Here is a 230,686-nt window from a genome sequence, read left to right as displayed (position 1 = left end):
GGGGGAAGAGATTTTTCTAGTCCTCCAGGCTGCTTCCCTGTTTGCTTTTCTTGTTAAGTTCTTCTTCTTTTCGGTATTGGCCTGGGGATTGGGCGAATTGTCGTTTGAATGCTGCGGCGAAGGCGAATTCTGAGGTGTAGGCTACTTTTGTGGCTATTGTTCGGAGGGGGGCGTCTGTGGTTTGTAGGAGTTGGGCGGCTATGGTCATTCGCCACCAGGTCAGGTAGGTCAGTGGGGGTTGGCCTACTTTGCGGGCGAAACGGCTGGCGAAGGGGGCTCTGGACAAGCCTGCCCGACTGGCCAGGGTGGCTACCGTCCAGGGTTCTTCCGGGTTTTTGTGGATTGCGTTGAGGGCTTCGGTCACCGCTTTGTCTTGTAGGGCCGATGCCCATCTTGTTGTCTGTGGGTCTTCGTCGAACCAGGTGCGCAGGATGTAGAGCAGGAGTGTTTCGAGCAGGGCTGGGATGAGGGCGTCTGTGCCCAGGCGGGGGTTTTCCAGTTCTGCGCTGAGTAGGTCGACGGCTGTGCGGACTTCGTGGCCCAGACGGGCCGGCAGGTGGATTACTTCCGGCAGGGTCAGCAGGAGTGGGTGCGCCCTGGCCGGATCCAGTTGGTAGGCGCCACAAAGGGTCACTGTCTGTTGCCCGTCGCTGGTAGAGGGCGAGGAAAATGGGCTGTCGGCCAGTGTGTGGCCTTGGCCGTGTGACAGGAAAACCACGTCGCCTGTGTTCAGCTGCAATGGTTCGGCGCCGGCGCGGATGAGCCAGCATGAGCCGTGCAGGATCACCTGGAAACCGGCGGCGCCTGGCACGGGCGCGAACCACTGGGCCCATGGTGCGCTCCGCACCATCTTGGCCGAGCGGGGCTCGCCGGTGCGCATGACTGCCAGCACGTCGCTCAGTACGTCCATTGTCTCTCCCCGGAGACGATCTCGTATGAAATCGGGACTCACGCACATGGTTCGTCTCCAAGAGCGAGCATAGGGTCATTTCCATGAAAGCTGCACGTATCCACCGGCACGGCGACCCGTCGGTGATCCAGATCGACGATGTCCCCATACCTGTGCCGGGGCCGGGTGAGGTGTTGGTCAAGGTCGCCGCGACCTCGTTCAACCCCACGGAAATCGCTGTGCGCAGAGGGATTCTCGGACCGATGGATCTGCCGTACACCCTGGGCTGGGATGTTGCCGGGACGGCCAATGGCGAACCGGTTTTCGGGTGGCTCGACGGCGGCGCGGCCGCGGATTACGTTGTCGCTCCCCGATCCCGTTTGGTGTCACCGCCGAGCAGCATCCCGCTCGTCACTGCCGCCGCGATTCCGTTGGCGGGCCTTACCGCGTGGCAGGCGGTCATACCGAATGTCGCCAAGGGGCAACGTGTCTTCATCAACGGCGCCGGCGGCGGGATCGGCGGGTTCGCCGTTCAACTGGCCAAATACGTTGGCGCTCATGTCATCGCCACCGCCAGCCCACGCAGTCATGAGACCATCCGTCGTTACGGCGCCGACGAGATCGTCGACTACACAACGGGTGCCAGGCTGGACGATCCGGTCGACGTGATGATCCACCTGGTGGGCACGCCACCCCCGTGGATCCCGCCTGTGGGCACCATAATCTCGGCGGCCGCACCGGTTGCGGCTCCGCCGGGTGTGCCCTCGTCGCACATGGTGACGCAGTACGACACCGGCCAGTTGACCTCGCTGGCGCAGTTGATCGACGCCGGAGAACTGGTGGTCGACGCGGTTACGCACCCGTTGGACGACATCGCTGAAGTGCACCGCAGGGGCGAGGCGGGCGACATCCGAGGCAAGATCACGATAACGGCGGCAGGCGATACGCTACGCCTTCGTGGCTGACCGAATCGGCAAGATGACTGCCCTTGTAACAGCTTTGTTCGCGTTACCCCTGCTCGGGGTGGCGGCCTACCTGGTGGTGCTGCTTCGCGACGAGGCGATACGGCCTGATCTGTCGCCGGGCAGATCTACCTCGCTGTGCGTCAGCAACAATATTGCCGCGACGCCCCAGCTCGCCGATACCCCAGGGGATGGCCTGCAGCCTCAGAATCGCAGCACACTCGGCTCTGTCTGTGTCGACAAGGACAAAGCATTCACCGAGCCGAAGCGGACGACCAGTCTTGTGCTGCGCGACTTGGACTACCCGGACTGGTATCTGTACGCCAGTGCCTGGGTCGATACCAGTTCGGTGATCCCGGATGTCTCGATCTGGCCGTTCACCGACCCTGACACGATCGGCTACTTTCACCAGCAGCGAGATTTCAGTGTTCATTCCGCCAAGGTGCCCGGTCAGCACCTCAGGGAGATCAACCCGGACTTGTACCGGGCGATCGCCGACGTGCAGCGGACGCTCAACCAGCGGATCCTGCTGATCGCAGGAGCCGCGATGGTGCTGATCGCCCTGGTGGCCATCGGCGTGAGGACGGCACTCAGGCGTGCCGTCCGGCCGCTTCCCGTGCCTGTCCCGGCGATGGGCGTCGGGAGCATCACCCAGCGACTTGACGATGTCACCAGCGATCTGGTCATGCTCGCCCGGGTCGCCCCGCCGTCATCGGAGAGCTTCGATCTGGCTGCCTTGGCACACCAGGAAACCGCTCACCGCTACCCGCCGAACCTTGCCTACGTGGTGGACCTCGGTGACGATCCGGTGCCGGTGCAGGGCAGTCGCGAGCTGATCGGCCGGGTGCTGGCCGATCTGCTGGACAACGCCGAAAGCCAGGCGAATTCCACTGTCACGTTACGGCTCAGGGCAACACCGCAGTTCGCAGTCCTCGAAGCGATCGTGGACGATGGGGGCACCGCAAGCCGGCGCCCCCACTGATGATCAGCCGATTGTCGGCAGGAACTTCGGCAGCTGCCGTGCCTTGGTGCCCTGCTCGAAGGCGTATGCCAGGGCCAGCAGGTCGGGTTCGCTGAACTTGGCGCCCATGAAGGACATTCCCAACGGCAATGCGCCGTCGAACGCCATCGGGACCGTCACGTTGGCGTACCCGGCAACAGCGGCCGGACCTGAAGAACCCACGAACAGGCCGCCGTCACCGACACCGAGCCGGGTCTTCCAGGCTGCGTTGTTGGTCGGCGAGACGATGGCGTCCAGGCGGTGGTTGCGCAGGGTCTCGTCCAGGCCTCGCTGGCCGGCGCTGGTGGCGGCGGCGCGGAGAGCCTTGTAGGCCGGGTCGTTGAGGTCGCCGTTGGTGGCCTGTGAACGGACCCAGAGCTCGTGGGCGAAGTACTTCATCTCCACCGCGGCGTTGTCCTCGTTGAACTTGATCAGCCCGGCGAGGTCGGCCGGGTGGGTGCCGCCGGTCGAGGCCAGGTAGGCGTTCAGGTAGTGCTTGAACTCCGTGCGGATGGCCGGGAACTCGTTGGCGTCGATGATGTCGATGTACGGAATGGACACGTCGACCGGTGTCGCGCCCAGTCTGCGCAGTTCCTGCACGGCCTTGTCGAACTTCGCGATGGTCTCCGGCGTGACGCCGTAGGTGTCTCGCCACACGCCGATGCGCTTGCCCCGCAAAGATTGTGGCTTGAGGAACTTGGTGTAGTCGCGCAGTGCGTGACTCGCGGCGTCCACTGTGGCGGGGTCACGACGGTCTGGCCCGTTGAGTGCCGCGAGCAGAATCGCGGCGTCCACGACGTTGCGCGCCATCGGTCCGACGGTGTCCTGTTTGGCCGTGATCGGCACCACCCCGCTCTGGCTGACCAGACCGAGACTCGGCTTCACACCGACGATTCCGTTCTGCCCCGACGGGCACACGATCGACCCGTCGGTCTCCGTGCCGACAGCGACCGTCGCCAGGTGAGCCGAAACCGCGACACCGGAACCGCTCGACGAACCGCAAGGGTTACGGTCCAGCACGTACGGGTTGTTGGTCTGCCCACCAACAGAAGTCCACCCACTGGAACCGTTGAACGACCGGTAACCTGCCCACTGGGACATGTTCGCCTTGCCGAGGATCACCGCGCCGGCATCGCGCAGACGGCTCACCGCATGGGCGTCACGCGTCGGGCGGCTCTTGGCCAGTGCGAACGAACCCGCAGTGGTCGCCTGCCGGTCAGCTGTGTCGATGTTGTCCTTGACCAGCACCGGGATGCCGTCCATCGCACCCTTGGTGCGGTGGCGTTGCCTGCGCAGATCGCTCTCGAAGGCCAGGCGCAGCGCGTCCGGGTTGGTGGTGATCACCGCGTTGAGTTTCGGGTTCAACGCCCGGATGCGGTGCAGGTAGAACAACGTCAGCTGGACCGAGGAGAGCCGGCCGCGGTCCATCGCGCGCTGCAGGTCCGGGATCGTGGCCTTCTCCAGATCGATCCCGGCGACAGTGGGAGACGATCCGGGCACAGCCGGTGCCGAGGCGGCCGTGATGGCCGGCCCGACGAGCATTATCGCTATGAATAAGGACAAGGCGGCAAGACGACCGCGCACGGCTACCTCCTGTGGACGGTGGAACCGGAGTCCTGCGGACGCTATCCACGCCCGCCGTTGACCGGAACAAGCACTCAACTCGAACAATCAACCCATCGGGGACTAATTGTCACCCGGCCGGGTACATCTTGTGTCCATGTCGGACCTGCCAGTACCCAAGATCACTAGGGTGTGGCCACATGGGCAGGACGTGGGTCGCGGGTGCGTTGGCTGTGCTGGCTGTGTTGGCCGGGATGGTGGTGATCCCGCCGGCGACCGCAGGTGAGCCGCTGCTGCTGCCCGATCTGTGGCAGGCGCCGCCGGGCTGCTTCGGCGGATACCTCGGCGACCCGAGCGAGTGCCGCGACTGGGACGTCTGCATGGTCGCCGACGCGAGCGCCCCGAACGGCGAGTGCATCCGCTCCGGGAACATCGGCGCCGTCCGGCTGCGTTTCACCACCGCGGAGGACAACATCGGCGACGGCCCGCTGCTGTTGTTCGGCCACCGCGATCCCGGTGAGTCCACAATGCACGTCCGCCAGGGATTCCAGGCCGGACGCCACGGACCGATCCCGGACTCGTACGCCGAAGCCCGCCAGCAGACGCAGAACTCGATGTACTACGAGCCCGCACCGATGCACCAGCACTGGCACCTGATGGGCTTCGAACGCATGCAGCTGCGCACCCCGCGCGGCGGAACCGTGGTCACAGACCGGAAGAACGGTTTCTGCCTGGGCGACCGATACCGGGTCGGCGACGCACACACGTTGCCCAATGCGGTGCGGGACAACAACAGTCCCGAGCATCGCCTGTCGATGTACCTGCGCGACAACATGTGCGCCCAGAAGGACCCGTCGGTCACCGAGGTGAAGGTCGGCATCTCGGTCGGCAGCGGTGACGACTACCTGTACGACGTCGACTTCCAGTGGCTCGACATCACCCGGGTGCCATCGGGCACGTACGACCTGGTCAACACGGTCAACTCGAACCGGACACTGCACGAGACCAACTACGACAACAACTCCTCCTCGATGGCGATCTCGATCCAGTGGCCAGGCCGTGCCACGCACCCGCCTGCCGTGATCACGGCACCACCGGTGGTGTCGTTGCTGCGCAGCTGCCCCGGCCAGGAACAGTGCGCGAATCGCGAGAAGCTACGCCCCCGTGTCTCCAGCGACCAGATCCAGCACCCGCAGCGGCACAAACGGCATCACTGAAAGGTGCCACGCCGCCACCACGGCCGGAAGGCGGCGCGGAACCATTGGTATCCGGCCAGCAGCCCGACAGCGATCTCCAGCGGATCGGTCTCGATGAGAATCTCGCCACCTTGAAAGGTGACGAGCACCAGCAGCATCGAACTGATACCGGCAAGTATCGCTGTCACCCGTCCGCGCATCCACAACGCGATCATGCACACGGTCGCGGCGGTGTAAGCCTGCAGAGCGATCATCGCCATGGTGGCGACCCACAGCTTCATGACCGTCAGCCGGAGCTCCGCCTTGGGTTGCGCCGGCAGTTCCCCGGTATCCGGAGCGTCTTCGGACAGCAGTCTGCGTCGCCGGTCGCGGTCGATGGCGGCCAGAAGTCCGCTGAACGACGCCACGCAGACCAGGAACACCAGGAAAACGACCAGCCGCCCCCCGGTCAGGTTGAAACCCTGGTCGAGCCTGGCCTGGAAACCGCCCAGGATCAACGCCACGAACAGCATGAAAGCCGCACCCGGCCACCAGACGACCGTGTGCACGCCCGCCAGGCCCGCCCGGGCTGTCCACACCACGATCAACACCACAGCCAGCACGAACGGCGTACCGACCTGCCAGTTCCGCAGCGTGATCGGTACCGCGGTCAGGGCGAAGCACGGCCAGAACACCGCATGCAGCACCCACTGGGCCCGGATCCGGTCGATGATCTCGGGTATCCAGGTGTCGGCCAGTTTGGCCGGTAACCAGTCCGGCATGACGCCCCCGCTCACTGCACACAGACTCCTCACCCCGCATCAAACCAGCCCCGGCAAGCTGAATTGTCGTTACTCCCGCAGAGTGAATCCGGCCCAACCCGCCACAACGATCTTGCGGGCCGCCTAGGTTCGATGCCGGGGAGGTGACCGGTCGACGATGAGCGGGCCGAGTCCGGCGCAAGAGGACGACCCGGCACGGCAGGACCACAAGGTGCCATGGAAGGTCGCCTGGCTGCTGTCTGCCGCGTGCACAGTCGGGACGATCGTGGTCATCCAGCCGCCGGCCGGGTTCTGGCCGTGGGCGATCTTCCTGGCGAGTGTCGCCGGGCTGACGTTCCTGGCCAGCCACGGATCCAGCGCGTTCTGGAAATGGATCATGGGGATCCCGCCGACGACCATCGCCCTGATGGTCAAGACCGCTGTCGTGACGCTGACAGTGGTCGCGATGCTCGTCGGGATCGCCCTGGCGGCCGGCCGGCCGATGATCAACTTTGTCAACAAGATGTTCCTCGGCTGTCCGCATCCGGCCGAGGTCCGGGTGATGACCACGCCCGAGCTGCTGACGATCTACCGGGGCCTGGCCGACGAGTTCGAACGCGTGGCGGCCGAGAAGAACCTGGACTGCCGCCCGGCCGAACTGCATGTCTACGCCCCGTCCCCGCGCAAGGCACGCGAGGGCCTGGCGGCCGGCTGGAGCCCGGAATACCTGTCTGATCACGGCCCGCGCCCGGACATCTGGCTGCCGGACGCCAAAGTGCACGTCGACGAGTTGCGCCATCGCCGCGAGGTCTCCGGATTCGGCCCGGACATGCAGGTCATCGACTCCATCGCGACCACCCCGATTGTCCTGGGCATGCCGGCCAGTGCCGGGATCAAGCAGGACGATCCCGAGTGGCAGGGCCGGCGCTGGGCGACACTGGTGCGCAACCTGCGCGCCAAGGGCCTTGGTCTGATCCGGCCGGCGCCCGAGGTGTCCACAGTGGGCGATTTCGGCACGGTCGCGATCTACACCAGCGAGAACAGCGGCGTCGGGCTGGCCGAGAACCCAGCGCCCGCACGGGATTTCGAGCACTGGGTGGACGCCACCTCCGCCGCGGGCCGGTTCCCGGTCGGCGGGACCGGTCCTGAACTGATGCGCAGGCAACGAGAACTCGGCAAGGACGCCCGGCCGATGGTCATGTCCGAGCAGGAGCTGGTGGAGTTCAACGAGGCGGTACGCGGCCGCAACGGCCGGGGCTGCGACGCCGAGAACGGCCCGGAGGGCTGCCTGCTGGCGTTCTACCCGATCGACACCCACCGGCTCGATCTGCCGTTCGCCCAGCTGACCTGGCCGGACAGCGCGCAGAGCGAGGAGCAGAAGAAGGCGGCCGCTGAGTTCGGGGCGTGGCTGACCAGCACCGAGGGCCGCAGTGCCTTGATCAGTGGTCGGTTGCGGCCGCCGGCCATGACAGTGCGGCTGCCGCTGACCAAGGCCAACGGGGTGGTGCCCGGCGCCCCGCAAACCTATGTCACCATGGCCAACCCACCGCCCGCTGTGCGCGATTCAATGCTGGCGATCCGGGACAAGGCCAAACAGACCGGCAAGGTCCTGATCTCGGTGGACGCATCGGGATCGATGCGGGAGCGAGTCGGCCGCGACACCAGGTTCGCGCTCACCACAGCCGCCGTGCACGCTGCCTATGACCAGCTCGCTCAGCGCGCCGAGGTATCGCTCAACGTGTTCTCCGCGACCTTGGGGATCGTCCCGGTCACCCGCGACTCCCTGGCCGCGGTCAGCCCCGCGGGCAACACACCGCAGTACCGGGCGATCCTGAAAGGCATGCAGACCGTCGGCCGGGATGGTGTTCTCGTCGTGGTCACCGACGGCGCGGACAACGTCAATGACGTTGCACCACAACAGTTACTGGAACAGGCCGGGGTACGCGTCCTGGTGCTGGCGTTCGGTGAGGCCAGTTGCGCGACGCAGGCGTTGACCGACGTGACGACCAAAACCGGCGGCGGTTGCCGGCAGGCAGGCATCAGCTCGTTGACCGCCGACCTGGCCGAACTGCTGCGAGGGGTGTGAGATGCGGAGATTCTGGCTGGGTTCGGCGTTCGGCGCCATCGCGATAGCACTGCTCACATACTTCGTCGTGCCGGCCGGTGGGCAGGCAGGCAAGCTGGAGAAGGGCGAGCTGGTCATCCTGTCGGGCAAGGACCAGAGCAACGGCGGCCAGCGCCAGGAGCTGGTCAACCAGTGGAACCAGCTCAACCCGAACAACCCGGCGCGCATCGAGGAGTTGCCGATCGGCGCTGACGACCAGTACAGCGAGATGGTCGCCCGTGCCCAGGCGCCGGACCAGGCCGCGGACGTGTACAACTTGGACGTCACGTGGATGGCGGAGTTCGCTGCCCGCGACTACATCGTCGCGCTGGAGGACGTGGACACCTCCGGTTTTCTGGAAGGGCCACTGAGGACCTGCCGCTACCAGGACGAGCTCTGGGGGTTGCCGTTCAACACCGACGCGGGCCTGATGTACTACCAGAAGCACCTCAAGGCGCCGGCCAAGTGGGGCGACATCGTCACCGAGACCCGCCGGGTGTTCAGCGAGGCGCATGACAATCGGTTGGTCGCCGGATACACCGCCCAACTGGACGACTACGAAGGCCTTGTGGTCAACGCCCTTGAGGCGGTCTGGGCGGCCAACGGCGAGGTCGTCGACGAGGGGGGCGATGTGGTGATCGACTCTCCCGAGGCCCGCACCGGGCTGCGCCAGCTGGCGGACGGTCTGCGCGAGGCCGTTCCCCAGGTGATCATGCCGGACGCCCGCAACCAGGACGAGACCAGGAGCACAGCGGCCTTCGGCGAGGGCAAGGCGCTGTACATGCGCAACTGGCCGGTGGCCTACCGCGCCCTGCAACGGCTGTCCTCGGACGAAGCCGGGCAGGAGGCGTTCTTCAAAGTCACGACGTTGCCGGGACCGAGCGTGCTGGGTGGCCAGAACCTGGCTGTGTCCAAGAAAAGCAAGAAGCCACGCGCGGCCAAGGCGTTGATCGAGTTCCTGACCGGCCCGCGCAGCCAGCAGATCCTGTTCGAACGCGGTGGGTTCGCGGCCACCCGACAGGTCGTCTACCTGGACGCCGAATTGCAGCGGCTGCGGCCGTATGCCAAGGAGTTGCTGGCCGCCATCTCGGACGCCCGGCCTCGGCCCGTCACGCCGCACTACGCCCGCTTCTCCGAGACGTTCCGCACCATCGTCAACGAGACTCTGCGCGATGGCGGACGCCTCCCGCCGGATGCCATGCAACGACTGGAAGCCGCGCTGCGTGGTGAGTAGTCACTCCTGGTGACATCGCCGGTGACCAGGTGATCGAGCACCTGAATGCTGTCTATTTCGGGTGAAGTCTTTACCCAGCCTGGGCATTGTGGCAGGGTCCGACTCATGAAAGCGGTTGTGAAACCGGTTTCCAAGCCGATCACCGAGGAAACCGGGCCGGGCGTGACCATCTATCACGTCGCCGAGCGGGCGAAGGTCTCGCCCGCCACCGTGTCCCGGGTACTGCGCGGGACGCAGCCGGTCGCGCCCGCCACCGAACAGCGCGTCCGCAAAGCCGTGGCCGAGCTGAGGTTCCGACCCAGCCGGCTTGGCGTCGCGCTGGCCGAACGCAAGCACGCCGCCAACGGGATCGTCTTCCCGGACCTGTCCGGGCCGTTCTACACCGAGGTGGTGCTCGGCTACGAGGAAGTGGCCGCCGAACGCGGCCGGTCCGTGCTGATCCTGTCCACAAGAGACCGCGTGGACGCGGCGCAGGCCGTATTGTCGTTGGCCGATCGCGTGGACGGGATGGTGTTGTTCGGCCGGACCGTGCCCGACGACGTGATCGGCGAGGTCGTGGCCACCGGTATTCCGGTGGTGCTGCTCGGCAGGCCGGCGGTGCAGGGTGCCGACGTGATCAACACTGAGAACGAGCAGAGCGCCTACCAGCTCACCCGGCATCTGCTCGACCACGGTCATCGCCGCGTGGTCTACCTCGGCGACCCGAACGGTTCCGCGGACGCGGCCGGACGCTGGGCGGGCGTGTCGAAAGCGTTGCGGGAGGCCAAAAGACGACGGAACATCGCAGTCTGCGGCGCCGACGAACAGGCGGGTCACGACACCGCGAGCGAGTTGCTGCGAGGTTCCAACCGCCCGGACGCGTTGGTGTGTTTCAACGACGAGGTCGCGCTCGGCGCGATGCTCGCCGCCGAGGAGCTGGACGTCCAGGTCGCCATCACCGGATGGGACGACATCATGGCCGCGCGGTACGCGAGACCCGCGCTGACAACCGTGCGCCAGCCGATGCGTGAGCTCGGCGCGCAGGCAGCCGCCGCGCTGGACGAACGGATCAGCGGTGCCCGGACCGAGCTGATTCACCGCGTGCTGCCGACCGAAGTGCTGATTCGAAACAGCTGTGGGGGGCATTCTTAAGGAGGAGCACAGTGAGGTGCCGATTCCACCTGATAGTTCTGACCGCTGCGTTGTTAGCCACCGCCGCCTGCGGCCGTGAGCCGCAAAGCGGCGCACCGCCCGAGCAGGCCGGCGAGATCAGCCAGGGCAAGGCGACCGGCGAGATCACCGTGTGGGCGATGGGCGGCGAAGGCGAGAACCTCGGCAAGCTCGCCGCCGGGTTCGAACGGGAGAATCCCGAAGCCAAGGTCAAGGTCACGCCGGTGCCGTGGGACGGCGCGCACAACAAGATCGCCAACGCCATCGCGGCCGGTCAGACCCCGGACATCAGCCTGATCGGCACTACCTGGATGGGCGAGTTCGCCAAGACGGGCGCACTGCGGACCACACCGTCCGCCTTCGACCGCAATGCTTTCTTCCCAGGGCTGTGGTCCACCACCGAGATCGGCGGCAAGTCCTACGGCGTGCCCTGGTACGCCGACACGCGTGCCTTCTTCTACCGCAAGGACATGGCCGAGAGGGCCAACGTCAAACCACCCACGACCTGGGACGAACTGAAGTCCTTCACCCAGGCACTGCAGGAGAAAGGCGGTGCGCAGCACGGGATCTACCTGCAGGCGGTCGGTACCGGCGGCTGGCAGACGTTCATGCCGTTCGGCTGGCAGGCGGGTGGCAACCTGGTCGACGATACCGGGAAGTTCACATTGGACACTCCGCAGATGCGCCGGGCGCTGGAGTACTACACGTCGTTCCACAAGGCGGGGCTGTCGGCCAACGACCGGGCCCTGCCCGGCCAGATCGAAGCGGACTTCGTCAGCGGCAAGATCGGCTCGTTCATCTCCGGCTCGTATCACCGCTCGTTGCTGACCAAGCAGGGCGGCGCCGAGTTCGAGTCCAAGTACGATGTGGTCGAACTGCCCAAGGGCGACTCGGCGGCCGGTTTCGCCGGTGGCGGCAACCTTGTGGTGTTCAAGGGCGCCAAGAACGCCGACGGTGCCTGGAAGTTCGTCCAGTACCTGAGCCGGCCGCAGGTGCAGGCGGAGTGGTTCGCCATCCAGGCCGATCCGCCCGCGGTACAGGCCGCCTGGCAGGACCCGAAACTGTCCGGCGATGAGAAGCTGCAGGTCTTCGCCCGGCAGTTGAAGGTCGCCAAGGCACCGCCCGCCATCCCGACGTGGGAACAGGTGGCCGCCGCCATCGACGGCGGGCTCGAACAGGCGGCCAAGGGCAGCCCCGCCGCCGACGTGCTGAAAACCATGCAGGCCACCGCGACCTCGATCGGCACCGGGAACTGAGCATGGTCTCCCGGGCCACTCACCGGACCGTGGTCGGCTGGACGTTCGCACTGCCCTTCGCGGTGCTGTTCCTGGTCTTCATGGCCGGGCCGGTACTGGCCTCGCTGGGCATGAGCCTCACCGACATCCGCAGCACCGACCTGCGCACACCGTTGAGCGTGGGCTTCATCGGGCTGGACAACTACGCGCAGCTGTTCACCGACTCACGGTTCATCCAGGCGGCGTGGAACACCATCCAGTTCGTGGTGATCGGAGTCCCGTTGACGATCGTGCTCGCCCTGGCGGTCGCGCTGGGCATCGATCGCGGGATCACACGATTCCGGACGGTGTTCCGGGTGGGCTACTACCTGCCGGTCGTCACAAGCATCGTGGCCATCGCGGTGGTGTGGCGGTTCCTGCTGCATCCGGACAGCGGGATGGTCAACGGCCTGCTGAGGCTGGTGGGCATCAACGGTCCGCATTGGCTGGCCGACGAGAATCTGGCACTGCCCAGCCTGATCGTGATGGCCGCGTGGCGCGGTATGGGCACGCTGATGGTCATCTTCCTGGCCGGGCTGCAGGGCATTCCGCGCTCGCTGTACGAAGCGGCGGAGATCGACGGAGCCGGGCCGTGGCAACGGCTACGCAGCATCACGTTGCCCATGCTGCGGCCCACCATGCTGTTCGCCGCGGTGATCACCGGGATCGGATACCTGCAGGTGTTCGAGGAGCCGTTCGTGATGACCCAGGGCACGCCACTGGATCGCACACTCACGGTGTCCTACTACATCTACAACCAGTTCGGTTTCGGCAACTACGGATACGCCGCGGCGATGAGTTACGTGCTGTTCTCAGTGATCGTCGCACTGACCGTGCTGCAGTTCCGGCTGCTGCGGCCCAAGACGTGACGCCATGGCCACTCGACTGAGGTCCCGCAAGGGCCACTGGTGGGTCTACCTGATCCTGACGATCGGGCTGGTCGCCGTGGTCTCGCCGTTCCTGTGGATGCTGGTCAGCTCGGTCAAACCGGACCGCGAGATCAACAGCTCGCCACCGACCTGGCTGCCGGAGAGCTACACCGGCGAGCACTACGCCGAACTGTTCCGACGTCTTGACCTGACGACATACCTGACGAACTCGGTCCTGGTGGCGGTCGCGGTGACGTTGGGCAACCTGGTGTTCTGCTCGATGCTCGGCTACGTCCTGACCAAGATCTCCTTCAGCGGCCGTCGGCTGCTGTTCGGCCTGGTGATGGGCATGCTGATGGTGCCGGGCATGGTCACCTTCGTGCCGCTTTTCATCCTGGTCAGCAATGCCGGGATGGCCAACAGCTACGCGGGGCTGATCCTGCCGTTCCTGGTCCAGCCGGTCGGTGTGTTCCTGATGCGGCAGTTCATCGGCGACCTGCCGGACGAGCTGATCGACGCGGCCCGGGTCGACGGCGCGGGCGAGCCGAGGATCTTCGCCGGGATCGTGCTGCCGTTGTGCGGTCCGGCCCTGGCCACGCTCGGCATCATCACTTTCCTGAGTTCCTGGAACAACTTCCTGTGGCCGTTGGTGGTCGCGCAGACCGAGGACATGTACACCATGCCGGTCGCGCTGGCGCTGTACTCCGTCGGCCAGAACAGCATCGAATACGGGCTGCTGCTGGCGGGCGCGGTCGTGGTCGTCGTACCGGTCCTGGTGCTGTTCGTCGCACTGCAGAAGCACTTCACGCAAGGAATCGCCACAACGGGCTTCAAATGACGGGATGACAGCATGAGAATCGTGGCATTGCTCGCAGCTGTCGCGTTGTTCTTCACGCCGACAGCCGCCCTGGCCTCAGATCGCCCGGCCCCGTATCACGGTGTGTTACACAGTTATGCCGTGGACACCTGGCGTTCGTTCACCGCGATGGTGGACCCGGGCACCGGGCTTCCCGCCGACAACATCGGCGGTGACCTGGCACCGGCCAGCCGCAGCAAGTACACCTCACCCACGAACATCGGCGGCTACCTGTGGAGTACGGTCGTCGCCCGTGAGCTGGGCATCATCGGCCGGCGGGAGGCGAGCACCCGGATCGGGTCCACCTTGGACACCCTGGCCCGGCTGCCCCGGCACACTGCCACTGGCATGTTCTTCAACTGGTACGACCCGGCCACCGGCGAGGTCCTGCGGATCTGGCCGGAGGACGGCAGTCCGGTGTACCCGTTCCTGTCCAGTGTGGACAACGGATGGCTGGCCGCGGCGCTGATGGTCGTGCGGACGTCCGAGCCGCCGGCCCGCAGCAAGGCCGAGAAGCTGCTGTACGGTATGAATTTCGGCTTCTACTACGACCCCAAATCGCGCGGCGAGGACTTCCCGGCCGGTCAGTTGCGTGGCGGGTTCTGGCCGGAGAAACCACCGGGCTGCTCGGTGGCCGACAAGGACGTCTACTACACCTGCAACCACTATGACATTCTGAATACAGAACCCAGAATAGCGAGTTACATCGGCATCGCGCTGGGCCAGATTCCCCGCGAGCACTACTTCGGCACCTACCGGACGTTCCCGGATACATGTGACTGGGCCTGGCTCAAGCAGAAGCCGACCGGCGTGCGGCGCACGTACCTTGGTGTTCCGGTGTTCGAAGGCGTTTACTCCTACCGCGGCAAGCAGTTCGTGCCGACGTGGGGCGGCGACATGTTCGAGGCCCTGATGCCTGCGTTGTTCGTCCCGGAAGAGCGTTGGGCGCCTAGGAGTTGGGGACGCAACCACGGGCCGTACGTACAAGGCCAGATCGAACATGGCTTGACAGAAGCGAAGTACGGCTACTGGGGCTTCTCCCCCGCCAGCAATCCCTTCGGCGGCTACAACGCGTATGGCGCGCCGCCGCTCGGCATGGACCCCAACGGATATCCGTCGGACATCGAAGGCACGAAGGTGGACTACGGCTTCGGCGACTGCCGCCCGCCCGGTCCCGCGCCAACGAAGTGGGGCGACGGCGTGGTCACCCCGCACGCCGTGTTCCTCGCACTCCCCTATGCCGAACAAGCGGCACTGTCGAACCTCGCGAAGCTGAAGCGGGACTTCGCTGTGTACGGCCCAGGCGGCTTCAAGGACTCGGTGGCCGTGCGCAGCGGCAAGGTGGCCGACCGGTACCTGTCACTGGACCAGGCGATGGTGCTCGGCGCGATCGGCAACGACCTGGCCGGTGAGGTGATCCGGACCGCCTTCAGCCGGGGCGAGATCGAACGCACCATCCGGCCGTTGCTGGCCATCGAGGAGTTCGCCATCGGAAGGCAACAGCAGTGACAGCAAGTCATCTCGACCTGAAACCCCTGCGCCCGCCGGCGAATGTGACGGCCGCCGGCGGGCGGGCCCAGGTGACCATCGACTGGGATCCGGTTGACGGCGCGTGCGGATACCAAGTCTACCGCGCCGACCGGCCTGGCGGCCCGTTCGATCCGGTCGATCACCAAGGGCTCGACGTTCTTGCCGTACCGCATCCGCCTTACTGCGACACAACCGGAGTACCGGGAACGGAATACTGGTACGCGGTCGCCACACTCGTTGCGGTCGACGCGATCGGGCCGCGCTCCGAGCCGGTTTCCGCCACGGCAGCCGAAAACGGGCCGGGCGAGATCGAGATGACCGTGCACGCGGATGCCGACATCGGCGAGCTCATGCGACCTTGGCGGCCGATGATCGGCTCGGAACACCTGTCACACCTGCTGAGCACCGACACGACAGGCGGCCGGCCGATCGGCAGGGAACTGACTGCCGCGCTGGTCGCCGCGCAGGATCATTTCGGCGTGAAATCCGTTCGGGCGCACGGGATTCTGTGTGACGACCTGGGCGTGTACCGGGAGATCGACGGCGAACCGGTGCACGATTTCACCGACGTCGACCGGGTCTACGACCTGGTGCTGGAGTTTGGCCTGCGGCCGGTGGTCGAGTTGTCCTTCATGCCCAGGGATCTGGCGGCGGACCCTGCCAGAACGGTCTTCCACTATCAGGCGATCATCTCCCCACCGAAGGACTGGGACCGGTGGGCGGCCTTGATCCGGGCCCTGGTCACCCATCTCGTCGACCGGTACGGCCTGGCCGAGGTCAGGGAGTGGGGTTTCGAGGTCTGGAACGAGTCCAACCTGGACGTGTTCTGGAGCGGCACCCCCGCCGAGTTCTGGCAACTCTACGAAGTGACGGCCCGAGCGGTGAAAGATGTCGACCCCTCGTTGCCGGTCGGCGGCCCCGCTTCGGCTGCCGCGGGCCAGATCGACGAGATGCTCTCCACGATCGATCCGGCGACACCGGTGGATTTCGTGTCCACGCACACCTACGGCAGTCCGCCGCTGGATGTCCGGCCGCAACTGGAACGCCACGGCCGGGGCGGGATTCCCGTGTGGTGGACCGAATGGGGTGTCAGCCCGCGGCATTTCCACCCGGTCAACGACTCTGTGTTGTCCGCGGCCTTCCTCGCGCGGGGAATGCGGTCCGCGGCCGGCCGGATCGACGCGTTGTCCTACTGGGTGGTCTCGGATCACTTCGAGGAACTCGGGCGTCCGGAGTCGTTGCTGCACGGCGGGTTCGGCCTGCGTACCGTCGGCAACCTCGCCAAACCCCGGTTCTGGGCGCTGTCGATGCTGGACCGTCTGGGTGAGCGGGAAGTGCGGATCGACCAGTCGGGCGACGGCGCCGGATCCCTGGTCGAGAGCTGGGCCGGCCGGGACCCTGACGGCAGGGTCACGCTCGCGGTGTGGAACGGCACGCTCGATCAGTCCAAAGTGGCTGGACACCGGCCGCTGAACCGTATGATCCGAGTGCGTTTCACCGGACTGACGGGCGCATACCAGCTGTGTCATCACCGCGTCGACGAACACCACTCCAACATCGCAGCCAAGTGGGCCCAGCTCGGCAATGGGTCCGCCTGGCCGACAGAGCAACAGTGGACGCAGTTGCAGTCGGCCGACCAGCTTGACCGCATCGGTACGGACCTGGAGGTGCACGAGGACGTCGAACTGTTCTTCACACTGCCGATGCCGTCGGTGTCGCTGATCGAGCTGATCCCCCGGTGACCTGGTGGCGCGAGGCCGTCGGTTACCACGTCTACCTGCGCAGTTACCGTGACTCCAACGGCGACGGGATAGGCGACCTCCCAGGTCTGCTGGCCCGCCTCGACCATCCGCGGGACCTGGGCGCTGACGTGGTGTGGATTTCACCGTTCTATCCGTCGCCGCAGGCCGACTACGGCTACGACATCAGCGACCACCGGGCCGTGGATCCCTTGTCCGGCACGATGTCAGACGTGTCCACACTGGTGGCCGAGGCGGGCCGGATGGGTCTGCGGCTGCTGGCGGACGTGGTGCCCAACCACACCTCGGTCGAGCATCCATGGTTCCGGGCGGGGCTGACCGACCGGTATCACTTCATGCCGCAGCCGCCGAACACATGGCAGTCCATGTTCGGCGGCACGGCGTGGACCCAGGCTCCGGACAATCAGTGGTATCTGCACCTGTTCGCCCCACACCAGCCGGACTTGAACTGGGCCAGCCCGGTTGTCGCCGAGGACTTCGACCGGACTCTGCGGTTCTGGCTGGACCGCGGGTTCGCCGGAGTCCGGATCGACGTGGCAGGCGGCCTGGCCAAGGACCCGGACTACGCAGAGATCGGCGAGGGGATCCACCCGCACTGGGACCGGCCGGAGATCGAGGCCATCCACCACCGCTGGCGCAAGATCCTCGACTCGTACGACGGCGTCGCGATCGGTGAGCTCTGGGGCACGCCTGAGCGCATCGCTGAACGTGTCAAGCCTGGTCAACTGCATCAGGTGTTCCAGTTCGACTGGGTCGTAGCGCCCTGGGAGGAGTTGAAGGACACTGCGATCAACGCGGTCACGGCGCTGGGCAAAGTCGGAGCATTGCCGACGTGGTTGCTGGGTAGCCATGACCTGCAACGCGTGGCCAGCCGGTACGGACTGACCCGGGCACGCGCGAAAGCCCTGATCACGTTCGCATTGCCCGGCTCGGCGTGGATCTATCAGGGTGAGGAACTCGGGCTGCCGGACGTGGAGATCAGCGACGGCCGCGACCCGGGCGGGCGCGACGGCGTACGCGTGCCGATGCCGTGGGACGACAGCCCGAGCTTCGGTTTCTCCCCCACCGGCCGGTCCTGGCTGCCTCAGCCCGCCGGCTGGTCCACACTCACCGTGACTGCCCAGAGCGAGGCCGACGACTCGACGCTTTCCTTGTACCGCAAGGCGATCGCTCTACGCAGGCATCTCGTCGGACGGCCTGTCGAATGGCTGGCGGGCGACATTCTGGCGTTCCGCCGAGGGGACATCACGTGTGCGTTGAACACCAGCGATCAGGAGATCGGACTGCCCGGGGAACTCCTGCTGGCCAGCGGGCCCGTCGGTGACTGCGTCCCGCCGGATACCGCGGTGCTGTGTCGAAGGTACTAGTACCTGCGCTGCTTCCGTCGGACGCGATCACAGGCCAGGGTGATCCGCGTGCGAGTTCTTCCCTCATCCCGGCGCGCCCGGAAATGGACGATCATCAGCCTGGTCGCCCTCGTCGTGCTGGTGGCTTCCCTCTTCGGGCTGCAGGCCCTGTCCAGCGCCCGGACGTTCCAGTTCTTCGGCGGTCTCACCGACCGGGTGGACACCTCCCAGAAGGTCGTGGCCCTGACATTCGACGACGGACCCGACCCCGCGGGTGCCCAGCAGTTGCTGGACGCACTGGCGAAAGCCCAGGTCCCGGCCACCTTCTACCTGATCGGCCGGGATATGGCCGAGTATCCGGACCTGGCCCGCGACCTGGTCAAGGCCGGGCACGAGCTGGGAAACCACACCTACTCGCACGAGCGGATGGTGTTCGTGACGCCGGGTTTCGTGGCCGGGGAGGTGGAACGCACCGACGAGCTGATCCGGCGGGCCGGCTACCAGGGCGAGATCACCTTCCGGCCGCCCAACGGCAAGAAACTGCTGGCCCTGCCGTACTACCTGGACGAGCACAACCGCAAGACGATCATGTGGGACGTCGAGCCGAACAGCTATCCGGATGTGGACGCGAGCGCCGAGCGGATCGTGGACTTCACCGTGCAGCGAGTCCGGCCTGGTTCGATCATCCTGCTGCACGGCATGTACGCCGCACGGGAACAGAGCCGCCTCGCGGTCACTCCGATCATCGACCGGCTCAAGGCCGACGGCTACCGCTTCGTCACGGTGTCCGAACTGCTGACATATCAGGGAAAGTGAGCGGCACCGTCGCATACACCACCCAGTAGCGCCCCTTCCGGCCGTAGCGCACCCGACCGGGCAGCTGACTATCCAAACTGGACAGTCCAAACCCGGTGCCGGGCCGCTCACTCGCGACGAAACGATTGCGGACACGGATATCCACCACACTGCGGGAGATCCGGACGTTCACCGTGGCCGCGACACCGGGTCCCGCGTGCCGTAGGACGTTCGTCAACGCTTCGCCGAGCACGCGTTCGGCCATCACCCGGGCCGGTCGAGGCAGGTGTCCCAGCTCGATCGACCCGTCCACGACGAGCCCTGCGTCCGTCAGACGGGTCACGAGTGCGGGGAAGTCGCCTTCGTGGTCGTCCGACTCGTCTGACCTCAGCTCCTGCAAGGTCCGTCTGACCTGTGTCATCGCTTCCCGTCCGGCGGCGAGAATCGCATCGACTCGCCGCCGGTCGTCAGCCTGGAGCGAACCTGCCGTCCGCAACGCCTCAGCCTGCACCAACATCACTGTGGTGGATTGGCCCAGCGCGTCGTGCAGCCGCATCGCCGTACGTTCACGCTTCAGCGTGGCCTCCAGCTCGGCGACACGCGCACGGTCAGCGAGGTGTCGTTGCCGTTCCACACCCAGGATCCACGCCACGACTGAGATCGCAAGCACCAGCAGACCGCCATTGATCGGTCCTTTGATCGTGGTCATGGCCAAGCTGATCGTCAGCCCTGCCCCCGCGCACAACCAGGAACGCACGTACGCGTTCGGCGCGCTTTGAGCTGCATAGATCCCGAGTAGCACCGGCACGTACCCGATGTTCATGCCAAAGCCGAGCAGGATATGGGCGACCGTCGCGACGGTGACCACCGCCAGCACGGTCCCCGGTGCCCGCCGGCGCACGGCCAACGGCAGGATCTGCACAGCTGCAAGCACCAGGTCCGGCCCGCTGGAGAAGACGCCACTGGCCCAGAACAACACTCCGACAACCGCCACCATCCCGGCGTCGGCATACCACGCGGACCACATTGATCGGCTCACGACAACGACCATAGAGAATCCGGGCGTCACATCATGATGGTGACAAGCGCCGGCCCGAAGGCGCCGCCGAGCTGGTACGACAACGTGAACAGGTTGACCGCCGTCACGCGGTGCATGTCTGGCACCTCCTTGCCGACTTTGGTTGCATACCAGGCCAGTCCGGCCGTTCCCGCGAACACGGCGAGGGCGGTCGCGGCCGCGTCGACGCTGGGCGACGAGGTACTCAGCAGCAAAACCGGGGCGAGCAGTCCGGCCCCGGTGATCACAGTCCGCACCACCGACGGGCTCAGGTGCGTTGTGTATCGCGTGAACAGCAGCGAGGCCACGGAGCCCGCAGCGAGTGTGATGAGGATGGTCGTTCCGATTCGGCTTGCCGACCACTCGGATTCCAGAAGCCGGGGCACCAGGTAGAGCGAGACGAAATAGGACGTCGACAGCGCGCATATCGTCACCGTCAGCACGAGGAACACCCGTGATCGCAACACGGCCCGCGGGACGAATCCGTCCGGATGCCTGCGGATGTGCAGACCGAGGAGCACGACTGCCACGGCGGCGGCCACCAGTGCGGGAACCGGAAATCGAGGGATGAAGACCAGCGCACTGACCAAACCTGCCACCAGACCGATGCCTATGACGTCCACATGTTGCGCGCCGGAACCACGGTCCGCAGACACACGACTGAGGATGACAGGCACGGCGAGCAGGGCGATCAGCGACAGGCTCAACGGCAACCGCCAGGAAACCCCAGACAGAGCCGCTCCAGCCAACGGGCCGAACGCGCCGACCAAGCCAACCCCGGCGGTGATGGCGCCGGTTCGCCGCGTGGTACCCGCGACGCTGATCGCCACAATGATCAAGCCACTGCCACCCATAGCTTGAGCCGCGCGCCCACCAAGCAGAACGCCCAACTGCGGCGCGAGAACAACCAGCACCGTTCCAAACAGGACAAGAACGGCGTTGACAAGAACGGCGCTTCGCTCGCTACGAATCCGCAGGAGCGTCGCGGTAAGGACAGCTCCAACGACTGTACCCCAGCCGAACGCCGTAGCCGCCCAGGTCGCCTCAGCGGCACTGATGCCCAGATCGCGCGCCAGTCCAGGGATAACCGTCGTGGTGGTGTTCGCACTAAGCGAGGTAGGCGTGGCCAGCAGCACCAGCCCAAGAACGGGAACACGGCTGTCACGTGAGATCGGAGTGGCCATACCCCCAAAGTACACCGACTAGTGCATAAAATGCACTGAGTGGTTTACTTCACTCTGCGGCCGTAGACTCCGACCGAGCAGGTTCCGCCGAAGGGATGTGGATGGCCGAGCGCCAGGGACATGAGGGCAGGCCTGAGAAGCGCCGGGCGATCACCGAGGCCGCGCGCAAGGTGTTCGGCCGCGAGGGCTACAGCCGCGCGAGTATCGACATGATCGCCGCCGAGGCCGGCGTGTCCAAACGGACCATCTACAACCACTTCGCCGACAAGGAGCAGCTGTTCCTGACCGTCGCGCTGGAAGGCGCGAACGAGGTCACCGCCACCATCGCGCACATCATGGACCGGCACCTGCGCAAGATCGTCGACCTGGAGCAGGACCTGATCGACTTCTCGATGGAACGCATCGCCGCGGTCACCACCTTCCCCGATCACTTCGCGTTGGTGCGGACCATCGAGGCAGAGGCCGGCCACATCCCGCCGCAGATCCTCAAGGCGTGGATCGACGCCGGCCCGCAGACCGCACACCTGCGGCTCGCGCCCTATCTGCGTCAGATCGCCGACCGCGGCCTGCTGGAGATCGACGACGCCGAGCGGGCCGCCACCCATCTGACCCTGCTGACCATCACCGCCGTGAACCATCAGACGTTCTACGGCGCCATTTCCCTTTCCCCGGACGAGATCGCCGAGGTCGTCGTCTCGGGTGTCCGGGCGTTCCTGCGCAGCTACAGCGGAAACTAGAGTGACGCCGTGGTACGCGTTGTGGTGGTCGACGACCAGGCGTTGGTCCGGGAAGGCCTGGCGCTGATCCTCGCCACCCAGCCTGACATCGACGTCGTCGGCCAGTACGCCACCGGCGCCGAGCTGCTCGCCGCGTGGGACGCGTCCGTCGACGTGATCCTGCTGGACCTCTACATGCCCGATATGAGCGGTATCGAGACCCTGCGGCAGCTGCCCGGAGACGGCCCGCGTGTGCTCATGCTGACCACGATCGGCCGTAGCCGCGAGATCAGGCAGGCGTTGACCGAAGGCGCGTCAGGGTTCGTGCTCAAAGATTCCACCGGAACTGAGCTTGCCGCAGCCGTACGCGGCGTCCACGACGGAATGACCGTCGTCAGCCCGGCCGCCGCCGACGCCCTCTGCGCCCCCGAACGCCCCGATCTCACGCCCCGTGAGCGCGATGTCCTGGCAATGCTGGGCATCGGACTGTCCAATCGCGACATCGCCACCGAACTCGGCCTTGCCGAACGCACCGTGAAGGTGCATGTCGGAAATGTCCTGGCCAAGCTGGGTGTGCCCAGCCGTACCCAGGCCGCGCTGCGGGCGAACGCCGTTCTGAACGGCTGACCCAGGTAAGGACGAACGGCGGGTTTTGCGGACCGAAACGCCGCCATAACATCGAGCTATGGCGTCCGCGCGGACAACCCAAGGCCGTACCGGGCGCCTGAAGTAAGAGGCTCCTCCGAACCCTGCACCCAAGGAGTGAACCGTGCTTCGACGCACATTCGCCGGTGCCCTCGCAGCCACCGCCCTGGTGCTGCCGGTCACCACGGTCGTATCGGCGCCATCCGCCGCCGCGGCCGAAATACTGGCGACAAGTCTCACCTACGACGACAGCCAGTCCACGCAGTACAGCAGCCAGATATCCGCCGCGGTGGGGATCTGGAACGCCGCGGTGTCCAACGTCCAGATCAAGAAGGCGACCTCTGGCCAGCGGGCCAACATCCGGTTCGTGGCCGACCCCGGCTGGCCGCGGGCGAATCTCGGCCCGGTCCGTCCGGGGCAGCAGGTCACCGTCTGGATGGGCCGCGAAGCGGTGGACGACGGGTACGACGTGATCCGGATCGCCGCCCACGAAATGGGCCACAGCCTGGGCCTGCCCGATATCAAGCCGGGACCGTGCTCCTCGCTGATGTCCGGGTCGACCGGGGGCGTGGACTGCAAGAGCCGGACGCCGAACGCGTCAGAGGCTGCCCGCGTGCAACGTAACTACGCGGGCACCTTGAAGACCGTCGACACGAGCGTCGTGGTCTCCGAAGCCGCCTTCTGACGAGGGCAAACCCAGTCAGGGGTGCCGGGAAGGGGCACCCCTGACTGAGTCTCACGCGGTGAGGTGCTTGGTCAGGTCGTCGAGGATCTTGCCGGCGGCGGTGACGCCGATACCGAGCATCCAGACCTCGTCGTCGACCACATAGGACCGGCCGGCCGCGACCGCGGACAACTTCGTCCACAGTGGACCAGCGGTGATCTCGGCCTGGCGCTGGGCGGCCTTCTCGCCGTAGGCGGACACGAAGATCACGTCGCCGTCGACTTCCTGGACACGTTCCGGGCTGACCTTGTCGAAGCGCTTGTCCTTCTTGTCGGCGAGCTGCTGGCGTTCGGGCCGTGGCACGCCCGCGTCGCCGAGCACGATGCCGGAGAACGACTCCGGGCCGTACACCCGGATCTCGTCGGGCATGAACCGCACGATCGACACCTTCTGGCTGGTGCGCTTGAGGTCCGCGGCGCGCTGCTTGTACTTGTCCAGCGCGGCCTGGGCTTCCGCCTTCTTGCCCAGAGCGTCGGCGTCCAGCAGGAAGTTCTCCTTCCAGGTCACGCCGACCAGCTCGGTGAACACAGTCGGCGCGATCGTGGTGAGCTCGTTGTAGAACTTCTCCTGGCGGAACTTCGAACCGAGGATCAGGTCCGGCTGCAGTGCGCGGATCGCGTCGAGGTCAGGCTCCTGCGTGGTGCCGACCGCTTTCACACCGGCGAAACCCGGCCCGAGATAGGTGGGGATCTTGGTGTTCTGCGACGCCTGGGCGGCACCGGCCGGGGTGAGGCCGAGCGTGAACATCGTGTCCAGCTTGTCGGTGTCCAGCACGACAACGCGCTGAAGGGTAACCGGGACCTGGGTCTCGCCCATGGCGTGCTTGATGGTCCGCGTCTGGCCGGAAGCGGGCGCGGCGCCTCCGCCAGGCGGGGTGGTGCCAGTCCCGCACGCGCTCAGCACGAGCGCGGCAGCGACCAGCGTCGCGATCTTCCGCATGGTTTTCCTTTCGATCAGCGCTTGCGGCGCACTAGCAACCAGATCAGGTAAGGGCCGCCCAAAGCGGCTGTCAGGACACCCACCGGGAGTTGAGTCGGCGCGAACATCGTTCGGGCCGCGGTATCGGCGATGACCGTGAGCAGGGCTCCGGTCACGGCCGCGCAGAACAGAGGCGGACGTTCGGCGCGTGCCAACCGACGCGCGATTTGTGGCGCTGCCAATGCGACGAAGTCCACGGCACCCACCTGTGCCGTGGCAAACGCCGCGAGCAATACGCCGGATATGGCCATGACAACTCGCCGTGCGCCAACCCGGACTCCGATCGCACGCGCCACGTCATCTGACAAAGCCGACGTGTCGAGCGCGCGACCTGCCCAGAAGAGCACGGGAGTCAGCACCGCGATGACCACAGCGACAACGAGCGCTTCGTCGTAACCCCAACCGGCGAGCGTGCCGATGATCCAGATCTGCGCGCGCTGCCCGTCGATCGGCGCCGCCCCCACGATGACGAGCTCGGTCAACGCCCGTAGCGCCACCGCGACCGCGATCCCGGCAAGCACAAAACGGTTCCCACGCCCAGATCCGAACAACAGCACGATCGCTGCTGCGCCCAGGCCACCAGCCAATGCCGCCGGCGGCAGCACGGCGATCGGTGCCCCGGCGACAATGACGAGGCTCGCAGCCAGGCCCGCGCCTTGGGACACACCAATCACGTCCGGGCTGGCCAGCGGGTTACGGCTGACACCTTGCAGCAACGCACCGGCAAGCCCAAGAGCCGCGCCGACGACGATCGCGAGCACGATCCGTGGCGTACGCAACTCGATGGTCTTCTCGGCCCAGGTCGGAATGTCGAAGATGGCCCTGACCACGTCACCCGGCTCGACGAATGTGGACCCGATGCTCAGTGACGCGAGCACCGCCAGCACAAGCGCGATGAGCAACCCGACGCCCGCGACGATGCCACGGCGATGCAGGGTGAACGACACGGCCGGAACAGGCCGCAGAACGAGACGCGTCACGCCGTCACCAGCCGCGGACGACGCACCAGCATCAGCAGGATCGGCGCGCCCAGCACCGCGGTGATCACACCGGCTCGGATCTCGTCCGGCAGCAGGATCACCCGGCCGATCACGTCCGAACCCAGCAGGAACGCCGTGCCCAGCGGCAGGCTGACCGCGAGCAGCCATCGGTGGTCGCTACCGACGAGCGCGCGAGCGAAGTGCGGCACTGCGAGGCCGACGAACCCGATCGGCCCGGTTGCCGCGACGGCCGCACCAGTCAGCAGCACCGACGAGGCCGCAGCGGTCACGCGCGTAAAGCCAACGCGGCTGCCCAATCCGACGGCGACGTCATCACCGAGCGCCAACGCGTCGAGCCCTCGCGCGCAGACGGCGGCCAGCACCAACCCGGCCACGATGAACGGCAGGACGGAGAACGTCACCTCGGCCGGTCGCCCTGTCAGGGAACCGATCACCCAGAACCGGTACTGATCGAACGTCTGCGCATCCACAGTCAGGATCGCGATGACAACCGCGCCGAACGATGCGTTGAGCGCAGCACCGACAAGCGCCAGCGTCACCGGGCTCGAGCCGCTGCGTGTGCGCGCAGCCAACGAGTACACAAGCGTGCCGCTCGCGAGCGCGCCGACAATCCCGAACCAGACATAACCAGGCAGCGTCTCGATGCCGAACAGGGTGATCGCAATGACCACGCCGAGCGACGCCCCCGAACTCACGCCCATGATCCGCGGGTCGGCGAGCGGGTTACGGGTCAGGCTCTGCATCAGCACGCCCGCGACGGCAAGCGCGGCCCCAGCGACCACACCCAGCACCGTTCGCGGCACGCGCTGCGTACGGACAATCAACGTGTGTGCGGAATCGTCCGGACTGAACAGCGCAGTCCAGACGTCCCGCAGCGGTATGTCAAGGTTGCCGACGGCAAGGCTGGCAATGACCGCCAGAATCGCCAGCACACAGGCGCCCACCAGCACCAGCACGCGCCGCCGTCCGATCACCGCCACCTCACCACAAGATCCTCATTAGGAAAGCCAAGCCTAAGTCAGATCGCAGTGTAGGCACCCGGTTGACGCATTCCACATCAGACCCTGTGAAACGCACACCAAGCGACGATCCCTATCGCGAGAGTGACCGGATTCCGTTACCGGACAACCTGGACCACATCACCGGGACGCAGGTTCCCGTAGAACTTCTGGGCCGCGGACTTGGCCAGATGCACGCAGCCGTGGGACTTCTGCTTCAGGCTGCCCTGGTGGAACGCGATGCCGCCGTTGAAGAACACCGAGTACGGCATCGGCGCGTTGCCGAACTCACTGCTCTTGTGGTCGATGTCCTTCCAGGTCACCTTGAACGTTCCAGGTGGTGTCTCGTAGCCGGCCTTCCCATGCGTGACCGGGACCGGGCCATATGTGACCGCACCGTTGTCCATCAACCATGCCTGGTTGGCCGACAGGTCCAGGCAGGCCTTCGCGGCGTTGCCGCATGGAGCTGTCGCGGCGACTGCGGTGCCGACACCCAGTGCCAGTCCCAACGGGACACACGCAATGACAGTCGTCAGCCGACGTACTCGCATCGGAACCTCTCCCTTCGGTTTGGTCCTTCACTCTGAGTACCCAGCCTTCGCTAACGCACACATCGTCAGTGATGCCCGTGCCCCGCCATCGAGATCGTCCGGCTGACCGAGCCTTCGGTTCCCGGTGGGACGATCACGAACTGCCCCATCATCCCTTTGTCCTCGTGCCGCAGGATGTGACAGTGGTACATGTACGGCGTCACCGGGTCGGTGTGCGTGCCGAACTCGACCGCCAGCCTGACTGTTGTCTTGCCTGGCACGAATACCGTGTCCTTCGGGCCCTGCATCCAGGCGGGCGGCGCTTGGCCGTCGATGTCCAGCACCCGGAAGGCGACCTCGTGGATGTGCAGGTTGTGCGCGTAGACGATGTTCTCGATCTCCCAGACCTCCCGGGCACCGGCCGGGATCACCTCGTCGATCCGGGTCATGTCCATCTCCCGGCCGTTGATCTTCGACGCGCCGCTCAGCGTGAACTTGCGCACCCGAGCACCGGCCACCGCCTCGATCGGCGGCCGGGCGGGCAACCGGTCCGGCACCGCGGCCGATGAGTCGAGCCGGGCCGCCGCGACGATCTTGAGCAGGTCGAAGTCGCCGTCGTCGATGTCGTCGGATCCGCTGGCACTGCGCAGCACCACGCTTTCGCCTGGCTGGAACTCCACGACGATCTCGATCCGCTCCCCCGGGGTGATCGACACCTGATCGGTCAGCACCGGCTGGGGCAACAGGCCCCCGTCGTTCGCGACCACCGAATACTTCCGCTGGTCGGCGAAGACGAGGTTGTACTTGCGGGCGTTCGACCCGTTGAGGATCCGCAGCCGTACCCGGGTGGAGGTGACCTCCAGGAACGGGTCGTATGTTCCGTTGACCACGATCTGCTCGCCCAGCATGCCGAACGTGCCGCCGAAGTGCTCGCTGACGGTGCCGTCCGAGTCGATCAGCTTGTCCTGCAGGATGATCGGGATGTCGTCCACCCCGTACCGGTCCGGCAGGCCGGTCGGGCCGTCCTCGATCTGGATCATCCCGGCCAGTCCCCGGTACACGTGCAGAGCGGTCTTCTCATGCGGATGCGGGTGGTACCAAGTGGTCCCGACCGGCTGGTCGACCTTCCACTGTGGACGCCAGATGGCGCCGGGCGCGATCATCTGGTGCGGCCCGCCATCCATCGCGGCCGGCAGCCGCATTCCGTGCCAGTGCAACGTGCTTGCCTCACTGAGCCGGTTGAACACCGCCATGGCGACCTGGTCGCCGCGCCTGACCCGTAGTGTCGGCCCGAGATAGCTGCCGTTCACGCCCCACGTCGGCACCGGCTTGCCGGCCATGAACTCGGTTTGCCCGGCCTGCAGTGCCAGATCGAATCGCTTCACGCCGTCCGGTCCCACGGCCGGATCGAGCAGCTCCGGTATTCGTAGCCGGTTGCCGAACGTCATCGACCCCGCGTTGCCCCCGCACCCGGCCAGAGCCAGCCCCGCGAATGCCGCCAGCGTCAGAAATCCCCTTCGCTTCATACCGGCAATCGTGTCGGCAACGCCGTCGAAGATCATCGGCCCGGAGTGGACACTTCAGGCTCTGACCTGGGCGTACGCGTACCACAGGGGATGTACTTCGACCCCCTGAGCCCTTAGGAGGAACGCCCTAGGTAAAGGCGTTCTTCGACGGCGTCGGCGTGGTGATCACCGCTGCGTCGGTGATCGGTTTGGCACCCTGACGGAACTCGTGGACCTTGTCACCGATGACAAGCCGGGCCGGGAACGCGGCCGAAGCCGCCCTACGGGTCACGTCCTGCACCGGCAGTGGTGTGTCCGACGCGGCGATCACCAGGTTGCCGAACCGGCGCCCGCGCAACACCGCGGGATCGGCCAGCAGGAGAACGTCGTCGAACACGTCCGCCACGGTCGCGACCACACGTTTGACGAACGCCAGGCCCGGACCGTCGGAGATGTTGGCCAGGAACGTCCCGGTCGAGCGCAGAACACGGGCGACGTCACGGAGAAACTCGACCGTCATCAACCGGCTGGGCATCGCGGCCGACACGAACGCGTCGAGTACCAGCAGGTCGGCGGAGTCGTCCCGCCTGGTGGCCACGCCGTCCCGGCCATCGGACACGCGCACACGTAACCGCGGCACGCTGCGCAGATCAAGCCGTTCGCGGACGAATTCGACAAGCTCACCGTCGGGATCGAACACGAGCTGGCTGGAGCCTGGGCGGGTCGCGGCCAGGTAGCGCGGCAACGTGCACGCGCCGCCGCCGACGTGCAGCGTCTGGAACGGCCCGTCGGGCAGGCAGTCGATCACGTCGGCGATCCGCCGGACGTAGTCGAACTCCAGGTGCTTCGGATCGTCCAGGTCGACATAGGACTGGGCGACCCCGTCCACGCTGAGCAGCCAGCCGTTCGGCCGGTCGAGATCACGGATGAGCTCGGCCGTACCGAATCGGACCTGGCAGCGGCCACCACGCACTTTCGGGCCCTTCGGCATGCCCATCACCCTATGTCCGGGACTCATCTGGTCGACCGGCGACCGGCCGATGGAGCAGGATGGGTCCGGTGAGAACTCTGTTTGTGGTCGTCCTGCTGACCTCGGTGCTCACCGCATGCGGCACTGTGACTCCTCCGGGGACTCCTTCGGGGACTCCGTCAGGCTCGCCGCCCGCGCCGGCGCCTGGCTCGGCCGCGCAGGGCAGCAGCAAGGCTCCCGAGAAGCTCCGGTTCACCGCGAAAACCCTGGACGACCAGGAGTTCTCCGGTGCGAGTATGGCCGGCAAGGCAGGCGTGCTCTGGTTCTGGGCGCCGTGGTGCCCGCGATGCCAGGGCGAGGCGCCGCACCTGGGCGCGCTGGCCAAGCAGAACGCCGGAAAGATCACGTTCGTGGGGGTGGGCGCCCAGGACCAGCTGCCCGCGATGAAGAAGTTCGTGGCCGAGAACGAGGTCAGCGGCTTCCAGCACCTGGCCGACCTGGACGCGGCGGTGTGGACCCGGTTCGGGATCACCCAGCAGCCGGCGTACGCGTTCATCTATCCCAATGGCAGCATCGAGATCGTCAAACAGCAGCTGACCGAGCAAGGGCTCAACGAGAAGGTCAGCCAGCTGACGGCAGGTTAGATGGACATCCTGGGGCTGGCACTGGGCGCGGGCATGCTCGCGGCGGTCAATCCGTGTGGCTTCGCCATGCTGCCCGCGTACCTCGCGCTGGTGGTGACAGGCGAGCAACGTACGACCATGGCCGCGGTCCTGCGGGCGTTGGGCGCGACACTGTTGATGGCGCTTGGCTTCGTGGTCGTGTTCGGCGCGTTCGGCCTGGTCATCACGCCACTGGGCAGTTCGGTGATGCAGTACATGCCCGCGGTGACCGTGGTGATCGGGCTGGGCATGGCCGTCCTGGGCGGTCTCATGCTGGCCGGTCACGAGATCACGCTGCCGAGAATCGGGAAAGGCGCGCCGACCGCGCGGCTGGGTTCGATGTTCACCTACGGCCTCGGATACGCGATCGTCTCGTTGTCGTGCACGATCGGGCCTTTCCTGGCCGTGACAAGCGCGACGTTCCGGGCCGGATCGATCTTCACCGGTATTGCCGCATACGTGACCTATGGGCTCGGCATGGCATTGGTGGTCGGCGTGCTGGCAGTGTCCGTGGCTCTGGCCGGAACCGCCGTGACTGCCCGAATTCGGCGAATTCTGCCGTATGTCAACCGTATCGGCGGCGCGATCCTTGTCCTTGCCGGACTGTATGTCGCTTATTACGGCGTGTACGAACTGCTGTTGTTCCATGCGGACGGAAATGCCGAGGACCCGATCGTGGACGGTTTCGGCGAAGTGCAGACTGCCGTCGCCGGATGGGTCGACACGATCGGGCCACTCGTCGTCGTCATCGCGCTGGGCGCGTTGATCCTTCTAGGCTGGGTCGGAACCCGGGCAGCTCGTGCCCGGCGCCGGTAGCACCCGATCGAGGAAATACCGGCTGGTCGCCGCTTTGGTGCAGTCGTTGCGCAGGAACACGCCGTGACCTGAGCCTTCGTACGTCACCAGGGCACTTCCCGGGATCATCCGGTGCACATCGGCCGCCCATTCCAGAGGTGTCGCCGGGTCGTGCCGGGAACTGAGAATCAGCACCGGTGCCTTGATTCCCGGCCGATGCTGCGGATTGGTCGTCGGCAGCGGCCAGCCCGCGCAGAACGAGACGCCCTGCCACGCCATATGCGTCCGCATCACCGGCGCTATCCGCTTCAGCTCGTCCCACGTCCGGGTCCATTCCTGCTCGGAACGGAACCTGAACCGGTTGTCCGCGCACAACACCGCACTGGGAAAGAAATCCGTCTGCGGCATCTGCTGCGCCGGCGTCGGCGGACGCTGCCCGGCGAGTTCCGCCAGCCGGACGGAGAGTTCTTTCCAGGACGGGTTGTAGAAACCGCGCCGCATGGTGGTCCAGGACAACTCGGTGGCGCTGATCTTGCGGGCCGGATCACTCGGCTCTGTCAGTTCCCCGCGCTCAGCCCGGCGATAGAGATCGTCGAACAACGCGCTCACATCCTGGCCGCGCAGCACGCAATTCTCACTGCCCGCACACCACTTGGCGAACGCGTTGAACGAATCCTCGGCCGCCCGGACCGCACTGGCCAGGAATTCCCTGGTGTCCAGGGAATGATCGAAGACGCTGTCCAGCACCATCGCGCGGACCCGGCCGGGGAACAGTTCGGCGTACATCTGTGCCGCCAACGTTCCGTAGGACCGGCTGTAGACGCTGATCTGCCGCTCCCCCAACGCTGCCCGCAGCGCGTCGACATCCCGGGCCACGTCGGCGCTGTCGATGTGGTTGATCGTGTCCCCGGTCCTGGCCTGACAGCTGTCGGCGAGTTTCCTGCTGTACGCCATGATATCCGCGTACTTCGCACCCGTGTCGGGATTGACGTCCGGGATCCCGCCGATCACAGCCGGGTCACACCGGATCGGGCTGCTTTCGTTGACCCCGCGGGGATCCAGGCTGATCACGTCGAACCGCTCGGCCACCTCGGGACTGACCTTGGGTCCCGCTTTCAGCTGCTGGACGCCGGAATCCCCTGGCCCGCCAGGCAGATAGACGATCGTGCCGATCTTGTTGCCGGTCGCCGCGCGGCGGGCCAGCGAAATCCCGATGGTCGCACCGCCGCGCCGCCAGTCCAGCGGTACCGTCAACGTGGCGCATTGAACGTCTTTCGCACAGTCCTTCCAGGTCAAGGCGGGGCTCGCGGCCGCGCTGGGCACGACGAGCAAGGCAGTCACACCGGCCGCTATGGACACTGTGGACACAGCGGCGGCGAGTCTCAGACGGGACATGTGGTCGGCTCCCCAGAGTTTCGAATCACGATCACCATCCGACCACCGATCCGCACGCGCTCGCCTCAGGGAGGACCCTTAGGTCGTCCCTGAAGTCAGCCAGGGGACGACTTCGGGTCATCCCTTCGTACCACAAAGGACTTTCCGGCGATGTCCGCTGCTAGCTTCGAAGCCGTCGGACATTCCAATCGGGGGAGGAAAAACCTCATGGCACTCATGATCGCGTTCGAGGTGATCGGGATCATCGGCATGATCCAGGGCTTCGGCTCGGCACTGGTCACCCAGGTCTGGGGTGGCAACTGGCAGCTGATGCGCTGGGCGCTGGAGTGGCAGCCGTTGATCGGCATCGGCATCGGTGTGGCCGGTCTGCTTCTGGCGAGCATCGGCTGGGCGGGCCAGCGTCGCATCAAGTCGTCCCGCTGACCGGGACACGACCAAATCTGAGAGACCGTCACATTGCGTGCAGTGCATCTGGACTGAGCGGGGTAACCCGTTGCGCCCTCTGGCGGCACGCTTCGGCGATTGCCCTGGCCGACACACCGTGGGCCTTCGTCCGGTCAGCGGATGATCGACGTGAAGCCGTCCACCTGGTCACAACCTGCAACCACGATGCGGCACACTTGCCGGGTGGTCGCCACGTTCGTCGGTCGTGCTCATGAACTCGCGGTCCTGGCCGATGCCAGGAAGTCCGCGGCTTCCGGGCGCCGTCAGCTCGTCGTGGTCACGGGCGAGGCGGGCGTGGGCAAGACCTGGTTCGCCGAGCAGGCCTCGGCCGCGGCCGAACGTGACGGGTTCGAAGTCATCTGGGGCCGGTGCTGGCCACACGGTGGCGCACCGGCTCTGTGGCCGTGGCCGGCCGCGCTGCCCGCGTTGGCCGGCCCGGCGGGCGCGGAGTTGCTCGCCGCCGACTCCGGGCGTGATCACGTTGACCCGGAACGGTTTGCCAGGTTCGCCGCGGTCGCCGACCTGCTGACCAAGGCACGGGCCAGGACCCCGACGATGATCGTGATCGACGACGTGCACTACGCCGACGAAAGCGCACTGCTGCTGACCCGGTTCCTTGCCACCGCACTGGACCGGCTGCCGCTGGTCATGGTCCTGACCAGACGCAACACCCCGTCGGTCAGCAGTGACGCGGCCGAGTCCCTGCTGCGCGAACTGCAGTCGGGCGCCACCACGGTCGCGCTCAGACCGTTCGACGTCAACGATGTGGCCGCGCTGCTCGACGCGCATGGCCAGGCCAGCCCGGATCCCTTGGCCGCCACCACATTGCTGCGTGTCACCGGCGGCAGTCCGCTGTACCTGGCCCGCGCGGTCGACCTCGGCTGGACCGGTTCCGGACCGGCCACTTTGGAACACGCGATCACCGAGGCGGTGACCCGGCTCGACCCGGAACACCAGCGAATCCTCGCTTTCACCGCGTTGCTCGGGGTGGACGGCTCGGTCAGCGAGGTCGCCGGAATCGCCGGCTGCAGCCCGGCCGAGGTGATGGACGCCCTCGTGGCCGCAGAGGCGAAAGGCCTCGTCGACCTGACACCCAACGGCTGCACCTATCACGACCTGGTCCGTGAGGCGGCACTCGATCAGTTCGATACCACACAGCTTCTGGACGCCCACGCCCGCGCGGTGACCATCCTGCACGGCAATCCCGAACGCGTCGCGCACCACGCGTTGGTCGCCGCGATGCGTTCGGACAAGGACGCGGAGATTGCGATCGACGCGTGCCGCGCAGCAGCGGAATCGTTGCGGCGCGGCTATGCCTACGAACGCGCGGCGGATCTGTTGGGCCGCGCGGTGTCTTTGGCACAACACCGCCGCGATCTCCCTGGCCGCGCGGAACTGCTGGTCGAACACGCGGATGCGGTGCTGGCGTGTGGACGTCTCAACGACGCACGGGTCGCGTTCGACGAGGCCACGGATGCCGCCGAACAGGCCGGGGATCCGGTGCTGATGGCCCGCGCGGTACTCGGGCTCGGTGGCGTGTGGGTGCATGAGTACCGCAACGCTGCCGTTCGCGCGCACGTTCTAGCGCGACAGCGGGCAGCACTGATGGCGCTTCCGCAGTCCGAACGAGCACTGCGTGCCCGGCTCACCGTGCGGCTCGCGGCCGAAGCCGTGTACGAGGGCGAGGCTGTCGAAGAAGCCCTCGACGCACTGCGCCGGGCTCGCGCAGTGGGCGACCCGCACACATTGGCTGACGCGCTTTCGTTGACACACCACGCTTTGCTGAGCCCCGAGCATGCCGCGATGCGGTTGCCGTTGGCCGAGGAACAGATCGCCGCGGCCTCCGCGGCGGGTGACGGCATCCTGGCGTTGTTCGGGTTGTTGTGGCGTACCACCGATTTGTTCCTGCTCGGCGATCCGTCGGCCGAACGGTCGCTGACCGAACTGCGGCAGCGGTCGGCCACACTGGGCGTCGCGTCCACCGGCTACATCGTCACGTGCATGGACGTGATGCGGCTGATCCGCGCGGGCAAATTCGACGAGGCCGAAGCCGCCACCGGGCCGTGCCTGCAGGAAGGCCTCGAGGTCGGCGACGCCGACGCGACCGGCTACTACGCCGCGCAATTGCTGGACATCCGTTGGTTACAGGGCCGCGACGCGGAACTGGCCGACCTGGTGACCCAGACGTTGAGCTCGGCGACGCTGGCCGTGGGCGAGTACGGCTTCCGCGCCTCGGCGGTCATGGTGCTCGCACGGGACGGCCGGATGTCCGAAGCCCGTGCGGTACTCGCGCCGATCCTGGACGTCGGGCTGGTCAACGTGCCGCGGTCGAGCACCTGGCTGGCCGCGATGGTCGCCCTGGTGGAAGCCGCGGTGATCCTGAACGATCCCTGGCTGGCGAGCGAGGTCGCCGACCTGCTGCGGCCGTTCGCCGACCTGCCGGTGACCGTGTCGCTCGGCGTGTGCTGCCTCGGTTCGGTGTCCAGTGCCCTCGGCCTCGCCTCGTTGCTCACCGGCGACCCGACGGCCGCCGTCGCCCATCTGGAGAAAGCGGTCCGGGTCAATGTCCGGATCGACAACCGGCCCGCGGCCGCGATCAGCCGCGCCCAGCTGGCCAAAGCCCTTGTCGCACGCGGGAAGCCGGGTGATCTCGGGCAGGCTCGCGCCTTGCTGACCCAGGCGATCGGCGAGGCGCACTCGATGGGAATGACCAAACGTGTCGACGAGTGGACCGCGCAGGCGGACTCGTTGACCCCGTCGAACACTCCCGCAGTGCTGCAGTGGACCAGTGGCGCGGGATGGGCGGTGCGGACCGGCAATGCCCGGTTCCCGCTGCCCGAGCTCGTTGGTCTGGACTACCTCGCGCGCCTGCTGGAACGCCCTGGTCAGGATCTTGCCGCGGTCGACCTGGTCGGTTCGGCCGTGCTCGCCGGCCGTCAGGAACTGCTCGACGACACCGCCGTCGAGGCCTACCGCCGCCGGGTCCGTGATCTGGACAAAGCCATCGACGACGCCGAAGCGGACGAGGATCTGGCCAAGGCCGAGCGGTTGCGGTCCGAACGGGACGCCGTCGCCGACGAACTCATCCGTGCGATGGGCCTCGGCGGTCGTGTCCGAGGCTTCGCGACCTCGCCGGAACGCGCCCGGACCGCCGTGCGCAAGGCCATCAAACGGGCCCTGGACACGATCAGCGAGCACAACCCGGTGCTCGGTGGCGAGCTGAACACAGCCATCACCACCGGCACCTCGTGCCGCTACACACCGGATTCCCGGCAGTGGACGGTCCGGCGCTAGGTTCACGCGGAGATCGCGTTTGCTCGCAGGATTGCCATGTGGAGGTCGCGGGTCGCGGCAACCGGGCCGGTGCCCAGCTCCGCTGCGAGCGTCGCGCGCAGCCGTTCGTACGCGATGAGCGCACGTGCCGGTTCGCCGGAGTCGGCGTGGGCACGCATCAGCATACCGTGTGCACGCTCGTCCAACGCATCCACCGCGATCGCAGCCTCCGCCAGAGCTTGTGCCCGTGCCGGGGCGCCTGCCCGCAGCGCGCATTCGGCGCCTGCGTGCCGTCCGCGGCGCAGCAGGCCCGTCTGCATGGCACGGGCGCGCTCGGCCCACTCGGCCGTCGGGTAGTCGGCCAGCACCAGGCCCCCTGAGATCAAGTCCAGCCCCTGGCCCGCAGCAGCCAGGCCAGCGGCCGGACGATTGTGGGTCAGCGCGGCCTCGGCCTGCGTGACCAGGTCGGCGGCGTCGTGCAGGTCGACCCGGATCGTCTCGCCGAGCCGGTACCCACGCCGGCCGCCGACGATCACGGTCGAGCCGAATCTGGACCGCAGTCTGCTCACCAGCGTCGCCACGTTCGCTCTCGGCTGCTGCGGCGGCGCCGACCCCCACAGTTCGTCCACGACGGTCTCGACGGTCACCATACGACCGTGCGAGGCCCCCAGCAGTGCCAACAGCGTCCGTGCCTTGCGGCTGCCCACGTCCGGCGCTTCCCATATGCCGTCCGCGCCGTGCACTGCCACCGCGCCGACCAGCCGGACCTGCCAGTCGTCCGACGTGCGCTGCCAGTAGTTCAAACCACCCCGGTACTCACCCATACCTCTATGGCGTGACACGGGTGTGCCACCGCTGTGCCACACGCCCGAATACACAGTTCGATTCTGTCATCCGTCATTGCAGTTTCGTTGCGGCCGGCTACGCGCAGTGACATCCGATTTGGGCCGAGTTCGAGTCCTATCCCCGGAACCTTGCAGTGCCGCCGTGGCTCGGGTGTTATCGCTCCTGCAACGAAACTGCAATCCGGGCTCAGCAGGGTGGACCGAATGCCGCCGGAGGAGAAGGTACGTGGTGAGGCTGAGGATCGTCGACGACGGGCTGGCCGACGCGCATGTCCTCGTGCTCGGCACAGGCGGCCTCAACGCCAGCATGATCCCGTACCTGTGCGGCCTGGGCATCGGCCAGTTGACGCTGCTCGACCGGGCGCTCGCCTCATCCCGTCAGGTCGGCGACCTGCTCGACAAGCACCGCCCGGACGTCGTCGCCGCCCAGGTCGACTCGGCAGACGAGCTGGGCCGGTGGGTCAACGACGCGTGTGCCACACGAGAGATCCCCTTGGTGTGCACAGGAATGTGGCATACCGAGGCAATCGTGTGGTCGGTGGATCCTGGACTCAGTGGCTGCCTGGAGTGTGCCTTCCGCCAGCAACCGGACAGCGCCGCGACCCGCAACCGCGGCAGCCGGGGCATCGGCCAGATCTCGGCACTGCTCGGCGAGCTCACCGCGTTCGAGATCCTGCGTATCCTGACCAGGTTCGAGGAACCGGCCTACGCAGCGAATTCGTTGTTCGTCGACTTCGCCAACGGCGGCGCGACGCACGAGCAGCCTTGGCCCCGTGACCCCACCTGTCCGGTATGTGGGCCTAAGCTCGCACAGCCGTACCGATGATCAGCGAGCACGACCTAGACGGCCTGCCAGATCCGGCGCCATCGGTACACAGTGACCGGCCGGCCCGACAGCCATTGAGTGTCCACACCGCACCGCGGGCAAGGTGTCGCATCGGGCCTCGTCGAGCCACAAGCCGGACAACTCACCGAAACGTCCCTTCCGGACAGATATGCCTCCATGACCCGTTGCACGACCACAACCAGGCGCTCACGGGGATGAACCGTGGGATTTGGACAGTACGCGAGCCGGTTTCCCCAGGAATACCATCTGTCGGCGAACACGGGATCTCTTCTGCCTAAGGCTTTCTCTCTGCGTCTGCGGTCGGCGAACGCGTCCCGGTAGGTCATCCAGACCTGCCGCGCCTCCACAAGTTCGGCCGCGGCACGGCACAGCGAATCCGGATCGTCGGTCAGCTGCCGCGGAACACGGGCGTTGACGAGCACATGATGCCAGGTCGCGCGAAAGCCGTACGGACAGAACCGCGCCACGCTTTCCCGTAGTGCCAGGATCCGATTGTCCACGGTCACCCGGGGATCTCCGGCTTTGCGAGCCGCGCTGGGAAAGCTGGTCACCCATCTGACTGTACTTGCCGATCCCGCCTCACACCTGATCCAGCGGTTTTTGCCCCAATGTCCCGTTGGTTGCGTGTGACGCAACCAACGGGACACTGGGGGCACCCACCTGCGGCGTCAACCGCGTAACTTGGCCTTCTGCACCTTGCCCGACGCGGTACGCGGCAGCTGCTCGACGACCTCGATGTGCACCGGGATCTTGTACTTGGCCAGCCGGCCGAGCAGGAATCCGCGGAACTCGTCCTCGTCGAGCCGCGCGTCCGGCCGGCACACCACGAACGCCTTGCCGACCTCGCCCCACTTCTCGTCGGACACGCCGATCACCGCGACCTCGGCGACCGCCGGGTGATCGAAGATGACGTTCTCCACCTCCGCCGGGTACACGTTCTCACCGCCGGAGATGAACATGTCCTTGACACGGTCCACTATGTACAGATAACCCTCGTCGTCGACGTTGGCGACGTCGCCGGAGTGAAACCAGCCGTCCCCGGTCAGCGCCGACGACGTCGCCTGGGCGTTCTGCCAGTACCCAGGCGTGACGTTCGGGCCCTTGATCAGCACTTCGCCCGGCTCGCCGACCGATACATCGGTGTCGTCGGGCCGGACCACACGCACGGAGGTGAAGAACACCGGGACACCGGCGGAGCCCGCTTTCCGTTCGCTCTCCCCCGCTTCCAGGAAAGTCGCGCCGGGCGCGGTCTCGGTCAGGCCGTAACCCTGACAGAACACCAGTCCGCGCTTCTGGTAGGTACGGATCAGGCCTTCGGGAATGGGCGCACCGCCGGACATCAGGCACCGGATCGACGACAGGTCGGCCGTCGCCCAGTGCCGTGACTGCGCCAGGGACGCGAACATCGTTGTCACACCGAACATCCAGGTGATCCGGTGCCGGGCGATCAGCTCGTAGCAGCGATCGACGTCCCAGGAGGACATCAGCACCGAACAGCCGCCCTTGATGAACGTCGGCAACAGGGTCTGCCCGAGCGCGGCGACGTGGAACAGCGGCGCACTGATCAGCGTCACCTCCGAGCCCGCGACGTCGACCGCGATCAGCAGGTTGTAGGTGTTCCAGATCATGTTGGCGTGACTGAGCATCGCGCCTTTCGGCCGGCCGGTGGTGCCGGAGGTGTACAGGATCAACGCCACTTCGTCCTGCGAGACGGGAACGTCGATCGGGTCCTCGGCACCTGCGGCCAGCCAGGGCTCGTACTCGGTTTCCAGCGAAACCGCACGCGTGCTCGTCACCTCGGCGGTCCCGGACGCCTGGACCAGCACTTTGATCCCGGCATCCTGGACCATGTAGGCGATCTCCGGCGCGGCGAGCCGGAAGTTCAGTGGTACGAACACCGCGCCGAGCATGTGCGTGGCGAACATGGTCTCCGCGAAGGCTGGGTGGTTGGGGCCGAGGTAGCCGACCCGGTCGCCCGTGCCGATCCCGGCCGCCCTCAGCTGGGCGGCCAGTTTCGTGGCACGGGCGGCGAACTCGCGATAGGTGGTCCGCCGGTCGCCGAAGATCATCGCCGTGCGGTCCGGCGAGATCATCGCCCGCCGGGCCGGCCAGCCACCCAGGCCTTCGTTACGCATTCCGCCTCCTGATCAAGAAGCAACCTTCGCCTGCATCAGGTCCTGTTTGCTGGTTTCCTTCAGGCCGAGCACACACACCACGGCGAGCAGGCAGAACCCGGCGATGGTCGCCGAGATCACGAGATTGGACGCACTGCCCGCACCGCGCTGGATCTCCGCGAACAGCAACGGCGCCAGGCCGGCGCCCAGCCCGGCGATCTGGTAGCCGAGTGACGCACCGGTGTAGCGGTTCTCGGTGCTGAACATCTCCGAGTACAACGCGGCCAGCGGGCCGTACATCATCGCGTGGATGACCGACTGGCCGACCACCAGCGCCACCAGCAGCAAGAACCCGCTCCGGCTGTCGACCATGGGGAACAGTATGAACGACCAGACCGCCATCGACAGTGCGCCGATCAGCACAATCGGGCGCCTGCCGAAGCGGTCGGACGCCGCGGAGAACCCGAGAATGCCGACGATCGCACAGGCCGAGCTGATCGTGAGGACGTTGAGCACGTCCTGCCTGGCGTGGCCGGCCCGCACCGCGTAGGCTAGCACGAACGTGGTCAAAGTGGACTGTGCGACGAACGCGGCCAGGCCGACTCCGATGCCCAGCAACAGGTTGCGCGGATGGTTGCGCAGCACCTCGAGCACCGGAAGACGTTTGCGTGGCGCGGCTTCGCTTTGCGCCGCCTTGAAAGCAGGCGTCTCCTCGACCTTCATCCGCACGAAAAGACCGACCGCGAGCAGCAGAATGCTGAGCAGGAACGGAATGCGCCAGCCCCAGGACAGGAAAGCCTGTTCACCGACGATGCCGGAGGTGACGGTCATGGCGATGGTGGACAGGACCATCCCGGATGGCGCGCCCGCGTTGGTGAAACTCGCCCACAGACCGCGTCTGCTCGTGGCGTGTTCGGCCGACATGAGCACCGAACCACCCCACTCACCGCCGACCGCGATGCCCTGGATCACCCGCAGCAGCACGAGCCCGACCGGGGCCAGGCCGCCGATCGAGGCGTACGTCGGCAGCAGGCCGATCAGGAAACTGGAGATACCCATCAGGGTCATCGACAGCACGAGCATTCGCTTGCGGCCCAGCAGGTCGCCGAAGTGCCCGAAGAGAATGCCACCGATCGGCCTGGCCAGATACCCGGTGGCGAACGTGCCGAAGCTGGCGACCGTGGCCAGCAGAGGATCGAGGTTGGCGAAGAAGACCTTGTTGAAAACGATGGCCGAAGCCGTGCCATAGAGCAAGAAGTCGTAGTATTCGATCACGCTGCCGAGGTAGCTGGACGCGACCGCGCGGCGTAACTGGACTTGAGACATGGCAGCACCCTCATCTTTGGGGGCGGGCAATGGATTCAGGCGTAGTGCCGGTACACCGCTCTTGCCACACAAGCCGGCTTGGCGGAGCCGTCGATCTCGATGGTGAAGTCGAGGATCATCTGCACCCCGTCACCGGGGACGTCCTCGACCGAGACCACCGTGCCGGCCAGGCGGATCTTGCTGCCGACCGGCACCGGAGCGGGAAAACGCACTTTCTCCAGGCCGTAGTTGACGCTCATCCCGACGCCCTGGATCTCCAGCAGCTCGTTGAACAGCGGGATGAGCAGCGACAGGGTCAGGTATCCGTGCGCGATGGTCGTTCCGAAAGGCCCGGAGCGTGCCCGCTCCGGGTCGACGTGTATCCACTGGTGGTCGTTGGCCGCGTCGGCGAACAGGCCCACACGCTCCTGCGTGATCTCCATCCAGTCGGTGTGCCCCAGATCCTGCCCGGCCAGGGCCTTGATCTCGGCCAGTCCGTTGGCTGTAGTCATGTCTTCTCCAGTCCGAGTAGGCGCACCGCGTTGTCTTTGAGGATCTTGGGCCGGACCTCGGGCTTGATCTCGAGCTTGGCGAAGTCGGCCAGCCAGCGGTCCGGCGTGATCACCGGGTAGTCGGACCCGAAGAGGACTTTGTCCTGCAGCAACGAGTTGGCGTACCGGACCAGCTGCGGCGGGAAGTACTTCGGCGACCAGCCGGACAGGTCGATGTAGACGTACGGCTTGTGCGTCGCCACGGCCAGCGCCTCGTCCTGCCACGGGAACGACGGGTGGGCGAGGATGATCCGCATGTCCGGGAAGTCGACCGCGACGTCGTCGATCAGCATCGGATTGGAGTACTTCAGCCGGATGCCGCCGCCACCGGGCACACCGGCGCCGATGCCGGTCTGTCCGGTGTGGAACAAGGCGGGAACGGCGAGTTCCTCGATCACCTCGTAGAGCGGATAGGCCATCTGGTCGTTCGGCGCGAAACCCTGAATGCTCGGGTGGAACTTGAAGCCGCGCACACCGTAGTTCTCCACCAGCTTGCGTGCTTCCAACGCTCCCGCGCGGTGCTTCCACGGATCGATGCTCGCGAACGGGATCAGGACGTCGGAGTGCTCGGCGCAGGCCTCGGCGATCTCCTCGTTGGGGATCCGCGGATGACCGGTCGCGTGTTCGGCGTCCACAGTGAACACAACCGCGGCCATGTTCCGCGACCGGTAGTAGTCGGCCATCTCCGGGATGGTCGGCTGCCGATGGTTGTGCGCTTTGAAGTACTCCGCCGACGCGCCCATCAGGCTCGGGCTCAGCGAGGGATGGCCGTCCTTGGAGACCTCGGCGTGCGTGTGCACGTCGATGGCCACCAGCTTGTCGATGTCCATGTCAGGCCTTCGGTGCCGGGACGCCGTAGGTCTCCGGCTGCGAGCCGACACTGCCGTGCCACGAGCCGGCGATCGCGTCCGCCGACCAGCCGCCGTCGGCGTAGGCGGTGACCTTCTCCTGGGGGTGTGTCCAGAGCGCCAGCTTGTCCCCGCCGATACCGATGGCCTGGCCGGTGATCCCTTCGGCGGCATCGGAAGCCAGGAAGACCACGAGCGAGGCGACGTCCTGCACGGTGCCCAGCCCTTCGCCCTTACGCAGCCAGTCCGGGAACGGCGTGCCATTGCGCTCGGATTCCTCGATGACCGGGCCGAACGCGGGGATCGTCTTGGTCATCTCGGTGGCCGCGACCGGCACCATCGCGTTGACCATGACCCCGGCCTTCGCCAGCTCCATCGCCCAGGTCCGGGCCATGGCCACGATGCCCGCCTTGGCCGCGGCGTAGTTGGTCTGCCCGAAGTTCCCGCGCTGCCCGGCCGGTGAGGAGATCAGGATCAGCCGACCGCCGGTGCCCTGCTCACGCATGCGTACCGCGGCCGAGCGGGCGCACGTGAAAGTGCCACGCAGGTGGACATTGACCACTGCGTCGAAGTCCTCGTCACTCATTTTCCACAGCACGCGGTCACGCAGGATGCCGGCGTTGGTGACCATGACGTCCAGCCGGCCGAACTGCTCGACCGCTGTGCCGACAAGAAGATCAGCGACTTCGGCGGTGCCGACGGGGGCGACGACCTCCGCGGCCCGGCCACCCGCCTCGCTGATTGTCTTGACCACCTGGGCAGCCGCCTCAGCGTCGACGTCGTTGACCACGACGGCGGCTCCGGCTTGCGCGAGCGCTTCGGCATACGCACGGCCCAGTCCACGGCCCGCGCCCGTCACGACGGCGACTTTTCCCGACAAGTCCATAACGGTCCTCTCGTGGGCGACAAGCTCAAAGTACGTCACTTTCATGACGCCCGTCAACTAGCTGCCCAACATTCGTCGGTCTACCCTGAAGACGTGACCACCGCACAGGATGACCACTCCGCGCAGTCGCTGATGCTCAGCTTTCTGGGCATCTACCTGCTGGACAAGGACAGCGCCGTCTACTCTGGAAGCGTCATCGACGTGTTCGCCCGCGTGAGCGTCTCCGAGGAGGCCGTCCGTTCGACGCTGACCCGGATGGCCAACCGCGGCCTGCTGACCCGCCACCGCCAGGGCCGGCGCGTCTACTTCGGACTGACCGACCGGGCGGCGCAGGTGCTCGGCGACGGCGCCCGGCGGGTATGGCGCACCGGAGCGGTCAACCGCGACTGGGACGGCAACTGGACCATGGTCGCGTTCTCACTGCCGGACTCGCGTCGCAGCGACCGGCACGATCTGCGCTCGCAACTGATCTGGGCCGGATTCGGCCTGCTGCAGAACGGTTTGTGGATAGCACCCGGCATCAAGGACGCCGCCGCCATCGTCGAGGAACTGGGTCTGGCGGAGAACGTCACGGTGTTCACAGCCCAGCCGTCGAAGCCGACCGAGTCCCTGGACCTGATCCACAAGGCCTTCGACACCGACGCGATCGCCGCCCGCTACAACGAGTTCCTCGAACGCTGGGACAACCGCACGCCACTGCCGTCGGCACCGGACGACCTCGCCCGGCAGCTGGTCCTGCACACCGACTGGCTGCAACTGGTCCGCCAGGACCCGTACCTGCCTGCCGAGCACCTCACCGAGGACTGGCCGGCGATCCGCGCCGAGAAGACCTTCCAGGAACTGGCCGCGCAGTACGAGACGACTGCCACCGCCATCGCCACCGAGCTCATCGAAGAGATACGTGTCGAGCGATAAGTCTCGCCATCCGGACGCCGGTGGTGTGGCCACTGAGGTGCGCTGTGACGTCGAGACACCGCGCCGGAATGCCGGACAGCGCGAGATCCCCGACCAGGTCCAGCAGTTTGTGCCGGGCCGGTTCGTCCGGGTAACGCGGCTCGTTGCCGTAGCCCTCCGGACCGACGAGCACGACCGAACCGATATCCAGTCCCTGGCCGAGTCCGCGCGCCAGCAGGGCTGAGACCTCGTGCACCGGGGCGATCGTCCGTGCCCGAGCGATCCGCGCGAGATAGTCATCTGGGAGCTTGCACGCGAAGGTCTGCGTGATACCGCAGTACGCATAGGTGTACGACCACTGCCCGGTTCCCGGCCGGACTCGAATCCACGCGTCCCGGTCGCTGACGAAGATCTCCCTGTCCGGCAGGAAGATCTCCGTCGGCTCCAGCGACTGGGTCCGGCCGAGCACAGCCACGAAGCCGGCCGCACTGCCGTCGAGTGCGGGAAGCTCCGGATAGGACAGTTCGATCTCCGCGTCCGTGATCTCCATACCCGACAATGCACTCATGATGTGCTCGACCGTGGCGATGTCGCCCAGCGTGGTGTGCCTGTCGGTTCCCGTGACCGCGTCCGGCGCCGCCACTGTCCGGGAGCCGTTGTGCTGGAATGCGATCCCGTTGTCACCGGGATGGACGACCACCTGGACCGGCCGTCCCGAATGCAGGCCGCGACCGGCGAGCCGGACCGGCCCGGCCAAGGTCCGGCGGCGTACCCTCATTCCCGGCGCTCCAGTTTCTCGATCCGTTCATGCAGGTGCGGCAGCCGGGCCGCGATCCGCAGGCCTTCGGCCAACGGCCGGGCCGGAGACCCGTAGTAGACACCGGGCTGCTTCAGGTCCTTCGCGGTCATCGCCCGCGCGGCCAGCGAGACGCCGTCGGCGAGTTCGACATGATCGGCGACCCCGGTCTGCCCGGCCATCGTGACCCGGCCGCCCACCACGGCACTGCCCGCGACCGCGGACTGGCCGCAGATGACCGTGTGGTCGCCGATCCGCGCGTTGTGTCCTATCTGGACCATGTTGTCGAGCTTCACGCCGTTGCCGAGCGTCGTCGCCCCGGCTGTGGCACGGTCGACCGCACTGCCCGCGCCGATCTCCACGTCATCGCCGATGACCACGGCACCGACCTGTTCGATCTTCTGCTGGACCCGGCTGTCCCAGCGAAACCCGAAACCGTCCGCACCCAGGACCGCATGCGCGTGCACAACGCAGCGCGACCCGACACGCACATCTTGATACAGAACAACATGGGGATACAGCACGGTGTTCTCACCGACCGTGCAGTCCTCACCGACATAGCAATACGGGAAAACCTTGACCCCAGCGGCAATCCGCGCGCCTCGCTCGACTACCGCGTACGGCCCGACCGATGCGGTTCGTTCCACCTCCGCCGATGGATCGATCACGGCCGTCGGGTGCACGCCGGGACGTAAGGGCAGCGGCCGCCGGTACATGGCAAGCAACGTCTCGAACGCCGCCCTGGGATGGTCGGCGACCAGATGCGGCCTGCTGATCTCCATCCCGGGCGGCACGATGACCGCACCTGCCGAGTGGGCGGTCACCAGCCGCAGGTACTTCGCGCTCTCGCAGAACGTCAGGCCTTGCGGGTCGTCGGAATCCGCGGGAACCGGCCTGGCCACAACAAAATCCGGTGATTCCCCGACCTCGGCACCGAGCAAGCCCGCCAACTGCGTCAGCGTCCAGCTCATCACGCGACCTCTCGCTGGAAGGACGCGATCCCCCGCAGTGACTTCTCGGCCAGAAATTGCGCCAGTTGATCGACCAGCCCGCCGACGTCGTCCAGCTCCTGCCCGGCGCGCAGCCGTTGGAAGGCGGATCTGAGTGCCCGGTAGTCGGCATTCGCGACCCCGGCCCGGCGTAACCCGACCACGTTCAACGCCCGATGCGTGGCCGGATTGCCGTCCACCGCACAAAAGGGCAGGACGTCACGGTTCACCTTGGCCATCGCGGCCACCATCGCCTGCGTTCCGATCCGGACATGCTGGTGCACACCGCACATCCCGCCGATCACCGCACCATCACCGATCGTCACGTGCCCGGCGATCCCGGCCTGCTGCGACACGACCACGCCGTCGCCGATCCAGCAGTCGTGACCGATGTGCGTCTGCCCCATGATCAGGCATTTGGCGCCGATCCTGGTCGGCCGTGCCGACGTGGTCGCGCGATGGATGACCGCGCCTTCCCGGATGGCCGTGTCCCGGCCGACTTCCAGGTACGTCACGCCTCCGGTGAACGACAGGTCCTGCGGTTCGCCGCCGATCACCGCGTGCGCGTCGATCCGTACCCCCGGCGCCAGCCGGACCCCGGCGTGCACCACCGCGTACGGGCCGATCTCGACGTCGTCGGCCACCTCGGCGGCACTGGACACGACAGCAGTCGAATGAACTCTCTGTGCAACCCCCACTCGATCGATACTCCCACAACTCGCCGGACCGCGGGACTCGTCCGGGCGGGCCTCGCGGGCTAGGTTTGAACACCTAGCCGAAGGGACGACCATGGGTCTGCTTGACCAGGTGCGCGAAGCCATCCGATCCGGCCTCATCGAGGTCGTCGACCTGACGGCGCCGCTGTCGTCAGGCACGCCGATACTCCAGTTGCCCGAGCCGTTCGCCAACACGATCCCGTTCTCGCTGGAGGAGATCAGCCGGTACGACGAGAAAGGCCCGGCCTGGTACTGGAACAACATCCACACCGGCGAGCACACCGGCACGCACCTGGACGTTCCCGTGCACTGGGTGTCCGGCAAGGACGGTCACGACGTCTCCCAGGTGCCACTGGGCACCCTGGTCGCGCCCGCCGTGGTGATCGACGTGTCGGCCAAGGTCGCCGGCGATCCCGACTTCCTGCTGGAGATCGACGAGGTCAAGCAATGGGAGGCCACGCACGGCGCCTTGCCTGACGGCGGCTGGCTGCTTGTGCGCACGGGTTGGGACGCCCGATCTGATGACGCCGAGAGCTTCCTCAACGGAGCGCACAGCCCGGGTATGTCGGCCGAATGCGCGCGGTGGCTTGCCGAAGAGACGCCGTTGGCCGGTGTGGGCGTGGAGACCGTCGGCACGGATGCCGGTGCGGCACACAGCTTCGACCCGCCTTTCCCGTGTCACAACTACATGCTCGGCGCAGGCAAGCATGGTCTGACCCAGTTGCGTAACCTCGGGTCGCTGCCTCCGACCGGCGCGATGATCGTGGTCTCGCCGTTGCCGATCATCGGCGGCTCGGGCAGCCCGGCCAGGGTGCTGGCGCTGGTCGAACGTTGAACGTCGCCGAGGTCGTCGGGCACGCACTGGCCGAACTCGGTGTGGCGCAGGCGTTCGGTGTGGTCGGCAGCGGTAATTTTGTTGTCACGAACGCACTGCGCGATGCCGGTGTGCCATTTGTCGCGACAAGGCATGAAGCGGGCGCAGCCACGATGGCGGACGCGTACTCACGGATGAGCGGACGCGTCGCCGTGGTGTCGGTCCATCAGGGGTGTGGGCTGACGAACGCGTTGACCGGCATAGCGGAGGCGGCCAAGAGCCGGACTCCGATGATCGTGCTCGCCGCCGACACACCTGCTTCGGCGACCTTGGCCAACTTCCGGATCGACCAGGATGCCGCCGTGACCGCGCTGGGAGCCGTGTCCGAACGCGTCCATTCGGCTTCGACTGCTGTCGAGGACACGGTTCGGGCCTATCGGACTGCGGTGAACGAACGCCGGACCGTGGTCCTCAACCTGCCGTTGGACGTCCAGGCAGCTCCGGCTGCGGTGTCGCCCATCCCGCCGCTGACCGTGCCCCTGTCGGCCCAGCCTGCACCGGACGCGGTCAGCGAACTCGCTGCGTTGATCTCGTCCGCCCAACGCCCGGTCTTCATAGCCGGGCGCGGGGCACGAGGCGCGGCAACAGAGTTGGCCGCGTTGGCGTCTCTATCCGGCGCGCTGCTGGCCACTTCCGCTGTCGCGCATGGACTTTTCCATGATGATCCGTGGGCACTGGGAATCTCCGGCGGGTTCTCCTCGCCCCTGGCGGCCTCCCTCATCGCGGAGGCGGACCTGGTGGTCGCGTGGGGATGCGCGCTGACCAAGTGGACCACTCGCAAAGGCCGATTGCTGACCGGCAGGATCGCCCAGGTCGACATCGAGCCCGGCACCGCCCACCAACCCGTTGACCTTGCCGTGCTCGGTGACGCCGCCGTGACTGCGACTGCCGTGACGGACCTTGTCTCCGCGCGGACCGGGTACCGGACGGAGGAGGTGCTCACGCGGATCGCAGCCGGACCTGGATGGCCGGTTGAGGACCTGTCGGCCGAAAGCCTCATCGATCCCCGGCTGCTGAGCTCCGAGTTGGACTCCTTGTTCCCGGCCTCTCGCGTCCTCGCCGTGGATTCCGGCAATTTCATGGGATACCCGAGTGCCCTGCTGTCCATTCCGGACGAGTTCGGCTTCTGCTTCACGCAGGCTTTCCAGTCGATCGGACTCGGTTTGCCCACCGCCATCGGAGCCGCTCTCGCCCAGCCGGACCGCTTGCCTGTCGCCGCCGTCGGCGATGGCGGCTTCCTGATGAGCATCGCCGAACTGGAGACCGTCGTCCGGCTGAAGCTACCGATGGTCATCGTCGTGTACAACGACAGAGCCTACGGCGCCGAGGTCCACCACTTCGGACAGTCCGATCTGTCAACAGTAACGTTCCCGGACACCGACATCGCAGCCATCGCCCGAGGTTTCGGCTGCGCAGCCGCCACCGTCCGCGCGCCCTCAGACCTGGCACCGTTGCGCGACTGGCTGGCCGGACCACGCGACCGCCCATTCCTGATCGACGCCAAGATAGCTTCGGACGGCGGCTCCTGGTGGCTGGCCGACGCATTTGCATAGCATTGGCATGAATATGTCAGCGCCCGGCAGCATAGTTGTCAGTACAATCAGTCCATGGATCTCAGCGGCCGGCACATCCTGATCACCGGGGGCGGCAGCGGGATCGGCGCGGCGCTGGCCGACCGGTTCGCCAAGGAGAACCCCCGCGGTATCACCGTTGTCGATCTCGTGGGCGCGGACGAGACCGCCGCGCGGGTCGGCGGCCTGGCCCTCGATGCCGACGTCAGCAAGGAATCCGAGGTCGTCCGCGTGATCGCTGAGGCGACTCGGCACTACGGCCCCGTCGACGTGTACTTCTCCAACGCGGGCATTCCCCGCCCTCTCGGCGGCGCCGAGGTCAGCGACGACGGCTGGCAACGCCATTGGGACACGCACGTGATGTCGCATGTCTGGGCTACCCGGGCCCTGCTGCCCGGCATGATCTCCCGCGGCTCCGGCTACCTCGTGAACACCGCGTCCGCGGCCGGTCTGCTGATGAGTCCCGGCGCGAGTCCCTACACCGTGACCAAGCACGCCGCCGTGGCCCTCGCCGAGTCCTTCGCCGTGATGTACAGCCACACCGGAATCCGGTTCTCCTGCCTATGCCCAGGCCTGGTGGAGACTCCCCTGGTATCCGATGTGGACAACGAGGCCACCGGCCGCGCGATCCGGATGACCAGCCAGCCGATGGATCCCGCGACCGTCGCCGACATCGCAGTCCGCGGCCTCATCGAGGAACGCTTCCTCATCATGACCCACGGCAAGGAGACATCCAGCGCCGCCCAGTTGCGCGCAAGCGACCCAGAGACATACGTCAGCGCCATGCAGGACCTCTGGCGCACCGCACAGGCCTCTTCCTGAACAGCGCTCGCCGTGGCATGGTCCGTCAAGAAAGTTTGCTGTCCTGTCAGACGAGCAACCAGCCCACTGCCATCGTCACACCGAGGACCAACACCATACCCGCAGACATGCCACGCAGCCCGTTGGCGACACCATTGAGTACGTAGCCTACGCACCGATATGCGAGCGTCGCGATCCACCCGACAACAGTGCTGTATTCGTATGCAAGCCAGGATGGATCACGATGTCCGCGTCGGCGTGCGGTGCTGATGCGGTATTCCGGCCAGATCATCACCGCCGCACAGAGCGCCACCACCATCTGGATCGCTTTGGCCAGTGCACGCAGGGTCATCGGCACACACCATCGAATCACCACGCAGGACACCAGAAAGGCGATCAGCGCCCCCGCGATCACGGTTGGTCCGGCTTCGCTTCGAACGTCAACTGGCGGGTCTCGTCCTCGCCGGTCAGCACCTTGTTGGTGGAGTTGCGCGCCCACTGCAGGATGACACGGACCTGGTCCTCGATCAGCCAGCGGTCGATCGCGTCGGACTTCAGCAACTCGGTGGCGAAGTCGAACACAGCGCGCCTGCTGTCGTCCTTCTCCTTGATCAGCATTTCCACTACCGTCTTGACCTCCTCCGGCTTCGTCGCAAGGTGCAGGGCGAACTGATTGAAGTCACCGGCCACGATGATCTGCCGGAAGAAGTCCACCTTGCGCGTGGTCATGGCCTGCTCGATGCTGAGCTCGTCCATGGCCAGCCGAACGTACACGGTCAGCGACAGGCCGAACTTGCTGCCGAGGTCCTGTTTGTTGAGTATCTCGTTGGCCTCGATCTCCGCCTGTTCGGAGTCCTCGATCAAGTGATCACGAGTCACCGAACGCAGTTCGTGCAGCAACGAAGGGGTCAGTATCCGGCGTACGTCACGGATACCCGACTTGACCACTGTGGACGGCTCGGCCACCTGCCATACGATGTCCATGGTCGCACGGAAGGACATCTTGTCGCCACGACTCGGCGGCGAAGCTTCGATCTTGACGACATGCACCCTGAGGTCCACGTTGTACACGGTTCTGACGCCGCTGAAGAGCAGTTCACCCGTTGTCCGTCGACGTTCCGGTCCGTATTCCACATATGCGCCGGACTGTTTCATACAGACCTGGGCGACGTTGGCGTCGATCGGCGGCCGCCAGAAGAGGAACTCAAACCACTTGATCTTGTGCTCGTCGATGACCGGACTGGTGATCTCCCGGAGTGGTGAACTCTGTGTCACGATGCTTCCTTCCGTAGCGCCGCCTCGATCTGGACGGCGGCTTTGTCATCGAGCGGATCGGCCCAGTCGCGGCGCAACCGGGTGATCAGGTAACCCAACCTGTCTGCGTCCGTCGCGTCATGCACGAGCGTCGGCACAAAGTCCACAAGTGCCGCCATACAAGCCGGGTTCTTCTCGGCGGCCCTGACCCATTGGCCGAACAGGGTTCTCGCGACGTGGTCGCTTTTGCGCCCACGCAGTGCCCACCGCAGCAGACCAGCGATCTGCTCGCGCAGGTCTGGTTCTTCGTCCTGCAGAACAAGCAGCAGCGGCCATCTCTCCTTGCTGCGCGGCACGTGTCTCAGCCCGTTCGCGGAGATCAACACCGGACCTGCGTCGTAACCTCGCCAACGGATCAGATGCCCCAACGCGTACCACGCCAGCGTGCGAAGACTCTGCCGGTCGCTGGCCGACCATTCGGCGAGCTGCCGCAGGACCGGCCGTGATTGTCCGAACGCCAGCAAATTGGCCAGACTGTAGGAAGCCATGTCCACCAGCGACAGGTCTTTATCCTCGGCGAAAACCTTGGACTGTTCCGAAGGAGTGCCCAGGACACGGAGCTCTTCCAATGTCCGGTCGATCGTGGCCGCACCAAGGTGATAGCCCAGCACAGCGGCGGCGGTCAGCTTCTGTCGTTCCGTGCCGCTGCGACGCCAGTAACTGATGCGGTCCCGTAAGGCGCCAGCGATCCGCTCATCTCTCGCCGCTTGGTCCAGCGCCAACGCCGCCACGTGCGCCTTGCGGTCCGCTCTTGACGGGGTCCGCAACAGCGGCAGGATCAGCTTCACGTAGGCGTTGTGCAGATCCAGCGAACAGAAAAGTCCGATGGCCCTTGCCGCCCGGACCCAGATCTCTGGCCTGCCGTCCTCACTGAGTTCCAGCAACCACTCGGCGATCGCGTCCCGCAAGTTGTTGTGGTTCTGCCACACATAACTCAGAACCACCGCGCGGTAGCGGTCGTCGCAGTATCGTGCCTGACTGGCCGGGATCGCATGGGAGCCGAACGGCAGCGGTCCTTCGAACAGTTCCGCCCGGCACACCGGCAGAATCCTTGCGTGATCGTCGCTGAACAGGGTGAGCTTTTTCGTGTTCCCGCCGTGATCCGACTTCATCGACTTCAGTTGGTTGACCAGGCCGCTGCCCTGTTCGACGACCATGGTGTACGGAGACTCGTTGAAGACCGCTAGGGCGATCCGGAACGCACCCAGCCTCAGCGGGCCTTCCATGTTGTCCGCGTCAGTGCCCGCCAGGACGGCGAACCACTCCTCGATCTGCCTGCCGACGGCCTTGGTCGCTGCCGCCTCGACTTCGTCCAGCGTGAGCTGCCCGTGGCCGTACGCAACCAGCAGTTTGGCCATCTCGGCGATCTCGGCCGGCTGCGGGGCCGAGCCAAGAGCCTTGCGCATCCGCGGAGTGCCGGCCAGCTCAATCAGCCGCGCCTCCAGACCGTCCTCGTCGTCCAGATCGATCTCCTTGTCAATGTGCGCCGCGAGCAGTTTGTCCTTGTCCGGCGGATGGTGCCGGATCGCGTAGTCGGCCAGGTCGCGGCGATGACCGTCGAGTTCCGCGATCACGACGCACCAACTCTCGTTCCCCCGGGCCATATCCCTGAGCTTGTTCAGCATCGGCTCGGTCAGCGACGCCCCCGAGTTCGCGTCGAGTTCGAGGACGTACCCCCATCCTTCAGTGAAGTCGTCGTTGGTAAGCGACTTGGCGTCCTGTTCGTCATCAAATCGGGCGACTTTCCCGTCGGCCAAGGCATCCAGCAGGACGATGGCGGTCGTCTGTCTGCCTGACCCTGGATATCCAAAAAGGACGACGAGTCGATGGTCGCGCAGCATCGCGAGCATCTTGTCGTAGTCGCTGACTTTGAGGTATCGCGAGCAGATGTAGCCGAGGTAGCCTTCGCGGACAGTCGCTGATTTGACCGTCCCCGAGCGACCAAAAGCGTAATATACGTCCCCGATGTGCAAGTGGTCGATGGGCGTGCGGACGAACCGCATCGGACCGTCGGTCTGGAAGAAGTCCCGGTCGTAGAACTCCGAGAATCCTCGTCGATCAGCCCCGAACGGATCCTCGTTTTCATTGACGTGCTCTGACGACTTCTTCCCGATATCGTCGGCCTTCTCGGCAGGTTCGGGTGTCTGCTGCTCCGCTGGGCCAGCCTTGGCGGCTTCTTGCTCGCTCATGTCGTCACCACTGACTGTTGTTGATCACGGACGCGGTGACCTGTTTCCCGACAGGCGAATTGTTCAAAGTCACCGTGTGCCCCGACGAACTGACCTTGCCCACGGACGCCCGATTGCGACCGACAACGGGCTCCTGAAGTGACCGATCATGTTGCACGACACGGACCCATTCGTCGGTGTCACCGGCGCGCTTGTACTCGTGCAAGTCAACTCTCCGGCCACTTTCCAGACCGTCGAGATGGCGCACGTCGTCCGACAACGCGATCGCCAGACGTCCACGTGCGGCTTTGCCCAAGGCAGCACGTGCTCTCTCCGAGAGTGCGAGTTCCCGTGCGTTTTCCTCACCTGCCAGTGAGATACCGACCGAAGCCTGGCGGTCGATGGCCTTTGCAAGCTTGGCCATCCACACACCGACGACCCGTTTGCGCTCCACATCAACGGGCACAACACAGATCACACAGTCATCCTCGATCTTGATCGGGCAATCGACATTCTCCTGAGTAAAGGCCTTGGCGACCGGGTCCTTGATCTCCTCCGGTATTCCGCTTTCCGGTCGCACCGCCACGGTCAGCTGGCCATTCTTGTCCACTGTGGATCCTCCAATCGGGTCGCCAAGGGGAAAGCCGCCGCTGGTCGCGGTCAGGCCATCGTTGAGCAGACGGGTGTGCAGGTCATTCATTTCCCTGGGGAACGGCAAGCTATGCCCGCAGAGGTTCTCCCGGTACTGCTGGAAGGTAGCTAACGCCTCGTGCTGCCGGCCATCGAGCCACAGCGCGACGATCAACAGTGCGGTGAGGTTCATGTCTCCCAGGTATTCGGGGAACAGTGCGAGCAACTCGCCAACGCGTTCCCGACAGTGCCCAAGCCGCAGCTCCACCTGGTAGAAGCGCACCATCGCGCGACGACGAGCCTCTTTCATCGTTGTTCTGAAGCTCTCGATCCGCTCGCCCGCAATGCCTGCCAGCGGCGTGCCCTTGCAGAGTCGCAGCGCTTCGGCCAGCAAGGCTGAGGCATGCATGTCGTCGTGCTTCCGCGCCGAGATGAGGTGGTCGACCAGGTGGGCATCCACCGATGTCGGTAGAATGTCCAGCTGCCATCCCCCAGATTTGTTCTGCACCACATCGTCGAGACCGAGTTTGGCCAACTCGCGGCGGAGCGCGCGAGCGAGATGGTGCAGTTCGTTCGGCGCGCTTTCCGGTGGCTCATCCCAGATCCATTGGCACAAGGACTCTCTGGCTGTCCAGCTGCGTTTGGCGGCGAGCAGAGCGACAAGCATGCGTTGCTCCCGCGCCTGTCTGAGGTCGATCGACGCTCCGTTCAGTTCGGCCGAAAGCCCACCCCATAGCCGGAAGACCGGTTCGGTCATCTTTCATCCTTCGCACTCGTTCGACGGCACCTCTGCCGTCCCAGTCAAATCCCTGCCCCATCCCAGTGGCGTCCCAGTCCTGGCCCAGCGGCTGTCCCAGTAGCCCCGCCGAACCTGGCTTCACCACGGAGCCACCAGGGCTCCGGATGGATCAGGGAGAAACCAAAGATGGAAACCCACGCGTTCAAGAAGAGTTCGTTCAGCGAAAACAGCGATTGTGTCGAGGTCGCTGTGGTTGGCAACGGTGTCGTCGTCCGGGACAGCAAGAACCCGGGCGGTCCAAGGCTGTGGTTCTCACGTACGGAGTGGACCGCTTTCCTCTACGGCGTGCTGGCCGGTGAGTTCGGTTTGATGTGACGCTCTCCGCCGAGCGGGATACGGCCCCGTGCCCCGCTCGGCGGTCATTCGACCGTCGAACGTGCCTTGTGTGCCAGCTTGGCCAGATACCTCTGCGCTTCGTCGTCGAAGATCGCCATTTCGCTCAGCAGCGACCAGCGTTTCTCGTAGAGTGCGACGTCACTTGGGTCGTGCACCGTCATCGCGGCATGGATCATCTCCACCGTCACGAACGGAAGATGTTCATCGTCCGCTGGGTGGTAGATCGCGAACCCGTGGGACATGGTTGCCGATGCCTGTGTTCCCTGGGGGATCAAGCCGATCGACACGTTTCCAAGTGTCGCGATGGATGCGATGCGATCCCATTGGGCGAGCAGCACGTTCACCGGCCCGGGCTTCCAACGCAGCGCGGCGTCGGTGATCAGGAACTCGAACTGCCTGCCCTCATCGAAAACCAGTCTTTGCCGATGCAGGCGCGCGGCAACGGCCACGCTCAGATCCTCCTTCATGTAGGGCGGTTGGGACATGCCAAGCAGACGACGTGCGTAGTCGGCTGTCTGCAACAAGCCTGGCACCACGGCCACCTGCAGAATCTGGATCGTCTTGGCGCCGGACTCTCGTTGCTCGACCTCGTCCTGCAAGTGCCCTGCTCCGGACAACAGCTCACGCCAGGGCTGCACCTCGGTGAAAGCGTTGGTGGTCAAGAAGACCAGATGGGCTGTGGTCTCCTCTGAGGCGTTGAGCGCCTGCGCCCATTTGGCCACCTCGGGCAATGTAGGCAGAGCCTGTCCCGATTCGATTCGGGAAATCTTGGACTGGCTGATCGGGATCAGCTTCGCCAGATCACGCCCGGACACTCCGGACAGATCACGGAGCCTTCGCAGTTCCGCAGCCAGGCGTAACCGCCCGGCCACGACCCTGTCAGTCGACTCCATAGCAGCCCCTTGATGCAGAATGATCTATTTTGATTCATTCGCAACTAGCACTGAAGCAGCTCGGAAAATGGCTGTCAATCGGCCACTTGGCGGACGCCGGAACGGTGAGATCCACTTTGAGTCAGAACAACCCACAGCAGAAACTTGATTGGCAAGATCACTGATAGATCTGCGCGTCGGACATGCTGGTGATCAAGTAGCCGGTGCCACGCAGCCGTCAGTCCGGGTGATCATCGTTCGCCGGGTTGCTCATTTCCTGAGGTCAGGGGCTTGAGGTCGGGCTGACTCGCCCGGCGTGGGTTGAGCACGAGCTTGATCTTCTGGGTGGTGGTCTTCGCGGCGCGAGCGTCGGTACCGGCCTCAACGACCAGAATTTGACCTTGGCGCCCGGTTTGGCTTCCTTCTCCACCGCGACGGTCAGTTCGAACTCGACCGAGCCGAGTTCGAACTTCAGGTCGGCGTTCCCGCTGCTGTCTTCGCCTCGGTCAGTTCGGACCGCAGCCAGCCGATCAGTTCTGCGAGCCTCACCGCCATCGTTTACCCCCTCATGGTGCGAGAGCACACTCTAACCCCCAGCCACCGGGCAGGATGGGAGAACGTAGTCTGCGCCCGTGATTGACAGCGAGGACAGGACGTTCCCGGCCGCACTGGCCGAGGCGTTCGAGATCGAGTTTGACTACGCCGACGGTGACGGCGTGGACTTCGAGCCGTTCGACCAGTTCGAGTCGGCGGACGAGACGACGGACTGGATCCGTTCGTGGACCGGTAACAAAGAGCTGACCGGCGAGCAGTTCCGGGTGATGGGCCAGGACGGCACCGGCGGGTACGCCGCGTTCTGGCTCATCCGCTCGGACCGGCCGGTGACCGAGCAGCCGGTGGTCTTCCTCGGCTCCGAGGGCGAGACCGGCGTGGTGGCCCGTAACCTGGCCGATTTCCTGTGGCTGCTCGCCGACGGATTCGGGCCGCTCGAAGCAGTCGAGTACCCCGAACAGTCCTCACAGCCCAATGACGAACTCGTCGAGATCGCCGAGCGCCACGCCCCGGACGCCCGCAAAACCGGTGCCGAGGCAATCGCCGCCGCCAAAGCGGAGTTCCCGGACTTCGAAGCCACCATCGAAGCCCTCTGCCGCTGAAAGACAGCCCGGGTGCCTCCAGCGGGGCATCCGGGTCAGGGCAACGTGGTGAGTAACTCGCGCCAGGCGGTGTAGGCGAGAGTCAGCGTCGGGCCAGCCGGGTTCTTCGAGTCACGAACCAGCACCTGAGGGCTCCGCCACGCCACCTCAACGCAGTCTGATCCGCTAGTTCCGCTATAGCTGCTCTTGCGCCAGGACGTCTGCGACAACCTCTTGACTCCCTCGGTCGTACGCGTCGGCCAACTCGGCCACGCACTCTCGAGATTGTCCTTCATCCAGGGCGATGTCAGCGAGCATGGTCATCCGCTCGTAGTAGTGACGCACATAGTCAGAGTCTTCGAGGATCAGGCCACCGCCACCGAGGTCGTCCAGGTAAACGACGGGGCGGTACTCATCGAACTCCATGAGGCGGAACGCCCCGCCGAACACAGACCGCGCTCCCGCCTTGATCGGCACGATCCGCACTGTGACGTTCTCCAATGCCGCAGTGAGCACGAAATGCAACAGCTGCTCATGCATGGTCACCTCGCTGCCGACCGGCATCCGCAATGCCTGCTCGTGGAGGTAGAAGGTGAACCGCGCGGGATTCCGCAGGTACAGAATTCGTTGCCGCTCCCGTCTTGTGCGAACAACGCTCGCGACCCAGTCCTCGTCGAGATCGTCGATAGCCGCAATGAGGGCCTCTGTGTATCTGGGTGTCTGTAGCAGCCCGTTGACTACCTGCGGCTCGTAGATGATCGAGTGCGAGGCCGAAGACTCAAGGAAGATCAACGACTGCAAGGAGCCACCGATCCGCTTGTCCGACAGGTAGTAGCCCTGCTTGCGCTCGGCGATCCGGCAGAGCTCCACCAGCGGCCTCGCCTCGCGCAATGTCAGGCCGCACTTGACCACGTACTGCACTACGTCAGTCGTGGTCGTCATCCGCCTGCCGTTCTCCATTCGCGAGATCATCGTCGGCGCCCACTCCAGTCCGTGGGCGAGTTGGGCGGCGGTCAGCCCGGCGTCCTCCCGAATCCGGAGCAGCAGCCTGCCCAGTTCGCGGTAGGCGCTCGTCGGGTCGGCAGTGCTCATGTCCTCACGCTAGAACCGGCATCCGGCATTTCCCATGCACGCCACGCCGAATACACCTCATTGGCGCATCTCGGCACTCCACTTTCACCGGGCGAGAAGTCCTCCATAGTGGACTGTCACGTCAGCAGTGGACTGATGCCCGTCATGGCCAGACGGCGGAACCGTTCGAAGACCTCTTCCGTGGTGAGTCCGGAGTCGCTGTTGAGCCACCAGGTCAGCACGCCGGTGAGCCCGCTGGTGACGAACGCGATCGTGGCCTCGAAATCTCCGGTCCGAATGCGAGTGCGCAAATGGTCGGCCACGACGGTGGTCAGGCCGCGCCGGACCACGAGCATGGCTGGCTCGTGCTTTCCGACTGTGGCTTGGAAAAGGTCGCGGTTCTCGCCTGAGTAACGGAACACCGCGCGCAACGGGCCGAGTACGTCCGTCGGATCATCGTCCGCCGCCTTCAGGATGTCGGCTCGCAGATCCTCGAATCGGCTCGTCAGCAAATCGTCTTTGTTCTGGTAATGCGCGTAGAAGGTGGACCGGCCGACGTCGGCACGGTCCAGAATGTCCTGGACGCTGACTTTGTCGTAGCCGCGTTCCAGGAGCAGGTCGACCAGCGACCGCCAGAGCAGTTCCCGTGTCCTGCGCACCCGCCTGTCCATCCGGCTCCCCCAGTTTCCGCACAATCCCGGCTTGGTGTCCGGTATCGAACACAGTCGGCGATCTGTTCCTGGCCAGGCCGCACCGGCCGTGTCCATTATTGAACAAGAGTCCGGAAAACAGGGGGAACTATGACTGTGCAGCCGATGGAGATGCCCGGGATCGGCACGGCATGGCTGATCACTGGATACGAAGAAGCCCGTGCGGCACTGACCGACCCGCGGTTCTCACGTGACGACCGCAAGGCGCCGGAATGGCTGCACCAACATGCGGAACAGCACCGGATCGACAGTTCGCTGGGCCGCAACATGCTGGACTGCGACCCGCCGGAGCACACCCGGCTGCGTCAGGTGGTCAAAAAGGCGTTCACGCCGCGCCGGATCGAGGCGCTGCGGCCACGCGTCCAGCAGATCACCGACGACCTGCTCGACGCGATGAGCGGCCATGACGAGGTGGATCTCATCGAGGCGCTGGCGTTTCCGCTGCCGGTGACGGTCATCTGCGAGCTGCTCGGGCTGCCCGCGGCCGACCACGCCGACTTCCGGGCCTGGACCGCCGGCCTGATCCAGAGCGACGACCGTGAGCTGACCAGAACATCAGGCAAGGCGCTGCGGGCGTACTTCGAGAACCGGATCGCCGGCATCGAGCTGGACGACCTGCCTGAGGACGAACAGCCCGACCTCACCCGTGCGCTGCTGCGCGCGAGCGGCGACGAAGGCCGGCTCACTCGTGAAGAACTGATCGACATGCTGATGTTGCTGCTGATCGCCGGGCACGAGACCACGGTCAACCTGGTCGGCAACGCGGTGGTCACGCTCCTGGGCAATCCCGATCAGCTTGCCCTGCTGCGGTCCGAGCCGGCGCTCGTGCCGCAGGCGATCGAGGAACTGCTGCGGCTCGACGGGCCGCTGAACGCCGCGCTGCCCCGGATCACGCAGGCCGACGTCGAGGTCTCCGGCGTGACGATCCCGGCAGGCAACATGGTCAGCATCGTCATCTCGGTCGCGAACCGGGACCCCGAGACGTTCGACGATCCCCACCGCGTCGACGTGACCAGGACGGACACGCAGCATCTGGCGTTCGGGCACGGAATCCACTTCTGTCTGGGCTCCGCGCTGGCCAGGCTGGAGGCCCAGGTCGCGATCGGCGGTCTCGTCGCCCGGTTCCCGGAGCTGAGCCTCGCCACGACCGACCTGCAGTGGCGGCCCAACCCGATGATCAGGGGGCTGGTCAGCCTGCCTGTCAGGACCGGAACACGACCCAGCGCATAGCCGCGTACATGTAGACGGCCTCGCACGCACCAGCGACCAGCCGGGCGATCCGGTAGTCGAGGCCGAGCGCGGCCAGACCGCTGCCGACGCCCAGGATCCAGACCAGATAGTTGATCACGACGACCACCACGTACACGGCGAACTGCTTGCCGGCGGGTGCGTGCGACCGGAAGTTGAAGGCGCGGTTGAGCACGAAACTCAACGCGAACGCGGCGGCGTAGGCGACGGTGATGCTCAGCGGGAGCGCCAGATCCAGCACGCCGTGCAGCAGGCTGAGCAGCAGCAGATCGACGCCGAACGTGAACCCGTTGATCACCGCGAAGCCGAGCAGGCTCGGTGGCACGACCTTGGCGAGCCCGAACGGCAGTCTCGCCACGATCGCTGCCAGCACCGCGTTGAACTTGTCGCCCCGCGCGGCGCGGGTCTCCGCTACTGACACGCGGCGGAGTGTGCCGAGCGCAGGTGTCCGGCGGGCGAACTCTGATCGACCCGTGGGTGGTCAGCAGGCCACTGACCACCCACGGGGGATCTCAGTGCACGGGCGGCGTGACCGCGGCGGCCTCTTCGGCCAGCCGTTCGGTGCCCGTCTGGGTCTTGAGCGGGATCTGCTTGATGAAGAAGACCACCAGCACCGCCAGGACCGCGAACGGCAGGGCGTACAGGAAGATCTCGCTGGTCGCGACGCCGTACGCCTCCCGGATCACCTCTCGGACCGGCTCGGGCAGCGTGGCCAGGTCCGGCACGGCGGAACTGGACGAACCACCGGGCAACGGGCCGAGACGGGACGTGATCTCGCTGGTCACCCGGTTGGCCAGGATCGCGCCGAGCACGCTCACCCCGATCGAGCCGCCGAGGCTGCGGAAGAACGACAGCACGGACGTGGCCGCGCCGAGGTCCTGTGCCGCGACGTCGTTCTGCGCCACCAGGACCAGGTTCTGCATCAGCATGCCGACCCCGATACCGAGCACGAACATGAAGACGCTCAGCAGGAGGATGCTGGTACCGCGGTCGATCGTGGCCAGCAGCGCGAACCCGGCGATCATGAACACGCCGCCGAGGATCAGCTGGTTCTTCCACTTGCCGGTGCGGCTGATGATCTGGCCGGACACGGTCGAGGACACCAGCAGGCCGAAGATCATCGGCAGGCTCATCAGACCGGCCACGGTCGGCGACTTGCCCAGCGAGAGCTGGAAGTACTGGGACAGGAACACCGTGCCGCCGAACATCGCGACACCGACGAGGAAGCTCACGATCGTGGTCAGGGTGACCGTGCGGTTGCGGAAGATGCTCAACGGCACGATCGGCTCAGCCACCCGCGATTCCACCCACACCGCCAGGGCCAGCACCACGATTCCGCCGCCAACCAGCAGGAACGTCCAGCCCGACAGCCAGTCGAACTGGTGGCCGGCCAGCGTGGTCCACACCAGCAGGGTGGACACGCCGAGCATGATCAGGAACGCGCCCAGGTAGTCGACCTTCACGCCTTCCCGCTTCACGGTCGGGATGTTGAGCGTGCGCTGCAGCAACAGGATCGCGGCCAGCGCGAACGGCACACCCAGGAAGAAGCACCAGCGCCAGCCGAGCCACGACGTGTCCACCATGACGCCACCGATCAGCGGGCCCGCGACCGTGCCGACGGCGAACACAGCACCGAAGATGCCCATGTAGCGGCCGAGTTCACGCGGCGACACCATGGCCGCCATCACGACCTGCGCCAGCGCGGTCAGGCCACCGGCGCCGACACCCTGCACGACACGGCTCGCGATCAGCGTGCCGATGTCACCGGAGAACCCGGCGACCAGGGAGCCGACCACGAACATCGCCAGCGACAGCTGGATCAGCAGTTTCTTGTTGTACAGGTCGGAAAGCTTGCCCCAGAGCGGAACCGTCGCGGTCATCGCGAGCAGTTCCGTCGTGACCACCCAGGTGTACGACGACTGCGACCCGCCCAGGTCCGCCACGATCCGCGGCAATGCGTTGGCCACGACCGTCGAGGCGAGGATGGCCACGAACATGCCCATCATCAACCCGGACAGCGCCTGGACCACCTGGCTGCGTGAGAGTTTCGCGTCCTGCGCAGGCGGGTCTGACGTGACTGTCATTTCATCCCCTCAGTAGATACGCCCGCCGGCAGCGGCAGGCCCGAGGCGACCGCGTCGATCGCCTCGTCGAACAGTTCGGTCACCGAGGCTTTTCCGCCGAGCTCGTACCACCGCTTGGTCACCGCCTGAAACGCGGCACCGACGGTCATCAGCAGCAACCGCGGATAAAGGTCGCCGTCCACATCGAGACCGGTCCGCGCGGCGATGGCCTCGAGCATCAGCCGCTCGGTCTCCTCCTTGGCCGTGAACATCTTGATCATCAACGCCGGATCCCGTTCGATGATCGAGATCCGGACCAGCCAGTCCTCGGCCTCCCGGTCGAGCCGCTGCGCCACCGGCCGCCACGCGAACGCCAGCGCCCGCACCGGGCTGAACTCGGCGGGCGCGCTCGCCAGCGCCTGCGTGATGATCTTCGTCTGCTCGACCGGGTCCGGATCGGGCTGCAGGACAGCGTCCTCTTTGGACGGGAAGTAGTTGAAGAAGGTACGAGCCGACACGCCGGCCTCGGCGGCGATGTCGTCGACCGTCACATTCTCGATGCCCCGCTCGGCCGCCAGCCGCACCGCGGCCTTGGACAGCGTCTGCCGCGTCTCCAGCTTCTTGCGTTCCCGCAGCCCCAGCGGGCGCTCATCCTCCGGCATGACACGACGTTACCGAGGATCTTGCAGACTCTGCAAACTTTCAGACTGTGAACTGAGTCGCTTGGCTCGTGGTCCATCCGTGGATTCGCCGCGCCGTCACGGCGATGATCGCGAACAGCAGCCAGATGTACGCGTTGTGGTAGAAGACCCCGAGGTGACCCCAGGACGGGATCGCCAGCAGCGTGGACACGTCCGGGTCGACGAACGCGAATACCCCGCCCAGGGTGACCAGCACCGTCGCGACCAGCGCGAACCGGGCGGTGACCGCGCCTGGGCGCAGCGACAGATGCAGCAGGTAAACCACGAACAGCCCCAGCCAGACCCAGTGGTGCGGCCAGCTGTAAGGGGACACGGCGGTCGAGACCAGGCCGCACAGCAGCACCGCCGGCAGTTCCCGGCCGTGCAATGACAGTTGCCTGGCAAGCAGCAGGCCGACGACCGCGACGGCACCCGCGAGCACCACCCAGAGCAACTGCTGGAACCCGCCCTCCCCGATGGTCCGGACGATCATTCCGCGCAGCGTCTCGTTGCCCGGGTGCTCCGGAACACCGACCCGCGTGGGGTCGAGGAAGGCACCGGCCCAGAAAGTCACCGAGTCCTTCGGCAACAGCAGAAATCCCAGCAGCACGGTCGCCGCGAACGACACGCCGGCCACTGCGGCCGCCCGAAACCGCCGGGTGACAAGCAGGTAGAGCACGAAGAACGCGGGGATGAGCTTGATCCCCGCGGCAACGCCGATCAGCGCGCCCTTGCCCCGCATCCGGTCCGGCAGCATCAGATCCACCAGCACCAGCGCGAGCAGTATCAGGTTCACCTGACCGAAGATGACCGACTGCCGGATCGGCTCGCACCACAGCAGCAGCCCGGCAACGCCCACGCTGAACAGTGCCAGCCGTGAGTCGCGCCGGTAACCGAGCCAGCCGAGCGTCAGCCCCACCACGACGGCCAGCAGGAGGAAGTTGCCGAGCGTGCCAGCCACGGTGAACCAGACGCCCGACAGCGCCGTGAGCGGCGTGAACACCAACGCCGCGAACGGCGAGTAGACGAACTCGAAGACGCCCTTGGTATCACCGATCAACGGCGTGTCGTAGAGCGACCTGCCATCCAGCACGCGCTCGCCGGCCACCCGGTACGCGAAGAGATCGACCTGGTGAGCCTGCCTGATGGGGTCTTCAAGGACCTGGGCCAGGTAAGCGCCGATCGCCAAGATGCCCAGCACCACCACGGCCCAGAACACCGGCCTGGGGATCAGGTGGTACCGAGGCACCTCCGACGACGGCCCTGCCGCCCTCGATTCATGCCCGGTGACCGTCGATGACGACACACTCATTCCGCCGATTCTCGGACACGAATCGCGGTGCCTCTGACCCGGCCCTCCGTCAAGCCCGGACAGCAGGCGTCAATCGAGGCCACGATGGGCGCCGTTGCGCAGGCTGATGAGGCGTTCGCTCAGGACCGCGTTGAGGCCGTACAAGGTTGCGCGGACGTCCTCGACCTGGGCATTCGGCGCGGTCAGGTGGGCGCCGAGGCGGCGGACCTGGCGTTCGATCTCGCCGGTGCGTTGCAGGGGCACGACGTGGTCGGACATGAGGTGGTAGGCGCGCCGGACCGACTGGCGGGCCTGTGGGGTCAGTCCGGTCGACAGGGAGTCGGCGGCCTGGCTGATCGCCAGCCGGATGGGCCTGAGGCGGTCGGGTTCGAGGACCGGACCAGCAACTGGGCGGCAGGGGGCGAGCGAACGCAGGGACATGCCCACGACAAGGGCGTCTATGCCGATCCGCGCGGCCACAGCCAGGATCGGGGCCAGCCATCCCAGGACTGACAGCGCCATACCGCCCGCGACCAGCATCAATCCTGCGGCTGTGGCCAGGACGCCGATCCAGCGGGACCGGCGTGCGGTGCGCAGAGCGTCGGCCAGGCGGGTCACGCGACCGTCGGCGATGATCACGTCCGCGACACAAGCACCGCGTCCGCTCAGGGCGATGCCCACGTCAGCGGCACCGACGGCCGGGTCGTCGCCGACCATGAAAGTCAGGCCGCGACGCTTTTCCTCCCGGACGCGTTCGACCTTGTCCGCGGTTCCGCAGCCGGTCCACAGTTCGTCGACGCCCAGCAGAACGCCGACATCCTCGGGGTCGTTGAGGTGCCCGCGAGTCACCAGAACCAGCCGCCGGATGCCGGCCGACCGCAGGCTGCGCAGCGAATCGGAGGCCTCGGGCCGGACCTCGTCACGGACCAGCAAGGCACCGACCAGCTGCCCGTCCATCTTGACCCACGCGACGGTCGCGCCGTCCAAGGCGGCACGCGCAAGCGTGATCTTGACCCAGTCGGCCGCGATCTCCGGCTGGGTCTCGGCAAACGTGACCATGCCGGAGTGAGCCGTATCGCGAACGCCTGCGCCCTTGGCGGCACGAACGACAGCGCCCGCGAAAGGATCCGGCCGGAACTGCTGGGCCGACGCGGCCAGCGCCAGCACATCGTTGGTCAGCCAGCCAGGGGCAGCGACAACCTCGGTAACGGACAAAGTCCCCAACGTCACGACACCCGCGCTGTCGACCACACCGACGCGAACGCGCCCTAGCGAGGCCAGCACACCGACGTCGCCGACGACCACGCCCTGCCGAACAGCCCTGGTCAGACCAGCCGCGAGCGACAGCGGCATGCCCAGCAACAACGGCCCAGGCGCGGCCACGGCGAGCACGCCGAAAGCAGCGAGCGGACTCCCGGTGAACAGCCAGACCGCAACGGCAGCAGCGACAGAAACTGGCAAAAACACCAGTGCCGCACGGTTTGCCCGGCGCAACGGACCTGCGCCGTCGTCGAGAGAGCGCTGTGCGAGCCGCCCCATGGCGGCCCATGTTCCCTCTGTGTCCGGCACTGTCGCGATCAGTTCGACCGGTTCACCTGCGTTGATCACGCCACTGCGGACGAGTTCGCCCTTGCGGCACAGCACTGCGATCGGATCTCCGGACAGCCGGGACTCGTCCAGCACGGCGTCGGCGAGCAGCCGGCCATCGACGGGCACCACCTCACCCGTTCCGACCAGGACGCGCTCCCCCGTTTTGATCCCCCGCGCGGATCTGTCCTGGGCCAACGAGGTGACATGGCGGCGAGCACGACGCCAGACAAACGCTTCCAGGCCACGGCATGCACACGTGAGCATCCCGAAGAGCGCTCCGACTTCGTCCTCCCCCACCAGCAACGCGCCGGCGATCACGGGGACGGCCATCAGCGCACCGCCGACCCGCCGGCCCACCACGAGGTCCTCGATCGACCAGACCGTCAGCGGCGCCAGCCCGGCCAGCGCCGCGACCGTCCACAGTAGAGAGGTCTCCGGCAGGCCGAGTAACCACACCAGACCGGCCAGCGCGCAGAGCAGGACGGCCGCGACGAGCGCGGGCACGGCGAGCAGACGCCAAACACGGCGGTCCGATCCGGTGATCATGCCGGGACTCCCAGCTGTAGCAAAGCTTCTCTACCTATAGAAGTACCCGCATTCGGCGGTCCCGCACAACCGATGCGTTGATCTTTTTAGACCAATGTGATGTGACGTCTACTCGAAACCACGCAAAATTCGCTGTCCGCGGTACAGGTTCGGCGGCGTGACCGCGGTGGCGCCGTAGCTCTCCAGCTTGGACTGCAGGGGCCCGGTGAAGTCCGGCCGGTCGATCTGCCCGAAGTCGCGAACCGTTGAGATACCAACCGTCGCGCTGCACGGCGCGACCTGATCGATCCGGACGCAGCCGGCCCGTTCGTTGGTCACCGTCACGTTCCAGTGCACGAATCGTGCGCCATACAAGGGACCTGCGTCCGCGCTGCCGCCGTGTGACCCGTCGTTGAAGATCTCGACCTCAGTTCGGACATTGCCGAACGGCAGCCCGCGGTGGGTGTCGAACGTGCCCGCCTGCATCCGGCCGCGGGACCAGACGTTCCCACAGGACAAGCCTTCCACGTTGATCCCGTGGTGCCCGGAGCCGGGCGTGGGCGGCTCGGTGAACCGGCCGATGGCGAAGCCCTCGATCAAGTTGTCGTGCGACTGCTCGCGGCACGCGTAGGAGTGATGCTGGCCACGTCCGCTCACCCGGGTCCGCGACATCGTCACGCCCTTGGCCGAGACCAGCAGGAATCCGTTGTCGCTGTCCACAACGGACACGTCATCGGCCCAGCAGTCCCACGCGCATTGGAACACCAGCCCGTTGTAGCCCTTGTCCTGCAGGTGGGCCGGGCGGACCGTCTTCACCATCCGCAGCGTCAGGCCTTCGACACCCGCGCCCATGACGGCGGGCGCGCTGGTGGTGAACCGCGCATTCCACTCCGGGCGCAGCTCGACCGGCAGGGGCTGCGCGAGCGTCACGCGTGAACCGTTCACCTCCGCGATCCGTACTGGCCACATGAAGGGCTTGTAGGACAGCAATTTGATCTTGTCCGTCCAGACGTAGGAGGTGGTGCCGGGGATATCACCGCACATGTGTTTGAGCAGGCCGTGCTGTGGGTCGTCGTCGACCTGCAGCAATACGCGTTGCCCCGGCACAAGCGCCCCCGCGGCCGTGACGGTGAACGCGCCGCGCGGCGCCGAGCCCGTGACCTGGGCGAGAACGGAGCTCTCTCCACCTTCGTTGCCCAGCCAGCCTTCCAACGGCCATTGGCGTGCCTGAATGGCGTTGATCAACGGCCGGTACCGATCGCGGTGACAGATCCAGATGAGCGCTCCGCACCAACTCCACGCGGAGTTCTCGGTGCCGAAGCGGCTGCGGTTGATACCGACGATCTCCTCCAGCGACCGGGTCGCGTACAGCGTGGTCTGGCCGCTGCCCGCGCCCTGGAGGACGACGTTGTCGTAGCCGATCTCGATGATGTGGTCGATGCGGTAGACGCCCGCCGGCACCAGCACGACCCCGCCTCCCGCGCGTCCGACGTCCACGATCGCCCGGTTGATCGCGCCTGACGCGTCCGTCGAGCCGTCCGGCTTCGCGCCGTAACGCAGGACGCTCGTCCTGCCAGGCCGCTTGGGCGGGCGCTCCCCCAGCCGGTACCCGGCGAACGACACGTTGGGAATCTGGGGGTGGTCGTAGGGGTTCGCGGCGAACTCCGCCCATAAGTCTGGGGGTGTTGCTCCAGCCTGGCCCGCCGCCGTCCCGTACGCGGCCGCCGCCGCGCCGCCTACCAGGAACTTCCGCCTGTCGAGCGCCATCGACTCTCCCTCACAATCCCGGTCGGTGGCGGCGGCAAGGACCTGTGGTTCAGGCCTACCAGAGGCGGGCGTCACACCGGAAGAAGGATTTGTCTGGTGCGGGCTCGGTAAGGTCATTGTGGTGAGCGCGACACCGCAACTGCTGGCCATCAGCGACCTGCATGTGGGGCACGAGGAGAACCGGCCGATCGTCGACGGCCTACGGCCCGATCACCCTGGCGACTGGCTCATCGTCGCCGGTGACGTGGCCGAGAACGTCGCCGACATCGAGGCGACGTTGTCGCTGCTGAAATCGCGGTTCGACACCGTGATCTGGGTGCCGGGCAACCACGAGCTCTGGACCACGTCGAAGGACGCGGTGCAGCTCAAGGGCGTCGAGCGCTACGAGCACCTGGTCCAGATCTGCCGCGGGCTGGGCGTGCTCACGCCGGAGGACGAGTTCCCGGTCTGGACCGGTGCCGGCGGCCCGGTGCGGATCGCGCCGCTGTTCGTGCTCTACGACTACACCTTCCGGATCGACGGCGTGAACACCAAGGAAGAGTCCCTGGCCGCGGCACACGAGGCCGGGATCGTCTGCACGGATGAGTACATGCTGCACCCGGACCCGTACCCGTCGATCGACGCCTGGTGCGACGCGCGCGTGAAGGAGTCGGAGCGACGGCTGGCCGAGTGCGACCCATCCGTGCCGTTGGTGCTGGTCAACCACTGGCCGCTGGTCCGTCAGCCCACGCGGGTCCTGCGCTACCCCGTGTTCGCACAGTGGTGCGGCACAGTTCAGTCAGCTGACTGGCATACGAGGTTCAACACGGCCGCGGTCGTGTACGGGCACCTGCACATCCCGCGGCACACCGTGTACGACGGCGTGCCGTTCAAGGAGGTCTCGCTCGGTTATCCGCGGGAGTGGAAGCCGCGCGGGCTGCCCGACAAGCTGCTGCGCCCGGTGCTGCCCGTGCGGGTGGCGCCATGATCGAGAAGCTGATGCCGGCAGGCGTGGCCAGCCGCGACACATTCACCGACGCACCCGAGTCCACGATGTTCCCCGAGGAAGCCGAGCGCGTGTCCAAGGCCGTGGACAAGCGGCGACGCGAGTTCGCGACCGTACGCCACTGCGCCCGCCAGGCCTTCGCCGAGCTAGGCATCCCACCCGCGCCGCTTCTGAACGGTGAGCGCGGCGCCCCGCAGTGGCCCGCGGGCGTCGTAGGCAGCATGACGCACTGCGCCGGCTACCGTGCCGCGGTCGTGGCCCACTCCTCCGACATCCACACTCTGGGCATCGACGCCGAGCCACACGGGCCACTGCCCGAAGGCGTCCTCGGCGTGATCTCCCGGGACGAGGAAAAGAAGCACCTGGAGGATTTGAAGGCCGCCGACAGCGAGGTGCACTGGGACCGGATGCTGTTCTGCGCCAAGGAGACCGTCTACAAGGCGTGGTACCCGCTGACGAACAAGTGGCTGGGCTTCGAGGAGGCCTCGATCACACTGGGGCGGGACGGAACCTTCCAGGCCAAGCTCATGGTGCCCGGCCCAGTCGTCGCAGGCGAGCAGCTGGACGGCTTCGACGGCCGCTGGATCGTCGGAGACGGCCTGGTCATCACGGCGATCGCCATCCCTGTGTGACCCAATAGGACAGTCGACGTGGATTAAGGGTGCGCACCGGCGGGGTCGCTGCTATCGTCAGTCCCATGGGCATCTGAGAACCTCCGCGCGCCATGCGCGTTCCCGCCAGAAGTACGTCTCACGTCACCCTTTTCCGGGAGGTTCCCTTGTCATCCAAGAGCGCGAAAAAGAAGGCCCCTGCGACCACGACCGAGCCGCAGGAGCTCTCGTTCATGAAGCCCATCGAGCCCCGCGAAGCCGCCGACGACGAGCCCAAGCTCAGCCGCGCCGAACGCCGCGCCCAGAAACCCCAGGCCAAGACCTTCGGCAAGGTCCAGAACATGCGCAACCAAGCAGTGCCCGGCCACCGCAACTTCACCCAGCGCCGAAGCGGCGGCTGACAGTTTCCAGAAAAATGCCTCCGGCCGACTTGGCCGGAGGCATTTTCCTGCCTGAGGTCATCGTGAGCCCGCTGACGGCCCAGTGCTTCTGTGAACGATCTTTTCACTGAGCCCAGGTCAGTTCTTGACGGGCTTTTTCGGCGGCAAAGGGAAGAAGCCGCTGGTGCGTTCCACGTATTCCGCATAACCCGGACGGGATTTCTTCATGTGGCGCTCGGTCAGGGGTTTACCTGAGCCATTTGCCAGCAGCCAGGTCATCACGACAGGGGACAAGACCGTGATGATGCCGGCCCAGTGGGAGCAGGCCAGCAAATAGAGGCCCCACCAGACGGCTGCGTCGCCGAAATAGTTCGGGTGGCGAGTGTAGCGCCATAGACCGCCGGTCATGACGAGGCCTTTGTTGGCTGGGTCGGCTTTGAAACGGGTCAGTTGCCAGTCGCCGACTGTTTCGAAGACGAAACCCACAAGCCAGATCACCACGCCGATGATCAGGAGCCACGTGGGTGGAGGCGGAATGTACTGTGCGGCCTGCACCGGCAATGACACGAAGAGCAGGATCGCACCCTGGGTCAGGTAGACCACCTTCGCCAGGTGCAGATTCGGGTTTCCCTTGGCGCGCTTGCGGATCGCCACATACCTGGGATCCTCTGGCTTGCCGTGGTTACGGATTCCGATGTGGACGGCCAGGCGCACACCCCAGACCATCGTCAGCACGGCTATCAGGACCTGTGACGAGTCCGCCATCAGCAGGGACACGGCCGCCACCACTGCGAAGCCCAGGCCCCAGAAGACGTCGATCAAGTCGTGCCGGTCACGCCGCACTGAGATCGCGAACACCAAGGCGAGCAGCACCACGACCGCGACGGCACTGACCGCGAGGTTGAGCAGGAAGGACGCCATCGGGTCAGTTCACCACCCCGGCCGGGGAAAGGCCAGTGGCCGGCATGCCGCTGCGGCCGTCCACTGTGGTCCGGACGGCCACGATCTGGTCCACACCCATTCTGTTCTCGGCGAACGCCAGGGCGCCACCGGCCAGGTAGAGGCGCCAGACGCGGGCCTGCTCAGGTCCGACCAAGGCGACCGCGTCCTGCCAGCGTTCCTCCAGCGTCGAGGCCCAGGCGCGGCAGGTCCAGACGTAGTGCTCGCGCATCGCCTGCACGTCCCGGATCTCGAAACCGGCTCCAGCCAGGTGGTTCAGCGTTGAGCCGATTGGCCGCATGGTCATGTCGGGCGCTATGTAGGTCTCGATGAACGCGCCGCCGCCGGGTGCGACCGCGCCACGGGACATCTGCTGCAACACGAGTCGGCCCTCGGGTTTGAGCAGGCGGAACAACGTCGAGGCGTACGCCGGGTAGTTCTCCTCGCCGACGTGTTCGCCCATTTCGATCGAGGCCACGGCGTCGAACGGCTTCGCGGTGAGCTCGCGATAGTCCTGCAGCCGCACGTCCACCTTGCCTGTCAGCTCGGCCTCCGCGACACGCGCCTGGACGTGATCGCGTTGCTGCTCGGACAAGGTGATTCCAGTCGCGTGCACGCCATAGTTGGCGGCCGCGTGGATCAGCAGGGAGCCCCACCCGCATCCCACGTCCAGCAACCGCATCCCCGGCTGCAGGTCCAGCTTGCGGCAGATCAGGTCCAGCTTGTCGGTCTGCGCGTCGACCAGCCGGTACGCCGGATCGTCCGAGGTCCAGTACGCACAGGAATAAGCCATGTGCGGGTCGAGCAACAGCTTGTAGAACGCGTTCGACAGGTCATAGTGGTGCGCGATCGCCGCACGGTCGCGGCCACGCGTGTGCAGCTTTCCGTTGAGGCGTGCCTCCGCGACGGGCGGACGAGGCCGCAACCCGATCACGCCCAGTTTGGCGGCGAGGCGGACGATGTCCAGCCAGTCCCCCGGCTTCGGCCGGACCTTGCGTCCCAGCCGCCAGAACCGGCTCAGCCCCTCAGCGAGATCGCCGTCGACATCCAGGTCCCCGGTCACGTACGCGCGAGCCAGTCCCAGCTCCCCCGGCTCCCACAGCACGTGCCTGAGCGCCCGGCGCGAGTTGAGCACGACGCACGGCCCGTCCGGATTGCCGGCGCGGCTCCCATCCCACGCCCGCACCCCGACCGGCAGCTTCGCCCCCAGCAGTCGCTCCATGAGTCCCGCCAACTCCGGTGCCACGCGCACAGGCCTGCCCCTTTCCATCCGCCTGTCAGCCATTCGTGCCAGGCCACACCCTAGGATTGGTTTTCGGCAAAAGAGGCAAACCGGTGTGCACATGGCTTCGAATGATGTGCGTGCTACGGAACCGAGTGGCTGTGGTCGGCGCGGGTGTCGCCGGGTTGACCACGGCCTACCTGCTGCAACGCCGTTACGACGTGACGCTGTTCGAGGCCGCGCCGAGGTTGGGCGGGCACGCGCACACCCATGATGTGCCTACACCGGACGGTGGCGTGGTCGCCGTCGACTCCGGGTTCATCGTGCACAACGACCGCACGTACCCGTATCTGATCAAGCTTTTCGGTGAGCTGGGTGTGGCCACTCAGGACACTGAGATGTCGATGAGTGTCCGATGTGCCGCGTGCGGTCTGGAGTACGCCGGTGCCAAAGGCCTGGCCGGGCTGTTCCCGAGACGGGACAATCTGGTGCGGCCACGTTATCTGCGCATGCTGGCCGAGGTCGTGCGGTTTCACCGGCACGCGCGCCGGGTACTCGCCAGTCAGACGATGGACGAGGTCACCTTGGGGGCTTTTCTGGCGATCGGCGGCTATTCGCGGTACTTCGTGCAGCATTTCGTGGTGCCGATGGTGTCCGCGGTGTGGTCGGCCGGGCCCACGGTGTCGCTACGGTACCCGGCCAGGTATCTATTCGCCTTCCTGGCCAATCATGGGATGTTGTCGGTGACGGGCTCGCCGCAGTGGCGCTCCGTAGTCGGCGGATCGCGGCGTTACGTGGATCGGGTGGTCGAGGACCTGTCCGCGGTGCATGTCGGTACACCCGTCCGGGCGGTGCACGTCAAGGACAACGGCGTGGAGATCCGTGACGCCGCGGACCGCGTGCACGAGGCTGATCATGTGGTGATCGCGACGCACCCCGACCAGGCACTCCGGCTGCTCACCAGCCCGACGCAGGCCGAGCAGGAGGTCCTGGGCGCGTTCACGTACTCCCGCAACGAGACCTGGCTGCACAAGGACTCGTCGCTGCTGCCGGAGACCGTGGGTGCGTCCGCATCGTGGAACTACCTGAAGACCGCGTGTCATGAGGATGACGGCCCGGTCCTGGTGAGCTACAACATGAACCGGCTCATGCGACTCGCCGAGCCGGACAACTACGTGGTGACGCTCAACGCGGCGGACCGAATCAAAGAAGACACCGTGATCGCGAAGATGACCTACGAGCACCCCGTCTACACGCCGGAGTCCGTTGCGGCACAACGCAGACTGCCGGAGCTGAACACTGGGCGCGTGGCCTACGCGGGCGCCTACCACGGCTGGGGTTTCCACGAGGACGGGTGCGCGTCGGGAGTGAGAGCAGCGGCTTCCCTCGGGGTGACGTGGTGACAGCGCTCTATCACGCCGAAGTGGCGCATTTCCGGCAGGAAAAACCCAAACGGGCGTTCCGGCACCGGGTCTACCTCTGGCTGGTCGACCTCGACCACTTGCCCCGGCTCGCGTGGTGGTTACGGCCGTTCGCCCGGTTCGAGGCGCGTGACCACCTCGGTCGTCCGGACCGGTCGATCCGGGAGAACCTCGATGCCTGGCTGGGCCGCTACGACGTCGACCTGAACGGCGGCCAGGTGCTGATGCTGGCCAACGCACGCGTCCTGGGGCACGTGTTCAACCCCATCAGCGTGTTCTGGTGCCACAACGCGGATGGCGAACTCGCGTGCGTGGTCGCCGAGGTCCACAACACGTACGGCGAGCGCCACTGCTATCTGCTCGAGACGGATGCGAACGGCCACACGACGACCCCCAAGGAGTTCTACGTCTCGCCGTTCCAGCAGATGGGCGGCGAGTACGTGATGCGCCTGCCCGCACCTGGCGACACTGTGGATCTGACCATCCGGCTCACGCAGAACGGCCACACCCCGCTTGTCGCAACCCTGCGCGGAGTCCGTACGCCCGCGACAAACCGCGCGATCGTGAAAGCCCTCCTCAACCGGCCGCTGATCACGAGGATGGTCAGCGCTCTCATTCGACGGCACGGCATTGCCTTGTGGCTGCGCCGTGTCCCGATTGTCCGTCGCCCGCCACATGTTCCTCAGGAAGGTGTCCAGTGACTGCAACCGCTATCGAGCGCTGGCCGGCGTTGGCCAGGCCCTCCCGGTCGGCCGTGCGGGCCTGGATCGCCGAACGCCTGTTCCGGCAAGCCGTCGGGACCCTGCCGGTGACGGTGGTCTTTCCTGGCGGGGAACGGATCGGCGCGGGCGGCCCGGTGATGCGCCTGGTCCGGCCGGACGCGTTCTTCCACCGGCTGGGCGTGGACGCCAAGATCGGCTTCGGCGAGGCGTACATGGCCGGCGACTGGACCAGCACCGACCCCGCCGGGCTGCTCACCCCGTTCGCCCGCCGGATGGCGGTGCTGATTCCCAAGCCACTGCAGGTGTTGCGGCGCTGGGTGGACGCCGTGCACCCGGATGACGAACGCAACACAGTCGAGGGCGCACGCACCAACATCCACCGACACTACGACCTGTCCAACGACATGTTCGAGGTCTTCCTGGACCCGTCGATGACATACTCGTCGGCCTGGTTCGAGCCGGGCGACGACCTGCATACCGCACAGCTGCGCAAGATCGACGGCGTGCTCGATCTCGCAAAAGTCCAAAGTGGAACAACCCTGCTGGAGATCGGGACCGGCTGGGGCGCTTTGGCGATCCGTGCCGCACAGCGTGGCGCCCGCGTGACCACGTTGACGATTTCGGCCGAGCAGAAGGAAATGGCCGAGCGCCGGATCGCCGGGGCCGGCCTGGCCGCCCAGATCGAGGTTCAGCTGCGGGACTACCGTGACGCCGAAGGAACCTACGACGCCGTGGTCTCGGTGGAGATGATCGAGGCGGTCGGCGAGGAGTACTGGCCAACGTACTTCGGCACGATCAACCGGGTACTGCGGCCGGGCGGGCACGTCGGACTGCAGGCGATCACCATGCCACACGACCGGATGCTGGCCACCCGCCGCTCGTACACGTGGATCCACAAGTACATTTTCCCTGGCGGGCAACTGCTTTCGTTACCCGCGATCCAGGACAATGTGGACAGTGCAGGCCTGCGGATCACCGAGCAGCGCAGGCTCGGCCCGCATTACGCCAGGACACTGAACCTGTGGCGGGCACGATTCCTCGACGGCTGGGACAAGGTCGCCGCGGCCGGCTTCGACCCGGTGTTCCGCCGGATGTGGGACTTCTACCTGTCGTACTGCGAAGCCGGATTCCGTTCCCGCTACCTGGACGCCTGGCAGATCGGCATGGTCAAACCTTGACGCCGTCGTAGGCGGCCAGCACGATTCCGAGGCCCCGGTCGTCGCCGAGCCTGCCCTGGTCGAGCATCCGGTTCATCACATACGACACCGTCATCCGGGCATCAAGGTCGACCATCACCAACGAACCGCCCATCCCGCCCCAGCCACAACTGCGACCGAACAAGCCATAGCCCATCCCGTAACGCATCGACGCACCCAAAACGAGGTCTTCGCCCTGATATTGCTCCTCCGCGGCCCGTTCGCAACCCGCCTTGGACAGCAGCCGCACGCCCCGAACCGTTCCGCCACAAGCCAAAACCGACTGCACGGCACCGACCGAGCGGGCATTGCCGAATCCGCCGGCGTACGCGAGCGCCGTATGGCGCCACGCCACGGAGTTCCCGGCACTGGGCTCCAGCGGCGGATTGAAAGTAAACGGCAGGTTCTGCGCTGAGAGCGTCGACGACGGCGGGATGACCGGCGCGAACCTGTAATCCTCTTCGGCAGGCAGTCCAATGTGGAAGTCGGCACCCAGCGGCCCGGCGACTTCCTCGGCGAAGAACACATCAAGGCTGCGGCCCGTGACCCGGCGAATGACCTCGGCGACAAGGAATCCGTAGGTGACCGCGTGGTAGCCGGCCGCAGTACCGGGCTTCCAGCGCGGCGCCTGCGCGGCCAGCCGTGCGGCGGCCGCCGGACCGTCATGCAGGTCCACTGGCGTCACCGCCTCGTCCCAGGTGGGCAGGCCTGCGGTGTGCGAAAGCAGATGCCGCACCTGCACGTCTTGTTTGCCCGCGGCGGCGAACTCAGGCCAGTACCGGGCGACCGGCGCGGCCAGATCGAGGTCACCGCGGTCGGCGAGAATCAGCGCGCACAACGCCGTCATTGTCTTGGTGCTGGACCAGACATTGGTGATCGTGTCGCGTTCCCATGGGGTTGTCCGTTCCGCGTCGGCGTATCCACCCCAGATGTCGACCACCGGCTCGTCATCAACGTAGACCGCCACCGAGGCGCCAACGTCATCCTTGTCGAGCAACGCCGCCAGCGCTTCTCGCACCGCACCGAACCGTTCATCGCACATGCCATGGATTTCGGCCATGAGCGGGAACCTAGCCCCTTGTGCCCCAACGAAGTCAATCGATTATCAGTGTCTCAGGGCGATCGGCGCAGCAACGGCAACTGCTCGGCCAGCACCTGCAGTTGGGTCCGGACCTCCTCGAGACCGGCCGGAGTGTGCAGTTCGACCAGCATCTGATTGATCTGGCCGACAACATCGGTGAACTCGCCGGCGGACTTCTGCAGCAGGCCGTACAGCGGATGTTGCCTGACCTCCGCCACTGCCAACGGATCGGTGGCCGGCAACGCGGCGCGGCCCGCCTCAGCGAGTGCCTCGATGTCAGCCAGGTTGGCGGACATCGTCTCAGCGATCCGCCCAAGCCACTCCCCCGCCGCAGTCGCAGGCAGCGACTCAATCAACCGAGTCACAGCCTTGGCCGACTGTTTGCAACGATCAACCGTCTCAGCCCACGGGTCCACGGTCGCCGGCGTGATCACTGGTCGTTTCTCACGCCTGCGGAACCGAAGCCGGAACAACCAGCCGACACAGAACTGAACAACACCAGCGGCACACCCGGTGGCGAAACCGAAGAAAGCCAGCCCCACCACCTGGCCCATCAACGACGGCTCCGCCACAGGCTCCCCCGGCGCCCCATCCCTGCCGATCAAGACCAGCAACCACAGCACAAGCACACCCGTAACAGCCGCACTGCCCACCGTCGCGCCGAAACTCCGCCGTTTCACGCGAGAATTCTAGGCACGAACAGAATTGTCGGAGGGGTATGGTAAAAAGCGAAGTGGTTGTGCCGCGCGTGTCGGCTGGGTGCGGTACTTGACTGGTGCAGATGCGCACGAGCCGTGCCTGACCAGCGCCGATGCCTCCAGCACCGCCAGAGGTGCCCACCAGGTCGGCCAGAGGTGCCCCACCAGGTCGGCGCGAGGGCAGGCGGTCGCCCGTCGGCGGCCCCGCGCGACGCGGGCGGGCCTGCGCGCGTCAGGAGGCCCACGCGAGATCCGGCAGGCTCGCAGCGGTGGCGCGAGGCTGGCAGGTCCCGCGGGGGCGTGGAACCGGAGCCGCCCAGCCAGCCGACTTGGCCGACGCAGGCCAGCAGGCCTGCCGATGCACGCGAGGTCAGAGCGTGTCAGGAGGCCCGCGCGATGATTGTTCCGGTGTTGATGCCTGGGGGGAGGGTGCCGAATGCCGAGCCCCAGTCTCCGCCGAAGCGGGATGCGCAGAACGCGTCGGCGACGGCGGGTGGGCTGTGCCTGACCAGCAGAGATCCCTGCAGTACCAGGGCCATTGTCTCGACCAGGCGGCGTGCGCGGAACTCGATGTCGGCCAGGTCGGCGAGTTCCTTGCGCAGCCCGCGCACGGCCTCGTCCAACCGGGCGTCCGCGCCGGCGGCCTTGTCGACCTCGGTGAAGTAGGCCTCGACTGACTCCGGCTGGCGGCCCATCGCACGCAAGGCATCCAGCGCGGCGACGTTGCCTGAACCTTCCCAGATCGACTGCAGTGGTGCCTCGCGGTAAAGCCGAGGCATGCCGGATTCTTCGACGTAACCGTTGCCGCCCAAGCATTCCAAGGCTTCGGCCGCATGCGCGGGAGCACGCTTGCAGACCCAGTACTTGCTCACCGCGAGACCGAGCCGCCGGAACAGCTCCTCATCCTGGTCACCGCGCACGGCCCGGTCGGAAGCACCCGCGAGCCGCATGGCAACAACCGTCGCGGCCTCCGACTCCAACACAAGATCGGCCAAGACGTTGCGCATCAAAGGCTGATCGGCCAGCAAAGCACCGAAGGCCTGGCGGTGCCGGGCGTGGTGCGTGGCCTGGACGACGCCCCAGCGCATGCCGGACGCGCTCCCGAGTGTGCAGTCCAGGCGAGTGTTGTTGACCATCTGGATGATGGTCCGGACGCCTTCGCCTTCCGGCCCGAGTGGCCAGCCGATCGCGTTCTCGTACTCGATCTCCGCGGAGGCGTTGGACCGATTGCCGAGCTTGTCCTTCAAGCGCTGCAAGCGAATCGGGTTACGCGTACCGTCCGGCAGAACGCGCGGCAGCAGAAAGCACGACAGCCCGCCGGGAGCCTGCGCCAATGTGAGGAACATGTCCGACATCGGTGCGGACGTGAACCACTTGTGCCCCACGAGCCGGTATGTGCCGTCGCCGACTGGCGTCGCGGTGGTTGTGTTCGCGCGGACGTCCGAGCCGCCTTGCTTCTCGGTCATGGACATTCCGGCGATCAGGCCGGTCTTACTACCAGGCACGCGCAGCCCGAAGTCATAATTACGCGCGGCCAGCAACGGCTCGAACGAGGCAGCGAGCGTTGCGTTCGTCCGTAGCGCGGGGATCGCCGCGTACGTCATGGAGATCGGGCAGGTGTGGCCCGCATCGACCTGTCCCCATACGAACAGCTTCGCCGCGCGGGCGACGTGCGCGCCGGGACGCGGGTCGGCCCACGGCGCCGCGTGCAGACCGTGCTCGACCGCGACTGTCATCAGCGAGTGCCAGTACGGGTGGAAGTCGACCTCGTCGATCCGGTTGCCGTACCGATCGTGCGTACGCAGAACGGGCTCGTTCTCGTTGACGACCCGCCCCCATTCCTGTGCCTCTGCGCCGCCCGCGAGCTGGCCGAGTTCGTGCAGCTCCGGCTCGGCCCAGTCGGCTCCTTCTTGCCGCAGTGCCTCCAGCAGCGCGGGGTCGTCGGCCGCGTCGTGCCCCACCAGCGGCGGGACCTGGTTGGTGACCTCGTGTGTGCTCATGTTGCTGGACCTCCCAGGGCACGCAGGGTGAACGTGATCAGAGCGGGCATGGTGTCGGCCTCGGTCGCGCCTTCCGACAGCGGTCCGACCAGCAGTTCGCCGAGCGCGCCGATCAGCGCGGCGGCGGTGATCTCGGGATTCTGCTCGGGCAGCACACCGGCGTCGACGGCGTGCGCGATGCGTTCGGCCGCGATGTCGCGGAACGCACGTCGGAACACCAAGCGCTCCGCCTCGACGGGCGCGTCGACCGGCTCCACAAGCAACGCGTACGCCAGCTGCGGCGACTGTAGCGCCCGTGAGGTGAAGGTCTTCATCACCTCGATGACGCGTTGGACCAGATCACCAGGCTGGGCTGCGGCCTTGGCGACGGCGTCGACCTCATGGTTCACGACGAAACGGAACAGCTCGACGGACAGTTCCGCCTTGTTCTGAAAATGCTTGTAGACGCTGCCGGTCGCGATCCCCGCGCGAGCGGCCACGGCGGCGACGGAACACCCGGCATAGCCCTGCTCGGACAGCAAAGCCACGCCGGCATCGAGGATCGCGGCGCGTTGACTGTCCATCCGCGCCTGGACCCGAGGTGTCCGCCGATACGGCATACCAAGAAGTGAACCAGTGATTCACCTCTTCACGCAAGTATGTTGCGAACGTGCCCTACGACGTCGCGAAGGTCCGTGCCCACTTCCCCGCCCTCGCCGAAGGTGTCGCCTTCTTCGACGGCCCCGGCGGCTCCCAGGTCCCCGACCTGGTCGCCGACGCCGTGGCCGGCACGCTGCGCTCGGCGATCTCCAACCGCGGCACCGTGACCGCGTCGGAGATCAGAGCCGAGCACATCGTGGTCTCCGCCCGCCAGGCCGCCGCCGACCTGCTGGGCGCCCAGCCGACCGGGATCATCTTCGGCCGCAGCATGACCCAGCTGACCTACGACCTGTCCCGGACGCTGGCCAAGACCTGGCGCCCCGGCGACGAAGTGATCGTCACCAAGCTCGACCACGACGCCAACATCCGCCCCTGGGTCCAGGCCGCGGAGGCCCACGACGTGCGCGTCCGCTGGGCGGAGTTCGACCGGACCAGCGGCGAACTCCCCGTCGAGGCCGTGACAAGCCTGCTGACAGAACGCACACGCCTGGTAGCCGTGACGGCCGCGTCAAACCTCTTGGGCACACGGCCATCCATAGCGCGGATAACACCACGCGCACATGAGGCGGGCGCGCTCGTCTACGTCGACGGGGTGCACCTCACTCCACACGCGTGGGTTGACGTCGAGGCGATGGGCGCGGACTTCTACGCGTGCTCGCCATACAAGTTCCTCGGCCCGCACATGGGCATGGTCGCCGCGCGGCCAACCCTGCTGGAGTCGTTGCGCCCAGACAAGCTGCTGCCCGCGACAAACGTCGTGCCCGAACGATTCGAGTACGGCACGCTCCCCTACGAAATGCTGGCCGGTACGACCGCGGCCATCGACTTCCTCGCAGACCTCGTCCCAGGCGCGGGTTCCCGTCGTCTACGGCTTGCACAGTCGATGCATGCGCTGGAAGAGCACGAGAACGCGTTGCTCAAACGCTTGGAGGCAGGCCTGTCAGACGCACGGATCTACGGTTCGCCACGCCGGGACCGTACGCCGACAACGCTGTTCACGCTCAACGGCGTCGCGCCCGCGAAGGTCTACCGCGAGCTGGCAGCACGCGGAGTCAACGCCCCAGCAGGAACCTTCTACGCACTGGAATGCGCCCGCTGGCTGAAACTGGGCGACGCAGGCGCCATCCGCGCGGGAATCGCGCCCTACACAACAGAAGAAGACGTCGACCGACTGATCAAGGCAGTCCGGGAAATCACGTCATGACGAGCCACTGTGGACACTCGCCAGCCACAGATCCCGATGCTCGCGCATGCGTTCCTCAGCGGTCGCGATCGCCGAGGCGGGAACCGGCTCAGCAGCCCAGTCAAGCAGAACATCCTGCATGCCAAGGACAAATCGTTCGCCGACCGCGGTCAGACCACCGGACGCCAACAGTGTCCGGCACCCCAGCAGACCCGCGGCTCGCCAATGGGAGAACTCCACATCCGCGTGCGGACCACCGTCCTGAACGCGCTGGCGGCGCCAGAACCCGGCAACGCCGAGATGCGCATATGTGCCGTGCAGCAATCCAACCAGGGGCCGGGGTTCCGGACGCCATGGCGCGTAGAACGTCCCGTGCCGGCCAGGACGCAGCAACGGGAAGAGATCCATCAGTCCGGCCAGCTTGGTGTGCTGCAGTTCGTGGGCGAACGCCAGCCCGATGACCTCCGGATCACGCGTGAGCGACATGAACACACAGCCGAACGCGTCGGCGAGAGTCGCACTGCTGAACCCGGCGGGGCTCGATCGCAACGGCGTGATCACCGAGACAGCCTCGGCGAACTCGGTCGCGACACCTGGATGGGCCTGGGCGAGCAGGTGCCAGCCCAGTGTGATCCACTCGCGCCACAGGCCCGGGTCGGCGTCCCGCGAAATCCGTAACCCGTCGGGCAGACCGCCGCCCTGCCACGGATCCAGCTGGAACGTCACCCCGTCGCCGACGTCCAATTCCGTGACCACGTTCCTGCCCAACGGTGGTGGCAAAGGGAAACCGGGACCATGCGAAGCGCGTTCGACAGCGGCAATGGCCACTTCGCCGAGACGTTCCGGGGCGGCAGGCTCACCATGTACCAGGGCCACCGCGGTTTGTGCCGCCCAGACTCCGACCGCCGGGTGATCGAGAACGGCGCTCACCGCCTGTGGCGCCTTCCGCTGCACTTCGCTGAGCAGGTCGAAATCCGGCTGCAGAGCCGGCCTCGCCGCCAGGATGGATCGGATGAACAGCAAGGTTCGACTGCGCCTCGCCGCAACGAGCACTCGCATGCCATCGGCCCCACCGCCACCGCGAGCCAGGGCATCGAAGGACGCAGCGCTCATCCGGAACGGCCGCACACTCATCGAGCCGCCATTCCAGCCAGATCGGCGGTCAGCCTGGCCTGAATGTGCCGGATCAACCGGCGCAGATCCAGGCAGTACACCGACGGATTGCCGAAACCCTCACCCCGGCGGTATCTGTGTGCGAGCAGGCCACCGCCGCAAGTCCGGTAGACATCACACCGCCGGCACGAATGTGCGGGCTCGGCCGACGGGCCGGACAGTCGCAAAGCCGCGTCGAAGGAATCGCGAACGACGTGCAAGCCGGTCGCGGCAGCTCCCTCGTATGCGGTCGCCAGCACATCCGCGCGTTCAATGGTGCCATCGGTCTCGATCACCATCATCCGCGGTATCTCCAGGCCGACGCCTTCCACACTGGAACGACCGCCGAGCAGCAGATCGATGATCGATTCGAACAATCGAATCCTGGTTTCCTGCTCTGGTGCGCCGTACCACCGGTCGAATATCGCGATCAGCCAATCGGCGTAAGGTGTCGCGGTGGAATCGGCGGCCCGGAAAGGCGGCGGGTTGCTCCAATTGCCGTGCGGCAGCAGAAAGTCGACCATCGGCGGGGAGAATTCCAGCAGACCGGTATAGGTGGCGAGCGGGTCGTTTCGCACGTCGACCGTACACAACAGACCACCGAACAACGACCGGAACGGACCCGCGGTGATCTTCCGCAACGACCCGGCGACAGCTTGATATGTCCCGGCACCGGCAAGTGAACGCCGATGCCGGTCATGTGCGGCGGCGTCACCGTCGAGACTGACCCCGATCCTGGTGTCCCATTCAGCGAACAGCCGCAGATACCGGTCGTCGATCAGAACCGCATTCGTCTGCACGACGAAACGAATCCTCGCCGACGACCCGACAGCGCGGTGCACGGCTGCCAGCAGATGTTCGATCTTGTCGTGCCCGGCGAGCAAGGGTTCACCGCCGTGCAGCACCACGTCGACGGCGGCCTGCCGATGGGTTCGTACGTGCTCCCCGATCCGTTGGGCCACCGCGTCCATCACCTCGCGGGACATCGACACCGGACGCGTCAGCCATCGCCTGTCAATAGATTTGTACACATAGCAGTAGTCACAACCCAAGTTGCAGCGACCGTGCACCTTGACGATGAATTGACGCAGCGGCGATATCACAGTCCTCCCCTGGGTCGGTCACCAACACCAACCAAACACATCTTTTCGGCGCGCGGGAGGCGGCGACCGGGTGGACTGGCGATGTTTCTTGCCGGAGCGCGTGGCGGCGGCACTACGATGAGAACACCCGCAACGAAGGAGAACGCGACTTGAGCGAGGGTGCCGAGCTGGAATCCGATCTTCCGGACCTCAGCGCGACCGATCTTCACCTGGTGACGGCCACCCCGTCGGCCGTACTGGACAACTGCGTGCGCCGGATGCTGGCACAGGCGAAAGAGCTGCCGGATCAATATGTCGCGTTCCAGAACGCCGTCTGACACTTCGCTTCACCCGATCGGTGGAACTCACCTCGAATTCCGCAGATCACCGTAATCAGCAGTCCGAGATCGCCGACAATGACCGTGATGAGCACACCGCCGAAGAACAGAGCGGCACCCCAGCGCTCTGCCTTGATCGCGTTTCTGTCCATCCGGATGGACGAGGCATGTGTCGGAGCCGCGACGAATGCCGCGTGGCTTCTCGCGACTGCGGGGCAGCGTGTGCTCGTGCTCGACTGGGCCACCAGGCCCGATGTCGCCGGATATCTTGAGCCGTTCGAGGTGCCCGCCCCTGATGTGGCGGAGGCGCTCGGCGCCGGCTTTGCGGCCTGCTATCTGGCCGCTCTCGCAGTCCGGTCGGGAGACGCCCCGGCTTTGCGCCGCTTCGCGTTGCCCGGCGGTAGCGGGCAGGTCGACGTGGTCAGGCTCGGTCCACCAGGGGAACAAGGCCATTCCCCGGTCGGTTCCAAACCCGAGGCGGCCGTACGGCTGCGCAACTGCCTGCACGAAAGCGACTACGACTACGTCCTGGTGAGCGCGCCCGCGGAACCGGGGAGCCCGCTGCTGGACACCATCGGCCAGCTCTGCGACGTGGCCGCCGTCTGCTTTACCTCGGACGCACGGCCGACGGCGCGGGCAGCGAGCGCGGCGTGGGAGATCAAGCGATGCGCGCCCGCCGCGATCGGGATCGTTCCCGTGGTCGTCCCGGCCGACAGCCCCTTCTCCGGCCCCGCACTGGCCGACCGGGTCCGCGAGGCGTTCGGCGAAGTGCTCATCGACCAGCAGAGCTTTGTCCAGGCCGGAACCGTGATCGAGATGCCCGCGGAGGCGTTGCAGGCGGCGGATCCGCCGCTGGCAGTACTTCGCGAGGATCCCGCGGGCGAGTTGCCCGTGACAGCCGCCTATGAGGCACTGGTCTCGGCGGTCACCGGCGGTGTGGTCGACGCCGTTCCCGCCATCAGTGCCGCAGTACGGCATCGATACCGCCGGGGCGGCGGCCTGGAGGAACCGGGTACCGACCAGTTCGTCGTGATCTCAGCGCCGGCCGACCGGCCCTGGGCCGACTGGGTTCGCAGCCGGCTGGAGCAATGCGGCGCCCAGGTCACCGGCTGGGACGCCACCACGCCCGTCCCGGTCACACAGCCGGATGGCGTGGTCGTCATCGGATCACCCAGCGTCCTGGAAATGCCTGGCCACGCGTCGACGACCCTGCGGCTGGAGATCGCCGCGCGCACTGTGCCGGAATCCGTGGCATGTTCGCTGTTGACGACCTTCTTCGGCCTGGTCCCCCTGCCGGGCAGCGACCCCGCTGCGGGCAGCCGGTTCCCCGACAGCTCCCCCGGCGTCGTGGAATTGCCGGACCGGCAACGGGAGTTGCACGGAATCGAACCGGCACTGGGCGAACTGCGCGACCGTGTGCTCGCCTCGCGCGGGCGGCACCCGGTGGTCGTCTGTGGCAAGCCCGGCGCGGGAAAGAGTGCGCTCGTCGCCGAATACGCTCACCGTTTCGCCTTCGACTACGACGTCGTGTGGTGGGTGTCCGCGCATGACCGTCAGTCCACGCTGTCGGACGTCTTCCAACTGGTCGCCAGACTGCGCGCGGAGCGGCAACTGGCCGACGCGGACGGCGGCGCCCTCGATGTGCTCGCCGACGCCACGGGCCACAGCCGGTGGCTGCTGGTCTATGACAACGCCGAAGACGTGGGCATGCTCGATGACCTGGTGAAACCGAACCCCACCAGGGACATCGTGATCACCACCGTGGCTCCGGGCGGTGCGGACAGCGGATCTGTCCTCACGATCGAGCCGTTGGACAGCCGCGACAGCGTCGCGTTACTGACCGGCCGGATCAACGATCTGTCCGAACAGGACGCGCTGGAGGTCGCTGAGGCCGCCGGGCACCTGCCGTTGACGCTTCAGCTCGCCGCGGCCTGGCTGGAGTTGTCGATCACCGAGATCCGCCGGACCGGGGCCGCCGCCCTGCGCGCCGCGACTTCCTTGTCGGCAAGGGCATTCTGCACCAAGATCGCCGCACAGCCGGCCGGCGACGTGGTTACGCGGATGATGCGCGTACTGAAGGACTCTCTTGTCGAAACACCCGAAGGCAGGCTGGCGGTTCTGCTCGGCCAGCTGTGCTCTTTCCTGTCTCCCAGGCAGATCGACCTCCAGCTGGTCCGGTCCCGGTCGATGATCGCCCGGCTGGTCGAGCTGGGCGGCGACGACGCGCGCCCACTCCGGCTGGACGCCGGGATAGCCGACCGGATTCTGTGGGCAGGCGCGAAGGCAGGAATCTTCCGAGTCCACTGGGGACAGCCCGCTGCCCTGCACGTACACCGCTTGGTACAGACCAGTCTGCGGGAGCTGCTCTCACCGGAGGAACGCCGCGAACGCCGGGAGCAAACGCTGACCGTGCTGGCGGACTACGCGCCGACCGAGACAGAAGTCATTGGCAGTACGGCGAAATTCGCCGAACTGCAAAAACACATCGTCTCGTCCGGCGCGATGCACAGCGACGACGATCTCGTCCGGCGCTGGCTGATCAACCAGCTGCAGTTCCTTTATCTGATCGGAGATTCCGACATCCAGCAGGCAGCGGTGCAGCCCGCGTCGGAGACGTTGGACCGCTGGGCAAGCACTTTCGGCCCGCACGACGAACTGCACGCGCGGCTCGCCGCGCAACTGGCCAACGTCCAGCGCGCTCTCGGGTCCACCGAGGAGGCGCTCCGGCTGGACATGGCCGCACTGGCCGGGCCACGCCGGTCCGACCAGCCACACCACGAGCAGAGCCTGATCATCGCCGCCGGTGGCCGGGGCGCGGACCTGCGCGGGCTGGGCAGGTTCAGCGACGCGCTGGCTGAGGACCAGGCAAACTGGCAGGCGCTCAATGACGTCCTCGGCCCGGATCATCCGCATACCCAGCGGGCGGCCAACAACCTGGCAGTGGCCAGATTCCTCTCCGGCTCCGCACTCGGCGCCCTGCAACTGGAACGCGACAACCACCGCAGGCGAGAGCGGCTGCTCGGCGCGAAGAGCCCACAAACCCTATGGTCCTTGTGCAGTCTCGGCGTGTACCTGCGGGAGGTCGGCCGGTACGACGAGGCCCTGGCCACGCTGACACAAGCACGTGAAGGCGTGCTGGAACTGCCAGCGGACAAGGCCAAGGCACTTGAGCTTCGTATCCTGTGGAACCACGCCATCACGCAACGGCAGCTCGGGCGGGTGCGGGATGCCAAGGAGCGTCTGGCAAAAGTCGCCGTCGAGTACCGGAAGATGAATGGCAGCACGCATCCTGACACTGTCGCGTGCGAGCTCAGCATGGCCTCGGCCTACCGGTTGACCGGGGAGTCGGAGTACGCACTCGAAGTGGCCCAAAGGTGCCTGCGTGCCTACCGGCTGGACAACACTTTGCCGGCCGGCCATCCGTTCGTCGCCGTGTGCCGATCGACTCTCGCGTTGCACCTACGCGCATGCGGGCTGGCGGAGGAAGCACTGCACGAAAGCAAGACCGGCTGGGTGCACTTGCAACGCGCCCTGGGCCTGCATCATCCGTGGACCGTGGCCGCGTTGACCGCGCACACGGGTGATCTGGTGAGCACTGGCAACTCGTCGTGGGCAGCCGAGATCCTCACGAGCGCCCAGGACATCTGCCGGGACTACCTCACCGCCGGCCGTAAGCGCAAACATCCCTATCTGGCGATAGTCACGCGGAATCTGGCCCTGGCGACCAGACTCATCGACCTGCCGCCCGCGCCGGGCGACGACGCCTGGCGCACCGAATGGCGGGACATCGACATCGATGTCCCGCAGACCTGAGAGGCATGAGGTGACTGGCGAAGTGTCCGGTGAACCAGGAACCGACCTGGTCGAGCAGACAGCCGACTACGTCGGAGCGGGATTCGCCGACAGCAGAGCGGCGTGCCGGGCTGCGTTGCGTTCGACGCCGGCACTGCACTATGTGGCGCACCACAGCCACAAACGCTGCGACTTCAGCATCGACGCGTTCGGCGGGGGCAGGACACCACCGAGGGAGTTCGACCGGCCCGGGTTGTGCACGCTGTCCCTGCGGCTGAGTTCCGAGGTCTGCGCGATCGACGACACACTGCAGGAAGCCGGCACCGGCGAGCTGATCAGGACGGTGTTGCGTGCACGCCATTTCGCTGTCTGCTGCAACTCTGTGGTTCCCGGGGAACGCATCGTCGGCTTCAGTTTCCCGAGCGGTGACGCCCAGCTCGCCGACGAGAGACTGTCGACATTGGCCACCGAGCTGCGGCGGCTTCAGAGCAGAGGCACCCAGAACCCTGGTGGATACGAGTCCGAGCCGTCGCGTAGGGCGCCCGTCCAGCTCGTCCGCGATCCGGTCGTCGATGTTTTCGCACAGGTCGACGACGACGTGGCGAAGGCATGCAACGCGTCCGTGCGACCGGACGACCTGCACGTGATGGCGTACTGCGCGGACGGCGAACTGCGGCTGATCGCCGACCAGCTCGATCACCCCGCCATGGCCAGGTTCTACCCGTCCCTGCGAGTCGGCCGGCTCCGCTCGTTCTACCGGGATTTCGCGCCCGAGCTCGCGGTGGTGGCCGCGAACCTCAGCCAGATCGTCGGGGAGGCCGGTGGCCTGCTGATGAGCCTCGTGCTGGACGTCGAACAGGGCGCGATCTACTACCGGCGCCTGCCGTCCGGGCACTATCTGATGGGCGTGACCATCGACCAGCACCGCGTTCGCGACGCGGACATGCGAACCGAGGAACTCGCATTGCGACTGCAAGCGGCTCCCTTGATTATTGCCGAACGAACCATCAGCGAGGGTGCATACTCCCTTCTTTCCGCCACCGACCAGGCATCTTGAGCGCAATCTTGATCAAATGCTAGGATCGGCACACTGTCTCGCAAGGGAGGCATCATGTCCGGCGGCAGGATTGCGGCTTTCTGCGTGACCGCGGTGCTTCTGGGCTTGATAATTGCGTCACAGGGAAATATCACCCATCCAGGAAATTCGGTCGTTTTTCAATACACAGTTCTTGCTCTGTTGGCCGTCGGCCTGTACGCGAGCACGCACGGCATCGACACCGACGACCTGAGACGCAACCTGCGGATCGTCGTACTGGCCGTCACGCTGGGCGTCCTGCTCAAGGTCGTGCTGATCGGCAGCGTCATGTGGCTGTTCTGGGGCAAGGACCACCTGATCCTCGCGGTCGTGGTCGCGCAGATCGACCCGCTGTCGGTGGCCGCCCTGCAGCGCCGGTCGGACATGTCGGGCAACGCGAAGGCCGTCCTGCGGGCGTGGGCGTCGTTCGACGATCCGGTGACGATCCTGCTGACCATCTATCTGTCCACATTCGCCCTGGGCACCAGCGCGAACGGCGGAATCGGCGACTTCGCGGTGAATCTGGGCTGGAATATCCTGCTCACCGCGGCCGTCTGGACAATGTGGAGATACCTAGCCGGTCGCCCGAAGGCGGAATCGCGATTCACCCATTGGCGGGGTATGACGATTCCGATGCCGACATCGGCACGGGCAGTCACAATTCTCGTCACGACGTTGGCCGTCGCCGGAATCGCGATTACCCAATCCCTGATGCTGGCCGTGGCGTTGATTGGATTGTTCGCCCGTCCGCATCCCCGTTACGACGACGCCATCACGCGCTCCGCGCAGTTCGCCCTTGTGCTCGCCGCAGGCGCGCTCGGCATGGCGCTGTACGGCGGGATCGACATCCTGCCTGGGCTCGCCCTCGGCCTGACGGCTTTCGGTGCGCAGAGCCTTGTCTCGTTCGCGCTGACCTGGCGCTACAGCAGAACCGACCGGATAGCACTCGCGTTGTGTCAGCAGAACGGCCTGACAGCGATCATTCTCGCGCTGGTGCTGGAGCCGCAATTGCCGGGCACCGTGGCGATAGTCGCGCCCGCGATCCTGGTGATCAATATTCTGCACTGCGCGACCAATGCGGTGTGGCGGCTCCGCAAGCCCGTCCCCACACCGGTTCCCGCGCCGTTACCGGTACCCGACCGGATCTGAAGTCCTACTGGCCTTTGACGAACACGGACTTCAGCAGTGCCCGCCGGACACGCACGTGCAGCACGTCGAGAGCCGCGTCCAGGTCCGCGCGGCGCAGCGACTGGCTCACCCGGGCGATGAAGTCCGGCTGCCGGCCGCGCCTGATCAACGGTTCCAGGCGGTCGATCGGCACGAACTCGACAATGGAGCCATACGCGCGGCACAGGGTGTCCAGCCGGTCTTCTGCGTCGTCGGTGAGGCGTTCGCTGGACATGCGGACCTCCTCCGAGTGATACCACTCGGCGACGACGCGCCGGAACGCAAGCACGGCCTGCCGCAGGGCCGCTGCGGCTCCGTTGGCCTCTATCAGCGCCCTCGACCGCAGCAGGTTCTGCAACTCGTCCCGGACGTCGGCGGCCTGGTCGGGATCCCAGCCCGGTTGCGGGAACGCCCCGTCGAAGACCCCGTTGAACTCGATGAGCCTGTCCAGCAAGGAAATCGGCTCGGTGAACAACCGGTCGACGTCCGCCGGCAACGGCTGGCCACGCTCAGGCGCAGACGTCACGACACCGTACGCGGCCGCAGTCAGGTCGGCGATGTCCCTTTGCAGCAAGGCGAAACTGCGATTGACCGCGGCCTGCGAGTTCTCGCTCTGGACGACCACCTGTTCCAACGCGGACATGACAGTGGTCTGTTGCCGGTTGAGCTGGTCTATCCGTTCCTGCATGGCGTTGAACGGGTTCTCGTCGTGCAGGCGGCGCAACCTGGTGGTCACCGTGTCGATGACCGCGTTGAGATCCTCGATGAACTGGCCGGGCCGGTAAATCAGCGGGTAGAGGTCGAACGACTCCCGGACCAACTGGTTCACCCGATCGGAGACCACACCGTTGACCACGATGACCACCGTGGCCTGCGGCCGGCAGACCTGAATGGCGATCTTGCGGCGGTTCACGCGATCCACGTCGTCCGGCTCCAGCAGCGAACGGGTGACAAGGATCGCGCAGCCGGTGTCGTCGCCGAGCGGCAACCAGAAGTCCGCCCGGGACTCCGGCCCGCCCAGGACGTGGTCACGCAGATACGAAAGCCCTTTGCCGTCCAGTACCCGCCGGACGTCCGCCGGAACGTCCTGTGTGGAGGATGTGCCCAGCTGGTCGCGTACGACCTGAGTGATCATCTCCTCGGACACTGGTTGCCTGCCCGTGACGGCGATCCGGTACAACTCGTGACACAGGCGGATCACCGTTCGCGCCCGGCCACCCGAAAGGCTGACCAGGTAGGCGACCGTGTCCCGGCTGAACGGGCTGAGCCGCGCCACGCCGAACTGGCGATGCTGGGCGAGGGTGATGAACTCGCACACGGTGTCCACCGACAGCCCCGACATCATCACGACCCGGCCGATGCGCTGACGCACCCCGGCCGGCAGCACCGTGAGCGCCTCGGGAACGCCCGCCAGCACCAGGAACGCGTTCGCCGCGGAGAACACCTCCAGCAGCTTCTGGAACCCGTCCAGCACTTCGGTGTCGGTCCGGCCGTGGCCCAGGAACAACTCGTGGAACTCGTCGACGACCACGACAAAATGCCGCTGCTGGCCGCCCATCAGCAAGGTCAGCGAACCTAGCATGTCCAGCGCGGCCCGCTCGGTGCCGACGACCTTGGTGATCTCCCGGTCGGTCAGCACCGGCTCCGGCGGGCTGCCCATCAGCCATTCCCAGACCGCCGTCTCGAAACCCGGCCGCAGCAGCAAAGTCAGCGCCTGAGCCAGATCGTTGTCCCCGGTCAGCGATCCGAGCATGCCCGCGACAGCCTTCAGCAGCATGCTCTCGGTCAGCCCGAGCCGTTCCACCACAAGCCGGGGCTCGATCTCACCGTCCTTCAGCCACTGCACGACATCGCTGGTCATTCCCTTGCCCTGCATGGAATCGGCCACGATGTCGGCGTAAAGCTCGTTGACCCGCGACTGGATGGCCGACAGCCCCAACTTGGTGACGAACGCGCGGTAGAGGTCGAGGAAGGAGTCCGACGCCGGGTCCAGATAGAGGGGATCGACCGCGCCCTCGGTGGCGTCGCGGACATGGCGCATCAGCCAGCCGGCCAGGTGCGTCTTGCCTGTCCCGTAGTCGCCGCAGACGGCCAGCACGTTGCCCGACCGGACGGGAAGCCCTTCCGGGGAGGGTGTCCTGGTCTCCAGGTAGCCGCGCACCGCCGCGTACGCCTCCCGGATGGCGTCTGTCTCGATGCTCACCTCATCGAAACTCACCGCCCGGGCGACGGCCAGCGGCGAGAAAGGATTGTCGAGATCGCTCATCATCAATCCCCGTTCTCCCGCAGATAACGGAGTAACGCCCTCACGATCTCCGGGGGTGCCACCGTGCGGTCCGTGCCATAGGTCGGATCATTTTCCAGAAGATCGCCGTATAACCTCGAGAAGACACTCTGCAGCGACCCGATCGTGTAAAACTTGAGCTGCTCGTTACGCAGCCATTCGAACACCTCGTCGGCCACCATGGGATAGATCCCCGGCCGGGCCAGCCGGGCACGGACGAAGGCGATGGCGTCATCCGTTTTGAGCTCGCCGACGTCGAGAACCAACGGCTGGGTCTCGGGGTCCGCCGCGGCGAGGACGTCCTTGCCGGACAACAGGGACGATTCGCTCAACAGGATCATTCGCTGCCCGACCATGCTCGCGTAGTCCAGTACCTCGTCCATCAGCTCATGGATCCGCGGCACCAGCACGACCAGGACGACCGAATCGGCGAGCACTCGCCCCAGCCGGGGGAAGAACCGCTCGGGCTGGTCGGTCATGGCCGCCAGCTTTTCCAGGTCGTTGTCGGTGAGCAGCTGGTCGCCGACTTCGAGTTCGTCGCGAATGCGTTCGCACACGAACTTCATTCGGTTCGCGGCCGACTGCGGCTTGCCGATCGGCGCGCCCCCAGTCAGATCGACACGCACGGGCCGCACGCCGGTCTTGGGCAGAGCGCCGTCAAGCCAATGAACACACCGATTGATCAATGACGTCTTGCCGCAACGCTGTTCACCGACCACGAGGACGAAGTGGCCGCGTTGCTGGAGGCTGACGACATCGGTCATACGGGCCTTGAATTTCTCGAACGCGTCCTGGCTGTCCGCGATCGCGACGTAATAGCTCTCATGCTCGGGATCGCGCCATGGGCACAGCGGCTTGGAACGCACACCCCCACATGGTGGCAGCAGGAACGGGTTGATCGCATGTGCCTGTTCAAGTGGTTCGATCATGATGTCATCACCGCCGGTACGGCGGGGTGCACGAAAAACGACCGGAACGGGCGAAGCAGACCACGCGCGACCTGCACAATCGTGTGATCCAAAGTCGCAAGCCCGCAATTGAGGCCGTCGACCCGCACAGCCCGTGAATCGGTGTCCAGCTGGACCCAGCCAGTAGTCAGTTCGGGGCCGAACGGGCCGGTCCGCAGCTGGTCACGGACATACGCGACCGCCTTCCAGCAACTGTGCTGTGCCGTGATCGGCCCGAGCTTCTCCAGCAGCTTCGCCCGATGTTCCCGGATCGCGGTGTCATCGGGCCGGCTCCCGGTTCCCAGCCATCCGGATATATACCGATCGCTCGAAATGAGGAACTCACCGACCGCGGCGAACAGGGCGTCGGCCTGCACCTTGCCGCGGCTGATCTTGTCCCGCCACGTGGCGGTCAGGACAGCCAGGATCGCAGTGCCGATCGCGACAATGAACGGCGTGAGCGTCGCCAGGAGACTGGGGCCTGGCGACGCCGCAGGTGACTGCCGGGCAACCTGTTCGACGCTGAACAAAGCCTCACACGCCCGGCTGAAATCATCGTTGCGCTGATCACGCCACTTGGTGATGTCCCATTCCTGACCGGCCACCGCCAGCCGGTCGGGCGTCTTCGCAGGCTCTGCCAACCGAAGCGCGACGGCCGCTTTGACCAATGACTCCTGACGACCGGGAGTCAGGCAGAACACGACCGGGGCATCCTGTTCGGCGGCGGCCGATCCTGGCGTCATCAACGCGACGGAGAATACGCCGAACACAATCAGCAACAGCCGCCCAGCCCGATCGGCAAGCCGCGACCGTATCGCCAAAACCGTACGCTCCCGCCGCTTTCAAGATCACCTGTGAACCTGACTCGCCCGAGGATCGTACAGTCACAACCGGCTGTTACGTGAACGGTGCAGCGTCACCCATTCGGCCCCAGCCATTCAGTCGATTTTGCAGTATTCACGCCATTGAGCGAATGCCGCATTAATGCGTGTTCTTGTGGTCGATCAATGGGGGCGGGCGTTGATTCGACCACGAATGCGGTGGCGACGGCATAGCAGCTGGCGGCAAGCAGCACTGCGCCGAGGAAGTCGCTCGGCCGGTGCCACCCGGTAACAAGCGTGGATACGCCGACGGCACCGATCCACACTAATCCCGGGGCAGCGACGATCAACCGGACATTGGCGGGCACCACCAGCAACAGAGCGAAAACGCACACCGCCGCGACGGTGACGTGCCCACTGGGAAAACTGTTCTCGGTGTACCGAATCTGGTGAGCCAGGTCAGGGCGTTCCAGGCTGGATTTCAACAGTTGCGCGAGCGCGGCGGTGACGCCCATGAGCAAGGCGGCCATGACCGTCCGTCGGTACGCGCGACGGCTCAGACCGATCGCGCACACCACGAACAGCGTGCCCGCGAACAGCATGGTCACCGGAATCTTCAACGGCCACGGCACCTCACCGGACATACGAGTCAAGGTCGGATCGAACCAGGACAGAACCGTGTGGTCCGTAGCCTGACCTTCGGCAGTACGCACCAGGACCAAGTAGGTGACGACCGTTGCCACAGCAAGCAGTACGGCAACAGACAGTCGCAAAGAGATGGCCCGCGCTGAGTCACTCACACCCGCCACAGTGCGACCGGAATGTCCCGGCAGTACCCAGGTTCTGTCATGACTGTGCAACAACGCGGTTGCCGGGAATCCCAGGTTTGTCAGACCCGGATGCAAGCATGGACACACTCAGTGAGCATCCGGGGAGTTTTCGTGACCGAGCAGACCCGTCCCCCCTTCCTGCGCCGCAAGCTCGGCGCGAAACTGCGCCGCCTCCGGGAGCAAGCAGGACTGACGATCGAAGAGGCAGCCCCCAGGCTGGACAAGACCAAAAGCGCCCTGCACAGAATGGAGACCGGCGAGACCAAAGCGGACGTCCACTTTGTACGTTCCCTGATGGACATCTACGACCACTACGACCCAGACCTGGTGAAGGAGGCCAGGAAAGCACTGAAACCACCCTGGTTCAGGGCATTCAGGATCAAGGACTTGGGCTATGTCGACATTGAAACCGAGGCGGCGCAGGTACAGGAGTGCATCTTGGCCAGCATCCCTGGCCTACTGCAGACAAAGGCATACATGCAGGCACTGTTCCGCGATCAAGGTCGGCTCACCGAAAGCGAGGCTGCCAGTCACACCGAGGTGAGACTCATCCGGCAGCGAAGGCTCATCGACGAAGATCGGCCCCTGCGCCTGACAGCGGTCATCTATGAGGCCGCGCTGCATCGAGAGTTCGGCGATTGCGATGTCATGAGCAAGCAACTGCGCCATCTCGTCCGGATGTCACAGTTGAGCACAGTGACACTCCAGGTACTCCCGCTCAGATCTGGGGCGCGCTGTGCGCTGGAAGGAGCATTCATCCTTGTGGGGTTTCCAGATCCGGAAGACCCCGAGTTGCTGTATGTCGAATATGCATCCGGATCCATGCACATCGAGAACCCTAGAGAGGTGCAAGAGGCTAGGATTGTTTTCGACCAGCTGCGCACCGATGCACTGAGCCCAGCGGGCTCGGTCGCGCTGATCGAACGGCTGATCACGGAACTCTATGGCCCCTGACTAGCAAGGAGCTCGGCGATGGATCGTTCCGGACCAACCTGGCGGAAGAGCAGCTACAGCTCAGGCGGCGGCGGTGGCGCATGTGTTGAGCTGGCTTCCGCACCCCTCTCCACCGCTGTTCGGGACTCCAAGAGTCCTTCTTCCGGCGTCCTTACCTTCCCGGCCGCTCCCTGGGCCACCTTCCTCACGGCCTTACGGGCAGAGTGAGCCAACCCTGGCTCGCTCTGCCCGCACGATTTCTACCTGGCGCCCAGCACGTGCTCGACCGCGAGCTGGGACAGCCGGGCGAAGCCGTAACCGCGTTCCGCGGCCTTGTCCGGGTCGAAGTCCTCGAAGGCTGAGCGGTCCGCGCGCAGGTCCGCCACCGATTCGCCCGGCGACAAGGTCGGGACCGCCAGCTCCGGTACCCGAGACTGCACCAGCGCCTCCTGCACCTCTGGGTCTGCCCGGTAGGCACGTACGCGGTCGCGGAGCAGCAGGTATGTGCTCATGTTCGCGGCCGCGCTGGCCCAGACGCCTTCGCTGTCTTCGGTTCGCAACGGCTTGTAGTCGAAGTGCCTGGGGCCTTCGTAGCCGCCGTTCTCCAGCAGGTCCACCAGGAAGAATGCCGAGATCAGGTCTCCGTGACCGAAGATCAGGTCCTGGTCGTAGCGGGGGCCGTGCTGACCGTTGAGATCTATGTGGAACAGCTTGCCCTGCCAGAGGGCCTGGCCGATTCCGTGCACGAAGTTCAGGCCGGCCATCTGCTCGTGCCCGACTTCCGGGTTAAGGCCGACCATCTCGTGGTGCTCAAGCGTCGAGATGAAGGCGATCGCGTGCCCGATCGTGGGCAGGAAGATGTCTCCGCGGGGCTCGTTCGGCTTCGGCTCCAACGCCAGACGAAGGCCGTAGCCCTGGTCGATCACGTACTGCGCGAGTGTGTCGATGCCTTCGCGGTAGCGGTCGAGCGCGGCTGCGACGTCCTTCGCGGCGTCGGTCTCCGAGCCTTCGCGACCTCCCCACAACACATATGTCTGCGCGCCGAGTTCCGCGGCCAGGTCCATGTTGCGCATGACCTTGCGGATTGCGTAGCGACGGACCGCGCGGTCGTTGCTTGTCAGACCGCCGTCACGGAACACCGGGTGGGTGAACAGGTTCGTGGTCGCCATCGGGACCACGAGGCCGGTGTCGGCCAGCGCCTGCTTGAAACGACTGATCTGCCGGTCCCGCGCGGTGTCGTCGGAGCCGAACGGAACCAAATCGTCGTCATGGAAGGTGATCCCGTAGGCGCCCAGCTCGGCCAGCTTGGTCACCGCTTCGACCGGGTCCAGCGGGGCGCGGGTGGCTGTGCCGAACGGGTCGACCGCCTGCCAGCCGACGGTCCAGAGACCGAAACTGAACTTGTCCTCACGTGTAGGCAGATCCGCCACGGTGACTCCTGATATCGACAGTAAATAGTTCGATGCCTAAACTTATCCGCGACGCGCTGGCGAGGCAACCGTTCGTTCAGGCGCCGCACGAATTAGCATGACGCTGTGACGCAGCCACGGCCAGCCGGTCAGCACACGGTCCGCCGGCACAACTCCGCCCTCGTGCTGGCCGCGATCGCGGATTCACCTGGGATTTCCCGCGCCGGCGTGGCCGCCCGCACCGGGCTGACCAAGGCGACCGTGTCCAGTCTTGTCGACCGGGCCATCGCCGCCGAGCTCGTTGTGGACGGCGAACCCGCGCGCCGAGACGGCCCCGGCCGCCGCGGAACCGCACTGTCGCTCTCCCCCGCCGGTCCGCATGGGCTCGGCGTCGAGATCGGCGTCGACTACATCGCGACCTGCCTGGTCGACTTGACCGGCTCGGTCAGCCGCCAGCGAATCCGCCCGGTCGACAACCGCTCCCAGCCGCCGAACCGAGTCTTGGTGAAGGTCGCCCGCGCGATCCGTACGGCCGTGGCCGAACTGCCGGTGCGCGTGGGCGGCGTCGGAGTCGCTGTCCCTGGCCTGGTCGAGTCGTCCACCGGATTCCTGCGGACCGCGCCGAACCTCGGCTGGCGCAACGTGGACATCCAGGCCGAGTTGCGGGAGCGGACCGATCTCGCCGACATGCCGATCCTGGTCGGCAACGAGGCCAACTTCGCCGCACTGAGCGAGATGTGGAGCGGCGGCCACGAGGAACTACGCGACTTCGTCCACGTGTCCGGCGAAATCGGCATCGGCGCCGGGATCGTCATGAACGGCGCGCTGTTCGAGGGAGTCCGCGGTTTCGGCGGGGAGATCGGGCACCTGCCCGTCGATTCCAAGGGACCACAGTGCTCCTGCGGTGCCCGCGGCTGCCTGGAGACCATGGCCGGCCAGGACACGATCCTGCGCCAGGCCGACGCACCGGACATCGACACACTGACAGAACGCTTGCAGGCCAACGATCGCAAGGCGTTGACCGCTGTGCGGTCGGTCGCCCGCTGGCTGGGCACCGCTCTGTCCAATGTGGTCAACCTGCTGGACCTGCCGACGATCGTGCTCGGCGGCACCTACGCCCGGATCGAGCCGTGGCTGCACGACCTGCTTCAGGAGGAACTGGAGTTGCGTGTGGTCAGTGCCGCGTGGTCGCAGATGCGGATCCTGCCGTCCACTCTGGGCACCGAGGCCGCCGTTCGCGGGGCGGCCTCCTCAGCGGTCCGGGCCATTGTGGCCGACCCGGACCCGTTCATCACCGCCACGGTTCCGGGTTAGTTCATCACCCGGCGGATCACCGTGATCGGGCCGATGGCGTCGATCTGGGCGATCTTGACGTTCTGGCCCGCGCTGGGGGCGTGCACGGCCCGGTTCGAGTCGATCGCCATGGCGACGTGGTGGACCGGGCTGTAGTAGAAGATCATGTCGCCGGCGCGGATGTCGGCGCGGGCGATCGACTGGCCGACGGTCGCCTGCTGGATCGAGACGCGCGGCAGGTTGTAACCGACGGTCTTGTATGCGGTCTGCATGAGGCCGGAGCAGTCGAACGAAATCGGTCCGATCGCGCCCCACACGTACGGGCGGCCGATCTGAGCAAGGGCGTACCGCAGCACCGCGCCCACGTCACCATCGGGGATCTTCACGCCGACCGCGCTGCCGCCGTTGTCCTGCAGCAACGCCTTCTGCTGCGGGGTGAGACGCTCGAGCGCGCCCTGGACGAGGGCGATCTGCTTTGCCAGCTCGTCGCGTCGGCGCTGCACCTGAGCGGCTGCGAGTTCGATGGCAGCCTCGGTCTTGCGGGCCTCGGTCTGGGCCGCGGCGGCGTCCTTCACGGCCCGCTCGGCTTCCACGATGGCGATCCGGCCCTGCTGGGCGGCGGTTCCGCTCAGCTGCGAGGCCATGCTCGCGGCCTGCATCCTCGTGACGATGTCGGCTTGGCTGTTGCTGGTGAGGAACGCGTTGAGGGCGTTGAGGTCGCCGCCGCTGGACATCAGCGCGTCGACCCTCGACTTGTCCTGCTGGGCCTGCGTGACCCGGCTGCGGGAGTCGTCGGCCTGTTTGCGTGCCGCTCCGGCGCGCTCCACAGCCTGCTTCGACTCGTTGCGCTTGACCTCGAGCTCCTCCTGGATGCGCAGCAGGTCCTCGTTGACGCGCTCGGCCTGGTTGCTCAGGTCCTTGTAACGGCCCATCAAGCCCGCGACCGTGGTCGGCTGGTCGGTCTGACCCGGCTGGCCTTCCTCGGCGGCCGTGGGACCAGCACTGAGCAGGCCGGCGATCAACGCACCCAAAGCCGCAAAGACCATCTTGCGCATCAGGGCACCACGCCAGCCACCCGAACGCACCAGCACACCCACGCCAATCCCCCTTGCCTCAGCCTGCCGCCGACATTGTTACCGATCTTGCCGCCCGCGCGCACCCGTCTAACGATCCAAGAGCCTGTCAGATGCGGGCTCAGTGCGGTGTGAAGTCGACGGGTGTTCCACCCATGCGAACCTCTAGTTCACCAGGTATTACGCCATCCGGAGCAACCCCACGGATGCTGGCATGCGAATGCGTGCATGACTGAACGCACGGAATTGCCGCGCCCCGAAATGATCAACTCCGGGATTCGGGCGGAACTCATCGGGGTACCCCCGACGTTGACAAGGCAGGAATCCGCTCGCGAAAGGCTTGTCATGGCACGACTGTTCCGCAAGCTCGCAGTGCTGGCCGGTGCGACCGAGGCCGCCCGCAGGTATGCCCGCAAAAACCCGGAGAAGGTAGCCCGGCTGGCCGAGAACGCCGGCCGATTCGTCGACAAGAAGACGCACGGCAAGTACCACTCCAAGATTGAAGGCGCCGTCCGCAAGGTCCGCGGCAACCCGGGTCAGCGACCGGTCTGACAGTGAGCGCAGACCCACTCACCGGCCGGGGTGCAGATCCAGCCGGATGAGGTCAGCCCGATTCGGACCAAGGCATATGCCCCGGCCGGTTGAGTGGGTGACTTCAGTACGACAAGCGGCCCGTCACCGCAATGTACGCAGTCGATAGAGGCGAAGACGGTTTTGGGAGCGCACTGATAGCAGTAACGCGCCCGGCGAATGCGGCCGTGTGCGATTATCCACCACACAACCGTGAGGTCGGCCTGCATGTCCTCGTGCTCGTACGGGTCGTCCGGGCGGTATCGGCACACCGGGCACCGGCGGACCGAATGGGGGCGCCGGAAACCCTTGGCAGCGTCCACGTTGATCATGATGCAGCCGGGTGCGTGAATTGGCAAGACAATTCACTGAACGGATCACCGGCGTTGGCTTCTCATCCGCGGATTATGCATGAGATGGAAACGTTCAATTGCAGAGCCGGCCGGACGACAGCCATTCGGGGGCCGGTTTCTGCTCGGCCTCACACCACTCCAGCAACCCTATCGTCCACAGCAGGGAGTGCACGACCACATCCAGGGTCGTCGGCACGTTTTGCTCCCGCAAGGCCAGATCGAGCTGGAAATCCGCCTCGTCGGGCAGGCCGTTCAACTCGGCCAGCAATGCGCGGACCGTGGCGCGCAGCGGCGGTTCCAGTTCGTCGATAGGGACGTTGAATTGCTCGTCGTCGCGCAGATCCACCGCATAGGTCACCTCATCGGGTGCCGTGCCGACCCGCTGCAGCATCATCTCGGCGGACGCGGAGACCAGTTGCCCGACAATCAGCCGGGTGTCCGAACCGACAATTCCCTGACGTTCGGTGAGCCGGCGCAGAGCCTGGAACACGCCGTCGGTGTCACCGTCCCTGGCCACGTGCACCAGTTCCCGCGCACCAGCCCTGGCGCGGTCGAGTAACTCCCTGTCATCCTCCATCGGATCCGGGTACCCCGCCCGCCCGGGCCGCAATCACCAGGTGCGACCAGGGGCCTCGCCCGGCTACCGTAGAGGGATGGGACAGTTCGGTGAACTCTTCGGCCCCGGCAAACTCCGCAAGGAGTCCGCGGAGGACGAAGGCACCGGTGAGCGGTTCGAGCACGGACCGCTCGACCTCGAATCCGGCGTGATCGCGGTGCGCCCGCGCGAGCGGGACAAACCAGCCGAGGATCCGGCCGAGTGACGTGGCCGTGGCGCGAGCTGGAAGGCCTGCTCGCCGCCGGGAAGGCACTGTTGCCCGCGGCGATGTCGGGCAGCCCGGCCGCCGTCCTGGAGGCCGCGGTGCGGGCGGCCGGCGACCGGGTGATGGGCCGTCAGCTGACAATGCGGGCCGGTGACGAGGACGTCACCCTGACGCCGGTCGAACTGGACACCAAGCTGGACACCGTCGGGCTCGCATTGGGTCAGGTGCCCAGAATCCACGTCGCCGCCGAGGATGTCGCCTGGCCGGGCACGCCGGTCCGCCGGCTGGCGGTGACCTGCAGCCAGGTGCAGTTCCAGTCGTTACCGACGCCCAGCGCCGTCGCCGGTTCGGTCGAGGTGGAGATCACCGTGGCCGCCGAGGTCGTGCGCGCCAAAGTCCTGGAGCTGCAACCGAATCTGATCGTCGACATCGGTGACGACGCCGTGATGCGGGTCCGGTGGGCGACTCGGCGCAACTGGGGTCATCTCGAGGTCGAGCCGATCGTCGTGGCCGACGGCGTCCTGCTGGCGCCCCGGGTGCTGCAGGTCGCCGGGACGCGGTGGAAGGCCGTGGAACGGTTCAAGCCGACCCTGGTCGAGATCCCGGATCTGCCGCGTGGCCTGCGGCTGACCGAGGTCGAACTGCGCGAAGGCGAACTCGTGCTGCGCGGCGAGGCCGAACGGTGGCACGAGAAGATCCCGCTCACCGACCTGCTGGGCTGGCTGGCCACCGCGGCGACCACATTGACCCTCCCCCGATTCCCTGGACGGGATAACGTCGGCGAATGACAACGCCGTCGATCGGGATCGTCGGAACGGGGTTCGCCGGGCTGGGTATCGCCATCGAACTCAAACGCGCCGGTCTGCGCGACATCACCCTGTTGGACAAGGCGGATGAACTCGGTGGGGTGTGGCGGGAGAACACGTATCCGGGCGCCGGGTGCGACATCCCCTCGCCGCTCTACAGCTTCTCCTATGAACCGCACACCACCTGGCCCAAACGGTTCTCGCTGCGGTCGGACATCCACGACTATATGAAGAACACGGCCAGAAAGTACGGCATCGACGCCCATATCCGGTTCGGCACCGAGGTGACCGCCGCCGAATTCGACGCGGCGGCCAACCGGTGGCGCGTCTCGACCGCCGCTGGTAAGACGCTGGAGTTCGACGTGCTGGTCTCGGCCGTGGGCCAGCTGTCCCGGCCGTCGATGCCGGACATTCCTGGCATGGCGGACTTCCGCGGCCGCAGTTTCCATTCGGCCCACTGGGATCAGGACCACGACCTGACCGGCGAACGAGTCGCGGTCATCGGCACGGGTGCCAGCGCCATTCAGTTCGTGCCGCAGATCCAGCCCGTTGTGGGCCGTCTGACGATCTTTCAGCGCACCGCGCCCTATCTCCTGCCGAAACCCGACCGGCAGTACAGCCGCTGGCACCACAAACTGTTCCGGCGGTTTCCGCTGACCCAGTCGGCCGGGCGGGTCTCGGTCTGGGCGCTGTGCGAGACGATCACCAAAGGCCTGATCGGCAATCACTCGATCGCGCATCTCGTCCAATGGATATCACTGGGCTTTCTGCGTCTGCAGGTCCGCGACCGCGAGCTGCGCAAGACCCTCACGCCGGACTATCCGGCCGGGTGCAAACGGATCCTGTTCGCCAACGACTACTACCCGGCGCTGGCTCAGCCGAACGTGCGCGTCGAGACGGCCGAGATCACCGGGATCACGCCCGACGGCGTGCGGACGGCCGACGGCGTCGAGCACAAGGTCGACACGATCATCTACGGAACCGGCTTCGCGACTGCGGACTTCCTCGCTCCCATGACTGTGCGTGGCCTGGACGGCAAGGATCTGCACACCGACGCGTGGGCCGGCGGGGCGCGGGCGTACCTCGGGATGGCCGTTCCCGGCTTCCCGAACCTGTTCCTGATGTACGGGCCGAACACGAACCTCGGCGCCGGTTCGATCATCTACATGCTCGAGCGTCAGGCCCGGTACATCACGAAGCTCGTCCGCCAACTGCGGAGCGGCACCGCGTTGAATGTGCGGACCGAAGTCGCTGACCGTTTTGACGCCGAAATGCAGCGCCGGCTTGCCGGAACGGTGTGGGCCACCTGCGCAAGCTGGTATCGCACGGAGTCCGGCCGGGTCGTGACGAACTGGCCGGGGCTGGTGTCCGAGTACGACCGGCGCACAAGGACTGCGGACCTGGCCGCCTATGACATCGTGGACGCGTGCAGACGCTTGAAACCTTGATCGAAGGCAAAACCTGGTCAGCGGGTTCCGACTACAAGTCCCTCAACCCGGCGAATCTCGACGACGTCGTGGCGACCGTCCGGCTGGCCGGCCCGGACGCGATGAAGGCCGCCGCCGAATCCGGCCGGCGTGCCCAGCGTGAGTGGGCCGCCGTCCCGGCGCCCGTGCGTGGCCAGTTCGTGGCCGCGCTCGGCCGGTTGGTCGCGGCCAACGCCGAAACCCTGGCCCAGCTGGTCACGCGCGAGATCGGCAAGCCGATCGCGGAGGCCCGCGGCGAGGTGCAGGAGATCGTCGACACGTGCGACTTCTTCCTCGGCGAAGGCCGGCGGCTCTACGGCCAGACCGTGCCGTCCGAGATGCCTGACAAGCAGCTGTTCACCTTCCGCGTGCCGGTCGGCGTGGCCACCATCATCACTGCGGGTAACTTCCCGGTCGCCGTGCCGTCCTGGTACCTCGTCCCAGCGTTGCTCTGCGGAAACGCCGTGGTCTGGAAACCGGCCGAGTACGCCGCCGCCAGTGCCAGGGCGTTCGCCGAGCTGATCTGGCGCGCCGGGTTGCCCGAAGGCGTGCTCAACCTGGTCTTCGCCGACGGTCAGGCGACTTTCGACGGGCTGTCGCAGTCGCTGGAGGCAGGGCTGGTCGACAAGGTCGGGTTCACCGGATCCAGCGCGGTCGGCGCCAAGATCGGCGAGCTGTGCGGGCGGCACCTGCAGTCGCCGTGCCTGGAGCTCGGCGGCAAGAACCCCATGGTCGTGACGGCGGACGCCGAGCTGGACCTGGCTGTGGAAGGCGCCCTGTTCTCCGGGTTCGGCACGGCCGGGCAGCGCTGCACCTCGCTGGGCACGGTCATCGTGCACGAGGACGTCCACGACGAGTTCGTCTCCCGGTTCGACGCGGCTGTCCAGGCGGCGCGCGTGGGCACGCCGGACCAGGACGATGTCCTTTTCGGACCGTTGCTGGACGCGAAGTTCGCCGAGTCCTACGAGTCTTTCCTCGGTTGGATCGGCTCGCACCACAGGGTGCTCGGCTCGACCGGGACCGGCCGGATCACCGCGGGCAACCCGCGTTCCGGCTTCGCCGGTGACCCCGCGTCCGGGCTGTTCTACCATCCGGTGATCTTGGACGGGGTACGTCCGGATGACCGGGTCTTCCTGGAGGAGACGTTCGGCCCGCTGGTCGGCGTCACCACGTATCGCACGCTCGACGAGGCTATTTCTCTGGCCAACAAGCCCGGGTACGGACTGTCCTCTTCGGTCTACACGACCGACCCGGCGACTGCTTTCCGCTTTCGGCAGGGCATCGGCGCGGGCATGGTCAGCGTGAACAACTCCACCTCCGGGGCCGAGGCGCACCTGCCGTTCGGCGGAAACGGCAAGTCCGGCAACGGAAGCCGTCAGTCCGGCATCTGGGTGCTCGACCAGTTCACCCGCTGGCAGTCGATGAACTGGGACTTCTCCGGCAAGCTGCAGAAGGCCCAGATGGACGTCGCGACCGTGAGCCCCGACCTCGAGTTCCGCCTGTGACCGACGTCGTCGTCATCGGCGGCGGCGTGATGGGCGTGAGCACCGCGTTCCATCTCGCCGAGGCCGGCGTCGGCGTGGTGCTGCTGGAGCGGGACACCCTCGCGTCCGGCAGCACCAGCCGGGCGGCCGGCGGCGTGCGGGCACAGTTTTCCGATCCGGTGAACATCTCGCTGGGGCTGCGCAGCCTGGAGGCGTTCGAACGGTTCGGCACGCGGCCGGGCGCGGAGATCGACCTGCGCCAGCACGGCTATCTGTTCCTTTTGGACAATCCCGCGGACGTCGAGGCTTTCACGCGGAGTGTGTCCCTGCAGAACTCGATGGGCGTGCCGAGCCGGATGATCTCAGTCTCGGAGGCGTGCGCGCTTTCTCCTCTGGTGTCCGGCGAAGGTTTGATCGCCGCTGCCTATTCACCACGTGATGGACATTGCACGCCTGAGGCCGTGGTCCAGGGATATGCAGCCGCTGCAAGACGGCTGGGTGCGACGATCCGCCAGCACTGTGCCGTCACGGGAATCACAGTCACCGATGGCCGGATCGTTGGTATTTCTACCGAACAGGACTTCATTCCGGCCTCCGTCGTGGTGTGCACCGCCGGGGCGTGGTCGGCGTCGGTGGGCGAAATGGCCGGGGTTTCGTTGCCAGTGAAGCCGTTGCGCAGGCAGATCCGCGTGACGGAGCCGTTCGGCGTGCCGCCCGGGTTGCCGATGACCATCGACTTCGGCAGTACTTTCTACTTCCACCCGGAAGGTGCCGGGCTGCTGATCGGAATGTCCGATCCGGACCAGGAGTACGGTTTCGACCTTCGGGTGTCCGACGAATGGCTGGAACGACTGGGGATCGCGGTGGCCCGCCGGGCGCCCGCACTCGGTGATGTCGGACTCGCGCACGGCTGGGCGGGTTTGTACGAAATCTCCCCGGACCACAACGCGATCGTCGGCGAATCCCCTCACGTCAGCCGGTTTCTGTACGCGGGCGGGTTCTCCGGCCACGGATTCCTGCAGGGACCGGCGATCGGCGAAGTGCTGCGGGACCTCGTACTCGGGCACACACCGGTGGTCGATGTGTCCGCACTGGACGTACGCCGGTTCGCTGGCACTGTCCGGCCGGAACACAACATCGTCTGACCTGCACCGGAACACGGTTTCACGACAAATCGGGCATCGTGTTGAACCGCCCGGCGGCCACGTCCGTATCTCGGGGTGGAGGAAATGGAGACGAGATGCGCACACGTTTGATGGCTGTGGTGACACTCATCGCACTGGCACTGACCGGATGTTCGTCCGGCAACGCGGCGGCCCCCGCCGCACAGAAGGGCGTGGATCACAACGACGCCGACGTCAAGTTCTCGCTGGAGATGATCCCGCACCACCAGCAGACGATCATGATCGTGGACATGGCCACCAACAAGGGTGGCACCGATCAGGTCCGGGAGACCGCGGCCTCGCTGCTGGCCGGGGAGGACAGGGACATCAAGCAGATGCGCGCCTGGCTGACCGCGTGGAACAGCCCGCAGCCGATGGACGCCTCGATGGGCGGTCACGACATGCCCGGCATGGTCAACCAGGCCGACATCAAGGCGCTGGACTCCGCCACCGGCGCGGACTTCGACACGAAGTGGCTCGCCCTGATCGTCAAGCACCTGGAGAACGGTGTGACGATGTCCCAGGACGTGATAAAGAACGGCATGCACGCCGACACCAAGGCGCTGGCCGGCAAGATCATCAAGAACCAGGAAAAGCAGATCGCCGAGGTGAAGAAGTCCAAGCCGTAACTACCGGGGCATCCTGCGCCAGACAGCTCGCGGCAACACCCGCATGACCGCGAACACCGGCCGCAGCACACCCGGCACCCAGACCACAGATCGCCGATGCCGCAACCCCTTGACCGTGGCATCGGCGACCTGGTTCGGAGTACTGGAAAAAGGCGCGGGCGACATGCCTGCGGTCATCCGCCCGATCACAAACCCAGGCCGCACAAGCAAAAGATGCACGCCACTGCCGTGCAAGGCATCCGCCAGCCCACTGGCGAACCCATCCAGCCCAGCCTTGGCGGACCCATAAACATAATTGGCGCGCCGCACCCGGAAGCCCGCGACGGACGAGAACACCACAACCGATCCGCTCCCCTGCCTCCGCAACAGATTCGCCACATGCGTCAAAACACTCACATGCGCGACATAATCGGTGTGGACAATCTCAACCGCGTGCGCGGCATCCCGCTCGGCCCGCCCCTGATCCCCCAGAATCCCAAACGCCGTGACAACGGTGTCAACAGGCCCGAACCTGGCGAACACATCCTCGAGAACCTTCTGGTGACTGCCGATGTCGTCAGCGTCGAACTCGACCCGCTCGACCTTCTGGGCGCCCGCGTCCAGCAGCGTCTTGGCTTCATCGTCCAATGTCGACGAACGCCTTGCCGCCAGCACAACCGTACCTTGGGCCAGCCGCGTCCCCACAGCCAGGCCGATCTCACTACGCCCACCCAGAATCAGAACCGTCACGCCGGAAGTCTAGGGTCGCCCCACCGTGTCCGTGATATGGGTCTGTTTGACTTCACTGGATGATTGACAAAGCACAACTGCGATCGTGTCTGGCGGGCCATTGGGGCATCGTCGACGCGTCGGTGGAAGTGAACAACGGTGGCATGAACTCGGCCACGTGGCTCGTCACCGCAGGCGGCGAGCGTTGGGTTGCCAAGGCCGTTGTGCCGGGGGCGCGTCGTTCCTTCGTGGGTGGCCTGACCCTCGCCGGTCACGTTGAGGCTGCGGGGATACCGGCGGGCCTACCCGCACCGGCCCGGCAGGGCGACATCGTCGTTGACGTCGAGGGGATTCCGCTCGCATTGTTGAGCTGGGTCGAAGGGGAGGAACTGTAGCGATTGAGCCTTCCTTTTTCTCCTGGGGCCTGTTGCACATCGATCCGGCTCCGGGGGCGTTCCGCCTGGACCACGCGACCGGCATATGCGGGTTGATCGACTGGAGTTCAGCCATCAGTGGTCCACTCCTGTACGACCTGGCATCAGCTGTGATGTACGTCGGCGATACGGATGGCTTGATCGAGACCTACCTGGAGAGCCAGACCGTCACCGAGACCGAGGTAGAGCACGGATTGCCGACCATGCTGCGGTTCCGGTGGGCAGTGCAGGCCGACTACTTCGCGCGACGGCTGATCGCCGGCGACCTGACCGGAATCACAAGCAGTGCCGACAACGAAAAGGGCTTGGCGGACGCACGCCAGTGGCTGACTCGCCTGTCGGCGTAGGAATTGCTTGTCATTGGTCGAGCCGGGTTTGCAGGCCGTCGAGGATTGTGGTGAGGCCGGAGTCGAGGGCGTCGCGGGGGTCCTGGCTGTCCCAGCCCTGGCTGTGGGCGTTGAGGCGGGGGAACTGGGCGGCGATCTGGGTTATCTCGGCGATGAGTGTGTCGTCGAGGGTGGGGGTGCGGCGGCGGGAGGCGATCTCGGCTGAGGCGCCGAGGGCTGTGCCGAGGACGAAGGTGAAGACGACGTTGACGGCCTCGGTGACCGCGCGGCCGGTGAAGCCTGCGGTTTCGAAGACGGCGAGCAGGTGGTCGTCGTGGCGGGCTTTGCCTGGGCCGTAAAGGATGTGGGTGCTCATGGCGGGGACGAGCCAGGGGTGGCGCAAGATCATTGCGTAGAGGTCGTGGGCCATGGTCGTGGCCGCTGTCCGCCAGTCGTTCAGCTCCGCCAGCGAGACCTCGGACCAGACCGCGTCGGCGGCCAGGACCACCAGGTTGTCCTTGTTCTTCACGTGCCAGTAGACGGCGGTCGCGGCCGAGTTCAGGCGGTTGCCGAGCTGGCGCATGCTCAGGCCGTCGAGGCCTTCGGCGTCCAGCAGCTCGATGGCGGCCTGGACGATCTGGTCCTTGGTCAGCGTCTCACGAGGCACCCCGCGATTGTACTTGCACACTGTTCAAGTTCGTTCTACTCTCCAGACTTGAACAGTGTGCAAGTCCGGAGCGATGGGGGTTACGACAATGACGCTGGCTGCGACTGTCCAGTTCCTGGTTGCCGCTACTTTTGTGGTGATTCCGCTGGTCGGGAGCCGGTTCGGGCCGGGCGCACAGCGGGCTGCCGAGGCGGAGATCCAGCGGCAGGGCCATTGCGTGGGCGTGCTGAAGCAGCACAAAATCGACTTCGGGGCGAGCCGCGCGAGCTTGGTCATCGCGTTCGGGATCGCCGCGTGTTTCGCCGTGATCGGGGTGTTCACCTTGACCGGGCACGAGACAGCGTCGTGGGTCGTTCAGCCGATCATGTTCGTTCTCGGCTGCGTGATCATGCCCGGCGAGGTGTTCACCACGCGCTATGTCAGGGCCGCGTTACCGCGCGAGGTTGACGCCGCAGCACTGGTCCGCGCTGCGGGAAGCGAGTTTCCATTGTGGACTCGCTACGTGATCGCGGCGCGTTTTGCCTTGGCGACAGCGGGTTCGGTGCTTGTCTGCATCATCCTCGCGACGTGATATCAGGTACGCGCTCTGCAGGCGGCGGCGGGCCGGGAGGTGTGCCGTCGCCGAAGGGCCGCCCGCCCAACTGCTCCCTCCCATGTGGAGTAAGCCATCCGCTGACATCAGGGCCCAGCGGCACAATGCCGGAGGGGTTCACCACGCGGTGCACCACATAGTAGTGCTCCTTGATCTGCCCGAAGTCGATCGTGTCACCGAACCCGGGCGTCTGGAACAGATCGCGGGTGTACGCCCACAAAGCCGGCATTTCAATCAATTTCTGCCGATTGCACTTGAAATGCCCGTGATAGACCGCATCGAACCGCGCCAACGAGGGAAACAGCCGCACATCGGCCTCAGTGATGGTGTCCCCCACCAGGTAACGCTGCGACTTCAGCCGGTCTTCGAACCAGTCCAGGCGCTCCCACAGTTCGCGGTACGCCTGCTCGTAGGCCTCTTGCGTACTGGCGAACCCGCACTTGTAGACCCCGTTGTTAACGCCGAAAACCTTGACCGCGACCTCGTCGATCTCGTCGCGAAGACGCTCCGGACAGAGGTCGGGCGCACCTTCCCGGTGATGAGCGGTCCACTCGGTTTCGAGGTCGAGGGTGATCTGAGCGAAGTCGTTCGTCACCACCCGACCGGTCGGAATGTCCACAATGGCCGGAACCGTGATGCCCCGCGGATACTCGGGATCCCGCTTGAAGAACGCCTCCTGCAGCCGCTCGATCCCCAGCACCGGATCCTTGCCGCCCGGGTCGAGGTCGAACGACCAGCTCCGCTCATCGTGCACCGGCCCCGCGATCCCCATCGAGAGGACATCCTCCAGGCCGAGCAGCCTGCGCACGATCGCCGCCCGGTTCGCCCAGGGACAGGCCCGGGCGATCACCAGCCGGTAGCGGCCCGGCTCGACCGGGTAGCCGTCCCGGCCGTCCGCGGTGATGCGCGTCGTGATGTAGTTCTGGTCCCGCTTGAACTCGCCAGCCATGCCACAAGCCTAGATGGCTGTGTCACCCCGCGCGACGAGAAAGAAATCCCCACGAAGGCCGGCGTTGGTCATTGGATTCCCTCGACCAGCTTCTCCAACGCCTCCTCGGCATCGGCCGCGAACAGCGACACGGTGTCCATGCCGATGTACACCTTTCCGTCCGCGGCCATGCCGAGATAACTGTTGCGCCGGTCGGCCTCACCGATCGGAAACAGATATGTCCCGGCCTCGTCGCTGAGGACTTCGAAGATCTCGTCATCCCATTCGGCGGCGACGGGATCGAGCCGGAATGCCAGCTTGGCCATTGTCCTGCCCGGTCCTCGCGCGCCGACCTCCAGTCCACCGAACTCGGCGAGGAACTCTCTGGCCGCGGGGTGAATCCGAAAACCGCCATGGTCGGCGAGTGTCCGTTCCCACTCCACAGTGGACACCTTTCGCCCAGGGCGCCAGCCCGCGTCCCGCAGTACCTTGTCGGTTTCCGCGGACCAGCGCTGCCTGGACTCCGGTTGCATACCTATTGCACCTCATTGATACCGAGTTTGTTCAGAACCCAGGCACACGAACTGCAAGCGGCTTTACGTGTGCCATGTTTCTCATTTCCTGCTGCGCGTGTCTCCACGGAGGCCATGTAGGCACCTTCCAGGTCGTCGCACACCTGGTATGCGTTCGACAGCGCCTCAGGTTCTCCACAGCGCATGTGTTGATTGTTCGGTGCTCGCTGGCCACGCGGGACTTGATTGTAGACATCCACGACCCGCTGATCCAGGTTGGGATGGTCGCCACCACCCTTGATGCTGGCACCGCTGAACGTGGGATCCACACCGGGAATCGCCAGTCCCGCAGAGCTTGTCGGCCTCGTCTTGCCCGAGGCACCCGGCTTCGCCTGCTCCTGGTCTGCCCGGTCCCGGGCGGCCTTGCGTGCCTTCTCAGCGTGGTCGACAGCATCCGGCGGGTCCTGGCAGCCGGGCTGGCTGTTGTGGACGAGGACCGACTGGCTGCCTGCGAGCACGTAGTACGTGTGCAGACCATCAACCGTGAGGTTGTAGACCTTTCGGTCTGGCTGCAGAGCACGGACACCTGTGACTGTTGCCGGCCTGTGGTCGGCTGTCTCGAAGGTGTAGCCCGGTTTCAGGTCTTCGGCGTGGACCCACTTTAGGAGGGACTCGACCCAGAATGGGTGTTCGTCCGTGGCCACTACAGTGCCGCCGCTGTCTGTCTTGACCTCGTACAGGAGGCGTTCGGCCTGGTGGGAGCGGGTGTCCGTGACCTCGCGGACGCCTGTTTCGCCGGTTGTCGGGTCGGTGGCGCGAACCCAGTCGCCGACTTTGAGGTCGCGGATCGGCTTCAGCGTTCCGTCCGCCATCAGGACTGGGGTTGAGCCGTCGAAGCTCTGGGAGTCGAAGCTCACGCGGCAGGACGCGCCGGAGGCGGTCTCGGCCTTTGCCTCTTTGCCCTTTGTGCCTGGCTTCTTCCTGCGGTTGCCGGCCAGGGCCATCAGTTCTTCGGCGTAGGGCAGGCCTGAGGTCGCCAGCACTTCCGCGACCTGGGTCTGGACGACCTCCTTGACTACTTCCTTGCCCACGCCGAGCATTGCGGTCTTGATCGTCTCGTAGACCTTGTTGAGGTCCTGGACGTTGGATACCGCGGCCTGGACTATGCGGGCCGGAGCGTTCGGGACCGCCGAGATGATGCTCGACGCGTTGGCGATCCTCGGCTTCAGCGCCGCTTTCATGGTCGGCAGCGGGTTGGACTTCACGGCCTTCGCGACGGCTGCCTTGGCCTTGGCGGTTCGGGCGACTGCTGCCTGGAAGGCTGCGCGGGCTGCTGCTGCGGCACGGGCCGCGGCGGCCTTGGCGGCTGCTTGGGCCAGGGCGCGTGGATCTGGGACTGCCTTTCCGACATTGGGGACGTCCGGGCCGCCCTTGGCCTTCGGGTGGGGGCCGTCGGGACCACCGCGGGGGCGGCTGTGCGGCGCGTCGGGTGTGCGGGGTGTGGGCACGTTGTCGCCGCGGCGGAATGCGTCGGACGCGCGGTTGCCCCACTTGGCCGCGGTCGCACCCCAGCCGCCGAACGGGATCATGCCGGCGAACGAGAGGCCCGCGTCGACGTAGTTGCCCTCCGCGAGGTACCACACGCCGTTGATGCCGTCGGCGATCTCACCGAGGCCGGGCACCATGCCGGCGACGTCCAGCGCGGCGTGGCCGACAGTGCTGAGGTTGTCACCAACCCAACTGATGGCGTCGCTGAACCAGCCGTGGCCGTCGGGGTCGAAGCCGTTCAGCGGTGAGCCAACGCCATAGGCGTACCGGTTGAAGCCTGCGGAGCCCGGCCCGCCCTGTGTCACGGTGTCGCGGCTGGTGAACGTCCCCGAACCGGGGTTGTACCAGCGGGCACCCATGTTGACCTGGCCGCTGTCGGGGTCTGTCCAGTCGCCCTGGAAGCCGACATTGCGCTTGGTGCCAGTCGTGGCGGTCCGGTTGCCCCACGGGTCGTACGAGGTCGAGTCCTGGAGCGCCGCGGCCCCGGGAGCGAACCCACCGATCACGTCACCGTGCTTGTCGGACAGCAACAGACGCTTGTCCGCGCCCTGTGCCAACGAAAGCAACTCACCGCTGGCGCCACGGCTGTACGTCGCCGTGCCGTCGGATACCGCGTCCATCTCCGCGCCTGCGTAGCGGAACTGCTGCGCGCCACGGAAAACCGGACGGTCAAGACCGTCGTAGGTGTACGAGGCCGCCCCGACGGAGATCAACCGGTCGAACGCGTCGAAGCTGAAGTTCTCCGTCAGGCCAGAGCTTGTCCGCGACGACATCGTGCCGCGAGGCGTGTACGCGTACGTGTAGTCGCCGTCGGACTGAACGCGGTTGCGCTGGTCGTACGTGGCCGTCTTTGCGCCGTTACGAATCCGGTTGCCGGACGCGTCCCAGCCGTACTCCGTGGTGGTCCCGTTGTTGGTCCACGAGGTCGTACGGCCCGACTGGTCGTACGTGTACGTCTGCTCCCCCGCACCGACCGTGCCGGCGGTGGTCTTCTTCACTAGGCGGTGGTTGAGGTCGTAGGCGTACGCGATCGACGCGACGACCGCGCCTGCCGAGTTCTTCGTGACGTCCGAGGCCTCACGGCCGAAGTCGTCGTACCCGAAGGTGCGGACCGTGCCCCCGCCGTAGTTCATCGTCTCGAGACGGCCCGACGGCGAGTAGCCGAACGCGATGTTCGCACCGCTGAGTCCATCTTGGACTGACGTGAGCCTGCCCGAGATGTAGGTGAACCCGGTCGTGCCCGAAGCGTCCACACGGGACGCCAGGCGGCCCTGCTCGTCGTAGGCGAACGTCGCGTCGCCCGACGGGCCGGTGGCCGAGGTCATCAGGCCACGAGCGTTGTACTCGTAGGTGTTCGTACCGTTGGGTGCGCTGACCTTGGTGGCACGGCCGACCGCGTCGTACTCGATTACGCGGTCCAGCGTCGCCGACTGCGCGCCTGTGCCCGTTTCCTTCGACAGACGGCCAAGACCGTCATACGTACGGGTTCTCGACACACCACCCGGGCTTGCCAGCACGGTCGGCTTGCCTGAGCCGTCGTATGTCGCGGTCCAGGTCCTGTCCCCCGCCGCAGGATGCGCGGTGGTGGACGGCTCGATGACGGATTCCGGCTTACCCAGCGCGTTGTACGTGAAGTACGTGCTGTTGTTACGCCCGTCGGTGATACGGGTGCGCCTGCCGGAGCTGTCGTAGCCGTACGACGTGGTGATCGACTCGGTGTCGGTCACCGGCTCGATCTGCTGGGTCAGCTGCCCGGCCGAGTCGTAGGTGAACCTGGCGATCTTGCTGTACCCGTCACTGGCGGTCAGCTGGTTGCCTGCGATGTCGTAGGTGTAGCTACGACGGCCGATCACCTGTGCCGACTTGTTCAGCGAGAACTCGTCGACCATGTTGCCGGCCTGGTCGAGCTTCTTGTACTGGGCCCGGCCCTCGGCGTCGCGCGTGTAGACCTGGTTGCCGAACGAGTCGTAGCCGAACTGCGTGACCACGCCCGCCGGGTCGGTGACGCTGGTGCGCTGCCCCAGCTGGTCGTAGCCGAACTGGGTGACCTCGTTCTTCGGCGAGGTCGCCTTCGCGAGGTTGCCCGCCGCGTCGTACTCGAGCTTGGTCTCGTACGCCGCCGGGTTCGGCCGCAGCTCGATGGAGGTCGACGTGATCGGACGGCCGAACTGGTCGTAGGTCTTGCGGGTCTCGCCGCCGGACGGGTCCGTTGTGGACAACAGCTCGCCGGTGTTGGTGTAGCTGTAGCGCCAGCTGCCGCCCGCCTCGGACCGGTTGTCCGGCTTGGGGTCCCGTTTCTCGACCAGGCGACCGCGCTGGTCGTAGTACATCCGGATGACCGCGCCGGTCGGGTCGGTGGTCTCGATGGGCCGGCCCAGGTCGTCGTACTTGGCGGTCACCGCCGCGACGATCGGCGTCGAACTGCCCGGCGGCAGGTACGACGGGGACTCGGTGCGGACGGCACGGCCGCCCTTGTCGTACACCATCCGCAGCACGCCGCCCGCGGGGTTACGAACGTCGGTCACGTCACCGAACGCGTTGTACCCAGTGGTCTTCGTCGGACGGACGACCGTTGCGGCCTGACCGTTCTCCTCGGCCTTGGCCGGCGAACCGATCACCGTGGTGGTGCGGCCACGCTCGTCGTAGCGGTACTCGGTGGTGTGGTCCGCCGCGACCGCGCCGGACACGTTGCCCAACGGCGCGACAACCTTCGTCACGAGGTCACGCTGGTCGTAGGACGTCCTGCTGGTCACCAGGCCGGACGGGCCGCGCAGCGACTCCCGGATCTGACGGCCGGACAGGTCGTACTCGAACTCGCTGACCTCACTGAAGGACGCACCGAACGAACCGGTGTTGGAGTGCGCACCCGACCGCGTGACCTGCGTGATGTTGCCGCTCAGGTCGTAGCGGTATTCCGTGCGGCGGCGCAGCGTGTCCGGCTCGGCCGTGGTCGCGGCCAAGCGGCCGGTCGCGTCGATCTCGTGCGTGGACACCTTGCCGCCCGGGCCGACCTGACGGGTCAGGTTGCCCGCGGCGTCATAGGTGTTCTGCTGGATCACGGTTTCCGGGGTCTCCGGCTTGTTGTCAGCCCTGACCCGGATCTCCTTGACCAGTCCGTCGCTGTAGTAGAAGTAGTTCGTGCGCCGGCCCATGGCGTCGACCTGGACGGTCAGCCTGCCGGAGTGGTCGTACTGGTTGGCCTCGAGGATCAGGTCCGGCAGCGGCGTCTCGGGATCCAGCGGCGCCACCTCGGTGGCACCCGGTGTGATCGACTTGCCGTGCCAGCCCACCAGGCGGATCTGGGCGACCTGGTTGCGGGCGGTGTAGCTGTAGACCGTCTTGACGCCGTTGGCGTCCACGGCCCAGACCTGGTTGCCGAACGGGTCGTAGCCGTAGGAGGCCTCGTTGCCCTCCGGGCCGGTCGCCTTGACCATCCGGCCGTAGTCGTCGAACTCGAACGTCGAGGTCCGCGGCGCGTCCGGGCTGGCCGAGTCGACCAGTGTGGCCTTGGTCGTGTTGCCGTCCTGGTCGTACTCGGTGATTGCCTTCTCGGTGCTTGTCGCGCCGGTGACCGCGTTGGTGGTCTGCGGGTACGTCATCTCGACGACGCGGCCGAGCTTGTCGTACTTGTACGTGGTCGTGACGCCGTTGGGATGCGCCTCGGGGTACTCGGTCGCGGTGAGCTTGCGGCCGAGCGAGTCGTACGTGAAGGTCGTGCGCAGGCCCGACGGCGACACCGTCTGGGCGAGGTCACCGTTGCTGTAGTACGAATTGACGATCGTCGCACCACGCGGGTCGGTAGTACCCTTCAGCAGCCGCGCAGGTTCCTTGCCACCGCCGATCGCGTCGGACGTGCCGTCGGTGTACGTGTGGAAGGTCGACCCGCCGTCCGGGCTGGTCTCCTTGGCCAGGTCACCGAAGGATGTGTACTCCGAAACCGTGCGGTACGAGTTCTCCGCCGGACCGGTCGACCGCGCGTCACGCGTCGCGATCAGCTTGTCCGTCTTGGGATCCGTCTGGTCCGCGGTCGGCTGCTGGTACTCCTGGTACGTGGTCTGACAGTTGCCGACCTCGCGGCAGGTGGTCTTGGTGACGACGTTGCCACGGTCGTCGTGCACGAGGGTGGCCTTGTTGCCGTCCTCGTCGGTGATCGTGGTCTGGAAGCCGGACTCGTCGTAGTCGTAGAGCCGGACACCGAGGCTCACCACGAGCCCGTTGCACGTGACCACGCCGTCGGGGTTGGTGGTGCAGTCACGGCCGACGATGTCCTCCGGCCGTGGCCCGGTACCGATCGGCGTGACCTGGCGCAGGATCCGGCCTTTGATGCCGTCGAAGTCGTAGTACTGCGGACGGCCGCCTGGGTCGACCACACGGACCGTGCGGATCACGTTCTGCTCGGAGCCACCGACCGTCGGGACGCCCAGCTGCCAGCGGCCGCCGTCACCGTCGATGTACTCGCGCATACGGTCGTTGACGTTGTCGTACGTGATCGACGCGGCCACGCGCATGCTCGGCATCGTCACCGTGGTCATCTGCCCGCTACCCGCACGCGCCTGGTAGTGCGCACGGACCTGGTTGGGGCCCAACGGCCTCGCGTACAGCGCGGCCTCGTCGACCAGACCGGCGAGGTGCGTGCGGCCGGCGGCGATCGACGGGAACGCCCCGACCGTGTGCGCCGAACCGATCTGCACGTACTCCAGCCGCGGGTGGTCGATCACGCCCTCGCTGTCGCCGACCTTCTCGCCGTCGAGGTAAAGCGACTGCGTGGCAAGCGATCCGGTGAGCACGACGTGGTGCCAGTTGTTGTCGTTGACCGTTCCGGTCGAGGTGATCGGCGCGATCCGGCCGTTCCAGAACTGGCCGCGCAGCTTGCCGTCCTGACCGACGTACAACATCGGCACGCCCGCGCCCGGCGTCTCACCGGGCGCCTTGTCCTGATAACCCACCAGCGGACCGGTCGAACTGGTCTGGAACCACAGCTCGATCGACAGGTCGCGGTGTTTGTTCACGGTCTGGTCGGGCAGCCGGATGTGCGCGTTGCCGTTCAGCTCCGCAGCGCGGTCGTCGCTTCCGTTGAGCGCACCGCCCTTGGCGTAGTTCGGGTCGGCGAAACCGACGTAACGCGCCTTGTCCTTGCCCAGCTTGACACTGATCTGACTGTTGGCGTCCTGGCTTCCGCTGCCCTCGCCGAGCCGCCAGTACGACTCGGGCCGCGAGTCCAGCACGGTGCTGCGGTAGCGGGAACCGTTCCCGTACTGGTAGCGCGTGCAGTGCCCGTCCGGGTTGCACGCCTCCAGCAACCGATCCGCGTCGTAGCGGTAGATCCACGTCAGCGGCGCGCCGTTGACCGAGTCGGTCCTGACTTCCTTGATGTGCCCTTCGGGGCCCCACGCGAAGGTCAGCGTGCGGTTGCTGGTGCGGCTGATCGCCTTCCACAGCTTGCCGTTGATGTCGTAGACCATCTCGGCCTGACGGCCGGCGCTGTCCTGGACGAACTTGAGCACACCGTCGAACCGGAAGGTGTAGATCGTGCGGTCCTTGGCGATCAGCTTCCAGCCGCCCGCCTCGGATTCGGGGATCGCGGTGAGCGTGGCGAACCGGCCGGGCGGGGGCGTGTAGCTGCCGTCCGGGTTGCGTCCGAACCGGACCTGCTGGCCGTCGGGATACGTGATGATCACGTTGCCCGAACCGTCCGCGTCCGGCGTCACGCGCATGTCGTACCGCGACGACCAGCCCGTGCCGAAAGCGAGACTCCCCCGCGTGTCAAGGCTGTTGTACGTACGCGCGACGTTCAGCTCAGGGCCGACTGTCGCCTCGGAAGCGTCGATCGCCGCGGTCGTGTAGTTGCCGACCATCGGGTCGAAGCCGAGACCGTTGCCCGTGTAGGGCGCGTTGCCCAGGCGGGACGTGACTTCCGGCTGCGGCACCGAAGTGAGCAGGGCCGAGAACTTCAGGCCCTCGCTTTCGCTCTTGCCGTCCCACAGCCAGGTGCGCCAGAAGTACACCTTGTCCCAGCGCAGCTTGCCATCGGGAATCGTCCAGTACACATTGGGCAGCCGGCCGGAGTCGAAGCAGTTCACCGGGTTGTTGTCGGCGCCCTTCTCACACACCTCGAACCGGTACTGCAACGGGTCGTTCTCGTGGTCCTCGCCCTTGGCCCACAGCTGCGGGTGCAGGGTCTCGGTGCTGTGCCCGCTCGGCGGGTACTGCTCGCTGACCACCGGCGGGATGTTGAAGATCTGCAGGGAGATCCGGGCGGGCGCGACCTGTTCGTCGGTGAACAGCACGTTGTTGTGCCGCATGCTGAAGTCCAAGGTGTACACGCCCTCGGCACGTGCCTTGATCTTCGCGTCGAACGTCACTTCCTGGTCGCGGCCGATGTTGGCGCCGTCCGGCAGGTCCGCCGAGTGCTCGGTGGCCAGCAGCGCGCCGGTGTTGGCGTCGAAAAGCTTGTAGGACAGGGCGTACGCGCCCTTGGTCCAGTTCTGCGCGCCGAGGTTGGTGACCTTGATACGGACCGTGCCGTCCTGGACCCGGGTGACCGGCGGGTTCGGGATCGGCTGGTCGATGACGTACCGGGCGTCGTACGGGCTGTGGGTGATGTACAGCTTCGGCGGGTTGGCCGAGTTGCTGCCGGTGAACTTCTTGAAACCGTTGCCGTTGCCGTAGTTGCCCGCGCGCAGGGCGAGACCGTTGTTGGCCGCACCGTTGGCCCAGCCCTGGATCAGTTGCTGCCCACCGGTTCCGAGGTCGATCAGCTCACCGGCGGCCGGGCAGCTCGAGCGGGTCGCACCCAGTTTGATGAAGCCGTGCGAGAACGAGGCACCGCCGATCGCCGAACCGAAGCCGGGGGCACCCGACGCGGGCCACGAACCTGATACGGGGTGGACAGACATCGGCTGCGGCGCGCATGTGGTGGAGTCGAAGTTCACCAGGCTCAGCGCGGCGCCGAAGATCTTGTGGTTGCCCAGTTTCGCGCGCACATCAGGGAAGGCGACGAACGAGGTGTACTGGGTCGAGCCGCTGCGCCCGATGAGCAGCTCGCTCGGGTTGTTGGCGGTGCCGCTGCCGACCGTGCGGCTCTGCGTGCCCCTGATCTCGACCACACTCGGGTCCACGAGCACCGGGTAGGCGCGGGCCGGGTCGTCCAGCCACGCGGAGTCCACTGTGACCTTCAGCGACTGGCCGTTGTCGATCAATTCGTAGCGAACACCCTGCGACGACGCCGGACCAGTGGTATCGGTCGCCGGCGTCGAATCGATCATGTATCCGGCCGGGATCTGCGCGCGTTCTTTGCCATCCTGGCCCACAAGCGAAATCGCGCCGTCGACGAGTTTGGCGGTCAGTCCTTTGAGGCGTAACGGGAAAACCCAGCTGCGCGCGGACTTCGGCCCGGTCAGCACAATGGTTTCCTTGACGCCGCCTGCCAGCGACTCAAGCTTCAGGTCCACGCCGTCCGCGACACCCTGATACGTGACCGTGGTGCCATTCGCTTGGCCCTGCACCGCACGTGCGCCACGCAGGCTGTAGCCGAACTCGTGTTGCGCGTCGAGCCGGACGGTCACCAGGTCGGGTGAGGCTGAAGAGCCGCCGATGCGTACTTCCGTCTGGTCGCCGCGATTACGCCATCCGGAGCCCTCGATCGTGAGGCTGGGATCGACCGGCGCCCACGTCCCATCAGGACGTTTGAAGTTGACCGGGGTGGAGCTGAACTCCGTGGTGCGCGTGCCGTCGGTGTTGCGGTACGTCCGCTCGTTACGACCGCGCTGCTCGGGGATTTCCTTGCTGGTAGCCGAATTGAAGCCGGTCCGCGTGCTGGGCGCGGCCACGACCTTGGCCGTGTTACGTGTGAGGTCGCCCACGCGTTTGAAGGCCGGGTTGGCGTACTTGGACTGCTCGGAGACCGGCATGCCCCAGTTGCCGTCCCGGCTCTGGGACTCCGAGGGCAGCCCGTCGGCTGTGCCCCACTGCTGCTTGCTGGCCTGCGCACGGGCCTTTTCCAGCTGTGCGGCGAGATTGCCGCCGGGGCCGCCGGAGAACCAGGATCCCCAAGGAAACGACGGGCCGACGATGCCGGAGACCATCGTCACCACCAGGAAAAGCCCCAGCAGAACGAACTTGGGCGTGCGAATACGCGCGGATCTACCGCCGGCCATCCAGATCTCCCCCCGGAGAATCCCTCGGTACAGGTAGCAGCAGCTAAGCAGTCGAAACGACGTGACACAAGCTTCCGCGGCGAAATAGGGCCGAACGTAGGAAACTCCCACTGGCCGTATCGGTTGCCCGCGACTGTCGCGTATCGTCTCGCGCCGAAGTCGGTATCCATGGCCCGACAGGGGGATTACATGAGGGAAAAAGCACGCCCGTCGCTCAGACGCATGGCGTGGTCGGCACTTGCGGCGGTCCTCGCCGCCACCGGGATCCAGGTGATGGCGACGGTCAATGTCGCGAGTGCCGTGCAGACAACGCAGTGCACGACGCCGGTGAACATCTTCGTCGGCATGTCCGCGGATCCGGGACTGACGCTGCGCAAGCACAAGGAGCCCATCCAGGGCTACAACGACTGGGCACCCGAACAGGGTGTCGGCTGGGGATGGGACAACCGGTTCTTCACCGGGCCAAGCGGTTACGTCTACTTCATCGACACCGACGGCTCGCTCAACCGCCACCAGTGGACCCCGACCGGCTGGGCCAACAACGGGGTCAGTGTCCGGGCCGGCACCGGCTTCGCCGAGTGGAACTCGGCCGCCAGCCGCTATCGGATCACAGTGGACACCAACAACCACTTCTACTACGTCAGCCCGAACGGCGAGCTGACGTGGGGCGCGTACGACGAGGCCACAAAGGTCTGGACCAAGCGGGTCATCGCGACCGGCTGGAACAAGTACAACCAGGTGTTCGCCGCGGGCGACGGCGTGATCTGGACGCGCGACGCGAGCATCGACAACGGCGCGCTTCTGCGCTCCCAGTACGACTACCGGACCCAGACCTGGACGCAGCAGCCGACCAAGGTCGGCGCGGGCTGGAACGGTTTCAAGCAGATCGCCTCCCCTGGTGGCGACGTGATCTACGGCATGAACCCCGGCGGCGAACTGTGGGCCTACCGCTGGCTGCCCGCGGAGAACCAGTGGGCGCTCAACTCCCTCATGCACACCGGTGAGAAGGTCAGCAACTGGACCGGCACCGACGAGTTCGCCCCGGCGGTCGACAGCTGCCGGCTCACCGGCAACTTCGCGGCCGACGTGCAGTGCAGCCCGGAAGCCAACGTCTGGGGGCACTTCAGCAACAACGCGTTCCGGCTCAAGCCGCACACCGAGCCGGAGACCGGGTACTCGGCGTTCAACACCGACCGGCACATCGGCAACGGCTGGAACATGCGTTTCATGGCCGGCAACAACGGATACAAGTACCTGATCCTGCCCGAGGGCAAGCTGAACCGGCACCAGTGGACCTCGACCGGCTGGGCCAACGGCGGCATCAGCACGGAGATCGGATCCGGCGACGCGTGGAAGGGCTGGGACAACGCGGCCTACCACTTCCGGATCACAGTGGACACCAACAACGACTTCTACGCTGTCCCGGCCAGCGGGAACCTCGAGCGCCGCGTGTACGACGACTTGGCCAAGACGTGGCAGACCGAGGTCCTGGACTCCGGCTGGGGCAAGTACGACCAGGTGTTCGCCGCCGGCAACGGCGTGCTCTACGCACGGGACAGGAACGTCGGCGACGGAACCCTGTACCGGTACCACTACGACTCGAAGAACCGCCGCTGGCTCGACTACGGCACGGAGGCGGGCGTCGGCTGGAACTTCTACAAGCAGATGGTCTCCCCCGGCGCGGACATCATCTACGGCCTGGAGTTCGGCTACGGCGTCCAGTGGTACCGCTTCGACCCGGCTGCCAAGCAGTACGTCGCCAACGCCGAGGGCGTCACCCGCAAGTACCTGATGTGGTGGGAGAACGCCCAGGAGATCACCGCGGACATCGACGCGTGCAAGCTCACCAACCCGGTGACCGTGACCCCGCCCGCCACAACCGCGCCCCACAACGAAAAGGCGCAGATGATCTACAACTCGGCCGCGCAGCGGCTGGAGGTCGGGTTCGTGGGTGACAACGGCATCCTGTACCGGGGTTACCAGGGCTCGGCCGGCAGCGAGTCCATCGAGTTCCAGGCCCTGTCCGGGTTCCAGAACTTCACCGGGCGGGCCGCGCTGGCCTCCCGCCAGGACGGCAAGCTGGTCGCACTGGGCCGGGGTACCGACTCGCAGTCGCGTACCTACACCCAGGCCACCGCCGGTGGCACCACCTGGACCGGGCCGACGGATCTCAAGGGTGCCATGGCATCCAGCCCGATCCTTGTTCGTGGCTCGAACAACCTGCTCACGGCGTTCGCTGTGGACAGTGCCGGCCAGCTGTGGTTCGCCGAGCAGTTCGACGCGGCGGGCGCGTTCAAGCCTTGGCGCAAGGCGACGAACACCGGCACCTACACGATGTCGGAAGACTTCTCGGTGGTGCCTAACGGAAGCAGCTTCGATATCGTCTACCGTAGCGCGTCCAACGCCGTCGCGGTGAAGAAGTTCACCAACGGCGCCCTGGCACCTGCTCGTGTCGCAAGTGGACTCACGGTCGGCGGGATCCCGGCCGGGGTGACGTTCGCGGACGGCCTCGTCCAGGTCGTCGCCCGTGGCGCGGACAACAAGCTGTACACGCAGAAGGAGACCGCGTCCGGCTTCGCCGGCTGGACGGACATCAGCGGGACGCAGACGTTCGCCGGGTCGCCTTCGGCCCTGCTCAACGTCCACGGCATCGTCGAAGTCGCGGCGCGCGGCTCCGACGGCAACATGTACCGCGGTGGCCAGACCGTTCCAGGTGCCACCACCTGGCGAAACTGGCACACCAACTTCGACACGGCGGCAACCGATCCCATGCTCGCCGCGGCGGGCGGTACCGAGCAGCGAGTGTTCTTCCGCGACAACAACGGCAACTACTACCTGTGGCAGGTTCCCGCCTACTCGTCGACGACTCTGCGATCGGCGCAGGCGTCCAAGCAGGACGAGCCGATCAAGGTGATCAAGGGCAATGACCCGTCCCGGTAGGTGACATCGAACCAAGAGGGGGCCTCGTTCGCGAGGCCCCCTCTTGCTTGTTCTGCCTGTCAGGCAGACATGTCAGGCGCCGGGTCGTCGCGGAGGCGGCTGTAGAGCAGGCCGTCGCGCCATTGGCCGGCGCGGAACTCACAGGAGCGGATGACGCCTTCGAGGTGGAACCCGGCTTTTGCCAGCGACTTCTGTTCGGCGATGTTCTCGGGGTGGGTGCCGGCTTGGATGCGTTGGACCGGCGTGTGGTGGAAGAGGTAGTCGCAGAGCATTGCCTGGGCGCGCCAGCCTATGCCCTGGCCTCGCCATTCGGGCAGCAGGGCGATACCGATCTCCCAGCCGGTGTGAGGGCTGGTCCGCCAGGTGACGATCCCCGCTGTGTCCGGACCGGTGGTGACCATCAGTCTGCTGTCGTCCGCGCCCAGATAACCGTCGAGGGCGAAGCGGCGGGCCGGTTCCTGGGCGTCCCGGAAGCCGCGCCAGTCCAGGCCGATCAGGCCCGGTTCTGCTGCGAAGCGGCGCAGCAGGGCCAGATCGGTCTCCGCCACCGGCCTCAGCTCGATCTCACTCATTCGCCGACTCTATTGGGACGAACCGAGAATGGTGCGCATCGCCTTGAAATAGGGCGGGGCTGCCACTGTTCCGCCGAAGGCGCCGTGGCCGCACGTTCCTATGTGGACAGGGTTGCCGGGACACAGCTGACCTGGTGTCGAACTGTCGGCGAAGACAAGCGACGAGACGGCGTAGTTGTCCGTACCACCGACGAAGGCGACGGACTGGTTGGTCTGTGTGGTTCCCGTCTTGCCGATTCCAGGACGCGTCCAGCCTGCCGCGTGTGCCGAGGCCGCGGTGGTGCCGCTGACCGTGTCCTGGCTCAGACCGGTCATCAAAGTGGAGGCGATGTCAGGGGCGATGGCCTGTTCGCAGGCGGGGGCGTTGACCGGCACCGGGTGACCCGCCGAGTCGGTGACCGACAGGATGGGGGTCGGTGGGCACCAGATTCCGCCGCTCATCAGGGTGGCGGGCACGTCGGCCAGCTCAAGCGGGCTGACCGGGCTGTTGCCCAGGGTGAACGACGGCTTGTCCTGGAAGTACTGGGTCTGTGTCTGGCTGTACTGGGTGTTGGCCGAGCCCGGATCGGGCTTCTTGCCGACATCGTTGGACTGCATGGTCGTGCGCAGGCCGAGACGGGAGGCCATGGCGACGACGTCCGGCAGGCCCACCTTGGTCTCCAGGCCCACGAAGGCGGTGTTGGGCGAGGTGGCGAGGCCGTTGGTGAGCGTGATCGGGTCGGCGTAGTCGCCGTCGTTGTGCACTGTGTAGCACTTCTTGCTGCCAGGCAGGGGGAAACACTGGCTCGGCGGGTTGGGCAGGGGCGTGTCCAACCTCGCCGCGCCGGATTCCAGGGCCGCCGCGGCGGTGAAGATCTTGAAGACCGAGCCCGCGCCGAACGGGTCGCTCACCTCGGTCACGAGGTTGCGGGTGGTCTGGCCCTGCGCCGCGTCCGTGCCGAGGTTGCGGTTGGCGACCAGGGCCAGGACTTCGTGGGAGGTGGCACCGGGCGACACGATGGCCATCGTGTTGGCGACGCCGGACTGGGTGGTCGGCACGTTCGCGGTCACCGCGTCCTTGGCGGCCGCGCTCACCCGGCTGTCCATTGTGGTCTTGATCACGTAGCCGCCGTTGGACAGCTTCGCGGGGTCGAATCCGGCGGACTGCAAATAGCTCAGGGCGTACTGGCAGAAGAATCCGGCGTCCGGCTGCGCGCTGAAACACGTACTGGCCGGGACGTCCGGACCGGTGACGCCCAATGGCGCGGCTTTCGCCTGAATGGCCGCATTCTGGTCGATCGCGCGATTCGTGACCATTGCGTCGATTACCGTGTCACGCCTGCGTTTCGCGTCGACCGGATGCGTGTAGGGATTGTACGTGGTGGGATTGTTGACCATTCCGGCCAGCAATGCGGCCTGCGGCACGGTCAACTGCGCCGCGGTGGTGCCGAAATAGGCGTGCGCCGCCGCTTCGACGCCATAGACCTTGCCGGTGAACTCCACGACATTGAGATAGTCGGTGAGGATCTCGTCCTTGCCGAGATTCTTGTCCAGCTCGATGGCGGTCCGGGCCTCCCGCAGTTTCCGGGTGAGGGTGTCGGCCCGGTCGGCCATCTGGGCGGCCTTGTTGTCCTTGTCGACCACATTGACCAGGTAGTTCTTCACCAGCTGCTGCGTGATGGTCGACCCGCCCTGCTGAGAGCCCCCGACGGAGTCGTTGATCGCGGCCCGCAACAGGCCGCGCGGATCGATTCCGTGCTCCTGGTAGAACCGCCGATCCTCAATGGAGATTAAAGCGTTCTTCATGGTCTGGGAAATCTGATCCGAGGTGACCGGAAGCCGGTACTGGTCGTACACCTCGGCGATGGGTTTGCCGTCCCGGTCGGTGATCGTGGTCACACCCGGCATATCGGCGGAAATACTCGCCGGGGTGATCTGGACGACGGAATCACTCACATCGGCGGCAACCTTGCCCACTCCCGCGGTGACCGGCAGAAGAATACCCGCGACAAGCCCGCCGGCGACCACACACCCACCCGACAGCTTGATCAGATTTCGACTCGCTCCCACTGCACCCAAAGTACGCCGCCGTCAACCGGCAGAGTGGACGAAGCAGGCATTTCCGTAACAGCATTTCGCGGGGTGGCCGCCGATCGGCGGCCACCCCGCGAGAGCCCGGTCAGGAACGGACGAGCCTGGCGATGGCGTCGCTGGCCTCACGGACCTTCACGTCCGCGTTCTCGCCGCCCTGGGCGATCGCGTCGGCCACGCAGTGCTTGAGGTGCTCGTCGAGCAGGCCGAGCGAGACCGCCTGCAGTGCCTTGGTGGCGGCCGAGATCTGGGTGAGCACGTCGATGCAGTACTCGTCGTTCTCCACCATTCTCTGCAGGCCGCGGATCTGGCCTTCGACGCGCCTGAGCCGCTTCAGGAAGGCCTCCTTGTCCCCGGTGTATCCCCGCATGTCTTCCTCCTCGCTCGGCCCGACTGACCAAGCCTAGCTGCTGCCTACCGCGTGACGCTGCGGAAACCACGCAGCCGCAAGCTGTTGCTGACCACGAAGACCGAGCTGAACGCCATCGCGGCGCCGGCGATCATCGGGTTGAGCAGGCCCGCGGCGGCCAGCGGCAGCGCGGCCACGTTGTAGGCGAAGGCCCAGAACAGGTTGCCCTTGATGGTGCGCAACGTGCGGCGGGACAGGCGGATCGCGTCCGCCGCGGCCATCAGGTCGCCACGGACCAGGGTCAGGTCGCTGGCCTCGATCGCCACATCCGTGCCGGTGCCCATGGCCAGGCCCAGGTCGGCTTGGGCGAGCGCGGCGGCGTCGTTGACGCCGTCGCCTGCCATGGCCACCACGCGGCCTTCGGACTGCAGCCGCTTGACGACGTCGACCTTGTCCTTGGGCAGGACCTCTGCTGTCACCTCGTCGATACCGACCTCGGCCGCCACAGAGCGGGCCACGGCCTCGTTGTCGCCGGTCAGCAGCACGGGCGTGAGCCCGAGTTCACGCAGTTTCCTGATCGCCTCGGCCGAGGTCGGCTTGACCGTGTCCGCCACCACGAGCACGGCTCGTGCCTGCCCGTCCCAGGCGACGGCCACCGCGGTCTTGCCTTCCTTCTCCGCCGCGGACTTCGCCGCCGCCAAGTCGTCGGGCAGGTGCTGGCTCCACTCCTCCAGCAACGCGGTCCGCCCCACGAGCACGGCGTGACCGTCCACGATCCCTTGTACGCCAAGGCCTTCGACGTTGACGAACTCCTCCACCGGCGGCAGTGTGCCGACCTTGTCCTCAGCGCCACGGGCGATCGCGCGGGCGATCGGGTGCTCGGAGGCGTTCTCCAGCGCACCGGCCAGCCGGAGCACCTCGTCCGCCTCGGCGTCACCGGCCAGGTGAACATCCACAAGGGACATCTGACCGGTGGTCACGGTGCCGGTCTTGTCCAGCACGATCGTGTCGATCCGCCGGGTCGACTCGAGGACTTCCGGCCCCTTGATCAGGATGCCGAGCTGGGCGCCCCGGCCCGTGCCCACAAGCAGGGCGGTCGGCGTCGCCAGGCCCAGCGCACACGGGCACGCGATGATCAGTACAGCCACCGCCGCGGTGAACGCCGCAGCGACGGAACCGCCCGCACCCAGCCAGAACGCCAGCGTGCCGACGGCGAGGGCGATCACGATCGGCACGAACACCCCGGAGATCCGGTCGGCCAGCCGCTGCACGGCCGCCTTCCCGGTCTGTGCCTCTTCCACGAGCTTGGCCATCTGCGCCAGCTGCGTGTCCGAGCCGATCCGGGTCGCCCGCACGAGAAGGCGTCCGCCCGCGTTGACCGTGGCACCGACGACCGCGTCACCAGGGCCGACCTCGACCGGCACGGACTCGCCGGTCAGCATGCTCGCGTCGACCGCCGAGCTGCCTTCCTCGATCACGCCGTCGGTCGCGATCTTCTCGCCTGGCCGGACCACGAACCGGTCCCCCACTTTGAGGGCGTCGACCGGGATACGTTCCTCGCGGCCGTCGCGCAGCACGGCGACTTCCTTCGCACCGAGCTCAAGCAGCGCACGCAACGCCGCGCCGGCCCTGCGCTTGGACCGCACCTCGAAGTACCGGCCCGCCAGGATGAACGTGGTCACACCGGCCGCGACCTCGAGATAGATGTTCGCGCTGCCGGACATCCGCTCGATGGTCAGCTCGAACGGGTGCTTCATCCCCGGCGTGCCCGCTGTGCCGAACAGCAACGCGTACAACGACCACGCGAACGCGGCCAGCGTGCCCATCGAGATCAGAGTGTCCATTGTGGCCGCACCGTGCCGCAGATTCTGCCACGCCGCACGGTGGAACGGCCACGCCGCCCACACCACGACCGGCGCCGCGAGCGTCAGCGCGATCCACTGCCAGTAGGTGAACTGCAGGGCCGGGATCATCGACAACGCGATCACCGGCACCGACAACACGGCCGCGCCGATCAGACGCTGCCGCAACGGCCGCGACGGGTCGTCCTCCTCGACAACCTCAGGCTTGACGGGCTGCGGCAGGGTCGCGGAGTACCCGGCCGCCTCGACCTGCTCGACCAGCACGGCCGGGTCCACGTCGCCTGGGAATGTGACCTTGGCCTTCTCGGTGGCGTAGTTGACCGTGGCGGTCACGCCGTCAAGCTTGTTCAGCTTGCGCTCGATCCGGTTGGCGCACGACGCACACGTCATGCCGCTGATCGCGAGCTCGATCTCCTGAGCGGCCACCGGCTTGGGGCTACGGACATCAGATGTCATGACTGTCTCCTCCTTGCCTAATCAGCGGCCGTGGCCGTCATCTACGTGAGTACTACCCGTTTCCGGCGCGCCCGCCGTGCTCACAGTGAAGTCGGCGGTACGCACTTTGCCTTCGTGCTGAAAGTCCAGGAACAGCCGGTAGGTACCCGTAGAGGGTACTTCGGCGAAGAATGTGATGACCGGTCCCGGCTTGGCGTTGCTCTCGTCCGGGTGGACGTGCAGATATGCCAGGTCGCCGCCCCTCAGCGCGACCAGATGCCCGTAAGCACCCAGGTAGGGCTGCAGATCGGTGACTTCGCGGCCGCCCTTGCGCACGGTCAGCGTCACCTTCGACGACTGGCCGGGAGTCAGCCGGCCGCCAAGCGTGACCTCGTAGTCGTCGACCTTGGACACCGTCGACGGCTGATATTTCGCCGGCTGGAAGTCACCAGGAGCAGCCAGGTCGACACCCAGCGTCACATTCTCGCCGCCGGTGGGGGTGAAATCCCCGAACGCCCGGTAGCTGCCCGGCTGAGCCGGCCTCAGCGGCACGGTCCACGTGCCGTCCGCGGCCATTTCCGGGTGAACGTGCTGGAAGTCCGCGGTGTCGCGGCGGACCACGATCAGGTGCATCCGCTTGTCGTGCTCGACGTCGAAAGCCGTGACCGCCGTGCCGTCGGATTTGACGATCTTGAATGAGAACGGTGCCACTGCTCCGGGCGTGAACGTCGTACTGGTGGGCGTGAGGGTGTAACCGCCCCTGGACGACGCCAGACCCGCAGGTTCCTCGAGTTGCCGAGTCCCCGCGACGGTGCCGCTGTGAGTGTCCCCGTGCCCGGCGGCCTCAGCGCTGGGCGGGCCGGCCTGGCCGGCAAAGGGACCGACAGCGGAGCCGATCACCCAGCCGCCACCGGCGACCAGGGCGAGCGCGACACCGTAGGCGGAGAGCCTCCCTGCAGTGTTCATGACCATCCCTTCTGGTACCGGCACCCAGAGTACCCCCTACCCGTATTGGGGTGTATCGCCGTGGCGCCGACATCAGATATACCCCATGGGGGTATTAGGAAGCAAGGTCAGGCCGGGAAAGTCCAGGACCCGCCGCCGGTCACGGACATGGTGACCTCGGCAGGCCGCCGGCTGCCGAAGAAGACCGGGGTGTGCCGGTCGAAGCACGGCGCGGCGGAACACGCCTGGTCCCAGGGGACGTCCGGCCAGTCCTGGGGACGGGTCGTGCGGCAGGGCGTCGTTGTGGCACACCGCCCCTCGGTGGTGAAGATGATCCGCGCACCGGGCTCGGTCAGGACGCCGTTGGCCAAGCGCTGCAGGTACTCGATCCGGGCGAGGTACCCCGCACGGGTGTACGGCGTGGCGTTGAACTCGTTGTTGTTGCGGCCGTAATGGTTCATCTCGACGTCGTAGAAGTACGACATGGCCACGCCGTCCCGGTCGACCACGTGGTCCAGGTTCCAGCGGTACGCCTGCTGGCACCAGGCGGCGTCGAACGACTCGGCCCAGCACGGTTCACCGAGGTGATTGCCGTACACGGGCACGGTCCACGCCGAGTTCGTGACCGCTCCCCCGGGCAACTTGTTGGCGCCGAACACGAATCGAGTGCCCTGCGGTGAGGTCACCTGCCAGTATTCGCCGTCGTTGTCGCCATTTTGCGCATCGTGCAACAACTCGGCAGTCCAGCCATCGGCCCTTTCCACGTACCATCTGCCGGTCTTGTCGTCCAAGACAAGATCACCGGTCAGACCGGGCAGCTCGATGTCCATGCGCCGCAGGGATTCCGGGCCCCAGCACTTGTCGCCGGTCTTGACGGAGTTCGTACCACCCGGGTCCTCGGCGCACGGCCGGAACGATCGTGCGATGAAACCGGACTGCGTCTCCGCCGGGGCGTTGTCGCTGCTGGGCATGGAAGTCAGCGCGAATCGCGCGCCGCCTGGCCCGGCCGGTAGCTCTGCGGTGATCTTCCCGGCCGCGATGTCGTTGCGCCAGGCCACCGGCTCGGGCGGACCGCAGACACCGGCACAATCCCGCATTCGCACGACATTCAGCCTGCTGGCGTAATCACCGCCGAAAGCGTTCCGGAAACCGGAATAGTCCACTTCGACGGCCACGGTCACCGGCCCGGCGCCGCCGTCGGCCCGCCGCACCTCGAACACCATCCCCGCGATCCCGGCCTGCCAGGCGACTTGCTGGTCGAAGGTCCTGATCCTCAGCTCAGGACCGTCCGGCTGGGCGTACCGGATGTTGGCGACCGTCTGCCCTGGCAGGGCGAGACCGGAGGACGGCTGTGGCCACCGGATGTCCCCGCGTCGCGCTTCGGCGTGCCCTGGCAGCGACACCAGCAACGCACATACCAGCGCAAAGAACGATCGAACGCGCTTCACGGAGCCTCCCCAACAGTCCGTGCGGCCACAGGAGCAGCGTGGCAGCACGGCGTGGCAGGAACGTGACTGATTCGTGGACAAAACCAGGTCCCTTGCCCCCACGAGGTTGTGGGCTTTGGAACAATGCGGTCAGCCGCGCGTCGGGAGGACTGGGTGGAGTTCAGCGTCCTGGGTCCGTTGGAGGTACGCGAACAAGGCAGGCTGATAGCGCTCGGAGCCCCCAGAATCCGGACTGTGTGCGGGATTCTGCTGGTCCGCCCCGGGCAGCTGGTCAGCGCCGAGCAGTTCGTCGACGAACTGTGGAGCGATGACCCGCCGGCCGAGGCGCGGGCGTTGGTCCGGGGGTATGTCTCCAGGCTCCGGCGTGCGCTGCCGTCGGGTTCCGAGCGGATGCTGACCCACCGGCCCGGCTACCGGCTGCGTGTCGAGCAGGACGAACTCGACCTCTACCGGTTCGAACAACTGGTCGGCGACGCCCGCACAGCCAGGGCCGCACGGGAACCCGGGCAGGCCGCGGAGCTGTACCGCGAGGCTTTGGGATTGTGGCGCGGTGATCCCTTCGCGGATGTGCCGCACACGCCCAGCATCGCGGCCGCTGTCACCCAGTTGATCGAGCGCCGGCTCACGGCCGTGGAGGAAAAGGCCGCCGCCGCACTGGATGCCGGGTGGGACGAGGAGGTCATCACTGAGCTGACCGAGTTCGTCATGGCGCACCCGTTGCGCGAACGCCCGGTCGGCCAGCTGATGACGGCGCTCTACCGCACCGGCCGTCAGGCCGAGGCTTTGGCGCAGTACCAACGGATCCGCAGCAGCCTCACCGAGGAACTGGGTGTCGATCCCGGGACCGACCTGCAGCAGCTGCACCTTGACATCCTCAACGCCGACCCCGCGCTCGAACAGCCGCCCGCGCAACAGCCCGTCCAGGTGATCCCCGCCGCTCTGCCGCCCGCGATCCCGGACTTCACCGGCCGGGACGAGGAACTGGCTACGCTGTGCGGCAAACTGACCACGTCGGCCGGAGATCACATCGTGGTGATCTCGAGCATCGTGGGCATGGGCGGTATCGGCAAGACCACCCTCGCCGCACGTGTCGCCCACGAAGTAGCCGGTGACTTCCCCGATGGCCAGCTGTGGGTGAACCTGCGCGGTGCGGAGACCATGCCACTGGAACCCGGTGACGTGCTGGCCCGGTTTCTGCGTTCGCTGGGCGTGCCCAACCGCGCGATCCCGGGAGACCCCGTCGAACGCGGGGAGATGTACCGCTCGATGCTGACCGGCCGCAAAGTGCTGGTCGTGCTGGACAACGCGGCGTCCGAAGAACAGGTCAGGCCGTTGCTGCCGGGTGCCGCGACCTGCCGGGTGGTGATCACCAGCCGCGCCCGGCTCACCGGAATCGAAGGCGCGCAACGGGTCGAGCTGGATGTCTTCCCCGCCGACGAGGCCGTCCGGCTGCTCGCCCGGATAGCCGGTGACGGCCGGGTCGGCAGCGAAGGCCAAGCAGCCGCGGACATCGTGGCACTGTGCGGCGGTCTGCCGTTGGCAGTACGGATCGCCGGGGCACGCCTGGCGGCGAGACCGGCGTGGCAGTTGCGGCACTTGGCGCAGAGACTGGCTGATCAGCGTCGGCGTCTCGACCAACTGGCCGCCGGAGATCTGGCTGTCCGGGCCTCACTCGCGTTGAGCTACCGGGGCCTGGCCGGACAGCCACGCCGGTTGTTCCGGCTGCTCGGCCTGTTCGACGCGCCCGACTTCCCGCCGTGGCTGGCCTCGGTGATCCTCGAATGCCCGCTGGACGAGGCGATGGAGTACGCCGAAACACTGGTGGACGCCCAACTGCTCATCGTGTCCGCGGCCGACGCGGCCGGGCAGTACCGCTACCGGTTCCACGACCTGGTGCGGCTGTTCGCCTCGGAATGCGCCGCCGCCGAGGAGAGCGAGGCAAGCCGCGAGCGGGCCGTACTGCGTGGCCTGGGCGGCTGGCTCGCCCTCGCCGAGCAGATGGCGGCGCGGATTCCCGGGCCGTGCTACGCGTCCATCAGCGGACCGGCCGACCGGCCGCCGAGCAACGAGATCCTGGCTGAACTGGGCGAAGTGGACTCCGGCAACTGGTTCGACGCCGAGCGCACGGCGTTGCTGGCCGTGGTCGGTCAGGCCTGCGGTCTCGGCCTGGCCGATCTGGCCTTCGACCTGGCCGGCTGCCTGGAGAAGTACTTCGACCTGCGCGGTATGTACCCGGACTGGGCCGCCCTCAACGCCCAAGTGCTGGCAGTGTGCCAAGAGCAGGGCAACCTGCTCGGCGAAGCGGTGATGCTGCGTGGACTGATCGACGTCAACACCTGGATCACCGACGGGCGGGAGCGGGACGCGACGGCCAGGCAGCACGCGGAATCCTTCCGCCTGCTGCAGATGTTCACCGAGCTCGGGCACCGGCAGGGCATGGCCGACGCCGCCGTCATGTGCTCGTGGGCGTTCACCGCCGCCGGTTCGTACGAGCAGGCCGTCGAGATGGCCACGCAGGGGCTGCGCATGGCCGAGGAGTCCGGCCACCTCGGCGGCGAGATCCGGGCCGACCTCGCACTGGCGGTCGCCCATTTCGAGAACCACGACATCGACGTGGCGATCAAGCACGCCGACAGCGCGCTGAGCAAGGCCCGCACGCTGGGCAACCCCCGGTGCGAGGCGACCGCGCTGCAGTTCGCCGGTATCGGGCACCTGACGCTCGGGCATTTCGAGACCAGCAGGCAGATGCTCAACGAGTCCCTGGAGTTCTCCCGGCTCTACCGGGATTCCTATGTGGAGGTCCTCACGCTGCTGACGCTGGCGCGGCTGTACTTCCACCAGGGTGACGCCGAGGCACGCTCCACAGTGGAGATGTCGCTCGCGCTGAGCCGTGAGTACAACATGAGCTTCCATCTGGCGCAGGCCCTCGAGCTGCTCGGGGAGATCGACCTGGCTGAGGGGAACCACGCCGCGGCCGTCGCTCACCTGGCGGAATCCGTGACGCTATGGCGTAACCGCGGCTGGCACACCTACCTGGCGAGCGCACTCACCAGTCTGGGCAAGGCATACGCGGGCACTGACCCGGCCGCCGCCCGGGAGGCGTTCACCGAGGCGCACACCTTGTTCATCCGGCTGGGCAACATCGCCCAGGCCTCCGAGGCCGAACAGCTCGCGTCGGCTCTGGGGTCCCTCTAGCGGTGCTGTTTATCGCTCGATGGAGTGACTCCGATTGACGACTCTTGATCTGTGCCGCCTAGATGTGGTCAGAACCTTTGTCAGGAGTCTTGTCAGGAAGGACGCTGAGCCATGCGACTGGAGCCCAGCGACCTTGTCGCGTTCGCGGCGGCGAGCCGCGACCACAACCCGCTGCACCTGGACCCCGACTTCGCCCACCACACGCCGTACGGACGGCCGATCGTGCCCGGTGCGCTGCTGGTCGCCACCGCGTTAGGCCGGTTGCCGGCCGAACGGGCGGCCCGGCTGACCCGGATCAGGGCGAGTTTCCACCGCCCGGTCTTCCCCGGCACCGAGTTCCACGTGGCCGACCGCAACACCCAGCTGACGATCATGTGCGAAGGCAGCCGGGCGGTCACCATCGACATCGGCTCCGAGCCCGCTGCCGCCTGTGGTCTGCAGAGCGAGGACTACCAGCCTGATCTCGTCGCGCTGCGGGCGTTGCTGCGCAGACACCGCGCGGACCACCTGCCGGACCGCTTACTCACCTGGCTGGCATGGTCAAGCTGGGCAGTCGGGATGCACACCCGCGGGGCGTTGACCCGGTTAACCCTGGCCGCGTGCCCCCACGTGGAGAGCCGCATCCACGTCCAGGTCAACGACGACCGCGCCACCGTCACCGGCACGTACGCGGGCGCCGAGGGCACATTCCAGGCCCTCAGACACACCCCCGCCCAACCCGTGACCACGGCATCGGTCGGCCGCTACCTCCCGCCCGGCGACGCACTGGCAGGCAAACAGATCCTCGTCGTCGGCGGCAGCCGTGGCCTCGGTGCCGCCCTCGCCGGAACGCTGGCCACCCAGGCCGCCACAGTCTGGGTGCTGTACCGGCACAGCACCGGCCACGCCTCGCGCCTGGCCGCCGAGTTCGGCCCCGGAATCCGGCAGATCCACTGCGACGCCACCGATCTCGGCCGGCTCAGCACCGCGCTGGAGCCGGTCCGCCAGGCAGGCGGCCTGGCCGGCGTCGCCCTGATCGCCACACCACCGCTCAGAGCCCTGGGCATGCACCCGGACGCCGTGCCCGCCCAGCTCGATTTCATCCACACCAGCATGTCGGTCGCGGTCAATCCCCTTGCGGTGACCGGAAAACTCCTCGCCGACTCAGGCGGCTGGCTGGTCCTGGCCTCCTCAGCGGCGATCACCGCCCCGCCCGCGGGCTGGACCCACTACGCCGCCGCGAAGGCGGCTGTCGAAACCTACGCCACAGACTTCGCCCGCAAACGGGCCGTCCCAACCCTGATCATGCGCGCCCCCAAAATGGCCACGTCCCTGGCCGACGGCTCAGCGGGCCGCCAGGAACCCACCCCACCCGAACAGGTCGCCGCCACAGTCACCAACTGGGTCCTGCACAACCGGATCCCGGGCCGTCCGAACAAAGTGGACATCATCAGTTCGGCCGACCAGCTGGTGCAGCCGCAGTCAAGCAACGCCTAGCCGATCTTCCGCCGTGCGCCGAGCACTGTTGCCCCCGTGAGGGTAACCGGCATTCGTACGGTGAGTGGTTGCGTTGTCGCTCTCCGCTATTACGTTCGATGTGAGGGAATTCCCCTTGGCATCCATAGCAATGGAGTGCGAATCATGAGACGAAGACTCTGGGCGAGTTTGGCCTGCCTGCTGCTGGCCGGCATGCTGATGTCCCCGGCCGCGGCGCAGGCAGAAGCCAGGCTCAAGGCCGCGGACTGCATGGGCATGACGTGGTCGGTCAAGACAAAGCTGTGGGACCGTGACCTGGCGCTGGTGTCCTCCGACTCCCACACCGACGCGTACCGGGGCGACACCCCGTGCGAGGTTCCGCTTCCCGTGCTGTGCCTCAAGAAGACCGGTCTGCCGGTACCGCCGGGGATCACTCCTGGCTTCTACGACGGCTGGACCGGCGGCAACTCCAAGCTGTCGGCACCCGTGCCTGGATATGCGTTGTACAGCAGGGCCGCCGCGGATGGCTTGTGCGCCAGCCAGTTCGGCGCGGGCTGGCGAATGGGCGAGTTCCATGACGGCGATGGCGGCTGGGGCTGGTGGGCCTTCGGCGATCCGATCCGGATGTGGACCGCGATCGACGACCAGCCTGCCAACCCGTGGAACACCAACACTGGCAACGCCATGACGTGGACGTTGCGTGCCCACGACTGGGGCCGTGACCTGACGGACTTCACCAGCGACTACCGGACCAACGCCTACTCCGGTGACACCCCGGTCGGCACCCGGCTGCCGGTGTTGTGCCTGCGCCAGGACGGCAGGCCCGCACCGCCTGGGATCGACCCCGGTGACTACTACAACGGCTGGGCCCGTGGCGAGGCGAAGATCACCCCACCGACCAAGGGCACCGCGCTGACTTCCCGCGCCGCCGCGGATGGCTTGTGCGCCAGCCAGTTCGGCACGGGCTGGCGAATGGGCGAGTTCCATGACGCCGGTGGCGGCTGGGGCTGGTGGGCCGAGGGCGACGTCGGCCGGTTCTGGGTCGCGATCGACGACCAGCCCGCGAACCCCTGGAACTCGGCAAACGACTGACCTCCGTGTGATGGGTGGCGGATTGGCGTGCCAACCCGCCACTCTCCGGCGATCACCGGCGACGGCGTTGTTGCGCTGCTTTGAGCTTGTCAGCGACCTCGCGAGCCTGTTCGATCTGAAGGAGGTGCATAGCCGGGTGGGGTGTGTCCGCGCCCCGGATGAGGGCCGTGTACGCCTGTTTGATGCGATTGGGTGGGCCGAAACTGATGTTGCCAGTGCCGTCGCGTCGCTCGTCGAACACTGTCGGCTGAGCGAGCTGTTCCAGCGGGATTCCCTCGATTCCCTTGGGGGTCTGGACAAGTACTCGGTAGTTGGTCACCACGTAGCTTGCCGCGCTGGATCGGCGGCGGATGAGGGCCGCGATGACCGCGGCGAAGAGAACGGCCGAGATGAGCACACCCATCGTCGCGGGTGGGTATGCCGCGATTCCGACCCACACACCCGCGAATACCACCAGCAGCACAAGCACGAGCGTGCCGGCTATGTCCACCCGGTCGATAGGCATTTCTCTCGCCGGTTTGCCTGACCACTGCACTTCTTCACCGTCGCGCAACCATCCGTCAAAGGCCACGCCTCGATTATCTACCCGATCCAGACCGTTTTGGCGTTGCAGAACTCGCGGATTCCCAGATCGGCGAGTTCACGGCCGTAGCCGGAGCTTTTCACCCCGCCGAAGGGCAGCGCCGGGTAGGACGTGGTCATGCCGTTGACGAAGACCTGACCGGCGTCGAGTTCGGAGATGAAGCGACGTTGCTCGCCAGGATCGCCGGTCCAGGCGTTGGAGCCGAGACCGAAGCTGGTGTCGTTGGCCAGCCGGATGGCCTCTTCGATGTCCGCCACCGGATACAGCTGCGCGACCGGCCCGAAGACCTCTTCGCCGTACATCCGCATCTCCCGGGTGATACCTGTGATCACTGTCGGGTGATAGAACCAGCCGGCGCCGTCCGCACGCTTACCCCCGCACAGCACAGTCGCACCTTTGCCGACCGCGTCTTCGATCTGTTCCTCGATGTCACGCCGTCCTTGTTCGGTCGCGAGCGGGCCCACGTCAGTGCGGTCGTCGGCCGGGTCACCGACTCGCAATGCGGACATGTTCTCCACGAACAGGTCCTGGAATTGCGCCATTACTTCGGCGTGCACGATGAACCGTTTCGCCGCGATGCAGCTCTGGCCGTTGTTCTGACAGCGTGCGGTGGTCGCCACTTCCGCTGCCTTGGCGAGGTCGGCTGAGGGCATGACGATGAACGGGTCGCTGCCGCCCAGTTCCAGCACCGACTTCTTGATCTCGCGGCCGGCGATCGCGGCCACCGACCTGCCTGCGGCTTCGCTGCCGGTCAGTGTCACCGCGACGACCCTTGCGTCGGTGAGGATCTGCTCGATGGCATCCGATCCGACCAGCAGTGTCTGGAACGCGTCCGGCGGGAAACCCGCGTCGAGGAACACGTCCTGCAGGCGCAGCGCGGTTTTCGGCACGTTGGACGCGTGCTTGAGCAGGCACACGTTCCCGGCCATCAACGCGGGCGCGGCGAACCGGACAACCTGCCAGAACGGGAAGTTCCACGGCATGATCGCGAGCACCGGCCCGATCGGCTGCCACCGGATGTAGGCCTTGCCCGCCGACACGGATTGCGGATCGAACTGCGTGTCAGCAAGGAATTTCTCGGCGTTGTCGGCATAGAACCTCATCGCCGCGGCACATTTGGCTGCTTCGGCCGCGGCCTGCTTGATGGGTTTGCCCATTTCGAGCGTCATGATCTTGGCGATCTCGTCGCTCGCCGCGTCCACTTTGCCCGCCGCCGCTCGCATCCATTCCGCGCGTTGCGCGAATGTTGTCCGCCGGTACTCCGTGAACGCCTCCGCAGCCCGGGCTATCCGGGCGTCGATTTCGGCTGGGGCGAACGCCTTGAATGTGTCGACGGTCTGCCCAGTCGCCGGGTTGATCGTGGCAATGGCCATGCAGCCCGGTTACCTCGTCGCGGGTGGGTCAAACGTCGAGACCCTCCATCAGGTCTGTTTCGGTGATCCCGGGGCCTTGGCCGTCCCGGATGAACCACTCTGTGCCGAAGGCGACCTCGAACACTTCGTCCGGCATGCCCAAAAAGTACGAGTCCTCGCTGATCTGGCTGGCGTGCGCGCGCATTGCCTGCCGCTTGGCGTAGGCGAACTTGGTGACGTCCACGGCGGCGGTGATCTTCTCGGCGGGGCTGCCGAAGTTGGGGTCCATCACGACGGGCGGCGGGTTTTCGGCTGCCTGGGCCACTGTCCGGTTCGCGGTCTGCTGATAGACACGTGGGGTCCCGGCGATCTCGGCGGCGCGCTTGCCCACGCGGTGCACCTGGATGTGGTCCGGGTGCCCGTATGTGCCGTGGTCGTCGTAGATGGTCAGGACGTCCGCGTTCTCTTCCGCCAGGATCGCCGCAAGCCGTTGTGCGGCTTCCTCGATCGAGGCCGTCCAGAAGTTCCCGGGCGTCTGGTTGGACGAATCGCCCATCATGCCGGAATCGGTGTACCCCAGGAACTCCACGCGTGCCGCGCCCAGGATCTCGGCCGAGGCATGGGTTTCCCGGACTCGCAGTTGCCAGAGCGGTTCGTCCAGGGACTCGGGCACTTCGCCGAGCTCGCCTTTGGTGGCCACGACCAGGACAACGCGATGGCCGTCCTCGTAAGCCTTACGCATCACGCCACCGCAGGTGATGCACTCGTCGTCCGGATGCGCGTGAAAGGTGACCATCGTCGCCATACCCAGACCCTACAAGACGATCATCCTCCGGAACGCCCCAGGATGTGCCGCAACGCCTGTTCCACAGTTGGATGCCGGAACTGGTGCCCGCGCGCCGCCAGCAGATCCGGCACAACCCGCTGGTCGGCCAGGGCGAGCTCGCTCGCGCCCTGCGCGCCGAGCAGCACCTTCGGACCAACTGACGGCACAGGCAGTAACGCGGGCCGCCGCAACACCCGCGCCAGAGTCTGGGTGTAGTCAATGTTGCGGACCGGCTGCGGGCTTACGGCGTTGACCGGCCCCGACAACTGCTCGTCCACGAGCGCACGCAGGTAGATGTCACACAGATCGTCGATCCCGATCCACGAAGTCCACTGGGTTCCATCGCCGAGCCTGCCGCCCAGTCCCGCGAAGAACAGCGGATACAGCAATCGCAGCACACCACCCCGCGGACTCTGCACAATCCCGGTACGCACACAAACCACCCGCAGATCGGCGCCAGACGCGGCATTTTCCCAGTCTGCGACGACACTGGCGAGGAATCCGTGGCCTGGTGGGCTGTTCTCTGTGAGTACCTCTTCACCGCGGTCGGCGCCGTAGTAACCGATCGCGGAGGCGGTCACGAAACATCTCAACCGAGCCCCCGCGGCGAGCTCCGCCAGCCGCCGGGTCGGGCCGATCCGGCTCGCCCGGATCTCGGCTTTGTGCTGGTCGCTGAACCGTCCGGCGATCGAGGCCCCGGCCAGATGGATCACGGCGTCCACCCCGTCGAGCAGATCGGCGGCGGGATCGGCCGGGTTCCAAAGCCGTTCGTCAGCCGCGCGTGGTGTGCGTCGGACAAGGCGGATCACGGTGTGCCCGCCGGTCGTCAGCAATGCCGTGAGCGCCGTGCCGACAAAGCCACGCGAACCCGTGACCGCGACTGTCATTGGCGCGGCGCTCATCCGCTGGTGCACAGCCAAATCGTCGGCCAGCTGCCGGTGCCGGAAGGCGAACATCTCGCGCAACGCCCACGCAGGCACAAGCGTGTCGACCCGATCGGTGATCCGCGTCCGCCCCGGGCCTTCGGCCGCGAACTCATGCGTATGGCGCCAGAACGACGACAACGGCGGCGCGATCTGATCGACGAACACGTCAGGCGGGTTGAATCCGTCCTTCTGATGCTGCGCGACCCACCGCAAACCCCCGGGCAACGCCAGCACAGCCTGGCCGTCCTCCAGCGAGCCGGCCTCCTGCGCGATGCGAACCGGCTGCCACGGCGGGCTCAGCCTGACGAACGCGCCTGGACGGCCGTGCCAGGCGAAGACCTCGTCCTGCGGCGCGTCGACCACGCTCGAGTAGACCAGTCCCATCGGCCTTCAATCCTCCGGGTCGTGATGATCGCCGTATGCTGGCGGCCATGTGCCGGAACATAACCACACTTCGTGGCCTCGAGCCGGTCGCGACGCCCGCGGAGATCGAGGCGGCCGCACGGCAGTACGTACGCAAAATCAGTGGCGTGCAGTCTGTGTCGGACAGCACGCGTGAGGCTTTCGAGGCCGCTGTGGCCGAGGTGACGGCCACGACCACTCGTCTGCTCGACGCATTGCCGCCGCGGCGTCAGCCACCGACGACCGTGCCGCCGCTACGGCGTCCCGAGGTTCAGGCTCGGATCGCGGCCAAGGCCGCCAAAGGCTAGGCGCCTGACTGCCTCGGCGACGAGGTGATCCCGTTCCTGCTCGCTGAGGATGTCCGGCAGGGTCAGCTGTTCGAGGATCAGCCAGCTCAGGGCCAGTTGCAACAGCTGCACCGACACGGCGTCGCCGGGCAGTCCCGCCTGTATGTGCCGTTCGACGTTGGCGTCCATGTCCGCGCGGATCCGCTTGGTCAGCACGGCGCGCAACTCCGGCCGCCTGGTCGCTTCCAGGCGTAGTTCCAGCATGGCGAGATAGCCCGTGCGGAAGCCTGACACCCGTTTCACGGTCTCGCGCATGAGCTCGACGAACTTGTCCAGGTCCTGCACACCGGACATCTGTTCCTCGATGGTGACGTCATCTGGAATCAGCCGTTCATAGACGCGCGCACCTGCTTGTGTCAGCAGCTCGTCGCGGTTGCTGAAGTAGTTGGACGCGGTGCCCGTCGGCACGCCCGCCGCTTTGTCGACCGCCCGCAACGTCAGCCCACGTGAGCCTTCGTGGGCCAGGACCTCGATGGCCGCGTCGAGCAGCGCGGCACGACGAGCTGGGTTCTGACGCATCAAACCTCCGTTGACACCACTTCAAGTGAAGTACTATGGTCAAACCACTTCAAACAGAGTACTTCATCGAGGGGTTCTTATGCGAAAGCTTGTCTACTACATCGCCGTCTCCCTGGACGGATACATCGCCGGACCGGGCGGCGAGTACGACTTCTACCCTGGTGACGACGCGTACGCGGCCTGGATGGGCCAGCGCTTCCCGGAGACCATCCCGACCCACATCCGGGCCATGCTCGGCGTGCAGGACGCCCCGAACAAGACGTTCGACACCGTGCTGATGGGCCGGGGCACCTACGAGATCGACACTGCCGTCACCAACCCGTACGCGCATCTCAAGCAGTACGTCGTGTCGAGCACGCTGGAGCAGGCCGACCCGGCGATCACCCTGGTGCGCAGCGACCCGATCGGACTGGTCCGTGAGCTCAAGCAGCAGGACGGCCTGGACATCTACCTGTGCGGCGGCGGGAAACTCGCCGGTGAGCTGCTGCCGGAGATCGACCAACTGATCATCAAGAGCTACCCGGTGATCGCGGGAGCCGGCATCCCCATGATCGACGGCGATTTCCAGCCGACCGGATTCACCCCGGCCGAACGGGAATCGTTTGACTGCGGCGTGTTCGTCACCTGGTACTCCCGGAAATGAACGGTCAGCCTTGGTTGCGACGGGCCCGCCACCGGCGGTAGGCGTCGTTGGGGACGAACGCGTCGATATAGAACTTGGCCAGATCCTGGGCGAGGGTCTCGCCGTGGGCGGCCAGCGGGCCGTCCTGGTGCCAGGCCAGCATGTGCCGGAACCACAGGGGATCGCCGGCGATCGCCCGGACCGCGAGGCCGGGCGTCTCGACGAAAGTGGCCTGGCAGAGACTGATCGCGTGGCCGTGCCGGACGAGTTCGGCGAGCATCCGCCCTTCGGCCTCGTAGCGGACGCGAGGCAGGCGACCGGTATCGAGCAGGACCCGCATCCAGTATTCGGGGGTGCGGTCCTGCGGGCTCGGCGTCGCCCAGTCCTCCTCGACCAACTCGGCGAGCGTCACCTCGTCCTTGACGGCCAACGGATGCGTGGCAGGCAGCAACGCGAAGACCGGTTCGTCCACAATGGTCCGCAGCAGCACGCCGGCCGGTCGCGACAGCTGATAGCCAGGGTTCTCGCCGACCAGCGCGGCCTCCAACCGGCCCGCCGCGATGTCGTCGATCAGCGGCTCCGAGGCAGCGTGGCCACGGGTGGTGAGGTCCGCTTCGGGATAGTGCCGCCGGATCGCGGTGACCAGACCGGCCAGCAACGGGCCCGAGACCGCGCCGATACGCAACCGGTGGGCCAAACCGTTGGGCCGCAAGGCAAGCGTATTCATCAGTTCGTCCACAGTCGGCAGGACCGCCTGCGCGCGCGAAACGATGAGCTCACCGAACGACGTCAGCACGACGCCGTGTTTCCTGCGTTCGAACAGCTGCCCGCCCAGCATGGACTCGATCCGGCGCAGCTGCGCGCTGAGCCCCGGCTGGGTCTGTTGCAGGGCGGCGGCCGCCCGGGTGAGGCTGCCGGTCTCCGCGATGGTGCAGATCGCTCGCAGATGCCGGACCTCCAATTCCATGACCGGGATCTTAGGGTGGCCATAGACTCCGGTTCATGGCCGACAACGCTCTGGGTGGGTTCGTGCGTGCCAGGCGGGAGTCCATCACCCCAGCCCAAGCCGGTTTGCCCACCGGATCCCGGCGCCGCACGCCGGGCCTGCGCCGAGGCGAACTGGCCGAGCTCGCAGGCATCAGCGTGGAATACCTGACCCGCCTCGAACGAGGACGCGACCGCCACCCCTCAGGCCAGGTCCTCGGTGCCCTTGCCGACGCCCTGCAACTGTCCGCAGACGAACGCGTACACCTGTATCGCCTGGTCAAAGCCGGAACAAGCGGAACATGCGCCCAGGCATCCGCACCACCGGAGCCGCTACGCCCCACCTTGCGGGCACTGCTCGACCGCCTCGAACCCAGCCCCGCACTCATCGTCAACGCGGCAGGCGACGTGCTCGCGTACACCGTCGGCTACCGGCAACTCGTGGCCCCTGTCGGCCTCCTGGACGACAACAATCCCAACATCGTCCGTTACGCCTTCACCAACCCCAGAGCCCGGACAGTGTTCCGCGACTGGGACCGCATCGCCGACGACCGCGCCGCCTCCATCCGCAGCGCCGCCGACCTGGGCAACTACGCAGCAGCATTCCTCGCCGAGGAACTCTCCATCACCGTCGGCGCCGAATTCACCCGCCGCTTCGCCTCCTCCGGCGCCCTGCCCTCCCCGACAGGCACCGAACGCTGGTCCCACCCCACCGCAGGCAACCTCACCCTGGCCTTCGAAAGCCTCCACCCGGCCAGCCCCGAGGACCGCCGCCTCATCGCCTACCTCCCCGCCGACACAACCACAGCCGAAGCCCTCACCACCCTCACAGCCCAGGTGACACTGTCGAGAGCGTGACCTGAGGGACACTGTCCTGGTGACCGAGCCTGTGACGAATGTTGTCAGTGGCACTGTGTCGGGTAACGCGGTGCTGGCCGGCACGGTTGAGGGTGGGGTGCATTTCGGTGGGGACCAGTACTTTGATCTGCCGCCGTATGTCGTGGGGGCGTTTGCTCCGGCTGGGCGGCCGGCGGACGATCGGTTGCGGGCGGTGCCGCCCAGTGAGTGGCTGGCTGCTCGTAATGCCGTGATCGACTTTGTCGGCCGGGCCGGGGAGCTGGCCGAGTTGGCGGAGTGGCTGGACGGTCCGGCTGCGCGTGCGGTTCATGTCGTGCATGCCCTTGGTGGGTATGGCAAGACGAGGCTTGTGTCGCGGTTTGCCGAGCAGTGTGGGGCGAACGTGGTCACGGCTCAGTACGGCCGCGGTCGTCGGCGCGCGGCGGAGCCTGTGCCGGCTGATGGGCAGTTGCTGGTTCTGGTGGACTATGCGGATCGTTGGCCGAGGTCGGCGCTGGAACGGCTGTTGTGCGAGGAACTTCCGGTGGAGGGGGTTCGTGTTCTGCTGCTCGCTCGCACGGTTGGGCCGTGGTGGGCCGGGTTGCGGCAATCCCTTGCTGATGAGGGGTACACGCTTTCGGTGAAAGAGCTTGGGCCGGATGATCTTGAGCAGCGGAGGCTGCTGTTCCAGGACGCTGTGCGGCGATTTGCCCGGATACGGGAGTTGCAGGGCTCGGATGACCTGGAACCGGTGGGATCGCTGGAGAATCCGGTGTATGAGTCGGCTTTGACCGTGCTCATGGCGGCTTTGGTGCGAGTGGACGCCGCCGCCCGGGGTGCGGAGCCACCGGCGGACCCGGGTGAGCTGTCGGCTTATCTGCGCGACCGCGAGTACGCGCACTGGGCCAAACTTGCCGACGCCGGGCACGTGAAGATCACGCCGCAGACCATGGCTCGCGTTGTCACCGTCGCCACTCTTGCGGGTGAGTCGGACTACACCGAGGCTCTCTCACTGCTGCAGTCCCTCGGGCTCGCGGACTCCGTACCGTCGGCGACCGACCTGATCGACGCGCACTCGGCCTGCTATCCACCCGATTCCGCGACAAAGCTTGTGCTGCGGCCTATGCAGCCTGATCGGCTTGGGGAGGATTTTGTCGCCGCTCAGCTGATCGGGGATGTCGCTGCCTCGCATCTGGCCAGGACTCTGTTGCTCGATGAGCAGGAAGACCGGCGCCAGGCCGTGTGGACGACCATGGCTGAGATCGCCAAGCGTTGGCCCCGGGTTCGCGACGGCCACGTCATCCCCATGCTGACCGAACATCCTGATCTGTCCAGCCGGATCGGCGCGGGCCCGGTGATCGCGGTGGCCGGGTACGCACCGATCGATCTGCTGACCCGGATGGCGGAGCATTTCCCCGCAGGACGGCACATTGAGCTCGACCCGGCCATCGCGACTGTCGTCGACCGGGTCATCGGGCACCAGCTTCAGCAGACAGACGATCCGATCAGCAAGGCAGACCTGCATCTCAAGCTGAGCATCCGCCTCGCCGACGCGGGCGAGGCCCACGACGCGCTGAGCCATGCCGAGCAAGCGGTAGATCTGTTCCGCGAGGCCGGGCCGCGGGCGTTCCCGCACCTCGGCGTCGCCTTGAACAACCTCGGTTTCCGGCTGTCCGACCTGCACAGAGGTGAGCAGGCTTTACAGGCCACAGAGCAGGCCGTGGAGATCGCGAGATTGATCGCGGAGACGGTACCGGAAACGTTCACGACGCCTTACGCCGTGACGCTGAGCAATCTTGCCTACGACCTCAATCGCGCGAAACGTCACGCGGAGGCCTCCGCTGCCGCTCACCAGGCCGCGGAGATCCTTGCCAAGAACCCGGAGGCTCCCGATCAGCTGGCCTTGGCGCTGTGGAACGAGGGCATCGCGCGCCGCGGCCTGAACGAACCGGAAGCGGCGATCGCGCTGCTGCGCCGGTCAACCGGGATATTCGCCGAGCTCACCGCGGCAGAGCCGACCGCCCACCTGCCGGAGCTGGTACGAGTTCGCACCGACCTCGCGCGCATGCTCAGCAGGTCCGGGCAGCACGCGCAGGCCTGGCCAGAGGCCGATGAGGCAGTCCGCGGCGCTCGGGCTCTGCTGGCCGCGAACGCCGCCGCGCACGGCGTGACCTTCCTGCGAGCCGTGGACCTCGCTGGGCGGATCCGTTTCAAACTCGACGACTTCGAAGGAGCGTTGCTGCTGCAGCGCGAGGCCCTGGACCTGCGCCGGGCCGGTTTCGCGGAGTCCGACGGCAGCCATGACACCGAGGGCCCACAGACTCTGTCCGACACCCTGCTCGCGTTGGGCCGCACGCAGGAAGCCCTGCGAATCGCACGCGAAGCCGTTGCCATCCGGCGCCGCGACACCCGGCGGGACCCGGACGGTCATCAGCTGCAGCTCGCGTCCGCCTTGACCCATCTCAGTTACCTCCTCACGTTTGTCGGTGCGCACGACGAGGCGCTGTCGGCTTCAGCCGAAGCGGTCGAGAGCCTGAGGCGGTTGTACGACGCCCGAACAGGCGAAGGCTGGAGCAGTTACGCCAACGGGCTGGTGAATCAGGCGATCGACCTCAATGCACTCGATCGGGCCGGCGAGGCCGATGAACTGTTTTCCACAGCGCGTGAGCTGTACGAGCGGTTCGGCCAGACGCACCCGCCTGACCAGTGGCTCGCCGGGTTCCTGCACAGCCTCGCAACACACGTGCTCATGAAGGACGGTGACCGTGCGCTGTCGTTGCTCGATGACTCGATAGCGATCCGCCGCGGCCTGGACGACACAGGCCCGGCGACGTGCGCGTCACTGTTGATGCGGGCCGTGGCGCTCTCCCGGATGGAGCGGCACGACGAGGCGCTCGCCTCGTCCAGCGACAGTGTGTCCGGCTTCCGGCGGCTGGCCGGCCAGGCCTTGCCTGCCTACGGCAAGAGGTTGCTGCGAGCACTGCGTGTCCACGCCGACGTCCTGAAAGCGGCCGGCCAGGTCGGCGAAGAGGCGGCTCTCACCGAAGCGGTGGAAGTCAGTCACCGGTATGCCGCCCTGCCGGCCAAGGTCCGGGACCACGAAGCGACCCTGGAGTACTTCGAGCTGGCGGCCGCACTCCACCAGCGAGGCCGAACCGGCGACGCCGCGCGTCTGGACAGCCTGGTCATAGCCGCCTGCCCGGCGACGGCAGAAGCAAATCAGGGCGGGCAGAGGGGTGTCGCGGAGCACGCCCTGAACCGTGGCTACAACGCACTGCTGGAGAAGCGTTACGACGAGGCGATCGAGCTGTTGCGGATCGGCAACCAGCACCACGCCCGGCTCGGTGACCTGGAAGGGCTGATCCTCGGGCTGGAGAACACCTACCTGGTCCAGCGAGCCCAGCGCCGGTACGTCGCGGCGTCGGCTGTGCTTGTGTGGCTGGTCCAGCCCTTGGTGCTGGGCCGGTACGACGACAGGCTCCTGGCCTACCAGGAGGAAATCCGTGCCGCTCTATCTACATTGGACTCACAACCGGATCCGGCGATCGGCGAGCGGGACGACGTCCTGGAGGTGCTCGCCAACCTCAGCCCCCAGCAACGGCAAGCCTTCGTCCAGGCCTTCGACGACGAGGTCGGCCGTTGGCGGGCGCACATCGGCATGTAGCCGCGACACCCCTTCCCTCGCTGGTCAGAGGTGCTGAAACCGTGCTGTTGCCAAGCAGTAACCACGGGTCGGTATCACTTTTCAACGACAGCAGCCGGGTCCGATGGCACGGCCGCAGGTAACACCGGGGGGTTGTTATGTCGTCATCGACGAGTCCGCTTCCGTCGACGGTTCAACGCGCGTTGGATTTCTGTGAGCAACACGCCGGTGAACCGATTTCGACGGAGGACATCGCATTGGCCGTGCACACAGGCGTGCGGTCGTTGCAGCGCGCGTTCCGCACGCATCTGAGAATGACACCGTTGAAGCACCTGCTGAAGGTCCGGCTCGACCGGGTACACCAGGACCTGGTCCGGATCGCCTACGGGCATGCTGACGGGACCGTCAGCGACGTGGCGATGAGGTGGGGATTCACCCATCTGGGCCGGTTCGCCGCGCAGTACCGCAAGCAGTACGGCTGCACTCCCGTGCAGACGCTGCGTGTCGCCCGCGATCAAAGCGTCACCTGCGATCCAGCAGTGTCGCGCCTCGTGCGGACAGCTTGTGCATTGCCGAGCCCTGGTGCCGCTGGGTGATCACCAGACCGGCCTCTCGCAGCACAGTGGTGTGCTGCGAGGCGCCGGCCAGGGAGATCCCGGTCATCCGGGCGACCTCGGAGGTGTTCAGGCACGGCGTGTCGGCGATGGTCCGCAGCACCGCGGCCCTGGTCCGGCCGAGCAGGGCGACCAGCGAGCCCGGCCGCGGCGCGGTGGTCATGTCGTCGGCCACGCCGCTCCAGCCGAGGGTGCGCTCGGCCGGGTACACCAGCATCGGCTGCATACCTTGATCCACCAGCGTGATCGGCTTCTGCCAGCAGAAGAAGGACGGCACCAGCGTCAGTCCACGGCCGTCGAGATATACATCCTGGTCAGCGGGATAATCCACTTCCAGCACCGGCGCGTTCCAGGTTATCGCCGGATGGAGTTTTTTCAGCAGATTTTCCATGCCGCCGTCCACAATCAGTTCGGCGCGCTTGTTGCGGTCGGCCCGGATATGCGACCGAATTGCCTGCCAATGCGGTTGCAGAACGGCCGCGTGATACTCCCGGATGCCGTCGGCGAGCCTGCGCATCACGTCGGCCTCCCCGTTGGCCAGGCCGACCACCCACCCCGGCAGCGCGGTCTCGGCGGCCAGCAGTTCCATGTCTGTGCGCAGCTGGGCACGCCCGGTGGCCTGCAGGACCTCCAGCCCGGTCTCCAGGTCGGTGCTGTCGTCGGCCGGGGTCAGGAAGTCCGGCGAATATCCTTTCGGCCTGGCCAGTCTGGTCAGCATGTGCACGGAAGGCTTGAGCACCGCCCGCGACCGGCGGCGCCACCCGTCGAACAGCACCGCCCCCTGGTCGGTCTGCAGCATGTGCAGGCTGAGCAGAACCTCCCACAGCGGATGCGGTTCCTGCCTGATCCGGACGTTCCACAGATCGGCCGCTGTCGTGAAATGGATGCGCAGCACATGATCACGGTATCCAGGAACGCCGGTGCCGGAATATCCACTGAGCGCCATTGTCAACGTGTGCAATTCGCCCGATCCGGGTAGTCCTGCTCGCGTTCGCCCCCTTCAACGCCCGGAGGACGCACCCATGTGGATAGCACTCGTGGTCCCGCCACTGCTGCTGATCGGCACCCTCGCCATGGAGTTGCTCGAACGGGCCATCGGGTCGTCACCCTCGTCGGAGTGATTCCGTATCGTCACAGCGTGATCGATCTCGGCGACGCCCGCACGGCCTTCTGGCAGGAACGGCATCTGTGCACCCTCACAACCATCCGCCCCGACGGGACCCCGCATGTGGTGCCCGTCGGGGCCACTCTTGACCCGGAAGCGGGCGTCGTGCGCGTGATCACCTCGGGTGACTCGGCCAAGGCCCGGCGGGTCCGCGCCGCTGGACAAGCGGGCCTGCCCGCCGCGGTGTGCCAGGTGGACGGCGCCCGCTGGTCCACTCTCGAAGGCATCGCCGTCCTCCGCGAGGACACAGCGTCCGTCCGTGACGCCGAACGCCGCTACGCGGACAGGTATCGCGTCCCGCGCGAGAACCCCAAACGAGTCGTCGTGGAGATCCGGATCAAGAAGGCGCTCGGCTCGGTCACCTAAGCCCTGTTATCGTCGTTACCGTGGACACGAGAACGCGGATACTTCAGGCCGCCGCCGACCTGCTCTCGCGGTCGTCGGAGGCGGACTTCTCGACCCGGGCGGTGTGCGAGGCCGCCGGGGTCGGGGCGCCTGCGTTGTACCGGCAGTTCGGGGACAAGGACGGACTGCTGGCCGCAGTGGTCGACCTGGGTTTTGAGAAGTATCTGGCAAGCAAACGCGCCGCCGGGCCGTCGCACGACCCGGTCCAGGATCTGCGGGACGGCTGGGACAACCACGTCTCGTTCGCCGTGCTGAACCCGAACTACTACCGGCTGCTGTACTCGCTGGCCACGCCGCCCAAAGCCGCGGCCGAAGCACACCAGTTGCTGGTGGACGTGCTGGAGCGGTGCGCGGCGGCGGGCCGGCTCAAGGTGTCGACGCGGATCGCGGCCCAGATGGTGATGGCGGCCAATGCCGGGGTCGCGCTGTCGTTGATCACCCGGCCGGGCATCTACACCGACCCGGACTTCTCCACGCGCGTCCGCGACAGCGTGCACGCGGCCATCCTCACCGACGCCCCGGCCACACGGCCGGAGCCGATCGCCGCGACTGCCCGGACCCTCGGCGCGCAGTTGCGGCAGGACCCGCCGGAGACCTTGACCGAGCCGGAGATCGGGCTGTTGCAGCAATGGCTGACCCAGCTCAGTTGACACAAGGAGTCCCGTTCGGACTCGTCGGCTGCTGGCGGGGCAACGGGCTTGCCAGCAACCGGTCGGGCGCCTCCTGCTCTTCTTCCTCCTTGAAGTCCTTGCCCAGCAACACAGCCACCCGCCCGGATTTCATATTCGTGTCCTGTTCGAGCGTCACCGAGACACCGAGCGCAGCGACGACTTTCTCAGCGTTTTCCTTCTCCCCCTCGGGATAACGCGCCACGGATGTCGCCCGGGCGGCCACCGAGGTGGTCTGGCCGACGGTGAATCCCTTGTCGGTCAACGTGGTCGCGACCCGTCCAGCCACACCGGCGGTGCCGTTGGCGTTGCGAACGTCCACAGTGATCGCACTGTTGTCGACGGGAGCAGGCGATGTGGGCGTCTCCCCCGGGTTGAGCAAGGCCTTGACGAATTTCTGCACCGCACTCGGCGTGACTTCCACCGCGAGGCCGTCCGACGGCGTGCGCAGTGCCGGCGAGCCGGTCGGGATCGTCTGGAACTCCACGCCGGCGGCCAGTCCCTGGGCCTGGCGGGCGAAGTCGACCAGGTTCCAGCCCTGGTCCAGCACGATCGACTTCTTCAGCGAGGCCAGCAACGGGTCCAATTTGGACTGGTCGGTCAGCATCCCGGCCGACAGCGCCTTGGCCGCCATCCCCTTGAGGAAGACCTGCTGGCGCACGATCCGGTCGAGGTCGCCGCGGGGAAGGTCATGGCGCTGCCGCACGAACGCCAGTGCGGACGCACCCGACACCATCTGGACGCCTTCGGGGAACCGGGCCCCGGACAGGCGGTCGTTGACCGGCTTGAGCAGGCACACCTCTATGCCGCCGACCGCCTCGGTGATGTCGGCGAATCCCAGCAGGTTGACCTGGGCGAAATGGTCGATGGTCGACCCGGTCAGCTGCTGGATCGTGCGCACCAGCGTCTGCCCGCCCTCCTGGTTGGAGCGCACCTCCAGCTCCGCCCCGCCGGTCACACCTTCTTTGCGCAGCCGGTCCATGGCCGAACGCTTGGCCCGGCCGTACGCGGAATTGATCTTGTGTTTGCCGAATCCGCCGGGAATGTCCACATACGAGTCACGCGGAATGGAGATTCCGATCCCCTTGGTGCCGTCATTGGGAACCCGCAGGAGAATCAGGGTGTCGGTGTTGATCTCGCCTTCGGCCACGCCCGCGTTGAGCTTGGCCAGCAGCTCCTCGGGCAACGGATTGCCCTGCGCGTCCACGCGGCTGTCGATGCCGACCAGCAGAATGTCGGTCGCGCCGTCGACCGGCTTGGGACCGCCCGCGTCCTTGTCGAGGACGTTCGCAGTCACCGTCCCCTGGACAACGTCGGTGTACGTCGCCCAGCCCACGCCCGTGGCAGCAAGCGTCGCCAACGCCAGCACACCGATCAGCAACCGCCCGGCGATCCACCCGGCCCGGCCACGCCGCCGGGCCACCGGCACAGACACACCTGCTGGTACACCAACAACCGGGATCGGGAACGTCGCAACGTCGTCCCGCGATACTCCTCGCTCCAAACTGCCGCTCCTCATGCACGGCGCCTCATGGACGAAGACGCTCGCCCCTCCCACAAGGTTGCCTGCCGGGCGTCACCCGGGGTGAAGGTGCGCCCGCGACGGCACCCTATGCATACCGTGGCCATGACGGATTGGGCCCACTACGCTCCGCTGGTGCGCACCAGGATCGGCCCTTTGCTTGTTGTCGGAATCGTCACGGCATGTCTTGTAGCTGTCGGGTTGCTTTCGCTGTCCAGCGAGGATTTTGTCGTGTCGGGCCTGCGTGGGACCGATGTCTACGCCAGCTATGGCCTTCCGGTTGTCCGCGTACTGGCCGAAATCGCCGCCGTGATATGCATCGGGTCGTTACTTTTCGCCGCTTTCCTGTTGCCTGCGCCACAATCCGGTGAACTGCCGGACGCGGGCCGGGCCGCGTTGCGGACCGCGAGCTGGGCGGCTGTGTTGTGGGGCGTGGCAGCGTTGCTGTCAGTGCCTTTCACGCTCGCGGATGTCTACGCCCGGCCGCTGGGTTACATTGTCGAATTCGACCGGTTGGTGGAACTGGCATTCGCGGTCGAACCGACCCGGGCGTGGATGCTCACCGCGAGTATCGCGATTCTGCTGGCAGTCACGGCGAGAATGACTGTTCGGTTACGCCCGGCGCGGGTATTGCTGGCCGTAGCGGTGTTCTGTCTCGTGCCGGTGGCCTCCAGCGGGCATTCCTCCAGCGGCGGTTCGCATGACTGGGCCACGGCCAGTCTGCTGATTCACCTGGTCGCGGCCGCGTTGTGGATCGGCGGGCTGGTGGCGTTGCTGACCTACGGGCGCGGCAAAGGCGAGCATCTCGGGGTCACGGCGACGCGGTTTTCCGCGCTGGCGCTGGGTTGCTGGATCGCGCTGGCCGCGTCAGGCGCGATCAACGCACTGATCCGGTTGCGGCTGCCCGAAGTGTTCACCACTTCGTACGGGCTCCTCGTCCTGGCGAAGACCGCGGCACTGGTCGCACTCGGCGGATTCGGCTACGTGCAACGCAAACGCGGCGTGCTGGAGGTCGTCGAGAACGGCAGCGGGCGGACGCTGATGCGGCTGGCGGCGTTCGAGATCCTGTTGATGCTGGTCACGATCGGGCTGGCGACGGCCTTGTCCCGAACGCCACCTCCGCGCGGCGGCATCATGCCGGAAACCATGGAGCTGAAGCTCGGGTATGTCCTCAATGGACCGCCCAGCCTGCTGCGGATGGCCGCGGACTGGCGGTTCGACCTCATTCTCGGCACCGCCGCGATCGGGCTCGCCGCGGTGTATCTGCTTGCGGTGAGCCGGTTGCGCGAACCTTGGCCAGTGACTCGCTCGGCGGCGTGGCTGGGCGGGTGCGTCGCGATCCTGTTCGCGACCTCGTCCGGGATCGGCCGCTACGCCCCCGCAGTGTTCAGCGTGGAGATGTTCACCAAGTCGCTGCTGGCCATCGTGGCCCCACTGCTGCTGGTCCTGGGCAACCACCGGACACTGTTCGGCCTGGGCGACCGCGTCCGGATCCATCCCGCCATCGTGCTGACGCTGTTCAGCGGTTCGTTCTACGCGCTGTATTTCACCGGCCTGTTCGAGTGGTCGCTGGACCGGCCGTTGACGCACCTGGGCACGAACATGTGGTTCCTGGTGATCGGCTACCTGTTCTTCACCACGATCTTCGACGTCGCGTTGCCCATCAAGCGGGCCATGCTTCTCGCCGCGGCAGGCCTGCACGCGGTGTTCGGCGTCTTGCTGCTGACCAGCCGTGAGGTGCTTGCCGATCAGTTCTATCCGAGCCTGCGGACCCCGTGGCCGGTGAATCTGCTCGAGCAGCAACACCTTGGCGGGGCTGTCACGCTCGGTTTCGGCGTGAGCACGCTCCTGCTTCTGGCCCTGGTTCACCTGGTTCCCAGGCCGGAGCCGCAACGGGTCACGGTCTAGAACGGGCCCGGGCCGGACGGCGCGACCGGCGGCCCGCCCAGCGTGCCGGGGCTGGACGCCGGGCCGAAGCCCCACTGCGGTGGCAGGAACCGGCCCACGTCCAGGTGCAGGCCGAGGCCGGCGTTGTTCTCGGTGAGCGTGACCTCGATGTGCAGGCCGCCCACGCCGGGCACAGGGAATCTCCGGCCGTTGATCTGGTCCCGGGCGAAATCACGGCCCTCCTGGGAGGAGAGCACTCCGGCTCCGGCCAGCCCGGCGACCGCGACGGCGCCGGTGATCATCACGATTCTCTCGCCGGTCGGGGCCGAGGTCCAGTCGCGGCGCAACACGGCGAGCGCCTCGGTCTGCAGCCGGTCGAGGAACGACTTGACCTCGGGCAACGCCTGGATCGCCGACCACAGGTCACCGAAGTCCGCGGCTCTGGGCCGGGGCTCCTGGGCAGCGGGATCGGTCCTCGGCTGCGGCGCGGGCGCCGGTACCGGTGCGGGAGCAGGTCCTGGCGGCAACGGCTGCGGGCCGGGCGGTGGAGCAGGCACCGGCGGGACGCCGATGTTGATCTGGGCGAGGCCCGCTGACACGACCGGCGGCGCGACATGGGCGTGCAGCGCCTGAGTGGCCCGGAAATAGGCCTCGATCTGCGGGTCGAGCCTGAGTCTGTGGTCATCGCCCGGCGGCGGTCGCCAGCCGAGGGACTCCCCGATCTCCGGCAGCCGGAGCTGGAAGTCCTGCCGCTGTACAGTCACCATCCGCTGTACGGCCGCGTTCCCCGCCGCGCCCAGCATGCCGAGCACGCCGGCCGGCTGCCCGCCGCTGACGGCTCGCTGAACAGCCTGGTTGCCGGGACTCGCGGCCACAGGCGAACTGGCGGCTGCGGTCGCGGGAGCGTCCGGTTGCCGGCCGTGCACCCTGCCCTGCATGCCATCCAGCGTCGCCGCTGGCCCAATCCACGTCAACCGCGCTGGGCCAGCACCGCCCAAAAGGGAGGTCACCCCGGATTCTGTATGGTGAAGTGAACGCCGGAGAACTGTTTACGCCAGGTCGTGACCTCAGGTGCGACCGTGGCCGGGTCAGTCGCCGGGTCCAGGCCACGCGCGATGAACGAGGCCAGGGCGGGCATGTCCACTGTGGTCATTCCCAGGCGGGCCAGCTCCGGGGTGCCGATCCGCAGGCCGTTGGTGTCGCCTTCGACGTCCTCGATGGGCAGGCCGATGCCGCATGCCAACAGGTTGGCCTCGCGCAGACGGGCCGCGGCGCGTTGGCCACCCTCAGGTGTGACGACGGCGAATTGGTGGGACAGTGTTACGCCCTGGTCAGCGGCGTAAACCGGGACGTCCAGGGCGATCAGCTCGGCGGCCAGGCGACGGGCTGTTGCCGTCATGGCCCGCGCGTAGGCCCGGCCGGCGACCTTCCAGTCGAGCAGGGTGACGGCCAGCGCCGCGGTCTTGGCGGCATCGAAGTTCGCGGTCAGGCCCGGGTAGGCGATGGCCTCGATGCGTTGGGCCAGTTCGGGTTCGTTGGTCAGGATCAGGCCGCCCGCGGGGCCGCCGAGGCTCTTGTACGTGCTCATCGTCATCAGGTGCGCGCCCTTTTCGAGCGGCTGTGGCCACGCCTGGCCGGCGATCATGCCGCACAGGTGCGCGGCGTCGAACAGCACCAGCGCGCCCACCTCGTCGGCGATCTCCCTGATCTTGGCGACCGGGTGCGGGAACAGGTTCAGGCTGGAGCCGATCGTGATCAGCTTCGGACGGGCCTCATGGGCAAGCGCCCGCAGCGCGTCGACGTCCACTGTGTACCCGGCGACCGGGGCCGGGATCGTGGTGATGCCATAACGTCCGGCGGCGCCTGGGCCGTGGTGGGTGATGTGACCGCCGATGCTGGCGGGTGGCGCGATGATCGTGTCGCCAGGTGCGCAGGTGGCCATGAACGCGTACAGGTTGGCCAGGGCGCCTGAGCCGACGCGGACCTCGGCGTACCGGGCGCCGAACACCTCGGCGGCGAGTTCGGCCGCGACGATCTCGATCTGCTCGATCGCCTCGAGACCCATCTCGTACTTGTCACCCGGGTAGCCCAGCGACGGCCGGGAACCCAGGCCGGCCGACAGCATCGCCTCCGCCCGCGGATTCATGATGTTGGTCGCGGGGTTGAGGTTCACACAGTCGGCGTCGTGAATCCGGCGGTTGTCGGCGACCAGCCGGTCGAGCTCGGCCAGCACCGCCGGAGCGTCCTGCGACGCGGTCCGGTCCGCAGCGTCCCGAACGACGTTCTCGCTGGTCACGGGCAACCAAGGGCGCGCAGCCAAGGCACGTTTCATATCCCTCACGCTAGGTCTTGGCGCCTGCTGGGCACATCGGCCGAGCATCGAGACTTTCCGGACAGGTCTCCTACACTTGTAGGAATGAACGTCAGTGGCCAGCAGCAGGCGGATCTCGACGCACTCGCCGCCGAGATCGGTCACGGCCTGTCCATTGACGACCCGCACGGCCGCCTTGTCGCGTACAGCCCGCACCACGCGGGCGCCGATCCCGCGCGGATCGCCTCGATCCTGTCGCGGCATGTCGCACCGGAAATCCTGGCCTGGCAGAACGAGCACGGCATCGCCACGGCGACCGAACCGGTCACCGTGCCGGCCAACCCGGAGCTCGGGATGGCCACCCGCTTGTGTGTGCCGATCCGGCAGGGCGGAAAGCTGCTCGGCTATCTGTGGGTGCTCGACGGTGCTCTGGCCGGTGCGGCGCTCGTGGCCGTGACCCGGTTCGCGTCCCGCCTGGCCGCAGGCTCACCGCCGGACGTCAACAGCATGATCGGCCGGTTGCCGGACAGCTTCGATGAGCTGGCCGCGGCCATGCCTGCCTTGCTGCGGACCCGGATCCAGATCTGCGCGGTGGTGCCTTCGCCCGTCGCGGCGTTCACCGGTGCCGAGTTCCGGCGCCTCACCACGGCGATCCCCTCCGCACTGCGCTCCAGCCCTTCCTACATCGGATCGTTCGTCTCGACGACACACGCTCTCGCGTTGTTCAGCAATCCGGCCGCTGTCACAGAACTCGCCGCGATCACCCCGGACTGCGCCGTCGGCATCAGCGAACCGGCTCTCTTCGAGGCCACATCCGTTCGTACAGCACATTTTCAGGCGCTGGCCGCCGCCGAACTGTCCGCACTGGACCCGGCCCTGCCCTCGCCCCTGACATGGTCCGGCCTTGGCCCGTACCGGGCCTTGATGTCCACACCGGACACAACGCTGTCCAAGCTGGACTCGACCGGTCTGCTGACCCTGGAGACATACCTGGACTTCGGCGGCGACGCCAAACGCACGGCTGCGCACCTCCACCTGCACCGCACCACGCTCTACTACCGGCTCGGGCGCGTGTCGGAGGCTCTCGGCGTCAGCCTCGACGATGGTCTCACCCGCCTGGAACTGCATCTAGCTCTCAAGCACCGCCGTCTCGCCCGCCGGACGCTGGGGTGACGCCGCCGCCTTGATGGCGTCGACGATGAATTGATAACCTGTGCAGCGGCAGAGGTTTCCCGAGATCGCGGCACGGATCTCGGCTTCGGTCGCAGCCGGATTCTCCTTGAGCAGTTCCTGCGCTGTCGCGAGCATTCCAGGCGTGCAGAAACCACATTGCAGGCCATGGTGTGCGTGGAATGACTCCTGCAGGGGATGCAGTTCGCCGGACGTGGCAATGCCTTCGATGGTGGTGATTTCGGCGCCGTCCGCCTGAACTGCGAGCATGCAGCACGAACGCGCTGTCGCACCGTCGAAGCTGATCGTGCAAGAACCGCAGACACCGTGTTCGCAGCCGACATGCACGCCAGTGAAGCCCAGGTCGTGACGCAGGAAATCAGCGAGAGTCCGGCGCGGTTCACAGTCCGCGGTGACGGCCTGGCCGTTCACGGTGAGGTTGACGGTTATCTTGGTCACCGGGAAACCGCCGTCCGGATTGCCCTGCGCGTCAGCACCGAAGCCATTTCGCGACGGTAGGAGGCAGGGGCGTGAATGGAATCGGGTGGGTCGACGGACAATTCCGCGACCGCCGCAGCAATCGTCGAGTCGGTCAAGGCCTGACCGGTCAGGGCCTGCTCGACAGCGACGGCTCGGATCGGGGTCGGGCCGGCACCGGCGACAGCTATCCGCGCCTGCGCACAGGTTCCGTCTGATTCCACAGTCACCGCCGCGAAAGCGCCGACGAGTGCGAGGTCATTGCCACGCGGCGACAGTTCTTGTACGGAGTAGCCGGTCTCTGCCGGTGGAACCGGTACACGGACAGAGATGAGCAGCTCCGACGGCTTGAGCGCGGTCCGGTGCGGGCCAAGGAAAAAGTCCCGCGCCGCGATCTCCCGGACCCCATCATGGCCCTGTACCAGCAAAGAGGCGTCCAAGGCCACGCACACCGCAGGAAGTTCGGCGGCCGGATCCGCGTGCGCGAGACTGCCACCGAAGGTGCCTCGGTTACGGATCGACACATGACCGACGTACTTCAACGCCTCGGCCAACAAGGGGATGTCCTCGTACACAAGAGGAGACCGCTCCACCGTGCGGTGACGCGTGAGCGCGCCGATCACGAGATTTCCGTTGTCCCTGCGCAGGTATGACAGCTCGGCCAGGCGGTTGATGTCGACGAGCACGGCGGGCCTGGCCAAGCGCATGTTCAGCAACGGCACCAGGCTCTGTCCACCGGCGAGCACTTTGACGTTGTCGTCGCCCAATGCGTCCACGGCATCCTCGACCGACGACGCGCGGACGTAGTCGAACGCGACGGCCTTCATCGGTGGGCTCCCTTCTGCATCGCCGCGAGCAGGCGCGGTGGCGTGATCGGCAAGGACGTGATGGTGATGTCGTACTCCGGCAAGGCGTCCACGATCGCGTGCGCGATGGCCGCTCCCCCTCCGATGACGCCCGCTTCGCCCATTCCCTTGAACCCGCCGGGAACGTGGTCGGAGGGTGTCGCCATATGGGACACACCGAACGGCGGAATCTCGGTCGCCGACGGCCACAGGTAGTCGGCGAACGACCTGGTCCGCATCCGCCCGTCGGCGTCGTAGACGATCTCCTCGTACAGCGCGCCGCCGATGGCCTGTGCCGCTCCGCCGTGCAACTGACCGTCCACAATCAACGGATTGATCACCGTGCCGCAGTCGTGCGCGATGAGGTAGCCGAGAAGTGTCACCACGCCGGTCTCCCGGTCGACCTCGGCGAGCACAGCCGTACAGCCGAACGAGGTGGCGACGTTGGCCGGGTCGTAGACCTCGCGTTCCTCCAATGTCGGCGACTCGTCCTCGGGCAGTCGCCCGTTCAACCGGCGGTATGCGGCGTCACCGATCTCGGCCATCGTGACGATCCGGTCCGGTACTCCTTTGACCGAGACGACTCCGTCGGAGATGACCAGATCATCCGGTGCGGCTTCCAGGATGTGGCCCGCGATCCGCAGCACCTTCGCCTTCAGCCGGGTGGCGGCGGCGCGGACAGCCGGACCGCCCAGCGCGGCTCCGCGGCTCGCACCCGTGCCGTAACCGGTGTACGGACCCGTGTCCGTGTCGCCGGAGATGACCGTCACGTGATCGAGCGGCACTCCGAGCGAATGGGCCGCCACCTGGGCGAGCGCGGTGTGGATACCCTGCCCGATCGCGGAAAGTCCTGTGTAGACGGTCACGTGCCCGGTCGAGTCGATCCGCACGACCTCCTCGTCGAACCCGGACTGTGTGGCGCCCGAAAGGTTGCCGATCCGGCTCGGGCCCAGACCGGTGATCTCGTTGTGGAACGAGTACCCGATGCCGACCGCCGAGCCACGGGCGCGGGCCTGGTCACGCAGTTCCTGCCAGCCTGCCTGCCGCACCGACGCCAGGCAGAGGTCAAGGCATTCCTCGTAACGGCCGGTGTCGTACACGAAGACCGGACTCTGGTACGGGAAATCTGTGACGAAGTTCTTGCGCCGCACGGCGTGTGCGTCCATGCCGAGGCGTTTGGCAAGCTTCTCGACCATGTGTTCCTGCACGAAGTTGGCCTTGGGCAGGCCGTAACCGCGAAACGAGCCGTACGGCGTGCGGTTGGTCAGCACGGCGACCATGGCCATTTCGACCGCGCCGATGTCGTAAGGCCCGGTGATCAGGCTGGTGGTGACCCAACATGGACTGACACCGGCGCTGCTGAGCGCACCGCCGAGAACGCCGTACACCGTGCCCCGCAGACCGGTGATCGTGCCGTCGTTGCTCGCCGCGATCTCGACTTCGATCTTCTGTTCCCGGGAGTGCACGGTGGCCCCGAAACTCTCGGCCCGGTCCTCGACGAGTTTGACGGGTTTGCCGGTCCGGCGGGACAGGATCGACGCGACGATCTCTTCGCCGTAGAGGTCGAACTTGTTGCCGAATCCGCCGCCGATGTCGGGCGTGCGCACCCGGATCTTGTCCGCCGACAGCCCAAGGATCTCGCCCAGCAGTTCCCGGGCCATGCTGGGCGCCTGGGTGGCCAGCCACATGTCCAGCCGCCCGGTGAACGGATCCCAGGTCACGACCACGCCCCGGGTCTCCAGCGGCATGCCCATCTGCCGCGCGAACCGGAATTCCGCGCTGAGCACCACATCGGCTTCGGCGAACGCGGCCGTCACGTCACCCTTCTGGACGACCCCGCGAGCCACGACATTGTCCGGCCGTTCGTCATACAGCCTCGGGGCGTCCGCGGCGAGCGCGTCTTCCAGCGTGCTGACCGGCTGGAGCTCGTCGTAGACGACCTCGATCAGCTCCAACGCGTCCTCGGCGGTGGCCCGGTCCTTCGCCGCGACCGCCGCCACGCCTTGCCCTGGGTATCGGACCTTGTCCACCGCGAGCGGGTAGCTCTCGGGGATGAACATGTCCGGGACGCTCTGCCAGATCACCGGATGCGGCACCCGCACGGCCGCTTTGACATCAGCGCCCGTCACCACCGCATACACGCCGGGAAGGGCCACCGCCCTACTGACGTCGATACTCACGATCCGAGCGTGCGGCACCGTACTGCGCAGGACCGCTGCCTCCAGCATCCCGGGCAGCCGCACGTCGTCGATGAACTGCGCCCTCCCGGTGAGCAGCCGGAGATCCTCCGTCCTGCTGACCCGGGCGCCGATCAGGCCGTTCGTCTCCACGTTGACCACCTTCCCACCGAAAGGCGTCCACGTGAATCGCACACAAGAGCGGTCTTTGGGTTTGCCCCCAATGCCACATTGGTGGCATCAGATGTCCCCAATGTGGCATTGGGGGCACAACACCGCAGTCTCAGCGCAGCAGGGTGGCCAGTGGATTCGGGCGGGCCGGACCCGGGTCCGGCCCGCAGAACTGGTCACCCGGTCGGGTGCCTGTCGCCAGATAGCTGTGCACGCCGCGGGTCGCACAGGACGGCGTGGCGGGGTCATAGGCACCGTGGTTGCCGCTGTCGACGGTGATCATGGTGGCGCGTCGGCCGAGGGCCTGGCGCATGCCGAGAGCACTGACGTACGGCGTGGCCGGGTCACGCAGGGTCTGAACCATCAGGATGTTCGACGGCCCCTTGTTGGTCACGCGCACCGGCGGTTCGACCGGGTCACGCCAGAACGCGCACGGCCAGATGTTGGCGCCCATGCCGTTCATGACGGGGTACTTCACCCGGTTGACCGCGACCCCGCGTTGGTAGAACCGGATGTCCTTCGGCGCGGGGCTGTCGCCGCATGTCACCGCAAGCAAGGCCGCGGTCTGGTTGTCGCCGGGCACATTCGGCTGCGCGAGGCTCTTGATGTTCTTGGGCGCCACGCCGCCGCGGTCGGCGAAGACCCAGAACCGGGCCACTTCGGGGAACTGCAGCGTGTGGTACATGTACGCCCGGGTCAGGGCGCGCAGGACGTTGCCGGTGATCGGCCCGATCTCGGGGTGTGCCACCGGTTTCGCGTCCAGCCGGGCGACCAGGTCGAAGTAGCTCTTGCGGACCTCGGCCGGCGTGGCCCCGAAATGCAGCTCCGAGTCGCGTTCGGCCAGGAACTTCGCCAGGTCCGGGAATCGCAGCTCGTTGGCGACGTCCAGCATGTTCCACTGCCCGGTCCAGACCTTGGCCGGGTCGATGTTCGAGTCGATGATGACCCGGTCCGTGCGGTTGGCGAACAACGTCGCGTACACCGCACCGAGGTAGCTGCCGTAGGAACCGCTGTTGTAGGAGAGTTTCGACTCGCCGAGCGCGACCCGGATACGGTCCATGTCGCGAGCGGTGTTGGCGGTTGTGATGTACGGCAACACATCGCCGCTGCGGGCCTGGCAGTCACGTGCCATCGCCTTGGCGAATTCCACGTTCCGGTCGATCGACCCGTCCGGTGCCGGGAACGGGATGAACAGGTCCATCGGGATCTGCTCGGGCGCCCGGCCGCACGTCACCGGTGTGCTGTAACCGATTCCGCGTGGGTCGAAGCCGATCAGGTCGTACCGGTCGAGGACCTCGGGCGGGTAGATCTGGGTGTACGCCGCGGTCAGATGCAGGCTGGGCACGCCTGGCCCGCCACCGTTGTGCAGCAGTATCCCCCGGCGCAGACCGGGTTTCGCCGTGGCGATCCTGGATATCGCGATCTCGATCGTCTTACCGGACGGCGCACGATAGTCCAGTGGTACGCGCAGTTTCGCGCACTGCATCCTCGGGTCGTCCGGCAACGGCAGCAACGACGGCGGGCATTTGGTCCACGCCAGGCCCGGCTGTGCCGAGGCCTGCGGCGCCAGCACTGTGACCGCGGCCAGAACCACAGTCACAGCAAGGAATTTTCGCATCAATCCCCCTAGGTGTGATCCGAATGACCACAACCTAGGGTGATCCGTACCGCGCTCACATCCTCCTGAGGATCGACCTTTTCAGGAGGATGTGCCCGGTGCCAGCCATTGATAGTCTGTGCCGCTGGCATAGCTGAACCAGCTGTTGATGCTGGCCAGGCCGCGATCGTTGAGCTGCGCGTCGTGCACCCCGAAGGCGCGTTGCGGCGCGACCGCCCGGATGAAGTCCAGCGCCTCGGCGGTTTTCAGCCAGGAGGCGTACATCGGGACCAGCAGAGTCTCAATTGGACGGTCGGGCACCGTCAGCGCGTCGCCCGGGTGGTAGAGCGAGTCGTCGACGATGTAGCCGAAGTTCACGCACGACGGCTGCTCGTCGTGCACGTATGCGTGCCGGCCGCACACCACCGACACGCTGAACCCGGCGATCTCGGCCGAACTGCCCGCGGCGATCTGGGTCGTCTCCAGACCGTCGAAGGTGACGCCCTCCGGGACATAGACCTCCACACCCAGCCCGATCAGCCGTAATACGTCGATGTGGTCGCCGTGCTCATGCGTGACGAGCACCGCGTCCGCCCCTGCCAGCGCAGCAGGCTCGCTCCACTCGCCCGGGTCGATGACCAGCACACCACCGTCTTCGCGCTCCAGCCGGACACAGGCGTGGGTGTACTTCGTGATTCGCATGATCGGGACCTTACGGCGCGGTCCACAACGGCGTCGGGAGACCTGCGGCAACGTCCGCGCCACGGATGATCTGGATGCGGTACGGCGTCAGCGTCAGCGCCGCGAAATCCGGCGAACCAGGACCATCCGGCCATAACGTCGACGGGTCGTAGCCGGTCGCGAGCCGGTCCCACGCCTGAGGCCCGGCCCACTCGGCGCGGCAGTCGATGAAGGCCGCGTCATGCTCCGGCGACCAGTAGGAGCACGTCAGCCAGGGCGACCGGGCCAGGTGCGCGACTTTGACCGGCGTCCGGCGGGTGCCGATCCAGCCGGTGACCGACTCGGGCGTGATCCGCCAGACCGGATGCATGATCCGGGTTCGCGGCCGGCCCTGCCGATCGGTCGTGGACACCGTGCTCCACACGATCCGGCCGGTGATCTCGGCCAGGGCGTCGACGAGCTCGGACAGCCGGACGAGCGTGGCGACAGCCATCGGGCACCTCCCAAATATATTCAACCTAAGTTGCACAACCATGGTTGCATATTAGAGGCTGGTTCGGTGACCGAACCCGCCCCGATCGCCGAAGACCTGGTGCTGCTGCTGGCCGCACTGGCCGCGACCACCCAGGCCGAGATCACCGGCGCCCTGGCCAAGGCCGGTTTCGGCGATCTGCGGGTCTCCGACGGCTACCTGGTGCAGCACCTGCAGCAGGGGCCGGTCGCGATTGGCGAACTGGCAGGCAGGCTCGGCATCACGGCCCAGGGCGTCTCCAAGATCGTCATCGAGATGGAGCGTAAGGGCTACGTCAGCCGTACGCCGTCCGCAGGCGACCAACGCCGCCGTCTGGTCGGTCTCACGGCCAAAGGCTGGGACGCCATTTACGCCACCCGCCAGGCCCGCGCCCACGTCAACCACGAGCTCAGGGCAAAACTCGGGCCGGGCGCCCGCGCGTTCCTCGACCAGGTCCACCACCTCGCCGAAACCACAGGCGCCCTGGCCGCCCTCACCGAGCGCCGCCTGCGGCCTTAGGCGGCGTCGTGAAAGACCAGGCCGAGTGTGTGCCGGATTCCGGACCGGACCACGCTCACGCCGTGGCGCACCGGCGACGCGGACCAGCCTCGCTTGGAACGGACCGGTCGCTCGCGCGTGGTGAAGATCAGGCCGTGGCCCTGTGGCAGCAAGGTTGCGGTGCCACGGGACTGCGCCCGGGGTCGTTGCTCGACCAGCAGGAACTCACCGCCGGTGTGGTCGGCGCCGGGCCGGTCGAGGCCGATCACGACCTGCAGCGGGAAGACCAGATCGCCGTACAGGTCGCGGTGCAGCGCGTTCCAGTCGTTGTCCTCGTATCGCAGCAGGATCGGGGTCGGCTTGGTCTGACCTGCGGCGTGACACATCTCGAGCCACTCCTCGAGCGTGTCCGGCCAGGGCGCCGGGCGGCCGAGTTTCTCCGCCCAGTCCCGGGCGATCGGCAGCAGATGCGGGTAGAAGGCCGCGCGCAACCTGGCCACCAGGTCCGGGAATGGTTCGGCGAAGTACCGGTACTGGCCCGATCCGAACCGGTAGCGGGCCATGTCGATGGTCGACCGGAAGCGCGAAACGTCCTCGTACAGCGCGGAAACGCCCTGGCACTGCTTGGGTGTGAGGATCTGATGGGTCAGCGCACACCCGTACTCGTTGACCTCGTCGGCAAGGGCAGTCCAGTCGGCTGAATGCACAGATCTCATGCATCCAGCCTGCGCCACCGGCCGCCAGTCCGCTGGCGGGATTCAGACCACGCTCTGCGGCACCACCACAGTGCCCCGGGCACGGGTGACCGGGATCGCGGGTTCCAGCACGTCCGCGGCCGACGGCCCGCGATCGGGATTGGCGCGGCAGACCACCCGGGCCTCGAACTGGATCTCCCGGGAACGGTTGCCGATCCGCACGATCGTGCCGGTCGCCTCGATGACGTCACCCGCCTGCACCGGCGCGAGAAACTCCACAGTGGAGTAACCGGCGAACAGGCCTTCGTCGCCGTCGGTCCAGATCATCATCTCGGTCGCCACATCACCGAACAGGCCCAGCCCGTACGCGCCGTCCACCAGGCTGCCGCCGTAGTGCGCGTGCGAATGCGGCACATACCGCCGCTGGGTCACCGCGAAACCTTCGACCAACGCGCCGCTCACCCGGGCTCCTCTCCGATGTCATGCAGAAGCCGACCTTAACCCGACCAGACAATCTTACGTGGGCGCAATTTTGCGTGCACGCATATTTGTGTACGCTGGAGATATGCCAAAGATGATCAGCTTCAACGAGGACGCCCGCCGTGGCCTGGAACGCGGCATGAACGCGCTGGCTGACACCGTGAAGGTCACGCTCGGCCCACGCGGGCGCAACGTGGTGCTGGAGAAGAAGTGGGGCGCGCCCACGATCACCAACGACGGCGTCTCCATCGCCAAGGAGATCGACCTGGAGGACCCGTGGGAGAAGATCGGTGCCGAACTGGTCAAGGAAGTCGCCAAGAAGACGGATGATGTGGCCGGCGACGGCACCACCACAGCCACCGTGCTCGCGCAGGCACTCGTCCGGGAAGGACTGCGTAACGTCGCCGCGGGCGCGAACCCCTTGGCGCTCAAGCGAGGCATCGAGAAGGCCGTCGCAGCCGTCACCACACGACTGCTGGAAACCGCCCAGGAAGTGCAAACCCGGGAGCAGATCGCGGCGACCGCGTCGATCTCCGCGGCGGACACCACCATCGGCGAGCTGATCGCCGAAGCGATGGACAAGGTCGGCAAGCAGGGCGTGATCACGGTCGAGGAGTCCAACACCCTGGGCCTGGAACTGGAGCTCACCGAGGGGATGCGGTTCGACAAGGGCTATCTGGCGCCGCACTTCCTGACCGACACCGAACGGATGGAGGTGGTGCTGGACGAGCCGTACCTGCTGTTCGCCGCCTCCAAGATCAGCGCGATCACCGACCTGCTGCCGTTGCTGGAGAAGGTGATGCAGACCGGCAAACCGCTGGCGATCATCGCCGAGGACGTCGAGGGCGAGGCGCTGCCGACACTGATCGTCAACAAACTCAAGGGAACCTTCCACTCGGTGGCGGTCAAGGCACCCGGCTTCGGCGACCGGCGCGAGGCGATGCTCGCCGACATGGCCGTGCTGACCGGCGGCGAGGTAATCTCCGACAAGCTCGGCCTCACGCTGGCCGGCGCCGATCTGCCCCTGCTGGGCCAGGCCCGCAAAATCGTCGTCACCAAGGACGACACCACCATCGTCGACGGCGCGGGCGACCCGGACCGCATCGCCGGCCGAGTCCGCCAGATCCAAGCCGAGATCGACAAGTCCGATTCGGACTACGACCGGGAAAAACTCCAGGAGCGCCTGGCCCGGCTCGCCGGCGGCGTCGCGGTCATCAAGGCAGGCGCGGCAACCGAGGTGGAACTCAAGGAGCGCAAGCACCGCATCGAGGACGCCGTCCGCAACGCCAAAGCCGCCGTCGAGGAAGGCATCGTGGCAGGCGGCGGCGTTGCGCTCCTCCAGGCCGCCGACGTGCTGCTCCAGACCACCGACTTCCGACTGGCCCAGCCCGCCGCGCTGGACCTGACCCGCGACGCCGCCACCGGCCACAGCGCCGGGCTGGAGCCGGCCCGCGGCACCGGGCTCGACCAGACCCGCGCCGACGGCCAGCCCGACGCCGGGCTCGACCTGGCCCGCAGCGCCGGGCTGGAGGGCGGCGTCAGGGTCGGGCTGGAGCTGGACGGCGACGAGGCCACCGGGGCGCAGATCGTCCGGATCGCGCTGGAGGCCCCGCTCAAGCAGATCGCCGCCAACACTGGCCTGGAGGGCGGCGTCGTGGTCGACCGGGTCCGCAACCTCCCGCCCGGCCACGGACTCGACGCCGCCACTGGCCAGTACACGGACCTGATCGCGGCGGGCATCATCGACCCGGCCAAGGTCACGCGCTCAGCCCTGCAGAACGCGGCCTCGATCGCGGCGCTCTTCCTGACAACCGAGGCTGTGGTGGCCGACAAGCCCGAGCCCAAGTCCGCACCGGTGACCGATCCTGGTGGCGCGGACTTCTGACCCCCCGGCCTCCCCGTACACGACTTCAACTACGGAACGAACGAGACCACCGCGGCAGTTCCGCCCAAGCCAGAGCAACCCGTGCGAACGGCCCATTCGCACGGGTTCGCCCCTCACGAGGCGGACGCCCATGGGGCGGACGACGTGCCCGGGGTGAACCCCGGGTCACCGACATCGTCGGGGAACCGTGCGGCCTGGCGCACGGTTGCGACCTCGATCCTAGAGCCAGCCAACGGCCGTCAGGTCCAGCCCGACGTCGGCGGCCTGGATCACCGCGACGCCGCCACCAGCCACACAGCTCCCAAGTGGTCACACAGCGAGGACCATCTCGACCAGCCCGGCCTCAGTGAGCCGGGGTTGCTGCCATGGCGTGGACGAGGTAGCTGGCGACTTCGCCGGGTGTTGTGCCGCGGCCGAATACTCGGTCTACGCCCAGTTCGCCGGACATCAGGGGGTCGAACCGGGGGCCGCCCGCGATCAGCAGTGGCCGCCGGTCTCCCATTGCCTCGCGGAAGGCGGCGGACATCTCCTGGGTGTTGTGGATGTGCGCGTCCCGCTGTGTGACCACTTGGGACACGAGAACCGCGTCGGCTTTCTCGGCTCGGGAGCGTTTCACCAATTCTGGCACGGAAACCTGGGCGCCGAGGTTCACCACACGCAGTTCCCGATAATATTCCAGGCCTTTCTCGCCCGCGAATCCCTTGATGTTCAGGATCGCGTCGATGCCGACTGTGTGGGCGTCGGTTCCGATGCAGCCGCCGACGACCACCAGCTTGCGGCGCAGGCTTTTCTTCACCGCGGAGTTCACTTCCGACGGTGAGAGCAACGGGTATTCCCGTTCCACCACACGGACTTCGTCGAGATCCACGATGTGCTTCACCGAGCCGTAGACCACGAAGAAGGTGAAGTCCGGGCCGATCGGCTTGGAGTGCACGACCATCGCCGGGTCCATGCCCATCTTGCCGGCCAGTTGCAGGGCCGCGCCGTCGGCGCGGGGGCCGTGCGGGACCGGCAGCGTGAACGACGTCTGGATCATGCCGTCGCCGGTGGTGTCCCCGTAGGGCCGGACGTGACGCTTCACTGTCCCTCCAACAAGTCGGTCGCCGGGTTGCGGTAGCCGTCGGCCTTCTCGATCACGCCGTCCGCGCCTTTCCCGCCGGTGGGCGGGCGTTTCATCAGCCCGAATGTTCCCTCGGCGATGGCGTTGAGCAGTCCGTCGTCCACGATCCGCTCGAGCAGGTCGACGGCCTCACCGAGCACTTGGTGGGCACGCTTGACGATGAAACCGTCCGGCGCGGGCCGGAAGTCCTCACGCAGGCTGCCGGCCGCGTTCAGCACGTACCGGACGTTGGCCAGGGCTAGGTCACGGTCGGACAGGAACGGCGTGACCACGGCCTCGGTCATCATCCCGACCAGCAGGATCGACTGTCCGGTCAGGACACCCGCGAGGTTGAAGAAACCGTCCAGCAGGTGTCCGTTGAACACGTCGCCGGTCATGTGCTTGGTCGGCGGCATCCACTTCAGTGGCGCGTCCGGGAACAGCTCCCTGGCCAGCAAGGCGTGCGCCAGCTCGAGCCGGAACGAGTCCGGGACCTCGGGATTGATCTCGAAGGCGTGCCCCAGGCCCAGCAGCGGGTCCGGCAGTCCGGCCTCGTGCGCGAAATGCTCGTTGAGCAGCTGGGACACCGTGACGGTGTGCGCGGCTTCGATGGCGTCGGCGGTGGTCAGGTAGTTGTCCTCGCCGGTGTTGATGATGATGCCCGCCCGCGCGTGCACCTGACGGGAGAAGCGCTGGTCGACGAAGGTCCGGATCGGGTTGATGTCGCGGAACAGGATGCCGTACATCGAGTCGTTGAGCATCATGTCCAGCCGCTGCAACCCGCCCAGCACGGCGATCTCCGGCATGCAGAGGCCGGAGGCGTAGTTGGTCAGCCGGACGTACCGGCCGACCTCTTTGGACACGTCGTCCAGTGCCGCCCGCATGATCCGGAAGTTCTCCTGGGTGGCGTACGTCCCGGCGAAGCCGTGGTGCGTCGCCCCCTCGGGCACGTAGTCCAAAAGAGACTGACCGGTCGACCTAATGACCGCGATGACGTCCGCGCCCGCCCTGGCCGCGTTGCCCGCTTGGACAACGTCTTCGTCGATGTCGCCGGTCGCCACGATCAGGTAGATCCACGGCCGTTGCGGCGGGTCGCCGAGCTTGGCAACCAGCTTGTCGCGCTGGGCCCGGTTGCGGTCGATCGTCCGCATTCCCTTGGCGATCGCGGTCCTCGCTGCCTTCAGCGCACGCTCAGCGTCCTTGCCGGTCGGCACGGTGTACTGGACCTGTCCCGCCGCGGTCGCCTCGGCCAGCTCGGTCAGAGTGGTGAACTCGTGTTCCCGCAACGCATGGAACGCGGGCAACGCGACACCGTGCTCCAGGCCGCACTGTTCCCGGACCGTGTCGATGACCCGGTTCACCCAGGGCACGTCGCCCGCGCGGTGAGCGGTGTCGGCGCCGGTGATCCCGGCCAGGCGCAGAGTCGCGCGCTCCACAGCGACTGTGGTGTGCGCTTTGGCAAGCGCCACCACAGGTTCGCCCGCGCGCGCCGCGAGCTGCCGAGCCTTGGCCACGACGCTGGGGTCGAGGTCCAGCAGTTCACTCATCCGCTCACCTTTCCTCGTAAATGGTCTTTCCACGCAACACAGTCCGCAGGCATCGCGGCAACACGGCGTCCGGCTCCAGCGACGGCAGGCCCGGGACACCCGATCGTGGGTCGGTCGACCAGCGCTGCACCCGGCTGTCACTGCCCGCGACCACGAGATCCCCGGTCTCCCACACCGCGTACGTCGCCGGCGCGCCGGGCGTGAGCATGCCTGTCACCCCGTCGTCCACGCCTGCAGCACGCCAGCCACTACGTGTGTGCGCGGTGAACGCGGCACGCGGTGACACGCCGAATCCCTCGGTCCGATGGTGTACGGCTGCCTGCACGGAACGCCACGGATCAACAGGAGTGACCGGCGCGTCCGAACCGAACGCGAGCACAACTCCGCTACGCGCCAACGCGGAGAACGGATTCAGCTGTGTTCCCCTCTCCCCCAGGCGCTGCACGTACATTCCGTCCGGACCGCCCCAGGCGGCGTCGAACATCGGCTGCATCGAGGCGACCACGCCCCAGGACGCGAGTTGCGCGGCCTGCCCGGCGGTCACCATCTCGACATGTTCCAAGCGGTGCCGGGCTGCCGCCAGCGCGGCACGGCCCACGCTCGCCTCGGCCTTGGCGAACCCGTCGATCACGGCGGACACGGCCGCGTCGCCGATCACGTGGAATCCGGCCTGCAGCCCGGCATTGGTGCACCCGGCCAGGTGTTCGGCGATCTCGCCCGCGTCCAGGTACCGCGCGCCACGGTTGGCCGGATCGTCGGTGTACGGCTCGTGCAGCGCCGCTGTGCGCGACCCGATGGCGCCGTCGACGAAAAGATCCCCTGCCAGGCCTTGAATCCCCAGCTCCCGGGCGAGTTCGTAGGCACCGGCCTCGCCCCAGTAGCCGACCACGTCCGGCCGGGCGTCATCCCGGCCGAGTTCGAGGATCTCGGCAAGATCCGCCTTGCTGGAGATCTCCGGACCTGCGCACTCGTGCACGCTCGCCACCCCGCGCGACGCCACGTGCTGCAGAAACGCCAGTTTCGCGGCGGTCCGCTGCTCGGCCGACAACTCCCGTAGGGCGACTCGGCGCACGCGGTGGTGCGCGTCGCGAGACAGCGGGCCGTCGTCATCCCAGCCGTCTGCGCCGCGAGAATCAGGCGCGCGGTCGACCGTTGCCGACGAGACGAGCGCGGAGTGCACGTCGATGCGCGACAGGTAGACAGCGCGGCCACCCGCAGCCGCGTCGATCTCCGCTCGGGTTGGCGGCCGACGCTCGGGCCATACAGTCTCGTCCCAGCCGTGCCCCCACACGGCGTCGCCTTCCGCTTTACGCAGCGCGTCGAGACATTCGGCCAGCGAAGTGCATCCGGTCAGGTCAAGGCCGGTCAGCAACAGGCCCGCCGAGGTCGCGTGCACATGCGGGTCGACGAACGCAGGCGCCACGAACGCCCCGTCCAACTGGACAATTTCGGCATCTGGATAGAGCGTCCTCGCCGGGCCGTCCTGGCCGACCCACACCACCGTGCCGTCCTCAACCGCCATCGCGGTCGCGTCCGGCGAGTTCGGGACATGGATCCGGCCACCCATCAGCAACATCCTCATGCCTGGGAAGTCTGCCGTTCGCGCGCCTCGAACAGCTCGCGCACCCCTGGCTCGCTGCGGATCAGGTCCAGGGCGAACTCGGCGTGACCAGGCACGTACCCGTTGCCGATGATCATCTCGACGTCCGCGGCCAGCCCTTCGGCACCCAGCGCCGCCGCGGAGAACGACGTGGCCATCGAAAAGAACACCACCGTGCCGCCGTCAGCCGTGGCCAGGATCGCGCCGTGCTCACATCCGGGCACGTCGACGCACACGATCGTGACGCCCACCTGCCCGCCGACGGCCTTCGAAACGGCGACCGGGTCGCGTGCGTCAGCGATCACGACCTCGTCCGCGAGGCCCACCGCGTCGACCGCTTTGGCCTCGCGCTCGGTGGGCACCAACGCGATGACCCGGCTCGCCCCCGCTCGACGCGCAGCCGCGAGCGAGAGCGAGCCAGACTTGCCGCCGCCTCCGAGAACCAGCACCGACGGGTCGCCGTCACGAGCAGCAACACAGACCACACGGTAGGTCAGAGCCGGCGCGCCACAGACGTCCAAGACGGACAGCGCCAGATGATCAGGCATGTCGTCGGGCAGCACGGCCGCAATGGACCGTCCGAACAGTACAGCGGTCCCTTCGCACGGCACCTGCTCGGTCCTACCGTCCCAATTGGCCAGGCCGTCGGTGATACGCAGCGGCGTGAGCGTGAGCGAGACAAGCGTCGCGACGCGGTCGCCGGGCTTGAGACCAAGTGGCGACTCCGGTCCGGCCTCGCGGACCGTGCCCAGCAGCATGCCACCGGAACCTGTGACCGGATTGTGCATTTTGCCGCGCCGGCCGACTATGTCGAGCACCGCCGCGCGGACCGCTTCCCCGCTGCCGTACTGCTCGCTGAGCTGCCGGAACGAGGCAGCGTCCAGGTTGAGGCGCTCGACGTCCACCACGACCTCGTCCGGACGCGGCCTGGGATCCGCGTCCAGCCGGTCGGCTTGCTGCGGGAGCACACCCGCAGGTTCGACGACACGGTGCAAGCCGTACATCGACATCGGCACACCTCCGGAAGATTTACGTTGTATTGTCGCTCTGGCAGCATATCTTTACGCACCGCTGACCGCGAGGAGAAGAGATGACTGCAGCGACCACCGTCACGGCAGCTGTCCAGGCCGCTGGTGAGCAGCCGTATTCGTACGCCCGGCGCGCCCTGGTGGAGCCCGACTGGCGCCGCTTCCCGGGCTGGCAGGACGTCACCGAAGCCCAGTGGCGTGACGCCCAGTGGCAGCGCGTGCACTGTCTGCGCAACATCAAGCAGCTACGCGCGACGGCCGGCGACCTGCTCGACGAGCGTTTCTACGACGACCTCGCGGCCGACCAGGAGAACCTGGCGACGATGTCGATGCTGCTGCCACCGCAGATGCTCAACACCATGGCGCCGGACGCGGGTGTGGACCAGACCAAGTTCACCGAGGCGTTCTACGCCGACCCGGTCCGCCGCTACATGCTCCCGGTGCGCAGCGACCGCGAGCCACGCTGGCCGAATCACCCGTACTCGTCCCGGGATTCCTTGCACGAAGCGGAGATGTGGGTCGTCGAGGGGTTGACCCACCGCTACCCCACCAAGGTCCTGGCCGAACTGCTGTCCACATGCCCGCAGTACTGCGGGCACTGCACGCGGATGGACCTGGTCGGCAACTCCACCGCGCTCATCGACAAGCACAAGCTCACACTCAAGCCGGTGGACCGGCAGGACGAGATGATCACGTACCTGAAGAAGACCCCGGGCGTGCGTGACGTCGTGGTCTCCGGCGGGGACGTGGCGAATGTGCCGTGGCACCAGCTCGAGTCGTTCCTCATGCGACTGATGGACATCGACACGGTCCGCGACATCCGGCTGGCCACCAAGGCACTGGCCGGTCTGCCCCAGCACTGGCTGCAGCCCAAAGTGGTCGAAGGGCTCGAGCGTGTCGCCCGCACCGCCCAGCGGCGTGGCGTGAACCTGGCGATCCACACGCACGTCAACCATGTCCAGTCGGTGACGCCGCTGGTCGCCGAGGCCGCCCGGACCGCGCTCGAAGTCGGTGTGCGGGATGTGCGCAACCAGGGCGTGCTGATGCGCGGCGTGAACGCGACCCCGGCCGATCTGCTCGACCTTTGCTTTGCCCTGCAAGGGGAAGCCAACATCCTGCCGTATTACTTCTACATGTGCGACATGATCCCGAACGCCGAGCACTGGCGCGTCGCGGTGTGGGAGGCGCAGGACCTGCAGCACGCCATCATGGGCTACCTGCCCGGGTATGCCACGCCGCGAATCGTGTGCGATGTGCCGTACGTCGGCAAACGTTGGGTGCACCAGCTGCACGACTACGACCGCGTGCGCGGGATCTCCTACTGGACCAAGAACTACCGGACCGGGATCGAGCTCAACGATCCGGAAGCCCTTGACCGCCAGTACCCGTACTACGACCCGATCGGCACCCTGTCCGACGAGGGACAGGAGTGGTGGTCCACCCAGCAGGCCTAGGCGAGGAAAGTCCCGACGGCCTGAGCGATGCCTTCGGCGTGCAGCCCGTGGATCCGGTCGTGGTCCTCGGGCGTGCCGTAGGCGTGCGGCTCGGTGTCGCGTTCCACGCCAAGGGAAAGCAGCCGATGCGGCATGCTGACCAGCGCGTTCGACACCTCATGGGCTGACGTGCCACGCAGATACGGTTCCACCAGAACGATGTTCGGGCTGGCCGCGCGTGCCGCGGTCAGCAGCCCGAAGTGGTCGAACGGCCGGATCGTCGACGCGTAGAGCACCGTGACATCCAAAGTGGACACCGCAGCCAGGACCTGGTCGAGCACCGGCCCGACAGCGATCACCACACCGTCCTTGCCTTGCCGGACAGCGGCGAATCCCGCTGAGGTGGAGACCGACTCGGCGTTGCTGCGCGTCGAGAGTCTCATGTAGACACGGTTGTCATCGGCCAACGCCTTACGTAGCAAGGGCTCCACCTCCGCCCAGTGCCCTGGCACGTGCACAGTCCAGCCCGGCAGCGAGTCGATCAATGCCACGTCACCGGGTGCCTGATGCGTCCGGCCCCACACCGGATCGTCGTACGAGCCACCGATGCTGACCAGCACAGCGCCGACCTCCTGGTGGCCGAGATCGAGCTTGATCTGCTCGAACGGCCGCTCGACCAGGAACGGCGCGTAGCTGTGCACCACCGGGCGCAGTCCGGCCAGCGCCAGGCCTCCGGCCACCCCGATCATGGTCTGCTCCCGGATACCGACATTGACCACCCGATCGGGGTACTGCGCCCGGGCCTTGTCGAATGCCGACGCCGAGATGTCGGCGGTGACGACGGCCAGATTCGGGTTCCGGTCGAGTTCCTCCTTGACCACCTCCACGAAGACGACCCGCATCGCGCCGGTCTCGCCCGTGTCCCCCTCTTTCATTCGTCACTCCCCACTGTGGCCACGACCGCGGTCGGCATGCCGTTCAGTTCTGTTGTCAACGCATGGAAAAGTGCTTCGTGATCGCGCCCGTCCACTGTGGCCGTCCGCCACCCCTCGACACTGAAACGCCTGGAGATCCCGCCGGGCCAGCCGTGACTGGAGGTCCCGTTGTCGATCACCACGACCGTCAGCCGATCCAGCCCAAGCCGACCGGCCAGCGCGATCGCCTCATGGTTGCTGCCCTCATCCAGCTCACCGTCACCCATCAGCACCACGACGCGAGACCGCCTCGCCTGCGCCCGCAACCCCAACGCCACACCGGCCCCGAGCGCCAGCCCGTGCCCCAACGACCCGCTGCTGATCTCCACCCCGTCGACCAGCGTCCGGTCCGGATGCTGGCCCAGCGGCGACCCGAACTCCGTCCACTGATCCAAAATGGACTCGTCGATGAACCCCTTGGCGGCCAGCACGGCGTAGTACGCCATCGGCCCGTGCCCCTTCGACAGCAGGAACCGGTCCCGGTCAGGATCGTTCGCCCGGTCGGGCGACACGTTCAGCACCCGGTCGTACAGCACCCACAGGACATCCAATGTCGAGGCCGCGGCCCACTCATGCTTCTCGTCCCCCGTCATCCGTCGAAACAACCCGGCCAGCTGAGCCATCTGCGCCGTCACCATGCCCTCACTCTGCAACCTCAACCTGGCTCGAAGTCAAGGAGTGCCTTTCCTGCTTTTCGTCACGTCTGGATTGCACTGTGGTGGTAGTCATAACCGAAGTCGGCACATGCCAGGGCCGGACGCTGCCGGTACGATCACGCCGACCCGGGGAGGTTCTCCGGTTGACGGACTGAGGAGGACGGCCCGATGCAGGTGGCGGCCAATATCGTGATCGGCCTGGTGGCCGCGATCCACGCCTACATTCTGGTGCTGGAGATGTTCCTGTGGACCACGCCACGGGGCATGAAGGCGTTCGGGCTGGAGAAGGACTTCGCCGAGAAGACCGCGGTGCTCGGGGCCAACCAGGGGCTGTACAACGGCTTCCTGGCGGCCGGTCTGGTGTGGGCGTTGATCGCGGGTGGCACCACCGGCTTCCAGTTCGCGGTGTTCTTCCTGATCTGCGTGATGATCGCGGGCCTCTACGGGGCCGCGACCGCCAGCAAGCGGATCCTTTTCGTGCAGACCGTGCCCGCCACGATCGGCTTGATCCTGGTGCTGCTCGCCCACTGACGGGGATTCGCGTGCCCGGCCCGTAACAGTGCCACTGAACGCGCGATGGGTGAGTGCGGGAGGGAGCCGGGCATGAGCGAAAGCCGGGAACGCGTGCGTCAGCTGGTCGCCGAACAGACGACTGCTGCCAACCGGGCACGGGCGTTGACCGCGCTGGGCCGTCCAGCCGACGCGATCGACGTGTGCACCCAGGCCCTCGGCACCACCTCTGAGCCGGAAACTCAGGGCGATCTTCTTGTGCTGCGGGCGCTGGCGCACGCGGAACTGTTCGAAGTGGACCCAGTGCTGGGTGATCTACTTAGGACTCCAGCCAGCCGTGGGCGTGGGCGAGTTTGGCGATCCGCTGCCTGACCTGGACGATCTGGGCCGCGGTGAGCGTCGGCGCGGACTCCAGCAGGGCCTCGGTGAGCTCCTGCATCAGCTCGCGCGGCGACAGCACATCGCACATGACCTCGTCGTCCTGGCCGGCCGAGGTCCGCGCCGGACTGCGATCGAGAATCTTGACCGACGATGCCTTCAGGCCGCGGTCGCCTTCGACCACGTCGAACTCGACCGCGGTACCGGGCGTGAACAGGAACTTCTCGTCGCGAAGATCGTTGGCATGCATGAAAACGTCTTCGCCGCCGTCGTCCGGGGCGATGAAGCCGTAGCCACGGACATCGTCGAACCTCAGCACTTTGCCAGAAATCACAACACACCTCACCAACAAACAAACCGACTCAGCTGTACGTTACATCATCTCGGCTGAAGCCGGTGGTCGAGCGTGGTAAAGCGGCGGCCGGTGCTCGCGGTACGGACGGCCTGGCCGATCGCCCGGGCCGAGCCGACCAGCACGACAATCTTCTTTGCCCTGGTCACAGCCGTGTAGAGCAGGTTGCGCTGGAGCATCATCCAGGCGCTCGTGGTAATGGGGATGACGACACACGGGTACTCGCTGCCTTGCGAACGATGAATAGTCACCGCGTAGGCGTGGGTCAGCTCGTCGAGCTCGCTGAACTCGTAGCCGACTTCCTCGTCCTCGTCGGTGCGCACCGTCAGCGTCTGTTCCACTGTGTCCAATCCGGTCACAACGCCCAGAGTTCCGTTGAAGACCCCGTTGGCACCTTTGTCGTAATTGTTACGAATCTGGGTGACCTTGTCGCCGACCCGGAACACCCGTCCGCCGAACCTGCGCTCGGGCAGATTCGGTTTCGACGGCGTCAGAGCCTCCTGCAGCAGCGAGTTCAGCGAGCCCGCGCCGGCCGGTCCTCGGTGAGTGGGAACAAGGACCTGCACGTCACGGCGTGGATCCAGACCGAACTTGCGCGGAATCCGGTTGGCCACGATGTCGACGGTGAGTGTCGCGGTTTCCTCGATGTCGTCGACGGAGAACAGGAAGAAGTCGCTGAGCCCCTTGGTGTGCGGGTGTTCGCCCGCGTTGATGCGGTGTGCGTTGGTGACCACACCGGACTCCTGGGCCTGCCGGAAGATGTGCGTGAGCCGGACGTGTGGAATCGGTGTTCCGGTCGCGAGCATGTCCCGCAGCACCTCCCCCGCGCCGACCGACGGCAACTGGTCGACGTCGCCGACCAGCAGCAGGTGCGTGCCCGGCGCGAGTGCTTTGACCAGCTTGTTCGCCAGCAGCAGGTCCACCATGGACGCCTCGTCGACCACGACCAGGTCGGCGTCGAGCGGGCGGTCCTTGTCGTAGGCCGCGTCGCCGCCAGGCTTGAGTTCCAGCAGCCGGTGCACAGTGCTGGCTTCGTGTCCCGTGAGTTCGCTCAGTCGCTTGGCCGCACGTCCGGTCGGCGCGGCCAGCACGACACGGGCCTGTTTGGCGGCGGCGAGCTCCACTATGGACCGGACAGTGAAGCTCTTGCCGCAACCCGGCCCACCGGTCAGTACGGCGACTTTGCTCGTCAACGCCAGCCGGACGGCCTGTTCCTGCTCAGGGGCGAGATCCGAGCCGGTCCGCTTGCGCAGCCAGGCCAGCGCCCGGTCCCAGTCGACAGTGGCGAACGCGGACATCCGGTCGGCGTCGTCGTTGAGCAGCCGTCGCAGCTGACCTGCCAGGGAGATCTCCGCCCGATGGAACGGCACGAGATAGATCGCGACTTCGTCATCTTCCTCGGGCAACACCTCCCGCACGACGCCCTCCTCGTCGACCAACTCCGCCAGGCAGTCGATCACCGCGCCAGTGTCGACCTGCAGGATCTTCACGGCCTCGGCGATCAGCCGGTGCTCAGGCAGGTAGCAGTGACCGTCGGAAGTGGACTCCGAAAGGGTGAACTGCAGGCCCGCCTTGATCCGCTGTGGACTGTCGTGCGGGATGCCGACCGCCTTGGCGATGGTGTCCGCGGTCCGGAACCCGATCCCCCACACGTCCGACGCCAGCCGGTACGGCTCCTCCCGCACGACGTCGATGGACTTCTCGTTGTACTGCTTGAAGATCCGCACCGCGAGCGAGGTCGAGACGCCGACGCCCTGCAGGAAGACCATCACCTCCTTGATGGCCTTCTGCTCCTCCCAGGCCGCGGCGATCAGCTTGGTCCGTTTGGGCCCGAGTTTGGGCACCTCGATCAGCCGCTGCGGCTGCTGCTCGATCACATCGAGCGCGTCCACCCCGAAGTACTCGACGATCCGGTCGGCCAGCACCGGCCCGATCCCCTTGATCAGCCCGGATCCCAGATACCGCCGGATCCCCTGGATCGTGGCGGGCAGCACCGTCGTGTAGTCGTCAACGTGGAACTGCTTGCCGTACTGCGGATGCGAGCCCCAGCGCCCCCGCATCCGGATCGACTCCCCCGGCTGCGCCCCCAGCAAGGCCCCGACCACGGTGACCAGATCCCCGCCCCGGCCGGTATCCACCCGGGCCACGGTGTACCCGGTGTCCTCGTTGGCGTACGTGATCCGCTCCAGCACCGCTTCCAGCACAGCACCCCGGAACGGCTCGTTCGCACCCACGCCAAAGCAATATCACAAGGACACCGATCAGCCGGGTTACCCCGTTCGGCGTATCGTGACCTAACGTGACTAAGCCGGTTACTGAAACATCACAACGCGGATTTTTCGGGCACCCTCGGGCACTGGCGAACCTGTTCGGTACCGAGATGTGGGAACGGTTCTCCTTCTACGGGATGCAGGCGATCCTCGCGTACTACCTGTACTACAGCGCCACCGAGGGCGGGCTGGGGTTGTCCCAGGCCACGGCGGCCGGGCTGGTCGGGGCGTACGGCGGGCTGGTGTATCTGGCGTCGGTCGGTGGAGCGTGGGTCGCCGACCGGCTGCTCGGCGCGGAACGCACGGTGTTCTTCGGCGGCCTGTTCATCATGTTCGGGCACATCGCGCTGGCCCTGATCCCGGGCCTGACCGGGGTGGCCGTCGGCCTGTTGCTGGTGATCATCGGCACGGGCGGGCTGAAGTCGAATGTGTCGGCCCTGGTCGGAACGCTGTACCCGGACGGCGACGAACGCCGGGACGCCGGATTCTCGCTGTTCTACATGGGTGTGAACATCGGGGCTATGTTCGGGCCGATCGTGACCGGTTGGCTGCAGACGTCCGTCGGCTTCCACCTCGGCTTCGGTGCCGCTGCGGTCGGCATGGCAGCCGGGCTTGTGCAGTACGTGCTCGGGCGGCGCAACCTCGGGCAGGACGCTCGCGTGGTGCCCAACCCACTGACCGGTGCGGCGCGGCTGCGTTCGCTCGCGCTGATCGCGGTGGGCGTGGTCGTCATAGCCGTGCTGGTGGTCAGCGGCGCGGTGACGACGGACAACCTGCCGACGGTCGTCACGTGGGTGGTTCTCGCGGCGACGATCGTCTATTTCGCGATCATCCTGGGCAGCCGCAAGATCACCTCGGTGGAGCGCAGCCGGGTGTTCGCGTTCATCCCGTTGTTCATCGTGAGCTTCGGGTTCTGGGCCCTGTTCCAGCAGCAGTTCACCGTGCTGCCGATCTACGCCGACACGCGGGTGAACCTGGACGCGCTCGGTTTCCACATCCCGCCTGCGGTGTTCAACTCCGTCGAACCCGCGTGCGTGATCATCCTCGCGCCGCTGTTCGCGTACCTGTGGACCAAGCTCGGCGAACGCCAGCCGAGTACGACGGTGAAGTTCTCACTCGGGGTCGCCGGGATGGGCGTGGCGTTCCTGCTGATGGTCGCGATCAGTGCCACCAGTGCCGGCGCGGCGGTGAACCCGCTGCTGCTGGCGTTGATCCTGCTGGTGTTCGCGATCGCCGAGATGTGCCTGTCGCCGGTCGGCCTGTCCGCGAGCACGAAACTCGCGCCCAAGGCGTTCGGCGCGCAGATGGTCGCGTTGTTCTACCTGTCGATCGCGCTGGGTTCGTCCGTCGCGGGTGAGCTCGCCGCGTACTACAGCCCGGACAACGAGCCCGCGTACTTCGGCATCCTCGGCGCGGCGGCGATCGTGCTAGGCGTCGTCCTCTTCGCGCTCAGCCCACTGCTCCGCCGGCTCATGAAAGGCGTCCACTGAGTCCGAGTAACGCGTGATCCACAGCATGTCGTCGGCGTCGACGGGGCCGGTCTGGACACAGGCCCGCAGCCAGTCCACGGCGGTCTCGTCGATGTCCTTGCCGATCAGCACAAGCTGTGTCAACGGCTTCTGCCCGCGTGGCCACGGTGAACGGTGGAACCGCAGGTAGTTGCCGACCGTCTGCAGGCCGAACCGGTCGGTGTGGCCGGGAAGTCCGAAGTGGACAAAACCCTTCATCCGGTAGAGCCCGGCCGGCTGGTTGTCGAGGAAATCCATCAGCAGAACCGGATGCATGGGTTCTTCGGCGGTGAACGTGACCGTCTGGTAGACCGCGTGCGCGTGATCGGAATGGTCGACGAGGTCGTCGAACGACAGCTGGCGGGCCACCGGCAGCTCCGGTGCCCGGTCGAACAGCAGCTCGGGATCGATCCGGCCGTGCGTGGCAGGCACGATCGGGCAGTCACCGTTGTGCGTCCTGATCTCGGCGATCAGCCCGGTCACCGAGGCGGCCTGGTCGGTCTTGTTGAGCACCAGCAGATCGGCGATCTTCAACGCCCGGGCCAGCTCCGGGTGTTCGGCATGCGTGGCCCGGAACCCGGCCGCGTCCAGCACCGTCACCAGGCCGCCGTATCGGACCCGGGTGTCCTTGCTGGCCAGCAGTTTGCGGACCATCGTCTGCGGGTCGGCCAGCCCGCTGGCCTCGATCACGATGACGTCGAGCCGGGCGGCGGCCAGCCGGTCGAGCATCTCGTCCATGTCGGAGGTGTCGGCCACACAGCACAGGCAGCCGTTGCCCAGCGAGATCATCGAGTCGACCTGGCCTGCCACACTCATCGCGTCCACGTTGATCTGGCCGAAGTCGTTGACGATCACCCCGATCCGGGTGCCGCGCGCGGTGGCCAGCAGGTGGTTGAGCAGTGTCGTCTTGCCCGAGCCCAGGAAGCCGGTGAGCAGCACAACCGGAATCACAGGCCAGACTCTACCCAGCCCGCATCACGTGCAGCCGGGACACCAGCCGCACGTACCTGCTCCCCCGGCCGTCACGCGGCATCACCAGCGTCGGCAGCTCCAGCCGGCAGCCGTTGTACCGGGTGGCCAGCACGGCCGAGCACGCGCCGAACTCGGGGTCGAGCTCCGCCCACGACAGCACGACCTGATACCCGTCCTCGCCGCTGACCAGGACCAGGAACATCAGGTGGTCCATTTTCGGCTCGTCCCGCACGGCCAGCCCGATCCGCGACAGCAGCGAGTGCACCACCACGCCGTGCACCTGATCCATCCGGTCGCAACTGCGCGTCACGTAGTGCACATGCATCGGTCCCTGGGCGTCGGCGTCCAGGTCCATGATCGACACCGTGGTTCCCGGCGCCTGGACAGCGCCGGTCACCGTCAGACCAGCCATGGTTCCCACGCTAGGTCCGCACCCAGGCGCAGAGAATCCTCCGAACGGGCGTTTTCCGCTTCTGCGGGTCTATCGTGACTATCAATCCGATTTTGCGGATCGATCTACCGGAGGCCTGGCGCGTCCCAGATCAGGTCGCCCTCGTCGTCCTCGATCTCGAGCGGATACTCCGCGAGCGCCTCGAGGTACGCCACCAGATCGGGGGCGACGACCCGCGGTGGTTCGTCCGGATCGAGCACGACCACCTGACCGGCCAGGTCGACCGCGAGGCAGCCACCACCGGCGTCCAGAGCGAAGGGCACGCCGAGATCGGCCCACTCCGGCCAGAGGTCCCGTGCCTCGGCGGCCGGCAGGAACCGGGAGCTTGGGAACAGGTCCGTGGCGCCGGGCAGCTCGCTGCGCCACGACTCGGTCTGGCCGTCGCTGAGTTGGTACAGAGCGGCGACGGCGGCTGGGATGTCCTCATCGGACGCGCTGGGCCTGGTCATCCCACGGGCGTCGAACCCGTGCGATTCCAACGCCTTCAGCCAGTTGTCCCACGCCTGCGCCACGGTCCGCATCGCAACCCCGATCCTTTTGCGACTGTCCGGGGCACTGTAGCGAGCCGCGCGGGCCGGCACCCCACTCTGGGGGGTAGTGCGGGCGCCGGCCCTGTCACAAGCAGTCGCCGGGGCTCACAGTTGCGGTGGCGTGAGCCCCGGTGACACAAGGAAGTCTCCCCCGGCCCGATTGCAGGACCATTGCAGAAATTTCCGGGTTCACCTGCGTGCGGGCTGGGTACGCCACAGCCATGAAGGTTGAGCAGCCGGCCAGGGCTCACAGGCGCCCGCGGCCACATCCAGGCCAGCAGGCGGCCGCCGGCGTCGGTGCGGTGTTCCTGTTGCTCGGGCTGCTCGGATTCACCCCAGGCATCACCTCGGGGCTGGGCCAGATCACTGTCGCCGGGCAGGGCTCGGGCGCGATGCTGCTCGGCGTGTTCCTGATCTCCGTCCTGCACAACGTCGTCCACCTGGCGTTCGGGGTGGCGGGCCTGAGGATGGGCCGCACGTTGCGTGGGGCGCGGCGTTACCTCCTCGTCGGTGGACTGGTCTACCTGCTGCTGTACCTCTACGGCATGCTGATCGACCTGCGCAGCGGTGGCAACTTCATGCCGGTCAACGATGCCGACAACTGGCTGCACCTGGTCCTGGGCACCGGCATGATCGCGCTCAGCGGCCTGACCCTGATCAAAATGGGCCTCAGCCCTTCAGCAGGAAAGCGTCGATGACAGTCTGTGACACGGCGTTACCGGCTGTGTCGCGGGCGCTAGCCTGCAACGAGACCGATTCGGCGGCCCACGAATGCAGGAGCACGGTGTACCACTTGCCGCCTAGTGAGATCAGCGGGGCGGGCCGCCACGTCGTGCCTTTGTCGTGCGAGACCTGGATTCTGGTGGGCCATGCCGTTGTCTTGAGATTGTTCGTGCTGATACCGATCGGCACGATGGTGGGCAGGAATCGGTAGGCCTTACCGGCGGTGTCCAGGCTTGGCGCGAATCGTACGGCCATCAACGGCAACGGCTGCGGATGCGGTTCGTCGACCGTGTCGGACTGGAACGTCCAGTCCACCACGATCTTGCTGCTCAACGCTCTGTCCCGAGTGGACTCGGAGTGCAGGCGGTAGGTCGCCGGCCCGGCGGGAACTTCGTACACGCCACTGCCGCTACCGGGCGCCGAGCCGATCTCTTCGTTGCCGCGGAACAACTTGGTGCTGCCGGCATGGGCCGAGAAACCCTCCCGGTCGACACCCGAGTCGCTGAACGCCGGGATCTGGAAGACCAGGCTGTCGCCCAGCCTGCTGGCGTAACGGAACGGCCTGCCCGGGTTGTCCGGCAGATCAGGCCCGAACACCCCATGGTTCCACCGTTCCGTGCCGTTGTGCGAGAAACTCCGTGGCGCGCTCGTGAAGATGTTCTGCACGAACTCGCCGGACCTCGTCTCACTGAACGAGGAACTCCACGGGACACCCGGCGAGTAGAGTTCGTCCAATGTGTACGGAAGCGGCCGCTCGATCATGTACTCACGGTTGCCCACCGAATCCGGCCTGGTCGCGGCATGCACCGAACGGACCCTGACCAGGTCCTTGTCCCGGACCCGCACCACCGGATCGGCGGGAACATGACCGTCGACGTCGCCCCGGACGTTGTACAGATAGGTGCTGTCCTTGCCGCCGGCGAACCTGCCACCGACCGAGTACCGGAACTTCCCTGGCAGAGCGGACTTGGAAGGCCGGACCATCACATCGTCGAACGACGTGTACACGGCGCTGGTCAGCTCGCCCCACGACATGGTCCGGCTGAGCTCCACGAAGGTCTCGGCCGACTGCTGGTTGACCCGGTCGAGGACCAGCCCGATCGGTTTGGCCTCCCGGCCGTCCAGCGTCAGCGAGACGTCCCCGCTCAGATCCACGTCCGGCTCGGTCAGGATGGCCATCAGCCGGCCCACGCCGAGCATCTGGGCTTCCACGAAGTACCGGCCCTTGGGCAGCCGCACAGTGAGGTTCCCGGACGCGTCATACCGTTGGTAGGAAACGGGTTGCGTGGAGTCGACGATCCGGACGGCGTAGTCGGCGGTCGGTTTGCCGTCGAACCCGACGAAGTTCAGTTTGGCGTTGTAGCTCTCCGCCTCGCGGGTCAGCGAAATCGGCGTACGAACACCGTCTGCGACGACAACACCGCTGAAGATGCCGTCGGTGGCGTTGACCGTGGTGTCGATCGTGACGGTCGCCTGCGCCTGACCACCAGGCGGCACAACAACTGTCGCCGGGGTGACGGTGAACATTCCCGCAGGCGCGGCCTTTCCGGCTGGGTCGAGCACATCGACCACGGGTGTCACCGAGACCGGGACCGTGCCGGTGTTGTGATAGGTCAGGACGTTGTTGATCGGTTTGTCGTCGTTGTGCGGCCACTGCACGATTCCGTTGCTGAAACTGGCTGGAGTGGCGTGCACGGTCCGGGTGACGGCCTGGGCGACGTCGACCCGGCCCGCGCCCTGCTCGAAGACCGACACGTTCGGCTGTGCCTTGGCGCTGTTCATCAAGGCGGCCTTGAGGTCCGCGGCCTTCCAAGCCGGGTGCTGCCCGGCGAGAATCGCTGCCGCGCCCGCCACATGCGGTGCCGCCATCGAGGTTCCGGACATCACAAAGTGGTTTTCGCCGACGTTGGGCAGTTTGCCGTCCAGGAAGCTGCCCTTCGCCTTGGCCGCGACGATGTTCACGCCGGGCGCGGTGATGTCCGGCTTGATCGCGTCATCACCGAATCTCGGTCCACGGCTGGAGAACGGCGCCAGGACATCCGCGGAGTCGACCGCGCCCACCGTCAACGCGGCATCCGCGGCGGCGGGCGGGCCCACGATGCCGCCTGTGTTGCCTGAGGCGACGACAAAAAGCGAGCCGTACCGCGCGGTCAGGGTGTTGACCGCCTGCGACACGATATCGGTGCCGTCACTGGGGAAATCACTGCCCAGGCTCATGTTGATCACCTGGGCGCCACCGGCCGCGGCCCACTGCATCCCGGCGATGACGTTGGACTCGTTGCCGTTGCCACGGTCGCCGAGCACTTTTCCGTTGAGCAGCTTGGTGTCCGGCGCGACTCCGGTGTACTTGTCGTTCTTGCCGGTCACGATCGAGGCCACGTGCGTGCCGTGACCGTACTTGTCGGCCGGGCCTGTCGTGCTGTTGCTGAAGTCGCGCGCCTCGATGACCGCGTCGGCCAGATCCGGGTGTGCCGAGTCGATTCCGGTGTCCAGCACGGCGACCTTGGTGCCCTTGCCGGTCAGCCCGGCCTGCCAGGCCGAAGGTGCCCCGATCTGCGGGACGCTCTTGTCCAGGGTGGCGCGGACCGGGCCGTCCAGCCGGATCCGGGAAGCCTGCCTGCTGTTCCAGAAAGTGCTGTTCTTGGCCACAGTCACCGCGGACGCGCCGATGCTGGCCAGAGTCTGGGTACCAGGCGTTCCGCCGACGATCAGCGGGATATCCGGCCGGGCGGCGTCGCCGAAGCCGTGCTTGAGCAGTGCGCTGACGTTGAACAGCCGGGCGTCCAACTGCCCGGATCGCAGCATCGGCATGGCGTCGAGCGGCGTGACGTGGACATCGCCCCGGACGTCTCGTTGCGTCAGGAACCGGACGCGTTCCCTGCCCTTCGCCGGGCGGATCGTCGCACCGCCCGCGCCGCCCAGCAGGACCTGATCGCCGGTGACCAGCGTGATCATGTCCGTCGGCTGGGCCGGTACGGCAGCCGGGGCGGCCGACGCAGGCGGTCCGGTCAGGCTCGCCGCCAAGACGACGCTGATCGCGAGGAAACGCCGCATGCACCCTCCCAGAGCTGACTGGTCAACTTCACTGCTTACCGGTTCAGCCCAGGCGGGTGGTGATTTGCCAATTACCAGTGACCGCTACTTGTACACAGGTAAGGTCCATTTTCATGACGGCGGAGTGGTCCAGTTCGGTCGACGTACACCTGGACTGGACACCTGGCAGCGGCAGGCAAGGGCTGGCCAAAGCCGTACGGACGGCGATCCGCGACGGGCGTTGGCGTCCGGGCGCGATCGTGCCGTCGACGCGTGCGCTCGCGCATGACCTTGGTGTCGCCCGAGGCACGGTCACGCGCGTGTACTCCGACCTGGCGGCCGAGGGCTACCTGCAGACCAGTCAGGGCGCGCCGACCCGAGTCGCCACTGCGGGCTCCGAACCGCTGTCCCAGCCGAATCCCGTGTATGTCAGGGAATCCAAACGGCGCTGGACGTTGATGGCAGGCCTGCCGGACTCCTCGTTGTTCCCGCGCGACCTTTGGCTGGCTTCGACCAAGCGTGTGCTGCAGCACACGCCCAACGAGACGTTCGGTTACGGCGAACCGCGCGGATCTTCTGTGCTGCGTTCGGCTTTGTCGGCGTACCTCGGCCGTAGCCGTGGCGTGCTGGCGGATCCCGCGCGAATGGTGATCTGCGCGGGTTTCTCGCACGCGTTGGCTGTGCTCGGCCGGGCCTTGCAGGACATCGGTATCAAGGAAATGGCTTTCGAAGACCCGTCGTTCCGCTGGTTCCGCGACCTTGCCGCGTCGACCGGGCAGCGGATCACCGGTGTGCCCGTTGACAAACACGGCATGCGGGTCGCGGAGCTGAGCAGCCCGGTCGTGGTCGTCACGCCCGCGCACCAGGCGCCGATGGGCGTCACCCTGGCACCCTCACGCAGGACCGCGCTGACACGGACCGGAGCCGTGGTCATCGAGGACGATTACGACGGCGAGTTCCGGTACGACCGTCAGCAAGTCGGTGCGCTGCAGGCACTCGCGCCGGAACGCGTGATCTACGCCGGGACCGCGAGCAAGACCCTGGCGCCGTCGCTCCGGCTGGCCTGGCTGGTGCTCCCCCGCGGCCTGGTCGAACCGGTCGTCGCCGCACTGATCGAGAGCGGGGCGTTCCCGCCTTTGCTCGACCAGCTCGTGCTCGCCGACATGATCAGCTCCCGGGCGTACGACCGGCATGTCCGCCGCTGCCGCCTGGAGTACCGGTCCAGAAGGGACACACTGGTCGCCGCGCTCCCGCAAAGCGTTGTCCCGGAAGGGATCTCAGCCGGCCTGCAGCTCACGCTGCCACTGTCCGCAGCAGCCGAAGCCGAGGTTCCGTCCGTCGCACGCAGGCATTCCCTGGCCATCGAGACCCTCAGGAAGTGCTGGATGAACCCGTCGCCGGACAGGCACGGCCTGATCGTGGGCTATGGCGCACCGGCCAAGAACGCTTTCGGCGGCACAGTGCAGGCATTGCTCAACGTGCTACGCGAACTCCCCAGCTAGAGGTATTCATACGTACATATAGGCGGTTTCTTTCCGGTTCCGAGCCTGCGAGAAGGGCCTGCTTGGTACGTTCACCGCGTGTGCATCTCAATGGCCCCAGCGGAGTTCACAGCCACGATCCTGTACGCCGGGCGCAAGAACCACCCGGTCCTCGGCCCGATCGAAGTTCTGGGATATCAGAACAAGGCGGTCAATCTCGCGCGCACGCCGAATGCCATGGTGCTGCACATTCCCGCGAACCTGACCCAGGACAACTTCCTGTGGGTGGGCGAGAAGCACCGCGGCATCCTCGACGAGATGGTCCGGGTCCTGCAGCCGGTCGCCGCCGGAGGTGGCTACGGCTCACAGCAGGGCGGGGCGCCTGCGGCGGCCCCGGTCCAGGTTTTCGACCACGACATCTACACAATCGTGCTCGCCGAGGATCCGACCCAGATTCCAGCCGCCCTCAGCCGTGTGCCGCCGAACAAGCGCCCGCCGCTGGACCCGGCCTTGTTCGAGTTCTACGCGAAGATGTACCCGTACCACAGCATTGTGTTGTGCTGCTTCGACAACGCCGAGGCATACCGCGCGAACCCGCTGCTGATCTGGTACCCGCCGCCCTACTCCGACTGGATCGTGATGCCGTCCCTCGACGCCCACACAGGCGGCGTCCCGGACCTGACCGCCACCGTGGCCACAGACCACTGGCTCATCTTCGGCGCGGACGACGCCCCCGAGGAGGTCGGCATGCCCCTCCGCTACTGGGGCATGGACATCGACCCGGCCTTACGCGCCTTCCTGCCCGAGAAGATCATCGGCATGAAGCACACCTGGCCGGCACCCAACGGCGACTTCGCCCTCAGCATCCCGGACCTGCTCGGCGACCAGCTGGCCAACCTCCAACGCCTGCAACCGGTCACGCGCTCACTGTGACGAGCCGAGGATGTCCAGGTAGTGCTGGTTGTACATCACGCCGATGATGTTGCCGAAGGGGTCGATCACGGAGGCGGGCACGAAGCCGGGGCCGCGTTCGATGGGGGCGTGGTGGACGGTGGCGCCCATGGCGATGAGGCGGTCGAAGGCGGCGTGGACGTTGTCGACGTGCCAGTACGTCACCGGGCCGCCGGCCTTCTCGATCTGGCCGTGTGGGGCGAAACGGCTGTCGACGATGCCGAGTTCGTGCTGGTAGTCGCCGATGCGGAACTCCATGTAGGCCGGTTTGCCGTCGACCTCACGCACGAAGTAGGGCTCGATGCCGAGCAGTTCGGTGTACCAGGCGACGGCGGCGAGCACGTCGTCGGCGAACAGGGTCACGGTGGTGAGTCCTCGCAACATTTCGGGGTTCCTCTCGTTCGGTGTCGAGGACCATCCTGCTCGTCAAAGTGCTCATCAACTGAGCACTTTGATCCCGGGTTCGGCGAGATCGTTAGGTTTGGTGCATGAGCTTCACCTTGGTGATGGTGCCCCCGCATCAGGACGACACGGCGACCTGGCCGGCCAAACTTGGCGAAGTTGTCCCTGGCCTGCGAGTGCTACGGCCCGAAACGCCGACAGAGGTGGCCGCGGCGCTCCGAGAGGCGGACGCGGCGTACGGTGCACTGCCTGAGGAGCTGTTGGCACACGCCGAGAAGCTGCAGTGGTTGCAGGCGCCGCAGGCTGGGCCTCCGCCGAGGTTCTACCACCCCAAGTTGATCGAGCACCCGGTCCAGGTCACGAACATGCGGGACACGTACACCGACCATGTCGCCACGCACACCTTGGCGTTGGTTCTCGCGTTGGCGCGTGGGATTCCCGGATATGTACGCGCACAGGAGCAGTCGCGGTGGGCGCCGGACTGGGACCCGAGTTCGGTCCTCACGCTGGCGGAGACGACGGCATTGGTCGTCGGCGTCGGGGCGATCGGCGCGGAGGTCGGCAGAATGTTGTCGGCGTTCGGGACGCGCGTGACCGGCATCGACGCGCGCAGGACCGAGGCGGCAGAAGGGTTCGCCGAGATCCTTCCCGCCGAAGAGCTGGACAATCAGCTAGGCCTGGCCGACATCGTCATCATCACCGTGCCGCACACACCGGCGACCGAAGGCCTGTTCAACGCGGAGCGACTGGCCGAACTGCGCAGCACGGCCCACCTGATCAACATCGGCCGCGGCCCGACGTTGCACCTCGACGCGCTCAACGCCGCACTCGAAGCCGGGCAGCTCGCAGCGGCCGCGCTCGACGTGTTCGAAACCGAGCCGCTGCCGGACACCCACCCACTATGGCAGCGCCCGGACGTGTTGATCACGCCACACGTCGCGGGCGCCGGGCCGCACAGTGAGCAACGCCGGTTCGCGGTCATCGCCGAGAACGCGAAGCGGTTCGCCGCCGGCCGGCCGTTGATCAATGTCGTGGACAAGCACAACTGGTACTGACCGTCAGCCGCGCGACCCGCTCGGCTGTTTACCCGGCTCGGAGGACATCCGCACCGGCCAGCTTGCCGTGCGCTGGTGCGGAATCACCGGTGACCGGACGATCACCGGCCGGACCGCGAGCAACCCGGCCACCGCCTGTCCACAGAGGACAACCAGGATCATGATCAGCGAAACCTGCCACGACCTGGTCGCACCATGGACAAGTCCACAAGCGAGCGCACCGGCCCCCGCGAGCAGATAGCCACCACCCTGCACCATCGCAGACAACGACGTCGTGAGATCCGGATCATTGCCGGCCCGACGCGGAATACTGGTCAGCGCAAGCGCAATGCCGCCCATCCCAACCCCAAGACCAGTCGCCCATAACCACGGCACCATGGCCGGCGCGACCAACAGCCCCGTCACACCAACCATCGCCGGCACCACCAGAATCGCGAGCAGAACCGGCTGACTAAGTCCCTTGTGGACCCACCAAGGCACAAGCCACATCATCGGCAAACCCAGCACCATCGCCAGACTCAGGCAGGCCCCCGCAGCATCCGCCGAAATTCCGGCGTCCCGCAGAATCGCGGGCAACCAGCCCATCACGAGAAAGGAAACGGTCGAGACAAGTCCGAAGTAGACCATCAAAGCCCAAGCCGGACCCGACCGCACCAGCGCAAGCGGGCTGACAAGACTCTTACGCGGAGCCGGACTGTCCACCTTGCGCCAGAACGGAATAGTCACGACAGCAAGAACCGCCCACGACGCAAGCCCAACCCGCCACGACGACAACCCAACCAACCAGGGCGTAATCAGCGCACCCGCCGTACTCCCACAACCAAGCGAAAGCGTGTAACAGACACCGTAAACACTGGACTTCCCCCTGACCAACAAAGGAAGCATGGTACCAATCAACGTGATGGACAAGCACACCAAGGCAGTCCCCGCCACAAGCAGAACCGCCCCATCGACAACCCGCACAACCTGCGCGAGCACAAGCAGCGCCAACGCATACCAAACAGTCCTATGTGTCCCATTCGCGGCATACAACCAAGGCGCAATCAAACCACCAAACCCACACGCCCACAAGGGAAGCGCAACCAAGACAGCCGCGACCAAACCCGTCACCCCCGGCACGGTCACCACATCCGGCAGCGCAGCCCCCAGACTCGTCACAGCCGGCCGCAGATTGAGCCCCAGCAAAAACACCACTACCGCCAAGGAAATCGGTCTGGTGATCATCACTCCCCTTTCGACGCCCGAGCACAGTAGCACGCCGTCGAACATATGTTCGAACCGGGTGTCAACCGCCGAAGGAGTCCGCCCACAGTAACCAAACGATCACCGAACGCCGCCCCAAAGGTGGGATAATATGATCACTGATTCCCAGAAAGTCGCGCCTCAGCCCGAAAAGCCCCACGCCCCAGATCCCGCCATGAAGGTCCAGCGAGCCCCGGTCAGCGCCCAGGTCGCGCAAGAGCCCCGGTTACCGAGCCCCAGCAAAGAAAAGCGCGTCAGCGCACCAGAAATCGGTCCTGAGTGTCCTCACCCCAAGCCCGTCATAAGAAGGCAAGGACTAGCGCAAGCCCTGCTCCCGGCCGGCGCGAGCGGCCGGAAGGCGAGTCGCGGGGTCCAGAGGGTTGGTACCGATGGCAGCAACCGAAGCCTCGTCAGGGCTGATAACCGTGACGCTCTCAGCGCCAAGCCCGGCGACGACCTCGTCGAACGGCTGAGCCATCGGCCACGGGGACTGCTCACCCATAGGCAGCAGCACCACGAGCCGTTTCGCGCCAGCCGCATAGTCCACATTGTCCACTGAACGGACTCCACCGTCGACGTAACGCCTACCATCGATGGTGACTGGTGGCCAAACGCCTGGTACCGCACAGCTTGCGGCCACCGCGTCGACCAGGTCCACTCCGGAATCGTTGTCGAATGCCCGTGGCTCACCGGTTTCCGCGTCCACCGCGATGATCACAAGACGGCGCGACGGCCAGTCGGGCGACGGCAGCCGGGAAGCGATAGCAGCCCGGCGATCTGCCTCCGGGACTGTGTCCGCTGCCAGGGCGAACTTCCCGATCCGGCGACGGGTCTCCTCCACTGTCCGCACGCCTTCGAAGATCGTCATCAGGGCCGCGCCGTACGACTCCATGTCGAAATTGTCGGCGGCGATCTCGGTGGACTGCAACGCCGGCTCGACCTGCCTGCGTACAGCTCGTCCAGGCTCAGGCCGCTGCCAAGCTGGGCGGCGACAGCCGAACCCGCGGAGGTGCCGACGATCAGATCCGCGCCGGTCACGTCCTTGCCCGATTCGGCCAGACCTGCGAGCAACCCTGTCATCCACGCGATCCCGGCGACCCCACCGCCGCCCAGCACCAACGCCTGTCCATTCGTCACACCCCGACTCTAGCGACTGAAGTACCGCCGGGGGTTGTCGACAAGCATGGTCGTCAGCTGTTCGTCCGTGACACCGGCTTGCGTCAACGCGGGGATCACGGTCGTGTGAATGAACGTGTAATGCCAGTTCGGTGCCGCCACCTCGCGGATACCAGGCGGGAACCAGTCGACGTGGCACGACGCGTCGTGCGCGAGCACCATCCGCTCGCTGAACCCCTGTTCGGCGAGCGCGGCGACCGTCGCTATCCGGGCGTCGCTCGGCAGCATCGCGTCCAGTCCGAACCGGTCCATCCCGACATACGACCCGTTGTCGATCAGTTCATGCAGGTACGCCAGGTCGGTGGTGTCGCCGCTGTGGCCGATCACCACGTTGCCCAGGTCGACGCCTTCACGTTTGAAGATCTCCTGCGCCACCAGTCCGGTGCGGTACGTCGGGTTGGTGTGGACGGTGATCGGCGCGCCGGTGCGTTTATGGGCCTCGGCGACAGCCACCATCACTCGTTCGACACCCGGGCTGAGGGTGTCCTCGATCGCGCATTTGAGGAACGCGGCCTTGATGCCCGTGCCCGCGATGCCTTCGGTGATGTCCTTGACGAACAGGCCGACCAGCATGTCCTCGCCGCCGAGCAGCGTCCCGGGCCCCTGGTAGTGCAGGAAGAACGGCAGATCGTGGTACGTGTAGAGGCCGGTGGCCGCGACGATGTTGATGTCCACCTCGGCGTTGACCCGCACGACCAGTTCGATGTCACGGCCGAGCCCGAGCACCGTCGGATCGACGATCGTGTCCACCCCGACGGCCTTCAGTTCACGCAGCCGGCCGACCGCGTTGGCGATCTGGTCCTCCTCCTGCCACAGCTGTGGACAGTTGCGCCGCAAGTCCTCACTGAGAACGAACACGTGTTCATGCATGAGCACGGTTCCCAGCTGTGCCAACGGAATCGGGCCACGAACGGTTTCCACCTGCAACATCGCGACTCCCTCGGCCAAGGGCCCCGTCTGTGGCGAGGCTGTCAGCCCACGGTAACGGGATGCGACACGATCGCGCCGAACAAATACCCCTGAGTGTTGTAGTCGGACACGACCGGCTGCTGGGCGCCGGTCACGTCCGTCGCTCGCGCATGCAGCGTGTACGCGCCGGGAGCCTTGGGGCGCCACGGGAATTCCCACTGCAACCAGCCGTGCTCAGATGCCTGGCCGACCGGCTTGGCCGGATGCCACGTGACCCCACCGTCGACGCTGACGTCCACCTTGCAGATCCGGCCGTTGCCCGACCACGAACGGCCTCGCAGCACATGCCGCTGCCCGGCAGCCAATACGGCATCTCGCGGCAGTTCGAACGCGCTCTTCACGACCTGACGCGTCACGAGTGTGCCCTCGGCCGGATAGGCCGGGCCGACCAGCCGGTAGTACTGGGTGTTCCACGGCGAGACCAGCGGTGTCTCGGAGACCTCGATCGATCCGAGCCACTTGATCGACGCGATCCCGACCCAGGACGGAACCACCAGCCGGACCGGGAAACCGTGATCCGGCGGCAGGGGCCGGCCGTTCATCTCGTAGGCCAGCAACACGTCCTCCAGCGCCTTGGCCACCGGCAGCGGGCGCCTGACCTTGCCGAGGTTCACTCCCCCGGTCACATAGTCGGCGTCCAGGCCGGACGGCAGCACATCCACCGCCCGCTTGCTCAGACCGGCCCTGGCCAGGATCGTGGACAGCCGGACTCCGCGCCAGCGCGCGACGCCGACAGCGCCGAGTTTCCACGGCGTGCCGGACACCTGCTGGCCCTGCTGGCTGGTGTAGAAACTCCGGCCGTTGCCCGCGCACTCGATGAAGGCCGTGACCGACTCCGACGGCAACGCGCGCAGATCGTGGTAGCCGAACTCGGCCGGCCGGCGCAGTCCGGTGCCGAACAGCTTCAGGCTCCACGTGTTCACGTCGATGTCCGGCGTGGAAGTGTGGTTGCGGACGAAGAACCGGTCGATCGGCGTGAGATATCCCTGACCGCTCAAGGCTTCCCACTTGGTCTCGGCGTTCGTGCCGTAGACCTCGAACAGCTCAGGCGGCAACGGCTTCACGATCGGGCTCGCCGCGTGCGCGGTACCGACTGGTGCCACGGCCATCGACAGACCTCCGAGCACGGACAACCGCATCACAGTGCGGCGGGACAGCCCGCGCGCCTCGCCCGCCTGCCACTGGCGGGCGCGTGTTTGATCATACGTCGACTCGTCGGTCAGCATGCGCGACATTGTCAGGATGCCTCAGAGGCTGGGCCAGCGTGTCCACAATGCGGACAGCCCACGAATATTCCCCGGAGACGGGCACAATCCCAGCAGATGACACGCCCTGCCCACGCGCCTTGACCAGGCGCACCATGGCGTTATGACGCTGCATCTCGCTGTTGCCCTCGACGGCGCCGGGTGGCATCCGGCCGCGTGGCGTGAGCCGGACGCCCGCCCGCGCGAGCTGCTGACCGCCCAGTACTGGACGGATCTGATCCGGACGGCCGAATCAGGCAAGCTGGACTTCGTCACGATCGAGGACTCGCTGGGCCCCGGCCCGGACGGCACGGATCAGGTACGCGGGCGTCTCGACGCTGTGCTGATCGCGTCCCGGGTCGCCCCGCTGACGTCCCATATCGGCCTCCTCCCCACGGCTGTGGCCACCCATACCGAGCCTTTCCACCTGTCGAAGGCGATCGCGACGCTGGACTACGTCAGCAACGGGCGCGCGGGCGTGAACGTCGAGGTCTCGACGGACGAACGCGATTACCGGCACTTCGGCAGGCGCGCGTTCCCGAGCCCTGGCCTGCTGCAAGAGGCCAAGGACTACATCGAGGTGCTGCGCAGGCTGTGGGACAGCTGGCAGGACGACGCCGAGATCCGGGACGTCGCGACCGGCCGGTTCGTCGACCGGGAGAAGCTGCACTACATCGATTTCGAGGGGCAGTGGTTCGCGGTCAAAGGCCCGTCGATCACGCCACGCCCGCCGCAGGGCCAGCCACTGGTCGCCGGTCCGTACGCAAACGACACAGACATCGTGTTCACCGAGCCGGACGCGCCCATCGAGCACGAGCGCACCTTCGCCGACGTACGAGTCCTGCTGGACTCCGACGCCAAGGCGTTGGCTGATCAGGTGATCACGTTGTCCGGCAAGGGATTCGCCGGTGTCCGGCTGCATCCTGGCCGGCTGCCCCACGACCTGGATCTGATCGTGTCGCGGGTCGTGCCCGAACTGCAGGAACGCGGTGTGTTCCGCCGGGAGTACCAGGCCACGACGCTGCGTGGCCTGTTCGGCCTGCCGAAGCCCGCGAACCGTTACGCCGCTTGAGAAGGAGCGAGATGAAGCAGATCCACCTCGCCGCGCATTTCCCCGGCGTGAACAACACGACGGTGTGGAGCGATCCGCAGGCGGGCAGCCACATCGAGTTCAGCTCGTTCGTGCATCTGGCGCAGACCGCCGAACGGGCCAAGTTCGACTTCTTCTTCCTGGCTGAAGGGCTGCGGCTGCGCGAGCAGAACGGCCGGATCTACGACCTCGACGTGGTCGGCCGGCCCGACACGTTCACCGTGCTCGCGGCGCTGGCCGCGGTCACCCGGCGGATCGGCCTGACCGGAACGATCAACTCCACCTTCAACGAGCCGTACGAAGTCGCGCGCCAGTTCGCCTCACTGGATCACCTGTCCGACGGCCGCGCGGGCTGGAACGTGGTCACGTCGTGGGACGCGTTCACCGGGGAGAACTTCCGGCGCGGCGGATTCCTGCCGCAGGACCAGCGGTACGACCGCGCTGAGACGTTCATGCGCACGGCGTGGGAATTGTTCGATTCCTGGCATGGCGACGAAATCGTGGCCGACAAGGCGTCCGGCACCTTCCTGAGCAGGCCTGATGCCGGTGCGTTCGAGCACCACGACAAGCATTTCGACATCAGCGGCCGGTTCACGGTGCCACGCAGCCCACAGGGCCGGCCGGTCATCCTGCAGGCCGGGGATTCCGACGAGGGCAGGGAGTTCGCCGCGGCGACCGCCGATGCGATCTTCTCCCGGTACGGCACGCTCGAAGCCGGGCAGGCGTTCTACACCGACGTCAAACGCAGGCTGGCCCGCTACGGCAGGACCCACGAGCAGCTCAAGATCCTGCCGGCGGCCACTTTTGTCCTCGGCGACACCGATGCCGACGCCCGGGAACGCGCGATGGTGATCCGACGTCAGCAGGTCGGCGGCCAGACCGCGATCAAGTTCCTGGAGCAGCTGTGGAACCGCGACCTCAGCGAGTACGACCCGGACGGCCCGCTGCCGCGGATCGATCCGCTTGTCGGCGAGAACACCGTGGCCAAGGGACGGGCCAGCGTGCGAATGTACCGCGATCCCCTGGCCACCGCCCGGGAATGGCGTGAACTGGCCGAGGCCAAGAACCTCTCGATCCGGGAGGTGATCATCGAGGTCACCGCCCGGCAGACGTTCATCGGCTCACCGGCCACGGTCGCCGGTTCGATCAACGACCTGGTCCAGGCCGACGCCGGCGACGGCTTCATCCTCGTGCCGCACGTGACCCCAGGTGGTCTCGACGAATTCGCCGACACCGTCGTCCCGTTGCTGCAGGAACGCGGGGTTTTCCGCACCGAGTACGCCGGTTCGACACTGCGGGAGCACCTCGGCCTGACCTGAGAACCATGATCCAAGGGTTTCCTGATCTAACGCCTGCGGAATTTGTCGCCCATACGTCCCAGGACAAGACCCAGCCGGACACCCCGCTGGGCCGTTAATTCCTGGATCCGCTCATCGGCTTGCGCGAGCTGCTGTTTGTGATTGTCCCGTAGGGCGATCAGCGCCTGCTCGTGTTCATGTGCCGCAGCCGCAAGGTCTCTCTCGTGTTGTTCGCCTGTCACGGCCAAACCGCGCTCATAGTCTTCCCGCGCGGAGGTCAATGCCTCTTCGTATCGCTGCTGCGCCTGTTCGTATCTTGCTTGCGCAGCGGCGAATTCGGCTTCGTAGGACTGTTTGATCTCGTCGACGCGGGCGGCCAGCTCGCGTTCGTGTTCCGCCTGCACTGAACCGAACTGATTGCGCAGCACGAAAAGTTCCAGCTCCGCCTGCCAGCGGCGACGGATCAGCCTGGCCAGTTCCCGGTTGGGCGTACTCGCCGGGGCAGCGCAGGGAACGAGGCGCTGGAAAAGCGCGACCAGGTCTTCGACATGCTCGCGTGCCTGGTGGTTGTTGAGGATCAGCTCCCGGTTGACCTGGCCCATCAACGGGTCGTACTTCTCCAGATCCTGCCTGAGCTGTGCGGCGCTGCCGATGTTGTCCAGTGCCTGACCGGCGAACGCGTCGGCTTCCATCGCCGGGTAGGTCTCCGGCGTGACCCAGCCGTCCGTGCCGAAGGCGTCAAAAAGATAGGCAGGACGGCCGCAGGCCATCGCGTCGAGCAGTGCTCTGCCTTTCCCGACCACGATGTCGGCGGCGGCGATCTCGTCTTCGGGCTGCATGGTCGTTGTCGTGGGCTGGCCGACCTGCACAACCTCGACCCCGGCCGCGGACCAAGTCTCGGTGATGACCCGGCGGGCCTCATCACGAAGGTAGTTGCCCAGAAGCAAGGCTTTCTTGGGGCGGGCATTCGGTGCGCCTCGCGGAATCAGGCGGTCTGCGTCGATGGGCTGGCGCAGACGCACCATCTCATACGGAATGTCCATGGCCCGGACACGTTGCGCCATCCGGTCGCTCATGACGACCACGGCACCGACCGTGCCCGGGACCAGTGGCGGCATCTGGAAATCGAAGATGTCGCTGTGTGCGACATAGACATGCGGCGCTTTGGGCCAGAGTTCCGCCAGCGTGTACGCCATACCACCGTCCTGCGACAGGACCACGTCGCAGTGCGACGGCAGGTCGTCCACCTCCGGCGCGATATCGATGCCCCGGGTCCGCGCCAGCTCGCTCATCTCGCCAAGTCGGGTGGCGTGAATGGTCACCGCGTGGCCCAGCCGCAACAGCTCGTCGGCGACCGTCAGCAGGTAGGTCTCGCTGCCTCCGATACCGGCGAAACCGTCTGTCGCGAGAACAACCTGCACGTCGAAGCCACCTTCTTCTCAGGGGTCAGGCGCGGGCGACGCCATCGTAGATCCCCAGGGGTACCCCAGCGAGTCCGGTCGGACACCCCGCACGGCACATGTCTTATCCGGACAGCTGGATCATCGAGATCTCCGGCGGTGCGCCCACTCTGACCGGCGGTCCCCAGAAGCCCGCGCCACGCGTGACGTAGACCCAGGTGCCGTCGATCTTCTCCAGCCCGGCGACGACCGGCTGCTGCACCGGCACGATCGCGTGGAAGGGGAACATCTGACCGCCGTGCGTGTGGCCGGACAACTGCAGGTCGACGCCATGTTTGGCGGCATCCTCCACCTGCACGGGCTGGTGGGCCATCAGCACGACCGGCCGCGTGGTGTCGCGTCCGTCGAGGGTCCGTGCGAAGTCCGGGGCGTCGTTGAAGTTACGGCCGGCGACGTCGTTCACCCCTGCGAGGTCGAATGCCGCGCCACCGCGTTGGATCGCGACCCGCTCGTTGCGAAGCGGGTTCACCCCAAGGCGTTCCAGTTCCAGCAGCCACGGTTCGAAGCCGGAGTAGTACTCGTGGTTGCCGGTCACGAAGAAGCTGCCGTGCCTGCTCACGAGGTCCTTCAGCGGGGCAGCGGCCTCCCCGAGCTTGTCGACCGTCCCGTCGACCAGGTCACCCACGATGGCGACCAGGTCCGGCTGCTGCTCGTTGATCATCCGGACAATGCGCTCGGTGTGCGAACGCCCCCGCAACGGCCCAAGATGAATATCGCTGACCACGGCGATCCGGAACCCGGACAGCGATGGATCAAGCTTGCTGAGCGTAACCGGAACCGACGTGATTTCCGGATCCCCCAACGCCTGTGTCGCGCCGTAACCGACAAGCCCACCGGCCGTCAGCCCACTCGCCAAGGCGAACGACCGCGAAATGAACACCCGGCGGCTCGTCCCCTCCGGCTCCGCCTGCTGCTCGGCCCCCACCAGAACCGGAGCCTTGACCCGCCGCCGAAGCAGCACCACCCGGGGAATCTCAAAGATCCCCAGCAGGATCGTCAGGTAGAACATCATCGCGAGCCACAGATACCCAGGCCACGCGACCAGCGCCACCTCCCCGCCGAACCCCAACGCCCCCAACATCACGACGTACGCGGACACCAGGGCCACAGTTCCCCACCGGCGCCCACGCCCGCCCGCGACCGTCGTATCCCGCACAAGCCTGCGCCACATATAGAAGTGCGCAAGCCCAGCAACCACACCCAGCAACACGAAGAACAAGGAATGAGACCTCTCGGGCAAACGACCCCTACCCGGCCAAACTACCAGCCGCCCACCCCTTGCCCATCCCTGCCCGCCTCGCCATCTGCCCAGGTCAGCCGCCATTTCATGGCACCACAGCGAAGATCATGTGAACCTGTCGAACAGCTATCCGGCCGGACGGCGGGCCCGGTGCAGGACCTCGTCCTCGGTGAGGGCGCTCGGCGGATGGTGGCTCAGGCACATCGGCACCTGGATCTTGCCCATGCTCATCCCTTCGGTCGCCCCGTAGAACCGGCCGCCGGGCAGGCGGGAGATGTCGTCGATCCGTCCGCCTTTGGAACGCGCCAACTCCGTGGCGGCCTGGATCTGGACGGATGCCATGAGCCTCCCGATGAACTGGGTCGCGGCGTTGCCGGTGACCATGTTGTGCAGCGCCTTGGGCGCCTGCGTCGCGTAGACCATGCCCAAGCCGTACTTGCGCGCCTGGGTAGCGAGTTTGAGAGTGCTCTCTGTCGACGCCGTGGTGCCCCGCGACGGCGCGAAGGTCTGAGCCTCGTCGAGCACCAGCAGGCCGCCCAGTGGCCGATCACCCGCCGGATTGCGTTTGATCCAGGCGAACAGCGCCAGCTGCAACTGGCTGACGAAGGTCTGACGCTGGTCGTCGTTGGGCAGCCCGATACAGCTGATCACCGAGATACGGGCGCGCTTGCCCGCCGCGGGTTCGAGCAGGACACCGGGGTCGAGGCGTTCGCCCGCGCCACCGAACACCGGGTCGGTGATCATGGCAGCTTTGAGTTCCTCGGCCATGCCCTCCGCCAGGCGGACAGCGTCCTTGATGGTGCTCACGCCGTCCGGCAGGTCGCCGAGCAGCGCCACGAAGTCGCCAAGGTCGCTGCCGCCCTGCCGGGCGAAGTAGCTCAGTGCCTCGGTCAGAACCGCTGTGCCGGTGCCGAGTTTCCGTGCGGTCAGGCCCGCTCGGCGCACCAGGCCCGCCACCGACGCGTCGACTGACGTCCGGAACTCGTCGGGATCGTCCATCACCCCGCTGAAGTCCGGCAACGGGTTGAGCGCGAGCGGACGGCCGGTTTCCCGGCGGGGCGTCCAGATCACCACGTCGGTACCGGCGAAGTACCGTTCGGCGCGGTCCGCGTCACCGGGTTCCCAGGTTCCCGGTGGGGACGGCCATCGGTCGCCCAGCCGCGCCAGGTCGTTGTTGCTGTCGATCAGGATCGACGACACGCCATGGATCGCCGCGTCCTCCACCAAGCGGCGCAGCAGCACCGTCTTGCCCGACCCGCTACCGGCGAACACAGCGGTGTGGCTGCGCAACTGCATCAACGGGACCCGGAATTCCCGGCCCGTCTCGGTGTACCGCCCCACGCAGATCGATGAGTCCTGGACGACTGGGGCCGGCTGCTGCGGTTGTTCGACCACCGGTTGCGCGATGTCCACTTCGGACGCCAGAGTGCCCAGCACCTGACTGAGCAGTCCGGACGCCCCGGCTGGACGGCGGACCGCCAGCCAGTTGAGAAACTCCGGCGGCGCGTCCCGGTGCATCTCGTGCAGCGCCGAGAAAGTACGCAGATCGTCGGCTGACACCGGCAGCGCGAGGCCGTCGGCGGCCTCGAGGTCCGCGACCGCCTCCTTGGTCTTCGGCCCGGCCGAGAAAGCCGTGTTACGCAACACCACGAGGTGCCGCTTGTGCGCACCCTTGCGTACTTCCGCTTCCAGACAGGCAGACCTCAGCCGGGTCAGTACTGCCCTGGCATTGGGATGGGCGATGGCGCGGAAGCACCAGTGCTCCTCATCCGAGGTCGCCTCGTCGAACGTGCGGCGCAGCCTGGCGTGCAGGGCGGGCTTGACCATCGTCGCCGGGTCGATCGTCAGTTCCGGCCCGCCCGGGCCCTGTTCGAGGATGTAGCACCGCAGTCCGGCGTTCAGCAGAGTGAACATCCGGCCGTCCTCGTACGCCGGATCCAGCGGAGTGATCACGTCCGCCTCTGCCCGCAGCCGCTCGAACCGCTCGTCCAGCGGGGCCAAGTCGACCGGGGCCGGTGCGGCGGCCACGACCGGCGCAGGGGACTGCGTCACCGCACCGAACGCGCCGAGTTCCTCGACGGTGTTGCGGGCCAGGCATTTGCGGACGTGGTTCTCGACCTGATGCAACAGGCGCCGGGGCGTGTACGCGGCGACCTCGGGATCGTCGAACGCCTTGGGCAGCACCGGCCATGTCGGATACGGCGGCCGGAAACCGATCTCCCCGTACAGGCTGCCGAGATGGCGCTCGACGATCGCGGTGGCGATGGCGGCGTCCGGCATCGAGGTGGACAGGTCGAGCGCGGTGAACCGGTCGGCCGCGGAGTTCACCGCGCGGGTCGCGACCAGTTCCCACGACTTCGGGATGCAGGCCACCACGATGATCGTGCGGATGGTCTCCTCGCGCATCCGCATCAGGCCGTCGGCCAGCCTGCCCGCCAGCAGGTCCTCGTCGGGCCGGCCGGACTCCGACAGCACGGTGTCGATCTGGTCGATCGCCAGCACCACCGGGCCGGTCAGCGCGAACAGCCGGGACAGATCACTGAACAGCAGCTGCGGCACCCGGGCGCGATCGCGGAACCCCCACTCGGCCTTGGCCGTGTCCTCGATTCCCTCGGCCAGTACGAGGAAGCTGCGCCCGACCTCACGCAGCTTCGCCTTGCCTTGGTACAGCACCAACGCGCGCAGGGTGTCCTGGCACTCCAGCGCGGCCTGGGGATCGAGTTCCTCCAGGCGTTCCACGAACTCGTCCAGGTCACGCCGGCTGACCTGGAGCATGCCGCGCAGCCGCAGGCTCAGTTCCCGGCCGCATCCGGTCATCTCCGCCAGGGACTCCAGCATCCGGCCCAGCTGCCCGCCGTCAGCCGCCAGCAACTGGTTGACGATCCCGTGCACCGCGCCCGCCCAGAACGACCGGCCGTCGATCAGCTTGGGCATGAAGAACGAGCCGCCCTCCTGCTGCACCCGCTGCCGCAGCCAGCCCAGCATGTGGGTCTTGCCGACACCCCGCTCGCCACGCAGGACGAGGCCGGTCGGTGTACTGCGCGGACGGCGTTTGGCCGCGAGCACAGCGCGAGTGATCTCGTCGACGGCTTGTGCGTGCAGGCCGTCGACGTGGTTGCTCAGCGGGCTCCAGATCTCGTCCTGGCTGAGGACACTGCTGAACTGGATGGACGCGAGCGCGTGGTGCTCCTCCTCGTTCATCGCGGTACCTCGATCAGCAGCCGATGCCTCGGTGTGCCGCCCAGCACGACAGCGGCCTCGTGGTCCTGCTCGGTCAGCGTCTTCTGGTCTGACTCAGCCCGGACATGCACGTCCTCGCGGCGCGCCAGCAGTTCCAGCGCACGGTCGACGTCGTCCTTCGGCACGCCGTTCAGCCGGTCGCGCAGGACGGCGAGCCGGACCGACTCGCCATTGCCGCCGGTGATCTCCGCGTAGGCCGCCTCCACCTGGCTTCCCACATCCAGCCTGAAGACTTCGGAGAGCGTGTGGCCGGTGTCCTCGAGATGCCGGCGCAGACCTTTCAGGATCACGTACAACGCACCGCCTGCGGGACCGGATCGGGCCGGGCGCTCACTTGACAGTTCCTCGGCGCACCACAGCGTTCCGGCATCAGTGAGCGCGTGGACATAGGCCCGGCCGACCTTCTCGCTGTCGACCAGATCGAGGTCGTTGAGGCGCTGGCGGTACTTCCCGTCGAGTTTGAGGCCGGCGACCGCATGCAGGTCCGCGTTGGTCATCTCGCGCGCCTCGGCCATCAGGACAAGCAGGACGCTGCGTTCGGTCAAGGTCAACTGTTCGTCGGGCATAGCCGTCCTATCTCCTTGCCTGGGCTTCTCGCGTCTGGTCGATCACGTCTGTCTGATGACGGTGAATCCGTTGTCCGCAGCGGTGACGCCGCGCGTGTTCGTGATGGCCCCCTGGGCGCGGACGGGGTTTCCTTCTCGGTGCGCCACCAGAGCGGCGTCGTAGTCCTGCGCACTACGCAGCCACACGGGAACCAAGCGGCGTCGTCCGGAGGCTGTGCCGTCGATTTGAAGGACGCCGCGGACGCCGATGCGCCATCTTTCGCCGTTCTCGTCGTCGGACAGGCTGTGCACGGGCCCTTCGACAACACCGACGGCGTCCTCGGCTGGTGGTTCGGTGCGCTTGCCGGCCGCGCGGATGCGTCTTCCCACTCCGGCTGGGAATTCCACTGCCTGGTCCTTGAGCGGCGCCCGTCTGGACCACCGGAACCCCAGTTCGAACGAGCCCCGCCGGTCCTGCCCGGCCAGGTCCGCGAGAGCAACGCAGACATCCTTGGAGACCCCTTCACGGAAGACCTGCTCGAAGGCGTCTTCGTCAGGCGAGCCCACTGCCTTCAGCACCGTCGTCGAGCTGCGCAGCACACGCAAGGCCGTCCTGCGCCCCAACTCTTCGTACGGCAAGGCGATGTCGACGCCGAAAACCTCTTCGCTCAGCGAAAGGAAGGACCGCTCCAGCAGCGTTCCCACGGTCTGCGACGTCTCGACCACGACTTCCCGGGCACATGCCACGACCAGATCCCGAGCGGCGCGCAAGGAACGCATGCCCGTCGGCAGCGTGACCGACTCCGTGGTGTCCCGGGCGCGGTAGGAGACGACGTCGACGGCAGGCAGCGCGATGTCGCGCCTGACCATGCGCGGAGTCCGTCCTTCGGACTCGGCGACGCACTGCACCAACTCGCGCAGCCGTCCTGGCCTGTCGGCCACGGCGTCAGTCGGCGGCACGAGGACATCGAACTCGCGCAGGCTCCACACGGTCGCGTTCCGCCAGCTGCCGGTCATCGTCCAGCCGTGCGCGCGCAGATAGTCAAGGACATCCTCGACCTTTGGCGTCTGTGTCATGACGCCGCGACGACGGCGGGAACCGTGACATTTCCGGTCACCAGCGAGCGCAGGCTCGTCACCGTCAGAACGTTGCTCACCGGGATCTTCACCCGGATGCGGTGATCGCGGTCCGGGGACGGCAGTGGACTGCGGTCGCTCAGCGACACGTAGTAGCCGATGTGCCGGAGCAACAGTCCTGACGTGCTCAGATCCGCGTAATGTGCCACCTCACGCGGAACATGGACAATGAACAGATAACGCGGGACGACGAATTGCACGCCCGCCAGTTTGTTGAACTGCACGCGATCAAGGCCGTCGAAGTTCACCAGGCCTTTGCGCACCTCGAGCCTGGAGACGGTTTTCACCTGCACGTCGATCCGCGGCGAGAATCCGTGCGGCGTGCGGCCGGGAAGTTTGATGCACAGGTCGACGCCGTCCAGATCGACATCGTCCGCCGACCACATCAGCCCGGCGGCCGAGGACAGGACCCTGATGTAGTCAGCACCGAACTTGCCCTGATGGTTGCGCACGTCGAGCACTGCGACGCCCTCCGGTCACTGCTTTATGACGCCATATAACCTGGCATAGCAGCTTACTCATCGGTCAACCGGGGGCCATTGTTTCCCAAGAGCGATCATGAATTGAATCGAACATTTGTTCACCGCCCGGGAATTGTCGATCACCCGGCGAAAAAAGATCACAAACCGCTCGACGGAGACAGTGAAAAGCCCGCCCCCGAAAGGGCGGGCTTTCCGCACGAGCGGCTCAGCCGGTGAACTCGACCCAGTTGAGGTTGATCAATCCGGTGGCCGGGCCGCCGGGCACGGAACCGAATACCAGGTACAGCCGGTGTTTGCCGGCCGGCTGGCCGACCGGGACGCTCTGGCTGGCCCAGGTCGTGTTGCCGGCTGTCGCGGCCAGGGTGGCGGTCGCGACGAGCGGGCCGGTCGGTGAGTCCAGCCGCAACTCGACTGTGGCCCTTGGGGCACCGACGGTTCCGGCCGAACCACCGGCATAGCGGAATGTGACGTTGTTGATTCCGCCCAGGTTGACGGGATCGAATGCCGCGTAGTCCCCGGGTTCGATCGCGGTCAGGTGCAGGCCGCCGCCGGTGTCGTTGGTCAGCGTTGTATCGACGCCCTGGCGTGCCTGGGCGTACTCGGCCTGTTGCCGGCGGGTCTGGACGACCGACTGGCTGATGGTGGTCAGGGCCGGCTGGCCGTTGGCGCCCAAGTCCGTATAGGACGCACTGATTCCGCCGTAGAGATACCCACCGGCATGGTCACCGCCGTCTGCCGGTGCGGTCAGACTGCCGGTACAGCCCGTGGTGGAACCCTGGCCATGGCCGTGCTCATCATGGCCGAGCACGAACGTGACTGTGACGCGGTTGCAGTCGATCGGGCCGTCTTCGGGGTCGGTGACGTTCACTGTGAAGGGAATGCTGTCGCCCCAATTGAAGAACGTGCCTGGGATCGGTGCGGTCACGGTCACCGAAGGCGCTGTGTTGCCTACTGTGATTGTGCGTGTCAGCACGGCTGTCTTGCCGCTGGAGTCCGTCACGGTGAGCTTCGCCGTGTAGACGCCGTTCGCGCTGTAGGTGAACGACGCGTTCGGGTCAGCCGAGTCCACGGTCCCGTCGTTGGTGAAGTCCCACGCGTAGGAGATGGACTCACCCGGGTCGGGATCGTAGGAACCCTCGCTGGAGAACTGCACGGTCAAGGGCGCCTGACCGGACGTCGGTGTCGCGTTCAGCACCGCGACCGGGGAACGGGTCCCCTTGACGTACCTGATCACCGAGAGCTGGGCGTCCGGGTTCGGCCGGAAGAAGCCGTCGCCGTACTCCAGCACGTAGAGATTGCCGTCAGGCCCGAACTCCATCTCCATCGGGTTGTCGAAGACGAACCCGGGCAGGAACTGTTCGACACCCACGAGATTGCCCTTGCCGTCGGTGCGCATCATGAACAGCTTGTCGCGGGTGAACTCCCCGAACACGACCGAATCCTGGTAGTACTCCGGGAACTTCGTCGCGGACGTCGACGCCGAGTCATAGGAGTAGATCGGCCCGCCATGCGGCCCCACTCCCCCGGTCCCGATCACCGGCCACTTGAAGTCACATGGGATCGGCGGGTTCTGCAGGTACGAGCCGGGGCACGGCGTACGGGCCTCGTAGGTGTACCAGAACTGCGCCTGCTGCACGGCCGGCAGCGTGGTCCGTCCGGTGTTGCGCGGCGAGAGGTTCACCGGCGCGCCACAGTTGAATGTCTGGCCCGGAGTCCTTGTCGTGAAGTCGAAATCGACGTACGGCAGGCTGGGCTGCACACAGAACGGCCAGCCGTAGTTGCCCGCGGTCCTGGTGGCGAACCAGCGGCCGGTGCCCTCCGGGCCGCGAGTCGGGCTGGAGGTCCGCGAGTCCGGTGAATAGTCGCCCACATAGACCATTCCGGACTTGTCCACATCGAACCGGAACGGGTTGCGCAGGCCCATCAGGAAGATCTCCGGACGGGTCTTGTTGTCGAAGTCCTCGGCCTCGTTGAACAGGTTGCCCACCGGGATGGTGTACGTCCCATTTGGACGGACCTTGATCCGCAACAGCTTGCCGCGCAGGTCGTTGGTGTTGCCCGCGGAGCGCTGGGCGTCGTAACCCGGCCCTTGGGTCGGGGCGTCGTTGATCGGGGTGAAGCCGTCCGAGCCACTGGCGTTGGTGTCGTCACCGGTGATCAGGTACAGCTGGCCCTTGCCGTCGAACTTCACCTTGCCCGCCACGTGACAGCAGATGCCCCGGTCCACGTCCACCCGGATGATCTGCTGCTCGCTGGCCATGTCCAGACGCGGTGACGGCCCGTCGACCAGCTTGAACCGGGAGAGCTGGTTGTAGCCCTTGAAGGCGTCCCAGGCTTTCGGGTCGTTGCTGGTGGCCGGCGCGTCGCCCTCGTTGACGCCTGGCGTGGCCGGGTTGTCGACCGGGGTGTTCAGCGGTGGCGCGTAGTAGACGTAGACCCATTTGTTGGTCGCGAAGTCCGGGTCGATCGCGAGCGTCTGCAGACCGTCCTCGTCGTGTGAGTAGACCGGGATGGTGTTGATCACTGGGCTGGCTCCGGTCTTCGGGTCGTACATCCTGATCTCGCCGCCGCGCGTATTGTGCAGCACGCGACCGTCAGGCAGCACCGCGAGCGACATCGGCTCGCCGGGCTCGTCGTTGAGCGTGACCTTCTCGTAGTTGCCGAGCACGGTCGCGCCACAGTCTCCCTCGACCACACCGGCGGCCCAGGTGATACCGCCGAGCAGGTGTTTACGGAAGTTGTTGGCGCGGTACGACTCGATCGAATGACCGAGGCCCGTGTACCACGAGCGACCGCCGACATGGTCCTGGCACCACGAGATCGGGTGATCGAAACCCATTGTCCCGCCGCTGAAGGAGCGCTCGTCGACAGTCGCCAGCACGTGCTCGGAACCGCGCACGTTCTTGGCGAAGTTGTACCACTCCTCGGTGAGCGTCAGCGTCCTCGCCACCGTCTCGGTCGACGGGTGGGCGCGGTCGGCGACCTGGACGTTGCCGGTGCTCACGCCACTCACGCCGGTCACCTTGGTACCCACGAGGTCCTGGTAGAACTGCCAGTCCGGCTCGGTCTCGGCGGCCGCGTGCACGCCGACGTAACCACCGCCCGCGCGGATGTAGCCCTCGAAAGCGCTTTCCTGGGCGGGATTGAGCACATTGCCGACAGTGTTGAGGAACACCACGGCACGGAACTTCGCGAGGTTCTCAGGCGTGAACGCGCCGGCGTCCTGGGTCGCGGTGACCTGGAAACCGTTGTTCTGCGCCAGCTGGCGGATGGTCTGGACACCGTCGGTAATGGACGGACGGCGGACACCGTCGGTCTTGTGGAACACCAGGACCCGGAAACTGGCGGGGCGGCGGGCATCCGACCGCAGTGCGGCGGGCCCGTTCTCCTGGACGGTCAGGGGTTCGTCGGCGGCCACCGCCGGGGTGACCGTGACGGATGTGAGGGACGTGGCAAGGGCGAGCGTCGCGGCGCCGGCCAGCAACCGGCGCCGAAGCGAACTTCTCATCGGGCGTCTCCCCGGTCAGCGGCGGTAGATGGTCAGCTCGGACATGTTGGTGTAGCTGGACGCCGCGAAGGCCAGTGACTGCCCGGGATTGGTGCTACCGCCGGGCGCGGTGTCCTGCTCCCAGTTGGCGTGGTGGAAGTCCTGCTCGCCGATGGTCTGGAAGAACTGCTGGAAGTTGATGTCCCCGTCGCCGAGCGGGACCATGTCGTGGCCGTTGGGCACAGCCGGGTTGCGGTCGCCGTCCTTGGCGTGGAACAGCGGAAACCTGGTGCTGCGCGGGGTGACTGTGAGGATCGGGTCGAACAGGTCGGTGCGCTGACGGCCCCACCGGTCGACATAGGTCTGATGCTTGAACCTGGCCACGTACGCCCAGAAGATGTCCATCTCGAAGAACACCAGGCGCGGGTCGGTCTTGTCGATGAAGTACTCCAGACGGCGTACTCCCGACGACCGGGTCGGCTTTCCGTTGGCGTCAAGCGGTCCGGAGTCCAGCAGGAAGCTGTAGGCGATGTCGTGGTTGTGGGTGTAGAGGCGCAGGCCGCGCGATCGGGCGCGGCGGCCCAGCTCGTTCCACGTGTCGGCGGCGGCGTCCCAGTCGGACTTGTAGGCGCTGCTGGTGGGGTCGCTGCCGGTGCCGATGTTCTTCATGCCCAGTTGCAGGGCTATATCCATTTGCTGGTCGAAGGTGGCCGGGTTGATCTGGGCGTGCGTGCCGTTGGCGACCAGGCCGTTGTCGTCCAGGATCTTGCGGATCTCCTTGGGCGTGATCTGACGGCCCAGGATCGCGGTGTTCTGGGTGTAGCCGGCGAACTCGATCTCCTTGTAGCCGATCTCGGCCAGCCGGGCCAGCACCCGCTCGAACCCGTACGGCACACCGGTGTTGTCAGGCGCCGCACCGATCCGGTCACGCACGCTGTACAAGATGATGCCGCGGTTACGCGACGGGATCAGCGGTTCGGCCCGTAATCCCCCGCCGTGCCGCTGGTCAGTGGCGAAGGCGGGCGTGGCGGTGGCGAGGACCGGCAGCCCTGCCGCACCGATCACCGCGGCGGCTCCCGCTGACGCGGTGAACACGTCGCGACGGGTGAACCGTCTGTTCTTGTTGTCGTCCATAGGGAAATCGCGCCTTTCTGAACTGAACCGGGGCGTGCGCAAGCGGCCGCGGGCCGGAGATGCCCATGGCGGCGGGCTCAGACCTTCGTCTGACGCGGGGGACGACCGACGTCTTTGTCATCTCCCTGAAACAATCCACGATGTTAGTCACTTGCGATGTCCAACTGAAGACTTTTGCGCTCAGTGTCCTAAGTTTCTTCCGATGCGGACCTACTTTCGCTTCCACACAACGAAACTCGACACTGAGCGTGACCAGATCCGGTCGAAGATCACCGGCTGTCAACCGGTTCAGCCGGCGAAGGTCGGGTGAGCGAATAACCGGACACTGGTTGCCGCCGGATATTTGCCGCCCGGCCAACAGTCCAGGGTGGACGCGTACGGCGCGACCGTATGGTGTACGGATTGAGCTATCGTGGTTCCGGGACGGCCTACAGCGAAAGGAATGACCTTGGGGGTGGATGTGGCCGGGCTCGCCGCGGTTTTTCAGCCGGCTGATCCGGCACGGCTTGGCGTGGTGAGCTTCTGGGATCCGGACGACGGCGCTCTGCCTGATGGAGACCAAGCCGAGATCGATATTGCCCAGCCGGACGGAACCGTCAGAACTCTCGCGGCGCTGCGGATGCCGGTGGCCGAAGCAATTCCCGTTCTGGTGGGACTACGCGACAATGCCCATCCCGCGACACGTTTCTGGGCCGCGGCAACAGCAGTCGCGTTGCATCTGGTCGCGCGCGGCAGGCTGCTGCCCGGGGTCTCGTCCGGCGGGTTCGACGCGTGGCGAGCCGGGCCGCTGGACCTGGCAGACATGACCAAGATCCGTGCACTGGCCGACGCGATGCCCGCCACCGCGCGGGCTGTCCCCGTCGAACCAGGCTCGGCCTTGTTGCCCGACCGGCTGACGTTGCTGCGCGCCTACCTGGACGCGGTCGCCGACACTCTGCCGCGTACCCCGGCCGCTCCCTGGGTCGCCGGTGGTCAGGCGTTCGCGGGCCAGGATTGCGTGCAAGTGCCTGAACTGCGCGAATGGGCGGGGAAGGTGAGCGCCGGAGTGGATTCCGGCGTCCGGGTCGCGTTGATCGTCGACGTGCCCGACGGCGACTTCGACAGCGCGACATTCCGCGCCAACGTCCAGCTGCGCAGCCTCGCCGATCCCACTTTGGTGGCCGACGCGGCGGACATCTGGAGCGACACCGACCACGGTTTCGGCGATCAGGCTCGTACCGACGCGATGATCGCGGTCCGCCGCGCGGCCTCGCTGTGGGCGCCGCTGAAACAACTGCTGGACTTGGCCGTACCCGACGCGGTCGACCTGATCGACCAGGACATCGACGAACTGCTCGCCGAGATGGGCCCGCGGCTGGCGGCCGCGGGCGTCGAGGTGCACTGGCCTCCCGGACTGGACCACGATCTCGCGTCGGCGACCCTGGTCTCGGCTCCCGAGGAGCAACCGGCGCAGGTCGCCGACTACTTCGCCGGGCCCGCGGAACTGGCGTACTCCTGGCAGCTGACGCTGCCGGACGGGCCGTTGACCGACGACGAGATGGACGCGGTGGCCAAAGCCAGGCGGCCGGTCGTCCGGCTGCGAGACCGCTGGGTCCTCGTCGAGCCGGAACTCGGCAGGCGGGCGCGCGATCGCGCACTGCCTGCCCTGCCCGCGATGGAAGCGTTGCGACGGGTGTTGATCGGGACCGGCCATGTCGGTGCCGAGTTGGTACCGGTGCTCGCCGAGGGCTGGCTGGCCCGGTTGCGCGACCTGGTGGCCGAACCCGCCGAGGGTCCCGAGCCGCTGGTCGCGCCCGGGAAACTGCAGGCCACACTGCGTGAGTACCAGCTGCGCGGGGTGCGTTGGCTGGATCGGATGACCAGCCTCGGGTTCGGCTGCTGCCTGGCCGACGACATGGGTCTCGGCAAGACCATCACGTTGATAGGCCTGCACTTGACCAGGCAGCAACGTCCCGCGACGGCCGGGCCGACGCTCGTGGTGTGCCCGGCGTCGCTGCTGGGCAACTGGGAGCGTGAGATCGCGCGATTCGCGCCAGGAACACCCGTGCACCGGTACCACGGCGGCGCCCGGACATTGGCCGGCGTCGAGTCCGGGTTCGTGCTCACCACGTACGCGACGATGCGGCTTGACGCGCAGACGCTCGCGACGCGTGAGTGGTCGATGGTGGTCACCGATGAGGCCCAGCACGTGAAGAACCGCTTGAGCGGCACGGCGAAAGCCCTGCGCGAGATCCCGGCGGGAACGCGGATCGCGATGACCGGCACGCCGGTGGAGAACACGCTGTCCGAGCTGTGGGCCATCCTGGACTGGACCACTCCCGGTCTGCTGGGCACGATCAGCGCGTTCCAGGCCGGCTGGGCCACGGTCGAAACCGGCCGGGACTCGGTGCAGGCCGGTCGGCTGGCGACGTTGCTGCGGCCGTTCCTGTTGCGCCGCCGTAAATCCGACCCCGGCATCGCGCCGGAACTGCCGCCGAAGACCGAGACCGACCAGATCGTCGAACTCACCGCGGAACAAGCCAAGCTGTATCGCACCGCGGTACGCGACATCATGCGCGAGATCCGCGGCGCTGGTGGGATAGCGCGGCACGGCCTCATCCTCAAGTTGCTCACCGCGCTCAAGCAGATCTGCAACCATCCCGCGCACTACGCCAAGGAGACAACCGGGCAGTTGACCGGCCGTTCCGGCAAGCTCGAGGTCCTCGACGAACTGCTGGAGACGATCATCGCCGAAGGCAGTGCGGCCCTGGTGTTCACGCAGTACGTACAGATGGCGCGGCTGCTCGAACGGCACCTCACCGAACGCGGGATCAGCACACAGCTGTTGCACGGCGGAACCCCGGTCGCCCGGCGGGAAGAGATGGTGCAGGCGTTCCAGAACGGTGACGTGCCGGTGTTCCTGTTGTCGCTCAAGGCAGCGGGCACCGGTCTCAACCTGACCAGGGCCGACCACGTGATCCACTACGACCGCTGGTGGAATCCTGCCGTGGAGGACCAGGCCACCGACCGCGCGCACCGGATCGGCCAGACCAGGTCCGTACAGGTGCACCGGCTGATCGCGGAAGGCACCCTGGAGGACCGGATCGCCGCCCTGCTGGAGTCCAAAAAGGAACTGGCGGACGCGATCCTGACCGGTGGTGACGCGGCATTCTCGCAGTTGTCCGACGCCGAGCTCACGAGCCTGGTGGAACTGAGGAGCACGCTGTGATCGACGACGAGCGCGCCCGCGGCTTCCGGGCGTTCCCGGCAGGCCCGCGCACGCCTGGGAAGTTCGCGAAAACGTGGTGGGGCAACGCCTGGATCGCCGCGATGGAGGACACCGCACTCGACTTGGCCCAGCTCAAGAAGGGCCGCAAGTACGCCTACGCGGGCAACGTCGGCCCGATCACGGTGACGCCCGGCAAGATCTTCGCCACCGTGCAGGATGGTGACGACTATTCGGAGTACCAGACGGTTGTGCTGCTTTCGCAGCTGACCGGCATCGAGTGGTCCAGGTTCCTCGACCGGGTCGCGGCCAAGGCCGGCCACATCGCGACGCTGCTGGACGGCGAGATGCCGCGCGATTTGGTGGAGGCGGCCGACGACGCGGGAATCAGCCTGCTGCCCGGGATCGGGGACCTCGATCCGGAGTGTGACTGCCCCGGGTGGGGTCACCCTTGTGAGCACGCCGCTGCCTTGTCGTACCAGGCTTCCTGGCTGCTGGACGCGGATCCGTTCGTGTTGTTGCTGTTGCGCGGGCTCGATCGTGAGCAATTGCTTGAGGGCCTGCGCGGGACCTCACAGGACACGCTTTCGGGTGACCCGGCGGCCACGGCCTATGCTGCTCCTGTCGCCGCGCTGCCGGAAATCGCGACTCCGGCGACCAGGAAGCCGCTGGCGTTGACGCCTCTACTGGCGCCGCATCCTTCGGACGTGGACCCGGCAGCTCTCGGGTTGCTTGCCGCCGATGCCGCCAGTCGCGCCCGGGACTTGCTCAACGGCGCTCAATTGTCCTCTATGGACCCTTGGACGGACGCGGTTCGTTTCGCCGCAGCACATCCGGACTGCCCGGTCGACCGGCTGGCGTCGGCCAGCGGCCGGGAGGATCTTCCGGTTGCCGTTCAGGCCTGGGAGCAGGGCGGCGAGGCCGGGTTGTCGACGTGGGACGAGGCCTGGTCGCCACCGAAGGCCGTGCTGGGCCGGGCTCGTACCGCGGTCGCCGAGGCCATTGTGGATGGTGTGCTCGACGGCTCCGAGGAGATCAAGTACTGGCGTAACCGGTGCACAATCGCCGATCGAATGCAGATCCGGTACGGGACTGACGGTCGCTGGTACCCGTACGTCCGGGCGTCGGACAACTGGCGTCCACAAGGGACTCCGCACGCCGATCCGGTGAGCGTTCTGATCGACCTCGCTCGAGGCTGATCATGTCGCCGGTGGGCCGTACATAGTACGATCGCACCATCATGGCTACCGACTCCTCGATGAGGGAACACAGCGGCGGCGGGGACCCGGCCCGCAGCCTCGCGCTGCTGTGGCGCAAGCAGAACCCGCGACCGGTCCGCAACGGCAAACAGAACCTGAGCGTCGATCGCATCATGCTGGCCGCCATCGAAGTCGCGGATGCCGACGGGCTGGGCTCACTGTCGATGCGGCGCGTGGCCGAGAAACTCGGCGTGGGCACAATGTCGCTCTACACCTACATTCCGGGCAAAGGCGAACTGATCGACCTGATGCTCGACACCGTCTACGGCGAGACCGACAAACCCGAGCACGCCCCCGGGACACCCTGGCGGACCAAGCTGGAGCAGGTGGCACGCGAGAACTGGGCGCTCTACCACCGCCACCCCTGGATCCTGCAGGCCGGCGTGAGCCGCCCGCCGCTCGGCCCGAACGTGACCGCGAAATACGAGTACGAACTGCACGCCATCGACGGCATCGGCCTGACCCACATCGAAATGGACACAGCACTGAACCTGGTGATCGGCCACGCCGAGACCGCCGCCCGCCGGGACATCGACGCGTCGGCCACCGAGAAGGACAGCGGAATGACCGACGACCAATGGTGGCAAGCCAACGAGCCGCTGCTCAGCAAACTGGCCGACTACACCGAATTCCCGCTCGCCTCCGCAGTCGGCCAGGCAGTGGGCAGCACCTACGGCACGGCCTACGACGCGACCCACAACTTCGAGTTCGGGCTGCAGCGAATCCTGGACGGCATCGAAGTCCTGGTGAGCTCACGCTAGCGGGACGGTCTGAGCCATCGAGATCCGTCCGCCTGAGGCTACGCGGGCGCCGTTCTTGTCTGTCTGCCTCCTCCCCGTGCACGACTTCAACCACGGAACGAACGCGACCCCGCCAACAGTTCCACCCAAGCAAGACGAACCCGTGCGAATGGACCGTTCACACGGATTCACCCCGGATTCTCCTGGTGAAGCGGTGGGCGGCTCACGCCGGCCTGCAGGATCCAGGGGTGGTCGAGGGCGGCTTCGGCACACAGCCTAAGCCAATCGACCGACGTTGCGAACAGGCTCACCGTCCCGCTGAGGACAACCGTGACTCCAAGCATGATGCGCGTGTTGCGAAACGAGTCCCACAGGACCGGATGCTCCCGCTCAAGCTCATCGGCCGCGAGCCTCAACCGTCAGTCCCCCCCAGGCTCGTACGGCGAAGATGGGCATGCGAATGGGCCGCGCCACAAGCGTGATGAAAGAACTACTGGCTTACCGCCAGGACCTCCTGCAGGCGGGTGGCGAGCACGTCGCCGCGAATCCGGACCTGCAGGTCGGGCTGTCCGTAGAGCAGCAGGTCGGCGGGCTCGGCCAGGCCGTTGATCAGAACGGCGATCTCCAGCCCGGTGAACTGCTGCCAGTGCGGAGGCCAGTCGCCAGGTACGGCGTCCTCGGTCAGGAATGCGTCGACCGTCGAGCGGTCGCCTTCCTTGCGCAGGACCAGGTGTTCCCGCAGGCCGCGCGCCGGGTCCGCGGGCAGGACCAGGGCGGAGGCGAGCACGGCCACGACGACTTCGTCCTTGTCCAGCAGGCCGGTGTGGGCCATCTGCATCGCGGCTTCCACCTCGGTGCGGGGTGCGGGCCAGCCCAGCGTGAGCGGGGACGGCCGGTACGCCGGGTTGACCTGGAAGTCCCCGCTCACCACGCCGGCCTGGTCCACCGGGTAGCGGCCGATGGCCCCGGCGGGCGGTACCGGTTCGGGGTACATCGGGTCCAGGACCTCGATCCAGCCGCCCGGCCGTGACTTGGCCGTCTCCTGCATCTCGGGCGTGAGCGGCGGCACCTGGAGCGGGCGGTAGCGGGCGTTGGGGACGAACTCGTCGGTGATCCGGCCCTGGTCGTCGATCCGGTAGCGGCCGAGCGCCGCGTCGAGCACGAGGGCACCGTTCTCGTCTGTCCCGGGCGCCACCACCGGGAACCAGCTGTTGGGACTGGTCTGCGCCTGAGCACGCATCGCGGCGGTGATCGGAACGTTTCGCTGAAGATCGGACATAAGGCATGACACACTACTGGCCGTGTCCGATCCGCACCAATACCTCGCCGATTTCGAGAACCAGCTACAGAGCATGAAGCAGCAGGTCGACCAGGTCCAGAACGCCTTCGCCGAAGCGCGCGCGGAAGCCCGCAGCGCGGACGGCGCGGTCACCGTGGTGGCCGCGGCGGGCGGCAGAATCGAGGCGCTGAGCCTGTCCCCCAAGGCCGACAGCATCAGCCACACCACGCTGGCCACGTCCATTCTCGACACGATCCGCCGCGCGCAGGCCGAGGCCGCCCGCAAGGTCGAGGAGAGCATGCGGCCCCTGCTCGGCCAGGCCAGTCAGGACTTCCTGCACGAGCAGGTCCTCAGGGCGACAGATCCCGAGGCCGAAGGGGGAACCAAGCAGCCCCGGCCGGCGTCGGAGCGGCCAGACGACGAGTTCGGAGGTCCGATCCTGCGATGACAGGGTTCAGCACACAGACCGCGGCCGTGGCCCAGCACGGCAAGACGGTGTCCAGTCAGATCGTCGACGACCTCGACGAGGCCGTCCAGGCCGCGCAGTCGGTCACCCTCGGCCCCGAGGTCATGGGGATCATCTGCCAGATGTACACGTTCGTGTTCGAGGGTGAGATGAACGACGCCAAGGAAATGCTGGGCGCGCTGCCCAAGGCGATGGAGTCCACCGGCACCCGGCTGCAGCAGTCCGCGTCCCTGTACGACGGCAACGAGCAGGGCACGAAGAACACGTTCGAGGGGAAGTAAGTGACCAACGAGCTGATCGCGAAGCCCCAGGACGATGGCAAGATGCTCGCGGGCGCGGGCCCGTTCGACACCATCGAGGACCTCGGCCGCGACATCGCCCTGCCCTTCCAGGAGGGCAAGGACGTCAACGCGGTCTCCCTGGGCATCAACACCGCCGCCCTGGCCATCGACGTGGTCGGCGCGGCCGTGGACCCGCTCGGGACGCTGGCGTCCTCGGTGGTCGGCTGGATCATCGAGAACGTCAGCTTCGTGCGTAAACCGTTCGACGACCTGATGGGCGACCCGCCCGCGGTCGAGGCGGCGGCGAACACGTGGACGAACATCGCCGAACGGATGGACACCATCCGCGGCCAGTACGAGAAGGCGCTGGCCGGCCTCGCGGGCTGGACCGGACCGGCCGCCGACAAGTACAAGGGCCAGGCCGCCGCCCTGATCGACGGCCTGGCCAACGCCAAGGCCGCGGCGGAGTCCACGTCCAACAAGATCAAGATCGCCGGTGTGCTGGTCACCACGACCCGTGCGCTGGTGCGTGACCTGCTCGCCGAACTGGCCGGCACGCTGATCACCTGGGGCATCCCGGCCGCCGCGGCGGCCATCCCGACCGCGGGCGCGTCGATCGCGGCGTTCATCACCCGCGCGGTCACCAAGGCCATCGAGATCGGTGGCAAGATCGCCCGCTTCCTCAAGCAACTGTTCGGCGCCCTGGACAAACTCGCTGACATGGCCAAGCGCGCAGCCACGGCCATGCGCGGCAAGGCCGACGACCTGGCGCGGCTCGCCCGCGACATGCCCAACACCCCGTTCGGCAACCAGCGCGCCGCGGACTTGCTGAGCCAGTCCGGCACGCGCACAGCCCGCGCAGACATGCTGGACAACGTCGGCAACCGGCTCGAAAGCGCGGCCACGTCCGGCCGTAACGGCCTGGACAACGCGGCCAACCGGATGGACTCGTGGGCATCGAGCACGCGCCAGCGGGCCAACGACTGGGCGGACCGCGTGAAGGCCAACGGACCTGCCCGCCGCGACGCGGTACGCAATCGCTACAACCAGATGGGCCAGCCACCGCTGAACACCCGGGCCGACGGCATGACGCCGAACCACAACCTGGGCCGGATGGCCGACCCGGTGGACAGCCACACCGGCAAGGGCATCTTCGACGGCCAGAACTGGGTCCGGGCCGTGGGAAGCCAGGACATCCGGCACCTGATGCCGCAGGCCGGGGACGCCTGGACAGTCGTCAAGGAGGCCGGAAAGGCCACCAACGCCATGTTCTGGTCGAACGACACCACGAAGTGGCACGAGACCGACCGCGAGTCCGGCGGTGTCGTCTACCCGTACCGCTGAAGGGTTGTCGATGCGTGTTGTGCGTTGGGTGATCGCCGGCGTCCTGCTGGTGGTCGCCGTCGTCGTGGCGCCTGCTGTGGAGCGCCTGGTTTGGTCTTGGGGCTACGACCAGTCACACCCAGGCGACCGGCAAGACCTGTTATCGCATGTGCGGGACCTGCCGTCCGGCGGTCTGTTCGTGTGGCTGGCGTTGCTGGTGGTCCTGATCGCGGTCAATCTGCGCTGGCCGTTGAACTGGCCGCGGGTGGCGTTGCTCGGCACCGTGCCGATAGCGGTGTTCCAGGTGCTGGCCGAACTGGTCGACCTGGCTCTCCGGTCCACGGCTCCTGGGCTTTACCTCGCCTGGATCCTGGGCGGAGGCCTGGGTTCGGCGGTTGTGGCCTGGGGCGCGGCCAAGCTCGCCGTGCTCGTGGTGACGCGGCCGCTGTCCCCGGACGTCATCCAGTCCGGTACGGAACTGGTGTACCGGCTGCGTGACGGGTCCCGGTTGCGGCTGCAGGGCGACAAACTGCTGCTCGACCTGCTCCTGAGGCCCGGCTCCAGTGTGACTGCGATGCGACTGACGATTCCCTACAAGGATCTGGCTCTGGTCCAGCCAGGGGTGCTCGACAGCCACGCGCAACTGTGGCCGTTGCCCAACGGCAGCGTGGTCGTTCTCTCTCCCGGTTCGTCGTTGCGGGTCGTCGGCAGCGGGCAGCAATGGGTGCTTCCCCTGGATGACGCGTCAGATGTCGCGGAGATCGTGACCGAACGGGCTCGCGCACACGGCCGGCTCGTGCCTTCAGATGCGGCACAGGGCACGTTGCCCGATGCACCGGAGTCGTTGCCCACCAAACGGTTTCGCCCATGGCACACCTCGCCGTGGCCCTTCGACATCGCCGTGCTGGCCGCGCTCGCTCTCGCGGGCGCCTCGGTGGACTACGCGATCACTGAAGACCCCCTCGGGTGGATCACTTTCGTCCTGTGTCTCGCTTTGGTCGCGGGCGGAGTGCGGTTGCTGCGCAAGGTCCGTGCGACACGAGACCAAGCCGAGGCGAACCCACGGCCCGCCGATGCCGAACCGTGGGGCGACTACGCGCCGACCAGGGTGCCTCTGCCCGGCTGGTCCCCTGTGCCGACCGGGCTACCTGGTACCAATGACTACGGTCGCGCTTAGTTGATCGGACTGGACCGTCCTGACGGCCAGTCCGTGATTCGCAAAGGCCGCAGCGGTTTCCGGCGCCTGGGCGGCACTTGTCTCGATCAGCAGGTGCCCGCCCGGAGCCAGCCAGTCACGCGCCGCGGCCGTCACTCGCCTTTGGACGTCCAATCCGTCCAGTCCGCCGTCGAGTGCGACCCTCGGCTCGTAATCACGGGCTTCCGGCGGCATCAACGCGATCGCTTCAGTGGGCACATAAGGGGCGTTTGCGACAAGGATGTCGATTCGGCCGCACAATTCGGGCGGCAACGGCTCGTAGAGGTCACCTTCGTAGACACGGCTGACGTTCTGGCGTGCGCATTTCACGGCTGCCGGGTCGATGTCCACTGAGTACAGTTCGAGTCCTTGCACACACTGGGACAACGCGGCGCCGACCGCGCCTGTCCCACAGCACAGATCAACGACGACGTTGCCCGGCGCGGCAAGCTCGGCCGCCTGGCGGGCCAGGAACTCCGTACGCCTGCGAGGGACGAAAACGCCGGAATGCACGGCGATCCGCAGGCCGCAGAACTCCGCCCAGCCCAGGACGTGTTCCAAGGGCAAGCCGTCGATCCGTTGGCGCACCATGGTTTCGAGCTCAGAGGGTGACTGCGCGGTTTCGAGGAGCAATGTCGCCTCGTCCTCGGCGAACACACAGCCGGCAGTACGAAGCCTGGAGACGATTGTGGAATAGCCGAGCGAGTTGATGACCAAGCGCCTTTCGATCCCCGGGCGCCCCTGGTCACTGCACTGGCGTGACCTCCGGTGAGAACACCCGGCCTGACATGACGTTGATGTGTCCCACCTCCCTCAGTCCGATGCCTGCCACCGACAGTACATGGCGGAAGTACTTGTCAGTCACCCGGCAACGGCGTCGCTGCGGCCGGACGCATTCCGTCGAGCAGAACTCCCAGGCACCGCCGCCAGCCACTGGCCGGTTCGGCCACCCGCATCGAGCCGATGATCATGTAGAAGACCATCGGCAGGTCGTTGCCGCGCAGGTCCGCGCGGACCAGCCCGGCCTGCTGGGCGCGCTGCAGGATCGCGCCCAGATCGGCGAAGTAGCGGTCCATCAGGCCGTGCAGCAGTGATTTGCGGTCCCGCAGCGCCTTGATGACGGCGTGCTCCGCGGATGCCACGTCCAGCGAGGCGCTGATCGCCGTGACCAGGGCGCGCCAGGGGTCCTCGTCGACCAGGGCCGAGTTGATCGCGGGTTCGATCTGTTCGGCGTAGCGCCATTGCAGGATGGCGAACAGCAGGTCGTCCTTGCTGGGGAACCGGCGGTAGAGGGTGGCCACGCCGACGCCGGCCTGCTTGGCGACCTCGTCCAGCGGGACCTCGGTACCCAGCTCGCTGAACACCCGCCAGGCCGTACGCACGATCAGCTCGGCGTTACGGGCAGCGTCGACGCGCAAAGGGCGCTGCGAAGAGCCGGTCACCTGCCGCACGTTAACAGACTGATAGCCCACCTTCACTTGTGCTAGGTTGACGGTAAGCGATAGTGCGTTATCACTTCCTGGAGGCGCCACCGATGACCGAAGCCCCGGAAATCCCGCTGCACGTCCGCCGTCACCGTTACGACCCGCTGCCGGAGCTGCTCAAGCTCCGCGAGGAACAGCCGCTGCGGAAAGTCGACCTGCGCTTCGGCGGCCAGGCCTGGCTGACCACGCGTTACGAGGACGTCCGCCAGGTTCTCGGCGACGCCACCAGGTTCAGCAACAGCCTGGAGAACCGGCCGCTGCCGGCCAGCCTGCGTTCGGAGAACCCGCGCGGGGACGGATTCCTGCTCACCTACGACCCGCCCGACCACAACCGGCTGCGGCGGCTGCTCACGCCGGAGTTCACCGTCCGGCGCATCCGCCGGCTCGCGCCGCGCATCGAGGCGATCGTGGACGAGCATCTCGACGCGCTGGAGCAAGCCGGTCCGCCCGCCGATCTGGTGTCGATGTTCGCGCTGCCGATCCCCTCGCTGGTGATCTGCGAACTGCTCGGCGTGCCCTACGAGGACCGCGACGAGTTCCAGCACCGCAGTTCCGTCCGGCTGGACATGAGCCTCGACCTGGACGCCCGCGGCAAGGCCATCGCCGAGTCCCGCGCGCACATGGCCAGCCTGATCGCCCAACAGCGCAAGGACCCGGGCGAGGACATGATCGGCATGCTGATCCGGGAGCACGGCGACGAACTCACCGATCTCGAGCTGACCGGAGTGGCGGATCTGTTGCTGCTCGCCGGCCACGAGACCACCTCCAACATGCTCTCCCTGGGCACCATGCTGTTGCTGCAGAACCCCGAGCAGGCCGCGGAAGTCCGCGCCGGGCGGCTCGTGGACGAGGCGGTCGAGGAGCTCCTGCGCTACCTGTCGATCGTGCACTCGGTCGTTCCGCGCACCGCGCGTGAGGACGTGATGGTCGGCGGGCACAAGGTCGCCGCGGGCGAGATCATGCTGCTTTCGTTGCCTGCGGCCAACCGCGACCCCAGCCTCGGCGAGGACCTGGACCGGTTCGACGTGAACCGCAAGATGGCCACACACCTGGCGTTCGGGCACGGAATCCACCACTGCCTCGGCGCTCCCCTGGCCCGCATGGAGATGCGGATCGCCTATCCGGCGTTGCTGCGGCGATTCCCGAAGCTCGCTCTCGGCGTGCCGATCGACGACATCGAGTTCCGGGCGTACTCGATCGTGTTCGGGGTGAAGTCGATGCCGGTCACGTGGTGAGGTCAGTTCTTGCGCATGGTGTCGGTGGAGTCGCGGTCCTCGCGGGTGTCCGGCGGGATGTAGTCGTGGTGGATGTTGATCACGAGCCCGCCGCCGCTCTGGCTGATCACGACCGTCCGGGTGGCGAAGCCCTGGTCGTAGAACGCCCGCAAAGTGTTGCCCTGCAACGTCGCGGTCGTTCTACCCCACTCGCATGGGTCCGGTGAGCAGGAGCCGAACATGTTCAGCGACATGGTCGTCGGGGACGTCCTGGTGATCTCGGCCCGGACGATGCTGCGGGTCGCGGGATCCACGTTGACCCAGGTGCCGATGAATGCCGCGCCCCGCTCGGCGTTGAAGCGCGCCGACACGGTCTTGTCGGCCGTCATCGCGACCTGACATGCGCCCGTCCCGGTGCAGGCGCCACCCCAGCCCGCGAACGTGAAGTTCGGATTGGCCTGGGCAGCAAGGGTGATCGACTGTCCTTTGTTGACAGTGACGGTGCACGTGGGCGGGCAGTTGATGCCCGTGCCGGTGATCTTGCCGTTCTCCGGGGCGGTCACGGTCAGCTTCGCCTTGGGGACCTCGCTGACCGTGACGCTCACGGAGGTGGTCGCGGTGCGGTTGTCCGGCATGGTCACCTGGACGCTGACCTGGAAGGTCCGCGCCGTTGCCCAGCGATGCGTGACCATCGCCGCGGATTTCTTCGCCCCGTCACCGAAATCCCAGTCGGCAGACCGGGGAACGGCCCCTGAGGTCGTGGCGACCTGCAGCGTCACGTCCTCGCCGAGGATCGGTGTGGTCTTCGACAGCGTGATCTTCAGCGTGACCGGCTCGGGTGGCGGCGGCTGGTCCGGATTGTGCTGCTGCTGCGGAGACGGAGACGGAGGCGGTGGCGCGGGTGGTTCCGGGATGGTGACCGGCCCGTTAGGTGGATTCGAGGGATACGAGGGATTCGGCGGGTTGGGTGAGTTCGGCGGGTTGTCAGGCGGTCCAGGCGTGGCCGGCGGTGTGGACGGGTTGGCAGGCACCGGCGGGCCGCCTTGAGCGGGTGCCTCTGCGCCTGGCGAAGCGCCGGTCAGGCCCTTGGCGGGGTTCGCGGGGTCGAACTTGGCGATCGGGGTGAAGCTGCCGTCGAGCTGGATGACGCCGGCCCGCTCGGAGTCGGTGTCGTTGTAGAAGACCACGCCGTCCCGGTTGATCAGCTGGAACTGGCTGCGTGGCGTGAGCACCTGCGCCTTGGCGACCACCGACCGGTTGGCCAGATCGATGATCCAGACCTGTCCGGCGGTGTGGTCCGGCACGAAGACGCGGTTGCCCGCTTCCACCGGAGTGCCAAGGCTGCTGCCCTGGTTGAGGGGGATCACGTTGCCGCAGTCGCGTTTCGCGATATCGCAGATGATCAGCGCACCACGCGCGGCGACCATGTACACACGCTGGTTGCCGGCCGAGACCGTGACCGAGTCGTCCTGGCGCAGGCCCAGATCGAAGGTGGCGTCGACGCTTGCGTTGTCCGGGTCGACGACAACCGCCTTGCGGGCGGCCGTGTCGATGACCACCGGCCGCCCACCGGCCATCGTCAGCACGTTGCGTCCCTTGGACGCCACTCGGCTGGTGGTCCGGTCCGTGCCTTTGATGCTGGTCAGTTCGCCGGTCGCGTTGTCGACGAACCACAGCCGGCTGTCGTTGTCCACGACCGTGGACTCGGTCGTGAGATCGGCGGACAACGGGACCGGGTTCCCCTGCCTGGCAAGGGTCTTCGGATCGAGCACGGAGAGGATGCCGCGTTTGGTGTCCACCGCGTACAGCGCGTTGCTCGCGGCGAAGGCCGTCAAACCGTTGCCGGAGTCGGCAATCGGGGCCTCCGGCGGCGTCATGGTGTATGTCGCGCCGTCGATTCGTCGGATCGTCCCAGCTGTACGGTCGATCGCGTAGGCCGTCGTCCCGTGTTGCACGACATCGAGATTCGTGCCCGGGGCGGCGACCTGGAGCTGGGCGGCGACCTCGGTGGACGAGCCGTCCAGCAGCGTGACCTGGCCGACCTTCGGCGACGGAAGCCATGCCGAGCCGGACAGCAGGCGCGGAGTCTGCGCTGGTGTACCCGCGTCCGCGCCGAACACGACGGCACCGGCGACACCGATCGCCGTCACCCCCAGCATGGCGGTTCGTTGCCAGTGCCGCATGGTCATCCACACCTGTGATCACATCCGCAGGGAATTGCCCCAAGGCCCAACAGCCTATGGGACGAACCGGCCGACGCGTTAGGCCTTACGGTCTACTGTTGCGTGAACGCGAGTTTGACGCCCAGCCCGACGAACGAAACCGCGAAGAACCGCCGTAGCCAGGCCATCACGCGTGGCCTGGAGATGACATGGCTGCGCACGGACGCCGCGAAAATCCCGTATGCAGCGAACACGACAAACGTCACCAGCATGAAAACCCCGCTCAGCTCGGCCATCCGCCACAGGTAGCCGCCCTCGCCCGCGCTGACGAACTGCGGCAGGAACGCCACGAAGAAGATGGTCAGCTTGGGATTGAGGATATTGATCAGGATCGCCGAGACGATCACCTTCGTGGCCGTGCGCGGCGCCGTCGACTCGTCGACGACCAGCGCGCTCTTGTCGGTGAACGTCGAGTAGGCCATGTAGACCAGGTACGCGACACCCAGGTACTTCACGATCTCGAAGGCGAGTGCGCTGGTGTGCAGCAGCGCGGCCAGGCCGGTGATCGTGGCGATCATGTGCGGGATGATGCCGAGCGTGCAGCCGAACGCGGCGATCACGCTCGCGCGGCGGCCGTGGGCCAGGCCCGCGGCCAGGGTGTAGATGACGCCCGTCCCCGGTGTGGCGACCGCGATCAGGGTCGTGATCAGGAAAGCAATACTCATGGCAGCCACTGTGCTGCCACAATGGTCTCATGAGTAGGGCCAAACCAGGCCAGGATGAGGGGTCCATAACCGCCGGCTCGGACTTCCTGCAACTCGACATCGCCGACGCGCCGCCAGGTGGCCGGGCGGATTGGCTCGCCGCGCAACTCCGGCTGGCGATGTCGGACGGCCGTCTGCCGGTCGGCAGCAGGCTGCCTGCCACGCGCGTGCTCGCCGCTGAGCTGAGCGTGTCCCGTGGGGTGGTCACCGAGGCCTACCAACGGCTGATCGAGGACGGTCATGTCGCCGGTCGTGGACGCGGCGGGACTGTTGTTGTCGCCGTTCCGATCTCGGTCCCTGAGCACACCTCGACGTCTCTGTCCACAACGGACATGTTCCGGAGCACGCCGGGAAACGAGATCTTCGATTCGTACCGATCCGCCCCGGCCCGGTACGACCTCTCCCCCGGTGTTCCGGACCTCGCGGCGTTTCCCAGGACGGCCTGGCTACGCGCCGAACGTGCCGTGTTCAACTCCCTTGAGCCGTCAGCCTTCGGCTACGGGGACCCGCGTGGCACGCCTGCGATGCGGATCGCGGTCGCCAACTGGCTGGCTCGCACGCGCGGGATCAGGGCCGACCCCAGCGAGGTTCTCATCGTCGCCGGAGTCGCCCAAGCGCTTGGTCTGCTGGCCCAGGTCCTGCGGACCGACGGGATCACCCAGGTCGCGGTGGAGGACCCTGGATCACTGGGCGTGCGCCAGACTCTGGTCAACTGCGGCCTGGAAACCCCGCCTGTGCCAGTGGATTCCGCCGGGCTGCGGGTTGATTCGCTGGTGGCCAGCGGGGTCGACGCGGTCATGATGACGCCTGCGCACCAGTTCCCGACCGGCGTGATCCTCGACGGTGAGCGCAGGCGGCAACTGATGCGCTGGGGCGGGCTGATCATCGAGGACGACTACGACGCCGAACACCGCTACGACCGGCCGCCGGTCCCAGCTCTGCGCGCGATGCTCGCCGAGAACGTCTGTTACGCGGGCAGTGTGTCCAAATTGCTCGCTCCGGCTCTCCGGATCGGCTGGCTCCTGGTGCCTTCCCGCTACCGGGACGCCGCCGTGGCCGCGAAACGCAACGCGGATCTCGGCAATGCCGCTCTCCCGCAACTGGTTCTGGCCGAGCTGATGGCTTCCGGTGAACTCGAACGTCAGCTACGTTTCCTGCGACGGCGTCATATTCGGCGCCGGGACGCCATGATCGCCGCGGTTCGTACGCACCTTCCCTGCGCGGTGGTCCACGGCGCCGCTGCCGGTCTGCACCTCATGATCACATTCGACGCGGACTTCGCCGACGTCGACCTGGCAGGCGCGGCACTGTCCCGGGGCGTGAAGGTGCAACCGCTGTCGTGGCACTGTCAGCGGCCGTATCGACCCGGCCTGATCATGGGTTACGCCGCGAACCCGCCGTCCGAGATCGCCGAGGGCGTCAAGCTGCTCGGCCAAGTCGTTCGATCGCACTGAGCATCATGTCCCAGAACCCCGGCCGGTCCAGCTCGACCGCAACACGCACGTTCGCCGGCCGGCCTGTGATCCCGTGCAGATCGACCACGGTCGCTCCCCGCGTGTGCGTGCCATCCAGTTCCACAGCCACCGGCGCATCCACGAACTTCAGCAGGCTCGGCTTCGCGACAGCCGCCACCGCGACCGGATCATGCACCGGCGGATCCGGCATCCCGAACACCTCGTCATACGTCGATGCGAAGAACCGCAACAGATCCGCCATCGTGTCGGCCAGTGGCGTCGCCATCGCCCGCAGTCGTTCGAACACATCCGGCGTGGCAAGCGCCTGATGCGTGACGTCCAGGCCGCACATGGTCACCGGCAGGCCACTGGTGAACACCCGGTCGGCAGCCTCAGGATCAGCCCAGATATTGAACTCCGCCAACGGACGCCAGTTGCCGCGCCCGCAACTGCCACCCATCAGGACAATCTCCGGCCGCAGATCAGGCCTGCGCTCCAGAAGAGCAGCGACATTGGTCAGCGGCCCAGTCGCGACAATCGTCAACGGCGCCTGCTCAAGCAGCCGTTCCATCACAGCGACGGCGCCGTCACTGCTCAACAAGTCAGCCGGCTCAGGAAGATCCGCACCGTCCAGCGCGCTGGCACCATGAATCCGCGGTGCGGTCTTGTCCGAGGCGGCCCCGGCGGCGACCGGAATACCGGTGATCCCGGCGAGCGTGCACACTCTGAGAGCGTTCCGCGTCACCTGGTCGAGAGTCCCGTTCCCGGCCACGGTGGTGATGGCCCGCAGATCGATCCCCGGATGAGCGGCCGCGAGCAGGATGGCGAAAACATCGTCATGGCCAGGATCACAGTCCAGCACGACAGGGATCATGACCTGAAGACAATACTGATCGGAAACGCGTCAACTCCTGAAGGGCATCATGACGGAATTCCTTCCCCTGCACACCACCGTGGACGAACGGGACCGCAACGCCTCAGTCGCGATCCTGCCCATCGGCAGCTTCGAGCAACACGGTGCGATCCTCCCGCTGGCCACAGACACCGTCATCGCGTCCACCATCGCACGGGCCCTCAGCACCGCCTACCCGGTCTTCGAGCTTCCCCCCATAACAATCTCCTGCTCCCACGAACACTCAGCCTGGCCCGGAACCGTCAGCATCACAGCCAGGACCCTGTACACAGTCATCCAGGACATCGCAGCCTCCCTTCGCGGCTCAGGCATAGAGAAACTGGTCCTGGTCAACGCCCACGGCGGAAACTACGTCCTGTCCAATGTGGTCCAGGAGTCACAAGGTATGGCCCTCTTCCCCACCGAGACAGACTGGCTGACAGCAAGGGCGGCGGCAGGCCTCAAAAGCTCGATGCTCACCGACATGCACGCAGGCGAAATCGAAGTCTCGATACTCCTGCACGCCCACCCGCACGTAGTACGTCCCGACTACGCCACCCACGACCACATCGCCGACGACCGCCCCCACATGCTCACCCTCGGCCTGCAGGCATACACCGAATCAGGCGTCGTCGGCCTCCCTTCCCTCGCCACAGCCGAGAAAGGCCGCAACATCCTTTCCAGCCTGGTGACCTCCTTCGCCGCCACCCTGTCCATGCTGGAACAGTGACTGCGTCCTTGGTGGCTTCGGTTGGGGCCTGTTCGGGTTTTGCTTCGGTGTCGGTGGCCGCGCGCTTGGCTTGTTACAAAAAACTGGACCCCGGAAAATCCCGGGGTCCAGCCAGAGATATCAGCTCAAGTTGTCCAATTGTGGCAGGTAGTGGTCGAGCCGCTCCCGTTTTGCCTTCAGGTAGGGCAGGTTTTCGTCGTTCGGCTCCACCAGCAGGGGGACCTGTTCGCTGATGCAGATTCCGTGTTGGCGGAGACTGTCCAGTTTGCGGGGGTTGTTGGACAGCAGGCGGATTGCGGGGACGCCGAGGTCGTGCAGGATTTCGGCCGCTACTGTGTAGTCGCGGGAGTCTACGGGCAGGCCGAGGGCTACGTTGGCGTCCACTGTGTCCAGGCCGTCTTCTTGCAGGCGCATGGCTTTGAGTTTCGCGAGCAGGCCTATGCCGCGGCCTTCGTGGCCTTGCAGGTAGATCAGGATGCCTGCGCCTTCGGCGACTATTGCTCTCATGGCCGCTGATAACTGGTCGCCGCACTCGCACCGGGTTGATCCGAAGACGTCGCCGGTCAGGCATTCGGAGTGGACCCTGGTGAGTGGGTCGCGACCGGTTATGTCGCCGTAGACCAGGGCGACCTGTTCGTGGGCGCAGGTCGGGTCGGCGTACCCGATGGCCTGGAAGTCGCCGTATCTGGTGGGCAACCGCGTTTCGGCGGCGCGTCGGGTGAAGCCGGCCAATTCCGTCATAGTGCTTTTTCCAATCTCCGCAGCACCGGTGCGCGGAGAATCAGCACTCCGGCTCCGGGCAGGCTCGCGACCAGCGCGAGCACTCCGTAAACCACCGCGGTGGTGAGCCCCTGCGCGGCGCCCAGTCCAGCGGCGCCGAACACCACCGCGGCCACGCCTTCCCTGGGTCCCCAGCCCCCGATGTTGACTGGCAGTCCCATCGCGAGCAACGACAGCACCATCAGCGGCACCAGCTGGGCGATCGGCGCCGTCGATCCGACCGCGTGGGCCGCGACGACAAAAAGGGTGATGTGCCCCGCCAGTGCTGCTGCTGACAGTAGCGTGATTCCGGGCCACGCGTTGCGCGCGAGAAGTCCGGCCCGGATGTCGTCCATGGTGCGGCTGAGGCCGGTGTTGGCACGCGCCCAACGCCGTCCGGCGATGAACGCGATGGCCAGGATGGCCACAACACCGAGAACGATCAGGATGATGTCGCGTGGCAGACCCAACGACGGCACGGCCAGCAACACCGCGACGCCGGCGACGATGACCACGGCCTGACCGGCGATCCGTTCAAGGACAACGGCTCGCACGCCCCTGCCGACGTCACCTTCCTGCTGACCATGCTGAACCGCGCGTTGCACGTCGCCGAGCACGCCCGCGGGCAACACGGCATTGAGGAACAGCGCACGGTAGTAGTCAAGGACAGCACGCGAGAGCGACAACCGCAGGCCGAGACGGCGGGCGACCAGGCACCAGCGCCACGCGCTGAGCACCGTTGTCGCCAGTCCGATCCCGAGCGCGGCGAAGATCTCGCCCACGGTGATCACGCGCAACCCGTCCA

At 66.6% G+C, this 230,686-nt stretch carries 201 protein-coding genes and 2 pseudogenes (1 of these 203 cut by a window edge); 88 read left to right on the top strand and 115 right to left on the bottom strand.

Going from position 1 to position 230,686, the window contains the following annotated elements; genetic code table 11:
- Window positions 1-16 precede the first annotated feature (16 nt).
- A complete protein-coding gene (locus JOF56_RS33460; protein WP_209643439.1) occupies window positions 17-910 on the bottom strand; it encodes an AraC family transcriptional regulator in 894 nt (297 codons plus the stop codon).
- 83 nt (window positions 911-993) lie between these two features.
- On the opposite strand from JOF56_RS33460, the gene JOF56_RS33455 reads away from it, so the two are divergent.
- Window positions 994-1,854, top strand: coding sequence for an NADP-dependent oxidoreductase (locus JOF56_RS33455; protein WP_209643438.1), 861 nt, complete (start codon window positions 994-996; stop codon window positions 1,852-1,854).
- Entirely contained in the window at window positions 1,847-2,833 is a 987-nt protein-coding gene (locus JOF56_RS33450) for a sensor histidine kinase family protein (protein WP_209643437.1), read from the top strand. The genes JOF56_RS33455 and JOF56_RS33450 overlap by 8 nt, the downstream gene beginning before the upstream one ends.
- Window positions 2,834-2,836: 3 nt before the next feature.
- Here the strand turns inward: JOF56_RS33450 and JOF56_RS33445 are convergent, their stop codons facing one another.
- Complete coding sequence (locus JOF56_RS33445; protein ID WP_209648638.1) at window positions 2,837-4,393, bottom strand: amidase; 1,557 nt, start codon at window positions 4,391-4,393, stop codon at window positions 2,837-2,839.
- Window positions 4,394-4,614: 221 nt separating this feature from the next.
- On the opposite strand from JOF56_RS33445, the gene JOF56_RS33440 reads away from it, so the two are divergent.
- Window positions 4,615-5,631, top strand: a complete 1,017-nt coding sequence (locus JOF56_RS33440) for a lysyl oxidase family protein (RefSeq protein ID WP_245378494.1) — start codon at window positions 4,615-4,617, stop codon at window positions 5,629-5,631.
- On the opposite strand, the gene JOF56_RS33435 is transcribed toward JOF56_RS33440, so the two are convergent.
- On the bottom strand, window positions 5,625-6,386 hold the full coding sequence (locus JOF56_RS33435; RefSeq protein ID WP_209643436.1) for a hypothetical protein: 762 nt from the start codon (window positions 6,384-6,386) through the stop codon (window positions 5,625-5,627). The genes JOF56_RS33440 and JOF56_RS33435 overlap by 7 nt on opposite strands.
- A 142-nt stretch (window positions 6,387-6,528) precedes the next feature.
- Here JOF56_RS33435 and JOF56_RS33430 point away from each other — a divergent pair, with 142 nt between their 5' ends.
- The 10 genes from JOF56_RS33430 to JOF56_RS33385 all read left to right on the top strand — a co-directional run bounded on the left by JOF56_RS33430 (window position 6,529) and on the right by JOF56_RS33385 (window position 19,288).
- Complete coding sequence (locus JOF56_RS33430) at window positions 6,529-8,436, top strand: vWA domain-containing protein (protein ID WP_209643435.1); 1,908 nt, start codon at window positions 6,529-6,531, stop codon at window positions 8,434-8,436.
- A 1-nt stretch (window position 8,437) separates the two neighbouring features.
- Window positions 8,438-9,688 (top strand): extracellular solute-binding protein, encoded by a 1,251-nt coding sequence (locus JOF56_RS33425; RefSeq protein WP_209643434.1) that lies wholly within the window; start codon window positions 8,438-8,440, stop codon window positions 9,686-9,688.
- 105 nt (window positions 9,689-9,793) lie between these two features.
- A complete protein-coding gene (locus JOF56_RS33420) occupies window positions 9,794-10,819 on the top strand; it encodes a LacI family DNA-binding transcriptional regulator (RefSeq protein WP_209643433.1) in 1,026 nt (341 codons plus the stop codon).
- Between the two features lie 11 nt (window positions 10,820-10,830).
- Window positions 10,831-12,093 (top strand): sugar ABC transporter substrate-binding protein, encoded by a 1,263-nt coding sequence (locus tag JOF56_RS33415; RefSeq protein WP_209643432.1) that lies wholly within the window; start codon window positions 10,831-10,833, stop codon window positions 12,091-12,093.
- A gap of 2 nt (window positions 12,094-12,095) precedes the next feature.
- Window positions 12,096-12,980, top strand: coding sequence for a carbohydrate ABC transporter permease (locus JOF56_RS33410; protein WP_209643431.1), 885 nt, complete (start codon window positions 12,096-12,098; stop codon window positions 12,978-12,980).
- A gap of 4 nt (window positions 12,981-12,984) precedes the next feature.
- Entirely contained in the window at window positions 12,985-13,818 is an 834-nt protein-coding gene (locus JOF56_RS33405; protein WP_209643430.1) for a carbohydrate ABC transporter permease, read from the top strand.
- Window positions 13,819-13,830: 12 nt separating this feature from the next.
- Window positions 13,831-15,345: a glucoamylase family protein gene (locus JOF56_RS33400; RefSeq protein ID WP_209643429.1), complete on the top strand. Its 1,515-nt coding sequence runs from the start codon at window positions 13,831-13,833 to the stop codon at window positions 15,343-15,345.
- The gene (locus JOF56_RS33395) at window positions 15,342-17,108 is read left to right on the top strand and encodes a GH39 family glycosyl hydrolase (protein WP_209643428.1); all 1,767 of its coding nucleotides are present in this window, start codon (window positions 15,342-15,344) and stop codon (window positions 17,106-17,108) included. The genes JOF56_RS33400 and JOF56_RS33395 overlap by 4 nt, the downstream gene beginning before the upstream one ends.
- The gene (locus JOF56_RS33390) at window positions 17,105-18,493 is read left to right on the top strand and encodes an alpha-amylase family glycosyl hydrolase (RefSeq protein WP_209643427.1); all 1,389 of its coding nucleotides are present in this window, start codon (window positions 17,105-17,107) and stop codon (window positions 18,491-18,493) included. Before JOF56_RS33395 ends, JOF56_RS33390 begins: the two co-directional genes overlap by 4 nt.
- A 48-nt stretch (window positions 18,494-18,541) precedes the next feature.
- Window positions 18,542-19,288, top strand: a complete 747-nt coding sequence (locus JOF56_RS33385) for a polysaccharide deacetylase family protein (protein ID WP_209643426.1) — start codon at window positions 18,542-18,544, stop codon at window positions 19,286-19,288.
- On the opposite strand, the gene JOF56_RS58425 is transcribed toward JOF56_RS33385, so the two are convergent.
- Together JOF56_RS58425 and JOF56_RS33375 are read right to left on the bottom strand one after the other, a co-directional pair.
- Window positions 19,251-20,306 carry a sensor histidine kinase gene (locus JOF56_RS58425; RefSeq protein WP_209643425.1) on the bottom strand — a complete coding sequence of 352 codons (1,056 nt, stop codon included), beginning with the start codon at window positions 20,304-20,306 and terminating at the stop codon, window positions 19,251-19,253. The genes JOF56_RS33385 and JOF56_RS58425 overlap by 38 nt on opposite strands.
- 26 nt (window positions 20,307-20,332) lie before the next feature.
- Window positions 20,333-21,508, bottom strand: a complete 1,176-nt coding sequence (locus tag JOF56_RS33375) for an MFS transporter (protein ID WP_209643424.1) — start codon at window positions 21,506-21,508, stop codon at window positions 20,333-20,335.
- 101 nt (window positions 21,509-21,609) lie between these two features.
- Between JOF56_RS33375 and JOF56_RS33370 the strand changes: the two genes are divergently transcribed.
- The 3 genes from JOF56_RS33370 (at window position 21,610) to JOF56_RS33360 (ending at window position 23,554) form a co-directional block, all read left to right on the top strand.
- Window positions 21,610-22,245 carry a TetR/AcrR family transcriptional regulator gene (locus tag JOF56_RS33370; RefSeq protein WP_209643423.1) on the top strand — a complete coding sequence of 212 codons (636 nt, stop codon included), beginning with the start codon at window positions 21,610-21,612 and terminating at the stop codon, window positions 22,243-22,245.
- Between the two features lie 9 nt (window positions 22,246-22,254).
- Window positions 22,255-22,851 carry a response regulator gene (locus JOF56_RS60280; RefSeq protein ID WP_209643422.1) on the top strand — a complete coding sequence of 199 codons (597 nt, stop codon included), beginning with the start codon at window positions 22,255-22,257 and terminating at the stop codon, window positions 22,849-22,851.
- Between the two features lie 142 nt (window positions 22,852-22,993).
- Window positions 22,994-23,554, top strand: a complete 561-nt coding sequence (locus tag JOF56_RS33360) for a snapalysin family zinc-dependent metalloprotease (protein WP_209643421.1) — start codon at window positions 22,994-22,996, stop codon at window positions 23,552-23,554.
- A gap of 51 nt (window positions 23,555-23,605) precedes the next feature.
- Here JOF56_RS33360 and JOF56_RS33355 read toward each other — a convergent pair whose 3' ends face one another.
- The 6 genes from JOF56_RS33355 to JOF56_RS33330 all read right to left on the bottom strand — a co-directional run bounded on the left by JOF56_RS33355 (window position 23,606) and on the right by JOF56_RS33330 (window position 29,596).
- Entirely contained in the window at window positions 23,606-24,532 is a 927-nt protein-coding gene (locus JOF56_RS33355; protein ID WP_209643420.1) for an ABC transporter substrate-binding protein, read from the bottom strand.
- Between the two features lie 14 nt (window positions 24,533-24,546).
- Window positions 24,547-25,551: a FecCD family ABC transporter permease gene (locus tag JOF56_RS33350; protein WP_209643419.1), complete on the bottom strand. Its 1,005-nt coding sequence runs from the start codon at window positions 25,549-25,551 to the stop codon at window positions 24,547-24,549.
- Entirely contained in the window at window positions 25,548-26,552 is a 1,005-nt protein-coding gene (locus tag JOF56_RS33345; protein ID WP_209643418.1) for a FecCD family ABC transporter permease, read from the bottom strand. Before JOF56_RS33345 ends, JOF56_RS33350 begins: the two co-directional genes overlap by 4 nt.
- A 137-nt stretch (window positions 26,553-26,689) precedes the next feature.
- Window positions 26,690-27,121: a L,D-transpeptidase gene (locus JOF56_RS33340; protein WP_209643417.1), complete on the bottom strand. Its 432-nt coding sequence runs from the start codon at window positions 27,119-27,121 to the stop codon at window positions 26,690-26,692.
- A gap of 65 nt (window positions 27,122-27,186) precedes the next feature.
- Window positions 27,187-28,626: a multicopper oxidase family protein gene (locus JOF56_RS33335; protein ID WP_209643416.1), complete on the bottom strand. Its 1,440-nt coding sequence runs from the start codon at window positions 28,624-28,626 to the stop codon at window positions 27,187-27,189.
- Window positions 28,627-28,753: 127 nt separating this feature from the next.
- Complete coding sequence (locus JOF56_RS33330; protein WP_209643415.1) at window positions 28,754-29,596, bottom strand: spermidine synthase; 843 nt, start codon at window positions 29,594-29,596, stop codon at window positions 28,754-28,756.
- 68 nt (window positions 29,597-29,664) lie between these two features.
- Here JOF56_RS33330 and JOF56_RS33325 point away from each other — a divergent pair, with 68 nt between their 5' ends.
- Entirely contained in the window at window positions 29,665-30,219 is a 555-nt protein-coding gene (locus JOF56_RS33325) for a redoxin domain-containing protein (RefSeq protein ID WP_209643414.1), read from the top strand.
- Window positions 30,220-31,053 (top strand): cytochrome c biogenesis CcdA family protein, encoded by an 834-nt coding sequence (locus JOF56_RS33320; protein WP_209643413.1) that lies wholly within the window; start codon window positions 30,220-30,222, stop codon window positions 31,051-31,053.
- On the opposite strand, the gene JOF56_RS33315 is transcribed toward JOF56_RS33320, so the two are convergent.
- The gene (locus JOF56_RS33315; RefSeq protein WP_209643412.1) at window positions 31,009-32,427 is read right to left on the bottom strand and encodes an alpha/beta hydrolase; all 1,419 of its coding nucleotides are present in this window, start codon (window positions 32,425-32,427) and stop codon (window positions 31,009-31,011) included. The genes JOF56_RS33320 and JOF56_RS33315 overlap by 45 nt on opposite strands.
- Window positions 32,428-32,634: 207 nt before the next feature.
- Between JOF56_RS33315 and JOF56_RS33310 the strand changes: the two genes are divergently transcribed.
- Window positions 32,635-32,850 carry a hypothetical protein gene (locus JOF56_RS33310; protein WP_209643411.1) on the top strand — a complete coding sequence of 72 codons (216 nt, stop codon included), beginning with the start codon at window positions 32,635-32,637 and terminating at the stop codon, window positions 32,848-32,850.
- Between the two features lie 204 nt (window positions 32,851-33,054).
- Window positions 33,055-36,165, top strand: a complete 3,111-nt coding sequence (locus JOF56_RS33305; RefSeq protein ID WP_209643410.1) for an ATP-binding protein — start codon at window positions 33,055-33,057, stop codon at window positions 36,163-36,165.
- A 2-nt stretch (window positions 36,166-36,167) separates the two neighbouring features.
- On the opposite strand, the gene JOF56_RS33300 is transcribed toward JOF56_RS33305, so the two are convergent.
- The gene (locus JOF56_RS33300) at window positions 36,168-36,968 is read right to left on the bottom strand and encodes an AfsR/SARP family transcriptional regulator (protein ID WP_209643409.1); all 801 of its coding nucleotides are present in this window, start codon (window positions 36,966-36,968) and stop codon (window positions 36,168-36,170) included.
- 247 nt (window positions 36,969-37,215) lie between these two features.
- Here JOF56_RS33300 and JOF56_RS33295 point away from each other — a divergent pair, with 247 nt between their 5' ends.
- Window positions 37,216-37,815: a HesA/MoeB/ThiF family protein gene (locus JOF56_RS33295; RefSeq protein WP_209643408.1), complete on the top strand. Its 600-nt coding sequence runs from the start codon at window positions 37,216-37,218 to the stop codon at window positions 37,813-37,815.
- Window positions 37,816-37,829: 14 nt separating this feature from the next.
- Here the strand turns inward: JOF56_RS33295 and JOF56_RS33290 are convergent, their stop codons facing one another.
- The 6 genes from JOF56_RS33290 to JOF56_RS33265 form a co-directional block, all read right to left on the bottom strand.
- The gene (locus JOF56_RS33290) at window positions 37,830-38,387 is read right to left on the bottom strand and encodes a hypothetical protein (protein ID WP_209643407.1); all 558 of its coding nucleotides are present in this window, start codon (window positions 38,385-38,387) and stop codon (window positions 37,830-37,832) included.
- 117 nt (window positions 38,388-38,504) lie between these two features.
- A complete protein-coding gene (locus JOF56_RS33285; protein ID WP_209643406.1) occupies window positions 38,505-39,971 on the bottom strand; it encodes an acyl-CoA synthetase in 1,467 nt (488 codons plus the stop codon).
- Window positions 39,972-39,983: 12 nt separating this feature from the next.
- Window positions 39,984-41,276: an MFS transporter gene (locus JOF56_RS33280; RefSeq protein ID WP_209643405.1), complete on the bottom strand. Its 1,293-nt coding sequence runs from the start codon at window positions 41,274-41,276 to the stop codon at window positions 39,984-39,986.
- A 35-nt stretch (window positions 41,277-41,311) separates the two neighbouring features.
- On the bottom strand, window positions 41,312-41,767 hold the full coding sequence (locus JOF56_RS33275) for a MaoC family dehydratase (RefSeq protein WP_209643404.1): 456 nt from the start codon (window positions 41,765-41,767) through the stop codon (window positions 41,312-41,314).
- A complete protein-coding gene (locus JOF56_RS33270; RefSeq protein WP_209643403.1) occupies window positions 41,764-42,636 on the bottom strand; it encodes an amidohydrolase family protein in 873 nt (290 codons plus the stop codon). The genes JOF56_RS33275 and JOF56_RS33270 overlap by 4 nt, the downstream gene beginning before the upstream one ends.
- 1 nt (window position 42,637) lies before the next feature.
- The gene (locus JOF56_RS33265; protein WP_209643402.1) at window positions 42,638-43,540 is read right to left on the bottom strand and encodes an SDR family oxidoreductase; all 903 of its coding nucleotides are present in this window, start codon (window positions 43,538-43,540) and stop codon (window positions 42,638-42,640) included.
- Window positions 43,541-43,633: 93 nt separating this feature from the next.
- Between JOF56_RS33265 and JOF56_RS33260 the strand changes: the two genes are divergently transcribed.
- Window positions 43,634-44,455, top strand: a complete 822-nt coding sequence (locus tag JOF56_RS33260; RefSeq protein ID WP_307855371.1) for a PaaX family transcriptional regulator — start codon at window positions 43,634-43,636, stop codon at window positions 44,453-44,455.
- On the opposite strand, the gene JOF56_RS33255 is transcribed toward JOF56_RS33260, so the two are convergent.
- The 3 genes from JOF56_RS33255 to JOF56_RS33245 are packed head-to-tail and all read right to left on the bottom strand — an operon-like array spanning window position 44,427 to window position 47,010.
- Window positions 44,427-45,212, bottom strand: a complete 786-nt coding sequence (locus tag JOF56_RS33255) for a UDP-3-O-acyl-N-acetylglucosamine deacetylase (RefSeq protein ID WP_209643401.1) — start codon at window positions 45,210-45,212, stop codon at window positions 44,427-44,429. The genes JOF56_RS33260 and JOF56_RS33255 overlap by 29 nt on opposite strands.
- Window positions 45,209-46,201 (bottom strand): UDP-3-O-(3-hydroxymyristoyl)glucosamine N-acyltransferase, encoded by a 993-nt coding sequence (lpxD, locus tag JOF56_RS33250; RefSeq protein ID WP_209643400.1) that lies wholly within the window; start codon window positions 46,199-46,201, stop codon window positions 45,209-45,211. The genes JOF56_RS33255 and lpxD overlap by 4 nt, the downstream gene beginning before the upstream one ends.
- The gene (locus JOF56_RS33245; protein ID WP_245378493.1) at window positions 46,201-47,010 is read right to left on the bottom strand and encodes an acyl-ACP--UDP-N-acetylglucosamine O-acyltransferase; all 810 of its coding nucleotides are present in this window, start codon (window positions 47,008-47,010) and stop codon (window positions 46,201-46,203) included. Before JOF56_RS33245 ends, lpxD begins: the two co-directional genes overlap by 1 nt.
- On the opposite strand from JOF56_RS33245, the gene JOF56_RS33240 reads away from it, so the two are divergent.
- The 3 genes from JOF56_RS33240 to JOF56_RS33230 are packed head-to-tail and all read left to right on the top strand — an operon-like array spanning window position 47,009 to window position 50,202.
- Window positions 47,009-47,770 carry a cyclase family protein gene (locus JOF56_RS33240; RefSeq protein WP_209643398.1) on the top strand — a complete coding sequence of 254 codons (762 nt, stop codon included), beginning with the start codon at window positions 47,009-47,011 and terminating at the stop codon, window positions 47,768-47,770. The two genes, JOF56_RS33245 and JOF56_RS33240, sit on opposite strands and share 2 nt — an antisense overlap.
- Window positions 47,767-49,362, top strand: a complete 1,596-nt coding sequence (locus JOF56_RS33235) for a thiamine pyrophosphate-binding protein (RefSeq protein WP_209643397.1) — start codon at window positions 47,767-47,769, stop codon at window positions 49,360-49,362. Before JOF56_RS33240 ends, JOF56_RS33235 begins: the two co-directional genes overlap by 4 nt.
- A gap of 54 nt (window positions 49,363-49,416) precedes the next feature.
- Window positions 49,417-50,202 (top strand): SDR family oxidoreductase, encoded by a 786-nt coding sequence (locus JOF56_RS33230; RefSeq protein WP_209643396.1) that lies wholly within the window; start codon window positions 49,417-49,419, stop codon window positions 50,200-50,202.
- Between the two features lie 46 nt (window positions 50,203-50,248).
- Here JOF56_RS33230 and JOF56_RS33225 read toward each other — a convergent pair whose 3' ends face one another.
- From JOF56_RS33225 to JOF56_RS33210, 4 genes are read right to left on the bottom strand one after another with little or no spacing between them, the layout of a single operon-like run.
- Complete coding sequence (locus tag JOF56_RS33225) at window positions 50,249-50,533, bottom strand: hypothetical protein (protein WP_209643395.1); 285 nt, start codon at window positions 50,531-50,533, stop codon at window positions 50,249-50,251.
- A gap of 59 nt (window positions 50,534-50,592) precedes the next feature.
- On the bottom strand, window positions 50,593-51,456 hold the full coding sequence (locus JOF56_RS33220) for a hypothetical protein (protein WP_209643394.1): 864 nt from the start codon (window positions 51,454-51,456) through the stop codon (window positions 50,593-50,595).
- Window positions 51,453-53,684 (bottom strand): hypothetical protein, encoded by a 2,232-nt coding sequence (locus JOF56_RS33215; RefSeq protein WP_209643393.1) that lies wholly within the window; start codon window positions 53,682-53,684, stop codon window positions 51,453-51,455. The genes JOF56_RS33220 and JOF56_RS33215 overlap by 4 nt, the downstream gene beginning before the upstream one ends.
- Window positions 53,685-53,688: 4 nt before the next feature.
- Complete coding sequence (locus tag JOF56_RS33210; protein ID WP_209643392.1) at window positions 53,689-55,050, bottom strand: AfsR/SARP family transcriptional regulator; 1,362 nt, start codon at window positions 55,048-55,050, stop codon at window positions 53,689-53,691.
- 168 nt (window positions 55,051-55,218) lie between these two features.
- On the opposite strand from JOF56_RS33210, the gene JOF56_RS33205 reads away from it, so the two are divergent.
- Complete coding sequence (locus JOF56_RS33205; protein ID WP_209643391.1) at window positions 55,219-55,407, top strand: DUF397 domain-containing protein; 189 nt, start codon at window positions 55,219-55,221, stop codon at window positions 55,405-55,407.
- Between the two features lie 44 nt (window positions 55,408-55,451).
- On the opposite strand, the gene JOF56_RS33200 is transcribed toward JOF56_RS33205, so the two are convergent.
- Entirely contained in the window at window positions 55,452-56,321 is an 870-nt protein-coding gene (locus JOF56_RS33200; RefSeq protein ID WP_209643390.1) for a helix-turn-helix domain-containing protein, read from the bottom strand.
- Between the two features lie 262 nt (window positions 56,322-56,583).
- Complete coding sequence (locus JOF56_RS60820; protein ID WP_372448292.1) at window positions 56,584-56,883, bottom strand: trypco2 family protein; 300 nt, start codon at window positions 56,881-56,883, stop codon at window positions 56,584-56,586.
- A gap of 49 nt (window positions 56,884-56,932) precedes the next feature.
- Between JOF56_RS60820 and JOF56_RS33195 the strand changes: the two genes are divergently transcribed.
- Complete coding sequence (locus tag JOF56_RS33195) at window positions 56,933-57,454, top strand: SMI1/KNR4 family protein (RefSeq protein ID WP_307855370.1); 522 nt, start codon at window positions 56,933-56,935, stop codon at window positions 57,452-57,454.
- 35 nt (window positions 57,455-57,489) lie between these two features.
- Here JOF56_RS33195 and JOF56_RS33190 read toward each other — a convergent pair whose 3' ends face one another.
- The 3 genes from JOF56_RS33190 to JOF56_RS33180 all read right to left on the bottom strand — a co-directional run bounded on the left by JOF56_RS33190 (window position 57,490) and on the right by JOF56_RS33180 (window position 59,175).
- On the bottom strand, window positions 57,490-57,729 hold the full coding sequence (locus JOF56_RS33190) for a DUF397 domain-containing protein (protein ID WP_209643389.1): 240 nt from the start codon (window positions 57,727-57,729) through the stop codon (window positions 57,490-57,492).
- Window positions 57,629-58,525, bottom strand: coding sequence for a helix-turn-helix domain-containing protein (locus JOF56_RS33185; RefSeq protein WP_209643388.1), 897 nt, complete (start codon window positions 58,523-58,525; stop codon window positions 57,629-57,631). Before JOF56_RS33185 ends, JOF56_RS33190 begins: the two co-directional genes overlap by 101 nt.
- Before the next feature lie 116 nt (window positions 58,526-58,641).
- Entirely contained in the window at window positions 58,642-59,175 is a 534-nt protein-coding gene (locus JOF56_RS33180) for a TetR/AcrR family transcriptional regulator (protein ID WP_209643387.1), read from the bottom strand.
- A gap of 129 nt (window positions 59,176-59,304) precedes the next feature.
- Here JOF56_RS33180 and JOF56_RS33175 point away from each other — a divergent pair, with 129 nt between their 5' ends.
- Complete coding sequence (locus JOF56_RS33175) at window positions 59,305-60,444, top strand: cytochrome P450 family protein (RefSeq protein ID WP_209643386.1); 1,140 nt, start codon at window positions 59,305-59,307, stop codon at window positions 60,442-60,444.
- Here the strand turns inward: JOF56_RS33175 and JOF56_RS33170 are convergent.
- The 6 genes from JOF56_RS33170 to JOF56_RS33145 form a co-directional block, all read right to left on the bottom strand.
- On the bottom strand, window positions 60,416-60,883 hold the full coding sequence (locus JOF56_RS33170; protein ID WP_209643385.1) for a GtrA family protein: 468 nt from the start codon (window positions 60,881-60,883) through the stop codon (window positions 60,416-60,418). The genes JOF56_RS33175 and JOF56_RS33170 overlap by 29 nt on opposite strands.
- 91 nt (window positions 60,884-60,974) lie before the next feature.
- A complete protein-coding gene (locus JOF56_RS33165; protein ID WP_209643384.1) occupies window positions 60,975-62,546 on the bottom strand; it encodes an MDR family MFS transporter in 1,572 nt (523 codons plus the stop codon).
- Complete coding sequence (locus tag JOF56_RS33160; protein WP_209643383.1) at window positions 62,543-63,187, bottom strand: TetR family transcriptional regulator; 645 nt, start codon at window positions 63,185-63,187, stop codon at window positions 62,543-62,545. Before JOF56_RS33160 ends, JOF56_RS33165 begins: the two co-directional genes overlap by 4 nt.
- Before the next feature lie 40 nt (window positions 63,188-63,227).
- Window positions 63,228-64,517: a glycosyltransferase 87 family protein gene (locus JOF56_RS33155; protein WP_209643382.1), complete on the bottom strand. Its 1,290-nt coding sequence runs from the start codon at window positions 64,515-64,517 to the stop codon at window positions 63,228-63,230.
- Window positions 64,518-64,586: 69 nt separating this feature from the next.
- Complete coding sequence (locus JOF56_RS33150) at window positions 64,587-66,632, bottom strand: HAD-IC family P-type ATPase (RefSeq protein WP_209643381.1); 2,046 nt, start codon at window positions 66,630-66,632, stop codon at window positions 64,587-64,589.
- A 108-nt stretch (window positions 66,633-66,740) separates the two neighbouring features.
- Window positions 66,741-68,378 carry a glycosyl hydrolase family 28-related protein gene (locus tag JOF56_RS33145; RefSeq protein ID WP_209643380.1) on the bottom strand — a complete coding sequence of 546 codons (1,638 nt, stop codon included), beginning with the start codon at window positions 68,376-68,378 and terminating at the stop codon, window positions 66,741-66,743.
- A gap of 121 nt (window positions 68,379-68,499) precedes the next feature.
- Here JOF56_RS33145 and JOF56_RS33140 point away from each other — a divergent pair, with 121 nt between their 5' ends.
- The 3 genes from JOF56_RS33140 to JOF56_RS33130 all read left to right on the top strand — a co-directional run bounded on the left by JOF56_RS33140 (window position 68,500) and on the right by JOF56_RS33130 (window position 70,375).
- Window positions 68,500-69,345: a metallophosphoesterase family protein gene (locus tag JOF56_RS33140; protein WP_307855369.1), complete on the top strand. Its 846-nt coding sequence runs from the start codon at window positions 68,500-68,502 to the stop codon at window positions 69,343-69,345.
- Window positions 69,342-69,995, top strand: a complete 654-nt coding sequence (locus JOF56_RS33135; protein WP_209643379.1) for a 4'-phosphopantetheinyl transferase family protein — start codon at window positions 69,342-69,344, stop codon at window positions 69,993-69,995. The genes JOF56_RS33140 and JOF56_RS33135 overlap by 4 nt, the downstream gene beginning before the upstream one ends.
- 146 nt (window positions 69,996-70,141) lie before the next feature.
- Entirely contained in the window at window positions 70,142-70,375 is a 234-nt protein-coding gene (locus tag JOF56_RS33130; RefSeq protein ID WP_209643378.1) for a hypothetical protein, read from the top strand.
- Window positions 70,376-70,492: 117 nt separating this feature from the next.
- Here JOF56_RS33130 and JOF56_RS33125 read toward each other — a convergent pair whose 3' ends face one another.
- Together JOF56_RS33125 and JOF56_RS33120 are read right to left on the bottom strand one after the other, a co-directional pair.
- Entirely contained in the window at window positions 70,493-71,275 is a 783-nt protein-coding gene (locus JOF56_RS33125; RefSeq protein WP_209643377.1) for a DUF1295 domain-containing protein, read from the bottom strand.
- Window positions 71,276-71,279: 4 nt separating this feature from the next.
- Window positions 71,280-72,563 (bottom strand): class I SAM-dependent methyltransferase, encoded by a 1,284-nt coding sequence (locus tag JOF56_RS33120; protein ID WP_209648633.1) that lies wholly within the window; start codon window positions 72,561-72,563, stop codon window positions 71,280-71,282.
- A gap of 92 nt (window positions 72,564-72,655) precedes the next feature.
- Here JOF56_RS33120 and JOF56_RS33115 point away from each other — a divergent pair, with 92 nt between their 5' ends.
- From JOF56_RS33115 to JOF56_RS33105, 3 genes are read left to right on the top strand one after another with little or no spacing between them, the layout of a single operon-like run.
- Window positions 72,656-73,918: an NAD(P)/FAD-dependent oxidoreductase gene (locus JOF56_RS33115; protein ID WP_372448291.1), complete on the top strand. Its 1,263-nt coding sequence runs from the start codon at window positions 72,656-72,658 to the stop codon at window positions 73,916-73,918.
- Window positions 73,912-74,637: a DUF1365 domain-containing protein gene (locus tag JOF56_RS33110; protein WP_209643375.1), complete on the top strand. Its 726-nt coding sequence runs from the start codon at window positions 73,912-73,914 to the stop codon at window positions 74,635-74,637. The genes JOF56_RS33115 and JOF56_RS33110 overlap by 7 nt, the downstream gene beginning before the upstream one ends.
- Complete coding sequence (locus JOF56_RS33105) at window positions 74,634-75,836, top strand: SAM-dependent methyltransferase (RefSeq protein ID WP_209643374.1); 1,203 nt, start codon at window positions 74,634-74,636, stop codon at window positions 75,834-75,836. The genes JOF56_RS33110 and JOF56_RS33105 overlap by 4 nt, the downstream gene beginning before the upstream one ends.
- Here JOF56_RS33105 and JOF56_RS33100 read toward each other — a convergent pair.
- The 4 genes from JOF56_RS33100 to JOF56_RS33085 all read right to left on the bottom strand — a co-directional run bounded on the left by JOF56_RS33100 (window position 75,826) and on the right by JOF56_RS33085 (window position 80,232).
- Window positions 75,826-76,914 (bottom strand): serine hydrolase domain-containing protein, encoded by a 1,089-nt coding sequence (locus JOF56_RS33100; protein WP_209643373.1) that lies wholly within the window; start codon window positions 76,912-76,914, stop codon window positions 75,826-75,828. The genes JOF56_RS33105 and JOF56_RS33100 overlap by 11 nt on opposite strands.
- A 53-nt stretch (window positions 76,915-76,967) precedes the next feature.
- Window positions 76,968-77,615 carry a hypothetical protein gene (locus JOF56_RS33095; protein ID WP_209643372.1) on the bottom strand — a complete coding sequence of 216 codons (648 nt, stop codon included), beginning with the start codon at window positions 77,613-77,615 and terminating at the stop codon, window positions 76,968-76,970.
- A 398-nt stretch (window positions 77,616-78,013) separates the two neighbouring features.
- Window positions 78,014-79,633 carry an acyl-CoA dehydrogenase family protein gene (locus JOF56_RS33090; RefSeq protein WP_209643371.1) on the bottom strand — a complete coding sequence of 540 codons (1,620 nt, stop codon included), beginning with the start codon at window positions 79,631-79,633 and terminating at the stop codon, window positions 78,014-78,016.
- A complete protein-coding gene (locus tag JOF56_RS33085; protein WP_209643370.1) occupies window positions 79,630-80,232 on the bottom strand; it encodes a TetR/AcrR family transcriptional regulator in 603 nt (200 codons plus the stop codon). Before JOF56_RS33085 ends, JOF56_RS33090 begins: the two co-directional genes overlap by 4 nt.
- A gap of 50 nt (window positions 80,233-80,282) precedes the next feature.
- On the opposite strand from JOF56_RS33085, the gene JOF56_RS33080 reads away from it, so the two are divergent.
- Window positions 80,283-81,476 (top strand): cysteine desulfurase-like protein, encoded by a 1,194-nt coding sequence (locus JOF56_RS33080; RefSeq protein WP_209643369.1) that lies wholly within the window; start codon window positions 80,283-80,285, stop codon window positions 81,474-81,476.
- Here JOF56_RS33080 and JOF56_RS33075 read toward each other — a convergent pair.
- Window positions 81,471-82,589 carry an aKG-HExxH-type peptide beta-hydroxylase gene (locus tag JOF56_RS33075; RefSeq protein WP_209643368.1) on the bottom strand — a complete coding sequence of 373 codons (1,119 nt, stop codon included), beginning with the start codon at window positions 82,587-82,589 and terminating at the stop codon, window positions 81,471-81,473. The two genes, JOF56_RS33080 and JOF56_RS33075, sit on opposite strands and share 6 nt — an antisense overlap.
- Entirely contained in the window at window positions 82,586-83,710 is a 1,125-nt protein-coding gene (locus JOF56_RS33070; RefSeq protein ID WP_209643367.1) for an FxsB family cyclophane-forming radical SAM/SPASM peptide maturase, read from the bottom strand. The genes JOF56_RS33075 and JOF56_RS33070 overlap by 4 nt, the downstream gene beginning before the upstream one ends.
- Window positions 83,711-83,859: 149 nt before the next feature.
- On the opposite strand from JOF56_RS33070, the gene JOF56_RS33065 reads away from it, so the two are divergent.
- The 4 genes from JOF56_RS33065 (at window position 83,860) to JOF56_RS33050 (ending at window position 90,043) form a co-directional block, all read left to right on the top strand.
- Window positions 83,860-84,027, top strand: coding sequence for an FxSxx-COOH-like cyclophane-containing RiPP peptide (locus JOF56_RS33065; protein WP_209643366.1), 168 nt, complete (start codon window positions 83,860-83,862; stop codon window positions 84,025-84,027).
- Window positions 84,028-84,114: 87 nt separating this feature from the next.
- Window positions 84,115-87,840, top strand: coding sequence for an FxSxx-COOH system tetratricopeptide repeat protein (gene fxsT, locus JOF56_RS33060; protein WP_209643365.1), 3,726 nt, complete (start codon window positions 84,115-84,117; stop codon window positions 87,838-87,840).
- A 10-nt stretch (window positions 87,841-87,850) separates the two neighbouring features.
- Window positions 87,851-88,876, top strand: a complete 1,026-nt coding sequence (locus JOF56_RS33055) for a hypothetical protein (protein WP_209643364.1) — start codon at window positions 87,851-87,853, stop codon at window positions 88,874-88,876.
- A 180-nt stretch (window positions 88,877-89,056) separates the two neighbouring features.
- Window positions 89,057-90,043 (top strand): cation:proton antiporter domain-containing protein, encoded by a 987-nt coding sequence (locus tag JOF56_RS33050; RefSeq protein WP_372448290.1) that lies wholly within the window; start codon window positions 89,057-89,059, stop codon window positions 90,041-90,043.
- 4 nt (window positions 90,044-90,047) lie between these two features.
- Here the strand turns inward: JOF56_RS33050 and JOF56_RS33045 are convergent, their stop codons facing one another.
- From JOF56_RS33045 to JOF56_RS60275, 4 genes are all read right to left on the bottom strand, one after another.
- Window positions 90,048-92,327: a hypothetical protein gene (locus JOF56_RS33045; RefSeq protein WP_209643362.1), complete on the bottom strand. Its 2,280-nt coding sequence runs from the start codon at window positions 92,325-92,327 to the stop codon at window positions 90,048-90,050.
- 2 nt (window positions 92,328-92,329) lie between these two features.
- Window positions 92,330-93,274: a hypothetical protein gene (locus JOF56_RS33040; protein ID WP_209643361.1), complete on the bottom strand. Its 945-nt coding sequence runs from the start codon at window positions 93,272-93,274 to the stop codon at window positions 92,330-92,332.
- Window positions 93,271-94,113, bottom strand: coding sequence for a hypothetical protein (locus JOF56_RS33035; protein ID WP_209643360.1), 843 nt, complete (start codon window positions 94,111-94,113; stop codon window positions 93,271-93,273). The genes JOF56_RS33040 and JOF56_RS33035 overlap by 4 nt, the downstream gene beginning before the upstream one ends.
- A 95-nt stretch (window positions 94,114-94,208) precedes the next feature.
- Window positions 94,209-94,856 (bottom strand): phosphatase PAP2 family protein, encoded by a 648-nt coding sequence (locus tag JOF56_RS60275; protein WP_209643359.1) that lies wholly within the window; start codon window positions 94,854-94,856, stop codon window positions 94,209-94,211.
- Window positions 94,857-95,054: 198 nt separating this feature from the next.
- Between JOF56_RS60275 and JOF56_RS33025 the strand changes: the two genes are divergently transcribed.
- Both JOF56_RS33025 and JOF56_RS33020 read left to right on the top strand, forming a co-directional pair.
- Entirely contained in the window at window positions 95,055-95,897 is an 843-nt protein-coding gene (locus tag JOF56_RS33025) for a helix-turn-helix domain-containing protein (protein ID WP_307855367.1), read from the top strand.
- 18 nt (window positions 95,898-95,915) lie between these two features.
- The gene (locus JOF56_RS33020; protein ID WP_209643358.1) at window positions 95,916-96,104 is read left to right on the top strand and encodes a DUF397 domain-containing protein; all 189 of its coding nucleotides are present in this window, start codon (window positions 95,916-95,918) and stop codon (window positions 96,102-96,104) included.
- Between the two features lie 32 nt (window positions 96,105-96,136).
- Here the strand turns inward: JOF56_RS33020 and xylA are convergent, their stop codons facing one another.
- Window positions 96,137-97,306 (bottom strand): xylose isomerase, encoded by a 1,170-nt coding sequence (xylA, locus tag JOF56_RS33015; protein WP_209643357.1) that lies wholly within the window; start codon window positions 97,304-97,306, stop codon window positions 96,137-96,139.
- A gap of 105 nt (window positions 97,307-97,411) precedes the next feature.
- On the opposite strand from xylA, the gene JOF56_RS33010 reads away from it, so the two are divergent.
- Window positions 97,412-98,599 (top strand): ROK family transcriptional regulator, encoded by a 1,188-nt coding sequence (locus JOF56_RS33010; protein WP_209643356.1) that lies wholly within the window; start codon window positions 97,412-97,414, stop codon window positions 98,597-98,599.
- On the opposite strand, the gene JOF56_RS33005 is transcribed toward JOF56_RS33010, so the two are convergent.
- The gene (locus JOF56_RS33005; RefSeq protein WP_209643355.1) at window positions 98,596-99,675 is read right to left on the bottom strand and encodes a C40 family peptidase; all 1,080 of its coding nucleotides are present in this window, start codon (window positions 99,673-99,675) and stop codon (window positions 98,596-98,598) included. The two genes, JOF56_RS33010 and JOF56_RS33005, sit on opposite strands and share 4 nt — an antisense overlap.
- A 204-nt stretch (window positions 99,676-99,879) precedes the next feature.
- Here JOF56_RS33005 and JOF56_RS60270 point away from each other — a divergent pair, with 204 nt between their 5' ends.
- Entirely contained in the window at window positions 99,880-100,203 is a 324-nt protein-coding gene (locus tag JOF56_RS60270) for an antitoxin (RefSeq protein WP_307855366.1), read from the top strand.
- 444 nt (window positions 100,204-100,647) lie between these two features.
- On the opposite strand, the gene JOF56_RS32995 is transcribed toward JOF56_RS60270, so the two are convergent.
- Window positions 100,648-101,151, bottom strand: a complete 504-nt coding sequence (locus tag JOF56_RS32995) for a hypothetical protein (RefSeq protein ID WP_209643354.1) — start codon at window positions 101,149-101,151, stop codon at window positions 100,648-100,650.
- 76 nt (window positions 101,152-101,227) lie between these two features.
- Between JOF56_RS32995 and JOF56_RS32990 the strand changes: the two genes are divergently transcribed.
- From JOF56_RS32990 to JOF56_RS32965, 6 genes are all read left to right on the top strand, one after another.
- Window positions 101,228-101,395 (top strand): hypothetical protein, encoded by a 168-nt coding sequence (locus JOF56_RS32990; RefSeq protein ID WP_209643353.1) that lies wholly within the window; start codon window positions 101,228-101,230, stop codon window positions 101,393-101,395.
- A complete protein-coding gene (locus tag JOF56_RS32985; protein ID WP_209643352.1) occupies window positions 101,392-102,183 on the top strand; it encodes an LmeA family phospholipid-binding protein in 792 nt (263 codons plus the stop codon). The genes JOF56_RS32990 and JOF56_RS32985 overlap by 4 nt, the downstream gene beginning before the upstream one ends.
- Complete coding sequence (locus tag JOF56_RS32980; RefSeq protein WP_209643351.1) at window positions 102,180-103,649, top strand: flavin-containing monooxygenase; 1,470 nt, start codon at window positions 102,180-102,182, stop codon at window positions 103,647-103,649. Before JOF56_RS32985 ends, JOF56_RS32980 begins: the two co-directional genes overlap by 4 nt.
- Window positions 103,628-105,172, top strand: coding sequence for an aldehyde dehydrogenase family protein (locus tag JOF56_RS32975; protein WP_307855365.1), 1,545 nt, complete (start codon window positions 103,628-103,630; stop codon window positions 105,170-105,172). Before JOF56_RS32980 ends, JOF56_RS32975 begins: the two co-directional genes overlap by 22 nt.
- 29 nt (window positions 105,173-105,201) lie before the next feature.
- Window positions 105,202-106,296, top strand: coding sequence for an NAD(P)/FAD-dependent oxidoreductase (locus JOF56_RS32970; RefSeq protein WP_209648629.1), 1,095 nt, complete (start codon window positions 105,202-105,204; stop codon window positions 106,294-106,296).
- A 95-nt stretch (window positions 106,297-106,391) separates the two neighbouring features.
- On the top strand, window positions 106,392-106,943 hold the full coding sequence (locus JOF56_RS32965; protein WP_209643350.1) for a DUF305 domain-containing protein: 552 nt from the start codon (window positions 106,392-106,394) through the stop codon (window positions 106,941-106,943).
- Here the strand turns inward: JOF56_RS32965 and dprE2 are convergent, their stop codons facing one another.
- Complete coding sequence (gene dprE2 / locus JOF56_RS32960) at window positions 106,944-107,672, bottom strand: decaprenylphospho-beta-D-erythro-pentofuranosid-2-ulose 2-reductase (protein ID WP_307855363.1); 729 nt, start codon at window positions 107,670-107,672, stop codon at window positions 106,944-106,946. It lies immediately after the preceding gene.
- Between the two features lie 59 nt (window positions 107,673-107,731).
- Here dprE2 and JOF56_RS32955 point away from each other — a divergent pair, with 59 nt between their 5' ends.
- Together JOF56_RS32955 and JOF56_RS32950 are read left to right on the top strand one after the other, a co-directional pair.
- Window positions 107,732-108,046, top strand: a complete 315-nt coding sequence (locus JOF56_RS32955; RefSeq protein WP_209643349.1) for an aminoglycoside phosphotransferase/kinase family protein — start codon at window positions 107,732-107,734, stop codon at window positions 108,044-108,046.
- Window positions 108,047-108,078: 32 nt separating this feature from the next.
- A complete protein-coding gene (locus tag JOF56_RS32950) occupies window positions 108,079-108,432 on the top strand; it encodes a phosphotransferase (protein WP_209643348.1) in 354 nt (117 codons plus the stop codon).
- A 10-nt stretch (window positions 108,433-108,442) separates the two neighbouring features.
- Here the strand turns inward: JOF56_RS32950 and JOF56_RS32945 are convergent, their stop codons facing one another.
- On the bottom strand, window positions 108,443-109,078 hold the full coding sequence (locus JOF56_RS32945) for a TetR/AcrR family transcriptional regulator (RefSeq protein ID WP_209643347.1): 636 nt from the start codon (window positions 109,076-109,078) through the stop codon (window positions 108,443-108,445).
- 88 nt (window positions 109,079-109,166) lie between these two features.
- On the opposite strand from JOF56_RS32945, the gene JOF56_RS32940 reads away from it, so the two are divergent.
- Complete coding sequence (locus JOF56_RS32940; protein ID WP_209643346.1) at window positions 109,167-109,649, top strand: hypothetical protein; 483 nt, start codon at window positions 109,167-109,169, stop codon at window positions 109,647-109,649.
- Here JOF56_RS32940 and JOF56_RS32935 read toward each other — a convergent pair.
- From JOF56_RS32935 to JOF56_RS32925, 3 genes are all read right to left on the bottom strand, one after another.
- Window positions 109,633-110,619: a glutathione S-transferase family protein gene (locus JOF56_RS32935; RefSeq protein WP_209643345.1), complete on the bottom strand. Its 987-nt coding sequence runs from the start codon at window positions 110,617-110,619 to the stop codon at window positions 109,633-109,635. The genes JOF56_RS32940 and JOF56_RS32935 overlap by 17 nt on opposite strands.
- Before the next feature lie 68 nt (window positions 110,620-110,687).
- Window positions 110,688-111,131, bottom strand: coding sequence for an SUKH-3 domain-containing protein (locus JOF56_RS32930; protein WP_209643344.1), 444 nt, complete (start codon window positions 111,129-111,131; stop codon window positions 110,688-110,690).
- Window positions 111,132-111,133: 2 nt separating this feature from the next.
- Window positions 111,134-120,814: a polymorphic toxin-type HINT domain-containing protein gene (locus JOF56_RS32925; protein WP_209643343.1), complete on the bottom strand. Its 9,681-nt coding sequence runs from the start codon at window positions 120,812-120,814 to the stop codon at window positions 111,134-111,136.
- Between the two features lie 189 nt (window positions 120,815-121,003).
- On the opposite strand from JOF56_RS32925, the gene JOF56_RS32920 reads away from it, so the two are divergent.
- Window positions 121,004-123,754: a tachylectin-related carbohydrate-binding protein gene (locus JOF56_RS32920; protein ID WP_209643342.1), complete on the top strand. Its 2,751-nt coding sequence runs from the start codon at window positions 121,004-121,006 to the stop codon at window positions 123,752-123,754.
- Window positions 123,755-123,813: 59 nt separating this feature from the next.
- Here JOF56_RS32920 and JOF56_RS32915 read toward each other — a convergent pair whose 3' ends face one another.
- The 6 genes from JOF56_RS32915 to JOF56_RS32890 all read right to left on the bottom strand — a co-directional run bounded on the left by JOF56_RS32915 (window position 123,814) and on the right by JOF56_RS32890 (window position 131,435).
- Complete coding sequence (locus tag JOF56_RS32915; protein WP_209643341.1) at window positions 123,814-124,326, bottom strand: GNAT family N-acetyltransferase; 513 nt, start codon at window positions 124,324-124,326, stop codon at window positions 123,814-123,816.
- A 9-nt stretch (window positions 124,327-124,335) separates the two neighbouring features.
- Window positions 124,336-126,375 carry a transglycosylase domain-containing protein gene (locus JOF56_RS32910; protein ID WP_209643340.1) on the bottom strand — a complete coding sequence of 680 codons (2,040 nt, stop codon included), beginning with the start codon at window positions 126,373-126,375 and terminating at the stop codon, window positions 124,336-124,338.
- Between the two features lie 109 nt (window positions 126,376-126,484).
- Window positions 126,485-126,766, bottom strand: a complete 282-nt coding sequence (locus JOF56_RS32905) for a metal-sensitive transcriptional regulator (protein WP_209643339.1) — start codon at window positions 126,764-126,766, stop codon at window positions 126,485-126,487.
- Between the two features lie 44 nt (window positions 126,767-126,810).
- The gene (locus JOF56_RS32900; RefSeq protein ID WP_209643338.1) at window positions 126,811-129,063 is read right to left on the bottom strand and encodes a heavy metal translocating P-type ATPase; all 2,253 of its coding nucleotides are present in this window, start codon (window positions 129,061-129,063) and stop codon (window positions 126,811-126,813) included.
- A gap of 21 nt (window positions 129,064-129,084) precedes the next feature.
- A complete protein-coding gene (locus tag JOF56_RS32895; RefSeq protein ID WP_209643337.1) occupies window positions 129,085-130,008 on the bottom strand; it encodes a DUF8832 domain-containing protein in 924 nt (307 codons plus the stop codon).
- A 107-nt stretch (window positions 130,009-130,115) separates the two neighbouring features.
- The gene (locus tag JOF56_RS32890) at window positions 130,116-131,435 is read right to left on the bottom strand and encodes a hypothetical protein (RefSeq protein ID WP_209643336.1); all 1,320 of its coding nucleotides are present in this window, start codon (window positions 131,433-131,435) and stop codon (window positions 130,116-130,118) included.
- Window positions 131,436-131,588: 153 nt separating this feature from the next.
- Here JOF56_RS32890 and JOF56_RS32885 point away from each other — a divergent pair, with 153 nt between their 5' ends.
- The 3 genes from JOF56_RS32885 (at window position 131,589) to JOF56_RS32875 (ending at window position 137,177) form a co-directional block, all read left to right on the top strand.
- Window positions 131,589-134,630: an AfsR/SARP family transcriptional regulator gene (locus JOF56_RS32885; RefSeq protein ID WP_209643335.1), complete on the top strand. Its 3,042-nt coding sequence runs from the start codon at window positions 131,589-131,591 to the stop codon at window positions 134,628-134,630.
- 111 nt (window positions 134,631-134,741) lie between these two features.
- A complete protein-coding gene (locus JOF56_RS32880; protein WP_209643334.1) occupies window positions 134,742-136,106 on the top strand; it encodes an SDR family NAD(P)-dependent oxidoreductase in 1,365 nt (454 codons plus the stop codon).
- Window positions 136,107-136,250: 144 nt separating this feature from the next.
- Window positions 136,251-137,177, top strand: a complete 927-nt coding sequence (locus JOF56_RS32875; protein ID WP_209643333.1) for a hypothetical protein — start codon at window positions 136,251-136,253, stop codon at window positions 137,175-137,177.
- A gap of 52 nt (window positions 137,178-137,229) precedes the next feature.
- On the opposite strand, the gene JOF56_RS32870 is transcribed toward JOF56_RS32875, so the two are convergent.
- The 4 genes from JOF56_RS32870 to JOF56_RS32855 are packed head-to-tail and all read right to left on the bottom strand — an operon-like array spanning window position 137,230 to window position 141,248.
- Window positions 137,230-137,748, bottom strand: a complete 519-nt coding sequence (locus JOF56_RS32870; protein ID WP_209643332.1) for a hypothetical protein — start codon at window positions 137,746-137,748, stop codon at window positions 137,230-137,232.
- An 11-nt stretch (window positions 137,749-137,759) separates the two neighbouring features.
- Window positions 137,760-139,133, bottom strand: a complete 1,374-nt coding sequence (locus tag JOF56_RS32865) for an NADP-dependent succinic semialdehyde dehydrogenase (RefSeq protein ID WP_209643331.1) — start codon at window positions 139,131-139,133, stop codon at window positions 137,760-137,762.
- Window positions 139,134-139,161: 28 nt separating this feature from the next.
- Window positions 139,162-139,917 (bottom strand): PIG-L family deacetylase, encoded by a 756-nt coding sequence (locus tag JOF56_RS32860; protein ID WP_209643330.1) that lies wholly within the window; start codon window positions 139,915-139,917, stop codon window positions 139,162-139,164.
- Window positions 139,918-139,937: 20 nt separating this feature from the next.
- The gene (locus JOF56_RS32855) at window positions 139,938-141,248 is read right to left on the bottom strand and encodes a TIGR01777 family oxidoreductase (RefSeq protein WP_209643329.1); all 1,311 of its coding nucleotides are present in this window, start codon (window positions 141,246-141,248) and stop codon (window positions 139,938-139,940) included.
- Between the two features lie 47 nt (window positions 141,249-141,295).
- On the opposite strand from JOF56_RS32855, the gene JOF56_RS32850 reads away from it, so the two are divergent.
- Window positions 141,296-141,574, top strand: coding sequence for a DUF2277 domain-containing protein (locus JOF56_RS32850; RefSeq protein ID WP_209643328.1), 279 nt, complete (start codon window positions 141,296-141,298; stop codon window positions 141,572-141,574).
- Here the strand turns inward: JOF56_RS32850 and JOF56_RS32845 are convergent.
- Window positions 141,521-142,132 carry a TetR/AcrR family transcriptional regulator gene (locus JOF56_RS32845; RefSeq protein WP_209643327.1) on the bottom strand — a complete coding sequence of 204 codons (612 nt, stop codon included), beginning with the start codon at window positions 142,130-142,132 and terminating at the stop codon, window positions 141,521-141,523. The genes JOF56_RS32850 and JOF56_RS32845 overlap by 54 nt on opposite strands.
- Window positions 142,133-142,211: 79 nt before the next feature.
- On the opposite strand from JOF56_RS32845, the gene JOF56_RS32840 reads away from it, so the two are divergent.
- Complete coding sequence (locus JOF56_RS32840) at window positions 142,212-142,775, top strand: dihydrofolate reductase family protein (RefSeq protein ID WP_209643326.1); 564 nt, start codon at window positions 142,212-142,214, stop codon at window positions 142,773-142,775.
- Window positions 142,776-142,779: 4 nt separating this feature from the next.
- Here JOF56_RS32840 and JOF56_RS32835 read toward each other — a convergent pair whose 3' ends face one another.
- Entirely contained in the window at window positions 142,780-143,721 is a 942-nt protein-coding gene (locus tag JOF56_RS32835; RefSeq protein ID WP_209643325.1) for a LysR family transcriptional regulator, read from the bottom strand.
- Between the two features lie 35 nt (window positions 143,722-143,756).
- Here JOF56_RS32835 and JOF56_RS32830 point away from each other — a divergent pair, with 35 nt between their 5' ends.
- The 3 genes from JOF56_RS32830 to JOF56_RS32820 all read left to right on the top strand — a co-directional run bounded on the left by JOF56_RS32830 (window position 143,757) and on the right by JOF56_RS32820 (window position 148,814).
- On the top strand, window positions 143,757-144,596 hold the full coding sequence (locus JOF56_RS32830; RefSeq protein WP_209643324.1) for a helix-turn-helix domain-containing protein: 840 nt from the start codon (window positions 143,757-143,759) through the stop codon (window positions 144,594-144,596).
- 19 nt (window positions 144,597-144,615) lie between these two features.
- Window positions 144,616-148,239 (top strand): tetratricopeptide repeat protein, encoded by a 3,624-nt coding sequence (locus tag JOF56_RS60265; protein ID WP_209643323.1) that lies wholly within the window; start codon window positions 144,616-144,618, stop codon window positions 148,237-148,239.
- A gap of 137 nt (window positions 148,240-148,376) precedes the next feature.
- Window positions 148,377-148,814, top strand: coding sequence for a helix-turn-helix transcriptional regulator (locus tag JOF56_RS32820; protein WP_209643322.1), 438 nt, complete (start codon window positions 148,377-148,379; stop codon window positions 148,812-148,814).
- Here JOF56_RS32820 and JOF56_RS32815 read toward each other — a convergent pair.
- A complete protein-coding gene (locus tag JOF56_RS32815) occupies window positions 148,741-149,727 on the bottom strand; it encodes an ArsR/SmtB family transcription factor (protein ID WP_209643321.1) in 987 nt (328 codons plus the stop codon). The genes JOF56_RS32820 and JOF56_RS32815 overlap by 74 nt on opposite strands.
- A 243-nt stretch (window positions 149,728-149,970) precedes the next feature.
- Here JOF56_RS32815 and JOF56_RS32810 point away from each other — a divergent pair, with 243 nt between their 5' ends.
- Together JOF56_RS32810 and JOF56_RS32805 are read left to right on the top strand one after the other, a co-directional pair.
- On the top strand, window positions 149,971-150,363 hold the full coding sequence (locus JOF56_RS32810; RefSeq protein ID WP_307855362.1) for a TIGR03618 family F420-dependent PPOX class oxidoreductase: 393 nt from the start codon (window positions 149,971-149,973) through the stop codon (window positions 150,361-150,363).
- Between the two features lie 20 nt (window positions 150,364-150,383).
- Window positions 150,384-151,052 (top strand): TetR/AcrR family transcriptional regulator, encoded by a 669-nt coding sequence (locus tag JOF56_RS32805; RefSeq protein WP_209643320.1) that lies wholly within the window; start codon window positions 150,384-150,386, stop codon window positions 151,050-151,052.
- On the opposite strand, the gene JOF56_RS32800 is transcribed toward JOF56_RS32805, so the two are convergent.
- Complete coding sequence (locus JOF56_RS32800) at window positions 151,045-152,499, bottom strand: LCP family protein (RefSeq protein ID WP_209643319.1); 1,455 nt, start codon at window positions 152,497-152,499, stop codon at window positions 151,045-151,047. The genes JOF56_RS32805 and JOF56_RS32800 overlap by 8 nt on opposite strands.
- Window positions 152,500-152,727: 228 nt before the next feature.
- Here JOF56_RS32800 and JOF56_RS32795 point away from each other — a divergent pair, with 228 nt between their 5' ends.
- Window positions 152,728-154,500 (top strand): bifunctional copper resistance protein CopD/cytochrome c oxidase assembly protein, encoded by a 1,773-nt coding sequence (locus JOF56_RS32795; protein WP_209643318.1) that lies wholly within the window; start codon window positions 152,728-152,730, stop codon window positions 154,498-154,500.
- Here JOF56_RS32795 and JOF56_RS32790 read toward each other — a convergent pair.
- Together JOF56_RS32790 and glyA are read right to left on the bottom strand one after the other, a co-directional pair.
- On the bottom strand, window positions 154,497-155,417 hold the full coding sequence (locus JOF56_RS32790) for a hypothetical protein (protein WP_209643317.1): 921 nt from the start codon (window positions 155,415-155,417) through the stop codon (window positions 154,497-154,499). The two genes, JOF56_RS32795 and JOF56_RS32790, sit on opposite strands and share 4 nt — an antisense overlap.
- A gap of 68 nt (window positions 155,418-155,485) precedes the next feature.
- Complete coding sequence (gene glyA, locus JOF56_RS32785) at window positions 155,486-156,811, bottom strand: serine hydroxymethyltransferase (RefSeq protein WP_209643316.1); 1,326 nt, start codon at window positions 156,809-156,811, stop codon at window positions 155,486-155,488.
- An 84-nt stretch (window positions 156,812-156,895) separates the two neighbouring features.
- On the opposite strand from glyA, the gene JOF56_RS32780 reads away from it, so the two are divergent.
- Complete coding sequence (locus tag JOF56_RS32780) at window positions 156,896-157,963, top strand: helix-turn-helix domain-containing protein (protein ID WP_209643315.1); 1,068 nt, start codon at window positions 156,896-156,898, stop codon at window positions 157,961-157,963.
- On the opposite strand, the gene JOF56_RS32775 is transcribed toward JOF56_RS32780, so the two are convergent.
- From JOF56_RS32775 to JOF56_RS32750, 6 genes are all read right to left on the bottom strand, one after another.
- Window positions 157,919-158,419: a (2Fe-2S)-binding protein gene (locus JOF56_RS32775; RefSeq protein WP_209643314.1), complete on the bottom strand. Its 501-nt coding sequence runs from the start codon at window positions 158,417-158,419 to the stop codon at window positions 157,919-157,921. The genes JOF56_RS32780 and JOF56_RS32775 overlap by 45 nt on opposite strands.
- Window positions 158,416-159,264, bottom strand: coding sequence for an FAD binding domain-containing protein (locus JOF56_RS32770; protein ID WP_209643313.1), 849 nt, complete (start codon window positions 159,262-159,264; stop codon window positions 158,416-158,418). The genes JOF56_RS32775 and JOF56_RS32770 overlap by 4 nt, the downstream gene beginning before the upstream one ends.
- Complete coding sequence (locus JOF56_RS32765; protein ID WP_307855361.1) at window positions 159,261-161,612, bottom strand: xanthine dehydrogenase family protein molybdopterin-binding subunit; 2,352 nt, start codon at window positions 161,610-161,612, stop codon at window positions 159,261-159,263. The genes JOF56_RS32770 and JOF56_RS32765 overlap by 4 nt, the downstream gene beginning before the upstream one ends.
- Window positions 161,613-161,742: 130 nt before the next feature.
- Window positions 161,743-163,230, bottom strand: coding sequence for an alpha/beta hydrolase (locus tag JOF56_RS32760; protein ID WP_307855360.1), 1,488 nt, complete (start codon window positions 163,228-163,230; stop codon window positions 161,743-161,745).
- A 99-nt stretch (window positions 163,231-163,329) separates the two neighbouring features.
- The gene (locus JOF56_RS32755; RefSeq protein ID WP_209643311.1) at window positions 163,330-163,929 is read right to left on the bottom strand and encodes an MBL fold metallo-hydrolase; all 600 of its coding nucleotides are present in this window, start codon (window positions 163,927-163,929) and stop codon (window positions 163,330-163,332) included.
- 10 nt (window positions 163,930-163,939) lie between these two features.
- Complete coding sequence (locus JOF56_RS32750; protein ID WP_209643310.1) at window positions 163,940-164,401, bottom strand: pyridoxamine 5'-phosphate oxidase family protein; 462 nt, start codon at window positions 164,399-164,401, stop codon at window positions 163,940-163,942.
- A gap of 66 nt (window positions 164,402-164,467) precedes the next feature.
- Between JOF56_RS32750 and JOF56_RS32745 the strand changes: the two genes are divergently transcribed.
- Window positions 164,468-164,938 (top strand): MarR family winged helix-turn-helix transcriptional regulator, encoded by a 471-nt coding sequence (locus JOF56_RS32745; RefSeq protein WP_209643309.1) that lies wholly within the window; start codon window positions 164,468-164,470, stop codon window positions 164,936-164,938.
- Here JOF56_RS32745 and JOF56_RS32740 read toward each other — a convergent pair.
- Window positions 164,935-165,633: a 2OG-Fe(II) oxygenase gene (locus tag JOF56_RS32740; protein WP_209643308.1), complete on the bottom strand. Its 699-nt coding sequence runs from the start codon at window positions 165,631-165,633 to the stop codon at window positions 164,935-164,937. The two genes, JOF56_RS32745 and JOF56_RS32740, sit on opposite strands and share 4 nt — an antisense overlap.
- 42 nt (window positions 165,634-165,675) lie before the next feature.
- On the bottom strand, window positions 165,676-166,074 hold the full coding sequence (kal, locus tag JOF56_RS32735; protein ID WP_209643307.1) for a 3-aminobutyryl-CoA ammonia lyase: 399 nt from the start codon (window positions 166,072-166,074) through the stop codon (window positions 165,676-165,678).
- Between the two features lie 103 nt (window positions 166,075-166,177).
- On the opposite strand from kal, the pseudogene groL reads away from it, so the two are divergent.
- Window positions 166,178-167,458, top strand: a pseudogene (gene groL, locus JOF56_RS32730) (chaperonin GroEL); the annotation flags it as partial.
- 180 nt (window positions 167,459-167,638) lie between these two features.
- Window positions 167,639-167,977 (top strand): annotated as a pseudogene (locus tag JOF56_RS61170) (TCP-1/cpn60 chaperonin family protein); the annotation flags it as partial.
- Between the two features lie 343 nt (window positions 167,978-168,320).
- On the opposite strand, the gene kamE reads toward JOF56_RS61170, so the two are convergent.
- Genes kamE through kdd form a run of 4 tightly spaced genes read right to left on the bottom strand, consistent with a single transcriptional unit; the run spans window position 168,321 to window position 173,233 of the window.
- Window positions 168,321-169,058 carry a lysine 5,6-aminomutase subunit beta gene (gene kamE, locus JOF56_RS32725; RefSeq protein ID WP_307855359.1) on the bottom strand — a complete coding sequence of 246 codons (738 nt, stop codon included), beginning with the start codon at window positions 169,056-169,058 and terminating at the stop codon, window positions 168,321-168,323.
- Window positions 169,055-170,623: a lysine 5,6-aminomutase subunit alpha gene (kamD, locus tag JOF56_RS32720; RefSeq protein ID WP_209643305.1), complete on the bottom strand. Its 1,569-nt coding sequence runs from the start codon at window positions 170,621-170,623 to the stop codon at window positions 169,055-169,057. Before kamD ends, kamE begins: the two co-directional genes overlap by 4 nt.
- 4 nt (window positions 170,624-170,627) lie before the next feature.
- Window positions 170,628-172,205 (bottom strand): amidohydrolase, encoded by a 1,578-nt coding sequence (locus JOF56_RS32715; protein ID WP_209643304.1) that lies wholly within the window; start codon window positions 172,203-172,205, stop codon window positions 170,628-170,630.
- Window positions 172,202-173,233 (bottom strand): L-erythro-3,5-diaminohexanoate dehydrogenase, encoded by a 1,032-nt coding sequence (gene kdd, locus JOF56_RS32710; protein ID WP_209643303.1) that lies wholly within the window; start codon window positions 173,231-173,233, stop codon window positions 172,202-172,204. The genes JOF56_RS32715 and kdd overlap by 4 nt, the downstream gene beginning before the upstream one ends.
- An 80-nt stretch (window positions 173,234-173,313) precedes the next feature.
- On the opposite strand from kdd, the gene JOF56_RS32705 reads away from it, so the two are divergent.
- The gene (locus tag JOF56_RS32705) at window positions 173,314-174,705 is read left to right on the top strand and encodes a KamA family radical SAM protein (protein ID WP_209643302.1); all 1,392 of its coding nucleotides are present in this window, start codon (window positions 173,314-173,316) and stop codon (window positions 174,703-174,705) included.
- Here JOF56_RS32705 and JOF56_RS32700 read toward each other — a convergent pair.
- Together JOF56_RS32700 and JOF56_RS32695 are read right to left on the bottom strand one after the other, a co-directional pair.
- Window positions 174,702-175,619: a transketolase family protein gene (locus JOF56_RS32700; protein ID WP_372448289.1), complete on the bottom strand. Its 918-nt coding sequence runs from the start codon at window positions 175,617-175,619 to the stop codon at window positions 174,702-174,704. The genes JOF56_RS32705 and JOF56_RS32700 overlap by 4 nt on opposite strands.
- The gene (locus JOF56_RS32695) at window positions 175,616-176,296 is read right to left on the bottom strand and encodes a thiamine pyrophosphate-binding protein (RefSeq protein WP_209643301.1); all 681 of its coding nucleotides are present in this window, start codon (window positions 176,294-176,296) and stop codon (window positions 175,616-175,618) included. The genes JOF56_RS32700 and JOF56_RS32695 overlap by 4 nt, the downstream gene beginning before the upstream one ends.
- Before the next feature lie 186 nt (window positions 176,297-176,482).
- Between JOF56_RS32695 and JOF56_RS32690 the strand changes: the two genes are divergently transcribed.
- Together JOF56_RS32690 and JOF56_RS32685 are read left to right on the top strand one after the other, a co-directional pair.
- Window positions 176,483-176,845: a DUF1304 domain-containing protein gene (locus JOF56_RS32690; RefSeq protein ID WP_209643300.1), complete on the top strand. Its 363-nt coding sequence runs from the start codon at window positions 176,483-176,485 to the stop codon at window positions 176,843-176,845.
- A 72-nt stretch (window positions 176,846-176,917) separates the two neighbouring features.
- On the top strand, window positions 176,918-177,196 hold the full coding sequence (locus JOF56_RS32685) for a hypothetical protein (protein ID WP_209643299.1): 279 nt from the start codon (window positions 176,918-176,920) through the stop codon (window positions 177,194-177,196).
- Here JOF56_RS32685 and JOF56_RS32680 read toward each other — a convergent pair.
- Both JOF56_RS32680 and recD2 read right to left on the bottom strand, forming a co-directional pair.
- Window positions 177,144-177,536: a cold-shock protein gene (locus tag JOF56_RS32680; protein ID WP_209643298.1), complete on the bottom strand. Its 393-nt coding sequence runs from the start codon at window positions 177,534-177,536 to the stop codon at window positions 177,144-177,146. The genes JOF56_RS32685 and JOF56_RS32680 overlap by 53 nt on opposite strands.
- A gap of 44 nt (window positions 177,537-177,580) precedes the next feature.
- Window positions 177,581-179,788, bottom strand: coding sequence for an SF1B family DNA helicase RecD2 (recD2, locus tag JOF56_RS32675; RefSeq protein ID WP_307855358.1), 2,208 nt, complete (start codon window positions 179,786-179,788; stop codon window positions 177,581-177,583).
- Window positions 179,789-179,853: 65 nt separating this feature from the next.
- Between recD2 and JOF56_RS32670 the strand changes: the two genes are divergently transcribed.
- Window positions 179,854-181,314, top strand: coding sequence for a peptide MFS transporter (locus tag JOF56_RS32670; RefSeq protein ID WP_209643297.1), 1,461 nt, complete (start codon window positions 179,854-179,856; stop codon window positions 181,312-181,314).
- Here JOF56_RS32670 and JOF56_RS32665 read toward each other — a convergent pair.
- From JOF56_RS32665 to JOF56_RS32655, 3 genes are all read right to left on the bottom strand, one after another.
- Complete coding sequence (locus JOF56_RS32665) at window positions 181,252-182,283, bottom strand: CobW family GTP-binding protein (RefSeq protein ID WP_209643296.1); 1,032 nt, start codon at window positions 182,281-182,283, stop codon at window positions 181,252-181,254. The two genes, JOF56_RS32670 and JOF56_RS32665, sit on opposite strands and share 63 nt — an antisense overlap.
- Before the next feature lie 10 nt (window positions 182,284-182,293).
- Window positions 182,294-182,716, bottom strand: coding sequence for a molybdopterin-binding protein (locus tag JOF56_RS32660; protein WP_209643295.1), 423 nt, complete (start codon window positions 182,714-182,716; stop codon window positions 182,294-182,296).
- A 104-nt stretch (window positions 182,717-182,820) separates the two neighbouring features.
- Window positions 182,821-183,276 carry an SMI1/KNR4 family protein gene (locus JOF56_RS32655; protein ID WP_209643294.1) on the bottom strand — a complete coding sequence of 152 codons (456 nt, stop codon included), beginning with the start codon at window positions 183,274-183,276 and terminating at the stop codon, window positions 182,821-182,823.
- A gap of 230 nt (window positions 183,277-183,506) precedes the next feature.
- On the opposite strand from JOF56_RS32655, the gene JOF56_RS32650 reads away from it, so the two are divergent.
- Window positions 183,507-183,983 carry a DUF4383 domain-containing protein gene (locus JOF56_RS32650; RefSeq protein ID WP_209643293.1) on the top strand — a complete coding sequence of 159 codons (477 nt, stop codon included), beginning with the start codon at window positions 183,507-183,509 and terminating at the stop codon, window positions 183,981-183,983.
- On the opposite strand, the gene JOF56_RS32645 is transcribed toward JOF56_RS32650, so the two are convergent.
- Window positions 183,955-187,062, bottom strand: coding sequence for a S8 family peptidase (locus JOF56_RS32645; RefSeq protein WP_209643292.1), 3,108 nt, complete (start codon window positions 187,060-187,062; stop codon window positions 183,955-183,957). The two genes, JOF56_RS32650 and JOF56_RS32645, sit on opposite strands and share 29 nt — an antisense overlap.
- Before the next feature lie 113 nt (window positions 187,063-187,175).
- Here JOF56_RS32645 and JOF56_RS32640 point away from each other — a divergent pair, with 113 nt between their 5' ends.
- Together JOF56_RS32640 and JOF56_RS32635 are read left to right on the top strand one after the other, a co-directional pair.
- The gene (locus JOF56_RS32640) at window positions 187,176-188,543 is read left to right on the top strand and encodes an aminotransferase-like domain-containing protein (protein ID WP_209643291.1); all 1,368 of its coding nucleotides are present in this window, start codon (window positions 187,176-187,178) and stop codon (window positions 188,541-188,543) included.
- A 78-nt stretch (window positions 188,544-188,621) separates the two neighbouring features.
- Entirely contained in the window at window positions 188,622-189,455 is an 834-nt protein-coding gene (locus tag JOF56_RS32635; protein ID WP_209643290.1) for a hypothetical protein, read from the top strand.
- Here the strand turns inward: JOF56_RS32635 and JOF56_RS32630 are convergent.
- Window positions 189,447-189,857 (bottom strand): VOC family protein, encoded by a 411-nt coding sequence (locus tag JOF56_RS32630; protein ID WP_209643289.1) that lies wholly within the window; start codon window positions 189,855-189,857, stop codon window positions 189,447-189,449. The two genes, JOF56_RS32635 and JOF56_RS32630, sit on opposite strands and share 9 nt — an antisense overlap.
- Window positions 189,858-189,961: 104 nt before the next feature.
- On the opposite strand from JOF56_RS32630, the gene JOF56_RS32625 reads away from it, so the two are divergent.
- Complete coding sequence (locus JOF56_RS32625) at window positions 189,962-190,930, top strand: D-2-hydroxyacid dehydrogenase (RefSeq protein ID WP_209643288.1); 969 nt, start codon at window positions 189,962-189,964, stop codon at window positions 190,928-190,930.
- A 3-nt stretch (window positions 190,931-190,933) separates the two neighbouring features.
- Here the strand turns inward: JOF56_RS32625 and JOF56_RS32620 are convergent, their stop codons facing one another.
- From JOF56_RS32620 to JOF56_RS32605, 5 genes are all read right to left on the bottom strand, one after another.
- Window positions 190,934-192,154 (bottom strand): MFS transporter, encoded by a 1,221-nt coding sequence (locus tag JOF56_RS32620; RefSeq protein ID WP_209643287.1) that lies wholly within the window; start codon window positions 192,152-192,154, stop codon window positions 190,934-190,936.
- 334 nt (window positions 192,155-192,488) lie between these two features.
- Window positions 192,489-193,064, bottom strand: a complete 576-nt coding sequence (locus JOF56_RS32615; protein ID WP_245378487.1) for a patatin-like phospholipase family protein — start codon at window positions 193,062-193,064, stop codon at window positions 192,489-192,491.
- Window positions 193,040-193,309 carry a patatin-like phospholipase family protein gene (locus JOF56_RS58415; RefSeq protein ID WP_245378486.1) on the bottom strand — a complete coding sequence of 90 codons (270 nt, stop codon included), beginning with the start codon at window positions 193,307-193,309 and terminating at the stop codon, window positions 193,040-193,042. The genes JOF56_RS32615 and JOF56_RS58415 overlap by 25 nt, the downstream gene beginning before the upstream one ends.
- 9 nt (window positions 193,310-193,318) lie before the next feature.
- Window positions 193,319-194,278 (bottom strand): phosphotriesterase family protein, encoded by a 960-nt coding sequence (locus JOF56_RS32610; protein WP_209643286.1) that lies wholly within the window; start codon window positions 194,276-194,278, stop codon window positions 193,319-193,321.
- A 41-nt stretch (window positions 194,279-194,319) separates the two neighbouring features.
- Window positions 194,320-195,543, bottom strand: coding sequence for a sulfite oxidase (locus JOF56_RS32605; protein ID WP_245378485.1), 1,224 nt, complete (start codon window positions 195,541-195,543; stop codon window positions 194,320-194,322).
- Window positions 195,544-195,685: 142 nt separating this feature from the next.
- Between JOF56_RS32605 and JOF56_RS32600 the strand changes: the two genes are divergently transcribed.
- Both JOF56_RS32600 and JOF56_RS32595 read left to right on the top strand, forming a co-directional pair.
- The gene (locus JOF56_RS32600) at window positions 195,686-196,633 is read left to right on the top strand and encodes an LLM class flavin-dependent oxidoreductase (protein WP_209643284.1); all 948 of its coding nucleotides are present in this window, start codon (window positions 195,686-195,688) and stop codon (window positions 196,631-196,633) included.
- Between the two features lie 11 nt (window positions 196,634-196,644).
- Complete coding sequence (locus JOF56_RS32595; protein ID WP_209643283.1) at window positions 196,645-197,970, top strand: NtaA/DmoA family FMN-dependent monooxygenase; 1,326 nt, start codon at window positions 196,645-196,647, stop codon at window positions 197,968-197,970.
- Between the two features lie 26 nt (window positions 197,971-197,996).
- Here the strand turns inward: JOF56_RS32595 and JOF56_RS32590 are convergent, their stop codons facing one another.
- The 8 genes from JOF56_RS32590 to JOF56_RS32555 all read right to left on the bottom strand — a co-directional run bounded on the left by JOF56_RS32590 (window position 197,997) and on the right by JOF56_RS32555 (window position 210,674).
- Complete coding sequence (locus tag JOF56_RS32590) at window positions 197,997-199,370, bottom strand: glycosyltransferase family protein (protein WP_209643282.1); 1,374 nt, start codon at window positions 199,368-199,370, stop codon at window positions 197,997-197,999.
- A gap of 103 nt (window positions 199,371-199,473) precedes the next feature.
- Window positions 199,474-200,619: a metallophosphoesterase gene (locus JOF56_RS32585; RefSeq protein WP_307855810.1), complete on the bottom strand. Its 1,146-nt coding sequence runs from the start codon at window positions 200,617-200,619 to the stop codon at window positions 199,474-199,476.
- A gap of 156 nt (window positions 200,620-200,775) precedes the next feature.
- Entirely contained in the window at window positions 200,776-203,850 is a 3,075-nt protein-coding gene (locus JOF56_RS32580) for an ATP-binding protein (RefSeq protein ID WP_209643280.1), read from the bottom strand.
- Window positions 203,847-204,455, bottom strand: coding sequence for a hypothetical protein (locus JOF56_RS32575; protein WP_209643279.1), 609 nt, complete (start codon window positions 204,453-204,455; stop codon window positions 203,847-203,849). Before JOF56_RS32575 ends, JOF56_RS32580 begins: the two co-directional genes overlap by 4 nt.
- A gap of 42 nt (window positions 204,456-204,497) precedes the next feature.
- A complete protein-coding gene (locus JOF56_RS32570) occupies window positions 204,498-205,511 on the bottom strand; it encodes a hypothetical protein (protein ID WP_209643278.1) in 1,014 nt (337 codons plus the stop codon).
- Window positions 205,508-206,032: a DUF4365 domain-containing protein gene (locus tag JOF56_RS32565; protein WP_209643277.1), complete on the bottom strand. Its 525-nt coding sequence runs from the start codon at window positions 206,030-206,032 to the stop codon at window positions 205,508-205,510. The genes JOF56_RS32570 and JOF56_RS32565 overlap by 4 nt, the downstream gene beginning before the upstream one ends.
- A gap of 226 nt (window positions 206,033-206,258) precedes the next feature.
- Complete coding sequence (locus JOF56_RS32560; RefSeq protein WP_209643276.1) at window positions 206,259-209,561, bottom strand: ThuA domain-containing protein; 3,303 nt, start codon at window positions 209,559-209,561, stop codon at window positions 206,259-206,261.
- Window positions 209,562-209,576: 15 nt separating this feature from the next.
- Complete coding sequence (locus JOF56_RS32555; RefSeq protein ID WP_209643275.1) at window positions 209,577-210,674, bottom strand: sugar phosphate isomerase/epimerase family protein; 1,098 nt, start codon at window positions 210,672-210,674, stop codon at window positions 209,577-209,579.
- A gap of 442 nt (window positions 210,675-211,116) precedes the next feature.
- Between JOF56_RS32555 and JOF56_RS32550 the strand changes: the two genes are divergently transcribed.
- Genes JOF56_RS32550 through JOF56_RS32540 form a run of 3 tightly spaced genes read left to right on the top strand, consistent with a single transcriptional unit; the run spans window position 211,117 to window position 215,899 of the window.
- Entirely contained in the window at window positions 211,117-213,882 is a 2,766-nt protein-coding gene (locus JOF56_RS32550) for an SCO1167/SCO6262 family helicase (protein WP_209643274.1), read from the top strand.
- Window positions 213,879-215,078 carry an SWIM zinc finger family protein gene (locus JOF56_RS32545; RefSeq protein ID WP_245378484.1) on the top strand — a complete coding sequence of 400 codons (1,200 nt, stop codon included), beginning with the start codon at window positions 213,879-213,881 and terminating at the stop codon, window positions 215,076-215,078. The genes JOF56_RS32550 and JOF56_RS32545 overlap by 4 nt, the downstream gene beginning before the upstream one ends.
- A 59-nt stretch (window positions 215,079-215,137) precedes the next feature.
- Window positions 215,138-215,899 (top strand): TetR/AcrR family transcriptional regulator, encoded by a 762-nt coding sequence (locus JOF56_RS32540; RefSeq protein WP_245378483.1) that lies wholly within the window; start codon window positions 215,138-215,140, stop codon window positions 215,897-215,899.
- Window positions 215,900-216,368: 469 nt separating this feature from the next.
- On the opposite strand, the gene JOF56_RS32535 is transcribed toward JOF56_RS32540, so the two are convergent.
- Window positions 216,369-217,157, bottom strand: coding sequence for a type VII secretion system-associated protein (locus JOF56_RS32535; RefSeq protein WP_209643272.1), 789 nt, complete (start codon window positions 217,155-217,157; stop codon window positions 216,369-216,371).
- Between the two features lie 22 nt (window positions 217,158-217,179).
- Here JOF56_RS32535 and JOF56_RS32530 point away from each other — a divergent pair, with 22 nt between their 5' ends.
- Genes JOF56_RS32530 through JOF56_RS32515 form a run of 4 tightly spaced genes read left to right on the top strand, consistent with a single transcriptional unit; the run spans window position 217,180 to window position 220,404 of the window.
- A complete protein-coding gene (locus tag JOF56_RS32530) occupies window positions 217,180-217,605 on the top strand; it encodes a YbaB/EbfC family nucleoid-associated protein (protein ID WP_209643271.1) in 426 nt (141 codons plus the stop codon).
- Entirely contained in the window at window positions 217,602-217,904 is a 303-nt protein-coding gene (locus JOF56_RS32525; protein WP_209643270.1) for a hypothetical protein, read from the top strand. The genes JOF56_RS32530 and JOF56_RS32525 overlap by 4 nt, the downstream gene beginning before the upstream one ends.
- Window positions 217,905-219,248, top strand: a complete 1,344-nt coding sequence (locus JOF56_RS32520; RefSeq protein ID WP_209643269.1) for a WXG100 family type VII secretion target — start codon at window positions 217,905-217,907, stop codon at window positions 219,246-219,248.
- 10 nt (window positions 219,249-219,258) lie between these two features.
- A complete protein-coding gene (locus tag JOF56_RS32515) occupies window positions 219,259-220,404 on the top strand; it encodes a hypothetical protein (RefSeq protein ID WP_209643268.1) in 1,146 nt (381 codons plus the stop codon).
- Here the strand turns inward: JOF56_RS32515 and JOF56_RS32510 are convergent.
- Window positions 220,372-221,139, bottom strand: a complete 768-nt coding sequence (locus JOF56_RS32510) for a putative protein N(5)-glutamine methyltransferase (RefSeq protein WP_245378482.1) — start codon at window positions 221,137-221,139, stop codon at window positions 220,372-220,374. The two genes, JOF56_RS32515 and JOF56_RS32510, sit on opposite strands and share 33 nt — an antisense overlap.
- A gap of 140 nt (window positions 221,140-221,279) precedes the next feature.
- Window positions 221,280-221,864: a TetR/AcrR family transcriptional regulator gene (locus JOF56_RS32505; RefSeq protein WP_209643267.1), complete on the bottom strand. Its 585-nt coding sequence runs from the start codon at window positions 221,862-221,864 to the stop codon at window positions 221,280-221,282.
- Window positions 221,865-221,956: 92 nt separating this feature from the next.
- Between JOF56_RS32505 and JOF56_RS32500 the strand changes: the two genes are divergently transcribed.
- A complete protein-coding gene (locus JOF56_RS32500; protein ID WP_209643266.1) occupies window positions 221,957-223,141 on the top strand; it encodes a cytochrome P450 in 1,185 nt (394 codons plus the stop codon).
- A gap of 2 nt (window positions 223,142-223,143) precedes the next feature.
- Here the strand turns inward: JOF56_RS32500 and JOF56_RS32495 are convergent, their stop codons facing one another.
- Window positions 223,144-225,309, bottom strand: coding sequence for an InlB B-repeat-containing protein (locus JOF56_RS32495; RefSeq protein ID WP_209643265.1), 2,166 nt, complete (start codon window positions 225,307-225,309; stop codon window positions 223,144-223,146).
- Between the two features lie 86 nt (window positions 225,310-225,395).
- On the bottom strand, window positions 225,396-226,007 hold the full coding sequence (locus JOF56_RS32490) for a LysE family translocator (protein WP_209643264.1): 612 nt from the start codon (window positions 226,005-226,007) through the stop codon (window positions 225,396-225,398).
- A gap of 29 nt (window positions 226,008-226,036) precedes the next feature.
- Between JOF56_RS32490 and pdxR the strand changes: the two genes are divergently transcribed.
- The gene (gene pdxR / locus JOF56_RS32485; protein ID WP_209643263.1) at window positions 226,037-227,500 is read left to right on the top strand and encodes a MocR-like pyridoxine biosynthesis transcription factor PdxR; all 1,464 of its coding nucleotides are present in this window, start codon (window positions 226,037-226,039) and stop codon (window positions 227,498-227,500) included.
- Here pdxR and JOF56_RS32480 read toward each other — a convergent pair.
- Window positions 227,466-228,374 (bottom strand): nucleoside hydrolase, encoded by a 909-nt coding sequence (locus tag JOF56_RS32480; protein ID WP_209643262.1) that lies wholly within the window; start codon window positions 228,372-228,374, stop codon window positions 227,466-227,468. The genes pdxR and JOF56_RS32480 overlap by 35 nt on opposite strands.
- Before the next feature lie 49 nt (window positions 228,375-228,423).
- On the opposite strand from JOF56_RS32480, the gene JOF56_RS32475 reads away from it, so the two are divergent.
- On the top strand, window positions 228,424-229,122 hold the full coding sequence (locus JOF56_RS32475; protein WP_209643261.1) for a creatininase family protein: 699 nt from the start codon (window positions 228,424-228,426) through the stop codon (window positions 229,120-229,122).
- Between the two features lie 120 nt (window positions 229,123-229,242).
- Here JOF56_RS32475 and ribA read toward each other — a convergent pair whose 3' ends face one another.
- Entirely contained in the window at window positions 229,243-229,863 is a 621-nt protein-coding gene (ribA, locus tag JOF56_RS32470) for a GTP cyclohydrolase II (protein ID WP_209643260.1), read from the bottom strand.
- Window positions 229,860-230,686, bottom strand: partial view of a lysylphosphatidylglycerol synthase transmembrane domain-containing protein gene (locus JOF56_RS32465; protein WP_209643259.1) — the 3' portion only. Its footprint extends 151 nt past the window's final position; only the last 827 of its 978 coding nucleotides appear in the window; its start codon lies off the right edge, out of view — the gene reads right to left on this strand; its stop codon occupies window positions 229,860-229,862. Before JOF56_RS32465 ends, ribA begins: the two co-directional genes overlap by 4 nt.

This window comes from Kibdelosporangium banguiense (genome assembly GCF_017876405.1).
Taxonomy (GTDB): domain Bacteria; phylum Actinomycetota; class Actinomycetes; order Mycobacteriales; family Pseudonocardiaceae; genus Kibdelosporangium; species Kibdelosporangium banguiense.
This window is presented reverse-complemented; position numbering and strand designations above follow the sequence as displayed.

Coding starts and splice junctions, on each gene's coding strand:
- JOF56_RS33460 (WP_209643439.1), bottom strand. CDS start 910: ATGGACGTACTGAGCGACGTGCTGGCAGTCATGCGCACCGGCGAGCCC.
- JOF56_RS33455 (WP_209643438.1), top strand. CDS start 994: ATGAAAGCTGCACGTATCCACCGGCACGGCGACCCGTCGGTGATCCAG.
- JOF56_RS33445 (WP_209648638.1), bottom strand. CDS start 4,393: ATGCTCGTCGGGCCGGCCATCACGGCCGCCTCGGCACCGGCTGTGCCC.
- JOF56_RS33440 (WP_245378494.1), top strand. CDS start 4,615: ATGGGCAGGACGTGGGTCGCGGGTGCGTTGGCTGTGCTGGCTGTGTTG.
- JOF56_RS33430 (WP_209643435.1), top strand. CDS start 6,529: ATGAGCGGGCCGAGTCCGGCGCAAGAGGACGACCCGGCACGGCAGGAC.
- JOF56_RS33425 (WP_209643434.1), top strand. CDS start 8,438: ATGCGGAGATTCTGGCTGGGTTCGGCGTTCGGCGCCATCGCGATAGCA.
- JOF56_RS33420 (WP_209643433.1), top strand. CDS start 9,794: ATGAAAGCGGTTGTGAAACCGGTTTCCAAGCCGATCACCGAGGAAACC.
- JOF56_RS33410 (WP_209643431.1), top strand. CDS start 12,096: ATGGTCTCCCGGGCCACTCACCGGACCGTGGTCGGCTGGACGTTCGCA.
- JOF56_RS33405 (WP_209643430.1), top strand. CDS start 12,985: ATGGCCACTCGACTGAGGTCCCGCAAGGGCCACTGGTGGGTCTACCTG.
- JOF56_RS33400 (WP_209643429.1), top strand. CDS start 13,831: ATGAGAATCGTGGCATTGCTCGCAGCTGTCGCGTTGTTCTTCACGCCG.
- JOF56_RS33375 (WP_209643424.1), bottom strand. CDS start 21,508: ATGGCCACTCCGATCTCACGTGACAGCCGTGTTCCCGTTCTTGGGCTG.
- JOF56_RS33370 (WP_209643423.1), top strand. CDS start 21,610: ATGGCCGAGCGCCAGGGACATGAGGGCAGGCCTGAGAAGCGCCGGGCG.
- JOF56_RS33355 (WP_209643420.1), bottom strand. CDS start 24,532: ATGCGGAAGATCGCGACGCTGGTCGCTGCCGCGCTCGTGCTGAGCGCG.
- JOF56_RS33340 (WP_209643417.1), bottom strand. CDS start 27,121: ATGCGAGTACGTCGGCTGACGACTGTCATTGCGTGTGTCCCGTTGGGA.
- JOF56_RS33335 (WP_209643416.1), bottom strand. CDS start 28,626: ATGAAGCGAAGGGGATTTCTGACGCTGGCGGCATTCGCGGGGCTGGCT.
- JOF56_RS33330 (WP_209643415.1), bottom strand. CDS start 29,596: ATGCCGAAGGGCCCGAAAGTGCGTGGTGGCCGCTGCCAGGTCCGATTC.
- JOF56_RS33320 (WP_209643413.1), top strand. CDS start 30,220: ATGGACATCCTGGGGCTGGCACTGGGCGCGGGCATGCTCGCGGCGGTC.
- JOF56_RS33315 (WP_209643412.1), bottom strand. CDS start 32,427: ATGTCCCGTCTGAGACTCGCCGCCGCTGTGTCCACAGTGTCCATAGCG.
- JOF56_RS33310 (WP_209643411.1), top strand. CDS start 32,635: ATGGCACTCATGATCGCGTTCGAGGTGATCGGGATCATCGGCATGATC.
- JOF56_RS33300 (WP_209643409.1), bottom strand. CDS start 36,968: ATGGGTGAGTACCGGGGTGGTTTGAACTACTGGCAGCGCACGTCGGAC.
- JOF56_RS33285 (WP_209643406.1), bottom strand. CDS start 39,971: ATGCGTAACGAAGGCCTGGGTGGCTGGCCGGCCCGGCGGGCGATGATC.
- JOF56_RS33280 (WP_209643405.1), bottom strand. CDS start 41,276: ATGTCTCAAGTCCAGTTACGCCGCGCGGTCGCGTCCAGCTACCTCGGC.
- JOF56_RS33275 (WP_209643404.1), bottom strand. CDS start 41,767: ATGACTACAGCCAACGGACTGGCCGAGATCAAGGCCCTGGCCGGGCAG.
- JOF56_RS33270 (WP_209643403.1), bottom strand. CDS start 42,636: ATGGACATCGACAAGCTGGTGGCCATCGACGTGCACACGCACGCCGAG.
- JOF56_RS33265 (WP_209643402.1), bottom strand. CDS start 43,540: ATGGACTTGTCGGGAAAAGTCGCCGTCGTGACGGGCGCGGGCCGTGGA.
- JOF56_RS33255 (WP_209643401.1), bottom strand. CDS start 45,212: ATGAGGGTACGCCGCCGGACCTTGGCCGGGCCGGTCCGGCTCGCCGGT.
- lpxD (WP_209643400.1), bottom strand. CDS start 46,201: ATGAGCTGGACGCTGACGCAGTTGGCGGGCTTGCTCGGTGCCGAGGTC.
- JOF56_RS33240 (WP_209643398.1), top strand. CDS start 47,009: ATGGGTCTGCTTGACCAGGTGCGCGAAGCCATCCGATCCGGCCTCATC.
- JOF56_RS33245 (WP_245378493.1), bottom strand. CDS start 47,010: ATGGTCGTCCCTTCGGCTAGGTGTTCAAACCTAGCCCGCGAGGCCCGC.
- JOF56_RS33230 (WP_209643396.1), top strand. CDS start 49,417: ATGGATCTCAGCGGCCGGCACATCCTGATCACCGGGGGCGGCAGCGGG.
- JOF56_RS33225 (WP_209643395.1), bottom strand. CDS start 50,533: ATGACCCTGCGTGCACTGGCCAAAGCGATCCAGATGGTGGTGGCGCTC.
- JOF56_RS33215 (WP_209643393.1), bottom strand. CDS start 53,684: ATGAGCGAGCAAGAAGCCGCCAAGGCTGGCCCAGCGGAGCAGCAGACA.
- JOF56_RS33210 (WP_209643392.1), bottom strand. CDS start 55,050: ATGACCGAACCGGTCTTCCGGCTATGGGGTGGGCTTTCGGCCGAACTG.
- JOF56_RS33205 (WP_209643391.1), top strand. CDS start 55,219: ATGGAAACCCACGCGTTCAAGAAGAGTTCGTTCAGCGAAAACAGCGAT.
- JOF56_RS33200 (WP_209643390.1), bottom strand. CDS start 56,321: ATGGAGTCGACTGACAGGGTCGTGGCCGGGCGGTTACGCCTGGCTGCG.
- JOF56_RS33190 (WP_209643389.1), bottom strand. CDS start 57,729: ATGAAGGACAATCTCGAGAGTGCGTGGCCGAGTTGGCCGACGCGTACG.
- JOF56_RS33185 (WP_209643388.1), bottom strand. CDS start 58,525: ATGAGCACTGCCGACCCGACGAGCGCCTACCGCGAACTGGGCAGGCTG.
- JOF56_RS33180 (WP_209643387.1), bottom strand. CDS start 59,175: ATGGACAGGCGGGTGCGCAGGACACGGGAACTGCTCTGGCGGTCGCTG.
- JOF56_RS33175 (WP_209643386.1), top strand. CDS start 59,305: ATGACTGTGCAGCCGATGGAGATGCCCGGGATCGGCACGGCATGGCTG.
- JOF56_RS33165 (WP_209643384.1), bottom strand. CDS start 62,546: ATGACAGTCACGTCAGACCCGCCTGCGCAGGACGCGAAACTCTCACGC.
- JOF56_RS33160 (WP_209643383.1), bottom strand. CDS start 63,187: ATGCCGGAGGATGAGCGCCCGCTGGGGCTGCGGGAACGCAAGAAGCTG.
- JOF56_RS33155 (WP_209643382.1), bottom strand. CDS start 64,517: ATGAGTGTGTCGTCATCGACGGTCACCGGGCATGAATCGAGGGCGGCA.
- JOF56_RS33150 (WP_209643381.1), bottom strand. CDS start 66,632: ATGATCACCGGATCGGACCGCCGTGTTTGGCGTCTGCTCGCCGTGCCC.
- JOF56_RS33145 (WP_209643380.1), bottom strand. CDS start 68,378: ATGGCGCTCGACAGGCGGAAGTTCCTGGTAGGCGGCGCGGCGGCGGCC.
- JOF56_RS33135 (WP_209643379.1), top strand. CDS start 69,342: ATGATCGAGAAGCTGATGCCGGCAGGCGTGGCCAGCCGCGACACATTC.
- JOF56_RS33125 (WP_209643377.1), bottom strand. CDS start 71,275: ATGGCGTCCTTCCTGCTCAACCTCGCGGTCAGTGCCGTCGCGGTCGTG.
- JOF56_RS33120 (WP_209648633.1), bottom strand. CDS start 72,563: ATGGAAAGGGGCAGGCCTGTGCGCGTGGCACCGGAGTTGGCGGGACTC.
- JOF56_RS33100 (WP_209643373.1), bottom strand. CDS start 76,914: ATGGCCGAAATCCATGGCATGTGCGATGAACGGTTCGGTGCGGTGCGA.
- JOF56_RS33090 (WP_209643371.1), bottom strand. CDS start 79,633: ATGAGCACACACGAGGTCACCAACCAGGTCCCGCCGCTGGTGGGGCAC.
- JOF56_RS33085 (WP_209643370.1), bottom strand. CDS start 80,232: ATGCCGTATCGGCGGACACCTCGGGTCCAGGCGCGGATGGACAGTCAA.
- JOF56_RS33075 (WP_209643368.1), bottom strand. CDS start 82,589: ATGAGTGTGCGGCCGTTCCGGATGAGCGCTGCGTCCTTCGATGCCCTG.
- fxsT (WP_209643365.1), top strand. CDS start 84,115: ATGAGCACACCGCCGAAGAACAGAGCGGCACCCCAGCGCTCTGCCTTG.
- JOF56_RS33045 (WP_209643362.1), bottom strand. CDS start 92,327: ATGAGCGATCTCGACAATCCTTTCTCGCCGCTGGCCGTCGCCCGGGCG.
- JOF56_RS33040 (WP_209643361.1), bottom strand. CDS start 93,274: ATGATCGAACCACTTGAACAGGCACATGCGATCAACCCGTTCCTGCTG.
- JOF56_RS33020 (WP_209643358.1), top strand. CDS start 95,916: ATGGATCGTTCCGGACCAACCTGGCGGAAGAGCAGCTACAGCTCAGGC.
- JOF56_RS60270 (WP_307855366.1), top strand. CDS start 99,880: ATGACTGAACGCACGGAATTGCCGCGCCCCGAAATGATCAACTCCGGG.
- JOF56_RS32995 (WP_209643354.1), bottom strand. CDS start 101,151: ATGGAGGATGACAGGGAGTTACTCGACCGCGCCAGGGCTGGTGCGCGG.
- JOF56_RS32990 (WP_209643353.1), top strand. CDS start 101,228: ATGGGACAGTTCGGTGAACTCTTCGGCCCCGGCAAACTCCGCAAGGAG.
- JOF56_RS32980 (WP_209643351.1), top strand. CDS start 102,180: ATGACAACGCCGTCGATCGGGATCGTCGGAACGGGGTTCGCCGGGCTG.
- JOF56_RS32970 (WP_209648629.1), top strand. CDS start 105,202: ATGGGCGTGAGCACCGCGTTCCATCTCGCCGAGGCCGGCGTCGGCGTG.
- JOF56_RS32965 (WP_209643350.1), top strand. CDS start 106,392: ATGCGCACACGTTTGATGGCTGTGGTGACACTCATCGCACTGGCACTG.
- JOF56_RS32955 (WP_209643349.1), top strand. CDS start 107,732: ATGATTGACAAAGCACAACTGCGATCGTGTCTGGCGGGCCATTGGGGC.
- JOF56_RS32940 (WP_209643346.1), top strand. CDS start 109,167: ATGACGCTGGCTGCGACTGTCCAGTTCCTGGTTGCCGCTACTTTTGTG.
- JOF56_RS32935 (WP_209643345.1), bottom strand. CDS start 110,619: ATGGCTGGCGAGTTCAAGCGGGACCAGAACTACATCACGACGCGCATC.
- JOF56_RS32930 (WP_209643344.1), bottom strand. CDS start 111,131: ATGCAACCGGAGTCCAGGCAGCGCTGGTCCGCGGAAACCGACAAGGTA.
- JOF56_RS32925 (WP_209643343.1), bottom strand. CDS start 120,814: ATGGCCGGCGGTAGATCCGCGCGTATTCGCACGCCCAAGTTCGTTCTG.
- JOF56_RS32920 (WP_209643342.1), top strand. CDS start 121,004: ATGAGGGAAAAAGCACGCCCGTCGCTCAGACGCATGGCGTGGTCGGCA.
- JOF56_RS32915 (WP_209643341.1), bottom strand. CDS start 124,326: ATGAGTGAGATCGAGCTGAGGCCGGTGGCGGAGACCGATCTGGCCCTG.
- JOF56_RS32905 (WP_209643339.1), bottom strand. CDS start 126,766: ATGCGGGGATACACCGGGGACAAGGAGGCCTTCCTGAAGCGGCTCAGG.
- JOF56_RS32900 (WP_209643338.1), bottom strand. CDS start 129,063: ATGACATCTGATGTCCGTAGCCCCAAGCCGGTGGCCGCTCAGGAGATC.
- JOF56_RS32895 (WP_209643337.1), bottom strand. CDS start 130,008: ATGAACACTGCAGGGAGGCTCTCCGCCTACGGTGTCGCGCTCGCCCTG.
- JOF56_RS32880 (WP_209643334.1), top strand. CDS start 134,742: ATGCGACTGGAGCCCAGCGACCTTGTCGCGTTCGCGGCGGCGAGCCGC.
- JOF56_RS32875 (WP_209643333.1), top strand. CDS start 136,251: ATGAGACGAAGACTCTGGGCGAGTTTGGCCTGCCTGCTGCTGGCCGGC.
- JOF56_RS32865 (WP_209643331.1), bottom strand. CDS start 139,133: ATGGCCATTGCCACGATCAACCCGGCGACTGGGCAGACCGTCGACACA.
- JOF56_RS32860 (WP_209643330.1), bottom strand. CDS start 139,917: ATGGCGACGATGGTCACCTTTCACGCGCATCCGGACGACGAGTGCATC.
- JOF56_RS32855 (WP_209643329.1), bottom strand. CDS start 141,248: ATGGGACTGGTCTACTCGAGCGTGGTCGACGCGCCGCAGGACGAGGTC.
- JOF56_RS32850 (WP_209643328.1), top strand. CDS start 141,296: ATGTGCCGGAACATAACCACACTTCGTGGCCTCGAGCCGGTCGCGACG.
- JOF56_RS32845 (WP_209643327.1), bottom strand. CDS start 142,132: ATGCGTCAGAACCCAGCTCGTCGTGCCGCGCTGCTCGACGCGGCCATC.
- JOF56_RS32840 (WP_209643326.1), top strand. CDS start 142,212: ATGCGAAAGCTTGTCTACTACATCGCCGTCTCCCTGGACGGATACATC.
- JOF56_RS32835 (WP_209643325.1), bottom strand. CDS start 143,721: ATGGAATTGGAGGTCCGGCATCTGCGAGCGATCTGCACCATCGCGGAG.
- JOF56_RS32830 (WP_209643324.1), top strand. CDS start 143,757: ATGGCCGACAACGCTCTGGGTGGGTTCGTGCGTGCCAGGCGGGAGTCC.
- JOF56_RS32820 (WP_209643322.1), top strand. CDS start 148,377: ATGTCGTCATCGACGAGTCCGCTTCCGTCGACGGTTCAACGCGCGTTG.
- JOF56_RS32790 (WP_209643317.1), bottom strand. CDS start 155,417: ATGCAGGGCAGGGTGCACGGCCGGCAACCGGACGCTCCCGCGACCGCA.
- glyA (WP_209643316.1), bottom strand. CDS start 156,811: ATGAAACGTGCCTTGGCTGCGCGCCCTTGGTTGCCCGTGACCAGCGAG.
- JOF56_RS32780 (WP_209643315.1), top strand. CDS start 156,896: ATGAACGTCAGTGGCCAGCAGCAGGCGGATCTCGACGCACTCGCCGCC.
- JOF56_RS32770 (WP_209643313.1), bottom strand. CDS start 159,264: ATGAAGGCCGTCGCGTTCGACTACGTCCGCGCGTCGTCGGTCGAGGAT.
- JOF56_RS32755 (WP_209643311.1), bottom strand. CDS start 163,929: ATGCGAATCACGAAGTACACCCACGCCTGTGTCCGGCTGGAGCGCGAA.
- JOF56_RS32750 (WP_209643310.1), bottom strand. CDS start 164,401: ATGGCTGTCGCCACGCTCGTCCGGCTGTCCGAGCTCGTCGACGCCCTG.
- JOF56_RS32740 (WP_209643308.1), bottom strand. CDS start 165,633: ATGAGATCTGTGCATTCAGCCGACTGGACTGCCCTTGCCGACGAGGTC.
- kamD (WP_209643305.1), bottom strand. CDS start 170,623: ATGAGTGAACTGCTGGACCTCGACCCCAGCGTCGTGGCCAAGGCTCGG.
- JOF56_RS32715 (WP_209643304.1), bottom strand. CDS start 172,205: ATGAGGATGTTGCTGATGGGTGGCCGGATCCATGTCCCGAACTCGCCG.
- kdd (WP_209643303.1), bottom strand. CDS start 173,233: ATGTCGATGTACGGCTTGCACCGTGTCGTCGAACCTGCGGGTGTGCTC.
- JOF56_RS32705 (WP_209643302.1), top strand. CDS start 173,314: ATGACTGCAGCGACCACCGTCACGGCAGCTGTCCAGGCCGCTGGTGAG.
- JOF56_RS32700 (WP_372448289.1), bottom strand. CDS start 175,619: ATGAAAGAGGGGGACACGGGCGAGACCGGCGCGATGCGGGTCGTCTTC.
- JOF56_RS32695 (WP_209643301.1), bottom strand. CDS start 176,296: ATGGTGACGGCGCAGATGGCTCAGCTGGCCGGGTTGTTTCGACGGATG.
- JOF56_RS32690 (WP_209643300.1), top strand. CDS start 176,483: ATGCAGGTGGCGGCCAATATCGTGATCGGCCTGGTGGCCGCGATCCAC.
- JOF56_RS32685 (WP_209643299.1), top strand. CDS start 176,918: ATGAGCGAAAGCCGGGAACGCGTGCGTCAGCTGGTCGCCGAACAGACG.
- JOF56_RS32660 (WP_209643295.1), bottom strand. CDS start 182,716: ATGGCTGGTCTGACGGTGACCGGCGCTGTCCAGGCGCCGGGAACCACG.
- JOF56_RS32655 (WP_209643294.1), bottom strand. CDS start 183,276: ATGCGGACCGTGGCGCAGGCGTGGGACAACTGGCTGAAGGCGTTGGAA.
- JOF56_RS32650 (WP_209643293.1), top strand. CDS start 183,507: ATGAAGGTTGAGCAGCCGGCCAGGGCTCACAGGCGCCCGCGGCCACAT.
- JOF56_RS32645 (WP_209643292.1), bottom strand. CDS start 187,062: ATGCGGCGTTTCCTCGCGATCAGCGTCGTCTTGGCGGCGAGCCTGACC.
- JOF56_RS32640 (WP_209643291.1), top strand. CDS start 187,176: ATGACGGCGGAGTGGTCCAGTTCGGTCGACGTACACCTGGACTGGACA.
- JOF56_RS32630 (WP_209643289.1), bottom strand. CDS start 189,857: ATGTTGCGAGGACTCACCACCGTGACCCTGTTCGCCGACGACGTGCTC.
- JOF56_RS32625 (WP_209643288.1), top strand. CDS start 189,962: ATGAGCTTCACCTTGGTGATGGTGCCCCCGCATCAGGACGACACGGCG.
- JOF56_RS32620 (WP_209643287.1), bottom strand. CDS start 192,154: ATGATCACCAGACCGATTTCCTTGGCGGTAGTGGTGTTTTTGCTGGGG.
- JOF56_RS32615 (WP_245378487.1), bottom strand. CDS start 193,064: ATGGAGTCGTACGGCGCGGCCCTGATGACGATCTTCGAAGGCGTGCGG.
- JOF56_RS32610 (WP_209643286.1), bottom strand. CDS start 194,278: ATGTTGCAGGTGGAAACCGTTCGTGGCCCGATTCCGTTGGCACAGCTG.
- JOF56_RS32605 (WP_245378485.1), bottom strand. CDS start 195,543: ATGCTGACCGACGAGTCGACGTATGATCAAACACGCGCCCGCCAGTGG.
- JOF56_RS32600 (WP_209643284.1), top strand. CDS start 195,686: ATGACGCTGCATCTCGCTGTTGCCCTCGACGGCGCCGGGTGGCATCCG.
- JOF56_RS32595 (WP_209643283.1), top strand. CDS start 196,645: ATGAAGCAGATCCACCTCGCCGCGCATTTCCCCGGCGTGAACAACACG.
- JOF56_RS32580 (WP_209643280.1), bottom strand. CDS start 203,850: ATGAACGAGGAGGAGCACCACGCGCTCGCGTCCATCCAGTTCAGCAGT.
- JOF56_RS32575 (WP_209643279.1), bottom strand. CDS start 204,455: ATGCCCGACGAACAGTTGACCTTGACCGAACGCAGCGTCCTGCTTGTC.
- JOF56_RS32570 (WP_209643278.1), bottom strand. CDS start 205,511: ATGACACAGACGCCAAAGGTCGAGGATGTCCTTGACTATCTGCGCGCG.
- JOF56_RS32560 (WP_209643276.1), bottom strand. CDS start 209,561: ATGAGAAGTTCGCTTCGGCGCCGGTTGCTGGCCGGCGCCGCGACGCTC.
- JOF56_RS32555 (WP_209643275.1), bottom strand. CDS start 210,674: ATGGACGACAACAAGAACAGACGGTTCACCCGTCGCGACGTGTTCACC.
- JOF56_RS32550 (WP_209643274.1), top strand. CDS start 211,117: ATGACCTTGGGGGTGGATGTGGCCGGGCTCGCCGCGGTTTTTCAGCCG.
- JOF56_RS32540 (WP_245378483.1), top strand. CDS start 215,138: ATGAGGGAACACAGCGGCGGCGGGGACCCGGCCCGCAGCCTCGCGCTG.
- JOF56_RS32535 (WP_209643272.1), bottom strand. CDS start 217,157: ATGTCCGATCTTCAGCGAAACGTTCCGATCACCGCCGCGATGCGTGCT.
- JOF56_RS32525 (WP_209643270.1), top strand. CDS start 217,602: ATGACAGGGTTCAGCACACAGACCGCGGCCGTGGCCCAGCACGGCAAG.
- JOF56_RS32515 (WP_209643268.1), top strand. CDS start 219,259: ATGCGTGTTGTGCGTTGGGTGATCGCCGGCGTCCTGCTGGTGGTCGCC.
- JOF56_RS32500 (WP_209643266.1), top strand. CDS start 221,957: ATGACCGAAGCCCCGGAAATCCCGCTGCACGTCCGCCGTCACCGTTAC.
- JOF56_RS32495 (WP_209643265.1), bottom strand. CDS start 225,309: ATGACCATGCGGCACTGGCAACGAACCGCCATGCTGGGGGTGACGGCG.
- JOF56_RS32490 (WP_209643264.1), bottom strand. CDS start 226,007: ATGAGTATTGCTTTCCTGATCACGACCCTGATCGCGGTCGCCACACCG.
- pdxR (WP_209643263.1), top strand. CDS start 226,037: ATGAGTAGGGCCAAACCAGGCCAGGATGAGGGGTCCATAACCGCCGGC.
- JOF56_RS32480 (WP_209643262.1), bottom strand. CDS start 228,374: ATGATCCCTGTCGTGCTGGACTGTGATCCTGGCCATGACGATGTTTTC.
- JOF56_RS32475 (WP_209643261.1), top strand. CDS start 228,424: ATGACGGAATTCCTTCCCCTGCACACCACCGTGGACGAACGGGACCGC.
- ribA (WP_209643260.1), bottom strand. CDS start 229,863: ATGACGGAATTGGCCGGCTTCACCCGACGCGCCGCCGAAACGCGGTTG.